Annotated in this window: 201 protein-coding genes and 5 pseudogenes (1 of these 206 only partly in view); 111 read left to right on the top strand and 95 right to left on the bottom strand. The window is 74.2% G+C overall.

The genetic code is table 11. The features are described from left to right. Both OG689_RS01030 and OG689_RS01025 read left to right on the top strand, forming a co-directional pair. Positions 1-668: the 3' portion of a hypothetical protein gene (locus OG689_RS01030; protein WP_266316709.1), read on the top strand. Its footprint begins 364 nt before the window's first position; only the last 668 of its 1,032 coding nucleotides appear in the window; its start codon lies off the left edge, out of view; it ends in the stop codon at positions 666-668. 73 nt (positions 669-741) lie between these two features. After that, complete coding sequence (locus OG689_RS01025) at positions 742-1,152, top strand: VOC family protein (protein WP_266316707.1); 411 nt, start codon at positions 742-744, stop codon at positions 1,150-1,152. A 120-nt stretch (positions 1,153-1,272) separates the two neighbouring features. On the opposite strand, the gene OG689_RS01020 is transcribed toward OG689_RS01025, so the two are convergent. The 5 genes and pseudogenes from OG689_RS01020 to OG689_RS01000 all read right to left on the bottom strand — a co-directional run. After that, positions 1,273-2,424, bottom strand: a complete 1,152-nt coding sequence (locus tag OG689_RS01020) for a polysaccharide lyase (RefSeq protein WP_266316705.1) — start codon at positions 2,422-2,424, stop codon at positions 1,273-1,275. A 191-nt stretch (positions 2,425-2,615) separates the two neighbouring features. Next, positions 2,616-3,044: a hypothetical protein gene (locus OG689_RS01015; protein WP_266316703.1), complete on the bottom strand. Its 429-nt coding sequence runs from the start codon at positions 3,042-3,044 to the stop codon at positions 2,616-2,618. 106 nt (positions 3,045-3,150) lie between these two features. Further along, the gene (locus OG689_RS01010) at positions 3,151-4,110 is read right to left on the bottom strand and encodes a DUF916 domain-containing protein (protein WP_266316701.1); all 960 of its coding nucleotides are present in this window, start codon (positions 4,108-4,110) and stop codon (positions 3,151-3,153) included. Positions 4,111-4,171: 61 nt separating this feature from the next. Continuing rightward, positions 4,172-4,702: pseudogene (locus OG689_RS01005) on the bottom strand (WxL domain-containing protein); the annotation flags it as partial. Between the two features lie 12 nt (positions 4,703-4,714). Next, a pseudogene (locus tag OG689_RS01000) lies at positions 4,715-6,154 on the bottom strand (RICIN domain-containing protein); the annotation flags it as partial. Positions 6,155-6,420: 266 nt separating this feature from the next. Between OG689_RS01000 and OG689_RS00995 the strand changes: the two are divergent. After that, on the top strand, positions 6,421-7,026 hold the full coding sequence (locus OG689_RS00995; RefSeq protein WP_266316699.1) for an HAD family phosphatase: 606 nt from the start codon (positions 6,421-6,423) through the stop codon (positions 7,024-7,026). 120 nt (positions 7,027-7,146) lie between these two features. Here OG689_RS00995 and OG689_RS00990 read toward each other — a convergent pair whose 3' ends face one another. Continuing rightward, positions 7,147-7,575 carry a nuclear transport factor 2 family protein gene (locus OG689_RS00990; protein ID WP_266316697.1) on the bottom strand — a complete coding sequence of 143 codons (429 nt, stop codon included), beginning with the start codon at positions 7,573-7,575 and terminating at the stop codon, positions 7,147-7,149. 118 nt (positions 7,576-7,693) lie between these two features. On the opposite strand from OG689_RS00990, the gene OG689_RS00985 reads away from it, so the two are divergent. Continuing rightward, entirely contained in the window at positions 7,694-8,149 is a 456-nt protein-coding gene (locus tag OG689_RS00985; protein WP_266316695.1) for a MarR family transcriptional regulator, read from the top strand. Between the two features lie 466 nt (positions 8,150-8,615). Then, a complete protein-coding gene (locus OG689_RS00980) occupies positions 8,616-9,842 on the top strand; it encodes a C40 family peptidase (RefSeq protein ID WP_266316694.1) in 1,227 nt (408 codons plus the stop codon). 104 nt (positions 9,843-9,946) lie between these two features. On the opposite strand, the gene OG689_RS00975 is transcribed toward OG689_RS00980, so the two are convergent. Both OG689_RS00975 and OG689_RS00970 read right to left on the bottom strand, forming a co-directional pair. Then, positions 9,947-10,165 (bottom strand): hypothetical protein, encoded by a 219-nt coding sequence (locus OG689_RS00975; protein ID WP_266316692.1) that lies wholly within the window; start codon positions 10,163-10,165, stop codon positions 9,947-9,949. Positions 10,166-10,236: 71 nt separating this feature from the next. Beyond that, positions 10,237-10,986, bottom strand: coding sequence for a helix-turn-helix domain-containing protein (locus OG689_RS00970; RefSeq protein WP_266316691.1), 750 nt, complete (start codon positions 10,984-10,986; stop codon positions 10,237-10,239). Positions 10,987-11,080: 94 nt separating this feature from the next. On the opposite strand from OG689_RS00970, the gene OG689_RS00965 reads away from it, so the two are divergent. The 3 genes from OG689_RS00965 (at position 11,081) to OG689_RS00955 (ending at position 14,324) form a co-directional block, all read left to right on the top strand. Next, positions 11,081-12,418 carry an MFS transporter gene (locus OG689_RS00965; protein WP_323189239.1) on the top strand — a complete coding sequence of 446 codons (1,338 nt, stop codon included), beginning with the start codon at positions 11,081-11,083 and terminating at the stop codon, positions 12,416-12,418. Between the two features lie 122 nt (positions 12,419-12,540). Next, on the top strand, positions 12,541-13,203 hold the full coding sequence (gene pnuC, locus OG689_RS00960) for a nicotinamide riboside transporter PnuC (protein ID WP_266316690.1): 663 nt from the start codon (positions 12,541-12,543) through the stop codon (positions 13,201-13,203). After that, a complete protein-coding gene (locus OG689_RS00955; protein ID WP_266316689.1) occupies positions 13,200-14,324 on the top strand; it encodes an AAA family ATPase in 1,125 nt (374 codons plus the stop codon). Before pnuC ends, OG689_RS00955 begins: the two co-directional genes overlap by 4 nt. A 75-nt stretch (positions 14,325-14,399) precedes the next feature. On the opposite strand, the gene OG689_RS00950 is transcribed toward OG689_RS00955, so the two are convergent. Together OG689_RS00950 and OG689_RS00945 are read right to left on the bottom strand one after the other, a co-directional pair. Beyond that, positions 14,400-15,146: a Clp protease N-terminal domain-containing protein gene (locus OG689_RS00950; RefSeq protein WP_266316687.1), complete on the bottom strand. Its 747-nt coding sequence runs from the start codon at positions 15,144-15,146 to the stop codon at positions 14,400-14,402. Between the two features lie 31 nt (positions 15,147-15,177). Further along, positions 15,178-15,537, bottom strand: coding sequence for a hypothetical protein (locus tag OG689_RS00945; RefSeq protein WP_266316686.1), 360 nt, complete (start codon positions 15,535-15,537; stop codon positions 15,178-15,180). A gap of 168 nt (positions 15,538-15,705) precedes the next feature. Here OG689_RS00945 and OG689_RS00940 point away from each other — a divergent pair, with 168 nt between their 5' ends. The 3 genes from OG689_RS00940 to OG689_RS00930 are packed head-to-tail and all read left to right on the top strand — an operon-like array spanning position 15,706 to position 16,652. Next, positions 15,706-15,885, top strand: coding sequence for a hypothetical protein (locus OG689_RS00940; RefSeq protein ID WP_266316685.1), 180 nt, complete (start codon positions 15,706-15,708; stop codon positions 15,883-15,885). Further along, complete coding sequence (locus tag OG689_RS00935) at positions 15,882-16,082, top strand: hypothetical protein (RefSeq protein WP_266316683.1); 201 nt, start codon at positions 15,882-15,884, stop codon at positions 16,080-16,082. Before OG689_RS00940 ends, OG689_RS00935 begins: the two co-directional genes overlap by 4 nt. Before the next feature lie 33 nt (positions 16,083-16,115). After that, on the top strand, positions 16,116-16,652 hold the full coding sequence (locus OG689_RS00930; RefSeq protein WP_266316682.1) for an HAD domain-containing protein: 537 nt from the start codon (positions 16,116-16,118) through the stop codon (positions 16,650-16,652). A 196-nt stretch (positions 16,653-16,848) separates the two neighbouring features. On the opposite strand, the gene OG689_RS00925 is transcribed toward OG689_RS00930, so the two are convergent. Beyond that, positions 16,849-17,670, bottom strand: coding sequence for an SAM-dependent methyltransferase (locus tag OG689_RS00925; RefSeq protein WP_266316681.1), 822 nt, complete (start codon positions 17,668-17,670; stop codon positions 16,849-16,851). Positions 17,671-18,018: 348 nt separating this feature from the next. Here OG689_RS00925 and paaI point away from each other — a divergent pair, with 348 nt between their 5' ends. Then, positions 18,019-18,456 carry a hydroxyphenylacetyl-CoA thioesterase PaaI gene (gene paaI, locus OG689_RS00920; RefSeq protein ID WP_266316679.1) on the top strand — a complete coding sequence of 146 codons (438 nt, stop codon included), beginning with the start codon at positions 18,019-18,021 and terminating at the stop codon, positions 18,454-18,456. A 214-nt stretch (positions 18,457-18,670) separates the two neighbouring features. Here paaI and OG689_RS00915 read toward each other — a convergent pair whose 3' ends face one another. The 14 genes from OG689_RS00915 to OG689_RS00850 all read right to left on the bottom strand — a co-directional run bounded on the left by OG689_RS00915 (position 18,671) and on the right by OG689_RS00850 (position 34,976). After that, on the bottom strand, positions 18,671-19,927 hold the full coding sequence (locus tag OG689_RS00915; RefSeq protein ID WP_266316678.1) for a phenylacetate--CoA ligase family protein: 1,257 nt from the start codon (positions 19,925-19,927) through the stop codon (positions 18,671-18,673). Positions 19,928-19,935: 8 nt separating this feature from the next. Further along, a complete protein-coding gene (locus OG689_RS00910; protein WP_266316677.1) occupies positions 19,936-20,811 on the bottom strand; it encodes an SDR family NAD(P)-dependent oxidoreductase in 876 nt (291 codons plus the stop codon). After that, positions 20,808-22,121 (bottom strand): MFS transporter, encoded by a 1,314-nt coding sequence (locus tag OG689_RS00905; RefSeq protein ID WP_266316675.1) that lies wholly within the window; start codon positions 22,119-22,121, stop codon positions 20,808-20,810. The genes OG689_RS00910 and OG689_RS00905 overlap by 4 nt, the downstream gene beginning before the upstream one ends. Beyond that, complete coding sequence (locus tag OG689_RS00900) at positions 22,118-23,356, bottom strand: AMP-binding protein (RefSeq protein WP_266316674.1); 1,239 nt, start codon at positions 23,354-23,356, stop codon at positions 22,118-22,120. Before OG689_RS00900 ends, OG689_RS00905 begins: the two co-directional genes overlap by 4 nt. Then, positions 23,353-24,423, bottom strand: coding sequence for a hypothetical protein (locus OG689_RS00895; RefSeq protein ID WP_266316672.1), 1,071 nt, complete (start codon positions 24,421-24,423; stop codon positions 23,353-23,355). Before OG689_RS00895 ends, OG689_RS00900 begins: the two co-directional genes overlap by 4 nt. 97 nt (positions 24,424-24,520) lie before the next feature. After that, the gene (locus OG689_RS00890) at positions 24,521-25,918 is read right to left on the bottom strand and encodes a lysine 2,3-aminomutase (protein ID WP_266316670.1); all 1,398 of its coding nucleotides are present in this window, start codon (positions 25,916-25,918) and stop codon (positions 24,521-24,523) included. 8 nt (positions 25,919-25,926) lie between these two features. Next, positions 25,927-27,633, bottom strand: a complete 1,707-nt coding sequence (locus tag OG689_RS00885; protein ID WP_266316669.1) for a class I adenylate-forming enzyme family protein — start codon at positions 27,631-27,633, stop codon at positions 25,927-25,929. Positions 27,634-27,911: 278 nt separating this feature from the next. Beyond that, a complete protein-coding gene (locus OG689_RS00880) occupies positions 27,912-29,279 on the bottom strand; it encodes an FAD-dependent oxidoreductase (RefSeq protein WP_266316667.1) in 1,368 nt (455 codons plus the stop codon). Continuing rightward, a complete protein-coding gene (locus tag OG689_RS00875; RefSeq protein ID WP_266316665.1) occupies positions 29,276-29,566 on the bottom strand; it encodes a phosphopantetheine-binding protein in 291 nt (96 codons plus the stop codon). The genes OG689_RS00880 and OG689_RS00875 overlap by 4 nt, the downstream gene beginning before the upstream one ends. Next, a complete protein-coding gene (locus tag OG689_RS00870) occupies positions 29,563-31,182 on the bottom strand; it encodes an amino acid adenylation domain-containing protein (RefSeq protein ID WP_266316663.1) in 1,620 nt (539 codons plus the stop codon). The genes OG689_RS00875 and OG689_RS00870 overlap by 4 nt, the downstream gene beginning before the upstream one ends. 663 nt (positions 31,183-31,845) lie before the next feature. After that, positions 31,846-32,460, bottom strand: coding sequence for a copper resistance CopC family protein (locus OG689_RS00865; RefSeq protein WP_266316662.1), 615 nt, complete (start codon positions 32,458-32,460; stop codon positions 31,846-31,848). Continuing rightward, positions 32,457-33,047, bottom strand: coding sequence for a hypothetical protein (locus OG689_RS00860; protein ID WP_266316661.1), 591 nt, complete (start codon positions 33,045-33,047; stop codon positions 32,457-32,459). The genes OG689_RS00865 and OG689_RS00860 overlap by 4 nt, the downstream gene beginning before the upstream one ends. A gap of 485 nt (positions 33,048-33,532) precedes the next feature. Continuing rightward, on the bottom strand, positions 33,533-33,829 hold the full coding sequence (locus OG689_RS00855; protein WP_073925504.1) for a DUF4193 domain-containing protein: 297 nt from the start codon (positions 33,827-33,829) through the stop codon (positions 33,533-33,535). A gap of 388 nt (positions 33,830-34,217) precedes the next feature. Further along, positions 34,218-34,976, bottom strand: a complete 759-nt coding sequence (locus OG689_RS00850) for a DeoR/GlpR family DNA-binding transcription regulator (protein WP_266316657.1) — start codon at positions 34,974-34,976, stop codon at positions 34,218-34,220. Positions 34,977-35,049: 73 nt separating this feature from the next. Here OG689_RS00850 and OG689_RS00845 point away from each other — a divergent pair, with 73 nt between their 5' ends. Continuing rightward, positions 35,050-36,345 carry an MFS transporter gene (locus tag OG689_RS00845; protein WP_266316656.1) on the top strand — a complete coding sequence of 432 codons (1,296 nt, stop codon included), beginning with the start codon at positions 35,050-35,052 and terminating at the stop codon, positions 36,343-36,345. On the opposite strand, the gene OG689_RS00840 is transcribed toward OG689_RS00845, so the two are convergent. Next, complete coding sequence (locus tag OG689_RS00840; protein ID WP_266316655.1) at positions 36,317-36,673, bottom strand: hypothetical protein; 357 nt, start codon at positions 36,671-36,673, stop codon at positions 36,317-36,319. The genes OG689_RS00845 and OG689_RS00840 overlap by 29 nt on opposite strands. Positions 36,674-37,001: 328 nt before the next feature. Between OG689_RS00840 and OG689_RS00835 the strand changes: the two genes are divergently transcribed. Both OG689_RS00835 and OG689_RS00830 read left to right on the top strand, forming a co-directional pair. After that, positions 37,002-38,006, top strand: coding sequence for an aldo/keto reductase family protein (locus OG689_RS00835; protein ID WP_266316654.1), 1,005 nt, complete (start codon positions 37,002-37,004; stop codon positions 38,004-38,006). A gap of 145 nt (positions 38,007-38,151) precedes the next feature. Continuing rightward, positions 38,152-38,781 carry a GNAT family N-acetyltransferase gene (locus tag OG689_RS00830; protein WP_266316652.1) on the top strand — a complete coding sequence of 210 codons (630 nt, stop codon included), beginning with the start codon at positions 38,152-38,154 and terminating at the stop codon, positions 38,779-38,781. 114 nt (positions 38,782-38,895) lie between these two features. Here the strand turns inward: OG689_RS00830 and OG689_RS00825 are convergent, their stop codons facing one another. Next, the gene (locus OG689_RS00825) at positions 38,896-39,591 is read right to left on the bottom strand and encodes a type 1 glutamine amidotransferase domain-containing protein (RefSeq protein WP_266316651.1); all 696 of its coding nucleotides are present in this window, start codon (positions 39,589-39,591) and stop codon (positions 38,896-38,898) included. Between the two features lie 234 nt (positions 39,592-39,825). Between OG689_RS00825 and OG689_RS00820 the strand changes: the two genes are divergently transcribed. The 4 genes from OG689_RS00820 (at position 39,826) to OG689_RS00805 (ending at position 43,666) form a co-directional block, all read left to right on the top strand. Continuing rightward, positions 39,826-40,737, top strand: coding sequence for a LysR family transcriptional regulator (locus OG689_RS00820; RefSeq protein WP_266316650.1), 912 nt, complete (start codon positions 39,826-39,828; stop codon positions 40,735-40,737). 145 nt (positions 40,738-40,882) lie between these two features. Then, positions 40,883-42,343, top strand: a complete 1,461-nt coding sequence (locus OG689_RS00815) for a UDP-N-acetylmuramoyl-L-alanyl-D-glutamate--2,6-diaminopimelate ligase (RefSeq protein WP_266316649.1) — start codon at positions 40,883-40,885, stop codon at positions 42,341-42,343. A 217-nt stretch (positions 42,344-42,560) separates the two neighbouring features. Then, positions 42,561-42,872, top strand: coding sequence for a hypothetical protein (locus OG689_RS00810; protein ID WP_266316648.1), 312 nt, complete (start codon positions 42,561-42,563; stop codon positions 42,870-42,872). Between the two features lie 143 nt (positions 42,873-43,015). Continuing rightward, positions 43,016-43,666 carry a DUF1345 domain-containing protein gene (locus OG689_RS00805; RefSeq protein WP_266316647.1) on the top strand — a complete coding sequence of 217 codons (651 nt, stop codon included), beginning with the start codon at positions 43,016-43,018 and terminating at the stop codon, positions 43,664-43,666. Positions 43,667-43,761: 95 nt separating this feature from the next. Here the strand turns inward: OG689_RS00805 and OG689_RS00800 are convergent, their stop codons facing one another. After that, the gene (locus OG689_RS00800; protein WP_266316646.1) at positions 43,762-44,550 is read right to left on the bottom strand and encodes a GNAT family N-acetyltransferase; all 789 of its coding nucleotides are present in this window, start codon (positions 44,548-44,550) and stop codon (positions 43,762-43,764) included. 286 nt (positions 44,551-44,836) lie between these two features. On the opposite strand from OG689_RS00800, the gene OG689_RS00795 reads away from it, so the two are divergent. After that, on the top strand, positions 44,837-46,027 hold the full coding sequence (locus tag OG689_RS00795) for a phospholipase D-like domain-containing protein (protein ID WP_266326772.1): 1,191 nt from the start codon (positions 44,837-44,839) through the stop codon (positions 46,025-46,027). A gap of 272 nt (positions 46,028-46,299) precedes the next feature. Continuing rightward, positions 46,300-46,560 (top strand): hypothetical protein, encoded by a 261-nt coding sequence (locus OG689_RS00790; protein ID WP_266316644.1) that lies wholly within the window; start codon positions 46,300-46,302, stop codon positions 46,558-46,560. 56 nt (positions 46,561-46,616) lie between these two features. On the opposite strand, the gene OG689_RS00785 is transcribed toward OG689_RS00790, so the two are convergent. Further along, positions 46,617-48,110, bottom strand: a complete 1,494-nt coding sequence (locus OG689_RS00785) for a DHA2 family efflux MFS transporter permease subunit (protein ID WP_266316643.1) — start codon at positions 48,108-48,110, stop codon at positions 46,617-46,619. Positions 48,111-48,172: 62 nt separating this feature from the next. On the opposite strand from OG689_RS00785, the gene OG689_RS00780 reads away from it, so the two are divergent. Next, positions 48,173-48,625, top strand: a complete 453-nt coding sequence (locus tag OG689_RS00780) for a MarR family transcriptional regulator (protein ID WP_266316642.1) — start codon at positions 48,173-48,175, stop codon at positions 48,623-48,625. A gap of 199 nt (positions 48,626-48,824) precedes the next feature. Here the strand turns inward: OG689_RS00780 and OG689_RS00775 are convergent, their stop codons facing one another. Both OG689_RS00775 and OG689_RS00770 read right to left on the bottom strand, forming a co-directional pair. Then, positions 48,825-49,079 (bottom strand): chaplin, encoded by a 255-nt coding sequence (locus tag OG689_RS00775; protein WP_266316641.1) that lies wholly within the window; start codon positions 49,077-49,079, stop codon positions 48,825-48,827. A 229-nt stretch (positions 49,080-49,308) separates the two neighbouring features. Continuing rightward, positions 49,309-49,956: a sigma factor-like helix-turn-helix DNA-binding protein gene (locus OG689_RS00770; RefSeq protein ID WP_266316640.1), complete on the bottom strand. Its 648-nt coding sequence runs from the start codon at positions 49,954-49,956 to the stop codon at positions 49,309-49,311. A gap of 381 nt (positions 49,957-50,337) precedes the next feature. Between OG689_RS00770 and OG689_RS00765 the strand changes: the two genes are divergently transcribed. Next, a complete protein-coding gene (locus tag OG689_RS00765) occupies positions 50,338-50,814 on the top strand; it encodes a hypothetical protein (RefSeq protein WP_266316639.1) in 477 nt (158 codons plus the stop codon). A gap of 367 nt (positions 50,815-51,181) precedes the next feature. On the opposite strand, the gene proP is transcribed toward OG689_RS00765, so the two are convergent. From proP to OG689_RS00740, 5 genes are all read right to left on the bottom strand, one after another. After that, entirely contained in the window at positions 51,182-52,681 is a 1,500-nt protein-coding gene (gene proP / locus OG689_RS00760) for a glycine betaine/L-proline transporter ProP (protein WP_266316638.1), read from the bottom strand. 126 nt (positions 52,682-52,807) lie between these two features. Then, entirely contained in the window at positions 52,808-53,554 is a 747-nt protein-coding gene (locus tag OG689_RS00755; RefSeq protein WP_266316637.1) for an SOS response-associated peptidase, read from the bottom strand. 191 nt (positions 53,555-53,745) lie between these two features. After that, on the bottom strand, positions 53,746-54,174 hold the full coding sequence (locus OG689_RS00750) for a VOC family protein (RefSeq protein WP_266316636.1): 429 nt from the start codon (positions 54,172-54,174) through the stop codon (positions 53,746-53,748). Positions 54,175-54,316: 142 nt separating this feature from the next. Next, entirely contained in the window at positions 54,317-55,420 is a 1,104-nt protein-coding gene (locus OG689_RS00745) for an ADP-ribosylglycohydrolase family protein (RefSeq protein ID WP_266326770.1), read from the bottom strand. Between the two features lie 210 nt (positions 55,421-55,630). After that, complete coding sequence (locus OG689_RS00740) at positions 55,631-55,966, bottom strand: hypothetical protein (protein ID WP_266316635.1); 336 nt, start codon at positions 55,964-55,966, stop codon at positions 55,631-55,633. A gap of 543 nt (positions 55,967-56,509) precedes the next feature. On the opposite strand from OG689_RS00740, the gene OG689_RS00735 reads away from it, so the two are divergent. The 3 genes from OG689_RS00735 to OG689_RS00725 all read left to right on the top strand — a co-directional run bounded on the left by OG689_RS00735 (position 56,510) and on the right by OG689_RS00725 (position 60,084). Next, the gene (locus OG689_RS00735; RefSeq protein WP_266316634.1) at positions 56,510-57,736 is read left to right on the top strand and encodes a family 16 glycosylhydrolase; all 1,227 of its coding nucleotides are present in this window, start codon (positions 56,510-56,512) and stop codon (positions 57,734-57,736) included. An 822-nt stretch (positions 57,737-58,558) separates the two neighbouring features. Beyond that, positions 58,559-59,176, top strand: coding sequence for a TetR/AcrR family transcriptional regulator (locus OG689_RS00730; RefSeq protein ID WP_266316633.1), 618 nt, complete (start codon positions 58,559-58,561; stop codon positions 59,174-59,176). Beyond that, complete coding sequence (locus tag OG689_RS00725) at positions 59,173-60,084, top strand: SDR family oxidoreductase (RefSeq protein WP_266316631.1); 912 nt, start codon at positions 59,173-59,175, stop codon at positions 60,082-60,084. Before OG689_RS00730 ends, OG689_RS00725 begins: the two co-directional genes overlap by 4 nt. A 67-nt stretch (positions 60,085-60,151) precedes the next feature. Here OG689_RS00725 and OG689_RS00720 read toward each other — a convergent pair whose 3' ends face one another. The 3 genes from OG689_RS00720 to OG689_RS00710 all read right to left on the bottom strand — a co-directional run bounded on the left by OG689_RS00720 (position 60,152) and on the right by OG689_RS00710 (position 62,471). Continuing rightward, positions 60,152-61,051, bottom strand: coding sequence for an NAD-dependent protein deacetylase (locus OG689_RS00720; protein ID WP_266316630.1), 900 nt, complete (start codon positions 61,049-61,051; stop codon positions 60,152-60,154). A gap of 77 nt (positions 61,052-61,128) precedes the next feature. Next, a complete protein-coding gene (locus OG689_RS00715) occupies positions 61,129-61,761 on the bottom strand; it encodes a hypothetical protein (protein WP_266316628.1) in 633 nt (210 codons plus the stop codon). A 116-nt stretch (positions 61,762-61,877) separates the two neighbouring features. Then, entirely contained in the window at positions 61,878-62,471 is a 594-nt protein-coding gene (locus OG689_RS00710; protein WP_266316626.1) for a cupin domain-containing protein, read from the bottom strand. Positions 62,472-62,943: 472 nt separating this feature from the next. On the opposite strand from OG689_RS00710, the gene OG689_RS00705 reads away from it, so the two are divergent. The 14 genes from OG689_RS00705 (at position 62,944) to OG689_RS00640 (ending at position 79,538) form a co-directional block, all read left to right on the top strand. Then, positions 62,944-63,417 (top strand): Rrf2 family transcriptional regulator, encoded by a 474-nt coding sequence (locus tag OG689_RS00705; RefSeq protein WP_266316625.1) that lies wholly within the window; start codon positions 62,944-62,946, stop codon positions 63,415-63,417. Continuing rightward, complete coding sequence (locus tag OG689_RS00700) at positions 63,414-64,373, top strand: DsbA family protein (protein ID WP_266316623.1); 960 nt, start codon at positions 63,414-63,416, stop codon at positions 64,371-64,373. Before OG689_RS00705 ends, OG689_RS00700 begins: the two co-directional genes overlap by 4 nt. A gap of 579 nt (positions 64,374-64,952) precedes the next feature. Further along, on the top strand, positions 64,953-66,503 hold the full coding sequence (locus OG689_RS00695) for an ABC transporter substrate-binding protein (RefSeq protein WP_266316622.1): 1,551 nt from the start codon (positions 64,953-64,955) through the stop codon (positions 66,501-66,503). Then, entirely contained in the window at positions 66,500-67,552 is a 1,053-nt protein-coding gene (locus tag OG689_RS00690) for an ABC transporter permease (RefSeq protein WP_266316621.1), read from the top strand. The genes OG689_RS00695 and OG689_RS00690 overlap by 4 nt, the downstream gene beginning before the upstream one ends. Further along, positions 67,549-68,481, top strand: coding sequence for an ABC transporter permease (locus OG689_RS00685; protein ID WP_266316620.1), 933 nt, complete (start codon positions 67,549-67,551; stop codon positions 68,479-68,481). The genes OG689_RS00690 and OG689_RS00685 overlap by 4 nt, the downstream gene beginning before the upstream one ends. Next, positions 68,462-69,550 (top strand): ABC transporter ATP-binding protein, encoded by a 1,089-nt coding sequence (locus OG689_RS00680; protein ID WP_266316618.1) that lies wholly within the window; start codon positions 68,462-68,464, stop codon positions 69,548-69,550. The genes OG689_RS00685 and OG689_RS00680 overlap by 20 nt, the downstream gene beginning before the upstream one ends. After that, positions 69,547-70,650, top strand: a complete 1,104-nt coding sequence (locus tag OG689_RS00675; RefSeq protein ID WP_266316617.1) for an ABC transporter ATP-binding protein — start codon at positions 69,547-69,549, stop codon at positions 70,648-70,650. The genes OG689_RS00680 and OG689_RS00675 overlap by 4 nt, the downstream gene beginning before the upstream one ends. Before the next feature lie 84 nt (positions 70,651-70,734). Further along, positions 70,735-71,826 carry an LLM class flavin-dependent oxidoreductase gene (locus OG689_RS00670; protein ID WP_266316615.1) on the top strand — a complete coding sequence of 364 codons (1,092 nt, stop codon included), beginning with the start codon at positions 70,735-70,737 and terminating at the stop codon, positions 71,824-71,826. Beyond that, positions 71,823-74,219, top strand: a complete 2,397-nt coding sequence (locus OG689_RS00665) for a molybdopterin-dependent oxidoreductase (RefSeq protein WP_266316613.1) — start codon at positions 71,823-71,825, stop codon at positions 74,217-74,219. Before OG689_RS00670 ends, OG689_RS00665 begins: the two co-directional genes overlap by 4 nt. Next, positions 74,219-75,484: an acyl-CoA dehydrogenase family protein gene (locus OG689_RS00660; protein WP_266316611.1), complete on the top strand. Its 1,266-nt coding sequence runs from the start codon at positions 74,219-74,221 to the stop codon at positions 75,482-75,484. The genes OG689_RS00665 and OG689_RS00660 overlap by 1 nt, the downstream gene beginning before the upstream one ends. A 62-nt stretch (positions 75,485-75,546) precedes the next feature. Further along, positions 75,547-76,716: an LLM class flavin-dependent oxidoreductase gene (locus OG689_RS00655; RefSeq protein WP_266316609.1), complete on the top strand. Its 1,170-nt coding sequence runs from the start codon at positions 75,547-75,549 to the stop codon at positions 76,714-76,716. Next, complete coding sequence (locus OG689_RS00650) at positions 76,713-77,627, top strand: alpha/beta fold hydrolase (RefSeq protein ID WP_266316608.1); 915 nt, start codon at positions 76,713-76,715, stop codon at positions 77,625-77,627. The genes OG689_RS00655 and OG689_RS00650 overlap by 4 nt, the downstream gene beginning before the upstream one ends. Positions 77,628-77,789: 162 nt before the next feature. After that, the gene (locus OG689_RS00645; RefSeq protein WP_323189238.1) at positions 77,790-78,335 is read left to right on the top strand and encodes a flavin reductase family protein; all 546 of its coding nucleotides are present in this window, start codon (positions 77,790-77,792) and stop codon (positions 78,333-78,335) included. An 84-nt stretch (positions 78,336-78,419) separates the two neighbouring features. Next, entirely contained in the window at positions 78,420-79,538 is a 1,119-nt protein-coding gene (locus OG689_RS00640) for an LLM class flavin-dependent oxidoreductase (protein WP_266316607.1), read from the top strand. A gap of 34 nt (positions 79,539-79,572) precedes the next feature. Here OG689_RS00640 and OG689_RS00635 read toward each other — a convergent pair whose 3' ends face one another. Then, positions 79,573-80,397 (bottom strand): DUF4389 domain-containing protein, encoded by an 825-nt coding sequence (locus OG689_RS00635; protein WP_266316605.1) that lies wholly within the window; start codon positions 80,395-80,397, stop codon positions 79,573-79,575. A 592-nt stretch (positions 80,398-80,989) separates the two neighbouring features. Here OG689_RS00635 and OG689_RS00630 point away from each other — a divergent pair. The 3 genes and pseudogenes from OG689_RS00630 to OG689_RS44990 all read left to right on the top strand — a co-directional run. Next, the gene (locus OG689_RS00630; protein ID WP_266316603.1) at positions 80,990-81,430 is read left to right on the top strand and encodes a hypothetical protein; all 441 of its coding nucleotides are present in this window, start codon (positions 80,990-80,992) and stop codon (positions 81,428-81,430) included. 378 nt (positions 81,431-81,808) lie between these two features. Further along, the gene (locus OG689_RS00625; protein WP_266316602.1) at positions 81,809-81,982 is read left to right on the top strand and encodes a hypothetical protein; all 174 of its coding nucleotides are present in this window, start codon (positions 81,809-81,811) and stop codon (positions 81,980-81,982) included. Between the two features lie 12 nt (positions 81,983-81,994). Beyond that, a pseudogene (locus tag OG689_RS44990) lies at positions 81,995-82,192 on the top strand (helix-turn-helix domain-containing protein); the annotation flags it as partial. Between the two features lie 181 nt (positions 82,193-82,373). Here the strand turns inward: OG689_RS44990 and fdxA are convergent. Further along, the gene (fdxA, locus tag OG689_RS00620) at positions 82,374-82,697 is read right to left on the bottom strand and encodes a ferredoxin (protein ID WP_266316600.1); all 324 of its coding nucleotides are present in this window, start codon (positions 82,695-82,697) and stop codon (positions 82,374-82,376) included. 96 nt (positions 82,698-82,793) lie between these two features. On the opposite strand from fdxA, the gene soxR reads away from it, so the two are divergent. Both soxR and OG689_RS00610 read left to right on the top strand, forming a co-directional pair. Further along, complete coding sequence (soxR, locus tag OG689_RS00615) at positions 82,794-83,258, top strand: redox-sensitive transcriptional activator SoxR (protein ID WP_266316599.1); 465 nt, start codon at positions 82,794-82,796, stop codon at positions 83,256-83,258. A gap of 188 nt (positions 83,259-83,446) precedes the next feature. Continuing rightward, a complete protein-coding gene (locus OG689_RS00610) occupies positions 83,447-84,013 on the top strand; it encodes a hypothetical protein (RefSeq protein WP_266316598.1) in 567 nt (188 codons plus the stop codon). 174 nt (positions 84,014-84,187) lie between these two features. On the opposite strand, the gene OG689_RS00605 is transcribed toward OG689_RS00610, so the two are convergent. After that, positions 84,188-85,450, bottom strand: a complete 1,263-nt coding sequence (locus OG689_RS00605) for a hypothetical protein (protein WP_266316597.1) — start codon at positions 85,448-85,450, stop codon at positions 84,188-84,190. Next, positions 85,443-86,984, bottom strand: coding sequence for an alkaline phosphatase D family protein (locus OG689_RS00600; RefSeq protein ID WP_266316595.1), 1,542 nt, complete (start codon positions 86,982-86,984; stop codon positions 85,443-85,445). The genes OG689_RS00605 and OG689_RS00600 overlap by 8 nt, the downstream gene beginning before the upstream one ends. Positions 86,985-87,146: 162 nt before the next feature. Here OG689_RS00600 and OG689_RS00595 point away from each other — a divergent pair, with 162 nt between their 5' ends. Then, on the top strand, positions 87,147-87,695 hold the full coding sequence (locus tag OG689_RS00595) for a GNAT family N-acetyltransferase (RefSeq protein ID WP_266316593.1): 549 nt from the start codon (positions 87,147-87,149) through the stop codon (positions 87,693-87,695). Between the two features lie 298 nt (positions 87,696-87,993). After that, complete coding sequence (locus OG689_RS00590) at positions 87,994-88,563, top strand: hypothetical protein (protein ID WP_266316592.1); 570 nt, start codon at positions 87,994-87,996, stop codon at positions 88,561-88,563. 211 nt (positions 88,564-88,774) lie between these two features. Here the strand turns inward: OG689_RS00590 and aspS are convergent, their stop codons facing one another. Then, on the bottom strand, positions 88,775-90,097 hold the full coding sequence (gene aspS / locus OG689_RS00585) for an aspartate--tRNA(Asn) ligase (protein WP_266316590.1): 1,323 nt from the start codon (positions 90,095-90,097) through the stop codon (positions 88,775-88,777). Between the two features lie 964 nt (positions 90,098-91,061). Between aspS and OG689_RS00580 the strand changes: the two genes are divergently transcribed. Together OG689_RS00580 and OG689_RS00575 are read left to right on the top strand one after the other, a co-directional pair. Continuing rightward, complete coding sequence (locus tag OG689_RS00580; RefSeq protein WP_266316588.1) at positions 91,062-92,387, top strand: alpha/beta hydrolase-fold protein; 1,326 nt, start codon at positions 91,062-91,064, stop codon at positions 92,385-92,387. Further along, complete coding sequence (locus tag OG689_RS00575; RefSeq protein WP_266316586.1) at positions 92,384-95,260, top strand: phosphatidylglycerol lysyltransferase domain-containing protein; 2,877 nt, start codon at positions 92,384-92,386, stop codon at positions 95,258-95,260. The genes OG689_RS00580 and OG689_RS00575 overlap by 4 nt, the downstream gene beginning before the upstream one ends. Before the next feature lie 174 nt (positions 95,261-95,434). Here OG689_RS00575 and acs read toward each other — a convergent pair. Next, positions 95,435-97,306: pseudogene (gene acs, locus OG689_RS00570) on the bottom strand (acetate--CoA ligase); the annotation flags it as partial. 164 nt (positions 97,307-97,470) lie between these two features. On the opposite strand from acs, the gene OG689_RS00565 reads away from it, so the two are divergent. Continuing rightward, positions 97,471-98,394: a LysR family transcriptional regulator gene (locus OG689_RS00565; protein ID WP_266316585.1), complete on the top strand. Its 924-nt coding sequence runs from the start codon at positions 97,471-97,473 to the stop codon at positions 98,392-98,394. Here OG689_RS00565 and OG689_RS00560 read toward each other — a convergent pair. After that, positions 98,374-99,828: an aldehyde dehydrogenase family protein gene (locus tag OG689_RS00560; protein WP_266316584.1), complete on the bottom strand. Its 1,455-nt coding sequence runs from the start codon at positions 99,826-99,828 to the stop codon at positions 98,374-98,376. The genes OG689_RS00565 and OG689_RS00560 overlap by 21 nt on opposite strands. Before the next feature lie 122 nt (positions 99,829-99,950). Continuing rightward, positions 99,951-101,279 carry a phosphonoacetate hydrolase gene (gene phnA / locus OG689_RS00555; RefSeq protein WP_266316583.1) on the bottom strand — a complete coding sequence of 443 codons (1,329 nt, stop codon included), beginning with the start codon at positions 101,277-101,279 and terminating at the stop codon, positions 99,951-99,953. 318 nt (positions 101,280-101,597) lie between these two features. Here phnA and OG689_RS00550 point away from each other — a divergent pair, with 318 nt between their 5' ends. Next, positions 101,598-102,950: an MFS transporter gene (locus tag OG689_RS00550; RefSeq protein ID WP_266316582.1), complete on the top strand. Its 1,353-nt coding sequence runs from the start codon at positions 101,598-101,600 to the stop codon at positions 102,948-102,950. A gap of 91 nt (positions 102,951-103,041) precedes the next feature. Then, complete coding sequence (locus tag OG689_RS00545) at positions 103,042-104,190, top strand: TIGR03364 family FAD-dependent oxidoreductase (RefSeq protein WP_266316581.1); 1,149 nt, start codon at positions 103,042-103,044, stop codon at positions 104,188-104,190. A gap of 133 nt (positions 104,191-104,323) precedes the next feature. On the opposite strand, the gene OG689_RS00540 is transcribed toward OG689_RS00545, so the two are convergent. From OG689_RS00540 to OG689_RS00530, 3 genes are all read right to left on the bottom strand, one after another. Then, positions 104,324-104,680: a YciI family protein gene (locus tag OG689_RS00540; protein WP_266316580.1), complete on the bottom strand. Its 357-nt coding sequence runs from the start codon at positions 104,678-104,680 to the stop codon at positions 104,324-104,326. A 202-nt stretch (positions 104,681-104,882) separates the two neighbouring features. Then, on the bottom strand, positions 104,883-106,109 hold the full coding sequence (locus tag OG689_RS00535; protein WP_266316578.1) for a SpoIIE family protein phosphatase: 1,227 nt from the start codon (positions 106,107-106,109) through the stop codon (positions 104,883-104,885). A gap of 114 nt (positions 106,110-106,223) precedes the next feature. Continuing rightward, a complete protein-coding gene (locus tag OG689_RS00530) occupies positions 106,224-106,481 on the bottom strand; it encodes a UBP-type zinc finger domain-containing protein (protein WP_266326766.1) in 258 nt (85 codons plus the stop codon). A 235-nt stretch (positions 106,482-106,716) separates the two neighbouring features. Here OG689_RS00530 and OG689_RS00525 point away from each other — a divergent pair, with 235 nt between their 5' ends. After that, positions 106,717-106,938 carry a hypothetical protein gene (locus tag OG689_RS00525; protein ID WP_266326764.1) on the top strand — a complete coding sequence of 74 codons (222 nt, stop codon included), beginning with the start codon at positions 106,717-106,719 and terminating at the stop codon, positions 106,936-106,938. A gap of 115 nt (positions 106,939-107,053) precedes the next feature. Here OG689_RS00525 and pgm read toward each other — a convergent pair whose 3' ends face one another. Further along, the gene (pgm, locus tag OG689_RS00520) at positions 107,054-108,694 is read right to left on the bottom strand and encodes a phosphoglucomutase (alpha-D-glucose-1,6-bisphosphate-dependent) (RefSeq protein ID WP_266316577.1); all 1,641 of its coding nucleotides are present in this window, start codon (positions 108,692-108,694) and stop codon (positions 107,054-107,056) included. 424 nt (positions 108,695-109,118) lie between these two features. Here pgm and OG689_RS00515 point away from each other — a divergent pair, with 424 nt between their 5' ends. Both OG689_RS00515 and OG689_RS00510 read left to right on the top strand, forming a co-directional pair. Further along, on the top strand, positions 109,119-109,568 hold the full coding sequence (locus OG689_RS00515) for a hypothetical protein (protein WP_266316576.1): 450 nt from the start codon (positions 109,119-109,121) through the stop codon (positions 109,566-109,568). A gap of 167 nt (positions 109,569-109,735) precedes the next feature. Next, on the top strand, positions 109,736-110,338 hold the full coding sequence (locus OG689_RS00510) for an SUKH-4 family immunity protein (protein WP_266316574.1): 603 nt from the start codon (positions 109,736-109,738) through the stop codon (positions 110,336-110,338). A 165-nt stretch (positions 110,339-110,503) separates the two neighbouring features. Here the strand turns inward: OG689_RS00510 and OG689_RS00505 are convergent, their stop codons facing one another. Continuing rightward, the gene (locus tag OG689_RS00505; RefSeq protein WP_266316572.1) at positions 110,504-110,902 is read right to left on the bottom strand and encodes a contact-dependent growth inhibition system immunity protein; all 399 of its coding nucleotides are present in this window, start codon (positions 110,900-110,902) and stop codon (positions 110,504-110,506) included. Positions 110,903-111,272: 370 nt separating this feature from the next. On the opposite strand from OG689_RS00505, the gene OG689_RS00500 reads away from it, so the two are divergent. Both OG689_RS00500 and OG689_RS00495 read left to right on the top strand, forming a co-directional pair. Beyond that, positions 111,273-111,734: a calmodulin-binding protein gene (locus OG689_RS00500; protein ID WP_266316570.1), complete on the top strand. Its 462-nt coding sequence runs from the start codon at positions 111,273-111,275 to the stop codon at positions 111,732-111,734. A gap of 212 nt (positions 111,735-111,946) precedes the next feature. Continuing rightward, the gene (locus OG689_RS00495) at positions 111,947-112,396 is read left to right on the top strand and encodes a hypothetical protein (RefSeq protein WP_266316569.1); all 450 of its coding nucleotides are present in this window, start codon (positions 111,947-111,949) and stop codon (positions 112,394-112,396) included. A 158-nt stretch (positions 112,397-112,554) separates the two neighbouring features. On the opposite strand, the gene OG689_RS00490 is transcribed toward OG689_RS00495, so the two are convergent. From OG689_RS00490 to OG689_RS00480, 3 genes are all read right to left on the bottom strand, one after another. Beyond that, entirely contained in the window at positions 112,555-113,544 is a 990-nt protein-coding gene (locus OG689_RS00490) for an NAD-dependent epimerase/dehydratase family protein (RefSeq protein ID WP_266316567.1), read from the bottom strand. A 207-nt stretch (positions 113,545-113,751) separates the two neighbouring features. Then, a complete protein-coding gene (locus tag OG689_RS00485) occupies positions 113,752-114,000 on the bottom strand; it encodes a hypothetical protein (RefSeq protein WP_266316566.1) in 249 nt (82 codons plus the stop codon). Between the two features lie 450 nt (positions 114,001-114,450). Continuing rightward, entirely contained in the window at positions 114,451-114,906 is a 456-nt protein-coding gene (locus tag OG689_RS00480) for a MarR family winged helix-turn-helix transcriptional regulator (RefSeq protein ID WP_266316565.1), read from the bottom strand. A gap of 125 nt (positions 114,907-115,031) precedes the next feature. Between OG689_RS00480 and OG689_RS00475 the strand changes: the two genes are divergently transcribed. From OG689_RS00475 to OG689_RS00465, 3 genes are all read left to right on the top strand, one after another. Further along, entirely contained in the window at positions 115,032-115,895 is an 864-nt protein-coding gene (locus OG689_RS00475; protein WP_266316563.1) for an NAD(P)H-binding protein, read from the top strand. A gap of 111 nt (positions 115,896-116,006) precedes the next feature. Continuing rightward, positions 116,007-116,459 (top strand): MarR family transcriptional regulator, encoded by a 453-nt coding sequence (locus tag OG689_RS00470; RefSeq protein ID WP_266316562.1) that lies wholly within the window; start codon positions 116,007-116,009, stop codon positions 116,457-116,459. Between the two features lie 138 nt (positions 116,460-116,597). Next, the gene (locus tag OG689_RS00465; protein ID WP_266316561.1) at positions 116,598-116,873 is read left to right on the top strand and encodes a hypothetical protein; all 276 of its coding nucleotides are present in this window, start codon (positions 116,598-116,600) and stop codon (positions 116,871-116,873) included. Positions 116,874-116,942: 69 nt separating this feature from the next. On the opposite strand, the gene OG689_RS00460 is transcribed toward OG689_RS00465, so the two are convergent. Continuing rightward, on the bottom strand, positions 116,943-117,980 hold the full coding sequence (locus OG689_RS00460; protein ID WP_323189237.1) for a class I SAM-dependent methyltransferase: 1,038 nt from the start codon (positions 117,978-117,980) through the stop codon (positions 116,943-116,945). A gap of 227 nt (positions 117,981-118,207) precedes the next feature. Here OG689_RS00460 and OG689_RS00455 point away from each other — a divergent pair, with 227 nt between their 5' ends. Further along, positions 118,208-118,639: a GNAT family N-acetyltransferase gene (locus tag OG689_RS00455; protein ID WP_266316559.1), complete on the top strand. Its 432-nt coding sequence runs from the start codon at positions 118,208-118,210 to the stop codon at positions 118,637-118,639. A gap of 122 nt (positions 118,640-118,761) precedes the next feature. On the opposite strand, the gene OG689_RS00450 is transcribed toward OG689_RS00455, so the two are convergent. Beyond that, complete coding sequence (locus tag OG689_RS00450) at positions 118,762-120,540, bottom strand: amidohydrolase (RefSeq protein ID WP_266316557.1); 1,779 nt, start codon at positions 120,538-120,540, stop codon at positions 118,762-118,764. A 283-nt stretch (positions 120,541-120,823) separates the two neighbouring features. Between OG689_RS00450 and OG689_RS00445 the strand changes: the two genes are divergently transcribed. Then, positions 120,824-121,252 carry a hypothetical protein gene (locus tag OG689_RS00445; protein ID WP_266316555.1) on the top strand — a complete coding sequence of 143 codons (429 nt, stop codon included), beginning with the start codon at positions 120,824-120,826 and terminating at the stop codon, positions 121,250-121,252. Positions 121,253-121,264: 12 nt separating this feature from the next. Here the strand turns inward: OG689_RS00445 and OG689_RS00440 are convergent, their stop codons facing one another. Both OG689_RS00440 and OG689_RS00435 read right to left on the bottom strand, forming a co-directional pair. Continuing rightward, the gene (locus tag OG689_RS00440; RefSeq protein ID WP_266316553.1) at positions 121,265-122,134 is read right to left on the bottom strand and encodes a YhjD/YihY/BrkB family envelope integrity protein; all 870 of its coding nucleotides are present in this window, start codon (positions 122,132-122,134) and stop codon (positions 121,265-121,267) included. 147 nt (positions 122,135-122,281) lie between these two features. Next, positions 122,282-123,982, bottom strand: coding sequence for an MFS transporter (locus tag OG689_RS00435; protein WP_266316551.1), 1,701 nt, complete (start codon positions 123,980-123,982; stop codon positions 122,282-122,284). Between the two features lie 296 nt (positions 123,983-124,278). Between OG689_RS00435 and OG689_RS00430 the strand changes: the two genes are divergently transcribed. Then, positions 124,279-124,845: a cysteine hydrolase family protein gene (locus OG689_RS00430; RefSeq protein WP_266316549.1), complete on the top strand. Its 567-nt coding sequence runs from the start codon at positions 124,279-124,281 to the stop codon at positions 124,843-124,845. An 888-nt stretch (positions 124,846-125,733) separates the two neighbouring features. Here OG689_RS00430 and OG689_RS00425 read toward each other — a convergent pair. The 4 genes from OG689_RS00425 to OG689_RS00410 all read right to left on the bottom strand — a co-directional run bounded on the left by OG689_RS00425 (position 125,734) and on the right by OG689_RS00410 (position 131,282). Next, positions 125,734-126,648 carry an arginase family protein gene (locus OG689_RS00425; protein WP_266316547.1) on the bottom strand — a complete coding sequence of 305 codons (915 nt, stop codon included), beginning with the start codon at positions 126,646-126,648 and terminating at the stop codon, positions 125,734-125,736. A gap of 121 nt (positions 126,649-126,769) precedes the next feature. Further along, positions 126,770-127,777, bottom strand: a complete 1,008-nt coding sequence (locus tag OG689_RS00420) for an NADP-dependent oxidoreductase (RefSeq protein ID WP_266316546.1) — start codon at positions 127,775-127,777, stop codon at positions 126,770-126,772. Between the two features lie 416 nt (positions 127,778-128,193). Further along, the gene (locus tag OG689_RS00415) at positions 128,194-128,991 is read right to left on the bottom strand and encodes a hypothetical protein (protein ID WP_266316544.1); all 798 of its coding nucleotides are present in this window, start codon (positions 128,989-128,991) and stop codon (positions 128,194-128,196) included. After that, positions 128,988-131,282: an MMPL family transporter gene (locus tag OG689_RS00410; RefSeq protein WP_266316542.1), complete on the bottom strand. Its 2,295-nt coding sequence runs from the start codon at positions 131,280-131,282 to the stop codon at positions 128,988-128,990. Before OG689_RS00410 ends, OG689_RS00415 begins: the two co-directional genes overlap by 4 nt. A 163-nt stretch (positions 131,283-131,445) precedes the next feature. Here OG689_RS00410 and OG689_RS00405 point away from each other — a divergent pair, with 163 nt between their 5' ends. From OG689_RS00405 to OG689_RS00340, 14 genes are all read left to right on the top strand, one after another. Next, positions 131,446-132,150, top strand: coding sequence for a response regulator transcription factor (locus OG689_RS00405; RefSeq protein WP_266316540.1), 705 nt, complete (start codon positions 131,446-131,448; stop codon positions 132,148-132,150). Beyond that, on the top strand, positions 132,150-133,541 hold the full coding sequence (locus OG689_RS00400; RefSeq protein WP_266316539.1) for a HAMP domain-containing sensor histidine kinase: 1,392 nt from the start codon (positions 132,150-132,152) through the stop codon (positions 133,539-133,541). The genes OG689_RS00405 and OG689_RS00400 overlap by 1 nt, the downstream gene beginning before the upstream one ends. A gap of 159 nt (positions 133,542-133,700) precedes the next feature. Next, on the top strand, positions 133,701-135,056 hold the full coding sequence (locus OG689_RS00395) for a hypothetical protein (RefSeq protein WP_266316537.1): 1,356 nt from the start codon (positions 133,701-133,703) through the stop codon (positions 135,054-135,056). After that, positions 135,053-136,945, top strand: coding sequence for a GMC family oxidoreductase N-terminal domain-containing protein (locus OG689_RS00390; RefSeq protein WP_266316535.1), 1,893 nt, complete (start codon positions 135,053-135,055; stop codon positions 136,943-136,945). Before OG689_RS00395 ends, OG689_RS00390 begins: the two co-directional genes overlap by 4 nt. A 100-nt stretch (positions 136,946-137,045) precedes the next feature. Beyond that, positions 137,046-138,179 carry a DUF3103 family protein gene (locus tag OG689_RS00385; protein ID WP_266316533.1) on the top strand — a complete coding sequence of 378 codons (1,134 nt, stop codon included), beginning with the start codon at positions 137,046-137,048 and terminating at the stop codon, positions 138,177-138,179. Between the two features lie 262 nt (positions 138,180-138,441). Next, positions 138,442-139,149, top strand: a complete 708-nt coding sequence (locus tag OG689_RS00380) for a GntR family transcriptional regulator (RefSeq protein ID WP_266316532.1) — start codon at positions 138,442-138,444, stop codon at positions 139,147-139,149. Between the two features lie 140 nt (positions 139,150-139,289). Continuing rightward, the gene (locus tag OG689_RS00375) at positions 139,290-140,048 is read left to right on the top strand and encodes a phosphatase PAP2 family protein (RefSeq protein WP_266316531.1); all 759 of its coding nucleotides are present in this window, start codon (positions 139,290-139,292) and stop codon (positions 140,046-140,048) included. Between the two features lie 83 nt (positions 140,049-140,131). After that, on the top strand, positions 140,132-140,539 hold the full coding sequence (locus OG689_RS00370) for an NUDIX domain-containing protein (RefSeq protein ID WP_266316530.1): 408 nt from the start codon (positions 140,132-140,134) through the stop codon (positions 140,537-140,539). Positions 140,540-141,067: 528 nt separating this feature from the next. Then, complete coding sequence (locus tag OG689_RS00365; RefSeq protein WP_266316529.1) at positions 141,068-141,634, top strand: GNAT family N-acetyltransferase; 567 nt, start codon at positions 141,068-141,070, stop codon at positions 141,632-141,634. A 75-nt stretch (positions 141,635-141,709) separates the two neighbouring features. Beyond that, complete coding sequence (locus tag OG689_RS00360; RefSeq protein WP_266316528.1) at positions 141,710-144,004, top strand: WD40 repeat domain-containing protein; 2,295 nt, start codon at positions 141,710-141,712, stop codon at positions 144,002-144,004. A gap of 115 nt (positions 144,005-144,119) precedes the next feature. Next, positions 144,120-144,674 (top strand): hypothetical protein, encoded by a 555-nt coding sequence (locus OG689_RS00355; protein WP_266316527.1) that lies wholly within the window; start codon positions 144,120-144,122, stop codon positions 144,672-144,674. A 188-nt stretch (positions 144,675-144,862) separates the two neighbouring features. After that, positions 144,863-147,160 (top strand): hypothetical protein, encoded by a 2,298-nt coding sequence (locus OG689_RS00350; protein WP_266316525.1) that lies wholly within the window; start codon positions 144,863-144,865, stop codon positions 147,158-147,160. 78 nt (positions 147,161-147,238) lie between these two features. Then, positions 147,239-148,165 carry a hypothetical protein gene (locus OG689_RS00345; RefSeq protein WP_266316524.1) on the top strand — a complete coding sequence of 309 codons (927 nt, stop codon included), beginning with the start codon at positions 147,239-147,241 and terminating at the stop codon, positions 148,163-148,165. A 4-nt stretch (positions 148,166-148,169) separates the two neighbouring features. Then, positions 148,170-155,579 carry a hypothetical protein gene (locus tag OG689_RS00340; RefSeq protein WP_266316523.1) on the top strand — a complete coding sequence of 2,470 codons (7,410 nt, stop codon included), beginning with the start codon at positions 148,170-148,172 and terminating at the stop codon, positions 155,577-155,579. A 180-nt stretch (positions 155,580-155,759) separates the two neighbouring features. Here OG689_RS00340 and OG689_RS00335 read toward each other — a convergent pair whose 3' ends face one another. Further along, positions 155,760-156,584, bottom strand: a complete 825-nt coding sequence (locus OG689_RS00335) for a hypothetical protein (protein ID WP_266316522.1) — start codon at positions 156,582-156,584, stop codon at positions 155,760-155,762. Positions 156,585-156,740: 156 nt separating this feature from the next. Between OG689_RS00335 and OG689_RS00330 the strand changes: the two genes are divergently transcribed. Together OG689_RS00330 and OG689_RS00325 are read left to right on the top strand one after the other, a co-directional pair. Next, a complete protein-coding gene (locus OG689_RS00330; RefSeq protein WP_266316520.1) occupies positions 156,741-157,160 on the top strand; it encodes an SRPBCC family protein in 420 nt (139 codons plus the stop codon). Between the two features lie 2 nt (positions 157,161-157,162). After that, entirely contained in the window at positions 157,163-157,588 is a 426-nt protein-coding gene (locus tag OG689_RS00325) for a MarR family transcriptional regulator (protein ID WP_266316519.1), read from the top strand. 36 nt (positions 157,589-157,624) lie between these two features. On the opposite strand, the gene OG689_RS00320 is transcribed toward OG689_RS00325, so the two are convergent. The 5 genes from OG689_RS00320 to OG689_RS00300 all read right to left on the bottom strand — a co-directional run bounded on the left by OG689_RS00320 (position 157,625) and on the right by OG689_RS00300 (position 161,618). Beyond that, complete coding sequence (locus OG689_RS00320) at positions 157,625-158,107, bottom strand: S26 family signal peptidase (protein ID WP_266316517.1); 483 nt, start codon at positions 158,105-158,107, stop codon at positions 157,625-157,627. Then, positions 158,107-160,104 carry an ABC transporter ATP-binding protein gene (locus tag OG689_RS00315; RefSeq protein ID WP_266316515.1) on the bottom strand — a complete coding sequence of 666 codons (1,998 nt, stop codon included), beginning with the start codon at positions 160,102-160,104 and terminating at the stop codon, positions 158,107-158,109. The genes OG689_RS00320 and OG689_RS00315 overlap by 1 nt, the downstream gene beginning before the upstream one ends. Beyond that, positions 160,101-160,658, bottom strand: coding sequence for a redoxin domain-containing protein (locus OG689_RS00310; RefSeq protein WP_266316514.1), 558 nt, complete (start codon positions 160,656-160,658; stop codon positions 160,101-160,103). Before OG689_RS00310 ends, OG689_RS00315 begins: the two co-directional genes overlap by 4 nt. Continuing rightward, positions 160,655-161,230, bottom strand: a complete 576-nt coding sequence (locus OG689_RS00305; RefSeq protein ID WP_266316512.1) for a MauE/DoxX family redox-associated membrane protein — start codon at positions 161,228-161,230, stop codon at positions 160,655-160,657. The genes OG689_RS00310 and OG689_RS00305 overlap by 4 nt, the downstream gene beginning before the upstream one ends. A 172-nt stretch (positions 161,231-161,402) precedes the next feature. Beyond that, entirely contained in the window at positions 161,403-161,618 is a 216-nt protein-coding gene (locus OG689_RS00300) for a hypothetical protein (RefSeq protein WP_266316511.1), read from the bottom strand. 203 nt (positions 161,619-161,821) lie between these two features. Between OG689_RS00300 and OG689_RS00295 the strand changes: the two genes are divergently transcribed. Continuing rightward, complete coding sequence (locus OG689_RS00295) at positions 161,822-164,266, top strand: AfsR/SARP family transcriptional regulator (RefSeq protein ID WP_266316510.1); 2,445 nt, start codon at positions 161,822-161,824, stop codon at positions 164,264-164,266. A 28-nt stretch (positions 164,267-164,294) separates the two neighbouring features. On the opposite strand, the gene OG689_RS00290 is transcribed toward OG689_RS00295, so the two are convergent. Further along, a complete protein-coding gene (locus tag OG689_RS00290) occupies positions 164,295-164,999 on the bottom strand; it encodes a hypothetical protein (protein ID WP_266316509.1) in 705 nt (234 codons plus the stop codon). A 573-nt stretch (positions 165,000-165,572) separates the two neighbouring features. On the opposite strand from OG689_RS00290, the gene OG689_RS00285 reads away from it, so the two are divergent. From OG689_RS00285 to OG689_RS00275, 3 genes are read left to right on the top strand one after another with little or no spacing between them, the layout of a single operon-like run. Then, complete coding sequence (locus OG689_RS00285; protein WP_266316508.1) at positions 165,573-165,929, top strand: hypothetical protein; 357 nt, start codon at positions 165,573-165,575, stop codon at positions 165,927-165,929. After that, a complete protein-coding gene (locus OG689_RS00280; protein WP_323189236.1) occupies positions 165,850-166,395 on the top strand; it encodes an NAD-dependent epimerase/dehydratase family protein in 546 nt (181 codons plus the stop codon). Before OG689_RS00285 ends, OG689_RS00280 begins: the two co-directional genes overlap by 80 nt. After that, the gene (locus tag OG689_RS00275) at positions 166,383-166,508 is read left to right on the top strand and encodes a hypothetical protein (protein ID WP_266316505.1); all 126 of its coding nucleotides are present in this window, start codon (positions 166,383-166,385) and stop codon (positions 166,506-166,508) included. Before OG689_RS00280 ends, OG689_RS00275 begins: the two co-directional genes overlap by 13 nt. A gap of 238 nt (positions 166,509-166,746) precedes the next feature. On the opposite strand, the gene OG689_RS00270 is transcribed toward OG689_RS00275, so the two are convergent. The 3 genes from OG689_RS00270 to OG689_RS00260 all read right to left on the bottom strand — a co-directional run bounded on the left by OG689_RS00270 (position 166,747) and on the right by OG689_RS00260 (position 170,053). Continuing rightward, a complete protein-coding gene (locus OG689_RS00270; protein WP_266316504.1) occupies positions 166,747-167,493 on the bottom strand; it encodes an SDR family NAD(P)-dependent oxidoreductase in 747 nt (248 codons plus the stop codon). Between the two features lie 110 nt (positions 167,494-167,603). Then, complete coding sequence (locus tag OG689_RS00265; RefSeq protein ID WP_266316503.1) at positions 167,604-169,229, bottom strand: AMP-binding protein; 1,626 nt, start codon at positions 169,227-169,229, stop codon at positions 167,604-167,606. Then, positions 169,226-170,053 carry a p-hydroxycinnamoyl CoA hydratase/lyase gene (locus OG689_RS00260; protein WP_266316502.1) on the bottom strand — a complete coding sequence of 276 codons (828 nt, stop codon included), beginning with the start codon at positions 170,051-170,053 and terminating at the stop codon, positions 169,226-169,228. Before OG689_RS00260 ends, OG689_RS00265 begins: the two co-directional genes overlap by 4 nt. An 802-nt stretch (positions 170,054-170,855) precedes the next feature. On the opposite strand from OG689_RS00260, the pseudogene OG689_RS00255 reads away from it, so the two are divergent. After that, positions 170,856-171,837, top strand: a pseudogene (locus OG689_RS00255) (IS481 family transposase). Here OG689_RS00255 and OG689_RS00250 read toward each other — a convergent pair. Beyond that, a complete protein-coding gene (locus OG689_RS00250) occupies positions 171,834-172,343 on the bottom strand; it encodes a PadR family transcriptional regulator (RefSeq protein WP_266316500.1) in 510 nt (169 codons plus the stop codon). The pseudogene OG689_RS00255 and the gene OG689_RS00250 sit on opposite strands and share 4 nt — an antisense overlap. 99 nt (positions 172,344-172,442) lie before the next feature. Here OG689_RS00250 and OG689_RS00245 point away from each other — a divergent pair, with 99 nt between their 5' ends. Both OG689_RS00245 and OG689_RS00235 read left to right on the top strand, forming a co-directional pair. Beyond that, positions 172,443-172,994, top strand: coding sequence for a hypothetical protein (locus tag OG689_RS00245; protein ID WP_266316498.1), 552 nt, complete (start codon positions 172,443-172,445; stop codon positions 172,992-172,994). Positions 172,995-175,182: 2,188 nt separating this feature from the next. Then, positions 175,183-176,274, top strand: a complete 1,092-nt coding sequence (locus tag OG689_RS00235) for a lytic polysaccharide monooxygenase (protein ID WP_266316496.1) — start codon at positions 175,183-175,185, stop codon at positions 176,272-176,274. Positions 176,275-176,357: 83 nt separating this feature from the next. On the opposite strand, the gene OG689_RS00230 is transcribed toward OG689_RS00235, so the two are convergent. Further along, entirely contained in the window at positions 176,358-176,702 is a 345-nt protein-coding gene (locus OG689_RS00230; RefSeq protein ID WP_266316495.1) for a RidA family protein, read from the bottom strand. 167 nt (positions 176,703-176,869) lie between these two features. Here OG689_RS00230 and OG689_RS00225 point away from each other — a divergent pair, with 167 nt between their 5' ends. Then, positions 176,870-177,439: a Uma2 family endonuclease gene (locus tag OG689_RS00225; protein WP_266316494.1), complete on the top strand. Its 570-nt coding sequence runs from the start codon at positions 176,870-176,872 to the stop codon at positions 177,437-177,439. 118 nt (positions 177,440-177,557) lie between these two features. On the opposite strand, the gene OG689_RS00220 is transcribed toward OG689_RS00225, so the two are convergent. Next, the gene (locus OG689_RS00220; protein ID WP_266316492.1) at positions 177,558-178,625 is read right to left on the bottom strand and encodes a restriction endonuclease; all 1,068 of its coding nucleotides are present in this window, start codon (positions 178,623-178,625) and stop codon (positions 177,558-177,560) included. Between the two features lie 276 nt (positions 178,626-178,901). Then, positions 178,902-180,515 carry an MFS transporter gene (locus OG689_RS00215; RefSeq protein ID WP_266316491.1) on the bottom strand — a complete coding sequence of 538 codons (1,614 nt, stop codon included), beginning with the start codon at positions 180,513-180,515 and terminating at the stop codon, positions 178,902-178,904. A 1,627-nt stretch (positions 180,516-182,142) separates the two neighbouring features. On the opposite strand from OG689_RS00215, the gene OG689_RS00210 reads away from it, so the two are divergent. Further along, a complete protein-coding gene (locus OG689_RS00210) occupies positions 182,143-183,405 on the top strand; it encodes an LPXTG cell wall anchor domain-containing protein (protein WP_266316489.1) in 1,263 nt (420 codons plus the stop codon). Between the two features lie 1,330 nt (positions 183,406-184,735). Here the strand turns inward: OG689_RS00210 and OG689_RS00205 are convergent. Both OG689_RS00205 and OG689_RS00200 read right to left on the bottom strand, forming a co-directional pair. Continuing rightward, positions 184,736-185,020 (bottom strand): hypothetical protein, encoded by a 285-nt coding sequence (locus OG689_RS00205; protein ID WP_266316488.1) that lies wholly within the window; start codon positions 185,018-185,020, stop codon positions 184,736-184,738. 251 nt (positions 185,021-185,271) lie between these two features. After that, complete coding sequence (locus OG689_RS00200) at positions 185,272-187,083, bottom strand: sigma-70 family RNA polymerase sigma factor (protein WP_266316486.1); 1,812 nt, start codon at positions 187,081-187,083, stop codon at positions 185,272-185,274. Positions 187,084-187,558: 475 nt separating this feature from the next. On the opposite strand from OG689_RS00200, the gene OG689_RS00195 reads away from it, so the two are divergent. Together OG689_RS00195 and OG689_RS00190 are read left to right on the top strand one after the other, a co-directional pair. Beyond that, entirely contained in the window at positions 187,559-187,891 is a 333-nt protein-coding gene (locus tag OG689_RS00195) for a hypothetical protein (protein ID WP_266316485.1), read from the top strand. Then, positions 187,888-188,487, top strand: a complete 600-nt coding sequence (locus OG689_RS00190; RefSeq protein WP_266316483.1) for a hypothetical protein — start codon at positions 187,888-187,890, stop codon at positions 188,485-188,487. The genes OG689_RS00195 and OG689_RS00190 overlap by 4 nt, the downstream gene beginning before the upstream one ends. 1,036 nt (positions 188,488-189,523) lie before the next feature. On the opposite strand, the gene OG689_RS00185 is transcribed toward OG689_RS00190, so the two are convergent. After that, the gene (locus OG689_RS00185) at positions 189,524-190,300 is read right to left on the bottom strand and encodes a helix-turn-helix domain-containing protein (RefSeq protein ID WP_266316481.1); all 777 of its coding nucleotides are present in this window, start codon (positions 190,298-190,300) and stop codon (positions 189,524-189,526) included. 243 nt (positions 190,301-190,543) lie between these two features. On the opposite strand from OG689_RS00185, the gene OG689_RS00180 reads away from it, so the two are divergent. Further along, a complete protein-coding gene (locus OG689_RS00180) occupies positions 190,544-191,212 on the top strand; it encodes a DUF4097 family beta strand repeat-containing protein (protein WP_266316479.1) in 669 nt (222 codons plus the stop codon). 200 nt (positions 191,213-191,412) lie between these two features. On the opposite strand, the gene OG689_RS00175 is transcribed toward OG689_RS00180, so the two are convergent. Further along, positions 191,413-191,673, bottom strand: a complete 261-nt coding sequence (locus tag OG689_RS00175; protein ID WP_266316478.1) for a hypothetical protein — start codon at positions 191,671-191,673, stop codon at positions 191,413-191,415. Positions 191,674-192,298: 625 nt separating this feature from the next. On the opposite strand from OG689_RS00175, the gene OG689_RS00170 reads away from it, so the two are divergent. Further along, complete coding sequence (locus tag OG689_RS00170) at positions 192,299-193,519, top strand: serine hydrolase domain-containing protein (RefSeq protein ID WP_266316477.1); 1,221 nt, start codon at positions 192,299-192,301, stop codon at positions 193,517-193,519. Positions 193,520-193,784: 265 nt separating this feature from the next. Here OG689_RS00170 and OG689_RS00165 read toward each other — a convergent pair whose 3' ends face one another. The 4 genes from OG689_RS00165 to OG689_RS00150 all read right to left on the bottom strand — a co-directional run bounded on the left by OG689_RS00165 (position 193,785) and on the right by OG689_RS00150 (position 196,279). Continuing rightward, on the bottom strand, positions 193,785-194,648 hold the full coding sequence (locus OG689_RS00165; protein WP_266316476.1) for a hypothetical protein: 864 nt from the start codon (positions 194,646-194,648) through the stop codon (positions 193,785-193,787). Beyond that, on the bottom strand, positions 194,645-195,013 hold the full coding sequence (locus OG689_RS00160; protein WP_266316474.1) for a hypothetical protein: 369 nt from the start codon (positions 195,011-195,013) through the stop codon (positions 194,645-194,647). The genes OG689_RS00165 and OG689_RS00160 overlap by 4 nt, the downstream gene beginning before the upstream one ends. 128 nt (positions 195,014-195,141) lie before the next feature. Next, positions 195,142-195,321 (bottom strand): hypothetical protein, encoded by a 180-nt coding sequence (locus tag OG689_RS00155; protein WP_266316472.1) that lies wholly within the window; start codon positions 195,319-195,321, stop codon positions 195,142-195,144. A 319-nt stretch (positions 195,322-195,640) separates the two neighbouring features. Further along, positions 195,641-196,279: a TMEM175 family protein gene (locus OG689_RS00150; protein WP_266316471.1), complete on the bottom strand. Its 639-nt coding sequence runs from the start codon at positions 196,277-196,279 to the stop codon at positions 195,641-195,643. Between the two features lie 398 nt (positions 196,280-196,677). On the opposite strand from OG689_RS00150, the gene OG689_RS00145 reads away from it, so the two are divergent. Then, a complete protein-coding gene (locus OG689_RS00145) occupies positions 196,678-197,475 on the top strand; it encodes a VOC family protein (RefSeq protein WP_266326760.1) in 798 nt (265 codons plus the stop codon). Between the two features lie 111 nt (positions 197,476-197,586). Here the strand turns inward: OG689_RS00145 and OG689_RS00140 are convergent, their stop codons facing one another. Next, positions 197,587-198,183: a GNAT family N-acetyltransferase gene (locus tag OG689_RS00140; RefSeq protein WP_266316469.1), complete on the bottom strand. Its 597-nt coding sequence runs from the start codon at positions 198,181-198,183 to the stop codon at positions 197,587-197,589. Between the two features lie 155 nt (positions 198,184-198,338). On the opposite strand from OG689_RS00140, the gene OG689_RS00135 reads away from it, so the two are divergent. Further along, complete coding sequence (locus OG689_RS00135; RefSeq protein ID WP_266316467.1) at positions 198,339-198,722, top strand: VOC family protein; 384 nt, start codon at positions 198,339-198,341, stop codon at positions 198,720-198,722. An 85-nt stretch (positions 198,723-198,807) separates the two neighbouring features. Here OG689_RS00135 and OG689_RS00130 read toward each other — a convergent pair whose 3' ends face one another. Next, entirely contained in the window at positions 198,808-199,248 is a 441-nt protein-coding gene (locus OG689_RS00130; RefSeq protein ID WP_266316465.1) for a nuclear transport factor 2 family protein, read from the bottom strand. 123 nt (positions 199,249-199,371) lie between these two features. Between OG689_RS00130 and OG689_RS00125 the strand changes: the two genes are divergently transcribed. Together OG689_RS00125 and OG689_RS00120 are read left to right on the top strand one after the other, a co-directional pair. Further along, the gene (locus tag OG689_RS00125) at positions 199,372-199,944 is read left to right on the top strand and encodes a TetR/AcrR family transcriptional regulator (RefSeq protein WP_266316463.1); all 573 of its coding nucleotides are present in this window, start codon (positions 199,372-199,374) and stop codon (positions 199,942-199,944) included. A 632-nt stretch (positions 199,945-200,576) separates the two neighbouring features. Next, positions 200,577-201,503: a quinone oxidoreductase gene (locus OG689_RS00120; RefSeq protein ID WP_266316461.1), complete on the top strand. Its 927-nt coding sequence runs from the start codon at positions 200,577-200,579 to the stop codon at positions 201,501-201,503. 45 nt (positions 201,504-201,548) lie between these two features. Here OG689_RS00120 and OG689_RS00115 read toward each other — a convergent pair whose 3' ends face one another. From OG689_RS00115 to OG689_RS00100, 4 genes are all read right to left on the bottom strand, one after another. Beyond that, entirely contained in the window at positions 201,549-201,959 is a 411-nt protein-coding gene (locus OG689_RS00115; RefSeq protein WP_266316459.1) for a GFA family protein, read from the bottom strand. A 407-nt stretch (positions 201,960-202,366) separates the two neighbouring features. Continuing rightward, the gene (locus tag OG689_RS00110; RefSeq protein WP_266326758.1) at positions 202,367-203,287 is read right to left on the bottom strand and encodes an NADPH-dependent F420 reductase; all 921 of its coding nucleotides are present in this window, start codon (positions 203,285-203,287) and stop codon (positions 202,367-202,369) included. Positions 203,288-203,409: 122 nt separating this feature from the next. Further along, positions 203,410-204,594, bottom strand: coding sequence for an acyl-CoA dehydrogenase family protein (locus OG689_RS00105; protein ID WP_266316457.1), 1,185 nt, complete (start codon positions 204,592-204,594; stop codon positions 203,410-203,412). Positions 204,595-205,003: 409 nt separating this feature from the next. Next, entirely contained in the window at positions 205,004-205,942 is a 939-nt protein-coding gene (locus OG689_RS00100) for an alpha/beta fold hydrolase (protein ID WP_266316455.1), read from the bottom strand. 805 nt (positions 205,943-206,747) lie between these two features. Between OG689_RS00100 and OG689_RS00095 the strand changes: the two genes are divergently transcribed. The 3 genes from OG689_RS00095 to OG689_RS00085 all read left to right on the top strand — a co-directional run bounded on the left by OG689_RS00095 (position 206,748) and on the right by OG689_RS00085 (position 209,535). Then, positions 206,748-207,194 (top strand): SRPBCC domain-containing protein, encoded by a 447-nt coding sequence (locus OG689_RS00095; RefSeq protein ID WP_266316453.1) that lies wholly within the window; start codon positions 206,748-206,750, stop codon positions 207,192-207,194. Beyond that, positions 207,191-207,544 carry a helix-turn-helix transcriptional regulator gene (locus OG689_RS00090; protein WP_073925854.1) on the top strand — a complete coding sequence of 118 codons (354 nt, stop codon included), beginning with the start codon at positions 207,191-207,193 and terminating at the stop codon, positions 207,542-207,544. Before OG689_RS00095 ends, OG689_RS00090 begins: the two co-directional genes overlap by 4 nt. Positions 207,545-208,116: 572 nt before the next feature. Next, positions 208,117-209,535, top strand: a complete 1,419-nt coding sequence (locus OG689_RS00085) for an MFS transporter (RefSeq protein ID WP_266316449.1) — start codon at positions 208,117-208,119, stop codon at positions 209,533-209,535. Positions 209,536-210,229: 694 nt separating this feature from the next. Here OG689_RS00085 and OG689_RS00080 read toward each other — a convergent pair. Then, positions 210,230-210,433, bottom strand: coding sequence for a hypothetical protein (locus OG689_RS00080; RefSeq protein WP_266316448.1), 204 nt, complete (start codon positions 210,431-210,433; stop codon positions 210,230-210,232). A gap of 418 nt (positions 210,434-210,851) precedes the next feature. Between OG689_RS00080 and OG689_RS00075 the strand changes: the two genes are divergently transcribed. The 3 genes from OG689_RS00075 to OG689_RS00065 all read left to right on the top strand — a co-directional run bounded on the left by OG689_RS00075 (position 210,852) and on the right by OG689_RS00065 (position 213,002). Beyond that, the gene (locus OG689_RS00075) at positions 210,852-211,370 is read left to right on the top strand and encodes a MarR family transcriptional regulator (RefSeq protein ID WP_266316447.1); all 519 of its coding nucleotides are present in this window, start codon (positions 210,852-210,854) and stop codon (positions 211,368-211,370) included. 164 nt (positions 211,371-211,534) lie between these two features. Further along, complete coding sequence (locus OG689_RS00070; RefSeq protein ID WP_266316445.1) at positions 211,535-211,999, top strand: hypothetical protein; 465 nt, start codon at positions 211,535-211,537, stop codon at positions 211,997-211,999. 133 nt (positions 212,000-212,132) lie between these two features. Next, complete coding sequence (locus tag OG689_RS00065) at positions 212,133-213,002, top strand: SDR family oxidoreductase (RefSeq protein ID WP_266316444.1); 870 nt, start codon at positions 212,133-212,135, stop codon at positions 213,000-213,002. 76 nt (positions 213,003-213,078) lie between these two features. Here the strand turns inward: OG689_RS00065 and OG689_RS00060 are convergent, their stop codons facing one another. Beyond that, on the bottom strand, positions 213,079-214,896 hold the full coding sequence (locus tag OG689_RS00060) for a pentapeptide repeat-containing protein (RefSeq protein WP_266316443.1): 1,818 nt from the start codon (positions 214,894-214,896) through the stop codon (positions 213,079-213,081). Positions 214,897-215,279: 383 nt separating this feature from the next. Here OG689_RS00060 and OG689_RS00055 point away from each other — a divergent pair, with 383 nt between their 5' ends. The 6 genes from OG689_RS00055 to OG689_RS00030 all read left to right on the top strand — a co-directional run bounded on the left by OG689_RS00055 (position 215,280) and on the right by OG689_RS00030 (position 221,304). Beyond that, on the top strand, positions 215,280-216,389 hold the full coding sequence (locus tag OG689_RS00055; protein ID WP_266316441.1) for a vWA domain-containing protein: 1,110 nt from the start codon (positions 215,280-215,282) through the stop codon (positions 216,387-216,389). Between the two features lie 534 nt (positions 216,390-216,923). After that, entirely contained in the window at positions 216,924-217,427 is a 504-nt protein-coding gene (locus OG689_RS00050; protein ID WP_266316439.1) for a nuclear transport factor 2 family protein, read from the top strand. A 408-nt stretch (positions 217,428-217,835) separates the two neighbouring features. Beyond that, positions 217,836-218,504 (top strand): DUF4097 family beta strand repeat-containing protein, encoded by a 669-nt coding sequence (locus OG689_RS00045; protein WP_266316438.1) that lies wholly within the window; start codon positions 217,836-217,838, stop codon positions 218,502-218,504. 85 nt (positions 218,505-218,589) lie between these two features. Then, positions 218,590-219,429 (top strand): alpha/beta fold hydrolase, encoded by an 840-nt coding sequence (locus tag OG689_RS00040; RefSeq protein WP_266316437.1) that lies wholly within the window; start codon positions 218,590-218,592, stop codon positions 219,427-219,429. A gap of 284 nt (positions 219,430-219,713) precedes the next feature. Continuing rightward, positions 219,714-220,328 (top strand): dihydrofolate reductase family protein, encoded by a 615-nt coding sequence (locus OG689_RS00035; protein ID WP_266316434.1) that lies wholly within the window; start codon positions 219,714-219,716, stop codon positions 220,326-220,328. Positions 220,329-220,767: 439 nt separating this feature from the next. Further along, positions 220,768-221,304, top strand: coding sequence for a hypothetical protein (locus tag OG689_RS00030; RefSeq protein WP_266316433.1), 537 nt, complete (start codon positions 220,768-220,770; stop codon positions 221,302-221,304). Positions 221,305-221,416: 112 nt separating this feature from the next. Here the strand turns inward: OG689_RS00030 and OG689_RS00025 are convergent, their stop codons facing one another. Together OG689_RS00025 and OG689_RS00020 are read right to left on the bottom strand one after the other, a co-directional pair. Next, complete coding sequence (locus tag OG689_RS00025; protein WP_266316431.1) at positions 221,417-222,037, bottom strand: L-threonylcarbamoyladenylate synthase; 621 nt, start codon at positions 222,035-222,037, stop codon at positions 221,417-221,419. A gap of 189 nt (positions 222,038-222,226) precedes the next feature. Next, positions 222,227-222,814, bottom strand: coding sequence for an SMI1/KNR4 family protein (locus OG689_RS00020; protein ID WP_266316430.1), 588 nt, complete (start codon positions 222,812-222,814; stop codon positions 222,227-222,229). Positions 222,815-223,039: 225 nt separating this feature from the next. Between OG689_RS00020 and OG689_RS00015 the strand changes: the two genes are divergently transcribed. The 3 genes from OG689_RS00015 to OG689_RS00005 all read left to right on the top strand — a co-directional run. After that, entirely contained in the window at positions 223,040-223,777 is a 738-nt protein-coding gene (locus OG689_RS00015) for a VOC family protein (RefSeq protein WP_266316429.1), read from the top strand. A gap of 341 nt (positions 223,778-224,118) precedes the next feature. After that, positions 224,119-225,087: a helix-turn-helix domain-containing protein gene (locus OG689_RS00010; protein WP_266316428.1), complete on the top strand. Its 969-nt coding sequence runs from the start codon at positions 224,119-224,121 to the stop codon at positions 225,085-225,087. A gap of 298 nt (positions 225,088-225,385) precedes the next feature. Then, the coding region (locus OG689_RS00005) for a cupin domain-containing protein (RefSeq protein WP_266316427.1) at positions 225,386-225,660 on the top strand (275 nt) is incomplete at its 3' end.

Genomic DNA, 225,660 nt, shown 5'->3' with positions numbered 1-225,660 from the left:
CGGTGGAGGAGATCGGCGTGACGGTTTTCGGCGGCCGCCCCCGGCACACCGCCGTCACCCTGAACTGGCCGGCCGCGGACCCGCTGGTCGACCCCTGGTACCGGGTCGGCCTCTGTACGGCGGCCCTCGCCGGTGACCTGGCGGCCGTTCCGGTCCGCCCCGTGCTGGTGGCCGAGGACCACGTCGAATGCCTGATCGCCCTCGCCGAGGAGGGCCTGCGGCGGGCCTTCCAGGTGCGGGACGTGGTCGACGTCCTGATGCTGGCCCAACTGCCTTTCGACCCGGTGGAGACGGCCGCCCTGGTCGCGGCCTACCGGCTCGCGCCGGAGGCCGCCGCCCTGCTCGACCTCGCCGCCGGGCACGTCCCGCTCGGCCGGCTGGCCGCCGTCCGCGCCGCCCTGGAACGCGAGGTGGACGCCGAGCTGCGCCGCCGGGAGGCGGCCCCCACCGCCCGCTCGGGCTGGGCCACCCCGCCCCGGCACGGCGTGCTGCTGCGCCGCGTCGTCACCCGCGACGACTGGGACGGTTCGCGCTGCATCCCGTTCGAGCACGGGGACTTGCTGCTGACCCCCGTCGCCGACTACCTGCTCCCGGCCGGCGGCTCCACCGCCCGGGCACCGGGCGCCGCGGCGCTCGCGGCACTGCGTGCCTGGGACGCCGCGCGGTGAGAAGCGGGCGTGCGCCGGCCGGGAGGACGCCCGGGCTTCGCTAGGCTGAGGCCCTTCGAGGAGAGGATCGTCCGTGCCCGCCGACGCGCAGTCCCATGTCCGTGTTGCCCGCCCGTCCCGCGACCTGGCCGCGGCCGAGCGCTTCTGGGTCGACGGCCTCGAACTCGACGTGCTGTACCGGCACGAGGGGACGGGCGCCACCGGCGACCACTCGCTGCTGATGGTCGGCTGGCCCGCGGCCGCCTGGCACCTGGAACTCGTCGGATCCCCGGAGCTCGCGGCCGCGTCCCCGCCCGGCCCGGAGGACCTCTTCGTGGTCTACCTGGACGAGCCCGTCCCCGCCGAACTGATCGAACGCCTGGAGCGGCACGGCGGCACCCGGGTGCCCGCGCACAATCCGTACTGGGACGAGTGGGGCGTCACCGTCCGGGACCCGGACGGGCACCTGCTGGTGCTCTCCTCCCGAGGCTGGTCCAACTCCTGAAGGCAGCAGACCTGCCGGTCGGCTTCGGATGCAGCCGCGAGGTGCGGCGGGGCCGTCCGCCGCCCTCGGTGCGGCCCGTCCGCCCGCGGGACCGCACCCGCCCGGTCGGTCGGCGCGTCGCTACTTGTGCCGGGCCCGGCCGCCGGGACGGCGGCGGCGGAGCGCGTAACCCCCGGCGGCCAGGAGCAGCGCGGTCGGGGCGGCGACCCAGAGCATCGCGCTCGGCCCGGTGTCGTCGGCGGCCGGGGCGGCGGAGAGCGTGGGCAGGCCGGCGGCCTGCAGCTCCGTTCCGGTGACGTCCTGATCGGCGTTCGGGTCCGTGCCCGCGTCGCTCTCCTCGCTCACGGTCGGGTCCGCGCCGGTCGGTGACGGGACGTCGGCGGGCGAAGTGGACGGCGACTGCGGGGCGGTGGTGGCACTTCCGGGGCGCGACGGGGTCACGGAGCCGGTGGCGGCGGCGCTGCTGCGCGGAGCCGTCGAGGGTGCGGCCGCGACCGGGGCCGGGGCACCCGAGGTGCTCGTGATGGAGATGTCGTCGGCGTAGATCACGGCGTCCGGGCCGCCGAGGGGGTGCGGCGGCTTCTCCGGCCGCCAGTTCGGGCGGTAGAGCCCGATCCTGAAGTGCGGCGGCTCACCGGCTTGGTAGTTGTTGGGCCCCTGGTGGGTGCCGACCTGGACGCCGTCCCGCGCGGCGACGATCGAACCGGGCTTCCCGTCACCCGACCAGACGACGTCGAAGGTCCAACGGTTCCAGTGGCCGAACTGCACCGGCCCGAGCGGGACGACGGCCTCCTGCTCGGCGGCGGTCGACCCCCAGTGCACCTTCATCTGCCAGTAGTCGTCGTGGACGGAGAGGGCGATGACCGGCTTGACCCCCTCGTTGGTGCCCTGGCTGTTGAACCACTGGGCGACGATGCTGTCGAGGGGCAGCCTGGTCCAGTCGCTCGGCAGGTAGTCCGAGAAGGAGAAGCGGTGCGCGCCGAAGTCGAGTCCCTTGATGGCGAGTTCGGCGCGGAAGGACCTCCCGTCGTTGGGGACGTTGTACCGGACGGCCCGGCCGCCGTGCTGGCCGGGCGCCGCGACGGTCACCAGGCTCCCGAAGCCGTTGATCGCGACGTGCGGCCACGTGGTGGTCGAGCCGGGCTCGAAGTCGTACGACACGGAGTCGGCCGCGGCGGCGGGTACGGCTGCCGAACCGATCGCCGTGATCGCGGCGATCGGTGCCACGGCCAGGCGCAGGGCGAGCCGGCCGGCGGTTGGGCTGAGCGACATGGTGATTCCCTGGTGACGAAGGTGCGTTGGAGATCACTGTCATGGAGTACCGGCGACCCCGGCTGTCCCGCAGCTCGACCGAACCGTGACCTTCGCCGCGCGGTGACCGGGCGGCGCCACCTGCGGACCGGCCGCCACCTACGGCCATCCGCGGACCGGCCGCCACCTACCGCCGTCCGCGGACCCGCCGCCTACCGCCGGTCGGTCGACCGGAAGTGGGCCCGGGCAGCGGGCAGGTACATCAGCAGTTGCCCGGTGACCGGGGCGACGACGAGGGCGGCGACCGGCACGGCGCCGGCGGGGGAGTCACCGGTCAGCACGACGGCCACCGCCGCGAGCGCGAGCCCGCCGGCGGTGAGCACGGTCAGCAGCGCCCGCGCCCGACGCCGGCCGGCCCGGGCCGCCCGGGCCAGGGCGACCAGCACCGCGAGCCCCGCCGCGGCGGCGGCGAGCAGCACGAAGTCCCCCGGCTCCACGCCGATCCGGACCCGCTCCGCGAAGGCCACCGCCACCCCGAGGGCTCCGGCGAGCACGATCAGCAGCCACAGTCGGAAGGACCGGCGCAGGGCGCGGGGGACGGTCGGTCGAGGCCCCTCCGGGCGCGGTCGGGCGGGTGTCACGGGAGGGCGCCTCCGGAAGGTCGGTCGGGGTGAACGAGGGGGCCCGGTGGGGCGCCCGGCCGTCAGCGGCGGTTGCGAACGCCCGGGGCAGGCCGCCCGGCGACGGTCACGCGGGCCCGTCGGGGGCCACCCGCCGTGCGGCGGCGCGGCGGCGGCGCCTGACCAGCAGGACGGTGATCCCGGCGGCCAGCAGGGCCGGCGCTCCGGCGAGGAGCCAGGGCACCCCGGCGAACCCGGCGGACCCGCCGGCCCGGGCCCCGTCGGCGACCGCCGTGACGGTGACGTCCCCCCAGCCCGAGGGCGCCCCGGACCAGGACTCGGTCACCTTCACCTGCTGCCCCGGGAGCAGTTCGGGCGGTACGTCGGTCAGCTGCCGGGCGGCCGGCCCGCCCACGAAGAGGCCGTCGACCTTCAGGGAGACCCGCGGGTCGAGCTTGACGTTCCCGGTGTTGCGCAGCGTGTACGAGACGGTTGAGTCGCCGCCGCCGACCCATCCCGTCGGGGGGTTGTGCGCGGCGAACCGCACGTCCTCGACGGCGAGTCCCGGGCGTTGCGGGCCGTCGACGCGCAGGTAGATCCGGGCCCCGACACCGCGTTGGATGCCGAGGTAGGAGCCGGAGCCGGGCCGCACGCGGTCGTCGACGGCCACCAGGGCGCCGACGTGGTCGCCGGGCGCCGCGTCCTGGGGGACGGTGAGGGTGAAGCCGACCGTCAGCGACGAGTGCGCCGGGGTGGTGACGACGTCGTGCTCGGGCTTTCCCCAGGCGCCGACGTCGGTCTGCGCCTCCTCCCGGCCGCGTACGGCCAGTCCGCCGTCGCGTTCGGTGTTGTAGGCGTCCGCGACGTAGAGACGGAAGGTCAGCGGCTGGTCCGTGGTGTTGGTGACGACGGCGCGATCGGTGAACGTCGCGCCGGGGCGCGCGGACAGTTCGAAGGCCGCGCGGGGCGTGATCGCGGAGTCTGCGGGCCTGACCGACCATTCGCCGTTGTCCGCGGCCCGCGCCTGTCCGGGGGCCAGCGCCGCCGCGAGGACGACGAGGAGGGTGACAAGGGGTGCTCTGCGCATGGCTGGCCAGCTTTCTGGGCACCGGGTGCCGGACGCCTGGGCGTCCGGCACCCGGGTTCGCTCACAGGAGCGTGAGGGTGAGGGTTCCGGAGTAGTCGCCGACGGCGGTGAACTTCGGGATGTCGAGCGACACGGCGGCCCCCGCGGTGAAGTCACCGCCGGTCAGGGTGCCGTCCGGGGCCGACGCCAGGGTGGCACCGCCCTTGCCGACGATGCCGGGGCTGCCGGCCTGGCAGGCACTGGGGCTGCCGGCCTTGGTGGTGCAGGCCGGGGTCCAGCTCAGCCGGTCGGCGTCGATCTTTCCGCGCGGTCCGGTGAAGTCGGTGACCTTGCCGGTGAGCGACCAGCCCGTGCTGCCGCCGCGGTAGTCGGTGACGGTCACCGCGTTCAGCGATCCGGTCGAGGTACCGCCCGCACCGAAGGAGACCGGCGGGAGCCGGACGGCGTCGGTCGCGGCGGCCATCGAGAGCACACCCGCGGCGACCGAGGCGCCGATCCGCTGGTCCGTGCTCCCCGGGGTGCCGGTACCACCGGAGGGGTCGGTCGGGCCGGTCGGGTCGGTGGGGCCGCCGGGATCGGTCGGGCCGGCGCCGGCGGCGACCTTCCAGACCTGGCTGGATCGGCCGTCGCAGTCGTTCTGGACCAGCTTGGTGCCCGCCGTCGCGGATCCGCCCTGGAGGTCGAGGCACTTGTTGCTCTGCTTGCCGACGATGCGGACGTTGCCGTCGACCAGGCTCTCGAAGCGCCAGCGCTGGTTGTCGCCCCAGCCGCAGTCGTACTGGTCGACCTCGGCCCCGTCGGCGGTGGAGTTGTCCGCCACGTCGAGGCACTTCCCGCTGTGCTGGGCCAGCACGCGGACGTAGCCGTTGCTGTTGTCGGTGAAGCGCCATTCGCTGTTCAGTGCGCCGTCGCAGGCGCCCTGGACCACCCGCACGTTGTTGTCGGAGCTGCTGCCCGGCACAGTCGCGCAGAGACCGCTGCTCCCGTTGGTGATCGCGTTCAGCGGGTCGCCGCCCTTGCCGGCGATTCGGCCGGTCGCGGTGTCGATCGAGACTTCGGGGTACCACGGAAGGATCATGGTGGTGGCGTCGGGGAAGCCCAGCGGCAGCCAGACGTAGGTGGAGTCGTTGACGCGCTTCGGGTCGGACCACACGCCGGCCCAGCGGTCCCCCAGGTAGAGGTACGAGGTGGTCTCGCTGCCCTCCACCGGCAGGACGAAGGCGGTCTGCGAGTGGTGGCCGTCGGCGCTGCCGACGTCCTTCATCCCCGTCCAAGGCCCGCGGGGGCTCGGGGCGGTGGCGTACTTCTGCTGGTTCGGGTCCCAGTAGCTGGTGCCGGAGGTGAGCATGAAGTACACGTCACCGCGCTTGAACAGCGCGGGGGACTCCCGGTGCTGCCCGGGCCAGGGGTTCGCCACCAGGTCCTTCACCTGCGTGTAGTCGTCGCTGAGTTCGTAGATGAGCAGGTCGGCGTTGTCCCTGGCGGAGGAGATCATGTAGGCCTTGCCGGCGGCCTTGTCCTCGAAGACGGTGATGTCGCGGGACATGTGCTCCTCGCCGGAGCTGTCCTTGGGGCGGAAGGAGCCCTTCCACTCGTAGGGGCCGTCCACCGAGGAGGAGACCGCGACCGCCGCCCGGGCCTCGCCGTAGGAGTCGTCGGCCTCCTTGTGCATCCACATCACGTACTTCCCGGTTCTGCTGTTGTAAAGCACCTTCGGGCGCTCGATCAGCGCGGTGCTCAACTCCGGGTCGGACTCCTGGGTGAGGACGTGCCCCCGGGGCTCCCAGTGCTCCAGGTCGGTGGAACGGTACGCCGAAACGTAGCGGAACTTGTTGTCCTCGCCACGGTCCTCACCGAACCAGTAGTAGTAGTCGCCCACCTTGATCACCCCGCCCCCGTGCGCCTGGACGCCCGCTCCGGCGGTGTCGGCGAACTGGGTGCCGGTGGTGGTGGTGACCGGTGCGGCCAGCACCGCCGGCGCCAGGGCGGTCACGGGCAGGAGCAGGCCGACGAGGCCGGCGAGGACGGTTCCCACTCTTCGCATGCAGGTTCCCCGATGTCATCCGCGCGGCCTGGGGCATCCAGGTCAAGTCGCAAATCCCACTTGTGACTGAACAGATACCAACTATCGCGCACAGAAACGAACAATTTGGTGCCCAAGATTGACTCATCGGGGAAACATGTGTCAACACGTTCGCCATGTGTACGACATCTGCCCGTCACACCGTGGTCCGCCCGGCGGGGAAAGCCGCGGGGCGCCGACCCCGACCCCCGGTGATCCGGGGCGGGTCGACGTCGTACCGTGGTGCCGTGATCCTGCCTCTGCCCATCGGTGAGTTCGACGCCTACCTCTTCGACTGCGACGGGACCGTCGCCGACTCCATGCCCCTGCACTTCCTCGCCTGGCGGCAGGCGCTGGGGGAGTGGGGCTGCGAGCTCTCCGAAGAGCTGTTCCACGCCTGGGCCGGCCGAACGGTGCCCGACATCATCACGGACCTCAACGCCGAGCAGGGGCTGGCGATGCCGGTGGCGGTCGTCGCCGACCGCCACCTGGAGCTCTACCGGGAGATGCTGCCGAAGCTGGCCGCGGTGCCCGGCGTGCTCGAGCACATCGAGGACGCGCAGGGGCGGATCCCGTTCGCGATCGTCTCCGGCAGCAGCCGCGAGTCGGTGACGGCCTCGCTGACCACGCTGGGGCTGCTCGACCGCTTCGACGTGTTGGTCTGCGCCGGCGACTGTCCGCGGGCCAAGCCCGCCCCGGACCCGTTCCTGCTGGCCGCCCGGCAACTGGGCGTCGACCCCGGGCGCTGCCTGGTCTTCGAGGACGCCGACAACGGGATCCGGTCCGCGCAGGCGGCGGGCATGGCCTGGGTTCGCGTACCCGCGCCGCGGCAACGCCCGACCGCCCAGGGGTAGCACGCGGCCGGGATCCACGCCGGCTTCCGCCGGTCGACCGGTCCCGCGGACTTCGGGGGGTGGCGGCCAGGGTGTCGTCGAGCCACCGGTGGTGCGGGAACGGGCTGCGCGGCGGGTGGTTCAGCGGGCGCTGCCGAGGTTGCGGTCACCGTCGGAGCCTTCGAGCATCAGGGTGGTCTCCTCGATCCGGCGGAAGCGGCCGTCGGGCGCGAACTCGGCGAACAGGTAGACCTCCATGCGGACCGTGGAGCCGTCCTTCTTGACGACCTCCATGGTGTGGCGGTCGGCGTAGCGGTCGCCGTCCGCGAGTTCGTCGTGCACCTCGACCGAGCCGCCGGCCACCACCGTGCGCAGGTGGGCGATGTGGGCGAGGAACTCGGTGCGGTCCGCCCAGCTGCCGTCGGTGCGCTGGCGGTAGTCGGGGGCGAAGTGCCGCTCGGCGGCCTCGTCCAGGTCGAGACCCGGGGTGAGGAGCAGGTCGGTGAGCGCGGCGCGGATGTCGGTGCGGGCGCCGGTGCGGATGTCGGTGCGGATGTCGGTGCTGTTCATGGGATTCCTCCGATTGCGTACGGGAGCGGCCCGCCGTGGGGCGGTGCGCAAGTGCGTGCCTTGGGCACGCATCTGACTGTAGCGGAAAAGCGTGTGCCGCGCACGCTAATCTGGAGGGGTGACGGACTCGACAGGACAAGACATCGCCCACGCCCTCGGAGTGCTCCTGCGCCGGAGCACCCGCGCCCGCCTCTACGTCCGGCTGACCGAAGGGCTGGGTGAGGCCGTCGACGACCTCACCTATCCCGTCCTCAGCGGCCTCGCCCGGACCGGCCCGCGCAGCGCCGCCGACCTCGGCCGGGAGATCGGACTCGACCGCACCACCGTGACCCGGCGCGCCGACCGCCTGGAGCAGGCCGGCCTGCTGGAGCGCCGGCCCGACCCGGCGGACGGCCGCGCGACGCTGCTCGCCCTCGCCGGGGACGGCGACGCCGTCGTGGCGGCCACCAGGCAACGATTGACGGACGCCATCGAGGCCTCGCTCGCGGACTGGCCGCAGGCCGACGCCCGGACCTTCGCCCGCCTCCTGCGCCGCTTCGTCGAGGAGGGCCCCTTCGTCGCCGACCGCGACTGACCATCGCCGGAGCACCGGGCGGCCCGCTCCGGCCCACGCCCGGCGCCGCGGGCCGTGGGCCGTGGGCCGTGGGCCGTGGACGGCCGACGGGGGAAGGCCGACCGCGTACGCCGTCACATCGGCGGGTGCGAGGTGCTCCCCCCTCGGCCGCCGCGCCCGTCGGCCCCGTCGTGCCAGTCGACCCCGCCGCGCCCCTCGGTCGCCGCGCCCCGCCGGTCCCGCAGTGGCCGTCCGCCCGCGGTGGAGGAGCCGGGGCAGGCACAGGCGCAGAGCCTCCAGTGGTGGACGGCAAGGCATCGGGGCCGGACCTGTGGTGGGCGTCGCCACAGGCCTGTGAAGCAGTCGTGTCGGTGCCGCGATTTTCCGTTCAGGGTCTACCGGGGCGAGTCTCCCGCTGCTTCAATGGCCGCCATCAACTCCCCTCTCCCTCCTGCCACTTACGGCACCTGACCCTCGGGACTCCCTGATGACTACGCGCGTCGACCCGTTACCGCGTCGAGCACTTCTGGTGCTGCGCCATGTGGCCCTGCTGGCCGTCTTCGCCTCCCTGCTGGTCTTCTTCGCCGGGGCGCAGCCCGCCCAGGCCGCCCCCGCCTGCGGGGTGCTCGCCTCCGGCGCCGCGCCGCAGGCCACCGCCGCGGTGAACTCCGCCTGCGGGCTGATCGGCACCCCGTATTCCTGGGGTGGCGGCCACGGTGCGCAGCCCGGACTGTCGTACGGGATCTGCGACGCCTCCAACGGCGCTCCGAACGACTGCCACGTCCGGGGCCTGGACTGCTCCGGCATGGTGCGTTACGCGTACTACCTGGCGGTGGGCACCGATGTGATCAACGGGGTGACCACCACCCAGTGGCCCTCCGCCCGGGCCGTCGCCCGTTACTACCGTGCCGACGGCACGGCGCCGTTGCTCCCGGGGGACTTGGTGTTCTTCGGCAACACCGCCTCGACCATCCACCATGTGGCGATGTACCTGGGCCAGGGCTGGATCGCGGAGGCACCGTACTCCGGCGGCCAGGTCCAGGTGGCGGCGCTGTCTTCGCACGGTGACTACTACGGCGCGATCCGCCTCTACGGTCCGGGCGGCGGGAACCCCAACCCGCCGCCCGGTGGCGGCCAGTACTGGGTGGACACCTTCGCCAACGCGTCGGTGTTCGGCTCGCCCACCAGCACCAGCAGTACGGGGACGCTGTACCAGGGCACCAACTACGTGTTCTGCAAGGCCTGGGGGCGGCAGATCTCCAGTGGGAGCAGCTTCAACCACTGGTGGCTGAAGACCGATCCGGACGTCGGCCCGGGCGGTCAGTGGGTGTCGGCGTACTACTTGTCCCGCTGGGGCAACGACGTGGCCAAGGACAACAACGGCACCGTGATCCCGGACTGTCCGGGCGGCTCGACCACCACGCCTCCGCCGCCGACCGCTTCCAAGTACTGGGTGGACACCTTCGCCAACGCGCCGGTGTTCGGCTCGCCCACCAGCACCAGCAGTACGGGGACGCTGTACCAGGGCACCAACTACGTGTTCTGCAAGGCCTGGGGGCGGCAGATCTCCAGTGGGAGCAGCTTCAACCACTGGTGGCTGAAGACCGATCCGGACGTCGGCCCGGGCGGTCAGTGGGTGTCGGCGTACTACTTGTCCCGCTGGGGCAACGACGTGGCCAAGGACAATAACGGCACCGTGATCCCGGACTGCTGATCCGGCCCGGCCCGGCACCCGGTCGCTGACCGGTTCCCCGTACCGGGTCGCTGACCGGTTCCCCGTACCGGACGGTGCCGCCGTCCGGTACGGGGAGCCGGCGGTCAGGCTTCGGCGGGGCGGCCGGCGTCGGAGAACGGCAGCAGGTCACGGTCGCCGAGCGGGCGCCGTACGGCGGCCGGGGCGGGCTCCTCCGTACCGGGCGGCCGGCGGAACACCGGAGCCGTCGCGACGGGCAGCGGCCCGGTGCGGACGGCGGCCGCGGAGTCGTCCGCGGCGGGGTCGGAGAAGGGCTGCCCGAGCGGGCGGCGGTTGAGGGTCATGATCCAGTCTCCCAGGTCGGGCCGCCTGCTTCGACCAGGGGGCCGGGTGAACTCGGGCTCGGCCGCCCGGCTCAGTGCCCGCCCTCGCGCTGGTGCCTGCCGGGAGTGGTGCCGAAGGCGAGCCGGAAGGCCTCCACGAAGGCACTCGGCGACGAGTAGCCGGTGGCGGCGGCGACGGCGGTGACCGAGTGGCCGGCGGCGAGCAGGGTCAGGGAGTGCTGCAGGCGCAGCTGCGTCCGCCACTGCGGGAAGCTCATGCCGGTGTCGCGGCGGAACAGCCGGCTGAGGGTCCGCTCGGAGGCGCCGACCGCCGCGCCGAGCCGGGCCAGCGAGCGCTGGTCGGCGGGGTCGGCGACGAGCAGGTCGGTGACGTCGCGCAGTCGGGGATCCGACGGTGTCGGCAGCAGCAGTTCCAGCGGCGGGGCCTGTCGCAGCTGGTCCAGGGCGACCTGCTCCAGGGTGCGGAGCTGTTCGCCGGCGGGCGGGTCCGGCCCGCTGAGGAGGGCGATGACCTCGCGCAGCAGCGGGGTCACGGCGAGCACGGCCGGCTGCTCCAGTCGCAGCGGGTTGACCTCGGCGGGGAATGCCAGGCAGCGCAGCTCGGCCGGCCCGTAAGCCTGGTGGGCGTGCGGGACGCCCGCCGGGAGCCAGACCGCGCGGTGCGGCGGGACGACCCACCGGCCGTCCGGCGTGGACACCCGGAGGACTCCCCGGCCCGGGCAGATCAGCTGGTTCGCGGTGTGGAAGTGCCACTCGACGCGCTCGCCGTGCGCCAGCGGCCGGCGGGTCGGCTCGTGCGGATGCTGGCGGAATTTCGACATTGTTTGTCAGAGTAACGGAAGCCGACCACCCGGCGCTCCCGGCAGGCTGAGGCCCGTACCCGCAGCAGGCCGATCCGGGAGGTCGATCCACGGCATGAACAGCCGTACGCAGGACAGCAGGCAGCACGGCGGCGGGCGGCGCACCGACCGGCCGGGGCCAACCGCGCCGACCGCGCCGACCGCGCCGACCGCGCCGACCGCGCCGACCCCGACCACGCCGACCGGACCGCTCGATACGGCGCCGCTCACAGCAGCACCGCTCAAGGCGGCACCCGCGGAGCCCGGCGTCTGGCGCCGGATGCGGATGTGGGGCGTCGCGCACGCGGTGGACGACCTGTACCAGGGCCTGGTCCCGGCCGTGGTCCCCTACTTCGTGCTGGAGCGCGGCTACGGCTACGTGGCGGCCGGCGGGCTCACCCTCGCCGCGACGCTGGGGAGTTCGGTGCCGCAGCCGTTCGTCGGCCTGGCCGTCGACCGGAGGCGGCTCGGCTGGTTGGCGGCCGCCGGGGTGGCCCTGGCGGGCCTGGGGCTCGGCCTCTCGGGGCTGGTGCCGTCCTACCCGGCCGTGTGGCTGCTGGTGCTGCTGTCCGGCCTCGGGGTTGCGATGTTCCACCCGGCCGCGGGCAAGGCCGCGCGTGAGGCGGCGGGGGAGAGCACGGCGGCGATGGGCGTCTTCGCGGCCGGTGGCAGCGTCGGGTTCTTCCTGGCTCCCGTCCTGGCCACGCCGGCGCTGGTGGCCTGGGGAGTGGGTTCGACGGTGCTGTTCGTGCCGCCCGCGCTGCTGATGGCGTACGTGTTGTTCCGGGACCGCCACCGGCAGCGCGCGCTGGCCGCCGCCCGCGCGGGGGTGCCGGTCGGCACCGACCGCTGGGGGCCCTTCCTGCTGCTGACCGCCGTCGAGGTGGTCCGCTCGGTGGTCTTCTTCGGGGTGAGCACCTTCGTGACGTTGTACTGGTTGCGTGATCTGCACGCCTCGCAGGCGCTCGGCGGGGTGGCCCTGACCTGCTTCCTCGGCGGCGGGGTGGCGGGCACGCTCGGCGGGGGGCGGATCGCCGACCGGATCGGGCTGGTGCGGACCGTCCGGCTGGGTACGGCGCTCGCCGTTCCCGCCCTGCTCGGCCTGCGGCTGATGCCGGGCCAGTACCAGCCGCTGCTGTTCGCGGTGCTGGCGGGCGCCGCGCTCAACCTGCCCTTCGCGGTCCTGGTGAAGCTCGGCCAGGACTATCTCCCCACCCGGCCGGGCACGGCCGCCGGGGTCACCCTGGGGCTGGCGGTGAGCGTCGGTGGCCTGATCGCGCCGGTGCTCGGGCTGCTCGCCGTGAGCCACGGCCCGCGCGGGGTGCTGCTGGTCCTGTGCGCGGTGCCGCTGCTGGGAGTCGGGCTGGCGTCCTTCCTCGCCGAGCCGGAGCGGGCCGGCGCCGGGCCGCGGTGACCGGGCACCGGGCCGGGCTGCCCCGTGCCTGGCCGGGCCGGTGCGATTCCGCCAGGTGGAAGGGTTGCATTGCCCCTCCCGGATCATTATCGTCACCCTGACCATAATGTGCAGGAGGGGCCGTGCCCATCACCGAATTCCTGAGCGACCTCACCGCGCCGCTCACCACCGTGCTCGGCCATGTCGGCGGCGACGAGGTGACCTGGGCCGAACTGCTCGGCTTCGCCACCGGCGCGGCCTGCGTCTGGCTGACCGTCAAGGGGAAGACCTGGAACTTCCCCGTCGGCATCGCCAACAACGTCTTCTTCCTGGTCCTCTTCGCCGGCGCCCGGCTCTACGCGGACGCCGCCCTCCAGGTGGTCTTCCTCGCCCTCGGCGCGCACGGCTGGTGGCAGTGGCTGCGCGGCGGGGCCGACCGCACCGGCGTCGGCGTCCGCCCCGCCGGGCCCCGCCTGCTGGCCGTCACCTCGGCCCTGCTCGTCCCGGCGACCTGGGGGCTCACCGTCCTGCTCGCCCGGGCCGGGGACAGCGCCCCGTTCTGGGACGCCCTCACCACCGCCCTGTCACTGGCCGCCCAATGGCTGCTCAACACCAGGCGGATCGAGACCTGGTACTTCTGGATCGCCGCCGACCTGGTCTACATCCCGCTCTACCTCAGCAAGTCGCTGGACCTCACCGCCCTCGTCTATCTGCTGTTCCTGGGCCTCTGCGGACTGGGCCTGCGGGCCTGGCGCCGCGACCTGGCCGCCGCCGCGGCCCCGCAGCTGACGGCGGTGCCGGCATGAGCGCGCGGTTCCGGCACGGCCTGTTGATCGGCAAGTTCTACCCGCCGCACGCCGGCCACCACTTCCTGATCCGCAGCGCCGCCGACGCCTGCGACCTGGTCACGGTCGTGGTGATGGCCGCCGACGTCGAGTCGATACCGCTCGCGGCCCGGGTCTCCTGGGTCGCCGAGGCCTGGGCCGGTGACCCGCACGTCCGGGTGGCCGGCGTGGTCGACAACCTGGCCGTCGACTACGACAGCGAGGCGGCCTGGGACGGGCACGTCGCGCTGATGCGGGACGGTGTCGCCCGGGCGGACGCCGCCGACGGCCGCGCTCCGGCGGTGGACGCGGTGTTCAGCTCCGAGCCCTACGGCACCGAACTGGCCCGCCGCTTCGACTCCGCCGCCGTCCTGCTCGACCAGGGGCGTGACACCTTCCCCGTGTCGGGGACGAAGGTCCGCGCCGACCCCGCCGGGTACTGGACGGAGCTGGAGCCGCCCGTCCGCGCCTGGCTGGCCCGCCGGGTGGTCGTGCTCGGCGCCGAGTCCACCGGCACCACCACGCTCTCCCGCGACCTCGCCGCCGCACTGCGCACCAGAGGCGGGCCGCACGCCCTGACCGGCTGGGTGCCCGAGTACGGCCGGGAGCTGACGGCCGCCAAGCTCGCCGTCGCCCGGGCCGTCGCCGACCCGGCCGGCCCGCCGCCGACCGTCTTCGACCTGGAGTGGGACGACCGGGACTTCGAACTGGTCTGCCGCCGGCAGAGCGCCGCCGAGGACGGGGCCGCCCGCGCCGGCGGCCCCGTCCTGGTCTGCGACACCGACGCCCTCGCCACCACCGTCTGGCAGGAGCGCTACCGGGGCGCCGTCACCGGGCCGGTCCGGGAGCTCGCCGCCGGCCTGCCACCGCGCGCCCTCTACCTGCTCACCTCCGACGAAGGCGTCCCGTTCGACGACGACGGCCTGCGCGACGGCGAGCATCTGCGCCCCTGGATGACCGGCCGCTTCCGCGAGGTGCTGGCAGCCGGCCGGACCCCGTGGCTGGAGCTTCGCGGCGACCGGGTGCAGCGGCTGGAACAGGCGCTGGCGGCCGTCGACGCGCTGCTCGCCGAAGGCGTGCCACTGGCGGACCCGCTGGGCTGATCCGGCGCCGCCGCGGCCGTCGCACCGGCCGGCGCGGCTGCGCCCGCTCGGGCCGCCTGCCCGACCACCGGTCGGTCAGGCCTGCTGCTCCTCGTGCGCGGCCTGCTCCGCGGCCACCGCCGCCGCGATGTGCGTCTCGGCGGCCGCCTTGTCGATCCCGAGACCGGTCAGCAGGCCGTCACCGTCCTCGAGTTCCAGCAGGGCGAGCAGGATGTGCTCGGTGCCGACGTAGTTGTGGCCCAGTCGCAGCGCCTCCCGGAAGGTGAGCTCCAGCGCCTTCTTGGCCCGCGCGTCGAACGGGACCAGCTCGGGCACCTCGGCGACGGCCGGCGGCAGCGCCGCGACGGCCGCCTGCCGGACGGCGTCGGCGGTGACGCCCTGCGCGGTGATCGTCCCCACGCCGAGCGCCTCCGGCCGGCCGAGCAGGCCCAGCACCAGGTGCTCGGGGCGGATCTCGCTGTTGCCCGCCGCGTAGGCCTCGTTCTGCGAGGTCATCACGACACTGCGGGCGTCGTCGGTGTAGCGCCCGAAGCCCTGGCTGGGGTCGAGGTCCGGCTGGGCACCGGAGGACTTGGGGACGAACCGCTTCTGGGCGGCCTGCTTGGAGACGCCCATGCTCCGGCCGATCTCCGTCCAGGAGGCGCCGGAACGGCGCGCCTGGTCCACGAAGTGGCCGATCAGGTGGTCGGCCAGCTCGCCGAGGTGGTCGGCGGCGATGACCGCGCCGGAGAGCTGGTCGAGAGCGTCGGGGTGCACCTTCTTGATGGCGTCGATCAGGTCGTCGAGCCGGACGGGGGCCGTGATGCGGGTCGGATTCGTCATGCGTCAACCATAGGTTGACGATCTGCTGTCGTCAACCACTGGTTGACGACAGCGGATCGGGTGCGGACCAGCGACCCCAGGCGCCCTCGCCGGCGGCCTTCCGGGCGTACTCCGCGACCTCGCGGGGCGCCCGGCCCAGGGCCTCCTGGACCCCGGACACCAGATGGGCGTTGCGCCCGTCCGTGATCAGGTCGATGAGGTCCGCGAACTCCGCCGGGAGTCCACCGGCCACCAGTCCGGCCCGGTACTCCTCCTTGCCCACCGGCGCGTAGCCGATCGGACGCCCGGTGGCCCCGGACGGCTCGGCGCCGACCCCCTCCAGCACGGCCTCCCAGGTGGACGGGTCCTCCCGGTCGAACGGCGGCCGCGCCCCGCGCGAGCCGATCCGCACCGGCAGCCCCCGGGCGGTGAGCCGCGCCGCGACCCGGCGGCCGGTCCTGCAGTCGCCGCCACCGAACGGGCCGACGAGTCCCGGGCCGCCCCCGACCGGCGGCCGCTCGGCGCCCTGCTGGCCGCGAACCTCGTCTCGATCACCGGCAACGCCCTCGCCGGCATCGGTGTGCCGTGGTCCGTCCTGCAGACCACCGGCAGCGCCGCCCGGGCAGGCGTGGTGGCCTTCTGCGGGATGCTGCCCCTGGCTCTCACGCTGGCCGTCGCCGGAGTCGCCGCCGGGATCCTCCACCCGATCGTCTCGACCGTGCTGTACGAGCTGGTGCCGCACACCCTGCGCAGCCGGTGACGGGCGTCCTGGCGGCGGGCGTGTTGCTGGCGACGCCGCTCGGCGGCCTCGCCTGCGGCTACCTGTTCGACCGGGCCGGGCTGACGACGGCCCTCGCACTCCTCGGCGGGGCGTACCTGCTGATCACGCTCTGCCCGCTGGCCTTCCCGTCCTGGCGCCGGATGGACAGCACGAGCGGCGCCGGGACGAGCCGGTAGGTGCCGGGCCGGTTCCGGCACTACCATGCGGCCATGACCGGCCGAACACCTCTCCCGCTGCTCTTCCTGGATGTCGACGGACCTCTCATCCCGTTCGGCGGGACGCTCCGCGAGTACCCCGCCCCGCAGTACCCGACGCCGGCGGCCGGGGCCGCCGCCAATCCGCTGCTGGCCAGGCTCGACCCGGCGCTGGGGCCCCGACTCGCGGCGCTGCCATGTGAGTTGGTCTGGGCCACCACCTGGATGGACGACGCCAACACCGACGTGGCGCCCCGGGTCGGCCTGCCCGACCTACCGGTGCTGGACCCGCCGGAGCTGTCCGAGGCGCAACAGCGGGAGGACGAGTACCGGGGACTGCACTGGAAGACCCGGGCCCTGGTCGGCCGGGCCGGCGGCAGGCCGTTCGCCTGGGTCGACGACGAGATCACCGCCGCCGACCGCGCCTGGGTCTCCGCGCACCACCGGGGGGCCGCCCTGCTGCACCGCGTCGACCCCCGCAGCGGACTCACCGGGGCCGACTTCGCCGCGCTCGACGACTGGCTGCGCGGCCCCGGCGCGCCTGCGGGGTGACACCCGGCCGCTCCGGGGCGGGCGCACGCCGCGGGACAACCGGGTTCGCAGTACCGGGAGTTCCGGCCTCAGGCGAACAACTGGTCCAGGTCGAGCCGGAGGTGCGCGGTACCGGTGAGCACGTGCAGGACGTCCCCGCGCCCGGTCAGGTGTACTGCTCGGTGGCCGCCGGTCCGTCGGGCAGGAGCGGCGCGGGTCAGAGCACCCGGGCGGTCGCGCCGTACCCCAGGGCCCGGGAGGCGGTCTGCGCGTCGACGGCCAGGCCCGGGTCGGGGCGCCAGTCCGCCATCAGGGTCAGGCCGGGCTCGACGAGTTCCATGCCCTCGAACCAGGAGGCGATCACCTTGCGGTCGCGGACGTACAACTGCTGGCCCACGCCGGCGAGGTAGGCGTCGGTCATTCTGCCCACCTGGATCCGGGTGGTCTCGTCGGCGAGGTCGTCCGAGAGGTGCGAGATCGACAGGTAGCTGCCGGGGGCACAGGCGTTCCGGTAGGCGTCCACCAGCGCGGCCGGGTCCTGGGCGTCGTCCACGAAGACCAGCAGGCCGCCCATCAGGATGCCGACCGGCCGGCTGAGGTCGATCAGTTCGCGGGTGCTGGGGTGCGACCACACCTGCTCCGGGTCGCGGCCGTCGGCCTCGATCATGGCGATGAGCGGTTCGCCGGCGAGGATCTCCTCGCCGTGCCGGACGGCCGAGGGCTCGCAGTCGACGTAGACCACCCGGGCCTGCGGATTGCGGGCGTGGGCCACCTCGTGGGTGTTGTTCACGGTGGGCAGGCCCGAGGCGAGGTCGATGAACTGGTCGATGCCCTGGGCCACCAGGAACCGTACGGAGCGGCGCAGCCAGTCCCGGTTGGCGCGCGCCAGCAGGTCGACGCTGGGCAGCATGGTCCTGATCCGCTCTGCCTTCTCGCGGTCGACCTCGAAGTTGTAGAGCCCGCCCAGGTAGTAGTCGTAGATCCGCGCGATGTTGGCGACGTCCACGACGGCCGCGGGGCGCTCGGCGAATGTGGTCATGAGGTGATCCTTCGCGTCGGATGGCCGGGCGCCACGGCGGTGCGCGGCCTGCGCCAGATCATATAGTGACGATCTTTCAATTCGTCTGCCACAGAAGCAGATTGGGTCTACGAAAGCCGTCCGACGGTCCGAGGGTCCGCCACCGGCGCCCGCTGGGCGGCCGGCCCGTTCGCCGGTCGGACGCACCGTCATGCCCGGGGCCCCGCCCGGGCGTCGGCGGCGGTCGACCCGCCACCGCGCCCCGGCGCGGAATACGTCGGCCATTGACAGGCGGTGGCGTGGCTCGATGTAATTCTGCTGCACGGAGCACCGACCGATTCCGGCTGCTCCCGGGGGAAAGCGGGAATCATGGGCGCGAATATCGGACCGGCCCTTGCGGGACATTCCAGGATCGCCTCGCTGTACGAGCGCGACCGGACCTGCCAGACGCTCGGAATAGCGCTGGACGAGGTGTCCGCGGGGCGCGCCCTGATGCGGATGCGGGTGACCGACGGCATGGTGAACGGGTACGGGATGGCGCACGGCGGCTACCTGTTCCTGCTGGCCGACGCCGCCTTCTCGTACGCCTGCAACAGCTACGGCCAGGTCACTGTCGCGCAGGCCGCCCAGGTCACCTTCCTGGCCCCGGCCGCGGTCGGCGACGAACTGGTCGCCGAGGCGGTGGAGCGGGCGCGCTCCGGGCGCAACGGCGTCTACGACGTGACCGTCCGGCACGCCGCCGGGAAGGTCGTGGCGGAATTCCGCGGCCAGAGCGTGGCCCTCGGCGGAATTCCGCAGGGCGCCTGACCGGAAGACCCCCGCAGCGCCCCGGGCGGGGAGAGCGTGCATTCATCGGAATTCCATGCGCCCGTCCGGTTCCGTTCCCCGCGGGGCGTCCGGGGATTACCTTTCGGAGGCCGGCGCGGTCGTGACGGGTGCCCGGACCGCGCGCATACGGCCCGCGTCCGCGACGGGCCCGCCGGGCGACGGCCGTCACCCGCGGGCCCGCCCCGGGCCCGGGTCAGGCCGGCGGGCGTTCGTCCAGCACCTGTTGGAGCTTGCCGGTCCGCGGGTTGGTGACCAGTTCGGAGCGCGGCACCCACTCGACGATCAGGTGGTGGACGGCTCCGGACGCCACCTCCGCCGGGTAGAGCGGCCGGGCGGTGTAGACGGCTTCGACGAGCCGGTCCGCCAGGTCGGCAGGCGGCTCCTCGGTGTACCCGAGGCGCAGGACCAGGCCGTCCCGTCCGTCCCAGCGGCGTTGCACCATCTGCATGCCGGCGATGACGTGGTCGGGGTCGGCGGCGACCAGCACCGCGCGGATCTCCTCGGTCGGCATCGCGACCGTGCCGACCCGGGCGCCCTCGAGGGATCGGCCCAGCAGCCGGAACCGCTGTCGCCCGGGGTCGACCCACTCGGCGCGGTCGCCGGTGGGGTAGCGCAGGATCGGCATCAGGGTGCGGAAGAGGTTGGTGACCACCACCCGGCCGGGCATCCCGGGTTTGGTCACCGGCTCGCCGGTGACCTCGTCCACCAGCTCCACCAGCGTGCGGTTGGGGAAGGCCTCGTGCACCCGGACGTCGTCGCCGGGCACCGGCGCGCCGACCAGCCCGGCGTCCACCGAGGCGTAGCCGACCGAGGAGACGGCCGCCTTCGGGAAGGCCCGGGACAGGATCGGCCGCAGGTCGGCGAAGAGCAGGTCGCCGCCGAAGAGCAGCAGTTCCACCGAGTCGGCGACCTGGCCGCGCCGGACCAGGCACTCGGCGACCGCGCTGAGTTTCATCGGCTCGCCGGCCAGGACGTGCACGCCGAACCCGTCGATCAGGTCGGCGATCCAGTCGTCGGACGCGGCGCCACCGACCGGGAGGCGGACGTTGTCCACCGGCGCGTGGTGCAGCGCGTTCTCGATGTAGAGGAACCCGCCGTACAGTTCGCCGGCGCAGAACAGGTTGGCCACCCGGTGGCCCGGCTTGAGCCCGGCCTGGACCATGCCGGCGCCGAAGGCCGTCACCGAGTCGGCGTGCTCGGTGCGCGACCAGGGGGAGAACTTGGGGACGCCGGTGGTGCCGCCGGTCTTGTAGACGCCGGCGTCGGTCAGCGGGCCGGTCAGCAGGCGGTTGTCCGGCCAGGTGTTCGCGGCCCAGAAGGCCACCTGGTCGATGACGGGCAGCTGGGTGATGTGCGAGACCGTCCGCGGTACGTCGCGGTACAGCTCCGCGTAGAACGGCGAGTGGGTGCGGGCGTGGTCGACCAGCTCTTGAAGCGGCTTCGCGGGCACTGCCTCTCCTACCTTTCGGGGGAATCCGGTTGCCCGATCCAGGTGCGGGCGAGCCGCTGCACGGCGCTGCCGTCCCGGTCGGTGAGTTTCTGGTCCAGGTACGCGGCGGCCCACCGGCCGGTCGGCACCCGGAAGGCCGGCCGCTCGGCGCGCAGGGTGTCCACGACGACGTCGGCGACCTCCCGGGCCGGCTGCCCGGCCCCCTCCCAGCCCTGGCCGCCGACCCAGTCGAGGTAGTCGGCGAAGGTGGGCGCGTAGGGGCCGGAGGCGGCCTGGAGGGTCGTCCGGTCGATGTCCGGGAAGACCCCGAACGAGGTGTCCGGCACGAAGCCCGGCACCACGACGGAGACCCGCACGCCGTGCGCCCAGGCGACCGGGGCCAGGCTCTCCATGAACCCCTCGACGGCGAACTTGGCCGCACAGTAGCCCTCGTTGAACGGCTGGCCGACGATCCCGTGCACGCTGCCGATCGTCACCAGCCGCCCCCGGGCGGCCCGCAGCAGCGGCATGGCGGCCCGGGCCACCTCGATCACGCCGAAGAAGTTGACCTCCAGGTTGGCCCGCAGGGCGGCCGTCGTGGACATCTCCAGGGTGGGGTCGGAGTTGGAGACGCCCGCGTTGTTGACCACCGCGTCCAGCCGGCCGTACGTCCGCGCGACCCCGTCGACGCAGGCGGCGACGGAGTCGGCGTCGGTGACGTCCAGGCGGCGGACGTCCAGGGTGACACCGGCCTTGTCGGCGGCCGCGCGCAGTGCCGCGTCCCGTCCCGGCTCCCGCATGGTCGCCACCGTCGTGAAGCCGGCCCGGGCGGCGGCGACCGCGGTGGCCAGCCCGATGCCCGAGGAGGTTCCGGTGATCAGCACGACCTGGTGATCCGCCGTCATGAGGCGCTGTCCGCCAGCGCCGGATCGGTGCCGGCGGCCGGATCGGGGCCGGCCGCCGACGCCTTCTCGCGGGCGGCCGCGTCCAGCAGCGGCTGGATCCGGACGGCGGCCAGGAAGGAGCACGCGGCCAGCAGGGTGCCGGCGGCCATCACGGCGCGGGCGGCGTCCAGGATCCCCAACGGGCCGGTCAGCAGGGTGACGGCCAGGCCGCCGGCCAGGGCGGCCAGCGGGATCACGCCCCAGGTGACCGTCCGGAACGCCGCGTGCATCACGCCCTGGTGCTGCGCGGACATCCGCGACTGCCGGGTGGGCGCACTGCACACGTTGATGCAGGACATGAAGAAGCCGTAGCAGCCCATGGTCACGGCGATCACCGGCGCGGCGGGGAGCGCGGGCGCGGCGAGCACGCCCAGCCCGACCAGGCAGTGCAGCAGCAGCGCCCAGGCCAGTGTCCGGCCGGTGCCGAGGCGTTCGCTGATCCGCGGCGCCACCACGGCGCCGACCAGGGCGCCCACCGCCGCCACCGACATGGCAGCGCCGAAGGCGCCGACCGACAGGCCGAGCCCGCGGTAGGCGAGGACGGGCAGGACGGTGACGAAGACCGGGCCGCCGCAGTTGAGCGTGACGGCGGCGACGACCACCCGCCGCAGTACCGGGTCGGCCCAGTTCAGCCGGAACCCGGCCGTCAGCCGCTCCCGGACGGACCCGGTGACCACGGTCCTCTCGCCCCAGGGCCGCATCGCGCGGAAGCAGACGGCGGAGACCAGGTAGCTGGCCGCGTCCACCAGCAGGGCGGCCACGCCGAGGGCGCTGTAGAGGCCGGCCGCGATCGAGGGCCCGGCCACCTCCGACACCGATCCGCTGCCCTCCAGCCGGGAGTAGGCGCGGACGAGGTGCTGCTCGGGCACGACCGCGGGGACGGCGACCAGGTAGCCCACGTTGAAGAAGATCGTCGCGCCGCTGATCACCGCCACGCAGCCGAAGAGCAGCGGCGTGGAGAGCTGGTCGAGCCAGTAGGCGAGCGGGATGACCGCCACCGCCACCAGCCGGACCAGGTCGCAGGTGAGCATCGTCCGGCGCTTGTCCCAGCGGTCGACCAGCACACCGGCGATCGGCCCGAGCAGCGGGATGCCCAGGTACTGGGCCATCGCGACGACGCCGACCTGGAGGGCGCTCGCGTGCAGGACGAAGATCATCAGGGTCGGCACCACGAAGACGGTGACCCGGTCGCCGACCGTGCTGACCGTCTGTCCGGCCCAGAACAGGTTGAACCCGCCTCCCAGGGAGACCGGGCGTCGGGGCTTCCTCATGACTCCTCCCGGACGACCAGGCGGGAGGTCTTGCCGGTCCGGTCGTTGCTGATCAGCTCGTCGGCCGGGCGGACCTGGAAGGATTCCGGATCGTGCTGGAAGGCGGTGCTCAGGGTGAAGGTCGCCGACAGCAGCTCCCGGCGCAGCCTTTCGGCGTCGGGGGCGGACTTCCCAGGGAGGTCCGGGGCGGTCAGCAGCAGGACCTCCACCGTGGCGGCCCGGCCCTGCCGTTCGGTGATCACCACCTGCGCCCGGGAGACGCCTGGCTCCCGTTCCGCCCGCCCGACGATCTCGTCCACGTCCAGGCCCAGGCCGCGGACCTGCACCACGCTGTCCCGGCGGCCGAACACCCGCATCGCCCGGCCGGGCCGCCCGCACGGGCAGGACACCAGCCGGCCCGCGTCGCCCGTCCGGTAGCGCAGGACGGGGTTCAGCATCTCCGGGTCGAGCGTGGTGAAGTCCAGCAGGTCGTCCGGGCCGACGTGCACCAGCTGCTGCGGGAGGGTGTGGAAGGTGTCCGCCGGGCAGTCCGGGGTGTTGGTGCCCACCACCCAGGTCTCGGTGCTGCCGAACATCCCCCAGCGCCGGGCCTGCGGCGCGACCTCGGCCATGTCCCGCTCCAGCTGGGGCTGCCAGGCCTCGCCGAGCCAGAGCACCTTGCGCAGGGCCGGCAGCTTCAGCCCGGCGGCCCGCGCGTGCGCGAACCAGGTCTGCAGCACGCTTGGTGTCCCGCCGATCGCGGTGACGCCGCGGGCGGCGAAGAATCCCAGCCAGTCCTCGTACTCCTCCCTGGTCACCGAGCCCAGCGCGATCACCTGGCAGCCGGACAGGTCGGCCAGGGCCGCCGCCAGGAAGTGCGCGCCCCACATCCGGCCGGCGCCCCAGGCGTTGACGAAGACGTCCTCGCGGTCCAGCGGCCGCCAGTGCGCGTGCACGCCGGCCATGTAGAAGCCGGTGGGCGCGTGGCCGACCTTGGGCGCGCCGGTGCTGCCGCCGCTCTGGAACAGCCAGGTGGCCCCGTGCTCGGCCCGGGGCTCCAGGTGGGCCAGGGCGGTGTTGAGGTCGTCCTTCGCCATCGGCGGCAGGGCGGCGAGGTCGTCCAGGGTGCGGACCTCCTGGTCCGCGGGGTAGCGCGCGGCCAGCCCGGGCACGGACTTCAGCAGGCCGAGCGACCGGTGGGCGACGTGCAGGCGCGGCTCGGCCGCCGCCGGCGGGAGCGAGAAGTCGTCCGTCATGCCGTCACCGTCCTGGGGGCGATCCCGGCCGGGCGGCCGTTCGTGCCGTTGGCCAGCCACTTGGCGTGCGCGGTGCGGTAGGCGGCGAAGCGGGCCCGGGTGATGTCCCGCTGGAGGGTGCGGTGCGGATCGTCGAAGTCGGGCGCGATCACCCCGTCCGGCTCCAGCTCGGAGAACCAGAACCGCTCGCCGTCGTGCAGGAAGTCGATGCAGAAGAACGGGATCGGCAGCCGCTCCGCGAAGTACGCGGTGGCCGCGGCCAGTTCGTCCGGTACGGGCGGGAACTCCATGGCGCCGCCCCGGCTGGCGTTGGCCACCGGCGAGCCCGGCCCCGGGATCCGCTTCATCACGGCGTACGGCTCGCCGTCCACCACGTACACCCGGTAGTCGACGGTGCCGTCGCCGAGGTAGGGCTGGACCACGAGGGTGGTGTCGCCGCCCTGCGCCAGGCTGGCCAGGCCCCGGATGTCCTCGGGGCCGCGGGCCAGGTTGATCCCGCCGCCGCCGCACCACCCGGCCGGCTTGACCAGCGCCGGGTAGGTCACGTTCCTGAGCGCCACTTCGTGGAGGTTCTTGTCGACGTCGCGGCCGGTGCCGATCCGGACGGTCGGGATCGGCGGCACCGGGGAGCCGCCGAGGTGCAGCAGGGTGGCCAGCTTGTCGTTGCCGATCAGCGACACCTGCGGCGGGAACGGCAGGTAGAAGCCGCTCTGTTCGAGCACGGCGTAGAGCGCGTACTGGTTGAAGATGTCCATCGACTGGTAGGGCAGCGAGTACAGCGCGGTGACGAAGAGGGTGTCCTGCGGGGAGACCGGCTCGCCGTCCACGTAGACCTGGGGCCTGCCGGTGACGGTGGCGTCCACGGTCACCGCGTCCGGCGCGTGCCTGGTCCAGCTCATGCCCAGGCCCTCGGCGACCTCGGCGTAGAGGTTCCAGAAGAAGTCCGGCCACATGGCGGCGGCCCGGGTGGACTCCCGGTCGGGGAAGATCCAGCACATGCGGCGCAGCGGGCCGTCGGAGGCGGACGCCGGGCCGTCGGGCTCGCGCGTCGTCGGGGGTTTGGTCATCGTGATCCTCACGGAGAAGCGTCACCGGGGTGTGGGCGGGGGAGGTGCGTGGCGGCACGGACGGGTTCGCGCCGGGGTGGGGGTGGTGCCGCCCGGCTCAGATCCGGGGTCCGGCGGGCCGCTGCTCCGACCACCAGCGCCGGCCGGGCTCGGGCAGGGTGTCCACCGGGTCGTGGTACGGGTACCGGCGCTCGAGCAGCGGGTCGGGCCCGGCGTCGCCCGCCTCCTTGACGTCGAGGGCGGTGCGGTAGTTCTTGGTCCAGTAGGAGATGCCGCGTTCGCGGTCGTACGCGACCGCCTGGTGCACCCAGCGCTTGCCCACCCGCGGTACGTCGCAGACGATCCGCGGGGTGGCGTGGCCGGGCAGGTAGCCCATGATCGCCTCCTGCAGCAGCTGGGCCTCGTGCACGGAGGTGCGCCAGTGCTCGGCGTTGGGGATCATGTCGCAGAGGTAGAAGTAGTAGGGCAGGATGTTCGCCTCGTCCTGGAGGGCGAAGCAGAGGTCCAGCAGGTCCTCGGGGGTGGCGTTGACACCGCGCATCAGCACGCCCTGGTTGCGGACGTCCCGCACCCCGGCGTCCAGCAGCGCCCGGGCCGCCTCGGCGACCAGCGGCGTCACCGACTGCGCGTGGTTGGCGTGGGTGTGCACGGCGAGGTTGACCGCGCGCCGGGCCGCGACCGCGGCCACCCGGGCCAGCCCCTCGACCACCCGGGGCTGCAGCCAGTGCTGCGGCAGGCCCACCACCGCCTTGCTGGCGAGCCGGATGTCGCGCACCGAGCCCAGCTCCAGCAGCCTGAGCAGGAAGGTCTCCAGCTGCGGCCAGGGCACGTTGGCAAGGTCGCCGCCGGAGAGCACCACGTCGCGGACGGTCGGCGTGCGCTTGAGGTAGTCGAGCATCTGCTCCTGCCGGTCGCCCGGCCGGAGCGCCAGCCGGGCCTTGGTGACCTGCGGGGTGGAGTTGCCGACCAGGTCCATCCGGGTGCAATGGCCGCAGTACTGCGGGCAGGTGGAGACCAACTCGGCCAGCACCTTGGTGGGGTAGCGGTGGGTGAGCCCCTCCACCACCCACATCTCGGCCTCGTGCAGCGAGTCGCGCTCCGCCTTCGGATGGCTCGGCCACCGCGGGTGCCGGTCCGCGCGCACCGGCAGCATGTAGCGGCGGACGGGGTCGGCCAGGAACGCCTCGGTGAACGCCTCGGCCTCGGTCGGGGCGGTCGGCGCCATGGTGTTCAGCATCTGCGGCGGCAGCAGCATGGACATGGTGGCGAACTGCGCCTGGTCGGCGGTGAGTTCCTGGTAGAACCGGTCGGTCAGCAGGTCGCCGACGACGGCCCGGAGCTGCCGGAGGTTCTGCACACAGTGCGCCCGCTGCCATTGGGCGTCCCGCCACTGCGCCGTGGTGACGTCGCGCCACCCGGGCAGCCGGCGCCAGTCCGGCTCGGCCAGCGGGGTCCGTACGTACTGGTACGGCTGCCGGATCACGTGGTGGTCCATCGGTGGTGCTACTGGCCGGTGAAGAGGGTGGCGAAGCGCGTCCGCAGTTCGCGCTTGAGCACCTTGCCGGTGGGCCCGAGCGGGAACTCCTCGGGGGTGCGGGCGATGCTGACCGCGGCGAGCGGGGTCAGACCGGCCCCCGCCAGCGCCTTGTTGGCGGCCTCCTGCACCTCCTCGGCCGTGAACTGTCCGGCGTCGGCCTGCAACTGCACCACCGCGATGGGACGTTGGCCCTCTCCGGGCGGGCCGGGCACACCGACCACCGAGCAGTCCCGGACCAGCTCTGCGCAGTCGGCCAGCAGCACCTCCTCGATCGGCAGGCTGTAGACCGGGCCGCCGACGGTGTCGATCACGTCCACCGTCCGGTCGAGGTGGTAGAACCGGCCGTCGGCGTCGCGCCGGGCCATGTCGCCGGTCAGCCAGTGGCCGGCCAGCTCGAAGGTGGCCGTCAGCCGGGGGTTGTTCCAGTAGCCCGGGGTCAGCGAAGGGCTGACCACCGCGAGCATCCCGACCGTACCGTCCGGGACTTCGTCGCCGTTCTCGTCCAGCACCGCGGCCCTGACCACCGCCTCGGTGGGTCTGCCGACGCAGCGGTCGTCCCGGGGGCTCTCGGGCGCGGTCACCTGGCCGAACAGGGCCATGCCCATCTCGGAGGAGCCCAGCCCGTCGATGAACTGCGAACCGGGCAGGGCGGCTTCGGCGGCCTGCTGCTGCGGGAGCAGCCAGGGCTTGATCAGACCGGCCGGCCGCTCGCCGAGCTGCACCAGGCGGCGGATGTGCCCGTAGTGCGCGCTGTCGCCGGTGTTGAACCAGGAGTGCACCTTCGCGGCGCCCTCGACCGGCAGTTCGCCGGTGGCCAGCTCGACGAAGGTCCGCGGGAAGGACGCGACCATGGTGGGCCGGAAGGCCTCCATCACCGGCTCGACCACCGCGCGCCGCCAGTCGGACATCACCACGGTCGGCAGGCCGATCAGCGCGGCTGTGAGGAAGTAGCTCAGGCCGCCGGCGTGGGTGTGCGGCATCAGCGACATCAGCCGGTCGTACGGTTCCGCCGGGAACCGCTCCATCCGCGGCTGCTTGCCGTCCCAGAACTGCCGGTGCGCCAGCATGGTGGACTTCGGTGTACCGGTGGTGCCGGAGGAGTGGATCAGCCCGACCACGTCGTCCGCCGCGTGCCGGTACGGGTAGTCCTCGGGCAGCGGCGCCGACGCGCTGTCGAAGGCCTGGATCTCGGCCGCCATGGCGATGAAGCGCGGGCGCCGCCCGGGGTCCTCGCGGTAGGCCGCGGCCAGCCGGGTGGGATCGTCCGCGACGATGCCGACCACGCCCACCTGGTTGAGGTAGCGCACCATGACGTCGTGCCGCATGGCGTCGTTGACCAGGGCGGGGACGGCGCCGAGCGCCGTGAGCGCGAGGAAGTGCAGGACGGGCTCCAGGCCCTCGCCGACCACCACGCCGACCGGCTCGCCGGGGCGCACGCCGTTCGCCCGGTACCAGGTGGCGTAGCGGTCGCGCAGGGCGGCGAGGTCGAGCAGGCTGTGCCCGCGCAGGACCACCGCGCCGCGGTGGTCGGTGTGGTGGCTGTAGGCGAACGGCACGGCGCGGTTGGGGTTCACCGCGATGGCGTGGTCCAGGAAATTGCCGGCACCGAGGGTCGCCTCGGTCATCAGCTGCCGTCTGGCGGCGAGGGGCGCGACGGAACTCGGTTCGCTCATGGCGGTCTCCCAGGGATGCGGTGCCCGGCGCGAGTTCTTGTGGAACCGGCGTCGGGCTGACTGAGTGGAAGCAGAACCAGCCCACGGTGGACTGGTGGTCCAGTGGTGGCGGTCGATCGCGGTGCGGCGGTGCGGCGGTTGAGCCGGTGGGCGAGGGGGTGGTCTGTCCGCGTTCGGGTCGCGCGGAGGCATCACCGCACCACGCCGGGGGCCCTGTCCAGGGTCGGTTCGGAGGTCGGTCGGGTCGGGGATTGTTCGGTGGGTCGGCGGGGCCGGAGCTACCTGCGGGCGAGGATCTCAGCGACCACCCGACGGCCGGATCGGATCGCGCCCTCCATCAGGCCGAAGAACTCGGTGCTCGTCTCGGTGCCGGCCCAGTGCACCCGATGGTGCGGGGTGGTCAGTGTCGGGCCCTGCCGGAGCCAGTCGCCCGGCCCGAACAGGGCCGCGTAACAGCCTTGGCTGTACTGCTCGTTGACCCAGTCGGTGCAATGGAAGCCGACCGGCTCGGGGAGCATCGGGAACAGCCGGGCGGCCTGCTCGACCGCGGCCGCGCGCTGTCGCTCGGGGGTGAGCGCCGCGAACCGGTGGGCCTCGGCCCCGGTGACGAATCCGGTCAGCACGCCGGCCCCGCCCTCGGGGGAGTCGTCCACCGTGGAGAGCAGCGGGCCCTCGGCGTTGACCGACCACCCGGACAGCCCGCCCTCCCGCCAGAGCGGCGCCGGGTACACAAGGTTCACCTTGACCGCGCAGCCCCGGCCGGTCCGGCTGCTCGCCCGGCGTACCGGCGGTTCGGGTCGCTGCTCGACGGCGTCGGCCAGCAGCGGGGGCAGGGCCAGCACCGCGACGTCCGCCCGGTGCTCGCCGCGGGCGGAGCGGACGGTGACCCCGTGGGCGTCCTGGTCCACCGCCAGGACGGGTTCGCCGAGCCGCACCCGGGTACCCAGGCGCTCGGCCAGCCGTTCGCACACCTGGTGGGCACCGCCGGCCACCCGGTCCTGCTGGGCGCCGCCCTCGAAGGCGTTCAGGTAGCGCAGCCCGCCGCCCGAGCGCAGGTAGAACGCCAGGTGCAGGACGGACACCTCGGCCGGGTCGGCCGCCATCATCTCGCCCAGGAAGAGCGGGAGGAAGAGCCGCGCGTCCGGGTGGGTCAGGTGCTGTTCGGCCCAGTCGGCCACCGTCAGGGTGTCGAGGCGTTCGGCGTCCGGGGTCAGCCACGGCGCCTCGGGCCGTACGGTGGCGGTGAGTTCGGCCAGCAGCTCGAACAGGTCGCCGAGCGCCACGGCGTTGAGCGGCGGGAACCTGCCGTCCCGGGTGGCGTGCCCGGCGCCGAGCGCGAACCGACTGGCGCCCAGCATCGTGGTGGGGATGGTCTTCAGGCCCAACTCGGCCAGCAGGGCGTGCAGGTGCGTGTGGCGGTCACCCAGGTAGGCGGCGCCGGCGTCGATCCAGCCTTCGGGTGATACCTGGAGGCCGTGGGTGCGGCCGCCGACCCGGTCGCGCGCCTCCAGCACGGTGACCTCGACCCCGTGGGCGGCCAGGCCGGTCGCGGCGGTCAGCCCGGCGAGTCCGGCCCCGACCACCACGGCGCTCGCGACGGGTCTGCCGCCGGCCGGCCCGGAGGCGGCGTCGTCCCGGGCGCTCACCGGGCGGCCGCGATCTTTCCGGCGAGCCCCCGGGGGGTGGGCGCGAGCAGGAAGTCCTCGAAGGACAGCTCGACGCCGTGGCCCCGGGCGATCGCGCTCAGCACCCGGGTGGCGATCAGCGAGTCGCCGCCGAGCTGGAAGAAGTCGGTGTCCGCCCCGGCGTCGGGGTTCTCCAGCACCCGACGGAAGACCGCCACCACGGCCTCGGTCTCGGCGCCGGGGCCGGCCTCGGGTCTGGCGCCGTCGGGTGCTCCGCCCAAGGCGGCGGAGGTGGTGTCAACGCTCATCGAAGGTCTCCTTTGACCTGCTCAGGGGGCGTGTGTCGGCGGTGCGATCCGGCGCGGTCGACTTTCCCGCTCGCGGTGAGGACCAGTTCGGGGACGACGGTGATCCGGCTCGGCACGAGATGGCCGGGCACCCGCCCCCGTAAGTACGACAGGACTTCGGTGTCCAGGCCCTCCGCCCGCGCCTGGGCCCGCGGCACCACGTAGGCGACCAGGGCGGAGCGGCCGGCGAGCGTCGCCGCCACCACGGCCACCGCCTGGATCGAGGGGTGGCTCGAGAGGTGCGCCTCGACCTCGGCGGGGTCCACCCGGATGCCGCGGATCTTGATCTCGCCGTCGAGCCGGCCCTGGTGGGTGAGGACACCGTCCGGTGTGCTGCTCACCCGGTCGCCGGTACGGAAGCAGCGCTCGCCGTCGACGAGGGTGAACCGCTCGTCGGTGGCCTGCGGCAGCCCGAGGTAGCCCAGTGCCACGGCCGGCCCACCGATGATCAACTCACCCTGCTCGCCGATCCGTTGGACGACGTGCGGAAGGGCGCGGCCGATCGGCGCCTTCGTCCGCCCGTCCCACGCCCGGCCGGGGGAGGGGGCTTGGGGGCCGTGCAGGTCGACGGCGTGGGTGATCAGGGTGGTCTCGGTGCAGCCGTAGGTGTTGACCAGGCGGATCCGGCCGGTGTCCAGGCGGCTCCAGTCGGCGAGGCGGGCCGGACTCGCCGCCTCGCCGCCGATCACCAGGACCCGGACGCAGCCGGGCAGGCTCAGCCCGTCCTCGGCCAGGTGGAGCACCAGTTCGTGCCAGAAGGCGGTGGGCAGGTCCAGGACGGTGATCCGCTCGCGCTCGACCATCCGCAGGAAGCGGGGGAAGGACCCGGAGTGCGCCTCGGGGTCGAGGACGAGGGCGGCGCCGGCGGTGAGCGCCGGCAGGATCTCCTCGAAGCAGGTGTCCCAGTTCAGCGAGGCGAACTGCAGGACGCGGTCCTCGGGCATCAGGCCGAAGAGGCCGCGCAGCGAGTGCACCGTGGCGGAGATGGCCCGCCGGGGGGTGACCACGGGCTTCGGCTGCCCGGTGGAGCCGGAGGTGAAGAGAATGTACGCGGGATCCTCGGCGCCGGCCCCGGTGCGGCCGGGAGCCGGTAAGCGAGGGGTGTCCGCCGCTGCCGGCGATCCGGCTCGGTGCGACGGGGAATTGCTTGTCGGCGCCATTTCCGGCGGGTTCGGGGGGAGTTCCGCCAACGGTCCTAACTCCACCGGCACCAGGCCGAGTCGGGTGGCCGGGCCGGAATCCGCGGCGAGCATTGTGCGACAGCCGGCGGCCGTCACCATCGCCTGCCGGCGTTCGAACGGGAATGCCGGATCAACGGGGCAGTAGACGCCTCCGGCGGCGAGAACACCGAGCAGTCCCACGACCGTTTCCGGCGTGTGGGTGGCGGATACGGCGACCACGCCGGGTGAGTCGCCCAGCCGGCCGGCCAGGGTGTTCACCAGCTCGTGCAGCCCGCGGTAACTCACGACCCGTCCCTGGTGGACCAGCGCCGGTCGGTGCGGATGACGAATTGCACTTTCCGTGAACACGTCAATCAAGTCGGAAGAGACCTCATGGATACCGTGAATCGTTGACATGCCCGCCCCAAGGTCATGCACGCGAGCGCCCGTCCGTGCTCGGAGAACCGGGACTCTACCTTCGAACATGCTTAGCCACAATGGTCGTTGAGGCCGTTGTCGCGAGAATGTGTGGCCGGGTTGTGAACGCGACGGACCCGCCGGGCCAGCCAGATCCGGGTCGGTCGACTCCGAACCGTGGCGGAAATTCACGCCGTTCCTGACGGCCGTTCGCCAAACTCGTCGGTCGCCCGCCGGCCCCGTCCCGCCGGATCCGGTCAGCGGGTGACCGGCGAGCACAGCATGACCGCGACGCGCCCAGCCACCGGCCTCGGGGTTCCGTCACGGCTGACGGGCAGTTGGGCGTGGGGCATCGACGCCTCGCCTCCGACCTGCTGCGAGTGCACATGGTCTCCACCGATGGCGACTGTCCTTCGAGCACTTGGTGGGGTGACAAGCAGGTCCTACTCCGGGACCCTGGGCGGCGTGGATGCTTCGCTACTCACTGCCGAGGCTCAGGCGCCCTTGTCCGTCACCCGGCCGACTTGAGGAGAGTTTCCTCCGGCCTGTGAGGACAGGGATCGGCCGTGGCCCCGTCCGAGGCCCGCCACGCCCCCGGAGGGGCAGCAGCGGGCCTCGGCGGCGATGTCGTCGCCCTGCTCGGGGGATGCTCCGGGCGGGCCCTCAGCCGGCCCGTCGCCGGGGCCGATGGACCATCAACAGCACCGCGCCGACGACCAGTACGGCGTCCAGCACCAACAGGGCGCCGTTCCAAGGCCCTTCGGCGTGCCCGTGGTCATGGGCGCCGGCCTCGTCCGCGTCATCGGCGAGATCCGAACTCGCCCCCACCAGCGGAACGGGCCCCACGGTGAACCCGGTTCGGCCCGACACCTCGTGGCCCTCGCCCAGCGCGAGCCGGTAGACGACCAGGTACGTCCCCTGCGCGGCGGCCGAGACCGGCACGATCACCCGCTGCCCGTCCACCCGGGCGCTGCCCCCGGTGACCGGACTGCCGTCCGCCGTACTCACCTGCGCGAACACGGACTGCACCGTCAGCCGGCCGGAGAAGGTCAGCGCCACCTCGGACGGCGGCCGGGGGACGGCGCTCCCGTCCCCCGGGGTCACCCCGGTCAGCCGGACGGGTTCGGAGGAGCTGGCCCAGGCCAGGGCGGCCAGCACCACCACCAGAACGGCCAGCGCGCCGGCCATCCGCCGCTGGAACGACCGGGCGGACCCGGCCCGCGAGGGCGCCGGGCCGGGCCCTCGTACGGCGGCGGGCCGGGCCTCGGTCACCGTCACGCGGTGGTCAGGGCGTGCGGCCGGCTGTGCGGGACGCGGCAGCTGCACGTCATCAGCTCCGCCTCGGCCGGGCTCGGCCGCAGGTGCAGGTACATGGCGATCACCATCGGGATGAAGACGATGGTGTTGTAGAACAGGTGCAGTTCGACGCGGGGCGCCACCAGTTGCAGCACGCTGGTCGGCACCGGCTTGCCGAAGAGGTTGTGGCCGGTCTGCGCCTGGGTGAGCAGCAGCAGGTGCTCGATGTGGTGCCAGAACTGGATGGCCAGCGCGATCGTCCACCAGGTCCGGCTGCGCCCGGTGAAGCCGCGGCGCAGCAGGAACAGCGCGACGATCATGACCAGTGCGTAGCCGTAGTGCATCCACTCGGAGGTGACCAGCCACGGGTAGGCGAGCCCCAGAACGCCCTTGGCCTTCTTGACGGGCCAGCCCATCGCCCAGATCTGGTACGCCTGCGCGAGGTGCTCCGCCCAGTGCGCGAGGACGACGACCATGAAGGCGTTGAGTGCGGCGCGGTGGTTGGTGGAGTTCAAGCGGTCGAGCAGGCCGCTGGGGCGTTGCCCCACCGGCTTCGTGAGCGTGGCCATGAGGGCTCCCGACAGGGTGATTACCGAATGACGGGCGCGCCCGGCCCGTCCTGCGGGGCGGGCGCCTCGTCGAGTTCGGCCAGTCTCCCGACACCGGGGGGTGGGAACTTCTCCTGGATTGCCCTCGTGAGGCGCGCCTTCACCACCCGTGCGCCGGGTGCCCGCCCCGGTGCGCCGGAGCGAAAACGCTCACTTGCGCCGGCTCGCGCCGGGGTCGAAGCTGCCCCGGGGGGTGAAACCGCCGGGGTCGGAGCTGCCCCGGGTCGGAGCTGCCGGGCCCACCAGTCGGGCCGGTCCGTGGGTGCGGGGCCGGGCCGGGGATGCGGGGCGCCGAGGCGCCCCGTCCAGGGGGCTGCCGGGCGGCCCGCGACCGAAAGGTCAGGGGCGGGCCGCCGGTTGATGTCGGACAGGCCGGCCTCACCCGGGCCGGCCCTGGAGCCGCGGTGGCCGCGCGTCCGGGGACGGCGGCGTGCGCGGCGACCCGGTCAGTCGCAGTCGAGGCAGATCGGCTGGCCGTTCTTCTCGCGCGCGAGCCTGCTCCGGTGCTGGACCAGGAAGCAGCTCGAACAGGTGAACTCGTCCGCCAGCTTGGGCTGCACGCGGACGGTGAGCTCCTCGCCGGACAGGTCGGCGCCGGGCAGTTCGAGCCCCTCGGCGGCCTCGAACTCGTCCACGTCGACGCTGGAGGTCGACTTTTCGGTGCGCCGGGCCTTCAGCTCCTCGATGCTGTCCTGCGACTCATCGTCCTCGCCCTTGCGCGGAGCGTCGTAGTCGGTTGCCACATCTAATCCTTATCTCGTCGTGCTGGCGGAGTCCGGCGCGTGCGAAATGCCGGCCCTCCGCGGCCCACAGGTGTTCCGGTGAACACCGAACGTTACATCGACGCACGGGCACGACCACGAGACGCCCCGGTGCCTGCCGGAGCGCGGTCATGTGCATCAGTGCTGGCACCCCTCTGCGGAGAGGGGGCGGGGGCGCCGACGGCGGTCGCGTTTCATGCATGCGCCGACGGTCGAGGTGAACGCTCGGGATACCCAGGACATTCCGCGCCGGCGCGCCGATCCTACGGCCGGGGGCAGGGCACGGCCGTCCCGGGGGCGCGGTGCGCCGCCCGGCCGCGGTCGCGCGGTGCCCCCGGGTGCGTACCCGGCCGGTCGCGCCGTCCGCCCGTCACACCTTCCGTACGCTCACGCCCGCGGCGGCCAGCGCCTCGGCCTCCTCCTCGGGGACGTCCCGGCCGGTGACCACGGCGTCGAGGGCGGTGACGGGTGCGACGAACGCGAGAGCCGTCCGGGAGAACTTGGCCGCTTCCGCGACGGCGAGGACCCGGCGGGAGGAGGCGATCGCGGCCCGCTTGACCGCGGCGTCGGCCAGGTCGAAGGCGGTCAGCCCGTCGGCGGCGGTGAGCCCGCAGCAGCCGATCACGGCGGTGTCGAACCGCAGCGCGGCCAGGGAGGCCTCGGTGAGCGGGCCGGTCAGCGCGAGCTCGCCGGCGCGCGGTTCGCCGCCGGGCAGCAGCAGCCGCAGCTGCGGGGCCCCGGTCAGCGCGTTGGCGGCGTGCATCGAGAGGGGGACGACGGTGAGGCGGCGGTGCGCCAGCGCGCGGGCCACCTCCAGGCAGGTGGTGCCGCTGTCGAGGACGACCGCTTCGCCGTCGGCGATCAGCCCGGCGACCTCTGCGGCGATCCGCCGCTTGGTCTCCGTGCCCTCCTCCGCCCGCAGCGCGAAGGGGGGCTCCTCGCCGCGCAGCAGCAGATTCCTGGCGCCGCCCCGGTAGCGCTCCAGGACGCCTTGGGCGGCCAGGTTCTCCAGGTCGCGGCGGACGGTCATCTCGGAGGCGCCGGTGAGGCCGGCGAGTTCCGCGACGCTCAGCTGTCCGGCCTCGCGGACGGCTTCGGTGATCTGCCGCAGTCGGTCTGTGCTTGCCATGGTCCTATTGAACACAATCGACGATCGATAGTCCATCTTACGAACATGAAGAATGTTTGTTATGTTCGGCGACATGAGCAGTACGACAAGATCGCTACCCGCCGCCAGGCTGTCCACCTTCGGCTTCTTCGCCCTCAACGGGTTCCTGATGGGCATCTGGGTGGTGCACATCCCCGCCGTGGAGGCCCGGGCCGGCATCAGCCACGCCGTGCTCGGCTGGCTCCTGCTGCTGCTCGGCGGCGGGGCCTTCGCCGGCATGCGGGCGACCGGCCCGCTCACCGACCGCTTCGGAGCGCGCACGGTCGTGCCGGCGACCGCGGTCCTGTGCAGCGCCGGGCTGGTCCTACCGGGCCTGGCCACCGGGCCCCTCGCCCTGGGCGGCGCCCTGCTGCTGTTCGGCTTCGGCATCGGCTGCCTGGACGTCAGCATGAACACCCACGCCGTCCAGGTCGAGCACGGCTACCGGCGGCCCGTCATGTCGGCCTTCCATGCCGTGTACTCGGTCGGCGGCGTGCTCGCCGCGCTGCTCGGCGCCCGCACCCTCAGCTGGGGCTGGAGCCCGGCCGCGACCCTGGCCGGGGTCAGCCTGCTCGGCCTCGCCGCGACCGCACTCGCCACCCCCGCCCTGCTGCCGCGCGACCCGGCCCGGCCCAGGGACGACGGCGGCGCCGACGGCGGCCCCGGGCACCCGGCCGGGCCCCGGCACCGGCACCGGACGCCCGCGCGGATCTGGGCGCTGGCCGTCCTCGCCCTGATGCTGATGCTCAGCGAGGGCGTCGCCAACGACTGGAGCGTGCTCGCCCTGCGGGACGTGCTCGGCGCGCCGGCCGCCACCGCCGCGTTCGCCTACGGCGCCTTCTCCACCGCCATGACGCTCGGCCGCCTGGCCGGCGACCGGGTGGCCGGTCGGTTCGGCCCGGTCGCCGTCGTACGGTACGGAGCTGCGGTGGCCGCCGTCGGCCTGACCACGGCGGCCCTGGCCGGATCCGTCCCGCTGGCGCTGGCCGGCTGGACGCTGTTCGGGCTCGGCCTGTCCGGGGGCATCCCGCAGCTCTTCAGCGCGGCCGGGCACGCCGACCGCGACCACGCCGGTGCCAACGTGTCCCGGGTGGCCGGCCTGGGCTACCTCGGCATGCTCGCCGGGCCCGCCGTGATCGGGCCGCTCACCCGGGTCATGCCGCTGAACCTGGCGTTCTTCCTGCCGGTGGCCCTCTGCGTGACGGCGGCCTGCGCCGCCTCCGTGCTACGCCCCGGGGCGGCCCCGGCGGCGCGGCGGCCGGGCGTCCCCCGGGACGTGCCGGAGGAGAGCGCCGAAGGCGTCGCCCAGGGCGCCGCCCGGGCTACCGGCTCGGTTCCGGAGCTGCGGTGACGGTCACCGTCGCCGCCGGTGACGGGTGCGGCGAGGGGATCGAACCGTTCACCCAGCCGAGCAGCTTCACCACCGTGAGGCCGCCGATGACGGCTATCACGGCGATCACCAGCCAGAGCGCGTTGCGCAGCGAGTCCCGGTTGGCGGCCCGCGCCTGCAGCGTCCGGGCGTCCACCAGGGGCACCGCCGAGGACTCCTGGACCACGACCGTACGGGGCTGCGCCGGGCTCGCCTGCTGGGCCTTCGCGAGCTGCCGCATCAGGTCGGCGCAGTTGTCGGGGACACCGTGGACCGGGCAGGGGCTGGCGGGGGCGGCGGGCAGGGGCACGATCGGTCGTCCTTAAGGCAGAGGGGCGGGCGGGCAGAGGGGCGGGCGGGCAGAGGGGCGGGCCGGCTTCTGGTGGTGCGTCACTTGCGGTGGATCCACGGTAGATCAAAGCGGCGCCGGCCATGGCGGTACGACCGGTTCGGCCGTCGGGCGGGCGTCGCCCCGTCCGACGGTGCCACCATCACGGCGTCCGGTTCAAGGGCACCACCCGGCCGGTCCCGGCCCGACGGCGCCGCTCCCGGCGTCCGGCGCGCGATTCGCGGCTCCCGCAGGCGGCGCCCGGCAGGCATGATCGGACCCGACACCCGTAGCGAAAGGGATGTACCTCATGGAGTTCCGCCACCTCGGCCGCAGCGGTCTGATCATCAGTGAGATCGCCTACGGCAACTGGCTCACCCACGGCTCCCAGGTCGAGGAGGACGCGGCCGCCGCCTGCATCCGGGCCGCCCTCGACGCGGGGATCACCACGTTCGACACCGCCGACGTGTACGCCGAGACCCGCGCCGAGGCCGTCCTCGGCCGGGCCCTGAAGGGCGAGCGCCGCGAAGGCCTGGAGATCCTCACCAAGGTCTACTGGCCGACCGGCCCGGGCCGCAACGACCGGGGCCTGGGCCGCAAGCACATCATGGAGTCCGTCGAGGGCTCGCTGCGCCGCCTGCAGACCGACTACGTCGACGTCTACCAGGCGCATCGCTTCGACACCAGCACTCCGCTGGAGGAGACCATGGAGGCCTTCGCCGACGTGGTCCGCTCCGGCAAGGCCCTGTACATCGGCGTCTCCGAGTGGACGGCCGAGCAGATCCGGGCCGGCCACGCGCTGGCCCGCGAGCTGCGGGTGCCCTTCGTCTCCAGCCAGCCGCAGTACAGCGCGCTGTGGCGGGTGATCGAGGCCGAGGTGGTGCCGACCTGCGAGGAGCTCGGGATCGGCCAGATCGTCTGGTCCCCGATCGCCCAGGGCGTGCTGACCGGCAAGTACCTGCCCGGCGGCGAGCCGCCGGCCGGCTCCCGGGCCACCGACACCAAGGGCGGCGCGAACTTCGTCTCCCGCTGGCTGCGCCAGGACGTGCTGGAGAGTGTCCAGCTGCTCCGCCCGCTCGCCGAGCAGGCCGGTCTGAGCCTGGCCCAGCTGGCCGTCGCCTGGGTGCTGCAGAACCGGAACGTCTCCGCCGCGATCATCGGCGCCTCCCGGCCCGAGCAGGTGGCGGAGAACGTCAAGGCGGCCGGGGTGACCCTGGACGAGGGCCTGCTGAAGGCGATGGACGAGATCCTCGCCCCCATCGCCGAGACCGACCCGGCGCGGACCGCCGAGAACGCCCCGAAGGGCCGTCCCTGACCGTCCGGCCGGGCGGGCCCCGTCCCGCCCGGCCGGACGCTCCGGTCCGCCGCCTGCCCGACCGCCGCGCCCCGCGTCGGGGCCGGGCATGCCGGGGATCCGTGTCGGGGAACCGCCAGGTCAGGGCCGCGACTAGGGTGGACAGGTGACCACCGAACTGCCCACGCCCGTGCGGGTCGCCGTGCCCGCGGACATCGACGCGCTCGTCGCCACCATGACGACCGCGTTCTTCCAGGACCCGCTCTGGGGGCCGGTCTTCCCCGACACCGACCGGCGGGCGGAGCAGGCGGGGGCGATGTGGCGGCTGTACCTGGTCTCGGCCCTGCGCTACCCGTGGACGTTCGTCACCCGGCGGGTGGAGTCCGCGGCGGTCTGGATCCCGCCGGGCGGCTCCGAGCTGACCCACGAGGAGGAGGACGCCCTGGGGCGCCTGCTGCCGGACGCTGTGGGCCGGGCGGGCGCCGACGAGATCCTGCGGATCTTCGAGCAGCTCGACGCGGCCCGGCCGGAGGAGCCGCACCACTACCTCACCCTACTCGGCACCCACGACGACCACCGCGGCAAGGGCCTGGGGATGCGCCTGCTGGCGGAGAGCCTGGCCCGGATCGACGCTCTCGGCTCACCCGCCTACCTGGAGTCGTCCAACCCGGCGAACGACGCCCGGTACGCGCGGGCCGGCTTCGTCCCCCGGGACCAGATCACCGTGCCCTCCGGCCATGTCGTGACGACCATGTGGCGGCCCGCCCGCCGGGCGGCCCACAGCCACGCGAGCTGACCGGCCCGGAGCCCCGCGTGCCGGGCGGCCCGCAGGCCCGCGAGCTGACCGGCCCGGAGCCCCGCGTGCCGGTCGACGGGCACGCGGGGATCCGGGCCGGATCCGGGCCGGGGCTCAGCCCAGCCGCTTCAGCAGCTCCGCGGCCAGCGGCGCCGAGGAGGCCGGGTTCTGGCCGGTCACCAGGTTGCGGTCGGTGACGACGAACGGGGCCCAGGCCGCGCCCTCCTGGAAGTCCGCGCCGAGCGCCACCAGGCGGTCCTGCAGCAGCCACTTCGCCCGGTCGGCGAGTCCGGCCTGGGTCTCCTCGGTGTTGCTGAAGCCGGTCAGCCGGTAGCCGGCGAACGGCGAGGTGCCGTCCTCGTTGCGGGCCGCCAGCAGCGCGGCGGGCCCGTGGCAGACCACGCCCAGCGGCTTGCCGGACTTCAGCGCGAGGGTGAGCAGCCGGCCGGAGTCGGCGTCGACCGCGAGGTCCTCCATCGGGCCGTGCCCGCCCGGGTAGAACACGGCGTCGTAGTCCTCCAGCGCCACGTCCTGCAGCTTGAGCGGGTGCTGGAGCCCGGAGATACCGGCCAGGGTGTCCGCGACGGCCCGCGCGCCCTCCTCGCCGCCGTTGTACTCCGGGGCGAGGCTGCCCTTGTCCACGGTCGGGACCACGCCGCCGGGGGTGGCGAAGACGATCTCGTGGCCGGCGGCGGTGAACGCCTGGTAGGGCGTGACGGCCTCCTCGGCCCAGAAGCCGGTCGGGTGCTTGGTGCCGTCCGCCAGCGTCCAGTGGTCGGCACCGGTCAGCACGAAAAGGATCTTAGCCATGGTCGGTTCACTCCGTGGGGTGGTAGGCCGGGCGCCGGCGTCCCGTGGCCGGGACGCCGGATCGCTCATCGCCTCGAACGTAGCCCCGCCCGGCATCGGCGACCAATGGGCGCACCGATGCCGGGCATCGGAACACCGATGCCTCGTTCGGGAATGATCCGCGCGCCGGCGCGGACCCCGGGGCGACCCGCGCGCCCGGTCCGGCCGGCCTCCGGGGGCCCGTAGACTCCGCCCATGAGCGATCGGGACGCCACCGGGACGGGCCCCCTGGACCTGAACCTGCTGCGCACCTTCCTGGCGGTCCACCGCTCCGGGTCCTTCACCGCGGCGGCCCACCGGCTGGGGCTGTCGCAGTCCACGGTCACGGCCCAGATCCGCACCCTGGAGCAGCGGCTGGGCCGCCGGCTCTTCGAACGCGGCGCGCGCGGGGTGACCCCGCTGGCCTTCGCCGAGGAGTACGCCGCCCGGGTCCGCGCCCCGCTGGACGAACTGGCGGCCGTCGCCCGCGGCGAGGGCGAGCCGATCGCCGCGGAGCCGGTCCACCTGGCCGGGCCGGCCGAGTTCCTCAGCACCTGCCTCCTCCCGGCGCTGGCGCCGCTGGTCGTCGAGGGCCTGCGGCTGCGGGTGGTCACCGGCCTGACCGATCCGCTCCTGGAGGAACTCCGGGCCGGCCGGCACGACCTGGTCGTCGCCACCCGGCGGCCCCGGGGCCGGACGCTCAGCGCCGTGCCGCTCGCGGACGAGGAGTTCGTCCTGGTCGCCGCGCCGGTCTGGGCGCGGCGGCTGGCCGGCCGGGACCTGCCCGAGGCCTTGGACGACGTGCCGCTGATCAGCTACGCCGAGGACCTGCCGATAGCTCGCCGCTACTGGCGGCACGTCTTCGACCGCCGCCTCGGCGCCCGGGCCGCCGTCACCGTCCCGGATCTGCGGGGTGTCCTGGCGGCGCTCACCGCCGGCGCCGGCTGGAGCGTCCTGCCGGGCTATCTCTGCCGCAGCCGGCTCGCCGCCGGCGAGCTGGTGCTGCTGCACGACCCCGAGGACCCGCCGATCAACACCGCGTACCTCGTACGGCGGCCGGCCGGCTCGGACAACCCGCAGGTGGAGCTGGTCCGCGAACGGCTGCTGGCCGTGGCGAGGACCTGGTGAGGCCCGGCGGCGCGAGGGCCGGGGCCGGGCCGGCGCCAGGGGAGCCACCGGGGCGTCCGCCGGCCCGCCGCCGTCCGCCGGCCCGCCGCTGTCCGCCCGCGGACCGCCGGCCCTTACGCAACCGAACCGACCCGAGGAGCCCCGAGTGAAGCTGTCCGACCTCCTGGCCGGCCACCCGTACACCGTTCTGCGGGGCGACCCCTCGCCGGAGGTCACCGGCGGGGTGTCGGACAGCTCCGCCCACACGGGGGAGCGGTGGCTGTTCGTCGCCGTGCCGGGCCGGCGCGCCGACGGGCACGACCACCTGCACCGGGCCGCCGCGGCCGGTGCGGTGGCCGCGCTGGTCAGTCGTACGCCCGCCGACCCGCCCGAGGGGATGTGCGTGGTCCGGGTCGAGGACACCAGGGTGGCGGCCTCGCTGGCCGCCGCCCGGTGGTTCGGCGAGCCGGGCCGCGCGATGGACGTGGTGGCCGTCACCGGCACCAACGGCAAGACGTCCGTCGCGGCGATGATCGAGAGCGTGGTCACCGAACTCAGCTCGGCGCCGGTCGGTGTGATCGGCACCGGCGGACCACGCCTGGGCGGCCGGCCGGTGCCGCTGGCCACCAGCACGCCCACCACGCCGCAGCCCGTCGACCTCCAGCGGATCCTCGCCCACCTGCGCGACGGCCGGGCCCGGACGGTGGTGATGGAGGTCTCCTCGATGGCGCTCGCCCAGCACCGCACCGACCATGTCTTCGCCCGGACCGGGGTGTTCACCAACCTCAGCCCGGACCACCTGGACGACCACGGCACCATGGCGGCCTACAAGCAGGCCAAGCTGCGGCTCTTCGCGGGCCTGTGCGAGCGGGCGGTGGTGAACGCCGACGACCCGGTCGCCGCGGAGATCCTGGCGCTGATGCCGGCGGCGCTCACGTACGGGATCGACGCCCCGGCGCACTACCGGGCGACCGACGTGGTGGTCACCCCCGCGGGCAGCGCGTTCCGCCTCCAGCACGCCGGCCGGACGCACCGCGCGCGGGTGCCGGTGCCGGGCCTCTTCGGGGTGTACAACGCGCTCGCCGCCGTCGCGGCCTGCCACCAGCTCGGGCACGACGTTCCCGACATCCTCCGCGCACTGGAGCGGCTCCCGCAGATCCCCGGCCGCTTCGAGACGCTCACCACCCCCGCCGGGGCCACCGTGGTGGTCGACTACGCGCACTCCACCGACTCGCTGGAGAAGGCCCTGGCCACCGTCCGCGGCTTCGCCACCGCGCGGGTGATCACCGTCTTCGGGTGCGGCGGCGACCGGGACGCGACCAAGCGGGCACCGATGGGCGCGATCGCCGGCCGCTACTCCGACCTGGTCGTGCTCACCAGCGACAACCCGCGCAGCGAGGATCCGGAGGCGATCCTCGACGCCATCACGGAAGGCCTGCGGGGCACCGACGCCGCCCACGAGCGGATCACCGACCGGCGCCAGGCCATCGCCCACGCGCTGGAGCACGCGGGGCCGGGCGACATCGTGCTGGTCGCGGGCAAGGGATCGGAGACCTACCAGCTGATCGGCGACCGGGCCCTCCCGTTCGAGGACATGCGGGTGGTCCGCGAGCTCACCGCCCGCTGACGGGGACGCGCTCGGCGCCCGTCGGCCCGCGTCCCCGGTTGTCGGCCCGTCATCCCGTCGCTCCGTCATCCCGTCACCCCCGCAGGGGGCGGGGCGGACGGTGTCCGGGTGGGTACGGCAGGCGGACACGCCCTCGGATGCGCCGTCGCGCGCCGCACTGATGGTAGGACTGGGGCGGGCGGCCGCCGCGGCCGAGCCCCGCACCGGAGGAGCCGGCATGAGCATCGAACAGCACCCGCTCGCCACCGCCGTCCACGAGGTGGACCGTCAGCTGCGCCGTACCGCCGTCGATCCCGTCTGCCGCGCCCGCGACCAGCGCTTCCGGCTCGGCGACGAGGAGCACCTGCTGGCGGCGGTGGCCGCCGCCGTCCGAAGCCTGGAGCAACTGTCCGAAGGCCTCTCCGACCAGATCACCGGCGCCGCCTCGCGCGGCGTCCTCGACACCGCGGCCCGGCGCCTCGCCGACGTCTCGTCGCTCCTGAGCGACGGGGTGGCCCGGGCCGCCCGCGCCGCCCGGGCCACCGTGTAGGGACGACGTACCGCCCGGACGCCTCCCGTGTCCGGGCGGGCCGTGCGCGAGGAGGGTGAGCGAATGCCGACCGCCGTCACCGGCGCGCCCCGGCCGGTACCCGGGGGCGGCGCCCTCGCCGTGCCGGGCCCCCGGGCCGTCCGGTGAGCCGGCGGCTTCCGCAGTCCGCGGGGCCCAGGCTGGCCGGTGCGACGATCCTCGGAGCCCTGGTCGGGCTGCTCGTCGGTGGGCTGACCAGGCTGCCGCTCGGGATCCTGGCCGCCATCGCCACGGTCGGCTCGGTCTTCGTGGTGGCGGGCTGGGTGGTGCTCTGGCCGATGGACGCCGGCGCCACCCGGCGCAACGTCCGGCGCGAGGACTTCCGTCCGGTCGCCGAGGAACTCCTGGTGGTCTCGGCCGCCCTGGGCGGCCTGCTCGGCATCGTGATGCTGCTCCTGGTCGGCCACCCGGGCAGTGCGCAATCCGCCGGCGGCCACGCCGCGGCGGCCACCGCGCTCGCCGGCGTCTTCGCGGCCTGGGCGGCCCTGCACCTGATGTACGCCACCCGCTACGCGGACCTGTACTACGGGGACCCGGGCGGCGGCATCGACTTCAACTCCGAGGACCCGCCGAAGTACAGCGACTTCCTGTACTTCAGCTACAACCTCGGCATGACGTACCAGGTCTCCGACACCAGCGTCTCCAACTCCGGGATCCGCGCGGTGGTCCTGCGGCACTGCCTGCTGTCCTACGTCTTCGGCGCCAGCATCCTCGCCACCACCATCAGCCTCGTCGTCGACTTCGTCACGCACTGAGGCCGGTGCTCCCGTGCTCGCGGACCGCCCTGCCCGCCCGGGGCCGGAATGTGACGGGGGCGGGTCGGGTTCGATCGGCCTTCAGGGGCTCGGGCCTACGGGAGCGCCGTGAAGACCGCCTCGGTGAACCTGGCGACCTCGGTGAAGCCAAGCCGCCGGTACAGGGCGATGGCCGTGGCGTTGTCCGCCCGGACGTTGAGCCCGATGTGGTCGGTGGTCTTCGCGAGCTGTCGGCAGAGCGCGGCCACGCACGCTCCGGCAGCGCCGCGTCCCCGCAGTTCGGGGCTCGTCGTGACGTTGCCGAGAGCGGCGACCCGCTGGACGGGCGACCAGACGTGGACGCCGGCGACCGCGATCAGCCGGCCCCCGTCCCGGACGCCGACGTACTGGCCGGTGTCCAGCATCCGGTCGTCGAACCAGTTGCCGGGACAGGCCTCCGCGAAGAGCCTTAGCAGGTCGGGAAGATCGGTGCGCGTGAGCAGGTCGGGCTTCCAGGGGCCGGCGGGGTGAGAAGCCACGAGCGCCATGTCGGAGAGGGCCATGCGCAGCAGCGTGCTGCGGCTGCGCACCTCGTACGCCTCCTCCAGCACCTTGGAAGCGTCACCTGAGAGATGGCCGAAGAATCGGCGCGGCAGGACGGGCAGCATCGCGCGGACCAGGTCCTCGACAGCGGCGGACTCGGCGGGGGACCCGAGGGCCAGCAGGGTCGGGATCTCGCCGACCGCGTAGAGCAGTGCCACCGGGCCGTCGGGCGCGGCCGTGAACCAGGAGGTGTCCGGCCAGAGCAGGTCGTCGAGGTCGCCGAGCTCCATCAGATGGAGGTCCGGGTCGCGCCGGAAGCGGGCTTCGAGAACGGCACGGTCATGGAGGCTGCGCAGGAACATCGAACCAGTCTACGGAGCCTCGGGGAGCCGTTTCCTGCGGGCGGGCCATGCCCGTGGGCCGTCTCCTCGATCGTGTCCCGGTACTTGCGCGGCTCCCGGTCGACGGTCGGTAGGTCGACGAGTTGCCGGCTCCATGGCGAATTCGCGGTCGGAGACGGGGCGGGGGCGTTCAACGACGAGGAGTCCCACGACGAGGAGTCGAATGCCGGTGAGCGGGTACCCGAGGGCCGCTGTCGTTCGCGTCCTTCGAGGGGGAACATTGCTGTCCGAGTCCGTTGTGCCGGAGATCGTGTCGCCTGTCCCGGTCGGGTCCGGGCCGGGCGTCCGGGGGCAGGCGTTGAGGCGCAGGTTGGAGGGCCTGATCGGTATCGCGGCGACCGAGGGGAACGAACTTCTGCCGTTGCGCAACGGCGATGAGATCTTCCCGGCGATGCTGGGGGCGATCGAGGGGGCCCGTCGTACCGTCGACATGACGACGTTCGTGTACTGGCGTGGTGACATCGCCGGCCGCTTCGCGCGGGCACTCGCGCGCAAGGCCGCCGAGGGGCTGCGGGTTCGGCTGTTGCTGGACGGTTTCGGCAGCCGCCTGATCGAGCCGGAACTGGTCGATCTGATGGCGGCCTCCGGCGTACGGGTGGCCTGGTTCCGCCGCCCGGCGCGGCTGTCGCCGCTGAAGCAGAACCATCGTTGCCACCGCAAGGTGCTGGTCGTGGACGGCCGGACGGCCTTCACCGGCGGGGTGGGCATAGCCGAGGAGTGGTGCGGTGATGCCCGTCACCCCGGCGAGTGGCGGGATACCCACGTCCAGGTCCGCGGTCCGGCGGTGGACGGCATCGCCGCGGCGTTCGCCCAGAACTGGGCGGAGTGCCGCCCGGACGGCCTGTACGACGGGGCGGACCGTTTCGAGGAGCACGAACAGCCGGGACGCGCGGTCGTCCAGGTGGTGCGCGGCTCCGCCAGTGTCGGGTGGCAGGACCTGCAGACGCTGATGCGGGTCGTCATCTCGTCGGCCGAGCAGCGGTTGCGGCTGGCGACCGCCTACTTCGCGCCGGACGCCTACTTCGTCGACCTGCTGTGCGCGGCCGCCCGGCGCGGGGTGGAGGTGGAGCTGCTGGTCCCCGGCCGGCACACCGACAAGCGGGTGTGCCAGCTGGCGGGCGAGCGGTACTTCGAGGAGATGGCCGCCTGCGGGATCACGGTGTGGCGCTACGGTCCGACGATGATGCACGCGAAGGTCCTGACCGTGGACGGCGCCGCCGCGGTCATCGGGTCGGCGAATTTCAACCGCCGCTCCCTGGACCACGACGAGGAGGTGGTGCTGGCCGTCGTCGACGAGGACTTCACCGCGCAGCTCGACAAGCACTTCGACGAGGACGTAGCACGCAGCGAACGCGTCGCCCCGGCCCGCTGGCGCCGGCGCGGCCTGGCACGACGTGCGCTGGAGACGGCCACCGTCCCCATCCGGCACTTCCTCTGACCACCGCCGCCCCCCACCCGCAACCCCGACCGAGCAGGTCGGCAGTACTCGCGACGCCCACCGCCCGCTTCACCCGGCCAAGGAGCACGGCCGCCGGCAGCAGCTCCTGACGGCGCTCCTCGACACCGACTTCGGAGCCGCCCTCACCGACGTCACCCGCCCGGCGCCCAACTGTGCCGCAGCCCGCGCCGCCGCCGGCGGTGGTGCTGTCCAGGCGCTCGTTTCGGTGAAGAGCACCCCCGCCGGGCCCGGGGCAGGGCAGACTTGCGGACGTGCCGCCCAGGAACCCGCCCCGCCGCGCCCAGGTCGTCCTCTCGCCGTTCGCGGAGGAGCAGCTGGCCGGGCTCTCGGCCGGCCAGGCCCGGGCGCTGGACCGGGTGCTGACCGTCCTCTCCGTCCGTCCCGACCTGGGGGAACCGCGCCCGGGCGGCCGGCTCCGGCTGTACCGCGACGAGGTCGACCACGTACTGGTCGTCTACCACGTGACGGTCCTTCGGACGGTGGTCGTGGTCGGGTACCTGGAGGTCGACTGACCGGCAGCGGCGACCGACCGGCGGTGCCGACCGGACAGCGGGGGCGGGCCGGGCGGTCAGCTCCGCGGGCCGGACCGGGCGGCCGGGCGGTGGCCGGCCTCGGCGGTCGCCCCGGTCGCTGCGGTGGCCGTCGGCGCGGGATCCGCCGCGGGGGCGGCGGTGGCGGCCGCCGCCTTGCGGGCGCCGGCGTCGGGCATGGTGAAGGCGAAGACCGCCGCGGCCGCCGCGATCAGGGCGAGGGCCAGGTAGCTGTGCTGGTAGGCCGTCAGGGGCGGTCCGGCGCTGCCCGCGCCGGTGGGGTGGAGGACCAGCAGGGTGGTGACGGTCGCCGGCGCCAGGGCCGCGCCGGTCTGCCGGACCACGGTGTTGAGGGTGGCCGCGTGGGCCACGTCGACCCGGGCGACGGTGGTGAACGAGGCGATCGTGGTGGGCATGAAGAACGCCCCCATGGCGAGCCCGAGCAGGAACATGTAGCCGCGCATCGCCCACAGGCCGGTGTGGGCGTCCGCGGTGGCGAAGAGCAGCAGGGCGGCGGTGACGCCCAGCAGCCCGGTGCCGATGATCACCCGCGGCCCGATCCGGGCGTAGAGCACGCCGACCACCTGCATGGTCAGCAGGACGCCGAAGGACTCGGTGAAGGTGACGCTGCCGCTGGCCAGCGCGCTGCCGCCGAGTGCGTCCTGGACGAACAAGGGGGTGAGGAACATCGCGCCCAGCACCGGGACGAAGCCGACCAGGCTGATCAGGTTGGTGTCGCGGAACAGCCGGTCACGGAAGAGCCGCAGCCGTAGGACGGGTTCGGGCACCCGGAGTTCGGTCCGGATCGCCAGGACGAGCAGCACGGCGCCGCCGGCCAGGGCCGCCAGCACCAGGGGCCGGCTCCAGCCGAGGTCGGGGCCGGCGCACACCCCGTACATCAGGGTGCCGGTGGCGGCGGCGCTGAGCAGCAGGCCGCGCAGGTCGAGCCGGCCGGGCGCGTGGTCGCGGTGCTCGGCGAGGAAGAGCAGCCCGAAGAGCATGGCCAGGGCGCCGATCGGCACGTTGACGTAGAAGACCCAGCGCCAGGACAGTCCGGTGACGAGCACGCCGCCGAGCAGCGGGGCGACGGCGGGGGCGATCTGCTGCGGGATGATCAGCAGTCGGGACAGCCGGACCTGTTCGGAGTGGCTGAAGGTGCGGAACAGCAGGGCCTGCGAGGTGGGGGTGAGCAGCCCTGCGGCCAGGCCCTGCAGGGCGCGGGCGGCGACCAGCGAGGGCAGGTCGGGGGCGGCCCCGCAGAGCACGGAGGCCGCGGTGAACACGCCGAGGGACCACAGCAGCATCCGGCAGCCGCCGAAGCGTTCCAGCAGCCAGGCGGAGGAGGGGATCATGATGCCCAGGCAGACCGGGTACACGACGACGACGCTGCTGAGCGAGGCTGCGGTGAGGTGGAACTGGCGGGCGATGCTGGGCAGCGCGACGGTGGTGATGGCGCCGTCGACGATGCAGATGAAGGTGATGGAGACGGTCATGATCGGTACGACGTAGCGCTGGCTGATGCGAGTGCTCATAGAAGCTGAGCATACTCACTATGATGGTGCTCATAAAGCGCGGGGACGAGGAGAGTCGCACGATGGCGGATGAACAGGGATTTGGCAGCAGTGATGTCCTGGTGGACGAACTGTTCGCCACCACGCATCAGTTGCGGATCTTCGTCGACGGCAGGCTGCGTGAGCACGGGGCCTCGGTGGCCCGGCTGAGGGCCCTGCGGGTGCTGGCCAGGACAGGGGAGCCGCTGCGGATGCGGGACCTCAGCGACCTGCTCGGCAACGCCCCGCGCACCACGACCACCATCGTGGACAGCCTGGAGCGCGACGGTCTGGTCGAGCGGATCCGCCATCCGGAGGACCGGCGGGCCTTCCTGCTCGCCCTCACCGAGCTGGGCGCCCGGCACTACCAGGAGGCGGAGGAGTTGGACGGGAGCGCGCTCGCCGTCGCCACCGGGACGCTGGCACCGGCCGAACGGGAACAGCTGCGGGCGCTGCTCGGCCGGATCCGGCAGGCGGTGGCCGACAGTACCGAGTGAGGGCGCGGGGCCGGGTGTCCCCGTGCCCCGGTGTCCGGACGTCAGGTTCGCGGGCGGCCGGTCGACCGCCCGGCCGGGCCGGGTGCGGCCCGGGGTGCGGGCGGCGGCGCGCGACGCCCCCGGGGTGACGGCGCGACGCATGAGGCGGGGCCGGCAGGCCGTGACGGCCGCCGACCCCGCTCAAAGCCGTGGAAGGACGTCAGCCCTCGTTGATGCAGACGTTGCCGAACGCCGGGTTCAGCGCGCCCAGCACGTTGACGCTGTTGCCGCAGGCGTTGATCGGGATGTGGATCGGGATCTGGATGACATTGCCGGACAGGATGCCCGGCGACCCGACGGCGATGCCCTCTGCGGTGGACGAGGCGCTCGCCGCGCCGGCCGATCCGAGCACGAGCGCGGCGGCGGCGCCGGCGAGAACGAGAGCCTTGTGGAGGTCTTTCACGGTCTTCTCCATTCCTGAGGGGATGGTGCAGGTTCATGAAGAAGCCACCACCGGCAGCATCTCGTGCCTGGTGGTGACACCTCCCGACCAGTCTTTGCACCAACCGGGCCGCGCGTCGCGCGGGCACACGGTCCGTTCACCCGCCCGAACGGCATCCGGCCCAGCGCCGCTCCCGGACGGCCCGCCGGTCCGGGGTGCGCCCCGGGCCCGCCCGGCCGCCCGGGCCCGGCCCTCCGACGCGTCAGCCGGTCCGCGCGGGGCCCGGATCGCCCGTTCGGCCCGTTCGGCCCGTTCGGACGGGTGGTGGTCGGACGGCCGGCGCAGGGCGTACGTCTCTCGGGTGGTCGACGGTCGGGGCGCCGAGCAGGCGCCGGAGCTGCGCCGAGCCCTTGGAGGTCCGGCGCCGCACGGCGCCGACCGGCAGCCGGAGGGTCCGTGCGACGTCCCGCTCCGAGAGGTCGAAGGCGTACCGCAGGACGACGCAGACCCGGCTGCGGAACGGCAGCCGGGCCAGGGCCTCCCGTACGTCCGGGGTGGCCTTGGCGCCCGCCCGGTCGGGGTGCGCCGCGACCTCGGTGGGCCTGGCTCGCGCGGTCGGCCCGGGCCGGTACGGGCGGAGCAGTGCTGCGAGGCGCCGGGTCCGTGCCGCCCGGCGGGCCCGTTCACGGGCGAGGCTGATGACGGCCCGGTGTGCGTGGGTCGTCGGACGGTCGGCCCGGTGGGTCCGCTCCCAGTCGCGGCGGACGGCGGCCAGGGCGTCGGCGGCGAGGTCGTCGGGGGCGTCGTCGGCGTGCGTACCGCCCGTCAGGAGGTGTGCGAGGCGGGCCAGTTCGGCGTGGTGGCGCTCGAAGTAGTCGTGGAACTCCTTGGCCGCCCCGTCGGAGATCATGACCTCGCTGCTGCCTCTCGATGGATTGTGAGCGTTAACAGAATCGGCGAAGCGGCAGCGTACCAGTCGGGATGAGCCAAGCACGCTTGTCGGATACATGACGGTCACGGGAAATTCACCGCCCGGCTCTACCCGCATAGACAGTCGGGCCGCCATTCTGGTCCGGCGGCACCGCACCCCAGGTCCCGCCCCCTCCGGAAGCGCACCGCCCACCAGCCGCGATCCGCCCGCCGTGCCCCGGCCCCGCCGCCGTCCCCCCGCGCCCGGTCAGACGCCGGTCGCGGGCGCGCCGGGCGCCGGCCTCGGCCACGGCCGGAGATCGAACGGCCCGGGCACCCGAACCCCCTCGTCCGAGGTCCACCGCCCTACCCGGGAGAGCGAATGAAGCCCCGTTCCGCAGTCACCGTCGTGGTCCTGGCCATGGCCGCGTTCACCGTCACCGCCCCCGCGGCCGTCGCCAGCGGCAGCAAGGTGTCCCAGGCGACGGCCGCGAGCCAGTTCAGGAGCGCCGGGATCACCTGGAGCTCCAGCGGCAACTGCACCACCCGCTCCAACTCGACCTGCACCTCGTTCGAGCAGATCAACTCCGGCACCGTCAGCACGATCATCACCCTCAAGCAGTCCAGCGGCTGCGCAATCAACATCACGGGTGGGACGGAGGTCGGCCACGCCTCCGGCACCTACAGCCACTACAACGGCTACAAGGTCGACATCTCCCGGAACTCCTGCATCGACGGGTACGTCCAGAACAGCTTCACCTACATCGGCTACCGCGGGGACGGCTACCCGCAGTGGAAGGCGGCCTCCGGCAACATCTACTGCAACGAGGGCAGCCACTGGGACATCCTGGTCTACTGACGCAGGAGCAGCGACGGGTGCGGGCCGCCGGGCGGTCCGCACCCGGGCCGCGTGCCCTGGCCGCCCGCCCACGGGGCCCGTGCTCAGCAGGACGTCCGAGTACGCCGCGGCAGGGAGCCTGACGGTCCGAGTGCCGACCCCGGGGCGGCCGGCCGCCGCAGGACGACACCCGGCCGGTCCGGGCAGCGGGCAGGTCCTGACGGACGCCTTTCCCGGTCGATCGGCCGCCCGGGCGGAGGCGTCCGCCCGGGCGCGCCGGTGCCCGTGAGGGTGTGCGGGGGCACGCTCTCACGGGCACCGGTCCGGAGGCTACGGCCGGGAAGCCACGGTCGCGAGGCCGTGCGTCCGGGCCCTCGTGGCCGGCGGCCTACCGGGCCACGGCCGGGCTGCGGACGCCGACGACCCCGCCGCGCGCCCGGGCGACCAGCTCGCGGGCCTCCTCCGGCGAGGCCACCGCGGGCGGCGAGCCGGGCAGCGGGCGTCCGGCGCTCTCCGGCATCAGCCACACCGCGGCCGCGCCGATCACGGCGGCCGCCATCATGTAGTACGCGGGCATCATCCGGTCCCCGGTGGCATTGATCAGCGAGGTGACCACCAGCGGGGTGGTGCCGCCGAACAGCGAGACCGAGATGTTGAACCCCACCGACATCGCGCCGTACCGCACCCGGGTCGGGAACAGTGCCGGCAGCGAGGCCGGCATCGTGCCGGTGAAGCAGCTGAGCAGCAGGCACAGCCCGCCGACGCCGAGCAGGACGCCCCACTGCTCACCGCCCCGGATCAGCAGCAGCGCGGGCACGGACAGCAGCAGGAAGCCGAGGCAGCCGGCCATCAGCACCGGCCGCCGCCCGATCCGGTCCGAGAGGTGTCCGACCGGGCCGTTGACGGCCATCATCAGCACCATCGCGGCGATGATCACCAGCAGGCCGTGGGTGGCGTCGAAGGCGAGCTCGGCGGTCAGGTAGGTCGGCAGGTACGACAGCAGCATGTAGTCGGTCACGTTGTAGACCAGGACGAGCGCCATGCAGAGCAGCAGGGCCCGCCGGTGCGTGGTCAGCAGCTCCCGCAACCCGCCCTTCGGGCGCTGCCGGTCCGCCGGCTCGGCCTGCTCCTGCAGCTTGCGGAAGGCCGGGGTCTCCTCCAGCCGCATCCGCAGGTAGAGGCCGATCAGGCCGAGCGGGCCGGCGATCAGGAACGGCAGTCGCCAGCCCCAGGAGAGCAGGCTCGACTCGTCCAGGGCCGAGGTCATCAGCGTCACCAGCGCGGCGCCCGCCACGTACCCCACCAGGGTGCCGAACTCCAGCCAGCTGCCGAGGAAGCCCCGGCGCCGGTCGGGGGCGTACTCGGCGATGAAGGTCGTCGCGCCGCCGTACTCCCCGCCGGTGGAGAAGCCCTGCACCATCCGGGCGACCAGCAGCAGGACGGGGGCCCAGATGCCGATGGTGGCGTAGGAGGGGATCAGCCCGATCGCGAAGGTGCCGGCGGCCATCATGATCATGGTGGCCGCGAGCACCTTCTGCCGGCCGATCCGGTCACCCAGCGGCCCGAAGACCAGACCGCCCAGCGGCCGGATCAGGAAGGCCGCGGCGAAGGTCCCGAAGGTGGCCAGCAGCTGGGTGGCGCCGCCCGCGGTCGGGAAGAAGACTTTGCCGAGGGTCACCGCCAGATAGCTGTAGACGCCGAAGTCGAACCACTCCATGGCGTTGCCGAGGGCCGCGGCGGACACCGCCCGTCGCAGCATCCCCCGCTCGACGACGGTGACGTCCCCGACCGCGAGGGATCTGCCGGCCGCAGGCGCCGGGGTGACGGTGCCGGCGGCGGGGGTGCCGCCGCCGTTGGACAGGAGGGCTCTCGATGACGCTGGACTCAAGGGTTCACTCTTCGTGCCGGGAACATGGACCGCTCCCGTCTGACCCGTTCGTCTGCGGTCAAACCCCGCCCGGCCGGTACTGAGAGATGCCTCACCCCGGCCCGGCCGCCGCCACGAGGTGCCGGCTCAGGTGACGGGCAGCGGGTCCGGCACCGTCTCGAGCAGCTGCGCGCCGTTGTTGCGGACGGAGTTCACGGCGGTGGAGACCGGCGTGATCCGCAGCTCGCCGCCGGCCGGGGTGTGCAGCAGCCGGCGCAGTTCGACGGCGTCGGTCAGCTCGGGGTCGAGCCAGGCGTCGAAGTCCGCCGCGTCGATGGTCAGCGGCATCCGGTCGTGGACCCGGCCGGCCGCGTCGGTGGCGTCGGTGGTGATGATCGTCGCAGTGGTGAGCCAGGCCGCCGGGTCGTCCTCCGGCACGCTCCGGTCCCGCCAGAATTCGTACAGGCCGGCCATCGGCAGCAGGGTGCCGGCGGCAGGTGCAAGGAAGTACGGCTGCTTGTACGCCTTCGCCCCCTCGGCGGCGGGCACCGGCTTCCACTCGTAGTACCCGTCGGCCGGGATCAGGCACCGGCGGGCGGCGAACGCCTTGCGGAAGGCGGGCTTCTCGTGGACGGTCTCGGCCCGGGCGTTGATCATCCGGGCCCCGCCGCCCGGGTCCTTCGACCAGGACGGCACCAGGCCCCAGCGCACCTGCCGGAGCTGGCGGACCAGCTCACCGGTCTCCCGGTCCAGGCGCTGCAGGGCCACCAGGATCGGGTCCGTCGGCGCCACGTTCCAGCTCGGGGCGAGCGTCTCGGCGGTGGGGAGGCCGACCGCGCCGAAGTACTCGGCCAGGTCCTGGACGGAGGAGGTGGAGACGTAGCGACCGCACATACCCCCACCGTGCCATCCCGAAGGCCCCGTCGGGGGGCCGACGCACCAACCCGTCCGGCCGGTCCGCGCCGGCGGGCGCGCGAGCGGGGCGCGTCGGCGAGTGCGCGTGCGCACGGCAGGGCGGCTCACGGGGGACCAGTCGGGTGGGGAGCGGCCGGACGGGTCCGTGCGCCACCTGCCACCGGCCGCCTTCAGCGACCCTCCGCCGTGGGCCGATGGTGGACGTACTCGACGACCGTGCCGTCCGGGTGGCGGGCGTTGAACCCGGCCCCGGTGGGTACCTCCTGGAACGGGAAGACGATCTCCGCGCCCGCGGCGACCAGCCGGTCGTGGTACGGCCGCACGTCGTCCACCAGCAGGGTGCCGGTGGTGGAGCGGAACGGGGCCAGCTCCGCCTCGGGGCCCTCGATCAGCAGGAAGGCCCCGACCGTGGCCAGCCGCAGGGCGCCGAAGGCGAACCGGGCATCGGCCGTCACCCCCTGCAGCCGCTCGTAGAACCCGATCCCCGGCTCCAGTGCGCCCGGGCCGAGGAAGACCCGGACCAGGACCCGGGGGGCGGTCAGTTGGGAGGAGTCGTTCTCGCGACGCCATACCTCGGGCGCCCGCTGCTGTTCCGTCATGCCACCAGGCTGCCCGTGGCCGGCCGGGGTTACCAGGCAGCCGTTCATGGGGGTGCCCACCGCTCATAGGATCCGGCGGTCGGGCGCGGTCCCCGGGACAGGGAGCCCCCGGTCGGAGGGGCTCCCGCCGGCGGCCGCGGCGTCAGTGGGTCCAGGGGCGCCGCTCACCGGGGTGGACCTCGGCCGCGAAGTCGTCCGCCAGGGCGGCGATCACGGCGCGTCCCTCGACCTGGGCCAGCCAGGCCTGCGGCAGCCGGACGTCCCCGTGCAGCGCGCCCAGCAGGTTGCCGCAGAGGGAGCCGGTGGAGTCGCTGTCGCCGGAGTGGTTGACGGACAGCAGGAAGGCCGCCTCGACAGGGGTCCGCGGCGGCCTCGGGTCGCAGTGCGTGCCGTTGTGGTCCAGGCGGTAGACCTGCGGCCGGGTGGGGGCCAGCGCCGCGTAGACCGCGATGCTGAGCGCCTCCTCGGCGACCCAGCCCGCGCCGAGGCTCTCCACCTTCTCCGGGGTCGCCTCGCCGTCGGCGGCCAGGTCGAGGGCCGCGCGGAGGGCGGCGGTCGTCTCCTGGTGCCCCTGGTAACGCGACAACAGGTGCAGCGTCCGCAGGACGGCGGCCTGCAGCGAGTCACCCTCGACCAGGTGGCCGACCAGGGCGGCGAAGGCCCCCGCCGCGTAGTAGCCGGTGGGGTGGCCGTGGGTGATCTGCGCGCAGGCGGCGGCGAGTTCGAAGGCCTGGTCCGGAGCGAGACCGGCGAACCCGAACGGCGCCGAGCGCATCACCGTGCCGCAGCCCTTGGAATCGGGGTTCACCGGGCCCGGAGTGCCGTCGAGCTTCTCGCCCCGGCGGGGGACGTGCGTCGACCGCAGTCCGGAGAGACAGGCGTTGCCGGGGGCGCGTCGGGCGTACAGCCAGGGCTCCTCGCGCAGCCACCCGTAACGGTGGCCGGCGCCGTCCGCGGGCGGCGGGGCAGGATGGTTCTGGGTGTCCAGCCAGCGCAGGTAGGCCTCGCGGACCAGGGCCGGCTCGGCGCCTCCGCTGCTCTTCGCCCGGGACCGGGCATGCCCGAGCAGGTAGCCCTCGGCGGTGAACAGCGTCATCTGGGTGTCGTCGGTGATCCGCCCGATCACCCCCTCGGCGTCCGCGACCGGCCCGGTGACCCCGGCCGCCCCGTACTTGGCCCGGATCGCGTCCAGGGACAGGAATTCGACCGGATTGCCCAGGGCGTCCCCGATGGCTCCGCCGAGCATGCTGCCGCGGACGCGGGAGCGGTGGACGGCCGACTCGTCCCATGAGCGGTGCTTCACTGACAACTCTCCCGTCCCCGCCGGCGGGCGAGCGCCACCTGGTGCGGCGCGGCCGGTCCGGCTGCCCGCCATCCTGCCAGGCGGGCCCCGGAGCCACGGACCTGACGGCCCCTCCACCCGGCCCCTCCATCTGGCCCAGCGCCGGGCGCCGGTCTACGGAGTACGGGCCGTGGCGGCCAGGTGGGCGCGGTCGCCGCCCAGGGCCGTGTAGAGGTCGGTCCATCGGCGGTCGGTGCCGGTGGCGGGCCGGCCGTCGCAGAAGTCCTTGGTGCCGTTGGCGGTGTAGTACCGCATCCTCTCCAGCACGGACTTGGTGTCGGCCCGTTCGCTGGCCGTGTAGCGGCTGCCGGGAGCCTTCGCCTGGTGCACCAGGCAGGTCGGGGCGGCCGCACCGGCCTGGGCGTCGAGCGAGCCGTCGTCCGAGACGGCGCAGCCGCTCAGGGCGGCGAGCGCGAGCAGCAGGGCGAACGGGGCGGGACGTGGATTCATGTGGACGTGGATCGGGCGCGCCCGAGCACAGGTTTCATCGTTCTCGCTTCCGGTGGGGGGCGACAGGTCGCCCGCTGCGGGTGCGGTGCCCGCCGGCCCTGGGCGGGCGGGGCGGGTCGATCACCGCACTCCACCGGCGCTTCGCCCTCGCGGGTGGGTCGGATTGCCCGGCTCACCCGCACGGCGAAGTCCGGCCACCCGATCGGCCCTGCGCCGGCCCGTTGGGGGCCGGTCGTGACCCGGCCGGCCGGTCCGGCCCCACAGGACCGTGTTCGCCCGTTCCCGAGACCCCGTCATGTCCTGCGTCTTCCGCGGCCACAGGGCTTGTTGACGGATGGTCGATCTGACTCGTCGAAGGTTGGCCCAGTTGGCCCAGCTCCCCGGGAGCCCGGTGCGGTCCTGTGTGATCGTCTTCTCACAGCTGAGCTTTCCTGGGTGGCGGTAGGTCCGACGTGGTGAAGAGCCGCGGCCCCCCGGCCCGGAGGGCCGTCGTCGATCGGCGGCCCGGTCTTCCAGGGGCTCGACCCCAGGAAGGAAGACTCCGTGATCAGCAAGCACTGCCTGGCCGTCATAGTCCGCTCCGCCACCGCGACCGCGGTCGCCCTCCTGCTCGCGCTGGCCGCGCTCCCGGGACAGGCGGCGGTCGCGGCCCCGGTGGTGGTCCAGCTCCGGCTCACCCCGACCGGTGCCACCGCCGGCGCCGAGGTGTCCGCCACCCTCACGGTGCTGTCCTCGCGATGTCAGACCGTACGGTCCCTAGGGGTCGGGGTCCGGGACTTCGCCGGGCACAATCTGGACTTCCCCGGATCGGCGTCGGACGTCCGGATCTGCCCCACCGGGATCACCATGACCACCCGCGCCCGGGCCTTCCCGGCCGGCACCTACCTCCAGTTCGGCTTCTACCGGGACGCCTCCGGCTACCACAACCTGTTCGGCACCACGCTGACGGTCCGACCGGCCGCCGTCCCGGCCGTCCCGACCGTCCCCGCTGTGCCGACCGTCCCGACCGCCCCGTCAGCCCCGACCGTCCCGGCGGTCCCGACCGTCCCGACCGTCCCGGCGGTCCCGGCGACGGCGCCGCCGGTCGCCGGCCGGTCGCCGGTCTTCCTGGAGGAGTTCAGCCGCCCCATCGACTGGGGCGGCACCTGGGTCGGTACCCGGACCAGCGCCTACGAGTACGGCGACCACAACCCGAAGGACAACAAGCTGGACCTGCTCGCCCAGGACGCCGTCACGGTCGCCGACGGAGCGGCCACCTTCACCGCCCGGCCCGGCTCGCGGGTGCTGGAGAACGGCCTGCAGTCCTGGACGACGGGCCTGCTCACCACCGAGGGGTCGGCGCGCGACTTCAAGGTCCGTACCGGCGACTACATCGAGACCCGGGTGCAGCTCCCGGCCAGGTCGGGTGCCTGGCCGGCGCTGTGGACCTGGAAGAACGGCGGCAACGAGGTCGATGTGTTCGAGTACCACCCCGACCACCCCGATCTCCTCGAACTCACCAACCACGTCCGGAGCGGCTCCGCCAACTACGCGAATCCGAAGGCGGTCGCGCCCGGGGCCTGGGTGACCGTCGGGGTGCTGTGCGGCGCCACCTCCGACGACTGGTACGTCAACAACACCAAGGTCTACTCCGACCGGACGGGTGTCGGCAGCCAGTGGTCGGCCTACCTGATCCTCAACCTCTCCGTCAGCGCGGGGCGCTACCACCCGGCGCCGGACAGCACCAAGCCGATCACCTTCGCCGCCGACTACCTGCGGGTCTGGCGGTAGCCCGGCCGGTCCCCGGCGCGACCCGGGGAGCCCCGGCGGGCGGCGGCCGGTCCCTCCTTCGGAGCAACGGGAGCACGGGCCGTACAGGCAGTCAGCGGGTACCGGTGGGCGGCGGGACGGCAGGCCAGGGCCGTCCCGCCGCCCGTCCGGGCGGTGCCGGCCGGTGGCCCGGGCGGGTGAATCCGGCTGGCCGTCAGGGCTGCCCGGCGGTTGCATGAGGTCAAGCCATTCCCGTCTGACCTTGGGAGGGTCCCGTGCACGAGATGCGAGCCGAAGCCGACCACAGCACGCAGGGGCGGAGTCTGCTGTGGCATGTGGTTGCGAAGGAGGACGGCAGCCGGTCCCTCTGCGGGAGCCGGTTGCAGCCGACCGGGCCGGCGCCGTCGCCCGGTCCCGGTGGCCCCGACGGGCTGCCGGACCGCTACTGTGCGCCCTGCCTGGATGCGGTGCGCCGCACGATGCAGGCGGCGGGCAGTGCGCCGGGCTCCGAAGCGGTTCCCCCGGCCGCCTTCGGCGCGGCCGACGCGCCGCCGGTCGGTGATCCCCAGCCCGCGGGGTGACGCCCGGGGCCGGGGAGGCCCGGCCCGCGGGGGCGGGTGCGGCCCCGACCGCGCGTGAAGAAGGACCGGTGCCCCGGCGCCCCGGGACGGTGAGCCAGCCGCCGTCCCCGGGGCGCCGGGGCTTCGTGGCGCCGGGCGCCCGCCCGCCGGCCGCTCCCGGTTCGAGGCCCGAGGCCGGACGCCGTCCGGGGGTGCCGGTTGCCTTCTCCGAGGGTGGCCGGTTTAATAAATGAAAAGCCATTTATTAATGAGGTGAGCAACGGTGGCCGGACGCCCCCGAGGGGTCGACGACGTGGTGATCCTGCGCGCGGCGGCCGAGGTGATCGGCCGGGTGGGCCCCGCCGGATTCACCCTGGCAGCGGTCGCCGGCGAGGTCGGACTGGTGCCCGGCACACTGCTGCAGCGGTTCGGCTCCAAGCGCGGCCTGCTGCTGGCGCTCGCCGACCGGTCCGTCGCCGACGCGGACGAGCTGCCCGAAAAGCTGCGCCGGGAACACCCCTCCGCGCTCGGGGCGCTGGTGGCGCTGACGGTCGGCTCGACGGCCCCGATGGCCACACCCGAGCGCTTCGCCAACCACCTGGCCTTCCTCTGCACCGACCTCACCGACCCGCAGCTGCACGAGCGCGCCCTGGCCGTCCACCGGGCGCAGGGGCGGGCGGTCGAGGCCCTGCTGGCGGAGGCCGTCCGCGCGGGCGAGCTGCTCCCGGGGACGGACGTCGGTGCGCTGGCCGGCACCCTGCAGGCGATCACCGCCGGCGCCGGTCTCACCTGGGCGCTGGAGCGGGACGGCACCCTGGCCGAGCGGCTCCGGCGCGAACTCGGCGCCGTACTGGCCCCGCACGTCCCACCCCGTCACAGCCACGACCTGGAGGAAACATGACGACACACCACCGGCCGCTGGCCGGACGGGTGGCCCTGGTGGCCGGCGGCACCCGGGGCGGTGGGCGCGGGATCGCCGTCGAGCTCGGCGCCGCCGGTGCGACGGTGTACGTGTCGGGCCGCAGCAGCGCGGCCGGCCGCTCCGAGCTGGGCCGCGCCGAGACCATCGAGGAGACCGCCGAGCGGGTGACCGCGGCCGGCGGCCTGGGCATCCCGGTCCGCACCGACCACAGCCGGCCGGCGGAGGTCCGCGCGCTGGTGGACCGCATCGCGGCCGAGCAGGACGGCCGGCTCGACGTCCTGGTCAACTCCGTCTGGGGCGGCGACCCGCTGACCGACTGGGAATACCCCCTGTGGGAGCAGGACCTGGAGCGCGGCCTGCGGCTGCTCCGGCAGGCCGTCGAGACCCATGTGATCACCAGCCGGTTCGCGCTGCCGCTGATGGTCGCCCGGGGGAGCGGGCTGGTGGTGGAGGTCACCGACGGCAACACCGCCCGCTACCGGGGCTCGTTCTTCTACGACCTGGCGAAGTCGGCGGTGATCCGGCTGGCCTTCGCCCAGGCCGCCGAGCTCAAGCCGCACGGTGTCGCCGCCGTGGCGCTCACCCCCGGCTTCCTGCGCTCGGAGGCCATGCTGGAGCACTTCGGCGTCACCGAGGAGAACTGGCGGGACGGCGCGGCCGAGGACCCGAACTTCGCGTACTCCGAGACCCCCGCCTACCTGGGGCGGGCGGTCGCCGCGCTGGCCGCCGACCCGGCCGTGCTGGCGCGGACCGGGCGGGCCCTGGCCACCTGGGGCCTCTCCAAGGAGTACGGATTCACCGACGCGGACGGCAGCCGGCCGGACTTCGCCGCGCACTGGGCCGCCGAGCTGGAGGAGGAGTACGGCCCGCTCGGCGATCCCCTGTGACCGGGCCGGGCCGGGCGGGGTGGTGCGGTACGGCGGGCAGACGGAAGGTACCGCCCCGCCCGGGGCTTCAAGGCGTCGTGAGCCGCTCCAGCAGGGTGGTCAGCGTGGCGCCGAGCGGCAGCGGGACCGTGGCCGTCGCGTACGCGTCCCCGCGGGTCGCCCCCTGGTTGACGATCGCGACGGGTTTGCCGGCCCGGGCGGCGTGGCGCACGAAGCGCAGCCCGGACATCACCGTCAGGGAGGATCCGAGGACCAGCAAGGCCCGGGCGGCGTCGACCAGGTCGTAGCAGTGCTGGACCCGGGGCTTGGGGACGCTCTCGCCGAAGAAGACCACATCGGGTTTGAGGACCCCGCCGCAGGCCTCGCACGGCGCGATCCGGAAAGCGTCCACCACTGCGCCCGGGAGCTGGACGTCCCCGTCCGGGTTGAGCGCCGCCCTCGGGACGAACAGGGTGCCGTTGAGCGCGCGCAGTCGCCGGTCGAGGTCCGCGCGGGAGCTGCTCCGCCCGCAGTCCAGGCAGACCACCCGGTCGAGGCCGCCGTGCAGTTCCACCGCGCCGACGGTGCCGGCCGCGCGGTGCAGCCCGTCCACGTTCTGGGTGATCACGGCCGAGAGGTACCCGGCCCGCCGCAGCCCCTCCACCGCCCGGTGGCCGGCGTTGGGCTCGGCCCGGGCGATCGCCTGCCAGCCGACGTGACTGCGGGCCCAGTACCGGCGGCGGCCCTGCTCGCTCGCGGTGAACTCCTGGTACGTCATCGGGGTGTGGCGGCGCAGACTGCCGGTGGCGCCCCGGTAGTCGGGGATGCCCGACTCGGTGGAGAGCCCCGCGCCGCTCAGCACCGTGACGTCCCGGCCGGCCAGCAGGCGTTCGAGCGCCGCCAGGCCGGCGCCTTCCGGAGCCGGTCCGCCCTCCGGCCCGTTCGTCGGTCCGCTCTCCGGTCCGCCGGGTGTCCGATGCACATGCATAGAAGCAGCATAGATCGGCCCGGGCGGGAACGGCCGGGCGTCCCGCGCGGGCCCGGCGGGTCCGCTGCGCCGCCCGGTCAGAGCTCCGCCAGCCAAGGGTGTCCCGGATGTGCCCGGCCGAGCAGGTCGGCCAGCCGGGCCCGGCGGGTGGCGTCCAGCAGGGGGAGGGTGGCGGTGAAGTCCAGCCGGTCCTTGGCGCGGTCCCCCTTGGCCTTGAAGAGCAGGACCAACTCCGGTGCGAGGTAGGGGATCCCATCCGGGGAGCGCTCGACGACCTCGGTGTACGGCAGCCGGATCGACGGGTCGCGGCGGCAGATCCAGAGCGGGCCGTCGTGCGGCTCACGGAACACGTCGACCAGGTACTCGCCGGTCGACGGGTCGCGGAGCCAGGTCTGGTGGGTCAGCTCCAGCAGCTCGGGGGAGCGGCCCGACCAGAGCCGCCCGGACGCCACCACGTCGAAGTCGTACCCGGGGAGGCAGGCCACCAGCTCCGGGAACCGCGCGGCCGGGACGCTGATCTCCAGGTCGCTGTGCGCGCGGCTCCGCCCGCCCCGGAAGTCGTCCAGGGCCCAGCCCCCGGCGACGCACCAGGGGGCGGCGAGCCCCGCGAGCCGGCCGGTCACCTCGGCCGGGGTCCAGGCCTTCGTCCAGCGGGCCGCCGCCTGCGCCTCGGTGATCTCGACGCCGCCCGGCGGCAGTCCTTCGCTCATCCGGCCAACCTACCGGCGAGGCCGGCCCGGCCGGGGCCGCTTCCGGCGCCCGGCACGCGCGCCGGTTACCGCGCCGGACGCTGTCGGGCCGGCGGTGCCGCCGTTCTGACCCCGCGTCAGTTATCGTCCCCGCCGGCGGGGTACAGGCTCGGAAGGTTGACCACGATCGCCTCCTGGGTGCTGCGTGCGATCACCACCACGGCCTCCACGTCCGGGTCCGGGTTCTCCTCGCGGTGCGGGACGAACGGCGGGACGAAGATGTAGTCACCCGGGCCGGTCTCCAGGCGCACCTCCTCCGGCTCGCCGGCGGAGGCGTCCGCGAAGACGAAGACCGGATGCCCGCTCACCACGTAGATCGCGGTCTCGGACTCGCCGTGGTGGTGGTCGGAGGACGAGGTGGCGGGTGCGACATGGGTCTGGCCCATCCAGAGCTTCTCCGATCCCACCGTCTGGCCGCTGACGGCCGCGAACCTCCGCATCCCGCCGGTCTGCGCGGTGTCCCCGTCCAGTGCGCCGGCCCGGATGTGGTGCAGCCGGGCCGCCAGCGGGGCGGCCGGGGCCTGGCGGTCGGGCAGGTGCGGGTGGAACCCGGCGCCGGCCTCGGTGACGGGGCGGGCGCCCGGGCTCTCGGCGTGGCTGTGCGGGTGGGCGCTGTCACCGGCCTCGGGGCTGGAGTCGGAGTCGGGGTGCGGGTGCGCTGCTGGGCTCATGACGTTCCTTGTACGGGAGAAGGCGTGCGGGCGGGAGAGGGCGCGCTGAGGCGGGCGGACCTGCGACATCCTGAGGGGCCGAACGGGATCGGGGACGTCGGCAGCGCCCGGTGGGGATCCGGGTGGCGGGGCGCCGGCGGGCGCGGGTCGGGCGGCGGGCGGCCCGCCCGGGCGGCGGTGTCCTTCAGCTGGCGCGACAGAGCGCGGACGGCGCCGACGGACAGTCGGCGCGGTGCGCGGCGCGGAGCGGGACACGGTGGGGCATGGACAGGACGCTAGGGCTGTGGCCGAAAGGATGTCAAGAGGTGTCCAATGCCTGCGCCGCCCGCCCCGGCCGACGCCCGCGCGCGGATTTCACGCCTGTCGCCGCCCGGCCGGCGCCCTGGTCAGGGCGCCTCCTGCCGCTCCGGTGCAGGGCCGTCCGTGACCGAAAGGCCTGGTGTCGGCGACCTGAGAGGGGATAATGGTGCACATGCATATTTCCGCGAAGGCGGACTACGCCGCGCGGGCCCTGGTCGAACTCGCCCGCGACACGGCCCGTCCGCTCACCTGCGAGAGCATCGCCTCGTCCCAGGAGATTCCGTTCCGCTTCCTGAAGTCCGTCGTCGGCGACCTGCGCCGGGCCGGGCTGGTGCGCAGCCAGCGCGGCTGCGAGGGCGGGTACTGGCTCGGCCGGCCCGCCGAGGAGATCAGCCTGCTCGACGTGATGCGCGCGGTCGACGGCGGGCTGATGACCCTGCGCGGCGAACCGCTGGACCAACTCGACTACCCCGCACCGGCGCAGGGCCTGCCGGACGTCTGGCGCGCGGTCGAGGACAGCGCCGCCGCGATCCTCGGCCGGGTCACCGTCTCCGCCCTCGTCGGGGCCCCCTCCGGTGGCTCCGCACCCGGCCCGGCCCAGCCCGGCACGCCCTCCGTCCGGCAGCGGGCGGACGTCCTGGTATGACCGCCGCCTCCGCCGGGCCGGGCGCCCCCGAGCCACCCGCCGCCGAACCCGCCGGCGGGCTGGAGGTGGTGGAGTACACCGACCCGCTCTGTCCCTGGGCCTGGGGCTCCGAACCCAAACTCCGCAGGCTGCGCGCCCTGTTGGCGGGCCGGGCCGTCTGGCGGCCGGCCTACGGGATGCTCTTCGACGAGGAGGAGGACGACCCGGCGCCCGACCCGGCCGCCGAGACGGCCTGGTACGCCCGCTACGTCGCGGAGATCAGCGCCCACACCGGCGCCCCGCACGCCGTCCGGCTCGCCCGGGTGGCGGCCTGCAGTCGCCCGGCCTCGCTGGCCGCCGTCGCGGCGCGGCGCCAGGGCCCGGCGGTGGCGGCGGCGGTGCTGCGCCGGCTCCGGGAGAGCGTCTTCGTACTGGGCGAGCCGGCCGACAGCACCGACCGGGTGCGTACCGCCGTCGCCGGCCTGCCCGGTCTCGACGAGGAGTCGTTGCTGGCCGACATGACGGATCGCCGGACGCTGGAGCGGCTGGCGGCCGACCGTGCCGAGGCGCGCGCGCCGGTGCCCGAGGTGCTCGGCCTGCGCGGTCCGCCGCCCCACCCGGGCGCGGCCAAGGAGGCCGGCGACGGGTACCGCTACGCGCTGCCGACCCTGCTCCTCGTCGGGCCGGCCGGCCGTCGGGTGGTGCCCGGCTGGCGACCGCTGGGGGAGTACCTGGAGGCGGTACGGGCGGTCGCCCCGCAGCTGCGACTGCGGCCCGAGGGCGGGCTGCTCGACCCGGACGCGGCGCTGGAGCGCCATCTGAGCCTGACCCGCGCCGACCTGGACCTGCTGACGGCGGACCGCCGCCCGCCCACCCGCGCCGTTCGCCTGGAGAGCGGGAACGGCCCGCTGTGGCTCCACCCGGCGTACGCGGAGCGGCACCCGGCGTTCGCCACCGACCGGTCACGGGGCCGCTGAGCGAGTGGGCGGGGCCGGCGGCGGTGGCCTCCGACGGGCCTGACCGGCGGGTTCGGGAGGGGCTGACGGTCCGACGAATGAGACACCGTTTGGTGTCCATTGACAGGGCGGCGCGGCCCGGACAGGATGAGCGCATGCTTTCGACGCACCCCGGTGTGGTGTGCCGCTTCGTGGACTTCCGGCGCACCAGCAGCGCTCTCTGTCGCTGACCCAGCGCCCCCCGGCCGCCACCACACCTGCCGATCCACGGCCCCCGACGGTCCGACCGTCGCCCCGGCCGCACCCCGTCAGGCCTGACCGGCCGCGCCCGTTGCCCCTGTGCCGGGCCGAAACCCCCTTGTTCCGGGCTCCCAGAGCCGTCGGCTCCTGCCCGCAACCATCGGTCCGCCCCTCCTGGCCCGGACGGCTCTGCCGTCCCGCGGCCCGTCCCGGCACACCCTGATTCCGGGCGCCCTGTCCCGGCACACCCCGTCCTGCCCTCCAGCGCCGTCGGCCCGCCCCGACGCGGCGCCCCTTGCACTGCCCGGCCGCCCCCGACAAGGGCCGGTCCGGCGTGCACCCGAAAGGTGACGCAGCATCATGAACGCCCCCGTCAGCAGCACCCGTTCGACCCTTGCCAGACGCTCCTTCCTCGGCCTCGCGCTGGGCACCGCGGCGACCCTCGCCCTCGCCGCCTGCGGCTCAGGCGCTCCCGTCACGGCCGGCGATGCGGCCGGTGGCACCGTCAAGTGGGGCTGGGCGCTGCCCACTTCATGGGACCCGGTGTTCTCCTCGGCGGGCTGGGACGTCCACGACCTCTCACTGGTCTACGCCGGCCTCACCAAGCTGAACGAGAAGGGCGACGCCGTCCCCGCCCTCGCCACCGGCTGGACGTACAGCCCGGACGGCACCGCCGTCACCTTCAAGCTCCGCGACGGCCTGAGCTTCAGCGACGGCACGCCGCTCGACGCGACCGCGGTGAAGAAGAGCCTGGACCGCGGCCGCACCGACCCCAAGTCGCTGGTCGCCCCACAGCTGGTGCACATCAAGGACGTCGCCGCACCCGACCCCCAGACCGTGGTGCTGACGCTCACCCAGGCCGACTACCAGCTGCCGAACCTGCTGGCGGGCAAGACCGGAATGATCGTCAGCCCGAAGGCCTTCGAGGGGGACGCGGCCGGCCTCGCCTCCCGCCCGGTCGGCGCCGGGCCGTTCACGCTCAGCTCCTACACCCAGAACGCCAAGGCCGTGCTGAAGCGCAACCCCGGCTACTGGGACGCGTCGAGCATCAAGCTCGACGACTTCGAGATCTACCCGCTGCCCGACGCCTCCACCGTCGTCGCCGCCCTGCAGTCGGGCCAGTACAACGTCGCCCAGATCCCCGGCAGCCAGGTGGCCGCCGCCAAGGCCGCCGGCCTGGAGGTCCAGGTCATCCCGTCCCTGGTGGTCGCGGTGCTCGACATCAACCCCACCAAGGCACCCTTCGACAACCCGCTGGTGGTGCAGGCCCTCAAGTACGCGATCGACCGCGAAGCCCTGCTCAAGACCCAGCAGTTCGGCTTCGGCGACGTCAGCTACCAGCCCTTCCCCAAGGGCTACGTCGGGTACGACGCCGGCTCCGCCGACCTCTTCCCGCACGACCCGGCCAAGGCCAAGGAACTGCTCGCCCAGGCCGGGCACCCGGACGGGGTGGAGCTGACCATCACCACCACCGCCGCACAGGGCCTGCCCGAGCAGCTCCAGGCCCAGCTGAAGGAGGTCGGGATCAAGACCACCATCGAGGTCATCCCGGCCGCCCAGGCGACCCAGATCATCTACATCCAGCACTCCCGGGCCCTGTTCACCGACCAGTTCGCCGGCCGCGACTCCGCGCCGCAGGCCTTCCAGGTGCTCTTCGGCGAGCAGGGGCTGATGAACCCCGGCCGCAGCACGCCGCCCGAGCTCAAGGCCGCCGTCGACCTGGTCTCCCGGACCCCGCTCGACTCGCCCGACTACCCGAAGAACCTCCAGGCCGCCACGGCCCTCGCGGTGCGCACCATGCCCAACATCTTCCTCTACAGCGTGCCGCGGATCCTGGCCCGGCAGAAGACCGTCTCCGCCATCCCCGAGTTCACCGTCGTCCAGCGCTTCGAGGGGGTGACCGCGCCGTGACAGCGCTCCTCGCGCCCGCGCCCGCCCGCCAGGGCGGGCGGGGCCGGGTGCTCGCCGCCCGGGCCGCGCGGGCGCCGCGCGGCCCGGCCCGGGCCCTGCTGACCACCGCCACCGTCTTCCTGATCTCCTCCCTGATCACCTTCGGCCTGGGCGCACTCTCCGAGGCCAACCCCGGCGCCGCCGTCCTCGGCGAGACCGCCACGCCGGCCGACATCGCCCGGATGAACCACGAGTTCGGGCTCGACCGGCCGCTCGCCGAGCAGTTCACCAGCTGGCTCGGGCACGCCCTCGGCGGCGACCTCGGCCACTCCTGGTTCACCACCCTGCCGGTGGCCGACAGCATCGCCGCCGCGCTGCCCGTCGACCTGTCGATCGCCGGCCTCGCCCTGCTGTTCGCCGTCCTGCTCGGCGGCGCCGCCGGCATCGCCGCCGCCCGCAGCAACGGCGGCCGGCTCGACCTGGCGATCACCGGCATCTGCTCGGTGCTGGGCACCCTGCCCGCCTTCGTGATCGCCATCGGCCTGATCGCCGTGCTCTCCGTGCAGGCCGGGCTGCTGCCCTCCGGCGGATACGTCCCGTTCGGCCAGGACCCGGGCCAGTGGCTGCGGTTCGCCGTCCTGCCGGCCCTCGCCCTGAGCCTGGACGCGGCGGCCGGCATCGCCCGGCAGCTGCGCACCTCGTTGGTCGGCGCGCTGCGCGAGAACTACGTGACCGGCGCCGTGATGCGCGGCCTGCCCGCCCGGCGGGTGCTCTTCGGCCACGTCCTGCGCAACGCCGCCGGCCCGGCCGTCACCGTCCTCGGGATGAGCGTGCCGATGCTGATCGGCGGCGCGGTGGTCACCGAGCGGATCTTCAACCTGCCGGGCATCGCCCAGCTCTCCCTGCAGGCCGCCCAGCAGCACGACGTCCCCGTCATCCAGGGCACCCTGCTGGTCACCGTCGCCGTCGTGCTGATCGCCAACCTCGCCGTCGACGCCGGCCTGCTCGCCCTCAACCCGGCCGCCCGCCGGGCCGCCAAGGCCCGCCCCCGGCAAGGGAGTCAGCCATGAGAACGATCCGCCGCACGCTGCGGCTGCGGACCGCCCGGATCGCCCTGCCGGTGCTCGCCGCCGTCGCCCTGCTCGCCCTGTTCGGCGGCGCCCTCGCCCCGCAGGACCCGCTCGCCCAGGACACCGCCCAGCTGCTCGGCGCCCCCGGCGGCGCGCACCTGCTCGGCACCGACTACCTGGGACGCGACGTGCTCAGCCGGCTGCTCGCCGGCACCGGCGAATCGGTGGCCGGCGCGGTGGAGGCGGTGGCGGCGGCGATGCTGCTCGGCATCGTCCCGGGAATCGCCTCGCTCTGGCTCGGCCGGGTCTTCGAGTGGGTGTCGCTGCGGGCGGTGGACGCCCTGATGACCCTGCCGTTCACGCTCTTCGCGATCGCCGCGGTCGGAGTCTTCGGCAACGGCCTGCACCAGGCGATGCTCGCCCTCGGGGTGCTGCTCTCACCGCTGTTCTTCCGGGTCACCCGGGCCGCGGCACTGGGCTTCACCCAGGCCCAGTACGTGCAGGCGGCCGAGCTGATGGGCGCCTCGCGCCGCTGGATCCTGCGGACCCACCTGTGGTCCAAGATCCTGCCGACCGTCGCCGTCACCACCGCCCACGCGCTGGCCACCGCCCTGCTGACGGTCACCTCGCTGACCTTCCTCGGCGTCGGTGTCCAGCCGCCGGCCCCGACCTGGGGCGGCATGCTCGCCAGCGACCTGGGCTTCCTCGCCCAGCAGCCCTGGGCCCCGATCCTGCCGGCCACCCTGATCATGCTCACCGTCGGCGCGCTCAACCTGCTCGCCGACGCCGTCCGCGACGCCGGGGCGGCCGGGACCGAACCGGCCAGGGCCCGCGGCGCCGCCACCGCCAGGGCCGTACGTCCCCACCGCGCCGGCCCGTCCGAGCAGCCCGCACCGAAGGAGCAGGCCGATGCCCCCCTCCCCGCGTGACCCGGACGCCACCACCACCCCGGGCGCACCCGTCCTGACCGTGGACGGGCTGCACATCACCGTCGGCGCCGGCCGCGCCGAGGCCGTCCGCGACGTGAGCTTCCGCGTCCGGGCCGGCGAGGCCGTCGGACTGGTCGGCGAATCAGGCAGCGGCAAGACCCTCACCTGCCGCTCGGTGCTCGGCGTCGGAGCCCCCGGCGTCGCCGTCTCCGCCGGCCGGATCGACCTGGCCGGCACCGAGCTCACCGCCCTCACGGAACGCCAGTGGGAGCAGGTGCGCGGCACCCGCCTCGGCGCCGTCTTCCAGGACCCGGCCTCCTACCTCAACCCCTCCCTCACCGTCGGCCGCCAGCTGGCCGAACCGCTGCGACTGCGGCACGGCCTGAACCGTGCCGCCGCCCGGGAGCGCGCGATCGAGCTGTTCGCCTCGGTCGGCCTGCACCGGCCGGAGGAGGTCTACCACCAGTACCCGCACGAGCTGTCCGGCGGCATGCTGCAACGCGTGCTGATCGCCGTCGCGGTGGCCGGCGAGCCAGAGCTGCTGGTCGCCGACGAGGCCACCACCGCACTGGACACCGTCGTCCAGGCCGAGGTGCTGGAACTGCTCGCCAAGCTGCGGACCGAGCGCGGACTCGCCCTGCTGCTGGTCACCCACGACCTCGCGGTGGTCGCCGAGGTCTGCGACCGGATCCTGGTCTTCTACGCGGGCGAGATCGTCGAGGACGGGCCGACCGCCGAGGTCGTCGCCGCCCCCGCCCACCCCTACACCGAGGCCCTGCTCCGGGTCGCCTCGATCGGCGACTGGCAGCGCCGCGACCTCGCGGTGATCCCCGGCCGCCCGCCGGAGGCCGGCGCCGCCCCCGTCGGATGCCGCTTCGCCGACCGCTGCTCGTTCGCCACGCCCACCTGCTCCGACGCGCCCGTCCCGCTGACCGTCCGGCCCGACGGCCGCCGGGTGCGCTGCGGCCGGGCCGACGAACTCGCCCTCGCCGGCGCCTTCGCCACCGGCGCTACCGCCACCAGCACCGCCGACCTGACCTACCGAACCCTCCAGGAGGTGACCGCATGAGCCCCAGCACCGCCACTGCCACCGCCACTGCCAATGCCACCTCCACTGCCAATGCCACCGCCACCGCCCCCGCGGCCGCCCGGCAGGCGAGCGCCGACGCCGAACCGCTGCTGCGGATCAGCGGGCTCTCCGTCGCCTACGGCCGCCGCCCCGGCCGGGCCGCCGAACGCGTCCTCGACGATGTCTCCCTGGACGCCCGGGCGGGCGAGATCCTCGGCGTCATCGGCGAGACCGGCTCCGGGAAGACCACCCTGGCCCGCGCCGTCGTCGGCCTGGCCCCGGTCGTCGGTGGGCGGATCACCGTCGACGGCGAGGAGGTCACCGGCCTGCGCGGCCGCCCCCTGCGGGAGTTGCGGCGCAGCGGCCGGATCCAGTACATGTTCCAGGACCCGCTGCGCTCCCTCGACCCGGACCTCACGGTCGGCGAGATCGTCGGCGAACCGCTCACCGTCGGCACCGGAACCGAGCGCGGCGAGCGTGCCGAGCGGATCCGCGAGGCACTCGAACTCGTCGGCCTGCCGGCAGAGTTCGCCGAGCGTACGCCCGGCCGGCTGTCCGGCGGTCAGCGCCAGCGGGTCTCGCTCGCCCGGTCCGTGGTCACCCGCCCACGGCTGCTGCTCGCGGACGAGCCGGTCAGCGCGCTCGACGCCTCCAACCGCAACCACGTCCTGCTGCTCCTGGACGAGCTGCGCCGCAGCCTCGGCCTGGCCGTCGTGATCATCTCGCACGACCTCAGCTCGCTGGCCGGCATCGCCGACCGGATCGCCGTCCTCTACCGCGGCCGGCTGGTCGAGCAGGGGCCCGCCGAGGACGTCCTGACCAACCCGCTGCACCCGTACACCGCGCTGCTCACCGCCTCCGCTCCCAGCGTCCGCCGCGAGCACCGGATCACGCCCGCCCAGCTGCGCCCGCGCGAGCCCCGGCCCGAGTGGACCCTCCAACCTGCCGCCGGTGCCTGCGTGTTCGCGCACCGCTGCCCCTTCGCCGCCGACGACTGCCGGCAGGCCCCGGCCGCGGCGGAGCACGGCGCCCCCGGCCGCACGGTCTCCTGCCATCGCGCCGCCGACTGGCGCGAGCGGCTCACCGCCGACGCACGCTGAGGCCCGCCCCGCGCCCTCGGCGGCCGCCGCCACCCGTACCTCGTCACACCACCCCCTTCACCGACCCACGTCTGGAGTACCGTCATGCCCGTCGAGTTCATCGGCCTCGCCGCCACCAAGCCGTTCAGCGAGACCGACACCCAGGACACCGGCCCCGTCGTCCAGCCCGGCTACCTGCGTGAACTGGCGCTGGCCCACGAGGAGTCCGGCTTCGACCGGGTGCTGATCGCGCACTCCTCCGCCAGCCCCGACGGCTTCACCGTCGCTGACCAGGTGCTCACCCACACCACCCGCCTCGGCGTGCTGCTCGCACACCGCCCGGGCTTTGTCTCGCCGACCGTCGCGGCTCGCAAGTACGCCACCCTGGACGCCTTCCACCCCGGCCGGGTCGCCCTGCACGTGATCACCGGCGGCGACGACAAGGACCAGGCCAGGGACGGCGACTTCAGTGACAAGGAAACCCGATACCGCCGCACCGACGACTTCCTCCAGGTGGTCCGCCGCACCTGGGAGTCGGCCGAACCCTTCGACCACGAGGGCGAGTTCTACTCGGTGAAGGGCGGCCTGTCCGCCGTCCGGCCCGAGCGGCCGATCCCGGTCTACTTCGGCGGCGCGTCCGCCGACGCCGTCCGGGTCGGCGGCCGGCACGCCGACGTCTACGCCTTCTGGGGCGAGCCGCTGGCCGGGATCGCCGAGCGGATCCGCCAGGTCCGCGCGGCGGCCGAACCCTACGGCCGGGACCCGGCGTTCAGCGTCAGCCTGCGGCCGATCCCGGCCGAGACCGAGGCCGCCGCCTGGGAGCGCGCCGCCGAGATCCTCCGGCTCACCAAGGAGAAGGTCGGCGACCTGCGCAAGGCCTTCAACCTCGACCACTCCGCCCAGGAGGGCTCGCAGCGCCTGCTGGCGGCCGCGGCCGAGGGCGACCTGCACGACAAGCGGCTCTGGACGGCGGTCGCCAAGGCCACCGGCGCGGCCGGCAACTCCACGGCCCTGGTGGGCTCGTACGAGCAGGTCGCCGAATCCCTGCTGGACTACACCGCGCTCGGTGTCGGCACGCTGCTGATCCGCGGCTTCGACCAGCTGGCGGACGCCCGGGACTACGGCAAGCTGGTCACGCTGGTGCGCGACCAGGTGGACGCCGGTGACCCGGTGCTCGCGGGTGCGGCGAGCGCATGACCTCCGTCCTCCCACCCCGGACCTCGCCCACCACCTCGCACTGGGGCGCCTTCGGTGTCCGCCCCGGTGCGAGGGGCGGCGTCGAGGTGCTGCCGCACCCCGCCGACCCCTCCCCGTCCCCGCTGCTCGGCGGGGTGGCCGGCGCGCTCGACCACCCGACCCGGGTCCGCCGTCCGGCGGTCCGGCAGGGCTGGCTGGAGCACGGCCCCGGGCCCTCGACCGCGCGCGGCGCGGAGCCGTTCGTCGAGGTGGAGTGGGAGCACGCGTTGGACCTGGTGGCCGCCGAACTCGACCGGGTCCGCCTTGAGCACGGCAACCGGGCGGTTTTCGGCGGTTCCTACGGTTGGGCCAGTGCTGGGCGGTTCCATCATGCGCAGAGCCAACTGCACCGCTTCCTAGGCCAGTTCGGCGGGTACACCGGCTCCCGGAATTCCTACAGCCTGGGCACCTCGCTGGTGCTGCTGCCGCACCTGGTCGGTGACGCCGAGACGGTGCTGCGCGCCGCGTCCTCCTGGCCCACCATCACCGGGCACAGCCGCCTGATCGTCGCCTTCGGCGGTATCCCCGCCAAGAACGTCTACGTCACCCCGGGCGGCGTCACCCGGCACGGTACCCCCGGGCACCTCGCCGAACTCGCCGCCCGTGGCGTCGAGGTGGCCTTGGTCAGCCCGCTGCGGGAGGACCTGCCCGAGGGGCCCGCCACCGACTGGTACCCGGTCGCCCCGGCCACCGACACCGCGCTGATGCTGGCCCTCACCCACACCCTGGTCAGCGAAGGGCTGCACGACCGCGCCTTCCTCGACGCCTGCACCACCGGCTTCGACACCCTGGCCGACTACCTGCACGGCGGGCCTGACGGCGTCGTCAAGGATGCCGACTGGGCGGCCGCGATCTGCGGGATCGAGCCGGGCCGGATCCGCGCCCTGGCCCGCCGGATGGCCGCCACCCGCACCCTGGTCACCGTCACCTGGTCGCTGCAGCGCGCCCGGTACGGCGAGCAGCCGGTCTGGGCCGGGCTGGCGCTGGCCGCCGTGCTCGGCCAGATCGGCCTGCCGGGCGGCGGCTTCGGCCACGGCTACGGATCGATGGGCGACGTCGGCGACACGGGACCGCGGCTGCGGCTGCCGTTCCTGCCCCAGGAGCCCAACCCCGTCCAGGACTTCATCCCCTGCGCCCGGATCGCCGACCTGCTGCTGCACCCCGGCGAGCAGTTCGACTACGACGGCGCCCGGTACACCTACCCCGACATCCGGCTGGTCCACTGGGCCGGCGGCAACCCCTTCCACCACCACCAGGACCTCGGCCGGCTCCGCCGCGCCTTCGCCCGCCCCGACACCGTCATCGTCCACGAACCGCACTGGACCGCCACCGCCCGGCACGCCGACATCGTGCTGCCCGTCACCACCACCCTGGAACGCGAGGACTTCGGCGGCGGCCGCCGCGACACCCACCTGATCGCCATGCACCGCGCCGTCGACCCGGTCGGCGAGGCCCGTGACGACCATGCCGTGCTGGCCGCCCTCGCCGGGCGGCTCGGCTTCGGCGAACGCTTCACCGAGGGGCGCACCCCGCGCCGCTGGCTGGAGCATCTGTACGCCGAATGGGCGGCCGAGCTGACCGCCTCCGGCCGCGCGCAGCCGCCCGCCTTCGACGAGTTCTGGTCGGCGGGGGAGTGGCAACTGCCTGCAGAGCCATCGGAGTTCACCCTGTTCGAGAAGTTCAGAGCGGACCCACGACGCTTTCCCTTGGGTACCCCCAGCGGCCGGATCGAACTCGCCTCGGCCACGATCGCGGCGATGGGCCTGCCGGACTGCCCGGGCCACCCGAGCTGGCTGGAGCCCGAGGAGCGGCTCGGCGGGCCGGCCGCCGGACGGCACCCGCTGCTGCTGATCGCCAACCAGCCGGCCACCCGGCTGCACAGCCAGCTCGACACCGGTGCCGTCAGCCTGGCGGCCAAGGTCGCCGGCCGGGAGGCGGTCGAGCTGCACCCGACCGACGCCGACGAACGGGGCATCCGGGAGGGTGAGTTGGTCCGGATCTTCAACGACCGCGGTGCCTGCCTGGCCGGCGCCCGGCTCACCGAGCGGGTCCGCCCCGGGGTCGTCCGGCTGCCCACCGGCGCCTGGTTCGACCCCGTCCCCGGGGTGGAGCCGCCGCTCTGCGCCCACGGAAACCCCAACGTGCTGACCGCCGACCTGCCCAGCTCGCGGCTCTCCCAGGGCTGTGTCGGCCAGCACGCCCTGGTCCAGCTCGAACGATGGAGCGACGGCGAGCCGCCCCCGGTCACCGTCCGCACCCCGCCCGCCTTCGTCCGGCGCACCGCCGCGCCCACCGCACCGGCAGCCCCCGCCGAGCCGCCCACCGAGCCGCCCACCGACCCGAAAGCCCCCTGATGACCCAGCAACCGACCCAGCAGCTGATCCAGCAAGGGGCCCCGCACCCGCCCGCCCCGCCCGTCTCGCTGGTCCCGCCCGTCCCGTCCGTTCCGTCCATCCCCTCCGCTCTTCCGGTCCTCCCCGCCCCCGACCTCGACGGGCTGCCGGCCGTCACCGCCGCCCTCGCCGCGCACGCGGAGGAACACGACCGCGAAGCCTCCTTCCCCTACCGGGGCATCGAGGCCGTGCACCGGGCCGGGCTGCTCACCGCCACCGTCGGCGCCCGCTCCGGCGGCCCCGGCAGCCGGCTCGCCGACACCGTCCGGATCCTCGGCGCCCTCGGCGCGGGCGACCCGGCGGTGGCCCTGGTCACCGCGATGACCCTGTTCACCCACGCCGCCGAGGCCCGCACCCCGCACTGGCCCGCCGAGGTGTACGCGGAGCTGCTCGCCGAGTCCGCCGAGCGGCCCGCCCTGGTCAACGCGTTGCGGGTGGAGCCCGATCTGGGTACCCCCGTACGCGGCGGACTGCCCGCGACCGTCGCCCGCCGCCACGGCGACCACTGGGAGCTGACCGGCCGCAAGATCTTCTCCACCGGTGCGGAGGCCCTGCGCTGGATGCTGGTCTGGGCCCGCACCGACGAGCCCGAACCCCGTGTCGGCAGCTTCCTGGTCCGCTCCGACACTCCGGGCCTGACCGTCGAGCGGACCTGGAACCACCTCGGCCTACGCGCCAGCCGCAGCGACGACGTGCTGCTCGACGCCGTCCGTGTCCCGTACGGGCACGTCGCCGGTCTCGCCCGGCCCGGCGCGGACGGCGGCCGGGACACGGCGGCCGGGGCCTGGAACTCGCTCGGGCTCACCGCCCTCTACCTCGGCGTGGCCCGGACCGCCCTGGAATGGCTGACCGGCTTCCTGCACGAGCGGGTCCCCACCGCGCTCGGTGCGCCGCTGGCGAGCCTGCCGCGCTTCCAGAGCGCCGTCGGCGAGATCGAGGTGACGCTGGCCGGCGCCGAACGGCTGGTGACCGCCCTGGCGCGGGCCGTCGACGCGGGCGAGCCGGCCGCCGCCGAGGAGGCCGCCGGCGCCAAGGTGCTCGGCACCCGGGCCGCGATCGGCGCGGTCGAACAGGCCGTCGCCCTGATCGGCAACAACGCGCTCACCTACGACAACCCGCTCCAGCGCCACCTGCGCAACGTGCTCTGCAGCCGCATCCACACCCCGCAGGACGACACCGTCCTGCTCGCCGCCGGGCAGCGAGCCCTGCTGCGCACCCGCTCCTGACCGCACCACCCCACCGTCACCACCGAGTTCTCCCGAGCCACCGTACGAAAGGCCCTGACACCATGCCCGTCGAGTTCATCGGCATGATCGGCACCACCGACGTCTCCGAGACCCGCCCCGCCACCGGTCCGGTCGTCGACCCCGACTTCACCCGGCGCTTCGCCAAGGCCCACGAGGAGGCCGGCTTCGACCGGATCCTGATCGGCTACGGCTCCTCCAGCCCGGACGGCAGCCAGGTCGCCGCCCACGTGGCCGCCCACACCGAACGTCTGGGCCTGCTGGTCGCGCACCGGCCGGGCTTCGTCGCCCCCACCCTGGCGGCCCGTACCTTCGCCACCCTGGACCAGTTCTCCGGCGGCCGGGTCGCCGTCCACATCATCACCGGGGGCCACGACGCCGAGCAGCGCCGGGACGGCGACTACCTCCCCAAGGACGAGCGCTACGACCGCAGCGACGACTACCTGGACGTCCTCACCAAGGCCTGGACCAGTGAGGGCCCGTTCGACCACCAGGGCCCGCACTACCGGCTGGAGGACTTCCACGCCGAGGTCCGGCCCGTCCAGCAGCCGCGCATCCCGCTCTACTTCGGCGGGTCGTCCGAGGCGGCCTACCGGGTCGGCGGCAAGCACGCGGACGTCTTCGCGCTCTGGGGCGAGCCGCTCGCCGAGACGGCCGAGCAGATCGCGGCCGTCCGGGCCGGCGCCGAGGCCGCCGGGCGCAGCACGCCGCCCCGGATCAGCGTCTCCTTCCGGCCGATCCTGGGCCGCACCGAGGAGGAGGCCTGGGAGCGGGCCCACGGCATCCTGGACACCATCCAGAACCGCGGCCGGGGCGGCGGCTCCTTCGTGGGCAAGCGTGCGATCCTCCCGGTCGGGCCCGACGCCCGGCCGCAGAACGCCGGCTCGCAGCGGCTGCTCGCGGCCGCCGCCAAGGCCGACCGGCACGACCGCGCCCTGTGGACCGCCCCGGCCGCCGCGACCGGCGCCGCGGGCAACTCGACCGCGCTGGTGGGCACCCCCGAAACGGTCGCGCAGGCCCTGCTCGACTACGTCGACATCGGCGTCAGCACCCTGCTGATCCGCGGCTACGACCCGCTTGAGGACGCGCTGGACTACGGTCGCCACCTGCTGCCGCTGGTCCGCCAGGAGGTCGCTCGGCGCGAGCGCACCGAGGCGGCCCGCGAGGCCGCCGCCCGGCTGGCCGCCCCGGTCACCGCCGGGAGCGCCCGATGAGCGCCCACCTCGCGCCGGCCCCGCTCGCCCCCGCCCCGGCCCCGCTCGCCCCCGCCCCGGCGGCCGCCGCCCCCGACTCGCAGCCCGGCACGCTCGTCTGGGAGCCCGCCGAGGGCGCCGCCCGGCGCGGCACCGTGGTGCTGCTCCCCGGCCGGGGCGAGAACCCGGCCGTCTACCAGCGGTTCGGCCGCCGGCTGGCCGCTGACGGCTACGGCGTCCACGCGCTCGGCCTCGGCCCGGACCCGGCGCCCGCCGACGTGACGGCGGCCTTCGCGGCCGTCGCCCGGCAGGCCCCGGCACCCGTGGTGCTGGCCGGGTCGGACACCGGCGCCCTGCGGGCGCTGGCCGCCGCCCGGGAGGCCGGGACACGGCCGGACGGTCTGGTGCTCGCCGCGCTGCCGCTGACGGCCGGCGCCCCGGCGCCCGACGGCTGGGAGGAGGAGCTGGCGGCCCGGACGTCCTGCCCGGCCCACCGCGGTGTGCTGACGGCCGATCCGGCGTTCGGCCGGGGCCGCTTCGCGGACCGCGTCCCGGACGCGCTGCTCGCTCCGGCGCTGAACCCGGCCCTGAACCCGGCCCTGAACCCGGCCCTGAACCCGGCGCTGAACCCGGCGCCGGCCGTGGCCCCGGCGCCGCTCGGGGAGGACGGGCCGCCCCCGGCGTCGCCCGGACGGCTGCCCGTCCTGGTCCTGCACGGCGCGGCCGACCCCGTCGCCCCGCCGCAGGCCGTCCGCGAGTTCGCCGCGCGCCTGCCCGCCGCCGTCCTGGTGCTGGTCGAGGACGGCCGGCACGACGTGCTCAACGACGCCACCCACCGCAGCGTCGCGGCGCAGCTCGTCCAGTGGCTGGAGCGCCTGCGCGGCGGCCCGGACCTGCCCCGCCTGCTCACGGTCGAGGAACCGCCCCGCTGAGGTCCGTTCCGCCCGCACCGCCGGGACGGGTCCGGTCCGTCCGGACGGTTCGGACCGGACCCGTCCCGCCGGTCACCCCCGGCACCGCCCGCGAGCCCGCCGCCCGACCGATGCAGGCCCGACCGCCGTAGCGCCGACTCGCCTCCCCGGAAGGAAATCCCCGTGACCATCACCCAGGACCTCCCCGTTACCCAGCTCAGGCCGACCGGCCCGGTACCCCTACCGGCCGACCGGCTGCGCCGCACCCTGCGCCGGCAGGCCGCGGGCGTCACCGTCATCACCGTGCCGGGCCCCGCCGGGTTCACCGCCACCTCCTTCACCTCGGTCAGCCTGGACCCGGCCCTGGTGTCCTTCTACGTGTCGGCCACCGCCTCGGCGGCCCCGGCCGTCCGGGCGGCCGGCAGCTTCGCCGTGCACATCCTCGGCCGGGGCCAGGAGGCGCTGGCGGCCCGGTTCGCCCGCAGCGGCGTCGACCGCTTCGCCGGCACCGACTGGACGCCCGACGAGCTGGGCACGCCCGTCCTGGCCGGGGTCGCCGCCTGGCTGACGGCGCGTCCGGTGCTGCTCCAGGAGGTCGGCGACCACCTGATGGTGGTCGGTGAGGTCGTCGACACCCTGGCGCGGGAGGACGTCGGCCCGCTGGTGCACCACGACGGCGCCTTCGGCGGGTTCACGTCCGCCCCGGGCGCCGGTGCCCACCGGAGCTGACCCGGCCCCGTCCGGTGCCGGAGCCACCGCCCGGCACCTCCACGCGGCCCGCACAGCCGCCCGCCGCCCGTCCCAGGAGTCCCCATGTCCCTGACCTTCCACTGGTTCCTGCCCACCACCGGCGACAGTCGCCACGTGGTCGGCGGCGGCCACGGGTCGACGCCCGGCACGGCGGGCGCCGACCGCCCCCCGAGCATCGAATACCTCGGCCAGATCGCCCGGACGGCCGAGCAGCTCGGCTTCGCCGGCGCGCTGACCCCCACCGGCGTCTGGTGCGAGGACGCCTGGCTGACCACGGCCATGCTCACCCAGGTCACCGAGCGGCTCAAGTTCCTGGTCGCCTTCCGCCCGGGACAGCTGAGCCCCACCCTGGCCGCCCAGATGGCGGCCAGCTACCAGCGCCAGTCCCACGGCCGGCTGCTGCTCAACGTGGTGACGGGCGGCGAGTCGGCCGAACAGCGCGCCTACGGCGACTTCCTGGACAAGGAGGGGCGCTACGCCCGGGCGGACGAGTTCCTCGGGATCGTCCGGCGGCTCTGGGCGGGGGAGAGCGTCGACCACGAGGGGGAGCATCTGCGGGTGGAGCAGGCCCGGTTGGCCCGGTGCCCGGATCCCGCGCCGGAGATCTACTTCGGCGGCTCCTCGACGGCGGCCGGCGCGGTCGCGGCCCGGCACGCGGACGTGTACCTCACCTGGGGCGAGCCCCCCGCGCAGGTGCGGGAGAAGATCGAGTGGATCCGCGGCCTGGCCCGGGCCCGGGGCCGCACGCCCCGGTTCGGGATCCGACTGCACGTGATCGCCAGGGACACCTCCGCGCAGGCCTGGGCCGAGGCCGAACGGCTGCTCGCCGGGATGAGCCCGGAGCGGATTCGCAGTACCCAACTCGCCCTGGCCCGAAGCGAGTCGGACGGCCAGCGGCGGATGCGGGAGCTGCACGGCGGCGCCACCGACCGGTTGGAGGTGCACCCGGGTCTGTGGGCCGGCATCGGGCTGGTGCGGGGCGGCGCCGGCACCGCACTGGTGGGCAGCCACCAGGAGGTTGCCGACCTGATCGGGGAGTACCACCGGGTGGGCGTCCGGGAGTTCATCCTCTCCGGCATCCCGCACCTGGAGGAGGCCTACCAGGTGGGCGAGGGCGTCCTGCCGCTGCTCGCGGCCCGGGGGCTCTGGCAGCACCCGGCGGTCCCGGCCGACCGGGGGTGAACCGACCCGGCCGGCCCGACCCGGCCGCTCCGGCTCAGCGCCCGGCCAGGACCGGTCCGGGGTGCAGCGGCGCGGTGACGTGCCCGGACAGGTCGTCGTTGTCGTCGTCCGAGGTGAACGTGCCGGTCAGGGAGGAGGTGAGCGAGGCGGCGATCCCCACCAGGATGAAGACGACCAGCAGCCCGCGCCCCGCGCCGCTGAGCACCAGCGGACGGGTCGCCGAGGCCACGGCGCCCGGGGCGGCGGCGGGGGTGGACGGGTCCTCGCCGAAGAGCCCCTTCGGGTAGGCGGCGGTGAGCATCAGCAGGTACGCCTGGAACCGCATCCGGTAGCGCACGATCGCCGCGCTGGCCTCGAACAGCGGCCGCGGCATCCGGCCCAGGATCAGCACCACCAGCCAGCTGATGAACGACACCGTCCACCACCCCGTCAGCAGTACGCTCTGCACGATCGCCGCGGGGATGGCCAGGATCAGCCGGAAGAAGACCGCCAGCCGGTTGAGCTCCCCCGGCTTCAGCCCGACCCGCACGGGGTACTCCGGCGTCTGGAACGCGAACGGCGGATACCGGTCGTGGGTCAGCATCGCGTACGCGTTCACCCGCGTCTCGTAGGCGACGAAGCCCGCCAGGTAGGTGGCCGCGAAGTCCGGCAGCCGGCCGAGCGCGAGTGCCCCGAACCAGCCGATCACGCTCACGAAGAAGGCCACCACCGACAGCACCCACACCACGATGAACTGCGGGATGAGCATCAGGAGGCGCAGCAGCACGGTCAGCCGGTTCTGATCCTCCGGCTCCGGCATGTCCAGGGTCGGCAGGAACTCGGCCGCGGCGGGCGCAGCGGCAGGGGGAGCGTCCCACATCCGGGCCTCCAGGCGTCGGGTCCAAGGCGATGGCGGCGAAGGAGCCGCGTGCTCCGAAGATCGCATCCGCCCGCCGCGCCCGCCCGCCGGATGGCCCGATCGGGCGACACGCGGGTGGGGCCGCGGGTGGTGCCACGCTCGTGCGGGCGTGGTTTCGGGCGGCGGGGCGCAACGGGCGGGGCCGCCGGACACCGGGCGGTGTTGCCGGCAGCCCCGTCGGGCCGGTGGCCCGGTGAGGGGGCGGCGTCCCCCTGCTCTCCCCGGCGTCAGGAGAAGGCACAACGGACGGGCCCTGAGCAGCACGACCGTCGGGCCTCGCTTCCACCGGCTCCTGCCCGGCACATGTTCCCGAGGACCGACGGGGTTCCACGGCCACGGGTGGTCTTCCCCCGCCCGGGTTGTTCGAGGGGGCCTCAGCCGTCGGCCCGGCACTCCCCGCCGGCCGGCCGTCCCGGCCGCGCTCCCGGGGAAGTGGCTCGCCTGCGCATTCGTGGGCCTCGAACGCCGGTAGCGCGCCCAGGCGCGGGTACCGCCGGATGCCGGCCCGACGGGGGCCGTTGCTTCGTACGCCCGGTGCGGCGATCATCCTGGGATGTTCGAGTTGTCGCCGGGGACGGGTCTCGCTCTGCCGCAGGATGCCGGTGTTCTGCGATTCGGCATGTCCGAGCGGGAGTGCCAGTGGGCGGTCGCGACTCTGGCGGATGTGCGCGAGACCTGGATCTGTCAGGCAGGCTGGGCCTTCTCGGCCTGCTACGAGGGCGTGGAGCTCGTCCTCTGGGGGGACAGCATGGATCGCCTGGGTCGCGCCGACCACGACAGGCACGGATTCGCGGCCGTGGAACTGCGCCGATGCGAGCCGAGGCCGACCCGGCCGTCCGCGGTGGCGGTGGTCCTCGACGACATCGACCTGTTCGGCTACCCGGCGGCCGAAGTGACGGCTGTCGTCGGCCCGAACCCGCATCCGGGCCTGCGGCTGCCACCGGTGCGACCTCCCAGCCGCTACCTACCGGTCGTATGGCTCTCGGCGGTGTGACAACCATGGTGGTCCCGCCCAAGACCGCCCCGAAGATCCCCGAAGATCACCGACGACCAGGACGAACTGCTGGCGTTCTACAACTTCCCCGCCGAGCAACGGACTCACCTGCCGACCACCGACTCTCACCTGCAGCGGCGCGTTCGCCCTGGCCGCCGCGGGGCTGCTGGACGGGAAGGAGGCGACCACCCACTGGCGGCACGCCCGCCTGCTCCAGGAGCGCCATCCGGCGGTGACGGTCAACGCCTCGGTGCTCTACGTCGACCACGGATCGGTCATCACGGCCGCCGGAACGGCCGCCGGCATCGACGCCTGTCTGCACCTCGTCCGCAACGACCACGGCGCCGACGTTGCCGCTCGGGTGGCCCGCAGAATGTCGTGGCCTCGCACCGCGAGGGCGGCCAAGCCCAGTTCGCGGAGCATCCGGTGGCCAGGGCACCGTCCGACGACCCGGTCAGCACCGCCATGCGGTACGCCCTGGAACACCTGCACCGACGGCTCGCCGTCGACGAACTGGCCGACCTCGCACACCTGTCGGTACGGCAGTTCTAACGCCGATTCGCCGACGCGGCCGGCCTGCCGCCCGGGCGCTGGATCACCCAGCAGCGGATCCGGGCCGGTGCCGTACTCCTGGATTCCACGGACCATCCGATCCAAGCGGTGCCCGCCCGGGTGGGCCTGACCGTGGCGGGGTTCCGCCACCACTTCCGCGTGACGATGGGGGTCAGCCCCTCGACGTACCGGCGCCAGTTCCGGCGCTGAACGGCACCGGCACCGCCTCCGGCTGGCAGCAGGCGGCCTCCGCTCGCCGAGCCGGTCGGTGCGGTGGGAGACCTCGGCTTCCGTTCGGCGGTCTCCTCGACGTGCGGGACGCCGTCGGTGCCCTCGGTTGGGCCGCAGATGTCGGCGGTCGGGGCCAGGTGCGGCGCCGAGATCTGCTGGCTCACTCAGCTCCCTGAAACGGCAGCGCCGCCACGATCGGATGGTCCCTTCCGATCGGTCCGAGCTTCGCGCTGCTGCCGGGGGAGCCGAGGTCCGCGAAGAACTCGGCGTTCACGGCGGTGAAGTGCTTCCACTCCTCCGGGGTGTCGTCCTCGAAGAGGATCGCCTCGACGGGGCAGACCGGCTCGCACGCGCCGCAGTCGATGCATTCGTCCGGGTTGATGTAGACCATGCGCTCTCCCTCGTAGATGCAGTCGAGGGGGCACTCGTCGATGCATGCCTTGTCCTTGACGTCCACGCAGGGCAGGGCGATCACAAAGGTCATCGGACTACCGTCCTCTTCCGGTCGTTGCTGCTTGCCGTTCCGACGCAGCCGACCGTAGGGCCTCAAGTAAGCTTGAGGTCAACAAGGAGGCCCCGCATGACGAACTATCGCCCTGGCGACGACCGGGCCACCCCGGACGACTGGCTGAGCATCGGCGAGGTGAGCGCGCGGACCGGGGCGGCGGTCTCCGCGCTACGGTTCTACGAAGAGCTCGGCCTGATCGCGTCCGAGCGCGACGAACGCAACCAGCGCCGCTACCCCCGGCACATGCTGCGCCGGGTCGCCCTGGTATCGGTGGCCAAACGGATCGGCATCCCGTTGCAGGACCTCCGGGAGGCGTTCGCCGATGTGCCGCTCGACCGTCCGCCGAGTCACCAGGAGTGGCAGCGCGCCTCGCGTGGCTGGAAGCACCGGCTGGAGGAGCGTCGGCAGACCATCGAGCGCCTCGAGGCCGAACTCACCGGCTGCATCGGCTGCGGATGTCTCTCGATGAAGGCATGCGCCCTGCTGAACCCCGGCGATGCGCTCGCCGAGGACGGCGCCGGGCCCCGGCGGCTGTGAGCGACGGCGCCCAGCTGGGCGCGCCGACCGGGAGGCGTCCGGGGCCGCGGCGGCGGGTGGTCCGCGGCCACTGCTGAGATGTCACCTGGCGCAGCGACCGCTGGCCACAGCCGGTCTCGCCGAAGCGCCGCACCGCCGCCGGGGAAGGCGATTCGGCCGATCCCGGTGTGATCGACATACTTCCGCGCATGGACATCGTGGAGAACGAACCTCGGCCCCATCACTACCGGTTCGCGCATCAGGTGCTCGCGGGCCTTGCCCGGGACCTCGGGCCGCGGATGCTGGAGGGCGTCCCGGCCCAGGGGTTCGGGGCCGGGCTGGTCACCCTCTGGGACGACTTCGGCGGGCGGCTGCCTGCCGAGGAACGGCTGCCGAGCGACGGCCTGGACGCGCATCTGATCACCTTGGGTCCGCACCGGCTGCTGGTGGTCGTGCTGCCGCGGCCCGCCGGACCGGCCGAGGCGTACTACACCGCCGTCGTGCAGCCGGACGGCGCCGACCACTGCCGGTACTTCACCTTGGAGCTCGCGGTGAACCCGTTCACCGGGGAGCCGTACACGGTGCTCGGCGAATGGGCGGACGGCAGCCATGCCAACCTCGGTTCCGGTCCGGCACCGGAGTTGGCGGCCTTCCTGACGGCAGTGGTGGCGCTCCTGGACGAGCCGGCGCCCGCCGTTGCGGTCACCCGCCCGTCCCCGCCCCAACCGCAGGCGAGGCCCGAACGCCGCGGCCTGCGACGGCTGTTCGGCCGCTGACCCGCCCGGGTGGTGCACCCAACGGCGCCCGGGCGGGGCTGCCGCACCGGGCCGGGACGCCGTGGGCGGACCTGCCCGAGCGGTTCGGGCCGCGGAAGGGCGCCCACACCCGGCCGCGGATGTGGGCGCCCGACGGCACCCGGGGCAGATGTTCACCCCGCAATCGTCAGGACGTCACCAGTCCGAGTTGGTCGCGCCCAGACTCAGCAGGACCTGGTCGAAGGTGTTGCCGTCGTTGTCGTCGGTGTACGACATCGCGAGCGTGCCGAACGGGGAGGAGGCCACCGCGGCCTGCTCCTGCCGACCGGTCGTGACCTGGCTGACGGACTGGGCCGGCAGCCGGCCGGCGAAGGTGCCGTCGGGGTTGAGGCCTCGGGCCCAGACCGCCGGATCGGTGCCGGCGACGCTCCAGCCGACCACGGCGTCGCGCTGGTCGTCGATGCCGACGGTGGGATTGCCGGCTCCGGCCCCGCCGGAGATCTCCACCTCGGCGGAGCCGGCGGTGCCGGTCGCGGTGAACGACCGGGCCCAGACGCCACGGGTGCCGGTGTGATCGGACTCCCATGCCACGGCGAAGTCGCCGTTGAAGTCGGCGGCCACGGCCGGGCGCTGCTGCTGCCCGCCGCCGAGGCTGTTGGCGCTGCGGCGGGTGAGTGCGACGGCCCCGTTCGCCTTGGCCAGCTTCACCAGACCGATCTGGTAGTAGCCGTTGTTGTCGGTGTCCTCGTCCCAGACCACGACGGCGTCGCCCGAGGCGGAGGTCGCGACGTCGGGGTTGTGGTGCGCCCCGCCGGCCGCGTTGACCGTCACCTCGTAGGCCTTCGTCGTGGTCCCGGTGAACCCGGCCGCCTTCACCGTCGCCGCCGCGGTGCCCTGGATGTCCTCCCACACCACGGAGAACGCGACCGCGGTGGTGCTGCCCGGCGCGCCGTCCGGATCGACCGCGACCCGCGGGTGGATCTGCTGGCCGTCGGCGCTCGCGTTGGCCCGACCGGAGCCGAGGACCGCGCCGGTCGGGGAGAGCACCCGGTAGACGATGTTGTAGAGCCCGTTGCCGTCCGGGTCCTCCGCCCACACGACGACGGCGTTGCCCCGGTCGTCGAGTCCCACGTCGGGCTGGAGATGCCGCCAGGCCGTGCCGGCGGTCCCACCGGCCGAGAGCTTCGTCTCGTAGGCCGGGACGCCGTTACGGAACGTCCGCACCCACACGTCGCTGTGCGCGTTGTCGCCGGGGTCGGTCGAGTCGCGGTCGTCCTCCCAGACCACCGCGACGTCGCCGAGGCGGTCGGTCGCGATCGAGGAGGAGTCCTGGTCACCGGTGGCGTCGCTGTTCGCCGTCACCCAGGACGAGGGCCCCGCCGCCGAGGCCGGGGAGACCATGACGAGGACCGCCGCGAAGCCCGCGGCGGCCGCGCCGAGAACTGAGAGCTTACGCATCGGCCAACCCCGGCTGTCCGTCGTGGATGATGAAGGTCTTGGCGGTGGTCGCCGCGACGCCGTGCTCGGTCACCGACGCCACCGACCGGAAGTCGGCGGTGAGCTGCGACGGCGTGATCTGCGTGCGGACGTAGCCGCGCCGGTTGGAGTAGAAGCGCAGGTGCGGGTTGAGCGACCCGTTGGGGATCGCCGTGGTGGCGCTCCCGTCGCCGCCGCTGGTGATGGAGGTGCAGACCAGCTCGGAGCCGATCGTCGCCGACGACGGATCGGCGTAGTCGGCCTTGAGGTCGTTGCCCCACGACGCGTGCACGTCGCCGGTGAGGACGACGGGGTTGCGTACGGCCCGGTCGATGATGCCCTGCTGGATCCGCGCCCGGCCGGCCCGGTACCCGTCCCAGGCGTCCATGTTCATCGCGCCGGACGCGTTCACGTTGCGGGCGAAGAAGACCTGCTGGCCGATGAGGTCCCAGGTGCTCAAGTGCTGGCCGAGTCCGTCGAGCAGCCATGACTCCTGGGCCGTGCCGGTGATCGAACGGTTGGCCAGATCGGCGTCGGCGCAGACCTTCGTCCCGTCGCCGCAGGCCTGGTCGTCGCGGAACTGACGGGTGTCGAGCATGTGGAACGTGGCGAGGGTGCCCCAGCGGACCCGGCGGTAGAGCTGGATGCTGTTGCCGGAGGGCGTCGCGGCGGCCCGCAGCGGCATGTTCTCGAAGTAGGCCTGGTACGCGGCGGTGCGTCGCGCGGTCCACTGGGCCGCCGTCAACGCGGGGCTGCTGTCGGCGCGGACCATGTTGGCGTAGTTGTTCTCCACCTCGTGGTCGTCCGGCACCACCAGCCACGGCGCGATCGCGTGCGCGGCCTGCAGGTCCGGGTCGCTGCGGTAGAGCGCGTAGCGGCGGCGGTAGTCGGCCAGCGACACGATCTCGCCGCCGAGGTGCTGGCGTACCCCCGTGGTGGTGGCGCCGCCCTCGTAGATGTAGTCGCCCAGGTGCAGGATCAGGTCGGGGCGGTCGTCGGCCATCCGGCGGTAGGCGGTGTAGTAGCCGCTCTCGTAGTGGGCGCACGAGGCGAACGCCATGGTGAAGTCACGCCCGACCGTGCCCGGCGCCGGCGCGGTGCGGGTCCGGCCCACCGGGGAGATGAACCCCTGGGCCCGGAACCGGTAGTAGTACTCCGAGTCCGGGGCGAGTCCACCGGCCAGCGCGTGCACCGCGTGGGCCTGGGCGTAGCGGGCGGTGACCGTGCCGGAGCTGACGAGGGTGGTGAAGTTCTGGCTGGTCGACACCTGCCAGTCGACGGCGACGTCGGTGTTGGGCATGCCGCCCTGACCGTCCGCGTTGGTCGGTGCGGGGGCCAGACGCGTCCAGAGCACCACGCTGCTGTCGTCCGGCTCTCCGGAGGCGACGCCGAGCGTGAAGGGGAAGGGGGTGGAGGCGGCGGCCGACGGCTGGGCCATCGCCCCGAGTTGGAGCGCGGCGGCGCCAGCGGTGGTGAGCCCGCCCAGGATGAAGATGCGGCGACTGAGGTTCCTCATGGCCGGCCATGCTCGCGGACCCAGGTGAACTTCGGCCCTTGCGACGGGGGCAGTCAAGTGACATGGCAATGGCGGGAGTTGGTGAGCCGTCCGTTATGGGGGACGTGAGCTCACGTCGGATTGCGGGTGGCAGTCGTCGGATGCGGTCGGTATCGTCGCGCCATGCCTGAACTGATCGCGCCCACCGTCCGTCTGCATGCCGCCTGGCTGGAGGCCCGTGGCGAGTGGGGGCCCGGCGCCCACGAGGACGGGTTCGGGCTACGGCGCTCCGACGAGGTCGACTCGTCGGCCGGGTTCGCGGCCTGGGTGGCGCGGCTGGCCGATCAGCCGGTGCCGGTGCCGGGGTCGGAGCTGCAGCAGGGGCAGCGGCAGGGGAAGTCCGGCCGGGCGGGCGCGGTTTACCGGTGGATCGTCGAGGACGGCCGGGTGCACGGCGGGATCGCCCTGCGGTACGGGCCCGGCGACTTCGTGCTGCGGTTCGGCCACATCGGCTACGGCGTCCGGCCGTCCTCCCGCCGGCGCGGCCTGGCGGCCTGGGCACTGGGCCGGATGCTCGACGAGGCACGGGCCCTCGGTCTTGGCCGGCTGCTCCTGGTCTGCGCGGCCGACAACATCGCCTCGGTCCGGACGATCGAGCGTCAAGGCGGCGTTCTGGAGGGCGTCCAGGAGACCGAGTTCGGGACGGTACGGCGGTACTGGATCACGATCTGAGGCCGGCCGGACCACCCCCGTGGGTGTAGTTCGCCGGGTTCGCCGCCCGCGGGCGCTCGTGCGCGCGAACGGTCGCTTTGTCGACGGAAGTTGAGTGCGGGCCCGGACGGGAGCAAGATGGGCGCCGACGCGGTGGCCCGGCGATGGGTCCGGTGGTCGTCAGGCGTGCGAAGTGGTCCGGCTCCGGAGAGGCCCGGCCGGGCTGATGCCTGCCACGTGGTCGGAGCGGCCGCCGCGGAACGTCACCGATCACGCCCCGGCCGGGCCGTGACCACTGATCGACGGACAGGGCGGGTGCATGGCACAGCGCAGCTATTGGCGTGAGGCGGACGGTTCTCCGGTCGCGGCGGCGGAGGCCCAGCAGCTCTGGGCCGGGGAGGCCTATCCGCACCTGGTCACCGTGGCGGGGACCTATCACGCCGTCATCACCTACAAGGAACTGGCGGAGGTGGTCCAGAAGGCGTCCGGCGTCCGGACGACCGCGCTTCTGCACAACTGGATCGGCGGCGTGCTGGGCCATGTGGTCCGCGAGGCCCACCGGCGTGGTGACCCGCCGCTGACGGCACTGGTCGTGCGCACCAGTGACGGGATGGTCGGCGAGGGCTACCGGGAAGTCCTGGCGATCGCGGGGGAGACCGCGGTCGCCGAGGAGACCGACCGTGAGAACCACGCGGCCGCCGCCCGGCTGGACTGCTACCGCCGCTTCGGCGCCGCCCTGCCGCCCGGCGGCGGGGTCCCGGCACTCGCACCCCGGTTGCTGGCCGCGATCGAGCGCCGACGCGCACGGCTCCCCGAGCCGGCCGCACCGATCTGCCCCGGCTGCTACGTGCAGCTGCCGGCGACCGGAATCTGCGACTCCTGCGGGTAGTCGGCGTCCTGGACCTGTCTTGACGGGGTGCGGGTGGTCGGCAGCGCAGGGTGTCGGCCACCCGCCCGGGCCGTGTGCGCGGTGCCGTGCCGCGTCACCTGCGCGGCCCGGCGCCGGGACGAGGACTCGACGGCCCGGACGAGGACTCGACGGTCCTCGTCCGGGCGTCGGCAGGCTCAGCCACCGCCGGCCGCCGGCCGGATCGGGAGACCTACGGGGTCAGCCGGTTGGGCCCACGGAACAGGAAGGTGGCCTCGCGGATCGAGTCCAGGCCGAGCAGCACCATCAGGACCCGGCCGAGGCCCATTCCCAGTCCGCCGTGCGGCGGGCAGCCGTAACGGAAGCAGTTCAGGTAGTCCTGGAGCGAGTCGGTGCCGATGCCCTTCTCCGCGGCCTGTTCGAGCAGTACCTCGTACCGGTGCTCGCGCTGCGCGCCGGTGGTGATCTCCAGTCCCTTCCACAGCAGGTCGAAACTGAGCGTCAGGCCGGGTCGGGCGGCCGGGCGCATGTGGTAGAACGGCCGGATCCCGGCGGGATAGTGGGTCACGAACACGAACTCGTGCCCGGTCTCCTGCCGGATGTGCGCGGCGAGCGCGCGCTCGCCCTCGGGGTCCAGGTCGGTCTTCGAGCCCTCCCGGTCCCAGCCGCCGGCCCGCAGGATCTCCTGGGCCCGGGCCATGGTGACCCGAGGGAACGGCAGCGCCGGGACGGTCACCTCCACGCCGAACTGCTGCTGGATCGCGGCGCCGTGCTGTTCGGCGACCCGGGTGAGGGTGTGCGCGAGCATCCGTTCCTCGAAGGCCATCACGTCCTCGACGTCCTCGATCCAGGCGAGTTCCAGGTCCACTCCGGTGAACTCGGTCGCGTGGCGTGAGGTGAACGAGGGTTCGGCGCGGAACACCGGACCGATCTCGAAGACCCGGTCGATGCCGGCGGCGATCGCCATCTGCTTGTAGAACTGCGGGGACTGCGCCAGGTAGGCACTGCGGCCGAAGTAGCCCAGCTCGAACACCTCCGCGCCGGACTCCGAGGCGGTGCCCATCAGCTTGGGCGTGTGCATCTCGGTGCAGCCCTCGGCGTACGCGAACTCCCGCAGGGCCTGTTCGACGGTGGTCTGCACCTCGAAGAGCAGTTGGGCCGCGGGGCGCCGGCGGATGTCCAGGAACCGCCAGTCGAGGCGGTGTTCCAGGCCGGTGAGCTCGTTCACGGGCAGGGGTGCCTCGGCGAGGTTGAGCACCTCGACGCGTTCCGGGACGATCTCCAGTCCGCCCAGCCGGACGGCGGGGTTCTCGACCACCAGGCCGGTGACGCGCACGGCCGACTCGACGGTCAGTCCCTCGATCCGCTCTTCCAGCGGGTCGTCGGCGCCGAGGCGTCGGTGGGTGACCTGGGTGGTGCCGGTGTGGTCCCGGACCAGCACGAACTGCATCGTGCGTTGCAGGCGCAGGGTGTTCACCCAGCCGCAGACCGAAACGGTTCGCCCCAGGTGTTCCCGCAGGTCGGCGACCAGGACACGGGGGGTGGGGTGGATCATCGCAGTCCTCCGTAGGACGTCGGGTGATCCCTTGGGAGTGCGGGCGAGAAGGGGCTCGCGGTGCCACCGCACTTTCGCTGCCGCCATCGGCGGCAGCCTCGTTCTGGCCCGATCACGGCGGCCGGCCGGCGGGGCATTTCCTCCCCGCGCTCAGGAGTGTCTTCACCTCGGGCGCGATGCCGCCTTCACAGCTGCCGGCGGCTCTCTCGACTCGCGGGATCCCTCGGGTACTCGTCTCCCTCATCGCGTTGGGCACAGGTTAGAGGGCCCGGACCGGTCGTCGCAACGCCCTTTCGGGCACCGGCCCCGGCCTTTCGGGCACCCGTCCCGGCCCCTTCGGGCATTCGTCACGGCCTTTCAGGCACCCGTCCCGGCTGGCCGTGCGGGTTCGGTCCATGCGCGTCCCGTCGCCCGGTGGTCCGTCCGGGGCGGGCCGGCCCGTCCGTCCGGCGGGCGACCGCCCGGGTCCTGCGCGCCGGCGCCCGGCGTGCCGTCGGTCGGCCCTGGGCCGGGGGTGTTCACCGACGGCGTGTCGGGCGCCGTCGGGCCACCCCGGTCGTGGGCCGTGCTTACCTGGGCTGGTAGAACGGGGCTGGTAGAACGGGGGACGGGACGGATCGGGAGGCCGGGGCGGGGCAGGGCGGATCGGGGTACGGGGGCGTCGGGGGAACCACAACACGGCTGGACACGTCGACATGCAGCAGGGGTTCACCCTGCCGCCTTCAGGTCGGGTGTCCCGGCGGAGCGGGGCGGGAGACCCGGCGGAGCGGGGCCGGTGGCTCGCGTTCCCCGGTGTCCGGGTGTCCCGCTGTCCGTAACAGCCGGCGCCGCGCGAAAGCGCGGCATCGTGCCCGGGCGGTTCGTACCGGTGCTCCTGTTCGTGGGTGTGTAGGACGGTCGCGGCGGCAACGCCGCGGCGTAGTGGAATTGCGGCGCGCATGGGCGCCGCGAAGCAAGGAGCATGATGACCCTGGCGCTCGCCGCCACCTGGAACCCGCTGGATTGGCCGTTGACGCACGGGCCGATCGCGTACGCCGTGCTGGCGGTGGGCTGGGGTGCGCTGTTGATGCTCGCGGTGGCCCGCGGACGGCGGTGGGCACTGCGCCTGCTGCCCTGCGCGGTGGCTCTGGCCGTGGCCCTCACCCTGCTGATCGACGTGGCCGTCGACGACTGGTGGCAGCCCTTCCCCGAGGGCCTGCCGGACGAGGTGACGGTGTGGATCGGCATGGCGGTCCTCGGGCTGTCGCTGGCCGGGTTCCGGCTGCGCCGGCTGCCCTGGTGGCCCGGCCGGGCGCTGGTCGCGCTCGCCGCCGGGCTGGCGGTGCTGATGGCGTCCTCCCAGGTCAACCGGCTGTTCGACCAGTACCCCACGGCGCGGGTGCTGCTCGCGCCGTGGATCAGTGACACCGGGACCTTGGACACCACGCAGGCCGACCGGACGATCGGCGCGCCGCCCGGCAAGGCGCTGGCCGACGTCTGGAGCCCGCCCGCCGACCTGCCCGTCAAGGGCACCATCGCCGGCGTGCGGATACCCGGCCCGCGGTCCGCCTTCAGGACCCGCCCGGGCTTCGTCTACCTGCCGCCCGCCTACCAGGCCACGCCGCGGCCGCTGCTGCCGGTGCTGGTCCTGCTGCCCGGCCAGCCCGGCGCGCCCGAGGACTGGATCAACTCCGGGGGCCTGCAGGACATGATGGACACCTTCGCGAACGCCCACCGGGGCCTGGCCCCGATCGTGGTGGTCGCCGACCCCACCGGCTCGCCCTGGGTGAACCAGCTCTGCATGGACTCCCGGCTGGCCAAGGCACAGACCTACCTCGCCCACGACGTCCCGGCCTGGGTGCGCGACACCCTGCAGACCGCGACCGGACGGCAGTCCTGGGCGGTGGCCGGCCTGTCGTTCGGCGGCACCTGCTCCCTGCAACTGGCCCTGAACGCGCCCGAGGTCTACGGCTCCTTCATCAACATCTCCGGCCAGCAGGAGCCCACCCTGGGCAACCACGGGAAGAGCGTGAAGGAGGCCTTCGGTGGCGACGAGGCGGCCTTCGACGCCGTCGACCCGATGCACGTGATGGCCCGCAAGAAGTTCCCCGACACCGCCGGCATCTTCGTGGTCGGCTCCAACGACCAGGAGTTCCGCCCCCAGCAGGAGAAGGTCTACGCGGCCGCCGTCCGGGCGGACGTGTCGGTGCAGCTCCAGGTCAAGCCGGGCTGGCACGACTGGACCGTCTTCCGGGCGGCCATCAGTGACAACCTGCAATGGCTCGCCAAGCGGACCGGACTGATCGGATGAGCGCCCCGGCCACCACCCCGGCCGACGGGCCCGCCGACACCGGTACCGCCGACACCGGTACCGCCGACACCGGTACCGCCGACACCGGTACCTCCCGGACCGGAACCTCCGTCACCGCATCCGCGGACACGCGAGCGCCGTCCGTCACCGCGTCCGCGGAGACCCGAGCGGTCTCCGACGCCGCGTCGGCGGCGACCCGAACGACGCCCGCCGTCGCCGTCCCCGCCCCGGCCGGCCGGCAACCCACCCCCGACACCTCCGCCCGTCGCGCCACCTCCGCCGGTCCCGCCACCCCGGCCGCCGCGCCGCCCGCCGACGCCGGCCCCGTCGAGGGACCGACCGCACCGACGCCCGAACCGGCCCGTTCCCGCTGGCTGCGGCAGGCCCGCCGGCTGCGCAAGGCGCCGCTGACCCTCGGTCTGCTCGCGGCCCTGTGGATCATCGGGGCGGCCACCGGCAGCCTGCGCCACGGGCCGTCCACGCCGCTCCTGGAGCATGTCGGCGTGGGCCTGCCCACCCTGGACGCCGGCCGCTGGTGGACCCCGCTCACCTCGCTGGTCTGGTGCTCCGGCCTGAGCGCCTACGTCTTCACCAGCGGGCTGCTCCTCCTGGTCGGGCCGGTCGCCGAACGCCGGCTGGGCCGGCGCCGCAGCGTCCTGGTGCTGGTCACCGGCCAGGTCGTCGCTACCCTGCTCGGCACCGCCCTGGTACGCCTGGGGATCGCCGCCGGCGAGGGCTGGACCCTGGACATCGCCGACCAGATCGCCACCGGTCCGGGCGTCGGGCTGTTCGGGCTCGCCGCCGTCCTCGGCTACCGCCTGACCATCCTGTGGCGCCGCCGGATGCACCTGTCGGTGGTCCTCGTCCCGCTGGTCGCCACCCTCTACATCGGCCACCTGCAGGGCCTGCAGCGTTTCACCGCCGCCGTCGTCGGCCTCGCCGCCGGCGCCCTCCTGCACCGCCACGGCCCGCACCGCGACCCCGAGGCTGAGCCTTCCGGCGCGAGGCGCCGGCGCCGTCTGCGGCTGCGCCGGCGCGGCCGGTCCTCGCACAACGAGACCCGCGTCCTGGTCGCCTTCTGCCTGGTCGCGGCGGCGGTCGGCCCGCTCTTCGCCTCGCTGTACGACAACGCCATCGGGCCCTTCAACAGCCTTTCCGACCTCTACCTCTCGCGCTCCTACGCACCGGACGAGATCGCCGACCTCTGCTCGATCTCCGTCCACGAATGCGCCCGGGCGCACGCCGTCCAGGACTTCTTCGACTCACCCGGACGCCTGATGGCCGCCGCCGTCCCCGCGCTGCTGCTGGTACTCGCGGAGGGCCTGCGGCGCGGCCTGCGCGCCGCCTGGCGGATCACCGTCCTCACCGAGCTGATCTGGATCTGCCTGCTGGTCCGGCTGCTCGCCGACGACCTCTCCGTCCTGCAGGACCCGGCCGACACCGCGGCCGTCGTCGAGTTCTTCGTCGAGGCCCTGCTGCTGCCCGTGCTGACCACCGCCCTGCTGATCCGCACCCGGCACCGCTTCCAGCTGCGGATGGGCCGCCGGGTGGTCCGGCGCCTGTGCGCCGTCATCGCGACGGCTCTGGTGCTCACCGCCACGGCCTACGTCGGGGTCGGCAGCCTGGTCCGCGACCAGTACGACCCGGCCGTCACCGTGGGCCGGCTGGTCGCCGGGCTGCCCGCCGCCTACCTGCCACCGGCCTACGGCGAACTGCTGTCCGACTACCCGATCGCCACCGGGCCGGTGGCCCGAATGCTGGTCACCTACTGCGGACTGCTGTTCTGGACGGTGACCCTGTCCGCCCTGCTGGTCGCGCTGCGCCGGCCGGTGGTGCATGTGGACGCGGAGGACGCGGCCCGCGCCCGGGCCCTGCTCACCGCCCACGGCGGCAGCACGCTGTCCTTCATCAGCACCTGGGACGGGAACCACTACTGGTTCGACGAGGCGGGCGAGGCGGCGGTGCCCTACCGGGTGCTGTCCACCGTCGCGCTGACCACCGGTGACCCGTTCGGCGAGCCGGAGGCCAGGCGCCGGGCGGTGGCCGGGTTCGCCCGCTACTGCGACGCGCGCGGCTGGACCCCGTGCTTCTACAGCGTCACCCCCGAGATCCGCGCGGCCGCCGCCGAACTCGGCTGGCGCTCCCTGCAGGTCGCCGAGGACACCGTGGTGGCACTGCCCGAGCTCGCCTTCACCGGCAAGAAGTGGCAGGACATCAGGACGTCGCTGAACAAGGCCGGCAAGCAGGGCATCGTCGCCGAGTGGTGGACCTACCGCGACGCCCCGGCCGACATCAAGGACCAGATCCGGTCCATCTCCGAGGAGTGGGTCTGCGACAAGGGCCTGCCGGAGATGGGCTTCACCCTCGGCGGCCTGGACGAACTCGAGGACCCGGCCGTCCGGGTGCTGATCGCCGTCGACCCGGAGCGCCAGGTGCACGGGCTGACCAGCTGGATGCCCGTCTACGAGGACGGCCGCCCGGTCGGCTGGACCCTGGACTTCATGCGGCGCGGCTCCGACGGGTTCCGGGGCGTGATGGAGTTCCTGATCGCCTCCGCAGCGCTCGGCTTCAAGGAGGAGGGCGCCCGCTTCCTGTCCCTCTCCGGTGCGCCGCTGGCCCGCGCCGACCGCGGCCAGGACCCGACCTCCCTGCAGCGGATGCTGGACTGGATGGGCAAGGTGCTGGAGCCGGTCTACGGCTTCCGCTCGCTGCTCGCCTTCAAGGCCAAGTTCCAGCCCGAGTACCGGCCGCTGTACATGGTCTACCCGGACCCGGCGGCCCTGCCCAGCATCACCCGCGCGATCGGCAAGGCCTACCTGCCGCACCTGACTGCGGCCCAGGGCGTGCGTCTGATGCGCAAGCTGTCGGCGTGAGGGCGGACGGTCCGAGCGCGAAGGGCCCCGAACGGCGCTGCGGGAGCCGGCGCCGTCGGGGGGCGGTCCGGTCGGGGCCGCCGTGACCTGCCCGCGGCTCGCCGTCGCGCCGGACCGGGCGGCCCTCAGGAGGGCCGGGGGAGTGCCGTGTGACGGGCGGCGCTCCTGCCCGGCTCACCCGCCCGAGGAGGGTGCGGCGCCGGCCCCGCCGAGATCGTCCCGGATGAGGTTCATGACGGTGGGGTCGGCGAGGGTGGTGGTGTCGCCGACCTCGCGGCCTTCGGCGATGTCGCGCAGCAGGCGGCGCATGATCTTGCCGGAGCGGGTCTTGGGGAGTTCGCCGACGACCTTGACCTGCTTGGGTTTGGCGATGGGGCCGAGGGTGCGGCCGACGTGGGCGCGCAGTTCCTCGACGAGTTCGGGGCTGTCGGTGGCGGTTGCGCGCAGGATGACGAACGCGACGATGGCCTGGCCGGTGGTGGCGTCGGTGGCGCCGACGACGGCGGACTCGGCGACGGCGGGGTGGCCGACGAGGGCGGACTCGACCTCGGTGGTGGAGATGTTGTGGCCGGAGACGAGCATGACGTCGTCGACGCGGCCGAGCAGCCAGATGTCGCCGTCCTCGTCCTTCTTGGCGCCGTCGCCGGCGAAGTAGCGTCCTTCGAAGCGGGACCAGTAGGTGTCGATGTAGCGCTGGTCGTCGCCCCAGATGGTGCGGAGCATGGACGGCCAGGGTTCGGTGAGGACGAGGTAGCCGCCGGCGCCGTCGGGCACCTCACGGGCCTCGTCGTCGACGACGGTGGCGGCGATGCCGGGCAGCGCGCGCTGGGCGGAGCCGGGTTTGGTGGTGGTGACGCCCGGCAGCGGGCTGATCATCATGGCGCCGGTCTCGGTCTGCCACCAGGTGTCGACGACGGGGGCCTTGCCGGCGCCGATGTGCTCCCGGTACCAGACCCACGCCTCGGGGTTGATCGGCTCCCCGACCGATCCCAGCACCCGCAGGGTGGAGAGGTCGAACTTGGCGGGGATGTCGTCGCCCCACTTCATGAAGGTGCGGATCGCGGTGGGCGCGGTGTAGAGGATGGTGACGCCGTACTTCTGGACGATCTCCCAGAAGCGGCCCTGGTGGGGGGTGTCGGGGGTGCCCTCGTAGATGACCTGGGTGGCGCCGTTGGCGAGCGGCCCGTAGACGATGTAGGAGTGGCCGGTGACCCAGCCGATGTCGGCGGTGCACCAGTAGACGTCCGACTCGGGTTTGAGGTCGAAGACGGCGTGGTGGGTCCAGGCGGCCTGGGTGAGGTAGCCGCCGGTGGTGTGCAGGATGCCCTTGGGCTTTCCGGTGGTGCCGGAGGTGTAGAGGATGAACAGCGGGTGCTCGGCGTCGTGCGGCTGCGCGGTGTGCTCGGCGGACTGGCGCTCCACGATGTCGTGCCACCACACGTCGCGGCCCTCGGTGAAGGCGGTGTCCTGGCCGGTGCGGCGTACCACCAGGACGTGCTCGACCTGCGGGCACTTCGCCAGGGCCTCGTCGATGGCGGGCTTGAGGGCGGTGGGCTTGCCGCGGCGGTGGCCGCCGTCGGCGGTGATGACGAGCTTGGCGTCGGCGTCCTGGATGCGGGAGGCGACGGCGTCGGCGGAGAAGCCGCCGAAGACCACGGAGTGGGTGGCGCCGATGCGGGCGCAGGCGAGCATCGCGACGACGGCCTCGGGGATCATCGGCAGGTAGACCGCGACGCGGTCGCCCTTGGCGACGCCGAGCTCCAGCAGGGCGTTGGCGGCGCGGGAGACCTCGTCCTTGAGCTGGGCGTAGGTGATGGCGCGGCTGTCGCCGGGCTCGCCCTCGAAGTGGATGGCGACGCGGTCGCCGTGGCCGGCGTCCACGTGCCGGTCCACGCAGTTGTGGGCGACGTTGAGGGTGCCGTCGGCGAACCACCTGGCGAACGGCGGGTTCGACCAGTCGAGGGTCTCGGTGGGCTCGGTGGCCCAGTCGAGACGGCGCGCCTGCTCCGCCCAGAAGGCCAGCCGGTCCTCGGGACCGGTATTCACCGAATTACTCGCGCTCAATGTCGTCTCCCATTCTTTGGCGGATCTTCCGGGGAAGTCCGGATGCTGCTTTTCGCCCGACGGCGGCTTTCCGTTGCCGAATCGCGAGGATTTCCGTCCGGTAGAACCGCAGACGTATCGCCCGTCCGCATGGGATGCTGGTCGGCATGCTGAATCTCACCCAACTCGAAATCCTGGTGAAAGTGGTGGAGAGCGGCGGATTCTCGGGGGCCGCCAAGTCGCTCTACATGAGCCAGCCCGCGGTTTCGAATCACATCCGGAATCTGGAGAGCTCGTGCGGTGTCCAGCTGGTGCACCGGACGAGCCAGGGCGCCCAGGCCACCCCCGCGGGTGAGGTGGTGGTCGAGCACGCGCGGCGGATCTTCGAGATCGTCGACTCCCTCCAGCGGGCCGTCTCGGACTACCGGGGGCTGGGCGGCGGCCGGCTGGTACTGGCCGGTACCACCACCCTCGGCACCTACCTCCTGCCCCGCCTGGTGGCGGACTTCGCCGCGCGTGCCCCCAAGGTGGCCTGCCAGATCCGGGTCGGGAACGAGGACGTCGTGGAGTCCTGGCTGATCCGCGGCGAGGTCGCGCTCGGCCTGTGCATCGACCCGCCGCGCGAGGAGAAACTGCTGTCGGAGGCGATGTTCGAGGAGGCGATGGTGCTGGTCGCCGCGCCGGGTTCGCCGTTGGTCGGGCGGCCCCTGGTGGCCGCCGACCTCGCGGACCAGCGCTTCCTGATGCGCGAGATGGGATCGGCCACCAGGCGGCTGCAGGAGAGCGCGCTGCGGTCCTGGGGCCTTGAGGGTGTCGAGCAGTGGGACCTGTGGGGGCCCGACACCCTCAAGGAGTCAGCGCACCAGGGGCTGGGGGTCGCTCTGCTCTCCGAGCACGCCACGAGCCGGGAGATCGGGTTCGGCATGCTGGCCGAGCTGACCGTCGATCCGCCGCCGCCGACCCGTACCGTTTCGCTGGTGCGGCGCGCCGACCGGGTGCTCACCCCGCCGGAGGAGGTGTTCGTCGCCCTGGTGCGGGCGGTCGCCGAGTGGCCCGCGGACCGGCGGCGGTCAGTACCTGATGCAGGCTGACCTGAGGTCGGTGTAGAACTGCCAGACGTCCGCCGAGCATTCGGGGGCGCCGAGCTGGGAGGCTTTGGCCCCCATGTGCGGCAGGTGCGAGTAGGCACCCACACCGGGCCGGTTCACATGGAGCATGCCCGCCTGGAAGTCCTGCAGCGCCTGGAAGATCAGCGCCGGATCCCGGGTGAAGATGGTGCCCGACATGCCGTACCGGACCGAGTTCGAGATCCGCATCGCGTCCTCGTACCCGTCGCAGTCGATGATGGAGAGCACCGGGCCGAACACCTCCTCCTGGGCGATCTCGCTGTCCCAGGCGACCTCTGCCAGGACGGTCGGCTCCATGAACCAGCCGGGAGTGTCGAGGGCCACGGCCTTTCCGCCGCAGAGCACCCGGGCGCCGGCGGCGCGCGCCGCCTCCACCGCGTCCAGGCAGGCGCGCAGCCGTTCCTCGTTGACCACCGGGCCGATGTCCGCCCACTCCTGGTCCCCGCGTCCGACCCGCATGGCCTGGACCCGCGGCACCAGCAGTGTCAGCAACTCGTCGCGCACGCTGCGGTCCACCACCACCCGGCTGGTGGCGCTGCACCGCTGCCCGCTCTGCCCGAAGGCACCGAGCACGATCGCGTCGACGGCCGCCTCCAGCTGGGCGTCGGCGAGGACGAGCAGCGCGTTCTTGCCGCCCAGCTCCAGCTGGGTACGCATCAGGCGGCCCGCTCCCGCGCGGTTGATGGCCTGCCCCACCGGCAGCGAGCCGGTGAACGAGATGCCCGCCACCCGGGGGTCGCCGACCAGTGCCTCGCCCGGATCACGGTCCCCCTGGACGAGGTTGAGCACGCCCGGCGGGAGCCCCGCGTCGGCGAAGGCCTCCACCAGCAGGGCCGAGGTCCACGGCGTCAGCGGGGAGGGCTTGAGCACGGCCGTGCAGCCCGCCACCAGGGCGGGGGCGACCTTCCACATCGGGATCGCCACCGGGAAGTTCCACGGCGTGATGAGGCCGACGACGCCGAGCGGCCGGCGGAAGGTCATCGCCAGGGTCCTCGGCTCCTCGGCCGGCGTGGTCACGCCGTTGAGCCGGCGCGCCTCGCCGATCGCGAAGTCCAGGATCGCCAGTGCGCGCGCGACCTCGCCGCTTCCTTCGCCGCGGCGCTTGCCCTGCTCCCGGGTGATGGCCTCGGCGAAGATCTCGCGGCGCTCCCGGATCAGTCGCGCGGCCCCGCCGAGGAGCCCGGCGCGGTCGATCGGGCCCAGCCTGTCCCAGCCGGGCTGTGCGGCGGCGGCCGCGTCGACCGCGTGGACGGCGTCGGCGGCCGCCGACTCGGCGAAGCGACCGACCACGTCGTCGGTGTTCGCCGGGTTGATGTTCGGGCGGACGCGCCCGGCGGCGGCCGGGAGCCACCGCCCGTCGATGTGGTTGAGCAGGTGATCGGAACTCGGTTGGAACACAGCAGACTCCGTACGTCGTCGTCGGGTGGCCTACCAGGGCCGGTACACGGCTGGGGCGGCTGTGGGGGCCGCTGTCGAGCCGGTGACGGCCGGGCGCTGCTCGCACCCGGCCACCGGCGGGCCTACTGCTGGGCGACCAAGGTGGTGGCCACCCAGAACGCGTCGTAGTTGTGCACGCAGGCCTCCGCACCGAGGGGACTGCCGAGCGGGTCGGGCCGGGTCGGCCGACGGTTGATCAGGAAGGGGATCCGCAGCTCGCCCAGGGCCCCGTGGGAGCGCAGCGGGGCGTCCAGCTGGCTGAGGTCGTGCCAGGCGGCGTGCCGGCCGAGCGCGATGCCGGCCTCGGCAAGGACCACGATGTCCCCGATCCGGTCGGCGGGAAGCGAGAACCGCTCGGCCGCCGCGTCGCGGCCGTGCACCTCCTGGATCCCGTCGATCGCCCGCAGCGCGTCGATCGTGCCCTGGAGGTCCGCTCCCGGCGGCAGGTGGACGCTGGCGAAGGAGCCGAGCGCGCCGTGGTGCACGGTGTACGGGTCGGTGATGGGGAGGATCACCCGCAGACCCTCGGGTTCGTCGTCCGGCGCCAGAGCGAGAATACGCTTCACCTCGTCCTCGACATAGACCACGCGGGGCACCCCCGCCTCGTCGCTCTTCGCACTCATGCCGTGGTCCGCGGTCAGGACCACGACCGCGCCGGACTCGTCCAGTCTGGCGGCGTAGCGGTCGATCATCTCGTAGAACGCGTTGGCGGTCTCGGTCCCCGGCGCGTGCTTGTGCTGGATGTAGTCGGTCAGGGACAGGTACATCAGGTCCACCGGGCGGCTCGCCATGATCGCCGCGCCCGCGGCGAGCGCGAACTCGCTGAGGTCGGCCGAGTACACCTCGGGCAGCGGCCGGTCCACCAGTGCCAGGACGTCGCCGATCCCGTTCGTCTCCCAGGTCGCCTGGTCGGCCTTCTCGGCGGAGAAGCAGATGCCGCGGCGCGACGGGGCGGCGACGCCCGTCCCGCCGTCCAGCCGGGGGCCGTCCTCGACCAGGCCGGCCCCCAGAAGCCGGCGCAGCTTGTCCTTCGCCGTCACCACGACGACGTCCAGCCCGGCCTCGTTCGCGGCGGCGAAGATGGTGGGTGCCCGCAGGAAGCGCTTGTCGTTCATCAGCACCTCCTCACCGAGCTGCGGGTCGAAGAGGTAGTTTCCGCTGATGCCGTGCGTGCTCGGAGGGCGGCCGGTCGCGATCGACACATTGTTGGGGTTGGTCAGCGCGGGCATCGCGCAGTGCGCCGCCCAGGTGCTGCCACCGTCGGCGAGAACCTTGCTGAGCCAGGGCATCCGGCCGGCCGCCATCGCCTCCAGGTGGTAGTCCGGTTCGCTGCCGTCGATGCAGATCACCACGACCGGGCACCCCGGTGTCGTGTAGGTCCGGCCGTTGACACTGAACGTCTTGTTCGTCACGAAGGGCTCCCGGGAGATCGGCTTGTTCGACTTCTGCGTCACAAAGGCTGCTGGACTGTGCGTCCCGCAGGTACCCCCGATTCCGTTATGCGGGTGATAGCCGCGGGGGCCGGCCGCTCGGACGTGGGTGGGCCCCGGCGGCGGTGAGGTTATGGGAGGCATAGCCGATCCGGGCGTTCCGGGAGCGGTGCCGGTCCTGCTCTTCTGTTCCCCACCAGCAGGCCGGCCCGGACCACCCGGCCCTCGACCGCACAGCCCGCAGCACCCGTCGATTCGTGGAGCACCGCTTCAACCAGCAGCCAGTCGAAGGGCACCGCCATGAGCACCGATGCCGTCGCGCCCAGCAGAGGCGACAGACCCCTGACCACCAAGGAGATGCTCGCTTCCGTCCCAGGCCTCGGCCGGTGGCGCCGGCGCGTCTTCGCCGCCACGTGGATCGCCTATGCGAGCTACTACTTCGTCCGGGAGGCGCCCTCGGTCGCCAAGCTCGGCATTCTGGACGACCCGTCCGTCAACCACGTACTGACCTCGCACGCCCTCGGGGTGATGGACGCGATCTACCTGGCGGCCTACGCGGCCGGGCAGTTCCTCTGGGGCGCCGTCGCGGACCGGGTCGGCCCCCGGGTGATGGTGATCGGCGGCATGCTGACCTCGATCGCCGCCGCGTGCGTCATGGGTCTGAGCAGCACGGCGCTGGTCTTCGGCGCCGCCATGCTGATCCTGGGCCTGGGCCAGTCGACCGGCTGGGCGCCGCTCTGCAAGAACGTCAGCAGCTTCTTCACGGTCAAGGAGCGCGGCCGGGTGCTGGGCCTGTGGAGCACCAACTACGCCTTCGGCGGGCTGGCTTCGGTGCCCTTCCTCGGCTGGGTGGCCTACTCGGTCTTCGACTCCTGGCACGCCGCGCTGTTCACCGGTGCGCTCGTGATGGCCGTCGTCCTCCTGGTCTTCGTCGTGTTGCAGCGAAACAGCCCGGAAGCGGTGGGACTGCCGGGCATCGCCGACGCCGAGGCCGGCCGGACGGCGCCGGCCGGGGACGCCCCGGCCGTCACCGCCGGCCGGGGCGCGGCACCGCCGAAGAAGGGCGTGCGCGAGACGCTCGGCGATCCGATGGTGCGGGTGCTGGGCGCCGCGTACTTCCTGCTCAAGCCGGCGCGCTACGCGATCCTGCTCTGGGGCCCGGTCCTGGTCAGCGAGCGGCTGCCGCAGGTCGACAAGGTCTCGGCGACCGCGATTCCGATCGCGTTCGGTGTGACCGGCTGTCTCGCCCCCAGTCTCATCGGCTGGCTGTCCGACAAGCGCTTCGGCTCCCGCCGGGTCCCCCCGGCGGTGCTCAGCCTGGTCGCGCTCACGATCGTGCTGCTGCTCTTCATGCCGCTCACCGCCACGCACAGCGTCACGCTGATGATGCTCCTGCTCGGCGCCATGGGCCTGACGGTCTACGCGGCCGACTCGATGATCTCCTGCACGGCCGCGGTGGACTTCGGCACCAGCGACCGGGCCGGGACGGCCGCAGGCGTCGTCAACGGCTGCGGATCCGTCGGCGCCATCCTCGGGGGCCTGCTGCCCGGCTTCGTCTCCGGCACCGCGCTCTTCTACGGCTTCGCCGGCGCCGCCCTGCTGGCGGCCGTCATCCTGCTCCCTCGCTGGAACCAGGTCGCCCGGACGGCCTGACCTGGGCACCTTCCCCCGGATTCCCCGCACCCGGCCGCCTGACCGGCCGGGTGCGGGGGCTTTCGCCAACATCGTCGTAAGGAGCTGGCCCATGCCCACCCAGCAGGTTGACACCGCCGTGGTCGGTGGAGGGATCGTCGGTCTCGCCCACGCACTGGCCGCCGCCCGGCGGGGCGACCGCGTCGTGCTGTTCGAACGGGACGACTACGCGGTCGGCGCCTCCATCCGGAACTTCGGGCTCGTCTGGCCGGTCGGCCAGCAGCCCGGTGCCGTGTACCGACGCGCCTTGCGGGCCCGGGAGATCTGGTTGGAGGTGGCCGCGAGCACCGATCTCTGGGCGCCGCGGACCGGATCCCTCCACCTGGCCCATGTCGCCGACGAGCAGGCCGTCCTGGAGGAGTTCCTGGCCACCGTGCCCGCCGCCGTCGAGCAGGGCTGCCGGATGGTCTCGGCGGAGGAGGCCGCCCGCCTCAGCCCCGCCGTCAGGAGCGAGGGGCTGCTCTCGGCCCTGTGGAGCCCGACCGAGCTCAACGTCGACCCGCGCCGGGCGATCCCCACGGTCGCCAGGTTGTTGGCCGAGCAGTACGGCGTCGACGTCCGCTTCGGGACCACGGTGCGCGGCCTCGACCTGCCCACGATCGACACCACCGCCGGCACCTGGCGCGCCGAACGTGTCTTCGTCTGCAGCGGGAACGACTTCGAGACCCTCTACCCGGAGGCCTTCGCCGAGACCGGCCTCACCCGTTGCAAGCTGCAGATGCTGCGTACCGCCGCGCAACCCGGCGGCTGGCAGCTGGGAGCCACCCTCTGCGGTGGCCTGACCCTGCTGCACTACGCCGCGTTCAAGCACTGCGCCTCACTCGGCGCACTCCTCGAACGTGCGCAGGAGGAGCTGCCGTTCTGCCGGGAGAACGGCATCCACGTCCTGCTGTCGCAGACCGCCGACGGAGCCCTGACCATCGGTGACAGCCACGAGTACGCCAGGACCCACCACCCGTTCGAGCGGGAGTCCGTCAACCGGGCGATCATGGACTATCTGGTCAGCTTCGCCCAGGCCCCCGACCTGCGGATCGCCGAGCGGTGGACCGGCGTCTACCCCTCCCTCCCGGGCGGAGCCACCGAACTGGTCGTCCGTCCGCAGCCCGGAGTCACCGTGGTCAACGGCCTCGGCGGCGCGGGCATGACCCTCTCCTTCGGCCTGGCCGAGGAGGTCGTCTCCGGGACGTACGTCCGACCCTGACGGTCACCGGTGGCCGGGCCTTCCGTCCGGCCCCTCCGTGGCACGCCGGCCCGTCCGTGGCACGCCGGCCCGGCCCGGCCGCCGCGTGCGGCCGGGCCGGGCCGGGCGGGTCCGGCGGTGCCCGCCGGGTCGGTCAGTTGTCGGCGATCTCGCGGAGCTCGGCGGTGACCGTCATGTGGGTGTCGTGGACCTCCAGGAACCGCCTGGTCCACTCCAGCGCCTCGGCCTTGTCCTCGGTCCGGATGATGGCGTAGCCGCCGATGACCTCCTTCCCCTCGGCGAAGGGGCCGTCGGTGCAGGTGACCCGGCCGCCGGACCAGGTCAGCCGGGTGCCCTCGGAGGTGGGGGCGAGCCCGGCGGTGTCCACCATGACCCCGGCCTTGGTGATCTCCTCGAACAGTGCGCCCATCCGCTGCTCGAACTCCGGGCCGGGCGCCTGCGCGGGGGCGCTCTGCTCGTCGACGCGGATCATGGACAGGAAGCGCGGCATGGTGACTCCTCGGTCGGTGCGGTGGGGCGTTTCCCCGCCTCTTCACCCTTGCGTCGAACGGGAACGGCCCGGATCGACAACGCCCTCGGACATTCTTCGGAGAATCTTCCGCGCCCGCCCGCCGACGGCCCACCGCCCGGGCCGGCGCGAGGAAAGCACCGGGCTCGGAGCCGGACGACGACCTCGGAGCCGGCCCCCGACCTCAGAGCCGGACGATGACCAGGGCCGTGTCGTCCGTGGCGGTGCGCTGCGCGAGCAGCTCGGCCAGGACGAAGTCCGCCAGGGCCTCCGGATCCTCCCCCCGGTGCCCCGCGAGCGAGGCGGCCAGCCGGGCCAGTCCGACGTCGATGTCCTCGTACCGGCGTTCGATCAGGCCGTCCGTGTACAGCACCAGCGTGTCGCCCTCGGCGAAGGTGGTGGTCGCCTGCGGTCTCGGGACGTGCTCGGGCCGGGCGCCCAGCGGGGGATCGGTGGCCCGGTCGAGGAACTCGACCCGGGCGTCCCCGTGCAGCAGGAGGGGCGGCGGATGACCGGCGCTGCTGTACGTGACCGTCCGGGCGTCCCAGTCGATCAGGGTGCTCACCGCCGTGGTGGACTCGGCGCCCGCCACCGAACGCGCGTACAGCCCCAGTACCTCCAGCGCCTGGGCCGGGCCGTCGGCGACCCGCGAGGCGGCGCTCAGCGCACTGCGCAGCTGGCCCATCACGCAGGCCGCGCGCAGCCCGTGCCCCACGACGTCACCGACCGCGACGCCGATCCGGTCACCCGGCAGGTCGACCAGGTCGTACCAGTCCCCGCAGACGTTCAGCGCGTCGACGGCCGGCCGGTAGCGGACGGCCACCCCGTGGTGCCCGACCGGGCCGGGAGCCGGCAGCAGCGCCTCCTGCAGGGCCAGCGCCACCTCGCGGTCCCGCGCGTGGGCCCGGCGCAGACGCTCGTTGACCTCCTGCAGTTCACGGGCCCGGGTGTAGAGCTCCGCCTCCAGCACCCGGGCCCGCGACCCCTCGGGGCCGCCGCGGGCCCGGATCAGCTCGGTGACCTCCTCCACCCGGTGCACCAGCAGCACCACCCGGCCGTCCGGGCCCAGCACCGCGTCGTTGACCGGGCTCCAGTACCGCTCCTCCCACACACCCGGCCGCTTCGGGGACTCCACGTCGTACCGCTGGAGCGCCATCGCGTCGCGCTCGCCGCTCTCCGCCACCCGCTTCAGCGAGGCCGCCAGGTTGCGCGCACCGGTGGCGGCGGGGTCGTTCGGATTGTCGGGGAACACGTCGAACAGGTAGCGACCCACCACCTGCTGCCGGCTGCGCCCCGACAACCGCAGGAACTCCTCGTTGGCGTCGGCGAACACCAGGTCCGGGGTCAGCAGCGCCACCATGCCCGGCAGGGTCCGGAACACCGCCGCGTAGTCGATCGCTGCTTCCGTCATCAGTGCTGCCCGCCTCGGCTCGCCGACCTGTACCACCAACGATAGGAGCCGTGGCCGGGGCTGCCCTGCGCGACATCGGGGACCGGGCCGGGTGGTGCTCCGTATCCGTCCGGTTCAGCCGGACGGACGGAGGAAGAGCTCGTCGGCATAGCACCAGGCCCAGTCCTCACCCCGCTTGAGCGTCCGGGCGAGGTCGTGGCCGGCCAGGGCGTGCGCGTGGGCGTAGGCGTGCTTCTTGGGCGAACTGTCGCAGCAGCCCTGATGCCCGCAGACCAGGCATTCGAGCAGGTGGACCCAGCTGCTTCCGATGCGAAGGCAGTCCTCGCAGCCGCGCCGGCCGGTCCTGGCGGACGGCTCCGGGGCTTCGTCCAGGTGGGTGCAGTCCGGCCGGTCGGTGGCCCCCGGCACCGGGGCGACCTGCCATGCGTGGTGCTCGCTCACGCGTCCACGATACGCAGGCGGCGGCCGGACGGCTCGTGCCTCTCCGGGCGGCCGGGGCCGGGCGCCGGTCCGGGCGGTTCGGGTGGCCCGGGCGGGACGAAATCCGTTGCACGCCCGGTCAGGCCTCTGCCAGGGTGAGGCTTTGGCCGCGTACCGAGAGGACTCCATGCCGTCACCGTCCGGATTCAGCTACGACCTTCGACCCGACGGCACCGTGGTGGTGTGGCACCACGGCAGGGCCGCCGCCACCCTGCGCGGTGACCGTGCCACCCGGTTCCTGGCGGAGAGCGCCGGCGGTGACCCCCAGCTGGTGATGGCTCGCTGGACCGGCAACTACAAGCGCGGCAACGAACGCACCGCCTCGCGGCACCCGCGCAACGGCCGCTGACCCTGCTGGTCGGTCTGATCCCGCTCCCGCCCGCCGTCCTTCGTCGTCGTGCGCTGCCGTGGCCCGTCCGGTGGTTCCGGGCGAGCCACGGTGCTGCGTGCGGGTGGCGGCGTGTTCAGGCGTCGAGGACGTCGCCCACGAGGGTGCGGGCTTCGTCCTGGACGCGGGCGAGGTGCTCGGGGCCGTGGAAGCTCTCGGCGTAGATCTTGTAGACGTCCTCGGTGCCGGAGGGGCGGGCGGCGAACCAGGCGTTCGGGGTGCAGACCTTGAGGCCGCCGACGGGCGCGTCGTTGCCGGGGGCCCGGGTGAGGACGCGGGTGATGGGTTCGCCGGCGAGGGTGTCGGCCTTGACCTGCTCGGCGGTGAGGCGTCCGAGGAGGGCCTTCTGCTCCCGGTCGGCGGGTGCGTCGATCCGGGCGTACGCCGGGTCGCCGAAACGGGCGGTGAGGTCCCTGTAGCGCTGGGAGGGGGTGCGGCCGGTGACGGCGGTGATCTCGGCGGCGAGCAGGGCGAGCAGGATGCCGTCCTTGTCGGTGGTCCAGGGGCGGCCGTCGCGGCGCAGGAAGGCGGCGCCGGCGGATTCCTCACCGCCGAAGGCGATGGCGCCGTCGGTGAGGCCGTCGACGAACCATTTGAAGCCGACCGGCACCTCGACGAGGGTGCGCACCAGGTCCTGCGCCACCCGGTCGATCATCGAGGACGACACCAGTGTCTTGCCGATGCCGGCGGCGGGTGACCACCGGGGCCGGTGCCGGTAGAGGTGGTCGACGGCGACGGCGAGGTAGTGGTTGGGGTTCATCAGGCCGCCGTCGGGGGTGACGATGCCGTGGCGGTCGGCGTCCGCGTCGTTGCCGGTGGCGATGTCGTACTCGTCGCGGCGCCCGATGAGGGAGGCCATGGCGTGGGGGGAGGAGCAGTCCATGCGGATCCTGCCGTCCCAGTCCAGGGTCATGAACCGCCAGGTGGGATCGGTGCGGGGGTTGACGACGGTGAGGTCGAGGCGCTGGGTCTCGGCGATCCGGCCCCAGTAGGCGACGGAGGCGCCGCCGAGGGGGTCGGCGCCGATGCGCAGGCCGGAGGCGCGGACGGCGTCGAGGTCGAGGACGGCCGGCAGGTCGGTGACGTAGTGGGTGAGGTAGTCGTAGCGGCCGGTGGTGTCGGCGGTGAGGGCTCGGCCGTGGGGGATGCGGCGGACGTCGCCGAGGCGGTCGGTGATGAGCTGGTTGGCGCGGTCCTGGATCCAGTTGGTGGCGTCCGAGTCGGCGGGGCCGCCGTTGGGGGAGTTGTACTTGAAGCCGCCGTCGCGGGGCGGGTTGTGCGAGGGGGTGACGACGATGCCGTCGGCGCGGCCGTCGGGATGGTTGCGGTTGTGGGCGAGGATGGCGTGGGAGACGGCGGGGGTGGGGGTGAAGCCGTCGTTGCTGTCGAGGAGGACGTGGACCCCGTTGGCGGCGAGGACTTCGAGGGCGGTGGCGGTGGCGGGTTCGGACAGGGCGTGGGTGTCGGCGCCGAGGAAGAGCGGGCCGCGGGTGCCCCGGGCGGCGCGGTAGTCGCAGATGGCCTGGGTGGTGGCGGCGATGTGGTCCTCGTTGAAGGCGGCGTCCAGGGAGGATCCGCGGTGGCCGGAGGTGCCGAACGCGACCCGCTGGCCCGGCTCGGCCGGGTCCGGGCGCAGCGTGTAGTACGCCGTGACCAGTTCGGCGACGTCCACCAGGTCCCCGGGCTCCGCCGGGTAACCGGCTCGTGCGTGCACCATCGCGATCTCCTTCACCGATCGGTCCCGCCCGGCTGTGTCCTGGCCAGGGCCGACGGGATCCGCTGATATCTTCATAAGCAAACATATTCGAACGTGATGCAACATATGCAATCCCGGTGACGGTGCCCGCGTCAAGCGCCCGGCCCGCCCGCCACCTGCGCCGGGACGGTCCGTGGGCGTACCGGTCCGCGCCCGCAGGCCAGGGGAGCCAGGCCGGCCGACGGCACTCGGGCCCCGCGGTCCCGCCCGCGCCGTGGACGTGCGGACCCGGCGTCGCTGCGCCCCTCACCGGCCGGGGACTTTGCACAACTCCCTTCCACCGGGCCCCCGCAGGCCCGATCATGGACGGCATGACGAGCCGTGGCAGGAGGACAGCCTGTCGCACCGTCAGCTCGTACCGGGCCTACAGAGCGCGAGGACCAAGATGCCCTTGATCGACCCCCTGCCCCCCAGCAAGGCACCCTCAGCCGTACTGGCGGCGGCCGCACTGGTCCTCACCCTGGTCGGCCTCTACCTCTGGCCGTGGTGGTCCTCGGGCTACCACGACTCGACCTTCCTGGAGTTCCGCCAGGAGTACGCGGACGGGCCCGCCCTGCCCTCGCCCTGGTGGAACGTCTTCTACACCAGCTGGTTCCAGTACGGGTACCTCGTCCAGACCGTCGCCGTGCTCGTCCTGCCGTTCGCCGTGGTGCGGAACGACCGCTGGCACTGGCTGTCGCTGCTGGCCGTGCTCACCTGCGGATGGCAGCTGGTCGGTGTTCTCGGCAGCACCATCTTCCACACCACCCCGGCGCCGTTCCTGGGCCCGCTCGCGGGCGTCCTCGCTCTGGTCGGCTGGGCGCTCGGCCGCCGCAGGGCGCCCCGCCCGGCGTAGCACCGCGGCGGCCGGGCCCCGGCGGCTGCCCCGGGGCCAGCCGCCGGGGCCCGGCTCACGGACTGTCAGTGCCACCCGGTTGAATGGGGTCGTCACCGTCCGCGAGGGCGGGGCCGGCTCCGCCCCGCCCGGACGGCGCCGCCGTCACAGCGACCCCGGGGGAGTCCTTGACCGAGTCCGATCTGCTCGCCGCCGCACGGCGACCGACCACCGCCTGGCTCGAAACCTGCTTCGGAGCGGGTGCGCTCTGGCGCCCCGAGGCCGCCGACCTGCCCGCCGGGCTGGAGCACCCCGGGGCCCGCGCGTTCCTCTCCGAGGTCGGGATTCCCGCGGTGCGGCTGGACTTCGCCGACTACGACTCCACCGACCTGCCCGGCAAAGGCATGTGGGAGGAGGACCCGGACGAACTCTTCGGGAACCGCTACCCGGACGACGACTCCCCGCCGAAGAGCTACTCCTACTGCGTCGGCAAGCGCAACCTGATCCACCTGATGCTCCGCGGGGACACCGGAGTCGTCGAGCTCTACGACCCCGACGGCTGGGACCACGCGGCGGGCTACGGCGGCTACGCGGCCGAGTCGCTGCCCGCACTGGTCGGCGCGCTCGGCCTGCTCGCCCTCCACGAGGAGCGGCTGACCGGCGACGACGCCGCGGCCGCGCTGGCGGAATTCACCGCACTGCTTGAACACCTGGGCCAGGACGCGGACAACTCCTCCTTCTGGGCGCCCGTCCTGGAGCACCTGGAGGAGGAGTACGCGGACGAGGTGTAGCGCGGCGGGAGACGGCCCCCGCCGACCGACCGTCACACCCGCCAGGTGTCCACTGTGAACGTCGAAGTGCCCACGGTGCTTCCGGGTGGCCGCCACCACCTGCTGCCGGGCGGCGGGGCCGGTGAGTCGCACCCGGAAGGCGCCCCTTGCGGTGGTCGGTGGCCGTCACCTTCCCTGCGTGACGTCGAGGAACCCTCGGACCTCCCGCTGCAGGGCGAGCGGCAGCCCGGCGGCCGTGGAAGCGACGGCTCGGAGCTCGTGCAGCAGCTCCGGTGCGGCATGCCATGCCGAAGGGTCCCGAGTGACGACGGCGGAGAGCAGATCGCCTGGGTAGAGGTCGCCCTCCGCCAGCGGGTCCTCGCGCAGCACCGCCATCGCCGGCGACAGGAGATGCGGTAGTCCGACGTCCTGCCGGATCAGCAGCCGGAGGTGCTCGACGGTCAGCGCGCCGACCGGCCGGCGCCGCAGGGCGTGCACGGTCGCGACGAGACGGGTCGCGCCGGCGGCGGGCTCCGGCCGGCGGTCGTGGTCGAGCTCTGCGAGGGATCGGCTCTCGGGAGACACGCCCCCAGTGTCCCGCGCTCCGCCCAATACCGGGTATCCCGACCGCCGGCACGAGACAGCCGGATCAACGGGGACGTCCGCCCGCCCGGTCCCGGGCCCAGCAGAGTCGGGCGGCGGTGCCCCGGTGCGCGATCCGCCGAATCGAGGATCCGCACCGAACTGACGATCTGCCCGTCCGACCGTACGTCAGATGGAGCCGCGGCACGCCGAAGGCCGCGCGAGCGCGGCCCGATGGGGCAGGAATGGGGATAGCCCAGGAGGCCTTCGGGGCACTCTTGAGAGACCGGAGACCATTTCGAGATATCCCCAACTACGGTTCGTACCAAGCGGGTCGTGGACGCGGCCCGCACGGAACCGGAGGTCTCAAGAAATGCGACGTACCCTTACCAAGCTCGGCGGTATCGCGGCGGTCTCGATCTGCGCCCTGGCGACGGCGGCGCCCGCACAGGCGGCCCGGAGCGGTGATGCCGGAGTGCGGGCCGCCGCTGCGGCGGCGGCCTATTTCGAGTTCACCGACGGCACGGACAGGTTCGTCTTCAAACTCACCGATTCCGCCAGGATCCAGCAGGCCCGGAACATCCTGAGCGGCGTGGACACCGAGAACGTCGGCGTCATGGGCACGGTCGTGAAGGCCCCTGCCTCGTACAACCGGCCGTGGAAGTACCAGCTCGCCCCCGACTCGGTGAAGTTCTTCGGCATGGCGATGGAGGTCTGCGACGCGAGCATCTCCTACGTCAACAACCACCTGGGCGAGGTCGGCGGCGCCCTCCTGCCCGGATCGACCTGGTGCCCCTGGCAGTCGAAGCTGACGCGCGAGGTCACCGTACCGTAAGGCGGCCGAGCCTCGCCGGTCGCCCTGGCTTCACGCGCCCCGCCCCTCTCCGGAGAGGGGCGGGCCGCGCCCCCTGCGCAGGGCGGGCCGGCGTGGGCGGTCCGGGGCGACCGGGTGGTCGGTGCCCGCACCTGGGTGCTGTCCCGGCCTTCACTCCGCGGCGGCGCCCCACTGGCAGCTTGACCGGTAATCGTGTGAGAGGTGGTCAAGTGGTGGACGGTGACCTGCGGCGTGCGGCCGCTGTGGCGCTCGGAGAGCTCGGGCGAAGTCAGGGCTGCCGTGACCGGGCGGATGCCGGTCACGGCCTGGCAGGGCTCGCCGAGACCCAGGAAGCCCGCAGGCTCCTGGCGGAACTCGTGCTCGACCCGGGCGACACCTGGGTCACCAGGGTGACCTCGGTGGCCTTGCTCCGCCACAAGGACGATATCGGGCTGCAGGTCGTCGCCTCGGCGTTGGCAGTCGCCGACTCGAATCACACTGACTGGATCCACACCGCGGTCAACGATGTATTCAGCATCTACTCCGACGATCGGGACAACGCGATGCGGTGGTGCGAGGAGATGTCACGGAACTTCGACGCCCCCGTTGCCCTGGGGGCTCGTCAGCTGTACGAAATGCTGGCAGAGAGCGAACCCATATTTGGCCCGGCACAGCGCGGGTGAGTGGTGTGCACCGTGAAATAGCAGGTCGCAGGGCTGGTGTGCGTCGGGGTCGGGGTGTTCACGCGGAATGATGTCGGGGCATCGGGATCGAGCACGGGCACCGGTCGCCGTGCTGCGCCGGCTCCGGGTGACGTCCGGCGCCGTTGACCAGGCCGCCCTCAGCCGCCGAGAGCGTCGAGGAGGTCCTGTTCGCGTCCGGCGCTGAGACCGGCCCGGCGGCTTCGCTCCAGGCCCTGCTCCCGCTCCCAGGCGAGGGTGTCGGCCAGCAGGTCCACCCGGGCCCGGTGGCGCAGCCCGGCCGCCCGCGCCGCCGCGCCGCTGCGGGCCGACCAGCCCTCCCAGCCCGGTTCGGCCAGCCACATGGCCAGCGACTCGGGCCCCATGAACTGGGCCACGCCCTTCGCCACCAGCCAGTCCGGCTCGGCGGCGGCCAGCGGCCCGGTGTGCCCGCCGACGGTACGGGACAGCGCGATCCAGTCCCCGAGGGCGAGCACCGGGCCGACGGCGTCGAAGGTGCCGGTGGTCCCGACCTCGGCCGCGTCCAGCAGCCAGCGGGCGAGGTCGCGGACGTCGACGACCTGGGTCGGTACGTCCGGCGCTGCGGGCACCAGCATCGGTCCGCGCGGATCCCGGGCGGCCCGGGCCACCCAGTAGCCGGAGCGGCCGCTGTGGTCGCCGGGCCCGCCGATCAGCCCGGCCCGGGCGATCAGCAGGCGGTCGCCCAGGGCGGCGGCCGACGCCTGCTCGCAGGCGGCCTTCGCCTCGCCGTACACGTCGCGTCCGGCCTCCGCCAGTTCGGTCGGGGCGAGCAGGGGAGTGCTCTCGTCCGCGTCCGGCTCGGCATGCGAGGCGTAGGCGCTGACCGAGGACACGTACGTCCAGTGCCTGGCCCGGCCGGCCAGGGCGCCGAGGGCCTCGCGGACGAAGCCGGGCTGCCACGACACCTCGACGACCGCGTCCCAGTCCCGGTCGAGCAGCGGCTCGTAGGCCGAGGGATCGCTGCGGTCGGCGGCCACCAGGACCGCCCCGTCCGCCACGGCCCCGCTCTCGCCGCGCGCCAGGCAGGTGACCCGGTGGCCGCGCTCGATCGCCTGCCGGGACACCTCGCGGCCCAGCCATGCCGTCCCGCCCAGTACAAGGATTTCCATCCCGCCACTCAAGCACCGAACGCGGCGCAGGCCCAGCCGCTTTCGCTGAGAGCGTGCAGCGCCGGGCAGGGTGCGGCGCGATGACGCATGCGCCGGCCGGGGCCGCCGGCCTTCCGCCGCCCGGCCGACACCAGGGACCGCCCGCGGTACCGTACCCGGCCACCGGCCGCCCGTCCGCTCAGGAACGGTGCCCCGTCCGCCGGGTGATCACCGGCCGAAGACCTCGTCCATCGACATCGACCCCGCCTGGCTGCTCCCGCCGGCAACCCAGTGGCGGTAGGCGGCGGCTGCCAGTGCATCCGCCCGCGCGGCCCGCTCGGCCGGACTGCCGGCCGCCGCCGCCTGATCGGCGGTCAGGACCCGGGCGACGTAGTCGCTGACGCTGAGACCCGCTTCGGCGGCGGCGGCACGGACGGCTGACTCCAGCTGCTCCGGCAGCTCGACCAAGGTGGACATGCTGACCACGATACCGACGCAGGCCCGACTCGAAACGTCGCTCGGCGTCTTGCCCGCGCTCGCGGGCGCCCCACGCGCGCCCCTTGCCGCCCGCCGGTACCGGTGCCCCGGCGCTCCGACCGGCGGGAACAGGCCCGGGGCACGGCACGGATGAGTACGGATGCTCATGTGCTCGCCGGAGCCGGTTCCTGGGGTGGGGGTCGGAACCGGAGCGGTGATCAGGGGGAAACGATGGGCGAGGAGCGGAAGTTGAGTCGGACCGGTACCGGGCTCGGGGTGGTGGGTCTCGTCCTGGGGGCGGTGGTGCTGCCGGCGGGAGCGTTCATGCTGTTCCAGCTCCTGACCTGGTCCGGCCTCGACGGCTGAGCCGGTCCCGCTCGGGCAGCGGGGGTCGGCCAGGGGACGGCCTTCAGGCGAGCGGAGCCGGTCCCACGGTCCGTCGGTCAGCGGTCAGGTGTTGGCCGGGTCGACGGGGCCCAGGGGCTCGCCCAGCAGATCGCTCGCCGACCGGTGGATCTTCGCCAGCGCGCTGAGGAGGGCCTCGCGTTCGGCGTCGGTGAGGTCTGCGGTGACCTTCTCCTCCAGCGATCGCCGTTCCGCCTCGACCGGCTCCTGCAGCGCGTGCCCGGCGTCGGTGAGCCAGAGTCGGACGAGGCGGTGGTCGCGGTCGTCGCGGCGGCGGGTCAGCAGTCCGGCGGTGGTCATCCGGGTGGCCATCTTGACCACGGTGGGCGTGGTGACGTGCAGGGCGGTGGCGACCTCGCCGGGTGTGCTGCCGTCCTGTTCCCACAGTGCGGCCAGCAGGAGGTTCTGTCCCAGGTGCAGGCCATGGCGCCGCATGCCGGCCTCGGCCAAGGCCCGGAGCGCCTTCGTCGTTCTGCCGTGCAGGTCCAGGAACTCGGGCATCTCGGTCTCCGGTTGATGTGCGGCACCGGCTGATCCGGCTGCCAGCAGGTCGATTGACGGCTAATCAGTTACCGGCTAACGTTTTCAGGGTAATCGTTAGACGGCTAACGTCTCTTGGGGGTCTGATGATACTGGTCACCGGTGCCACCGGAAGGATCGGTCGCGAACTCGTCCGCGAACTCGACGCCACGGATGCCGAAGTCCGCATCCTGGTCCGCGACCCGGCCCGCGCCACCGAACTGCCCGAACGCGCCGAACGCGTGGTCGGTGATCTGGGCGAGCCGGCGACCCTGACACCCGCCTTCGACGGCGTCGACAAGCTGTTCCTGCTCACGGCGGGCATCGGCCACACCGAGACCGCCCACGCCGTGGCAGCCGCAGAGGCGGCCGGGGTGGGCCACATCGTGCACCTGTCCTCCGTCAACGTCATCGGTGACCCGATGCCCGCGATGGGCCGCTGGCACCACCGGCGTGAAGAGATCGTCCGGGCCTGCGGCATACCCGCCACGATCCTGCGGCCCGGCGGCTTCATGACCAACGCCCTCGAATGGGTGCCCGGCATCCGCGCGGAAGGGTATGTCCTCGACCCCGTCGGCCCGGGCCGCTTCGCCCCGATCGATCCGGCCGACATCGCCGCCGTCGCCGCCCTCGTCCTCACCGGAAACGGCCACCAGGGCGCGGAGTACGTGCTCACCGGCGACGAGGTGCTCACCGTCACCGAGCAGGTCCGGATCATCGCCGGGACGATCGGTCGCGACATCGAGGTCCGCACGGCGGCCACTCCGGCTCAGGCCGTCCGGTCCCGCTTCCCCGACGGGGCGCCCCAGGCCCTGGCCGACGCCATCGCGGAGGGGTTCGCGCTGATGCGCGCCGACACCGTCGGGTTCCGGACCGACACGGTGGAGCGGCTGCTCGGGCGCCGGCCGCGCACGTTCGCCGACTGGTGCGCGCGTAACGCCGACGCGTTCCGGCTGCCCGCCAGGGGCTGACGGGTTCGAGGTCGCGCGAGGTGCGGGCGTCAGGGCGGCGGACATTTCGGGCGCCGTGCGCACCGGCAGGCATACTGAGCTGCAGGTGCGAGGAATGGGGAGACGGTTCGCATGGAGAAGCCCACGGACTCGATCGAGTACGAGACGATGCTGCTGGGCCGGCACGTCCACATGGGTGCGCGCAGCAAGCGCACCGGCGGGAATCTGGACCGCAGTGCCTACATTTTGCTCAGCCGGCTGCGCATGCAGGGTCCGATGTCCATCGGGGGGCTCAGTGAGGCGTTCGGGCTGGACGCCTCGACCCTCAACCGGCAGACGGCGGCCATGATGCGCGCGGGGCTGGTCGACCGGATCCCCGATCTGGAGGGCGGGATCGCCCGCAAGTTCCGGATCACCGATGAGGGTGCCCGCCGGTTGGAGGAGGCGCGTACGGAGCTGGTCGGTGGCCTGGACAAGGTGCTGGCCGACTGGTCGCCGGAGGACGTGGCCGAGTTCGCGGCCTTCCTGAAGCGTTTCAACACGGACATCGAGAACCTGCACGGGCGGCCCTGGCCCCGGCCCTGAGAGCACCCTCGGGCCCCGCCGCCGCCACGTCGCGCGTCCGGTCGTCCCCTGGCCCGGCCGGGCAGCCGCCGGCGACAGGCGCGGACCGGCCGGTGTCGGCCCGCCGGGAGTGTCGGTGGCGGGTGCGATGCTGCGGTGATGGACGAGGAGGAGCGGTTGATGCGGGGGCGGGTGTACGGGGCGGACCACGAGGATCCCGACCCCGGGCCGAGGGTGGGGCACGCGTACCGGGAGCTGGTGGCGGGGCCGCTGGACGGGCTGCTGCTGGACGTCACCGGCTGGAGCGCCGCGGAGTTGGCGGACGGGGCGGCCCTGCCCACCGAGATCGGCGCCCACGGGGCCGGCGGCCGGGCCTGCTACGGCCCGCGACCGGGCGATCCGCAACGGTGGGACTGGGAGGGCGACGTGCTCTGATCGGCCGGCCCGCCCCGGCCCGGCCTGCGGACGGTCGGCCGCCTCGCCCCGGAGCGAGGCGGCGGACCGTCAGGGGCGTCGGCCCCAGGTCGTGACCAGCCCGGGGGACAGGTCCGCGACGGTGCCCGAGGTGATCGACTCGGCGGCCTCCGCGAGCAGGGCGGCGTCCACCAGTCCGGTGGCGAGCATCGCCTCGCGGGTACGTTCCCAGGTCTCCAGCCAGAACGCGCCGATCGGGCTGCCGGTAGTCAGTTCGGGCACCTGGATCTCGCCGCCGACCTCCACCAGCCCGAGGTCGCGCAGCAGCCGGGGGTACTCGGGGGTCCAGCTGATGTCCGTCCCGATCGTGCTGCGCAGAGCCTGCCACATGGCCCGCATGGCCAGCCGGTACGGGGTGTCGGGCGGGGCCGCTGTGGTGAGGTCGACGGCGTCGCCGAGCACCAGGTGGCCGCCCGGGTTGAGCAGCTCGCAGAGTCGGGCGGCCACCCGCCGGTGCTCGGGGAGGTGCATCAGCACGAAACGGGCGTGGACGAGGTCGAAGCGTCCGGGGGCGAAGCCGGGCGCCGTGACGTCCGCGGCCAGGGTGCGCAGCGCGCCGCCCGCGTGCGGCTCCAGGAACCGGACGTCCCGGTCGACCGCGAGCACCTCGTCGACGCCGGCCTCCGTGGCCAGCCAGCGCGAGATCGTGCCGGTGCCGGCGCCGATGTCCAGGCAGCGAGTCCCCGGCCCGGCGCCGAGTGCGCGCAGCCGGGCCCGGGTGAACCTGTCGTAGGCCAGGGAACCCAGGTCGATCCGCTCGCCCTCGCCGGGCTTCCACGGCTCGAACAGGGCCTCGCCGTAGCCGGCACCTGCACCTGCACCTGCACCTGTACCTGTTCCTGTATCCGTACCTGCGCCGTCCGCCCGCTCGGTCGCCCCCGTCCGGTCGGTGGTCCCTGTCCGGTCGGTGGTCGTGGCGCCGCCGGCCGACCGGGCGGGGGTGGCCGGCCACGCGTCGGGGTCGGTTCTCGTCCTGCCGGCGGTGTTCGCCGCCTCGCCCGTGCTCGCGGGGCCGGCCGTGCTCGCCGCGCCGCCGGTCGGCCCGAGGGGCCCTTCAGCTGGGGACACTGCGTCCTCCGTCCGTCCTCCACGGCCCTCGGAGGAGCGCTCGCGGTCTGTCGCTGCGGACACCTTCGAGCCTATCCGCCAATCGTCGACCCCACCCGTCCCACGGGCGCCGCCCGGCCCGGCGCTGGTGGCGGGACACGTCCGAGCGCCTGCCGTGGTGCCCGCCCGAGCGGGGCGGAGGGGAATTTCGATGGCCGGACGGCGGTCGGTGCTGATCTCATACGGGCATGGAAAACGACCTCCCCGCCGGTTACGAGCTCTCCACCGACCCCGCCCGTCTCGACGCGGACCTGGTCCACCGGTGGCTCTCCGAGGACGCCTACTGGGCGCTGGGCCGCCCGCGCGAGAAGCACGACCTGGCCGTCGCCGGTTCCCTCAACTTCGGCGTCTACGCAGAGTCCTCCGGTGCCCAGGTCGGCTATGCCCGGGTGGTCACCGACCGGGCCACCTTCGCCTGGCTGTGCGACGTCTACATCGCCCCGGAGGCCCGCGGCCGGGGCCTGGGTACGGCCCTGGCCGCCGCCGTCCGTGATCATCTCGCCCCCTTCGGTGTGCGGCGGGTCCTGCTGGCCACCGCGGATGCGCACCAGGTGTACGCCAAGGCGGGATTCGTCGCGCTGCCCAAGCCGGACTGGTGGATGGCGATCGTCAACGAGTGAGTCGGTGGCCGGGGCCGGACCCCGGCCACCGACTCGCGGGGGCGCGAGCGTCCGTCCCCGCACCCCCCGCAGAGCGTCCGTCCCCGCCCCCGCAGAGCGTCCGTGGCTGCGCCCCGCGCGTCTCAGCAGTGCCGGCCCGGTGCCGCGTCGCGGGTGACCAGGACGGGGGTGCGGGTGCCGGCGGCGCCGCGGCGGTCGTGGACGGTGCTCCCCGCCTTGATGGTCTCCTCGACGGTGATGTCCTTGATCTTCTTCTCGGGGACGGTCAGCGGGTTGTGACTGAGGACGACCAGGTCGGCCAGCTTCCCGACCTCGATGCTGCCCTTGTCCCGCTCCTCGAAGTACTGGTGGGCGGCGTTGATGGTGAGGGACTTGACCGCGTCGAGCGCGGACACCCGCTGGTGCTCGCCCAGCACGTACCCGGAGCGGGTGACCCGGGTGACCTGGCTGGACAGGATGGCGATCGAGTTGGGCAGCGCGACGGGGGCGTCGTGGTGCGAGGTGTAGATCATCTTTCGGTCCAGCGCCCAGCGGGCGGGGGAGATGTCCTGTGCCCGCTCGGGGCCCAGCACGGTCTTGCGGTACCAGTCGCCCCAGTAGTACGTGTGCATGGAGAAGAAGGACGGGATGACGCCCAGTTCGGCGAAGGCGTCGATCTGGTCCTCGCGGGCGGTCTGGGCGTGGATCGCCACCGGCCGCCGGTCGGCCGGCCCGGCCTCGGCCGTGACGGTCCGTACGGTGCTGATGAACTGGTCGACGGCGGCGTCGCCGTTGACGTGCGCGATGACCTGCCAGTCCCGGGCGAAGCCGGTGCCGAGCTGGGCCAGCGCCGTTTCGTCCTCGAGGGCGGGGTAGCCGCGGTACTGCGGGTCGGCGCCGTCCGGCGGGGTGGTGTAGGGCTGGGTGAGCCAGGCCGTGCGGCCCTGCGGAGAGCCGTCCAGGACCATCTTGATCCCGGCCGCCCGCAGGCCGCCGTCGTACTCCCCGCTCGCCCGGACCCGCTCGGGGTGGGTCAGGGCCTCGTCCGCCTTCACGTAGACGACCACGTCGATGGGTAGCCCCGTCACGGAGTCCTTCACGGCCTGCCGCAGGGCGTCCAGGGTGTCGAGGGTGGCGGCCCCCTCCTGCACGGTGGTGAAGCCGAAGCTCGCGGCCGTCTCCAGACCCATCGCCAGGAACCGGGCGACGTCGTCCTCGTGCATGCCCGTCACGGCCAGCCCGTAGGCGGGGTTGAAGGCGGACTCCTCCAGCACACCGCTGGGCGTGCCGTGCGGCTCGGCGTCGTCCTCGCGCCGGATCACGCCGCCGTGCGGGTCGGGCTCGTCGGCGTCGTAGCCGAGGAGTTCGAGGCCCCGGGTGTTCACCGCGCCGAGGTGGAAGGACTGGTGGACGGCCAGAACGGGCCGGTCCCGGCTCACCGCGTCCAGGTCGTGGCGGGTGGGATGTTCCTTCGCCGCGAGCATCGAGTCGTCGTAGCCGAACCCGATGATCCACTCGGACCGCCCGCCCACCTCGCCGCCGGCGAACTCGCGCAGTCGGGCCTGGAGCGAGGCGATGTCGGTGACCTCGCCGTCGGGCTCGGCCAGCAGATTGGCGATGGCGGCCTGCAGCCCGGTGCCGGTGAGATGGCCGTGGGCGTCGATGAAGCCCGGCAGCAGGGCTCGTCCTTCGAGGTCCCGCAGCCGGGTGTCCGGGCCCTGCCAGTCGGCGATCGCCCGGGCGTGGTCGCCGACATGGACGATCCTGCCGTCCTTGACCGCCACGGCCTCGGGCGGCGCCGTCCGCCGCTCGTCGGCCACCGTCACGATCTCCCCGCCGAAGAAGATCACATCCGCGTCCCCGGATGCCGCACCCTGTGCTGAGTCCATTGCCATGACCAGGCCGTTCTTCGCGTCGATCACCAGAAGTACCGTCGCGGACACTCTAAGTGGTCGGACGGGCGCGAATGGTTCCGGCACGCACCACCCGCTGTCGTGGACCGCTCGCGATCGTCGCCGTGACGGCCGGGGTGATGTCCCGGCCCGGCGGGGGCCGCGGTCGCCGACCTGCTCGACCTCCCTCGCCGACCGACGGTTCCCGGCCATTCTCCGGACCGGCCGGCCTGTCAGCGGGGCGACGGGGCAGACGGGTTGCGGGCCGCCCGATGCCTTCGGGCCCGCCTCCGGACATCGGAAGGAGACCACTGTGAGCAACCCCGTGCCCCCAGGCCTGTCGATCGCGGAGCTGACCGCGGAGGCCGCCGAACTGCTGCGCAGCGCCGCCCTGACCACGTCCCGGAACAGCCGTCCCGGGCTCGTGCATCCGTCGGACGCCGCCGAGACCGCGGCCGCGCTGGCCGGGCTGACCGCGCGGCTGCCCGAACTCCTCGACGTGCTGGCCGCCTTCCTCAGCAGCGAGCAGGCCGCCGGGCGGATCGGGCCGGGTCCCGGCGAGGATCCCGGCGCCGGCAGCGGCTACGACGCCCTCCGGGCCGCCCGCGACGCCCGCGAGCAGCTCTACGAGGCGGGTCGGACGGCCGCCCTGCTCGCCGAGTCGCTGGCCTCGGCCGCCGTGGTGCTGGCGCCGCTCGGGTCCGCCCACCCGGTCGGGCGGCCGGCCGAGCCGCACGTCTGAGGGCGCGGGTGCTCAGGGCTTGTCGCGGCCGTCGGAGCGGCGGCGGGAGATCTGCTCCCGGGCGGTGTGCCACCGTGAACGGGTCTGCTCGACCACGTTGGCCCACTGCCGTCGGATCTCGTCGTCGGCCGGGCGCTGCCCGCGGCGGATCCGGTCGAGTTCGTCGCCCACCTCCCGCCCGAGCGCGGCCGAGGCGACGAGCACCAGCATGGCACCGAAGAGCGCCGAGATCAGCGCCAGCACGGCGCCCAGGGAGCCGTAGCGGGTGGCGTAGGAGTTGAAGAGGCGCGGGAGGTAGAGGCTGGCGCCCATCGAGTAGGCCGCCGTGAGAACGGAGGTGACGATGCCGAACGGCAGCAGCCGGTGGCGGGCGATCCGGCGGGCGGAGAGGATCCAGCCCGTCCAGCAGAGGAAGGCCCCCGTCACCGGGGCGGAGCAGAGGGCCGCCCCCAGCTCCAGCCGGCCGTTGCCGAGGAGCGCCCGGAGCGAGCTCGTGACGGTCAGGTAGGCACCCAGGGACAGGATCCACCACAGGCCGTTCGGGGTGTTGCGCACGCTGAGCGGCTTCAGTTCCCAGGTCTGTTCGAACAGTCGCTGGGCGGCCCGGGTGAAGCTGAGGACCGAGATCATCAGGAACAGCGCCCCGAGGACGCCCACGCCCGGGTCCGCCTCGCTGGTGGTGGGGGTGAACAGGGTCTGCACCGCCTCCGCACCACCGCCGGTGAGGCCGTAGCGCTTGATGATGCGGCTCGCGACGTCCTCGCTCCCGAACCGGCTCAGCACCGCTGCGCCGAGGATCGTGAACGGGATCAGTGAGGTGAGGGCACTGGAGGCGAGCGCCATCGAGCGGTCGAAACCGACGATCTTCTGGAAGCGGTTCACGACACGCAGGGCGAAGTCCGGGCGCAGCCAGAAGGTCAGCGTCCGGCGGACGCGCTCGCGGTCGATGCTGGCCGTCGTGCCCTCCTCGGGCTGGGAAGGGGCGGGACTGGACGGGGCGGGACCGGACGGGGCGGGCGCCCCCGGGGGTCAGCGCGGGTGGGCCGGGTGCACCGGGTCCGTCGGGTCGACCGGGCCGTGGGGCGGGATCGGGCCGGGCGACTCGGGCGCGGGCGTCCCGGCACCCGGCGCGCGGGGCTGGGTCGCGGGGATGCGCTGGGTGAAGAAGAGGGCGCCGAGACCGGCGAAGGCGAGGACGGCGAGCGCGGCCCGCAGGCCGTCCAGCCGGGCCTGGGCGTTCGCGTCCAGGGCGGCGGCCGCCACCTCGGGCGAGGCGTTCGCGTCGTCGAGCACCGCCCTGAGCTGGGCGTCGGAGAGGAAGGGCACGCCGGCGGCGAGTTCGGTGCTCGCCCTGGCCTTGACCTCGTCGGGGACGGCCGGGTTCTGGTCGACGCTGGTGAGGAAGGAGGTGGTCAGGGTTGCGATCATGATGGAGCCGGCCAGCGCGGTGCCGATCGAGGCCCCGAGGTTGGTGACCGTGTTCTGGACACCACCCACCTCGGCGCTCTTCTCGTCCGGCACCGCGGACACGGTGACCGAGCCGAGCTGGGAGGCCAGCGCCCCCATCCCCAGCCCGATCAGCAGCAGCGGGACGGTGACGACGGCCGCGTCGGCGTCCGCGTCCAGGGCGGCGAGCAGCACCAGCGCCCCGGCGAGCATGGAGAGGATCCCCAGGCGCACCACCCGGCGGGGCGAGATGTCGGGCAGGAACCTGGGAATGGCGAGCGCGGCGGCCAGCAGCGTGAGGGAGAGCGGCAGGATTCGTACGCCGGTCATCAGCGCGGAGAGGCCCAGCGCGACCGACAGGTAGAGCGGGACGAGGAAGAACACGCCCATCTGGACGAGGTACTGGAAGAAGAACATGGTCAGGCCGCCGGTGAGCTGCCGGTTCCGCAGCAGCGCCGGATCGACCAGCGGCTCGGTGCCCAGGCGGGTCAGGCGGCTCTCCCAGCGGAGGAAGATCCAGGTCAGCAGCAGGCCGGCCAGCATCAGCCACACCGTCGCCGAGAGCCCCAGCCAGGCCGGGGCGCCCGGTTTCGGGAGGAACCAGCCCCAGGTGCCGGAGCGCAGGACGCCGAAGACGAAGAGGCCGATGCCGAGCGCGGAGAGGACGGCGCCGACCGCGTCCAGGCGCGGGCGGTGGTCCGGCGGCGCGTCGGCCATCCGCCGGGCCAGGAGCAGGATGCCGAGCACCACCACGACCTCGCCGGCGAACACCCAGCGCCAGGAGAAGTAGGTCGTCGCGATGCCGCCGATCAGCGGCCCGAGGGCGATGGCGATCGCTCCGGCGGCCGTCACCAGGCCGTACGCGGCGGGCCGGCGCTCCACGGTGAAGTTCCCGGCGACCAGGGCCACGATGGCCGGCAGGATCAGTGCCGCCCCGATCCCCTCCAGGAGCGACCAGCCGAGCAGCAGGACGGGCAGGTTCGGCGCCAGCGAGGTGGTGGCGGAGCCGGCCCCGTAGATCACGCAGCCGATCGTGAAGGCCCGCTTGCGGCCGATGATCGCGCCGACCTTGCCGCCGGAGATCATCAGCATCGCCATCACCAGCGTGTACGCGGTGATGGCCCCCTGAAGGCCGCTCACCGTGGTGCCGATGTCCTCGGCCACGGTCGCGATCGACACGTTCATCACGGAGCTGTCGAGGGCCATCAGGAACTGACCGGCCGCCAGGGTCGCCAGGACGATGGTGGCACCGGCCTTACCGGCGGTTTCTCTTCCGGCGCTCATAGGCGAAGCCTGCCACGTGGCCGGTCGGCCGGTCGTAGGCGTTCCGGTCGATTCAGCCGAATGGCGGCGGGGGCCGGCCGGCCGGACGGTCCCGGGTAGGTGAGGCGGGGCGGGCGGGCCCGGGCCGGCTCTGCCTCTTCGGAGTGTGCCGCCTTCGGTGCGCCGCTCCCGTCCCGTCGCCGGCGGCCGGCCCGCGAGCTCACGTCGGCCCGCGGCGGACGACCGTCGGCGTGGGCCGTTGTCAGTGCTGGGTCCTAGCCTGGCCGTGGCCACGTTCCGGATGTGAGGGAGACCCCATGACCACACTGACCGACCGACCCGACACCGCGCTGCTCGTGATCGACGTGCAGAACGGCGTGGTGGGGGACGCGTACGACCGCGACAAGGTCGTCGCCAACATCGCCACCCTGGTCGACCGGGCGCGGGCCGCCGGCGTCGAGGTCGTCTGGGTGCAGCACAGCAGTGCCGAGCTGCCCCGGGAGAGCGACCGCTGGCAGTACGTGCCCGAGCTGGTGCGGCGCGACCGCGAGCCGCTGGTGCACAAGACCTACGCCGACTCCTTCGAGGCGACGGACCTGGAGCCGGTGCTGGCCGAGCGCGGCATCGGCCGGCTGATCGTCGCGGGCGCGCAGACCGACGAGTGCATCCGCTCGACCCTGCACGGCGCGATCGTCCGCGGATACGACGCCCTGCTGGTGGCCGACGCCCATACGACGGAGGACCTCTCCTCGTTCGGTGCCCCGCCGCCCGAGCAGGTGATCGCCCACACGAACCTGTACTGGACGTACCAGACGGCCCCCGGCCGGACGGCGGGGACGGTGGCCACGGCCGACCTGGACTTCGCGCAGGCGCCGCCTGCCTGAGCCCCTCACGGACGGTTCGGGCCGGACAGCCTTCGGGCAGCTCGGGGTCGCCCGACAGCCCGGGCTGCCCGGCGGTGACTGTCCGGTATGTGCACGTACGGGCCGTGTGGTGCAGTGCCTCGGCCGCGCGGGAGGCGCTCGCGGGCAAGCCGGCCGGCCAGACCGGTCGTGAGCAGCGCCACGGGTGAGGAGCGGCACGTTCGCTCCCGCCGGCCCGGTCGCGCCCGTACCGTCGACGACGACCGGAACAGGACGACCGGAACAGGACGACCGGAACAGGACGACCGGAACAGGACGACCGGAACAGGACGACCGGAACAGGACGACCGGAACAGGACGACCGGAACAGGACGACCGGAACAGGACGACCGGAACAGGACGACCGGAGCGACGGTGGTGGCAGGCGGCCAGGACGCGGCGGCGCAGATGGAGATCTGCGCCGCCTGCCTCGTGGTGCGCGAACGGACCCCGCACGGCGGCTGCGCCTGGCCCTGCCCGGGCCGTCCCGGCCCGGCGGCCGGCCGGATCGACGACCTGCTGCGGGTTCCGCCCGCCGAGCTGGAACTCCCCGGTGGCCAGGCCTGCCGGCCCCCTGACACTCCTGGCCCGGCTGCGCGGGCTCTGATGCTCGCGGCCCTGAGGCCGGCGGCTCCGACCGCCCTGGCGTGGGGGCCCCGAGCCGGGACGCTCCTGGGGCGATCAGGTCGGGGCAGATCGGGTCGGGCTGGGCGCGGGGCAGGATCGCGGCGGCGTTCCCGCTACGGCGGCGCCGGCCGGCGTCGGACGGGCCGGCGGCGCACGACGGGCCGGCGTAGCCGGACTCGGGCCGCTGTCGTCCCGAGTCGTGGCGGTACGGATGTCTGGCTGCGGTGCGGTCCGGGCGGGGTCTCAGGCCGCTGCCGCGGTCGCCCGCAGGGCGTTCGTGACGCACGCGACGAACCGGGTCAGGGTCTCGGGGTGTCCGGCGGTCCGGGCGGGGTTCAGCTCGCCGATCGACAGCACCCGGGCGCGCGGGTCGTGGCAGGCGGTGTCCAGCACCCCGGCGACGGCCTCCAGCGACGGGCCGCTGTTGCGGCCGTCGGTGCTTTCCGCGAGCGGCGCGTCGGTGAAGTCGAGCACGTCCACGTCGATGTGCACCGCCAGCGCGCCGGGCGGGAGAGCATCGAGGGCCCGGGCCACCGTGGTGTCCGGTGCGGCGGCGAGGTCCGTGTGGGGCGCCCACCGCAGGGGGAGCAGCTGGGCCTGCTCCCGCTCCCACGGGGTGGCGGCCGCCGGGTCCATGCCGAGCAGGTACAGCTGCCCGGGGGTGAGCAGGGGGCGGCGGTGGAAGGCTGCGGCCAGCGGCTCCGCCGCTCCCGGCAGGTCGAGTCCGTGGGCCAGGCCCATCCAGTCCAGCGCGCCGTCGATGCTGCTCACCGGGGTGTTGAGGTCGAAGTGCCGGTCGACGTAGAGCAGGCCCGCGTCCGGGTCGTGCCGGATCAGGGCATCCATCACGCCCAGGGCGATGGTGCAGTTGCCGCCGATCAGCAGGACGTCGGCGTCCTGGTCCATCGCCGCTGCCACCTGGTCGGCCACCGTCCGTACGGCCCGGACCGCCGCGGCGAGGTTCTGCGCCCGTGGGTGCTGCCGGTCCGGTGCCCAGATCTGGAGCGGCCCGTCGCCGGCGTCCCTGACCTGACGGCCCGCCGCCCGGAGGCGGTCGATCAGGCCGAGTTCGCGCAAGACTCGTGGTGCGGCTTCCTGACCGGGTGCGTAGCTGCCCGCACTGGTCGGCGCGCCCACCACGACAAGATCCCGTGGCATACCCTCATCATCGCCGTCGGCCCGGGCGGGCGCGAGCGGGTGGTCATGGACAGGTGCGGGCGGCCGGGGCGCGGGCGGGAGCGAACCGGCCCCTGCCCGCGCCCCGCCGCCCGGCTCCGGCTCAGGTCAGTTCCAGCACCAGCTTGCCGACGTTCTCGCTGCGGAAGAGCATCTGCAGGGTCGCGGGGAAGTCGTCCAGCGAGCCGCTGACCACGTGCTCCTTGACCTTGATCCGGCCGGTGGCGATCCAGCCGGCGAGTTCGCGGGCGGCGGCGCCGAAGCGGGGCGCGTAGTCGAACACCACGAAGCCCTCCATCCGGGCGCGGCGCACCAGCAGGGTGAGGTAGTTCGACGGGCCCTGGACCTGCGTCTCGTTGTTGTACTGGCTGATCGCGCCGCAGATCACCACACGTGCGTGCAGCGCCAGGCGGGTCAGCACCGCGTCCAGGATGTCGCCGCCGACGTTGTCGAAGTAGACGTCCACGCCGTCCGGCGCGAGCTCGCGCAGCGCCTTCCTGACGTCGTCCGCGCGGTAGTCGATCGCCGCGTCGAAGCCGAGCTCCCCGGTCAGCATGGCGCACTTGTCGGGGCCGCCGGCGATGCCGATCACCCGGCAGCCCTTCACCTTGGCGATCTGGCCGACCATGGTGCCGACGGCGCCCGCGGCGCCGGAGACCACGACCGTCTCACCCTCCTTGAGGGCTCCGACGTCGAGCAGCCCGAAGTAGGCCGTCATGCCGGGCATGCCGAGCGCGCCGAGGTAGGTGGACAGCGGGGCGAGCGCCGGGTCGACCTTCAGTACGCCCTTGCCGTCGGAGACCACGTACTCCTGGACGCCGAAGGTGCCGACCACGTGGTCGCCGGGCCGGAAGCCGGGGTGGTCGGACTCGGTGACCTCGATCACCGACCCGGCGCGCATCACCTCGCCGATGCCGACCGGCGGCAGGTAGGACGGGCGGTCGTCGAGCCAGCCGCGCATGGCCGGGTCCAGGGAGATGAAGCGCGTCCGTCCGGCGAACCGGCCCTCCCCGGGTGCCTCCGCGGGCTCGGTGACGTGCTCCCAGTCCTCGGGCTTCACCTCGCCGACCGGTCGCGCGGCAAGGCGGATCTGGCGGTTCGTTCCGGACATGACGTCTCCTGTCGTTCGCGGTGGGCCGGCCGAGGCGCCGGTCACCCGGCCCGCCCGGCCGTCCCGGGCCGGGCAGGCCGCAGGTCGGGCGGGTGGCCCGTGGGGTTGCGGGAGTAGTCTAAGCAAGCGCTTAGTCACCTGGCTAGGCACGTCGGCGTACATCCCCCGCCGTACGTCGCCGCAGGTCGGGATCCAGCAGGGGTGTCGGACACGCGGGCGGGGCGGGTCGTGCCAGGGCGAACCCGATCAGCGAGGACCCGTAACTGCGGGTGCCCCGCGCTCCGGCGCCGGTCCCGGTCCCGTCGTCGCTGTCGCTGTCGCTGTCGCTGTCGCTGCCAGGCGCCGGGGAGCGGCGGGGTGGCCGTGCCGTCGGCCGGGGCCCCGCCCCACCGGGACCGGGGTCGGCCACCCCGTGGTCACGACGTCGCACCGGCGTGCGGGGCCGCCACCCAGTCGCCGCCCCGGTCGGACAGGGTGCCGGGCCCGCCGTCCAGGACGACCCGGAGGCCTTCCTGGAGGACCTGGACGGACCCGGCGCGCAGGCCCAGCGGGTAGGGGCGGTCGGCCGCTCCGCCCAGCCTGCCGTCCTGGCCCAGGCTGTCCGGCGGGACGGCGCGGCCGAGGACGGTCAGGCTCGACACCGTCAGGGACACCCGGCCGTCGGCGATCACCGGCCGCAGGGTCAGCCGGCCGAAGCCGCCCCGGCCCAGCGCCACCTCGACCGTCCCCGCCGCCGGGTCGGTGCGGACCTGGCCGACCGGCATCGAGCCGGCGGCGCCGCGGACCGCCGCGTCGAGGGACCGGACGGGGACGGTGACCTCGGCGTGGGTGGCGGCCACGGAGGTGCCGGGGCCGAGGCGGACGTCGTCCAAATGGGCGCGGACGGTGGCCTGCGGGAGCGGTCCCAGCCGGGCGTCCTCGCTGCTGATGTCCAGCCGGGGAATCCGTCGGAGGGCCAAGTCCCAGAGGGCCGAGTCCCAGAGCGCCGAGTCACCGCCCGTGCGGGCCGTCAGGGTGTCCCCGAGGGCGGGCGCCGCCCGGGCGATCCTGCTCCGGATCAGCTGACGGGCCGTGAACTCGCCCGCCCCCGCGCCCGCCGCCAGCACCAGGGCCAGCCCGGCCGCCAGGAGGCGGGCGCGGCGCCCGCGCTGGGCCGGCCGGACCCGGGTCGCCCGGGGGCGTGCGGGCCCGGACCGGAAGGGCCGCCGCCTCACCGCAGCTCACCCCGGGCGCTCGGGACGGTCGGGTCGGCCGGGCCCTCGGGGTCGAAGTGCGGCAGCAGCCGGTCCAGCCCGCCGGGCAGCCACCAGTTGGCCCGCCGGAAGAGGTACATGCTCGCGGGCACCAGCAGCAGGCGGACCACGGTCGCGTCGATGATCACGCTGACCCCGAGGCCGAGCGCGAGCATCTTGACCACGACACTGGTGGAGAGCAGGAAGGCCAGGAAGACACTGGTCATGATCACCGCGGCACAGGTGATCACCCGGGCCGTGGCGGCCAGGCCGGTGGCGACCGCCAGGTGGTTGTCCCCGGTGCGCAGCCAGGTCTCGCGGATCCGGGAGAGCAGGAAGACCTCGTAGTCCATCGAGAGCCCGAAGACGATCGCGAACATCATCATCGGCACGTAGGACTCCACGGGCACCTCGCCCGTCACGCCCAGCAGCGAGGACCCCCAGCCCCACTGGAAGACCGCGACCACCACGCCGTACGCGGCGGCGATCGAGAACAGGTTGAGCAGGGCGGCCTTGACCGCGATCAGCACACTGCGGAAGACGGTGAGCAGCAGCAGGAACGCGGCCGCGACGACCACGCCGATCACCAGCGGCAGCCGCGCCACCAGGGTGTCGGTGAAGGTCAGCCCGGTGGCGGTGCCGCCGGTGACGTAGCCGACGGCGCCCGTCCCGGCGAGCGCGTGCGGCAGGCCGGTGTCCCGCAGCGTGTGGAACAGCTCGGCCGTGCCGCGCTCCTGCGGGCCCGCCTGCGGGGTGACCGTGGTGATCAGCAGGACGTCGTCGGGGCCCGTCGCCGGCGGTGACACGGCGGCGACGCCGGGCAGGGCCGCCAGCTCCTGCCGCAGCGAAGCGGCGAGCGCCTCGCGCCGGGCCCGGTCGGCGACCAGTGCGCTGTCCAACTGGACGACGACCGTGAGCGGCCCGTTCGCGCCCGGGCCGAAGTTCTCGCCGATGAGGTCGTAGGCACGCCGGTCGGTCCTGCTGGTGGGCTGAGAGCCGGCGTCGACATGGCTGAGCCGCATGGAGGCGGCGGGGACGGCCAGCACGCCGACCACCAGCAGACCGCCGACCAGGAACAGCCACGGCCGGCGGCCCAGGGTGCCGGCCCAGCGGTGCCAGACGTCCGAGTCGCCGACCGGTTCGGCGATCGGGGTGCGGACCCGGAGGCGGTCGATCCGGCCGCCCAGCAGGCCGAGCAGGGCGGGGGTGAGCGTCAGCGAGGCCGCCGCGCCGACCAGGACGGTCAGTCCGGCCGCCGCGCCGAGGGTGCCGATGAACGAGACCCCGCCGGCGTACAGCCCGGCCAGCGCCATCGCGACGGTGGCGGCCGCGACCAGCACGGCCCGCCCGCTGGTGGCGACCGTGCGTCCGACCGCCTCGGCGGGCTCCGGGACGTCCCGCAGCAGTGCCCGGTAGCGGGTGGTCAGGAACAGCGCGTAGTCGATGCCGACACCCAGGCCCATCATCGCGGCGAGGGTGGGGGCGGACTGGGCGAAGTCGACCCGGGCGGCGAGCAGGCCGAGCGCGCCCAGCCCGGCGGCCAGGCCGACCACCGCCGTCAGCAGCGGCAGTCCGGTCGCCGCGACGCTGCCGAAACCGACCAGCAGCACCAGGACGGCGACCGCGAGGCCGATCGCCTCGGACGCCCGGTCGGCGGCCTTGGGCGCGGCCAACTGCCCGAGCGGCGCGCCGTACTCGACGGTGAGGTGGTCGGCGAGCAGCGGCCGGACGGCGCTGTCGAGCCGGGCCAGGTAGGTGTCGCCGAAGCCGGCCGGGTTGGCGGTGAAGTGGACGGTGACGATGCCCGCGGAGCCGTTCGCGGAGAGCGCGCCGGGGGTGGTGAGCGGGTCGGACACCGAGAGGACGTCCGGCAGCCGGCCGAGGTCGCCGACGGCCGCCTCGATCGCGGCCCGGTGGCCGGACAGCGCCCCCGAGCCTGCACCGATCACGATCGGCGCGCTCACACCCGCCGCACCGCTGCTGTGCGCCCGCAGCAGGTCGGCGCCGGTCTGGGCGCCGGTGCCGGGCAGCGAGAAGCTGTCCGCGTAGTCGCCGCCCCAGGCGTGGTCGGCCACCGCGAGCCCGGCCAGCAGCACGGCCCAGACGGCCAGGACCCGCCAGGCGTGCCGGGCGCACCAGCGCCCGGTCCGGTGCAGCAGGCCGGGCCGCCGGGGCGGGTGGGAGCCGGGAGGCTTCGAGCGGGGCGTCGCGTCGGCGCCGGCCTCGGGCGGTTCGGGGTCGGTCGGTGCGGCGCCGGTGGATGCTGTCTGCATGGGCGGCACTCTGCCGCACCGGTGTACGGGCACCGTGGGCGCACTGTTCGGGGAATGTAAGGGCAGCCGGGGCCCCGGTACCGGTGCCGGCCCGCGTGGTTAGCATCGGTGGCGTCCCCGCACGTGAGCGCCCCTCACGTCCCCGCAGGTGAGAGTGGCAGCCGTGACGCAATCGACGGGCCTCGTGACGCGGTCCCAGGGCCTGGTGCTGGTCGTCGAGGACGAGCGGCACATCGCCGACGTGCAGCGGCTCTACCTGGCCCGGGAGGGCTTCGGCGTGCACGTGGAGAGCGACGGGGCGGCCGGCCTGGCGGCGGCCCGCCGGATGCACCCGGTCGCCATCGTGCTGGACGTCGGCCTGCCGGGCCTGGACGGCATCACCTTCTGCCGGACCCTGCGGGACGCGGGGGACTGGACGCCGGTGCTGCTGGTGACCGCGCGCGGCGAGGAGGCCGACCGGATCCTCGGCCTGGAGCTGGGCGCCGACGACTACCTGACCAAACCGTTCTCGCCCCGCGAGCTGGTCGCCCGGGTCAAAACCGTCCTGCGCCGGGCCGCCGGACCGCCGCAGGCACCGGCGGGCCGTGTCGGCCCGCTCACCGTCGACCCGGTCAGCCGTACCGTGCGCCGCGACGGCCGGCCGGTGGAGCTGACCACCACCGAGTTCAATTTGATCGAGCACCTGGTGCGGCACCCGGGGCAGGTGTTCACCCGGGAGCAGCTGCTGGCCCGGGTCTGGGGCTACCCGGGGTACCGCGACACCCGGATGGTCGACGTCTTCGTCTCGCAGCTGCGCGCCAAACTCGGTGACGCCAGCCCGATCCGCACCGTGCGCGGCGTCGGCTACAGCGCGACGGAGCCGGCCTGATGAGCCCCGGGCGGTCCCGGCGCGGCTCCCTCACCCGCAACATCGTCGGGCTGACCACCGCCGTGGCGGCCCTCGCGGTGCTGCTGACCGGCCTGGTGACCTGGCAGACCGCCGCGCGCGGCGCCGAGCAGCGCGAGCGCGACCAGCTGACGCGGCAGGCGACGGTGCTCAGCCGGGTACCCGACCTCTCGCCGCTGCTCTTCAACGGCGCCCAGGTCCTCGGCGGCCCGAACGGCGAGGAGTTCGCCGTGATCGCCCCCGACGGGCGGGTGGCCGGTGTCGCCACCCCGGCGCTGGACACGGCGTCCAAGGCCGCCCTGCTGGCCGGTCGGCCGGTCTCCACCACCGGTGTGCTGGCCGGTCAGGAGGTGCTGCTGGTCGGTCGGCCCAGCGCGCGGGGCGGCGCCGTCGTACTCACCGAGCCGTACGCGATCGTCGAGCGCAACACCGGCCGGATCCGCCGCAGCACCGTCCGGCCGCTGGTGGCCGGCATGCTCGGCGCCGCGCTGGCCGGCGCCCTGCTGGCCCGGCGGCTCGCCCGCCCGCTGGTGGCGGCCGCGGCTGCCGCGCACCGGCTCGCCGCAGGTGAACGCGGGGTGCGCGCCACCGTCGACGGGCCGCGTGAGGCGGCCGAGATGATCCGCGCGCTCAACGTGCTGGACGCCGCGCTGGCCCGCAGCGAGAACCGGCAGCGGGAGTTCCTGCTGTCCGTCTCGCACGAGCTGCGCACCCCGCTGACCGCGCTGCAGGGCTACGCCGAGGCCCTCGCCGACGGCCTGATCGAGCCGGATCGGCTCCCCGAGGTGGGCCAGATCCTGGCCGGCGAGACCTCGCGGCTGGACCGCTTCCTCGGCGACCTGCTGGACCTCGCCCGGTTGGAGGCCGACGACTTCCGCCTCGACACCGGCCGGACGGACCTCTCCGCGCTGGTGGCCGAGGCCGCCGCGTTCTGGGCCGGTCCCGGGGGCGGCCACGGTCTCCGCCTGCGGGTCGAACCGGCTGCGGGCCCCGGGCCGACCGGGCCGCCGGTGGTGGTCGACACCGACGCCTTCCGGGTCCGGCAGCTGATCGACGGTCTGGTGCGCAACGCCCTGCGGGTCACCCCGGCCGGCGGCGACCTGGTGCTCGCCGTCCGGCCGGCGGCGGGCGGCGGCGCGCGCCTGGAGGTCCGGGACAGCGGGCCGGGCCTCACCGAGGACGACGTCCGGGTCGCCTTCGACGGCGGGGCGCTGTACGAGCGCTACCGGGCCACCCGTCCGGTGGGGAGCGGCCTGGGCCTGGCCATCGCGCACCGGCTGAGCGGTCTGCTCGGCGGCACCATCGGCGTCGAGGGCCACGGACCGGAGGGCGGCGCGGCGTTCACGGTCACGCTGCCACCGACGGCCGGCTGAGCGGGCCGCGCCGAACGAACCTGGTAGCGGGCTTGGCGGGGCGCCGCGCCCGGACGGCCTTGCCGACGCGTGAAGTCGCCTGCCGGTCAAGAGGATTGACGGCGTGCCATCAAAGTGGTTCAGTGGCTCAGCCACTGGACCACTGAAGGGACAGGCCTGATGAAGAAGACGCCCCGGCGCGGCACGGCGTTCGAGGAACGGATGGTGGGAACGGCACGCCTCACCGGCGAGGCCGGAGCACGCCCGATCCGGCTCGACCTTTCCGCCAGGGCCGACCGGGTACTCCGGCCGCACCGCACCACCGGGGCGCGCCTCACCGGCCGGGTCCGGATCGCGGGACTCGCCGACGACCCGGCAGCGAGCGGGGAGCTGGAGATCTCACCGCTCGCCCGGCGCCGGATCCGCTACCGGCTGGACTTCACCGCCGCCGGCCGCCGGCTCACCCTGCACGGCTGGAAGTCGCTCACCGCGCGCCGGCCGCTCGCCTCGCTCACCGTGCTGCCCTTCACCCTCCTGGAGGACGGCGCCGAAGTCGGCCGCGGCACCCTGCGGTTCCCGGTCGCCACCGCCCTGCTGCCGTTCCTGACCGGCTGGCGATTCCCGCGCCCACGACAGCCGGACGCCGACCTCCTGCCCCACCCGGACGCCACACCCGGCCGGACGGAGGTCTGGTACACCACCCTCACCGACCCGGCCACCGGCACCGGCCTGTGGCTGCACCACGAACTGACCACCCCCACCGACGGCCGGCCCGCCCACGCCCACGGCTGGATCGCGCTGTTCCCCCCGGACGGCCCCGCCGGACACGCCCGCTACGGGCCGCAGCCCCCGCCCGCCCGGGACACCCCGCCCGAGTGGCTGCGCGGCGAGGCCGGCGCGTACCGCTGGGACCTCACCGAACGGCCGACCGGGCCGCCGCTGCACACCTTCCCCCGGTGGGCCTGGCGCCGGCCGGTGCTGCCCGCCGCGCACATGCTGCCGGCCGCCACCGCCCGGTACACCGGCACCGTCCACCACCCCGGCGGGACGCTCGTACTGGACGGTGCCCCGGGCGCCACCGCCCGCATCCGCGGGCACGGCAGCGCCCGGCGCTGGGCCTGGTTGCACGCCGACCTCGGCGGCGGCGACGTGCTGGAGGTGGTCGCCGCCGTCGCCCACCGGCCAGGGCTGCGGCACCTGCCGCCGCTGGTCCTGCTCCGGCTGCGCCGCCACGGCCGGGTCTGGCCCCGCAGCGCGGTCCGGTCCGCCCTCGGCGGGTTCCGGGCCCGGATCGGCCTGACCGACTGGAGCGTCACCGGTCGCGCCGCGCTGCGCCGGATCACCGTGACGGTACGCCAGCCACCCGAACGCACCCTGACCCTGGACTACACCGACCCCGACGGCAGCCGCGCGGTCTGCCGCAACAGCGAGGCGGCCGACGCCGAGATCACCGTGGAGCGCTGGTGGGGCCGCTGGCGCCCGCACGCCCGCTGGCAGCTGACGGGCACCGCGCACGCCGAGGTGGGCCACCGATGAGCCGTGAACACCCCGACCGCCGGGCCCGGACCCGGAGCCGGAGCAGCCGCGGCCTGGTCGCCGCCCTGCTCGCCGACGACGGCCGCGAGAACCGGCTCGCCGGTACCGCCGACCGCCTGGACGACCTGCTCGCCGCCATGCCGCGCCCGGCCCGGGCCGGCTACCGGGCCGCGACCGCCGCCGTCGACGGGTACGCGCTGCTACGCACCGGCTCCCGGCTGGACGAGCTGCCGCCGCCGGACCGCGAGGCCCTGCTCGCCGCGCTCGCCCGCCGCCCCGCCCTGCTGCCCCTGCTCGACGTGCTCAAGGTGCCCGTGCTGCTCGCCGCCGGGACGCAGCGACTGCTGCACCGACACCCCCTCGCGGCGCCCGTGCCCGCCGCCCCCGAGGACCCGCCACTGGACTGCGTTCCCGCCGCCGAATGGCCGGACCGCGCGACCGCCGACGCCGTGGTGGTCGGCTCGGGAGCCGGCGGCGCCGTCGCCGCCCGCACCCTGGCCCGGGCCGGCCTGCGGGTGGTCGTCCTGGAGGAGGGCCGGCACCACACCACCGCCGAGTTCGGCCGCCGCGCCCCGCTCGACCGCTTCGCCGAGCTCTACCGGGACGCCGGCGCCACCGTGATGGCGGGCGACCCACCCGTCCTGCTGCCCACCGGCCGCGCCGTCGGCGGCACCACCGTGGTCAACTCCGGTACCTGCTACCGCACCCCCGGCCCGGTACTGGACCGCTGGCGCTCCGTCCACGGCCTCGACCTCGCCGACCGGGCCGCCTTCGGCGCCGGACTGGACGAGATCGAGCGGACCCTGCGGGTCGCCACCCAGCCCCTCGACGTGCTCGGCCGCAACGGCCTGCTCACCCTGGCCGGCGCCGCGGAACTGGGCTGGCGGGCCGGCCCGTTGCGGCGCAACGCGCCCGGCTGCCGGGGCTCCTGCCAGTGCGTGGTCGGCTGCCCGGCCGGGGCCAAGCAGAGCGTGCAGCTCTCCGTGCTGCTCGCCGCCTGCGCCGCGGGGGCCCGGATCGTCACCTCGGCCCGGGTCCGGCGGATCCTGGTGGACCGTGACCGCCCGGGCGGCCCGCGCGCCGCCGGGGTCGCCGTGCGGCGGCCGGACGGCACCGAACTGGAGATCCTCGCGCCGCTGGTGGTGCTGGCCGCCGGGGCGCTCGAAAGCCCGCCGCTGCTGCGCCGCTCGGGCCTGGGCGGCCACCCGAGGACGGGTCGCAACCTCGCCGTGCACCCGGCCACCAGCGTGGCCGGCCGGTTCGCCGAGCCGGTCGCGGCGGGACCGGCGGTGCTGCAGAGCGCCGGGGTCGAGGAGTTGCACGAGCAGGGCATCCTGATCGAGGCGACCGCGCCGCCGCCGGGTATGGGGTCCTTCGTGCTGCCCGGCCTCGGGCGGGAGCTGCGGGCCGAGCTGGAGGGCGCCGACCGGCTGGCCACCCTGGGCGCGATGATCGCGGACCGCCCGGGCGGCCGGGTGCACGGCAGCCGCCGGGCGCTGCTGAGCTACCGGCTCGACCCGGCCGACGGGCGCTCGCTGCTGCGCGCGGTGGGCGCGATGGGCGAACTGCTCCTCGCGGCCGGCGCGCAGGAGGTGCTGACCGGGCTGCCGCACGCTCCCCGGGTGCGCTCGCCGGCCGAACTGGCCGCCGTACTGGACCGCAGCCGGGCCCGCGACCTGCACCTGTCGGCCTTCCATCCCTCCGGCACGGTCGCCCTCGGCGCGGACCCCGCCGTCGCCCCGGCGGATCGGCGGGGTTGGCTCCGCGGGGTCCGCGGGGTGCTGGTGGCGGACGCCTCGGGGTTGCCCGACTGCCCCGGCGTCAATCCGCAACTCACGGTCATGGCTCTGTCGTCGGCCGTCTCCCGAGCGGCTGTTGAGAGCCGCTGACGCTGGGTATCGATGTTCTGTCATGTACGCACCGGATAGGATGCGGCCGCACCGCACCCGGTGCCGTCCGCCCTCCCCGACCCGTCAGGAGTGCACCCCCATGTCCCGCTCCCGCACCCGCCGCGGCGCCCTCGCCGCCGTCGCCGCCGTCGCCTTACTGACCATCACCGCCGGCCCGGCGACAGCCTCGCCGGCCCCCGCCGCGCCGCCCGCGAAGGGCGCCGAGGTCACCCGGATCGAGGAGCAGGTCGCCCGCGACCTCGCCCGCTCGCTCACCGACGCCGGCTGGCGCGCCCGCCTGCTGGCCGGTACCGGCACCGGCACCGCGCAACTCGCCCCGCTGGCCTCGGGTTCCTCCGCGGCCGCCGCTCGCGGCCTCGCCGCCGGCGTCGCGGACGCCGACCGGCGGATCGCCGCCGCGAAGGGCCTCGGCAACGAGCTCGGCCCGCTGCTGCAGGTGCAGTTGGCCGACCCTTCGATGCGCGCCGCGCTCGACGCCGGCGTCGCCCCGCTGGTGGCGGCGGCCACCGCCGACGACCACGCCCGGACCATCACGGCCTACGACACGGCCGGCCGCCCACACCTCCTGGAGACCAAGGAGATACCGAACCGACCGGTCTACCTGGTCGACCTCGACTCCGCCCGGACCACGGCCGCCGGCCTGCGGGTGCTCGGCGCCGAACTCGCCCGCCAGGGCCTCTCCCTGCCGGCCGCCCGGCCCGCCGCCCCGGCCGCTGCCGCCGCCGGCTGGTGGGCCACCAAGATCGACGCCGTCGAGGTCAAGGACGACGAGGAACCCTGGTTCAAGGGCGACGCCGAGATGTTCGCGCTGGTCACCGGCTTCGGCCTGGACGGCAAGGTACGGGTCGACTCCGTCGACATGCCCTACCTGAACACGGACGGGACGGTCTACCGCCCCAACCAGATCCTGGTGAACTGGTCGAACTACAAGTACAACCTGGCCGACGTCGTGCTGATGGAGGACGACGGCGACACCAACTACCAGGCCCTCGCCACGGCCATCGCCGCCGTCCTGCTCACCATCGCGGACCAGGGCGCTTACATCCCGCTGGTGAACGCCGTCCTGTCGGCCGTCCCCGCCTCCTGGTGGACCGACGACCCGGACTACGTCGACTCCTGGTACACCCTGGCCCGGACCAGCTCGGGCCGCCTCGACGGGGCCGCGGCCAACGGCTGGCTCAGCGTCTCGCCGTATTTCGTCGAGCAGTTCTGACGGTCGAGCGGTTCTGACGGTCGAGCGGCTCCGACCGTCGGCCGGCGCCGACCCCGGCCCGTCCGGAGCGCCCCTCACCGGGCGCTCCGGACGGCGCCCGGCCGCCCGCCCCGGCGGTGTGCCCGGCCGGTGCTTGACGGCCGGCCCGCCAGCGGCTTGACTCCGGGCACCGGTGGCCGAGCCACCCGGACAGCGCCACGACCGGTGCGACGGCGGGCGCCGGAGCGGCGGCCGCCGCACCCCGCGACCGAGGAGACCGTCCGTGCCCGTGGAGATCATCGCCCGCCAGTCCGTGGTCGACGTCCTGGAGCACCGGCTGCGGGACGACATCCTCGGCGGCACCCACGCCCCCGGCGAACTCCTGCCACCCGAACGGGACCTCGCCGCCGGCTACGGCGTCACCCGGACCACCCTCAAACACGCCCTCTCCCGGCTCGAACAGGCCGGGCTGCTCAGCACCCGGCACGGCATCGGCACCAGGGTCCGGGACTTCCTCCGGCTCGGCGGCGCGGACCTGCTCCCGATGCTCGCCGCCCGCGACCGCGGCTGGCTCACCGAGATCTTCGAAGTACGCCGCCACATCGGCACCCTGATCGCCCGCCGGGCGGCCGAGCGCCGCACCGACCGGCAGGCCCGGCGCCTGCGGGACCTGCTCGACGAGGTCGCCGCGGCGGCCGACGGCGACGCCGCCCAGCTCGCCGAGGCAGAGGTCCACCGCGAACTCGCCCGCGCCACCGGCAACCGGGTCTACCTGCTGCTCACCAACACCCTGTTCAACGCCTACCTCCCGGTCCGGGCCGCCCTGCGGGCCCCCTTCGAGGATCCGGCCGCGGCCGCCGCCCGGCTCGCCCCGGTGGTCGCGGCGGTCGCCGACGGCCGGGCCGCCCGGGCCGGGACGGCCGCCGAGGCGTACCTGGCCGAGACCGAACGGCTGATGCTCGGCGCCCTCCAGGCCGGCCGCGACGACTGACCGGGGTGCCGGGCCCGGTGGGTCGGCCCGCCGGGCCCGGGTCCGCGCAGGTCGGTGCTGATCCACGGCCGTGCCGTCGGTCTACAATGATGTAGACGTATGGATCTGACAGCGGCCCGGCGACGAGAGGCCCTCCGCGGATGCCCCAGCCCAGCGGCCCGCCCCCGGCCTCGCCCCCGCCCCCGACCTCGCCCCCGGCCTCGCCGCGCGCCGCCGTGCTCACCGCCGGCATCGCGCTGACCGCCTTCGGCGTACTGGCCCTCCTGCTCGCCCTGCACGGCTGGGGGCCCTTCCCGGCCGAGTCGTGGCTGCACGACTGGGCCGTGACGCACCGTCCCGGGTGGGCCGTGCGCGTCGCGGGCGCCGTGACCGACCTGGGGACCGGCCTCCCCCCGTACGCCGCCGCGGTAGCCGCGGGAGTCCTGCTGGCACGGGGCGTCGAACCGGTGCGGCGGCGGATCTGGTGGATCTGCGGTCCGGCGCTGGTGCTGGCCGTGGGGCAACTGCTCCGCAGGGGTCTGATGCTGCTCTTCGCGCGGCCGCGGCCGCCGGCCGCCGACTGGGTCGTCGCCTCGCCGAGCGGCTACGCCTTCCCCTCCGGTCACGCCTTCACCGGCGCACTCGCGGCCGGCCTGCTGGCCTGGGCCGTCCTTCGCACGGTCCGGCGCCGCCTGGCCGTCCCGCTGGCGCTGCTGCTCGGAGTGGTGGCGGCGGCCGTCGGCCTCAGCCGGGTCTACCTCGGTGTGCACTGGCCGTTGGACGTGCTGGGGGGCTGGCTGCTCGCGGTGGGCTGGTTCGCGCTCTGCCTCGCGGTGATCCTGCCGACCCTCCGCCGGACGCAGCGGGCGACCGAAGCGCCGACCGGGCCCGCGGACCAGGGCGACCGGGGGAGCATCTGAGCGGCCGGACCGCACCACCGGAGCCCCCGTGCGCCGGGCCGTGGCCCTGCTGTCGCGCCGGTGCGGACGGTTACGCTCCGAAGATGGAGAGGGTGGAGTTCGTCCCCGAGAAGGTGGCTTGGGTCCTGGTGCGTGAGGGTCGGGTACTGGTTGCGCGCACCCGCGGGGTGGAGGTCTTCTACTTCCCCGGTGGGAAGCGGGAGCCGGGCGAGTCCGATGCCGAGACCCTGGCACGCGAGATCGACGAGGAACTCCGGTCCCGCGTCGACACGGCGACGATGGTGCATGTCGGCACCTTCGAGACGCGGAGGGATTCGGACGGACGCACCGAGTTCCGGATGATCTGCTACACCGCCGATGTCGCCGGTCCGCTGGTCCCCTCCGGCGAGATCGCGGAGCTGGCCTGGTTCGGCTACGGCGATCGTGCGCGGGTCTCGGCGGTGGACCGGATGGTGTTCGACCTGCTCCAGGCGTCCGGCCGGCTGTCCTGAGTCCGATTCCGGCGGGGGTTTGCCGCGTTGGGCCGACAGGGATCACGGTGGGGCGCCGGGTTCGCCGGGTTCGCCGGGTTCGCCGGGTTCGCCGGGTTCGCCGGGCCGATCGGCCCGGGGGAGTGGAACGTCGACCCGTTCGAGCTCGCCGAGCCGCTGCGGATCGGGGGGCAGAGCGGTGGGGCGGACGGCCGTCGCCGCGGTGACGGCGTATCGGATCTCATACCGCTGCTCCCGGCACTCCGTCCTTGTGGCGCCTCCGCAGTCTCGCCGGTCGGGCGCCGGGCCCGTGGGTCTGTGACGGGGCGGTTGTGTCGGTTCGGGGTGGAGTTGCCGTGCTGTTCACTCTGTACGGCAAATTCTTGGCAAAGTTCGGCAAGGGTCTCCCGGGTTGCCCGGGGGCCTCGGGCCAGGCTACCGGCGGGTTCGAGGGGCTCCGGACGGGTGTTCGGGCGGTTCGGGGCCGGTTTGATCTGCGCGCGTAGAGGTGGTCTCCTAGGTGCCCTCGGCGCAGGGAAGGGGCTGGTGATGCGTCTTCTGAGCACGCTGCCCATACCCACGCTGACGGATGGTCAGGTCTCCATCCGGCGGCCGGAGGCGGACGACGCCGGCACGGTGCTGGCCGGGTCCCGGGATCCGCTGGTCCGTGAGTTCATGCAGGGAGTGATCCCCCATCGGGACGTGGCGGCGGCGAGCCGCTGGCTGGCCGAGGTGCCCGGCGCTCTCTGGGCGCGGGACCGGGCGGCGTACTTCTCGGTGGTGGTCGGGGACGGGCCTTCGGTGGGCTGGGCCGAACTGGTCGACCTGCGACCCGCGGAGGGCGCGGCCGAGGCCTCGATCTGGCTGCTGCCGGAGGCGCGCAGCCTCAAGGTGGCCACCTCCGCCCTGCGACTGATCTGCAGGTTCGGCTTCGAGGAGCTTGACCTGTGCCGCATTGACGCGTACGCCGCAAGGGATAACATGCCCGTTCAGGTGGTCGGCGCGTACATCGGGTTCCGGCGCGCGGGCTACCGTCCGGGACTGTTCCGCAGCTCGCGGACGCACACGCTGCACGACGCCGTGCATGCCACCCTGCAGCCAGAGGATCTGTGCTGAGACAGGGGTTTGAACGAGTACGGGGGTGCTCTGTGAGGACGAAGCGACGGCTCTGCCGTCCAGGAGGAGAACTTGATGTCGGGGGGAACCGGGCTTCCGGTCTTTGCGGCCGGAACTGACGTACCGTCGGTACACGGCCTGTCGTACGTCCACGGGAGCGCGCAGCTCCCTTCGGGCAGGGTCGCGCTGACGGTGGCGGCGGACGGACTGCTCCGGGTGGAGGCCCTCGTCGGCGCCACCCGGTCGGTGCGTACCGGCCGCCTCGATCTGGCCGTCCTGAACCGCGTCCTGGGAGCACTGCGTTCGGGCCCGCCCGGCGCCGTACCCGGCCAGGACGGCACGGCCGACGGCACCACCGCGGCGGGCACCGGCCGCCGGCTGACCGTCGTGGGCCTGCTGCCGGACGGCGACGCGAGCTGGGACGACGCCACCGCCGCCCCCGTCCCCGGAGTGGGGCGGGCCCTGGAGGCGCTGGCCGCGCAGGTGCTGGACCCGGCCGCGGCCGGCCGGCTGCCCGGGGTCCTGCTCGCGCTCGACGAGATCGACCCGGCCGACGCCGGATCCACCGCCCGGCCCGCCGCTGCGATCGGCACCGTCGGCGGACGCTCCGCCTACGCCCTGGCCGAACCCGAGCAGGGCTTCGGACTGGTGGCCCTGGACGGCGCCGACCCGCTTGGCGGTTCCGGCGTCGAGGCGGGCGTGCTGCCCACCGCCCTGGCCCTCGGCACGGCCGGCGGCCGCGAACTGTTCGCCGTCGGCGGCGCGGACGGCGCCGTCCAGGTCTGGGACGCCGTCAGCGGAGCACTGCTGCACGGCACCGCCGGCGGCGAAGGGGCCCAGGCGGTGACCGCCGGACTCGTCCAGGGGGTGCCGCTGGTCTTCTCGGCCGGCCGCCAGGGCGAGGTGCAGGCCTGGCACGCCGAGGACGGCCGTGCCCTCGGGCTGCTGCCGGTCGCCGGCCAGGGCGCGGCGGTCCTCTGCCACGCCCGCTGCGCCGGCCTCGACCTGGTCGCCGCCGCCGGCGACGACGCCCTGGTCCGGGTCTGGGACGCCGCCACCGGCGAGCAGCTCCACCTGCTGGTGGGCCACAGCGACCGCGTCACGGCGCTCGCCGTCCTCAGCCTCGGCGACCAGGCCCTGCTGGCCTCGGCCGGGCAGGACGGCAGCGTCCGGCTCTGGGACCTCGCCACCGGGCAGCCGCTGGCCCAGCTCATCGGGCACTCCGGCACGGTCACCGCCCTCGCCTTCCTGCGCACCGGCGGTGACCCCCTGCTCGCCTCCTGCGCCCTCGACGGCACCGTGCGGACCTGGGACGTCTACACCGCCCGCGCCCTCGACGGCCGGCCCGTGGCCCGCGGCTGGCTCACCGCCCTGGCCGCCGTCCCGCACGACGGACGCGACCTGCTGGTCACCGGCGACGAGAGCGGGCAACTCACCTTCTGGGACCCGATGACCTGGACGGCCGTCGGTGACTGCGCGCCCGGCGCCGGCCAGGACTTCCCGGTCAACGCCCTGGCCGTCGGCGAACTGGACGGGCGGCCGGTGCTGGCCGCCGGCCACGGCGACGGCACCGTGCGCCTGTGGGACGCGGCGGCCCGCACCGAACTGCACACCGCCGCCCCGGACGGCGGACCGGTCACCTCGGTGGCGCTCTGCCCGGCCGGCGAACGTCTGCTCGTCGTCTGCGGCACCGCCACCGGTGCGGTCCGCTGCCTGGACCCCCGCAGCGGAGCACCGCTGTCCGTCCCGACCTCGCACACCGGGCCGGTCTCGGCCCTCGCGGTCGGAACCCCGGACGAGGACGGCCGGGTGCTGTTGGCCTCGGCCGGCGCCGACGGCACCGTCCGGGTGCGGGAGGCGCTCGGCGGCGCTCCGCTGCTGCGCCTGACGGCCGACCCGGCGGGGGTGACGGCGCTGGCCGTGGGCTCGGTGGCGGGGCGTCCGACGCTCGCCACCGGCGGCCCCGACGGCACGGTCCGGCTCTGGGACGCCGCGGACGGCGCCCCCGGCCCCGTGCCGGTCGGCGCGCTCCGCGGCCCGGTCACCGCGCTCTCCTTCGGCCTGCTGGACACCCGCGAGGTGCTGGTCGGCGGTGGCGCGGACGGGGCCCTGCGGATCTGGGACGCCCGCAACGGCAGCCCGGCGGGGGAGTTCTCCGGCGGCGGGTCGCCGGTGCGCAGCCTGGTCCTCCAGGACCTGGGCGGTGAGGTTCTGCTGGCCGCCGGCGACCAGGGGGCGACCCTGCGGCTCTGGCACGCGGGGAGCGGAACGCTGTTGAACGAGGCCGAGCTGGACCGGCTGCCGCTGGCGGTCGCCTTCGGCGAGGCCGGCCTGCACGTGGTCGGCCCGGGCGGGGCGATCACGCTCTGACCGGCGCGGCAGGCGCATTCGGATCGTGACGAAGACCGCCTCCGGCCCGCAGTGGGCCGGAGGCGGAAGGGGACGGGCGCCAAGAACGGCGCCCGGGAAAGTGGGGTGGGCGGCCATGAGCGGTTCGTCGTTCCAGATCGACCTCGACGAGGTCGAGGCTGCGGCCAAGAAGATCCGGACCATGCTCGACGACCTGGAGGCCCCGGCCGCCCGGCTGGAGGCCGTGATCAAGCAGATCCAGCCGACGGTCTACGGGACCGACAACGTCGGCAAGTCGCTGACCGGCGGGACGTCCTCGGTCGGCGGACTCTCCGAGCACCAGCAGCAGGTCTTCGCGGGGGTCCGCCGCTACCTGCAGAACTCGGCGCAGCTGGCGTCCAACCTGGAGCTGATGTGTCAGCGCTACCGGGCGACCGACGAGGCCCGCGCGGTCGACCTGCGGGCCCTGGACGGGGGCCGGGGCGAGACCGCCCCCGTCCCGGCGAGCCTGCCCACGGTGCAGGAGCCGCCGATCCCGCAGAAGGACCCGGTCACGCTGCACGTCCCGCACGGCCAGGCGGACATCTACCACGACCCGACGGCCCCCGAACTCGACTACAACGAGCGCGACACCGACACCGAGCCGATCCCTCGCCCGGCTCCCGGGGGCGCGCACAACCAGCTCATCTGAGCGGCGGCGGCCCGCCCGCGCGGTCCGTACGTCACCCGGTCCGAACGTCACCCGGGCGCCGCAGCACATCCGCCCCGCCGTACGGGTGACACGGCGTCGGGCACCGGGGCTCCCGGCCCCGGCCGGTCCGTCACCCCCTCCCCTCATCCGTCCCAGGCCAGCCGGCCAGCCGAAGAGAGCGACTCGTCATGATCGAGCTGCCGTCCGACCTCGCCGAGGTGCTGAAGGTCGTCCAGAGCAACGAGCACGGCTCCGCCATCGTGTTCCCCAACGCCAACGAGGAGTTGCTGGCCGAGCTGGCGGCCGCCTGGGAGGCCTGGAACACCGCCGCCGAGCCCGCCGTCCGCACCATCGTGGCCAGCGCCAACCGGGCGATGGCCAACATGTCCGGCAGCGCCGCCGACAGCTTCGAGTCCTACCTGCGCAAGTACGCCGGCACCGACCAGTCGCACGCCGTCACCACCCTGGACGCCGGGGTCGCGATGGCCCAGTCGCTGCGCGGCGCCGAGCAGGCGGTCACCCAGACCAAGGGTGAGATGGTTCGCGAACTCCGGTACGCGAAGGACTACATGGACCAGAACCCGGCCGGCAAGCACGACGACATCGCCCAGTCCGAGGGCATCAAAACGGCCGCGGACACCTACAACCGCTACGTCGGCCAGGTCGGGACCAGCGTCGACTCGATGCTCCGGGAGAGCGCCGGCCACATCGAGCGGATGACCGGTGCCGGCCAGGTCGCCACCCTCGGCGGCCACGGCGAAGGAGCGACGTCCCCGACCCGGGTCACCCCGAGCGGTGCCGCGTTCGACCCCACCACCCTCCAGCGCCCGGACGGCGTGGACCTGGCCTCCTACCCCGGGGCCGTCCCGCCCGGCGGCCCGGCGGCCGAGTTCTCCCCCTTCAGCGCCACGGACGGGGTGCCCGGCGGGATGCCGGGCACGCTCCCGGACGGGATGGGGGGCGTCGGCGGGTCGGGCGGCAGCTCCTACCGGCCCCAACTGGCCTCCTTCAAGCCCTTCGAGCCGCCGACCCCCGGCAGCCTGGGCGGCGGGGCGAGTGGCGGGTCGAGCGGCGGCATCGGAATGGGCGGCGCCGACCTGCCCGTCTACCGGCCGAACCCCACGAGCCTCAGCCTGGCGGGCCTGTCCGGGTCGCAGAGCAGCTTCGACCCGACCGGCGGGATCGGCGGGTCACTGAGCCCGTGGAGCGGGACCGGTCGCGGCGGAGCCGGATCGGGACCGGGTCTCGCGGGGGGTTCGTTCGGCGGGGCCTTCGGCGGGGCGTCGCCCTTCGGCGGCCTGGGCCTGCCGGGCGGCCTCGGCGCCGGCGCGGCGCGGCCGTCCGCCGGCGGCAGCCGGTTCACGCCGGGTTCGACCACCGCCGCCTCGGCCGGCCGGGGCGTCACGGGAACGAGCGGGCGGAGCCTCGCCGGCGGCATGCCGGGAGCCGGCGGCACCGGACGCGGTGCGTCCGGGGGATCGGCCGGCGGATTCGGCGGCGGTCGCGGGGTCGGCAGCGGCTCGGTCTCCGGCGCCCGGGCGGGCGGTGCGCGCTCCGGCCTCGGTGTCGCGGGCGGCGGCGAGGGATCCGCGCGCTCCGGCCTCGGCACGGGGACGGGTTCGGGACGCGGCGCCGCGGCCGGGGCCGCCGGCGCCGGTGCGGGGACCGGGCGCGCCGGAGCCTCGGCCGCCGGTGCGGGCGGGGCGCACGCGGGCGGGCACCCGGGCGGCGGCGGTGGTGGTGGCCGCAGGGGCAAGGGCGAGGGCAACCGCTTCGTCCGGCCCAGCCGGTTCGGCGAGGGCGGACCGGAGGACGAGGAGGGGTCGGAGCTCACCGACTCCGGTGTCCACGGCCAGGCCGTCCGGCACGAGCAGGGCGACCGCCGGATGGAGCAGATGCGCCGCCGCTGGCTGGACGCCGCCCGCAGCGACGACCAGGTCGCCCCGCAGAGCACCGGACCGCAGGGCAGCGGCGCGCAGGGCGCGGGCCGGCCCGGCCCGGACGGTGCCGACGGCGCGGACGCTGCGAGCAGTGAGCAGGCACTGCTGACCCAGCTCGCCAGCGCGGTGCTCGGCACCCCGGCACCGGGGGCCGAGGCACCGGAAACCGGCGCTGCGTCCGACGAACCGGCCGCCACACAGCTCGCGTCCGCCACGCCCGCCGCTGCAGCGGCCGCGCCCGCCGCACCGCAGGGCGCGGCGGACACCGCGGCCACCGGCGACGACGCCTACCTCGACCGGGCCCGTGCGGCGGCCGCCCGCCGCGGCCGGCCCGACGAGGCCGCCCCGGCGGGGCGCGGCTCCGAGGCCGGAGCACCGGCGTCCGCCGCCTCCGCCGCCGAAGCCGGCCGGCCCGCACCCCTGCGGGAGGAGGGCGGCTTCCAGGTGCCCAGCCCGTTCCTCCGCGCCGCGCTGTCCCGACTGGCCGCCACCGGCTCGCTGGAGGGCGCCGACGCCGGCCGCCCGGCAGCGGCGGCCGGCCGATGACACCTGCCGACCCGCCGCAGCCCCGTCACCCCGCCGCTCTTCCGATCGGCACCCCGACCAGCCAGAGGTGGAACCGCCGTGGATGAGCAGACCGAGCTGCAGCCGACCCGGGTGACCCAACGGGTCGTTGCACAGGCCGAGCCGATGCAGGCGGCTTTGCGTCCGATGGAGGCTGAGCCGGTGCATGAGGCTTTGCGTGCGACGGTGGCTGAGCCGGTGCATGAGGCTTTGCGTGCGACGGTGGCTGAGCCGATGCAGGCGGCTTTGCGTCCGATGGAGGCTGAGCCGGTGCATGAGGCTTTGCGTGCGACGGTGGCTGAGCCGATGCAGGCGGCTTTGCGTCCGGCGGAGGTCGATGCGGTGCGTCCGCTCGCCGCCCAGACCCGTAGCACCGCGCTCCGCAGCCCCGAGGGCGAGTCCTTGGCCGCGCAGGACTCGCTGGGCGCGGAGACGGGGGAGGCGTCGGCCACCAAGCGGCTGGCCGACCCTACGAGCCAGGACGGCCTTCCCACCTCGCCGACGGCGGCCGCCGCCTCCGTGCCGGGCTCGGCGGGCAGCGGGTTCCAGATCGACCCCGAGCAGTACAGCGCGGCCATCGGTCCGATCCTGGCCGCCTCGGACCAACTGGCCCAACTGGTAACCGGCCTGACGGCCTACCTGGACCACACCCAGTCCGCCGCCCCCTGGGGCAACGACGAATCGGGCAAGAAGTTCGCCGAGGGGGAGAAGGGCTACCTGACGTACAGCACGGGCACCCTCAAGGGACTCAAGGGGATGCCCGAAGCCGTGCGTTTCATCGCCGACGGCCTGAAGGCGATGACCGAGAACTACCGCAACAGCGAGGCGGCCACCGCCCAGGTCTTCGGTGGCGCCGGCGGTGCCGAGGCGGACGTCGCGGCGGTCCGCCAGCCCGCGTCCTGGAGCGCACCGGTGGACCCGACCCTTCCCACCGCCACCCTGCGCGGCATCGCCGACGCGCCGTCGCACACCAACCGAAAGGCCTGATCCGATGGCGGTCGAGCTGCCCGAACCCCTTCAGTGGGTGCTCCTCCTGCTGGCCGGCACCCGCTGGCCGGAGGCGGACGAGGACATGCTGCGCGACATGGCGGAGCGCTGGCGGCAGGGGGCCGAGACCCTCAAGGACGCCGGTGAGGCGGCCGACTCCGCCTTGAAGCGAGCACTGGAGGGCCAGCAGGGCGTGGCCGCCGAGGCGTTGGCCAAGCACTGGGCGCAGTTCACCGTCGGCAAGGGCACCGAGCAGGACCCGGGCTACTTCCCCGGGCTGGTGCAGGCCTGCAACGGCATGGGGGACATGCTGGAGGCGATGGCCAACTCGGCGGAGACCGCCAAGATCCAGATCATCGCGCAACTCGGCATCCTGGCCTTCGAGGTCGCCACCGCCGAGGCGGAGGCACCGTTCACCGCGGGCATCTCGCTGGCCGAGATCCCGGTGTTCGTCGGGATCAGCCGTACGGTGGTCCAGCAGATCCTCAAGCAACTCCTGAAGGAGGCCCTGGAGTTCGCTGCCAAGCAGGCGGCCCAGATGGCCGCCATCAACCTGATGGCCCAGAGCATCGAGCTGATGGAGGGCCATCGCAAGAGCATCGACATGAAGGAGCTGGGCCAGAACGCCCTCGGCGGCGCCGTCGCCGGCGCCAGCGGGCATCTGATCGGCAAGGGGCTGAGCGGCGCGGGCTCGAAGCTCGGCCTGGCCGGCGCGATGCAGACCACCGGCGGAAAGATGGTCCACGGCGCGGCGGTCGGGGTCGGCGCGGACGTGTCGACCCAGCTGATCACCACCGGCCACGTCGAAGGCGGGAGTCTGCTCGGGTCGGGCCTCAGCGGCGGCGCCGCGGTCGGCCTGCGGGCCGGCTCGGCGAACATCAAGGGCCGCTTCAACGGCCCGCCGGTCGGGCCCACCCCGCACAGCGCTCCGCCCACGGGCGGTGGCGCCACCACCGCCACCGGGGGGACGTCCATCGGCGGTTCCCTGTCGGGGGCCGGCTCCGGCTCGGGTTCCCTGTCCGGCTCGGGCGCCGGTGCCGCTTCGTCCGGTGCCGCTTCGTCGGGTGCCGCTTCGTCGGGTGCCGCTTCGTCCGGGGCGGCTTCGCCCGGCGGGAGCGGACACGGCGACAGCACCCCGGCCTTCTCCAAGCCGGACGCCGCCACCTCCGCCTACCAGGGCCCGGCCGGCGGATCCGGTACCCGGGGCACCCTCGACGGCGGGGGCGGGTCCTCGTCCACCGGCGCCGGGCACGCCACTCCTGGCAGCCACTCGACCGAGACCGGCACCAGTGGTGCCAACGGCGGCGGAACCGGCCGCAGCCCCGGGGCGGGCGGCCTGGTCCCGTTCGGCTCCGACCGCCCCGCTGCGTCCACCCCGGTCGCCGACCACACCACCGGTACGCCCCCGGCCGCCCCCGCGGCGACTTCTGCCCCGGCGCACATCCCGGCCCAGGAGAGCGCGCCGCGCGGTACCGAACCGGCCGCTCCGCACCAGGCGGCTGCGCACGCGACCACGCCGGAGGCCGCTCCGCACCAGGCGGCTGCCGCTTCGTCACCCACCCCGACTCCGTCGCACACCCCGGCCCAGGAGAGTGCGCCGCGTACGGAGAGCGGTCCGCCGACCGAGAGCGCGCCGCGCAGCCCCGCGCCGGACAGCACGGTGCACGCCGCCGAACCGGCCCCGGCGGCGGAACGGCACACCGACACCCAGCCGAGCACCGGCGGCCTGCAGCGGCCCGAGCCGCAGCACGCGGCAGCCGAAACGCCGGTCCGCACCGCACCGGACGCCGCTCCCCGGCAACCGGCACCCGACACCAGCCAGGCCGACACCGGACGGCCGTCCGAGACTCGTACCGAGCCGAATCCGACGGCGACCCCAACCCCGACCCCAACCCCAACTCCGGCGCCGACCGTGACGCCGTCGCTGCACAGCACGCCTGACCAGGCCCCGATCGCCACGCCGCACGAGGCGCCCGCCGCCGGATCCGCCGCCGCGCCGTCGCGCCCGGGCCCGGAGGGTCCGGCGGCCACTCCCTCGCACGACACACCCCCGTCGCCACCGCCGACGCACAGCACGCCCGACCACGCCCCGAGTGCGGCACCGCACGAGACGCCGGTCGCTGCCTCCGCCGCCCCGCAGCCCAGCCACGCCGCGCCTTCCGCGACGCCGTCCGCCGCCCATGTCGAAGCGGGGCCCGGCGGTTCGCCGACCGGCCGCGGGACGCCCCAGGGGTCGTCCGGACCGGTGGCGCCGCACCCGTCGACGGCGGGGGACCACTCGGTGCCGACGTCGCATGACCCCGTCGAGACCGGCACGAGCCGGCTGGACACCGCAGGCCTGCCGCCCGGCATGTCCGTCCCCACCGCCCGGCCGGCGGCGGGCGACCAGCCCTCCCGTTCGACCGAGACGCCGTCCGTGCCGCCGCCGCCCCCGGCGGACGTGAGCGCGGCCGCCGCCGGGACGCCGCACGGCGTCCAGGGCGGCGCCGCCCCTCGGAGCGGGACTTCCCGCGGCCCGTCGGCCGCTCCGCCGCCGCAGCCAGCCCGGACCGCTCCGCCGATCCCGCCGCGTCGGCAGACGCAACCGGCAGGGCAGCAGCCTCCGACCCAGCATCCGACTTCGAGTGGTGGTCGGACGGCTCCGCCGATCCCGCCGCGTCGGCAGGCGCAGCCGTCGGGGCAGCAGCCGTCCGTGCAGCACCCGACCGCGAACCCGACCCAGCATCCGACGTCGAACCCGACCCAGCACCCGACGCCGAACCCGGGCCGGACCGCTCCGCCGATCCCGCCGCGCCGTGGGACGACATCGACCTCGAACCCGACGCAGCAGCCGAGCCCGAACCCGGTTCAGCACCCGACCCAGCCGGCGCCGGGCCGGACCGCTCCGCCGATCCCACCGAAGCGCGGAACATCGTCGGCGCCCGGCCGGACCGCTCCGCCGATCCCACCGAGGACCCAGCCCCAGCCGTCCGCGCAGCACCCCACCCAGCAGCCCAACCAGCATCCGAGCCCGAACCCGAACAACACGCCCGCCACCCCGGGCACGTCCGGCACGCCGCACCGTCCGCTGACCTCGCAGGCGGCCGACCAGATCCACCAGACAGCGCGCGACCAGCGGCAGGCCGAGCTCGACGCGCTGCGCCAGGGGGGCACCGGCCGGGTCGGCCGGACGGCCCAGGAGATGGGCCGGGAGCAGCAGTTCACCATCACCCGGCCGCCCGAGGCGACCCAGCTGGTCCGCGACGTGCCGACGATGTCGGCGCAGGAGCGGGCACAGACCCTGGACGCGCTGCGCCCGGAGTACCGGCGCTGGCTGGCCAAGGACCCGGCGTTCGTGGACGCGCTGCGCGGGGCGCTGCCGCCCAAGGAGTTCGCGACCACGGCCGCCCGGTTGATGGTCGACGTCGACAGCCGTGCCGCCCAACCGGTCTCGGCCCGGGCGCAGGCCCGTGCGCAGGCCGAGCGGATGCTTCAGGACCCGGATGTGGCCGCCACGTTGCTGAAGAGCGGCGCCGGGATCGTGGTGGTGCCCAAGGACGTCTCGATGACCTCGGTCAACGCCTTCCACGGGCTGCGCGGCACCACGGCCGCCGGCGCGTCCGGCGGCGGCCGCGGCTGGGACGACGTGCGCGGCTCGGGCGGCCGGCGGGCCGCCGTCACCGAGGAGAACCTGCTCGGGGAGAACACCTCGGTCGGCAACGCGACCCACTACGCGGACGGTTACTCCACCACCACCCACGAGTTCGCCCACACCGTCCACCAGTACGGCCTGCCCGCCCCGGACCGGGCCGCCATCACCAGCAGCTACCAGGGCAAGCTGAACGACCCGAACGCGGCCTGGACGGACGGGCCGCGCCAGGACCTCCACGGCAACCCGGTCGACAACTACGGCTCGCGCGACGAGTTGGAGTACTTCGCCCAGGTGACCAACGCCTACCTGGGCACCAACCACGGCACCGACCCGCACACCGGGCAGCAGCGCAACAACGGCCCGGCCTGGGTGCGGGCGAACGAGCCGGCCCTGCTCCCGCTGCTGGAGCGGCTCTACGGTCCGGACCCCGTGCCGGGTACGCACGCCCCGGCGAACCCGGTCGAGGCGACCCGGGCCGAGAACGACATGTACGAAGGGCTGCGGGACTTCATGGAGGGCGTCGAGCACCAGCCCGCCGCCGTCACGCCCGCTCCCACCCACACCCCGCCGCCGGCGCCCTCGCACGCCCCGCCGCCGGTGCCCGGAACCGGGGCGCCCACCCCGGGGACGCACGGCACGCCCAACTCCGCCCACCCGGTGGCGCCCCCGCCGCCGGCCCCGACGACCCACCCGACGCCCGACGGCATGACCGATCGGGAGACGGCGGAGTCCGAGTTCCGGCTCGGCACCGCCGCGCTCCTGGAGCAGACCGTCGTGGAGCGGCTCAACGGGAGCAACCTGGGCCTGCCGCCCGGCTCGCTGGTGCTGGGCGGTGGCGGAGGCGTCGCCGCCCTCCAACTGCACCGTCCCGTCCAGGACCTCGACATGCGCCTGTCCTTCGGCGGCGACGGGATCAGGAACCCCAACGAGGTGCTCCGCTTCCTGGCGGACGAGGTGCTCACCGACAGCCAGGTGGTGCCCGGCCGGCGTACCGCCTCGACCACGGTGACCGGTCGCTTCGGCGGTCTCGACGTCAGCATCACGCTGGCGCCGGTGCGTGCGCAGGACCACCCGATGGAGGTGGTCGTCAACGGCGAGACCCACAACGGCGAGGTCGTCCCGCTGAAGGTGGTGGCGAGCGAGGACCTGCTGGGTGACAAGCTCGCCGCGCTCGCGATGCGCAAGCAGGACGCCAAGGTGGACATGGCACTGCTCCGGGAGAAGCGGGTCCGCGACGCCCTGGACGTGCTGACGCTGCACTCCAAGCTCGACCCGGCCGCCCTCGACCACCTGCGGGAGGGCCGGGAGTCGATGCGGCCGGCTATCGGCAAGCTGGCGGACGTGGTCGCGGAGGTCTCCAGGCACTCGGCGGACCGGTTCACCCCGGCGCAGCTGCACACCCTGGAGGAGATCTCCCAGCGGCTCGGCAGCGAACCGACCGCCCGGCCGGTGCGGGAGCCCAAGGGCGCCAAGCCGACTCCCGAGCAGCTGGCCGAACTGCGCGCGGCCAAGGAGGAGGCGAAGCGTCTGAAGGCCGCCGCTGCCGCCAACGCCACTGCCGGCACCACCGCCAACGCCTCCACCTCGACAGTCGACCGGAGCAACTCGACCAACCCGCCCCACCCGACCAACCCCGACCGGGCCCCCGACACCCACACCGCCTCGGCCCCGCCGCCCCCGCCGCCGCCAGCGTTCACCACCGGCCCGGTCTCCCGCGGGCTGCACCAAACGCTGTCCCCGCCGCCCCCGCCGCCCGCACCGACGGGCAACGGGAACGGCCACGGCACCGGGTCCTCGCACCAGGGAACTGCCTATCAGGGCGCCGCCCACCACGACACCACGGCCCACGACACCGAGTACCAGCACGGCGGACACGAAATGCTGGACACGGACATGGGCTCCCCCCGCACGCCGAGTCCCGCCCTGGACGACGACATGGGCGTCCACTCCCCGAGCCCCGAACCGGGCCCGGTGGAGCCGGCGGCCGCCCCGCCGCGCCGGCCGATGCCGGTCGCCGTGCAGACCGGTTTCACCGGCGATCCCCGCCTCCCGCTCCGCGGCGACGAGGTCTGGCTGACCGAGGTGGTCCCGTCCAACGACCGGCCGATGACCCGGTTCGGGTCCGACCAGCGTTCGCACACCGTGCCGTGGGTCCTCACCCGGCGCGCCGCGGAGGGCCTGGCGAACCGTACGGCGGACTCCGTGTGGAACGAACTGGTCACGGACATCAAGGAGTTCCAGAAGTTCCCGCCGCTGCCGAAGGGCGCGGCTGCGGCCGACCACGAGATGGTGGTGGCTCGCTGGAACGACATCATGGGCCGGCTCGGCGCGCTGCCGGAGCATCCGCCGGCCGACCTGCCCCTGCAGGAGTGGCACCGGAGCCTCGGCGATTTGGTCTCGGGCTACATCGAGCTGTCCCAGATCACCTCCTTCGCCTCCTTCGCCGACGGCGCCGCCAAGGGCCGGGGCGAGGCGAACATGATCGAGCGGATCGACCGCTACGTGCGCGGTGACGGCCCGGCCCCCGCCCCGCACGAGGTGGTGGGGACCCTGCTGGACCTCAAGGAGAACAACGCGCTGTCCAAGGAGGACGCGGCCGCCGCCAGGGAACACCTGATCAAGAGCCTGCACCGGGCCTTCCCTGACTACCTGACGGCGGACCGGAAGGACCAGATCGAAGGCCTGCTGGGGATGGACAGGCCGGTGACCGTTCAGCCGCACACGGACCTGCCGCCGACCGTCCAGGCCTTCCGGCGCTACGGCGCCGACTCGGACCTGGTCGCGGACATCGCCGTCGACCGCCACGACCCGTCCCTGATCGGCCGGATCATGCTCAGCGAGCAGGCCCGGCCGGACACCCAGTACCAGACGCAGAACTCGCACGCCGCCTCCTGGTCGTTCATGCGGGCCTCGCTGCTCTCCTTCGAGGGGAAGAGCCCGCAGGTCCTGGAGGGCTGGCTGGGCGCGCGCTTCGACGAGATGCACGCCGTCCAGGACCTGGACGGGCCCACCCGCGCGGTGGTCGACCACGCCCGGCGCGAGCTGGCGGACATCGACAACACCCCGCCCCCGCTGCGCCCGGCCCGGACCAGCGATCTGATCCGCCTCTTCGTGGTCGCCCACCAGAAGCTGCCGCACACCACCTTCGTGGACGACTTCCAGCTGGCCAGGGCCACCGCGAGCGGCGAACTGGACCTCAGGGAGATCGGGACCGGCCGTCATCACCAGGTGGTCGCCAGCCACTTCGACGGCGCGGCGCCGTTCGGGATGGAGGGGGAGCGCCTCGACCGGGCCTACCTGAGCTGGGGGCATCTGGCGAGCACGCTCGGCCCGGTCAACGGGGAGACGATCGGCCACCTGGCCGACCGGACCTTCAGCGACAAGAACATGCACGCGCTGCTGGAGGCGGGCCGGCTTCGGCCGCTGGACTCCGCGCTGGGGGCCAAGTACCTGTCGGGGCTCGGCGCCTGGGAGCGTTCGCTCACCACGGTCTTCGGCGACGACGGGCGGGCCGCGGTCGAGAACTCCTGGGCCGACTGGCGCGAACAGTTCACCATCGACCGGTTCAACGTGCCGGAGCGGGCACACCGGGGCCGGCTGGAGGAGTGGTTCCAGGAGGTCCAGCAGGCGGACCGCCCGTCCGACGCGGCCGGCGCGCTGGCCGGGCTGACCGCCTACTACCAGGGGCTGGGCGCCACCACCAGCCGCTCCGACCAGCAACGCGTCCTGCGAACGCTGCTGGACCGGGCCAACGCCGCTGCCACGGCGGCGGAAGCCGACTGAGCATGCCGTCCCGCCAGGGCGTCCTTCCGTGGACGCCCTGGCGGGACGTGGTCGGCTGAGGAGGCGTCGGGGCCGGTGCACACGCACCGGCCCCGCAGTCGCGTCGGGAACGTGACGGACACTGCTGCGCGTCCGGAGGTCAGTGGGTTCCCGGCGGTCGACGGCAATGCGTCGCCAGGGTCAGGTGCCGGCCCGGTCCGGGCACGTGACGCGGGCGGCCCGGCGTGCCGCGAGGGCGCCCTGCAGTCGCCCGACGCCCAGCTGCAGGGCGAGCGTGCAGACCACGGCGATGCCGAACGCGGCCGCGCCGTCCAGGGGTTCGGTCAGGACGGCGACCAGGTAGCAGAAGGCGGCAAAGCCCACGAGGCCCCGCAGTACGCCGCGCAGGGTCGCCTCCGCGACCGCGGGTCCGCCCTGGGCGAGGGCGAAGGTCGCGACCACGCTGGTGCCGATGGGGAAGGGTGCGAGTACGCCGGTCAGGTCGGGCCCGAGGTGCGAGGCGGCCGTGGTCAGTGCGGTGACCAGCAGGGCGGTCGCCGCGGCGCGGGCCGGGAGGTCCCAGCGCGGTGGCGAGGGCGCCTTCGGCACGCCGTCCGCGCGGGCCCGGCCGAGTGCCTTGGCGCCGCCGGCGGTCGCGGCCAGCGACAGGCAGAGGGCGACGGCGGGCGCGACGGACAGTCGGCAGAGCGCGAGGTCCGCGGCCAGGCAGACCGCCCAGGCCAGCACCAGGGTGACCGCCCAGTGCCCGGTCCGGACCGTCCGGGCGAGCAGGGCGAAGACGACCGCGAACAGGGCCAGCGAGATCAGGCCCAGCAGCGAGGCGCCGGCGGCCCGCGCGGCGAACCGCCGGCCGTGCTCCAGCCAGGTGATGAAGAGGATCGGCCCGGCCACGATCGGCAGGGCCACCAGGGTGCCCGCCAGCGTCGGCCCCCAACGGCGTCCGGCCAGGGAGGAGGCGACGACCAGGGCGGGCGCGAGGAGCAGCTTGAGGATCAACATCGACACCGGCGTCATCCTGGCACAGGCGTCGGCGGGCCCGGCCACCGGTCGACCTGCGGCTGGCGTCCGGCGGCCGGGGCCGCGGCATCGAAGGCCGCCGCTGGACAGATAGTCTTCGCGAAGATAATCTGTGCGTAGATTGATTGACCGGAGGAGACTGCCATGTGGATGTACGAGCACAGCATCGAGACCGACGCCGCCCGTGAGGCGATCTGGCGGCTCTGGGTCGACGTCGACAACTGGGGTGCCTGGAACGCCGAGATCGAGAAGATCGAGCTCCGGGGCCCGTTCGCCGAAGGCGCCGAGATGCTGATGACCCCGCCCGGGGAGGAGCCCGTGGCGCTGCGGGTCACCGAGGCCGCCGAGGGCGAGACGTTCACCGACGAGGCCCGCTTCGACGGTCTCGTCCTGCGTACCGTCCACCGCCTCGACCCGCTCGACCAGGGACGCACCCGGGTGGTCTACCGGATGGAGATCACCGGTGCGGGCGCGGACGAGGCCGGCCCGCAGATCGGCCCGGGCATCACCGCGGACTGGCCCGAGACGATGGCCGCGCTGGTCGCCCTCGCAGCCCGGAGCTGAAGGTGCTGACCCCCGGGGACAGCCCCGGCTTCCTGCTCTGGCATGCCACGCTGCGCTGGCAGCGTGGCATCGCCGCGGCCCTGGCGCCGCTCGGCCTGACCCACGTCCAGTTCGTGCTGCTCGCCTGCGCCTGGTGGCTGAACAGCCAGGGCGAGCACCCCAACCAGCTGACCCTCGCCCGCCAGGCGGGCACCGACGTCAAGATGACCTCGCAGGTGCTGCGCACCCTGGAGCAGAAGGGCCTGGTGGAGCGCGAGGTCGATCCGGCCGACAGCCGTGCCAAGCGACTGTGCGTCACTGCCCTCGGTGCTGAGCTGGCACCCCGGGCGATCGCCGCGGTCGAGCAGGTCGACGCCGAGTTCTTCCGGCCGGTCCCGCGCGACCAGGCGGTGGCACTGCTCGGGCGGCTGGCCCGCCCCGAGAGCTGACCGGGAAGGCCCGGTGCCGTCCGGTCCACGCCTCGCTCATCGTCCGGCCGGCGCCGGACGCAGCGGACGGACCGCGACCCCGACCACCTGTTCCCGTGTCACATGGCCGAAGTGCCGTGAGTCGAGACTGCGTTCCTCGTTGTCGCCGAGGACCAGGAAGCGGCCGGGCGGCACGGTCGTGCCCGGCGGGCAGCCCAGGGCGGCGGCCAGCGCGGCGGGGACGAGGTCGCCGGGGGCGGCCGCGATCCGTTTGATCAGCAGCGGGCCGAGGCCCGGGGGCTCCTCGCCCCGCACGGGCAGGCTCCCCGCCCAGTCGGCTTCCGGCGCCGCGACCGGCGCCGCCGCCCGCGGCCCGAGCACGACGACCTGGCCCCGGCGGAGCCGACGGGCGGGACGGCGTACGACCAGCACCCGGTCACCGTCGCGCAGCCCCGGCTCCATGCTGGGACCGGTCACGGTGACGGCGAGCACCCGGCCGCGCAGGACGCGGTGGACCCACCGGACGAGTCGTACGGTCATCACGCCTTCCCGCCCGTGCCCGCGCCCGTGGCCGCGCCCGTGCCCGCGCCCGTGGCCGCGCCCGTGCCCACGTCCACGGAGTCCGTCGCCACCGGCCCGGCCGCCGGGCCGTCCGCTCCCTCGAGGTCCCCGTAGCCACCGGCCTGGAGGGCGAACAGGCGGGCGTACGAGCCGCCGCGTCGGACGAGGTCCCGGTGCGGGCCGCTCTCGGTGATCCGGCCGCCCTCCAGGACGGCGATGGTGTCGGCCTCCCGCAGGGCGCTGAGCCGGTGCGAGATGAGGAGTCCGGCGCGGCCCGCCCGGTGGGCGCGCAGGCGCTGATGGACGGCGTACTCGGCCTCCGGGTCCAGGCCGGAGCTGGGTTCGTCCAGGATCAGCAGGTCGGCGTCCGAGCGGACCAGGGAGCGGGCCAGGGCCAGCCGCTGCCACTGGCCGCCGGAGAGCACCAGGCCGGTGCCGGCGTCCTCCTTGTCCTGCTCGCTGAAGAAGATCCGGCTGAGCAGGGTGTCGTAACCGTGCGGCAGGCCGGTCAGGTTCTCGTGCGCACCGGCCAGCTCGGCGGCCCGCTCGATCCGGCCGGCGTCCGTCAGGGCGGTGAGGTCGCCGAGGGCGATGTTCTCGCGTGCGGAGAGGTCGTACTCCATGTAGTCCTGGAAGGTCGCCCCGAGGCGCCGGCGCAGCTCGCGCGGGCAGAGTTCGCGCAGGTCCACGCCGTCCCAGAGGATCTGCCCGCGGGTCGGGTCGTAGAACCGGCAGAGCAGCTTCACCAGGGTGGACTTGCCGGCGCCGTTGAGGCCGGCGAGCCCCACCGACCGTCCCGCGGGGATGACCAGGTCGACGCCGCGCAGGATCCAGGGCTGCCGGTCGCCGTAGCGGAACCAGACGTCGCGCAGCTCCACCGCGTGCCGCAGCGGCGGTACCGCGCGCGGCCTGGCGGGCACCGGCAGATCCGCCGGAGCCCTCGTCACCGAAGTGAAGTGACGGAACATCAGAGCCGACTGGTGGGCGCGGGCCAGTTCGAGGGCGAGGCCGGCGAGCGCCCCCTGCACGGCGGGCAGCGCGGCGACCAGGACGGTCACGTCCCCGATGCCGATGCGCCCGGAGCGGGCCGCCGCCACCGCCCACAGCAGGCCGGCGCCGGCCACCACGGCCGACAGCAGGGCGAGCCCGGCCTGGACGCCGAGCTCCTGCCGGTCCATCCGCTGCCTGGCGGCGTCGGCGGTCCGGCGCTCGGTGGCCATCCGGTCCCGCAGGAAGCGGCCGATGCCGAACAGCCTGATCTCCTTGGCCGCCTGAAGATTTGTCAGCAGGGCGGCGTAGAACAACTCGCGGCGCTCCACCGGGCCGACCGTCCAGTTCAGCTCCGCCCGGCGGCGGCTCAACGCGAACTCCGCGCACAGCACCGGCACCCCGGAGGCGAGCACGGCCGCGGCCGTCCAGGGACCGAGCAGGGCGAGCGTGCCGAGGAAGCCGGTGAGGGTCACCAGCGCCCCGATCAGCCCGATCCCGCTGCCGGCCGCGTCCACGGGGGCGGACCCGCCGAACTGCTGGGCCAGCCGCAGCCGGTCGACGAAGCGCGGGTCCTCGAAGCGGCCCAGCCCGACGAACCGGTCGACGGCGGTGTGCAGTTCGAGCTGGGCCCGGAGCCCCACGGCCCGCCGCAGCCGCGCCTGGAGGTACTGCAGCACCTGGGGGACCACCGCCACGGTGACGCCGCAACCGACCAGCAGCAGGGCCAGGGCCGTGAAACCACCCGGCCCGGCGCCGGATTCGGTACCGGCCTGCGCGCCGCCCCCCACACCGGCGACCAAGCCGTCGAGCACGCCGCGCAGGATCCAGGCCCCGGCCACCGGCACCGCCGAGGCGGTCAGGGCGAGCAGCAGCCAGGCGGTCAGGCCGGCGGGCGCGGCCCGGCCCACCAGCCGGACCGCGGCGGCCAGCACCCGCAGCGTCCCCCGGGAGTCCCCGTCCGCGCCGGACGCATCCGGCCCGCTCACGAGGCCACCGCGACGGCCGCGCGCGGCCAGACGCCGGTCTCCGTCACCAGCAGCCGCCCGTCGACGGTACGGCCGACCCGCACCGAAGCGGGGAACGCCCGGACGGCGAACGCCGCGCCGACCGGTCCGTCCAACTCCTCGTGGACGGTGGGCACCACGGGTGCCAGGGCGTCGAGCATCGGCCGGGACTCCTCGGCGTCCCCGACGACGACGGCGAGGAGCCGGACGCGCGCGTCCGGGTGGTCGGCCGCGTGGGCGACGAACCCGGGGAGCTTCTCCTGGCAGGGCCGGCAGGAGGGGGAGAAGAACGCGACGAGCGTACCGTCGGCGAGGTCCACGTCGGTGACCGGACCGCCGGTGCCGGCCGCGCTGAAGGCACCGACCTGGCCGCCGACCGGCGCGACGAGGGGATCCGACGGCGCGGTCACGGGCCCGCCCGTGTTCGCCAGCCGCTCGGAGTGCTCGCGCAGCCGCCGCACCACGCCGAGCGTGAACACGAGGTTGAGCAGGGACAGTGCGCCGACTCCGGCGACGGCAACGGCGAGAAGAGTCATGGGGTTTGTTCCTTTCGGGGCAGCGGCCGGAAGAGCCCGACGAGGTCGTCGAGCGCCGTGGCGAGCAGGCCGAGGACGCCGCCCGCCAGCCACGCCGTCACGGTCGCGGCCGGGGGGCCGCCCGGCCGAGGTCCGGACAGAACGGTCGCTGCCAGGCCCGCCGCCGCGACGGCGAGCAGTCCGGCGTTGCGGACGGCATGGACGGCGCCCAGCGGCGTCGTCGACCGCCCGAAGCAGCGGCACGGCGTGTCGCTGCGGCGGCGGGCGGCCGCGAGGGCGAGCAAGGTGAAGGGGGCGAGCAGGGCGGCGGCCAGGGCGAAGCCGGCGGGCGCGGTGCCCGGCACGGCGAGGGCCGCCACGACCGTGGCCTCCGCGGCCACCACCGAGACGGCCAGCACCGGGACGGCCGGCGCCGAAGCGGCCGGCGGCCGGGACCGCCCGAACAGGGGTACCAGGGCGCGAACGGACGCGGTGAACTCCGCGAAGTCGCGGCGGCCGCGGACCTTCCCGTACACGGACAGGGTGAAGACCAGCAGCAGACAGCCCTGGCCCACCCGGACGACGATCTCCACGACGGGCGGACTCCTCCTGAGCAGAACGGCCCGGCGATTCGTACGGCGATTCGTACGGCGGACCGGCCCGGCCAGCCGCCGGGCGAACGGGTGGGGCCCGGCGGGGTGCGGTGCCCGCGCACCCCGCCGGGATCACCGGCCGGTCAGCGGAACGCGCCGGCCGGCACGGGTGTCAACAGCCGCAGCGCAGGCCCTTGAAGGTGCGGGTGCCGTCGGGGCAGACCAGGTAGGTGAAGGTCCCCTGGTTCCCGCTGTAGCCGCAGAACGCGGTGCCCATGTTGCGGACGCAGACGGTCTCGGTCCAGCACTCGGTCGCCGCGGCGGCCTCGGCCTTCGGGACCAGGCGGTCGACCAGGGTGTCGGAAAGGTTCTGGAGCCACTGACGCATGGCGGGTCCCATCTCTTGTCGGAACGGTTCGGAACAGGTCCTGGTGGTGCGTGCCGCGTCCCCGAGGGCACACCGGTGCAAGCGGCAGGGCAAGACTGGGCGACCGCTCTTGCCGAAACCTTGATCAAACCTAGAATCGGCTGGTGGGACGGCATGGACCGGGCCGCCACGGCGGTATCGGACGGCACAGGGTGGGGGACGCGTTGACGATCGGGTTCGCGGTGCTCGGCGACATCCGGGCGGACCGGGACGGCGCCTGCCTGGACCTCGGCCCGGCCCGGCAGCGCACGGTGCTCGCGGCCCTGCTGACGGACCTCAACCGCACCGTCCCGCTGGCCCGACTGGCCGACCGGGTCTGGGGCGCCCGCGCCCCGCAGCGCGCCGGACCGACCCTCTACACCTACCTCTCCCGACTGCGCCGGGCCCTGGACGCGCCGAAGCACGGCGCCCCGACCGACCCCCTCGACCCGGTCGCCGCGGCGCAGCAGCGCACGGCGCCGCCGTCCCCGATCGCGCGCCGCGCCGGCGGCTACGTGCTGCTCGCCGACCCGGGGACGGTGGACGTCCAGGCCTTCCACGACCTGGTGGCAAGGGCGAGATCGGCGGACGACGACCGGGCGGGCGCCCTGTTCGACCAGGCGCTCGGGCTGTGGCGCGGCGAACCCTTCGCCGGGGTGGACACCCCCTGGTTCAACTCCGCCCGGGAGGCCCTGAACGAGCAGCGGCACGCCTGCCGGCTCGACCGCAACGACCTCCAGCTGCGCCGGGGGCGCCACACCGCCCTGCTGGCGGAGCTGACCGCCTGCCACGAGGCGCATCAGTTGGACGAGCGCCTGACCGCCCAACTCCTCCTCGCGCTCCACCGCAGCGGCCGGACCGCCGAGGCCCTGCGCTGCTACGAGCGGATCCGCACCGCCCTCGCGGAGGAGCTGGGCAGCGACCCGGGCCCCGAACTGCGAAGACTGCACCGGCAGATCCTCGCCGCCGACCCGGCGATCGGCGCACCCCGCCACAGCGGGGACGCGACCACCCTCACCGCCCCAGGTACCCCGTCCGCCGCCGCGCAGCCGCCGGGGGCGACCGCCGTGCCGCGCCAACTGCCTTGTTCCCCGACGAGGTTCACCGGCCGCCAGGCCGAACTCGCCGTGCTGGAAAAGGCCCTGGGTCACCACGTACAGCCCTCAGGTGCGCCGGCGGTCTGCGCGGTGAGCGGCAGCGGCGGCATCGGGAAGACCTCGCTCGCCCTGCACTGGGCGCACCGGAACACCGGCCTGTTCCCGGAGGGACAGCTCTACGTCGACCTGTGCGGCTTCGGCCTCTCCGGCGAGCCGCTGGCGCCCGCCGCCGTGATCCGGATGTTCCTCGACGCCCTCGGCCTCGACCCGGGCACCCTGCCGGCCGACCCGCGGTCCCTGACCGGGCTGTACCGCAGCCTGCTCGCCGGCCGGCGGCTGCTGATCGTCCTGGACAACGCCGCCGACGCCGACCAGGTGACCACGCTGCTCCCCGGCGGCGCCGGGCCCGCCGTGCTGGTCACCAGCCGCCGCCGGCTGACCGGCCTGGCCGTCACCCACGGCGCGCGCCTGCTGCCGTTGGACGTCTTCACCCCGGCCGAGTCCCTCGACCTGCTCCGCCAGCACCTCGGGGCGGACCGCCTGGCGGCGGACCCGGCCGCCGCGAGCGCCGTGCTCGACCACTGCGCGGGCCTGCCGCTGGCCGTCGCGGTCGCCGGAGCGCGGACGGCAGCCCGGACGCGGTACGCGCTGGCCGACCTCGCCGAAGAACTGCGGGACGAGTCGGCCCGGCTCGACGCGCTGGACGCGGGCGGCCCCTCGGCCGACGTCCGGGCGGCCTGCCGGGCCTCCTACCGCGCCCTCACCGAAGGGGCCGCCGAGGCCTTCCGGTTCCTCGGGGCCGCGCCCGGCCCCGAGATCGGGCTGCCCGCGGCCGCGAGCCTGCTCGGCCGCTCACCGGCCGCCACCCGGAGCGCCCTGCGGGAACTGGAGTCGGTCCACCTGCTGCAGGAGCACCTGCCCGGCCGGTACCGGATGAACGACCTCACCCGCCTGTACGCGGCGGAGCACCGCCAGGACGAGTCGAGCCGGCGGGCCCTTCGACGGGTACTGGACTTCTACCTGCACACCGCCCACGCCGGCGACCGGATCCTCAGCCCCCACCCGCGCCGCCGCCCCGAACTCCGGCCGCCCCTGGACGGGGTGACCCCCCAGCCACTGGCGGACCGGCGCGCCGCCAGGTCCTGGTTCCGCGCCGAGCGCTCCTGCCTGCTCGCCGCCCGGCGCCTCGCCGAGCGGCAGCGCTCGGACACCTCCGCGCGGCAGCTGGCCCGGGCGCTCGACGGGTTCCTCCGGAGCCGGCAGAGCCTGCCCGACCTCAGGGCCGTGGCGGCGGGTGCGGCCCTGGCCGAGCGCTCCGGCCCGGCGGCGGTCCGCTCCACCGCCCACCTCTGCCCGGCCGGCGAACCGGCCCGGACCGCCGACCGGTCCGGAGCCCGCCGCCCCGCGCACCCGAGCCGCGCGCCGGAGACTGCCGCACCGGCCGGGAAGCAGCACGTCGATCCTGCGAGCGGGCGGCGGGGCGACCATGCGGAGCGTCCCGTCCCGACCCGGATCCGGGTCTGCCTGTCCTGAGTCCAGGTCCGGTCCGGCCTCCGACGGATCAGGAACGACGGGGGAGCGGCCGCCAGGTGGCCGGCGCCGGGACGGAGGCCGGCTGCTGGGTCGCGGGCGTCCGCGGAGAAAGGTCGGGCCGGAGGGTCTGGACGAGATGCAGGGCCTGGACGCGGAGACTGAAGCGGGCGGTGTCGCCGGTGGTGAGCCGCAGCACCCGGTACTTCGGCAGGCCGACGGTGACGGTGAGACTGATCTGTGCGGCGGCCAGACTGCCGGCGGTCTCCTCGTTCTGCAGGACGAGGAACAGGTTGTAGCGGTAGCCGGTGCTGGTGCCGTCGGTGGCCAGCCAGCGCAGCCAGCCGTCGTCGTGCTGCTCGGCGAGGCCGGTGAAGGCGTTGGTGAGGGCGGCCTGTACCTGACTCCTGAAGTGGACGTCGGTGTAGGTGAGTTCAAGGGTCGCGAACAGATGGCCGGCCAACTCGGTGACCAGGGTGCTGATCCGGATGGTGTCCTCGACCAGCGTGCCGTCGGTGGTCCGCACCACGGTGCTGTCGGGCAGGGTCCGCGCGGCCCGCAGGGTCCTCGCGTGGTCGAAGGCCTGGCCCTGGCCGGGGTTCGCCTGCTGGAAGGCCTCCGCCGTCTCCAGGGCCTGCTGCAGATGTAGGGGCGTGACGTGCAGGATCTCCTTGGAATGATGTTCCCTGGCGGCCGGGAGGGCGACGGTGACAAGGTGGGACGGCCGGTGCGTCATGGCGTTCTCCTGGTCAGTACGGCGGGCGGACGAGGGCGGCCCGCTGTGCGGGCAGGCGCGGCCGACCCGGTGACGTCGGCGGCCCGTGGTCCGGGGCACGGGTTCGAGGCGGCCGGTCGGGATCGGTCGCGTGGACGGGTTCGGGTCGCGGGCGGCGCGCGGCGGTGGGCGCGGTGGCGACAGGTGGTGGCCCGGGTCGGTCACGGGCCACGGTGGCGTGGAAGCGGGGCAGGCGGGCTGCTCAGCTCCGGGCCGGCGGAGCGGGGGAGTACCGGGCGCGGCTCTCGGTGGAGTCCGGTCCGGGCCGGAGGCTCTCCGCGGTCACCCCTCGGGCACCCAGAAGCCGGGCTCGGCCACCCGGGACCAGATCAGGTCGTGGAGTGCCACGGCCCTGGTGTCGCCTTCGATCAGTGCGTCGCTCATGAGGGAACTCCATTCACTGTCGCCGTCTGATGCAACTTGATAGTTGCACATCACTTTCGCAGGCGCAACCATAGAGTTGCACTCGGAGTGATCGGCGTACACCCGTCGCGAGCGACCGTGAAGACCCGGGCCGGCGACGCGGCCCCCTCCATGACCCAACGCATCCTCGTCACCGGCGCCGCCGGCGGTCTCGCCACCTTGGTCCGCCCGCTCCTGGCTTGCCCGGGCCGCGTCCTGCGGCTGCTCGACATCGCGCCGATCCCCGCCCCCGGGCCCGCGGAGGAGACCGTGCAGGCCTCCGTCGCCGACCTGGACGCCCTCCGGACGGCCTGCACGCAGGTGGACGCCGTGGTGCACCTCGGCGGCCTGAGCACGGAGCATCCGGGGGAACAGATCCTCGACGTGAACATCAAACGGCACCTACTCGGTGCTGGAGGCGGCGAGGCGCGCCGGGGTACCGCGAGTGCTGCTCGCGAGCAGCAACCACGCGGCCGGCTTCCTCCGTAAGGAGACCGGCACCGCGCCCGACTACGCCTTCCCCGCCCCCGACACCTACTACGGCGTCAGCAAGGTCGCCGTGGAGGCACTGGGCAGCCTGTATCACCACCCCCCGCTACGGGCTGGACGTGATCGCCCTGCGCATCGGCTCCTGCTTCGCCCGCCCGCTCACCACCCGGATACTCGCCACCTGGCTGTCCCCCGGCGCCTGCGCCCGACTGCTGGAGGCCTCGCTCGCCGTACCGTCCCCCGGCTTCCGGGTCGCCTGGGGCGTCTCGGCGAACACCCGCGGCTGGTTCAGCCTGGACGAGGCCAACGCCCTCGGCTACCGGCCGCAGGACGACGCCGAGCGGTACGCCGACGAGGTGCCCCCGGGCGGCGACCCCCTGGACGACGTCTACCTCGGCGGGGCGTTCTGCTCCTCCGACCTGCGTCGCCGTCGCGATCGCGGGCTCGCCGAGCGTGGACGCCCTGAGCTGCTCGGTCCCGTTGACCCGGGCGACCGAGGAGCATGTGACGACCATCGTGGGCGAACTCCTGAAGGCCGCCGACGAGATCGCCCTGCTCGCGGGCAGCCGGACGCGCTGAACCCGCGTCACCCGCGTCATCCGCGTTACGCGCGCAACCCGCTCGTCCCGCTCGTCCCGCTCGTTCCGCACGTCCCGCGGCCCGGCACGGTCCTCCGTGCCGGGCCACGGGGGTTCGGCACGGTGTCGTACGGTCCACTGCCGTTCTCGAGCAGACCGGTTCCCCTCCTGCGTGCGAACGCCTTCTGCGCTGGCGCCGGCGACGGCGCCGTCCGTCCGCCCGCGCGGCGGTCGGTCGGTCAGCCGAGTTTCTTCAGTCCCGCGCCGGTGAGCAGGTATCCGGGGGCCACCGTGTCGGTCTGCGAGCGTACGAGGTCCACCATGGCGTTACCGGCGGCCTCGGGGGTCAGTACCGGGCCCATGTGCTGGAGGTACTCCTCCTGCGACTGGCCGTTGCGGACGGCGTAGGCCCGGGCCGCGGAGCGGCCCAGCTCGGTCGCGGGTGTCATGCGGGGCAGCACCGTGGTGAACGTGATGTCCAGTCCGGCGCGTTGGGCCTCGTCCTGGGCGTAGCCGGTGATGAACCGCTGGGTGGCTTTCGCTCCGGCGTAGCCGCCGGAGAGCGGTGAGCCGGCCAGGGCGGCACCGCTGCTGACCACGATCACCCGGGCCCCGGGACGCAGTGGTTTGAGGAGAATCTCCCGCAGCCAGTGGAAGGTGATCCGTACGTCGCTCTCCCAGTTCGCGGAGAACGTCTCCCAAGTGTGCTGCTGCAACGGTCGCATGTGCGGATTCGCACCCGCCACCAGGATCACGTTGTCCGGCTCGTGGAGGTCCAGGAGCCGGCCCGCCACCGAGGCCTCACCGGCGTCGGCGCTCTCCACCCGGACGCCGCCCTCCCCGTTGGCGGGTGTCGCGAACGTCGTCGCGGTGCGGGACACCGCCACCACCGGGGCTCCCGCCTCCGCGAAGGCCGTGGCGATTCCGTGCCCCAGCCCCCGGCTCGCTCCCACCACGATCGTGGTCCTGCCCGACAGGTCACTCATGACGTCCTCCCGAATCCTGGTCGAACTCCGGGACGGGAGGACCCCGGCCCGGAAGACTGTCTCTTCCACCGTCCACGGGCGCGGCGGCCCGCCCGGTGCCGTGCGATGGGTCACGGGGTGGTGCGTTCGCGTTCCTTGAGGGTGCGGCGTTGGGTTTTGCCGACGGGGGTGCGGGGGATCTGGTCGATGAATTCGACGCGCCTGATCTTTTTGTAGGGGGCGACGCGTTCGGCGACGTAGGTGATGATTTCCTGTTCGGTGACGGGTTCGCGGGCGACGAGGAAGGCTTTGGGGAGTTCGCTGGCTTCTTCGTCGGGGACGCCGACGACGGCGGCGTCCGCGATCTTGGGGTGGGTCATCAGGACGGCTTCGAGTTCGACGGGGGAGACCTGTTGTCCCTTGTACTTGATGAGTTCCTTGATCCGGTCGACGAGGAAGAGTTCGCCGTCGGTGTCGACGTGTCCCAGGTCGCCGGTGTGCAGGAAGCCGTCCGGTCGCAGGACCTCGCGGGTGGCCTGGGGTGCGTGGAGGTAGCCGCGCATCACGTGCGGTCCGCGTACGAGGACCTCGCCGTCCTCGCCGGGGCCCAGGGCCCGGCCGGTGGTGATGTCCACGATCTTGAACTCGATGTTGGGTGCGGCCCGGCCCACCGACGCGGCCGGTGAGCCGTCCACCTGCATGAAGGACACCAGTCCTTCGGTGAGGCCGTAGCCCTGGTGGACCCGGCAGTCCAGCCGTTCCTCGCACCGTCGGGCGATCTGCGGGTCCAGGGCCGCGCCGCCGGAGACGACCGTGCGCACGGACGACAGGTCGTACCGGTCCACCAGGGGGCTGCGGGCGAGCAGGACGGCGATGGTCGGGACCACGTAGAGGCGGGTGATGCGGTGGTCCTGGATCGCCTGCAGGTAGGCCTGGGGGTCGAAGCGGGGCAGGGTGACGACGGTGGCGCCCTGGCGCAGGCTGGCGTTCATCACCATGATCAGCCCGAAGGCGTGGTGGAACGGCGCCACCGCCAGCACCCGCTCCGCGTCCTCCAGCGGCGCGGCCGTGCACGTCTGCAGCACGTTGGCGTTCATGTTGCGGTGGGTCAGCATCACGCCCTTGGGGCGGCCGGTGCTGCCGGAGGAGTGCAGCAACGCCACCACGTCCGAGCCCGCGTCCACCCCCACCACCGCACCACCGCCACCGCCGGGACGGGGACCGCCGGGACCGCCGGCCGGCGCCTGGTCCGCTGCTTGATCCCGGGCCTGGTCGGGTGTGTGGTCGAGGATTTCGGCGAAGGGTGTGGTGCCGGGTGCGTGCCCGAACACCACCACCTCCTTCACGCCGGTGCCCGCGGTCAGGTCCTGCGCCCGCAGGAGCGCCTGCTCCTCGGTGGTGACCAGCAGCGCCGCCCGGGCGGTGTTGAGGTGTTCCACCAGGTCCACGGTGGTGTCCAGCGGGTTGAGGACCATCACGGTGGCGCCGACCGCCGCGCCCGCGTGGAAGACCACCGGGTACTGCGGGACGTTCGGTGCCAGCACCGCCACCACGTCCCCGCGGCCCAGCCCCCGCGCCGCCAGCGCCCCCGCCACCCGGCCCACCGCCGCCACCAGCTCCCCGTAGGTGAGGGAGCCCTGCCCGGTGACGTCGACCACCGCCACCCGGTCCGGGTGGCGCCCCGCCCCACCCAGCACGAACGAGGTGAACGCCACCTCGGGAACCGGCGTCGGCGCGTGCGGCCCCGTGAAGATCATGACGCCGCGTCCCCGCGCCGGTAGGTGCTCAGACCCGGCTGGTAACTGCGCTTCTCGAACTGCTTCAACGCCACGTTGATCCACTCGTTGCCCGTCAGACGCGACAACTCCCACAACTTCGCCTGGTCGTAGTCGATCGCCGTCGGCAGATCGGTGGCCCGGTTGTGCTCGTACACCTGCTTCGCCAACTCCAACGTCACCGGGTTCTTCCGCACCAGCTTCGCCACGATCCGGTCCGTCTCCGCGTCCAACTCCTCCGCCGGCACCGCCCGGTTCACCAACCCGAACTCCCGCGCCTGCGCCCCCGTGAACGTGTCCCCCGTCAGGATGTAGTACAACGCCTCCTTGCGCGGCAGGTTGTTCGCCGCCGCCCACGACGCCCCGCCCGCCGGGAAGATCCCGAAATTGATCTCCGACAACCCGAACAGCGCACCCTGCGACGCCACCGCCAGATCACAGATCCCCGTCACCAGCACCCCACCACCGAAGGCGAACCCGTTCACCTTCGCCACCGTCACCGCCGGAAACGCCTTCAGACGCTTGAACCACCGCAGCGCCACCAGATTCGTCCGGTAGAACAACTGCGGGTCCTCGTAGGGCCGCAGGAAACACTCCTCCAGATCCATCCCCGCACTGAAACTGTCACCGTTCCCGGTGACCACCACCACCTTCACACCCCCCGCCGCCTCGATCTCGTCCAACGCCGCATTCATGTCCGCATGCATCTGCGGATTCATCGCGTTCTTCTTCTCCGGCCGATCCAACGAAATCGTCGCCACCGGCCCCTCGATCTCCACCAGCACCGTCTCCAGCTTGATCACCACAACGCCACCCAACCCTTCGACCTGAAACACACCCGACCGGACACGCGACAACAGAGCCCCGCAGGCCGCCGTCCACAACAATCAGCAACCGCACCCAGGGCCCGACCAGACGAGCATCACAGCACCCCAACCACACCGCTTCTCCCAACGTGCCCAAGCTCCAGGCCGCGGCCGAAGCGCGGCCCCGCACACGGCAACCGGCGGCCGATTTGGGGGTGATCGTGCCGCGTCATGCCTGCCTGTCTTCGGCACTGCCCAGGGCGGGTTGAAAAGGCACGTCGTCGGCGAACGAGATGGGATGGCCCGTGCAATTACTGAGCGGGAGCATCAGATATCCGATGGGGACCCTGGCCGAGGGCACTGACGGGCGCGCCGGCGGATCACCGATCGAGTCGGTTACCGAGACGGCGGTTTCGTCGGAGCCGGAAACGGCTGATGCCTCGGGCACGGATTCCAGGAGTGATACGGGTGGGCCGGCGGTGGTGGCGGGCGCGGAGTTCGCGGCCAGGCAGGCACGGGCCAGCGGGATGAACTTTTTTCAGCGAGGCTGGCAATGCCCGCAATCGCCTTCCGCTCCAAGGCGGTGGCTGGATGTCGCTGGCCGGCCGGCTTGCCGGGTTCGGCCGTTGTGCGGTGGCTCGGAGTGGCTGTGCCTGAAGTTCCCCCTTGATCCTGCTTGATTCTGGGTGTATTGACCACGGAGGTTGGTGACAGGATTCACGGTGCGGTGATCTTGAAATGAGTGAGGGCCTTCTGGCTCGGTGTGGATTGCGACATCTGCACCGACTTCAGAAAGGCCCTCATGCCACACCGTAACGCACCGCTGACCGAGACCGGCCGTCTGCGCCTGGCCCGCTGCGTGGTCGAGGACGGATGGCCGCTGCGCCGTGCCGCCGAGCGCTTCCAGGTCTCACCGACGACGGCCAAGCGCTGGGCGGACCGCTACCGCGCCGTCGGCGAGGCCGGCATGAGCGACCGCTCCAGCCGCCCGCACCGCAGCCCCCGCCGGACCCCGACCCGCACCGAGCGCCGAATCATCAAGGTCCGCGTCCTGCGACGCTGGGGACCGGCCCGCATCGCCTACCTGCTGCGGCTCAACCCGGCCACCGTGCACCGCGTCCTGACCCGCTACCGACTCGCCCGTCTCACGCACCTGGACCGTGCCACCGGACGCGTCATCCGACGCTACGAACACGCCGCGCCGGGCGACTTGGTCCACGTCGACATCAAGAAGCTCGGCAACATCCCCGACGGCGGCGGCCACCAGGTCCTCGGCAGAGCGGCCGGCCGCAAGAACCGCTCCGGCGCCGGCCACTGGGGGCACCTCCCGGCCGAAGGCTGGGGGACTACCTCCACAACGCCGTCGACGACCACTCCCGCCTGGCCTACAGCGAGATCCTGACCGACGAGCGCAAGGAGACCGCCACCGCCTTCCGGACCCGCGCCCAGGACTTCTTCGCCCAAGCCGGGATCACCGTCCAGCGCGTGATGACCGACAACGGCTCCTGCTGCAAGTCCCACCTCTGGCGCGATGTCCTGGCCTCGGCCGGGATCGCCCACAAGCGCACCCGGCCCTACCGACCCCAGACCAACGGCAAAGTCGAACGCTTCAACCGCACCCTGCTCGACGAATGGGCCTACACGCAGCCCTACCGCACCGAACAGGAAGGCCGCGCCGCCTACCCCGCCTGGCTCCACACCTACAATCACCACCGCGGACACACCGCGCTCGCAGGCAATCATCCGCCAGCCGCGTCCCCAACCTCACGGGTCAGTACACCTAGATCTGTCCGGCTGCCCATTGTGCCCACTCGCGGCGCATGGCGTTGAAGCGGAGTCCGTATTCGAGGGCGATCCGGCCGTATGTCGACAGGTCGTCGTGGTCCCAGTCCACGGATTCCTGGACGGTGCGTAGTCGTTCGTGGCCGCGGGCGGAGAGGTCGGCGAGCCAGTGTAGGTACTCCCGTCCTTGTTCGGGGGTGAGGACGCCGAGGAAGAAGACCCGCAGGAGCAGGTCGCTGCGGGTGTGTTGGACCGGTGTGGTCTCGGTGAGCCAGCGCCGCAGTTCGGCCAGCCCCGGGTCGGTGATGGCGTACTCCTTGCGGCCGCGTGGGCCGTGGGCCGCGACGGTGACCAGCCCGGTGTCGGCCAGCTTGGTCAGCTCGGTGTAGACCTGGCTCTGGGTCGCCGGCCAGGCGTTGGCGAGTGAGGTCTCGAACAGTTTCAGCAGGTCGTATCCGCTGGCGGGGCGCTCCGAGAGGAGTCCCAGCAGTGCGTGGCGAAGGCTCATGCCCCCACTCTACCTTCCTGTATTGACATGTCGGCCACGACGTTCTACTTTCGACATGTCAGATCAGTGGGATCGAAGCGCCGACGGGGGAGCACCACCATGACGTACGTCCTCACCTTCCTGCCCTGGATCGTCTACGCCGTCCTGCCCGCCGCCCACTGGCAGTGGGCGGCGCTCGCGGGCCTGGCCGTCGCCCTCGGGGTGATCGTCAAGCAGCGCGCCGCCGGAGCCCGCCCGGACGCGCTGATCATCGAGGGCGGCTCGGCCCTCTTCTTCGCCGCCCTCGCGGCCCTCGCCCTCGCCGACCCCGACTGCGCCCTGCACCCCTACTCGGGAGCACTGTCCAGCGGCGTGCTCGCCCTGATCGCCGGGGGCTCGCTGGCGCTCCGTCGGCCCTTCACCCTCGGCATGGCCAAGCAGTCCACCCCGCCGCAGATCTGGGACCAGCCGCTGTTCGTGCGCACCAACACCGTCGTCACCGCCCTGTGGACCCTCGCCTTCGCCGCCACCGCCGCCGTCCTGGCCGCCCTCGCCCACGCCGGCCGGGGCCACTCCACCACCGCCACCCTCGTCCAGATCGTCGGCTTCGCCGCCCCGATGCTCTTCACCAGGCGCTACGTCGCCGCCGTCCAGGCCCGCACCGGTCGCTGACCACACACCCGGCCGCGGACCGCGCGCCGGTCGGTGACCACGCACCCGGTCGCGGACCGCGTGCCGGTCGGTGACCGGGGCCGGTCGCCGCCGTGCCGGTGACCACGCACCCGGCCGCCGACCGCGCACCCGGTCGGTGACCGCGCACCCGGCTGCGGACCGCGCGCCGGTCGGTGGCCCGGGCCGGTCGCCGCCGTGCCGCCGACTCGGGCCGGTATCGACCGCCGCAGACCCCCTGAGGTCCTGTCACGGCCCCGGGCGCAGACACCGGCCCACCGCCCCACGGCGATCTGCGCGGTGGTGCGGCCATCGCGCCGGGCCGACGAACCGCCCGCCCGCCAGGCCGCAGGGCGCGCCGGTGTGCCCGGAACCGCCGGTGTGCCCGGGACCGGCGGGGGTGCCGGCCGGCGACGCGTCGACTGGGCCGTTCGGGTGACGTGGCGGTTGGGCGGGGGCGAGCGATGGGCAGAGCCCGTTGCATGACGACCTCCTCGGCCGGCCGCCGCCGCCACCGCCCGGCCCCCGTCCCCGCCGCCCCCCTGCAGGCCGGACCCGCACCGGCCAGGCCCGCACCGGGCCGCCCCGCCGCGGGCCGCCCCGCCACGCCACGGCCGGCACTGGTCAGGCCCGCACCCGTCAGGCCCGCACCCGTCAGGTCCGCACCGGCCAGGTCCGCCGCCCCGGGCAACCGGACCCGCATCGGGCCGGGCCGCTGCTGCCGGACCTGGAGCAGCGAGCGGCTGCTGCCCGGCGGCACGGTGTCCCGCACCACCTGGCACGAGCCCGCCTGTTCGGCCCGGGGCCGAGGCTGACGCCCGCCCGGCCGGCTCCGCGGCTGCCCGTCGCGCGACCGGACCCGCCGGCTTCCGACCCGCCGGTCCCACTCGTCCTCGCCCCACCGCCGCGGGCGGCGGGGTGTCGGGGTCGCCCGGTGACGATGTCCGCCACGGCCGCGTCGAGGGCCCCGCGGCCGCGGTGTTCCCGGAAGAAGCGCCCGCCCGGGGGTGGGCCGGTGGACGGCGGCGCGCGGCCGGGCGTCGTTGTCGGGCTGTCCGGGGCGGCCCGGCTCGACGGCGCTGCCGAGCGGCGTCCGCAGGGTCAGGGTTTCGGTGCGGGGGTGGCGCCGGCGGTGCTGGGTGGAGCGGGGCGTCCACATGTCGTACGGGTGCCGGACGGTGGCGCGCAGGCAGGGGTCGTGGACGGTGACCAGGCTCTGCCTGGGGCGATGAGGCCGCCGGTCGGGGTGTTGAGCAGGTGCCCGCCGGTGAGCGCCGCGGTGAGGTCCGTCAGTGGCTCCCGGTCGACCGGTTCGGGTTCGCGGCCGCTCGCGTGGTGCTCCGGGCTCTTCGGGAGGAGGGTGATGCAGGCCGCGTCGTCCGGGTCGCGGACGAGCCGGCGGCCGTCGGTGCGCTCCGGCGGGTCCGGGTGCTCGCTGTGTGCCTGGGTCCGGGTGCTCGCTGTGCGCCGCTGCGGCGGGTGAGGGGTGGTCGGTGGGGGAGTGCCGGCCGTTCGCGGTTCTCCTCGGGGCGGGCGTCGGTCGAACGCCGGCCAGCCGTCCCGGCACACCTGCCCCGGCCTTACTGTCCGTCGGGGCGTCCCCGCAAAGGGGGCTCGGAGGGGCGTGGCCGTCGTCGCCCCCGGGCGCCCGCCCCCGGCGCCCCTGTCGCCCCCGGGCGCCCGCCCCGGGCGCCCGCCCCCGGCGCCCCGGCGCCCGCCCCCGGCGCCCCGGCGCCCGCCCCCGGCGCCCCGGCGCCCGCCCCCGGCGCCCCGGCGCCCGCCCCCGGCGCCCCGGCGCCCGCCCCCGGCGCCCCGGCGCCCGCCCCCGGCGCCCCGGCGCCCGCCCCCGGCGCCCCGGCGCCCGCCCCCGGCGCCCCGGCGCCCGCCCCGGGCGCCCGCCTCCGTCGCCCCGGGCGCCCGGTCCCGTCGCCCCGGGCCCCCGGCCCCGTCGCCCCGGGCGCCCGGTCCCGTCGCCCCGGGCCCCCGGCCCCGTCGCCCCGGGCGCCCGGTCCCGGCGCCCCGTGTTCGGTGCCCCCGGCGGCCGGTGTCCGACGGGTGGTCAGAATGCGACCCGGTCGAGGTGTTGGGTCCCGGGGTCCCTCGCCGGACATGCTCGTTCGGATACGATCGAAACGGGTTGCCGCGGTCGGCGCGGGAGTCGGCAGGGACCGGCAAGGAAGGGAAGGGCGTCATGGGCAGCACCAGGACGCAGGTCGCGGCTCCGCGCGATCTGCGGGCCACGGCCACGTTCCGCACCGACGGCGGGGAGAAGCTCTACGGCATCTCGCTGGAGTGGACGATCGGCGCGAACGACGGCGGCGGCAGACCCGGCGACTGGGACGAGGGTCTGGCGGGCGGCTACCCCACCCGGTACGAAGTCGACCTGAACGACGGCGCGTTGCGCCAGAGCGTCGTCATCGGCCTGCACGCGCTCCCGACCTGGGGCACGTACTGGAACCTGGCGCGCACCCACTGGGTGAGCCTGGGTGTCGAGGTGGACGGCCGGTACCGGCTGAAGGTCCGCGCGAAGCTGGCGGACGGCTGGAGCCCGTGGACCGACACGGCCGTCGTCGACCCGCAGGGCGCCGTCGCCTACGTCAACCCGTACTCCGAGAGCGGCGCGGTCGCCCGCACCGAGGAGGTCACCCCGGCGCACGGCAGCGTCGACGAGCCGGTCAGCCGCGTTCTGCTGACGATGCAGCTCAAGGACCCCGCGCCGATCTGCGCGGCGGCGCGCGAGCGGATCACCGCCGACGACGGGGACCGGCCCGCGGTCGTCCCGCCCGGGACGGTGCAGAACCCGCCGTGGAACGGCCAGTACCTGGAGTACCGCAAGTTCTTCGCCGGCCTCGGCCCGGTCATCGCCTCCGCGAACAACCCGGCCTACGCCGGCCTGGACCTGACCCCCGCACAGGTCGGCGGGCAGGACTGGCCGCTCACCCGCATCGACGCCGAAGCCGGCGAACTCACCCTGCGCTACGGCTACACCGCCTTCCACCGCGGCTGGACCTGGACCCACCAGTGGTTCGTCACCGTCGACGGCTGGCACCCGGACGACGGCATCTCCTGGCAGACCCTGGAGCCGGTCCCGTTCTTCGTCGACCTCTACGGCGGCCCCGGCGAGCAGGCCCGGCCGCCCTACAACGAGACCGAGACCCACGTCATCGGGACCGTCCCGAGGAAGTCCGGCCGGCACGCCTTCGTCAACATCTGGGGCGGCCACGGCGGCCACGGCGGCGCGGGCGAGTTCTTCGTGTCGGTGTGCGACGTCCTGTTCGACTGACCCGACCGGCCCCCCGCCCGGCCCGACCGGCCCCCCGCCCGGCCCGGGCGTGCCGTGCCCGCCCGGGGCACGGCGGGGCCGGATCAGAGCGCGGCGGTCACGATGATCTCGACCAGCACCTCGGGACGGTAGAGCTGCGCCTCGACGGTCGCGCGGGCGGGCGCGGTGCCGGCCGGCACCCAGGCGTCCCAGGCCAGGTTCATCTCCGCGAAGTCCTTGACGTTCGCGAGGAAGATCTCCGCGCGCAGCACCTTGGTCTTGTCGCTGCCGGCCTGCGCGAGCAGGCCGTCGACGGCGGCCAGCACCTGCTTGGTCTGCCCCTCGACGTCCTGGGTGAGGTCCCCGGCGACCTGGCCCGCCAGGTACACCGTGCCGTTGTGCACCACGGCCTCGCTCATCCGCTCGCCGGTGCCGAACCGCTGGATCATGATTGTGGGACCTCCGGTAGATCGTTCAGGAGCGCCGATGGTAGCCGCGCCGCCGCCCCGCCGTCGGCCCCGTCCAAGCTGTGACCGCCCGCCCGGGGCGGCCGCACGCGCCGTGGTCCTCGCGCCCGCGGCCGGTGGCCGTCCGTCACGGGTGGGAGGATGAGGTCATGGCCGAGTTCCGGATCCCCGAGCGTCGTGCCCGGCTGCTGGAGTACGCCCGGAGCCTGACCCCACCGTCGGGGTGGAAGGTCGAGGTGTCGGGCGACGAGATCATCATGACGGCGGGCCCTTCCGTCGTTCATCGGCGCAACCTGCTGCTGGTCCGTGAGCGGTTCGACGCGCACCGGCCCGCCGGGATGATGCCGAGCGAGAACACGGACCTGGCGTCCCCGAACGTCGGCAAGCTCCGCAACCCGGACCTGACCTACATCCCGGTCTCGGCGGTCGAGCTCGGTGGCAACGACGTTCCGGCGGAGCCGGCGGCCGTCGCGGTGGAGATCGTGTCCCCCTCGAACCCGGAGAACGACCTGATCGGCAAGGTCCGCGGCTACCCGCTGATGCACATTCCGCTGTACCTGCTGATCGATCCCCGCGACGGCGCGATCGTGCTGTACCCGGCACCGGCCGCAGGCGTCCACCGCCGGCGCTGGAGCGGCAGCTTCGGCGACCTGGTGCCGATCCCCGCGCCCTTCGCCTTCGACCTGGCCACCGGCGACCTGGTCCGCGACCCGCTCTGAGTCGCCCGCCCGCGCCGGTCCGCCCGCGCCGGTCCGCCCGCGCCGGTCCGCCCGCGTCGGCCCGCCCGCGTCGGCCCGCCCGCGTCGGCCCGCCGGCGCCGGCCGGCCCGCCCGTCCGCTACGCGTCGTCCACCTCCAGGCCGTAGGCGACCACGGCCTGGTGCAGTCCGCCCGGGTACCCGGCGAGGGCGGGGGTGAAGTCCCGGTCGCCGGCGCTGTCGCGGTCGAAGCGGCCCAGGCGCATCGCGGTGTTGGTGCGGGCGCCGTCGGCCAGGTGCACCACGGCCGGGGCCTGGTCGGCGCCGGGTTCCAGGATCAGCGCCGGCCCCGCGAACCCGGCCATGGTCGCCGCGGGGTGGTTGCCGGTGTCGGCCGCGGCGACGATGACCAGCCGGTCGGCGTCGGCGGGCAGCGCGTCGAAGTCGACCATCAGGCAGGCGTTCGCGTCGCCGTAGCCGGTGACCAGCCGCACCGAGCCGTCCGGCGTCGAGCCGTTGTTGTAGAACACCAGGTGCTCGTCCGACAGTGCCCTGTTGCCCCGGCACACCAGGGCGGCGATGTCGTACTCCTGCTCGCCGGTCCAGTGCAGCAGCAGCCGGGCGGGCTCGGCGGCGACCTCGACCTCGGGCAGCTCCTCCCCGCCGCCCGCGCCCCCGAACCGGGCCGCCGCGAACACCTCGTGGAAGCCGTGGTGCTTGAGCAGACCGACCAGCTCGGCGCCGTTGATCAGGGCGATCGGTTTGCCCGCGACGAACTGGTGCGAGCTGGGCCCGAACCTGCTGGTGGTGACGAGCACCGCCTTCGTCGCGGCCCGGTCGTGCTGCAGCGTGCCGTACAGGTCCCGCACCGCCGACGGTGTCACCGTGTCCCGGTACCGCTTCACCTGCACGATCACGTTCCCCCCGCGGAAGGGGTCGGTGTCGATGCCGCGCACGTCCACCCCGCCGTCCCGCGAGCGGGCCGTCAGCTCGACCTTCATGCCCATCGCCTCCATCAGCCGGGCGATCAGCTGCTCGAACTCCACCGGGTCCATCGCCAGCAGGAGCTGCAGCTCGTGCACCCGCTTCGTCATCCGGCCGCGATTGGCGTTGGTGTCGTCGCGCAGGTGACGGAACAGCATCCGCTGCGCGCGGCGCTCGTCGGTGTCGGGGTTGCTGAGGCGGTGGAGCTTGCGGCTTCGGGACATACGTCGCCCCCCTTGGAGGTTGACCGGGCGTGGCACGCGCCAGATTAGGGGCTGAGCTGATGCCCTGTCAGGCGCCTACGGGAATTGATCATTCCTGAAAGGAGACCGGCCCCGGGGCGGTGGCGGGCCGGCCGTCACGGCGGCCCCACCGGGGGACCTGCGTCCTGGTCGGGACCTGCGTCCTGGTCGGGACCCTGCGCCGCCGGTCTGGGTCCTCCCGTCCCCGGTCGGGGGCCCGGCGTCGCCGGGCCCGGGCCTGGGGCCGCCGCCCTGCGGTCAGGCCGTTCTCCCGCTCGCGCGGGCGGCGGCCTGCGCGGACGCGTCGCCGCCGGCGGCGGTGACCCGGGTGCCCGGGTGTGCCAGGGCGCACAGGAAGGCGACCGTGAGGGCCGCCGCCATGCCGTACAGCACGGGCGCGTTCGCCTCGGCGAAGTCGTGCCGGATCGCGTCCAGCAGGGTGGTCCCGACGCCGGTGGCGGGGTTCTGCCCGCCCGGGCCGTGGCCGGTGATGCTCCCGGTGATGGTGGCGGCCACCGCGGGCGCGGCGTCGGCCGGGACGCCGCCGGCGACCAGCGTTTGCTGCACGTTGCGGGTGGTGCTGTGCAGCAGGACGGTGCCCAGCACGGCCAGGCCCAGGCTGGCCGAGTAGTTGCGCACGGTCTGGGTGATCCCGGTGACCTCGCCGTAGGAGGCGTCGATCGCGCGGTTGACCGCGTCCGTCGAGGCCGGCGTCAGCAGCAGTCCGATCCCCGCGCCCGCCAGCACGATGTACGGCCACTGCGCGCCGAGCGACAGGTCGGTGATCTTCCAGGCCCAGAGCGCGAAGCCGACCGCGGACACCGCCGTGCCCAGCAGTATCGGCGGGCGCGCGCCGCGCCGGTCCAGCATCCGCCCGCCGACCTGCGAGCCGGGGGCGAAACCGGCGAAGAACACCAGCAGGTACAGCCCCGCCTCGCTCGGCGACTGCTCCAGCGCCACCTGGGCGTAGACGGAGGCGAAGAAGAACACCGGCACGAAGGCGATCATGGCGAAGAACAGCACCGCGTTGTCCGCCGCGAACGCCCGGTCGGCGAAGACCCGCAGCTTGATCAGCGGATGCTCGGTGCCCAGCTCCACCAGCACGAACACCGCCAGCACCAGCAGGCCTCCCACGATGCACAGCCAGGTCGCCCAACTGCCCCAGCCCCAGGACGCCGCCTGCTGCAGGCCGAGCACGCTCAGCCCCATCCCGGCCGCCGCCAGGACGGCGCCCGTCCAGTCGATCGGCTCCCGGCGCGCGGTGTTGCGGATCCCGGCCAGCACCGTCAGCACCACCGCGACCACCGCCACCGGCACGTTGACCCAGAAGATCGCCCGCCAGGTCCAGCCGGTCAGCCAGCCGCCCAGCAGCGGGCCGATCGCCGTCAGCCCGCCCGCCACCCCGAAGAACAGCGCCAGCGCCCGCCCGCGCCGCTCCACCGGGAACACCTCCACCACCACCGCGAGCGCCGCCGGGAACATCAGGGCCGCACCCAGGCCCTGCACCGCCCGGAAGCAGATCAGCCAGGTCTCGGCGCCCTCCCCGGACGGCACCGCCCCGCACAGCGCCGAGGCGACCACGAAGGTCAGCGTCCCGACCAGCATCATCCGCTTGTGGCCCAGCACGTCCGCCAGCCGCCCGCCCAGGGCGAAGAACGCGGCCAGCGACAGCAGGTAGGCGTTCACCACCCACTGCATGCCGACCGCCGACAGGCCCAGCTCGCGGATGATGTCGGGCGCGGCGATCGACACGATCGTCTGGTCGATGAACGTCATCGACACCGCGAACAGCATCGCCGCCAGCGTCAGCGACTGGCTGGCCGCCACGGGCGCGCAGCCCTGCGGGGTGGGGTCGGGCCGCCGGCCTGCCATCCGCCTCGTCCTTCCGTCCTTCGGGCCCGCCGCACGCCGGCCCCACGCCTGACGACCGGGAGGAAGCCGCCCCCGACCGGGCCGGGGGCCGGGCCGCGGGACCGCGCCCGGTCCACCCACCGACCCTGCCCGGACGTCGCAGCGGCACGGGGCAACGCCACGTCCCGCCGACGCGATGTCAGCTGTTCGGCGGAGCGGCGGCTGCCGGGGCCCGGCACCCCGCGCCGGCGCCGGTGCCCGTGCCCCGGCAGCCGCCGCTCCGCGCCCGCACCGCCGCTCCGCGCCCGCACCGCCGCTCCGCGCCCGCACCGCCGGCCGCTCCGCGCCCGCACCGGTGCCGGTGCGGCGGTGGCCGGGCTCGCCAAGGGAGCGTCCGCACCGTCCCCGCGACACCGCCCGCGACGAATCCGGAGACTGTTCCGGCGCATTCACCGGACCGTCGGTGACGTTGACGGCGTCGACGAACGGAATTCAGCCCCGGTGTGCCCGCGCCGCGGCCGGTGTTCCTTTCCGGCCGCCGGAAGCGGTGACGGATTCCCGTCCTGAGCGGAATCGCCGGCGGATCGCGGTGGTGGTCGTTGTCGGTCCCGCGCCGGGAGGTGGCCGCGGACCCCTTTCCCGCCACGACGGCGCCGGGTTTCTGCGCGGCCGCCCGGGTGCTGCCGAGAATGCCGAGAGGCCGCCGGTTCCCGTGACCGAACCGCGCCGCGCCGAGCGGCAGATGGACCTCCCGGGCCGTCCCGCCGCGCTGCCGGTGCAATTCGGCAGCCGGCCGCCGTCGTGCGCGCACAGCGCCGTCACCGCTTTCACGCCCGGGTTCGCCGATCCGGGCACCGAACCGCCGGGCGCGGGATCGCACCGAGAGGCGGAAACCTGCAATCGCCCGGCCGTCGGGACGCGAAAGCGAAGCGGCGCCGGGTCGCACCGCGCCGATGTGCCGGGGCGTTCCGCCCGGAGGGAATTCCCGTCGTCGGGAACGTGGAACCCGGCGGCCGTGCCCGCACCCCGTGCGGGTCGCGGCGACCGGGCGGACGGCCCCGCGCCGTCGATCGCCGCGCAGGGGCCCGACCCGGGCGAAGGCGCCGCCACGGCGTACGCCGCCAGGTCGTACGCCGCGGCGTCGTACGGCACGAGGTCGGCCGTACCAGCAGGTACGGCCGCCGGTACGTGGGCCGGTGTGCCGGCCGGGCCGCTCCGCCGGGCCGCGGGGCGGGCGACCCGGCGGGCGAGCCGGCCGGCGCGGGGCGTGGGGCGGGCGGTCGCGGTGGGCGGCATGAGAGTCCTCCGGCGAAGTGGTGGGGTGCGCTGTCACCGTGAGAGGAGAACGGCCCGCCGCGCCCGTCCCGGACGTTTATCGCAACGTTATCAATGGCTTTGACGGCGCGTGAGATTCGCCGGGCCGCAACCGAGTTGAGCGGCGTCGGGCCCGCGAACCGGCGGTTGCATCACGCGCCGATCCCGTGCAAAGTGGCGAACCGCACACTGCGGCAACCCGATCCGCGGGTCCTTCGCGTCCCGCTGCCCGCACCCCGCGGATCGCGGCAACGCCCAAAATGGGCCACGGTACTTCGGGCCGCAGTCGAGCACCTGTCAAAGGCATTAACCCCATTCCTCAACGAGGTTCCCCTTGCCTGTTCGCCGCATACTCGAATTCGCCGCCGTCGCCACGCTCACGTCCTCCGTGGGACTGGCCGGCGCCGACGCCTCCACCGCCTTTGCCGCCGGGTCCCCGTCGCCCGACACCGCGTGGGCGGGGGCCGCCCTGGGCCGTCATCTCGACCTGTGGATGGTCGGTGTACCGAGGACATTCGTCGCCGGCGGGGACGTCCGCGAATTCTCCCTCAGGATCGACAACCGCGCGGGCAACGACTTCGTCGCCCTTCCGCTGCTCGAATTCCGGAGCAGCAGCGGAATTCTGAGCCCCGCGGCCGTCCACGTCGAGTACCAGCCGCTCGGCACCCGCGCCTGGCTGCCCGCCTCCGTGGCCCCCGGCGGCGGCGCCGACGGACGCCCGGACGGCGGCGCGCTGTTCCTGCTGGGCGCCCAGGACCCGGCCGGCCACCCGTCCGACGACGCGCTGCTCGCCGTCAGGAAGTCCAGGAACGTGTCCGTCAAGGTGCGCGCCTCCTTCACCGCCGACGCCCCCCAGGGCCCGGCCGGCGTGGTGCCGGTCCTCTTCTCCACACCGCTCGACGACCGGACCGGGGAGCCGGTGGGCGTCGGGAGCTACGCCTGCGAGTGCGTCATCGGCGCCGGATTCACCATCAAGGCACCCGCCCCCGTCGTCACGTCGAGCCCCAGCCCGAGCCCGAGCCCGGTGAAGTCGACCCCGGCGGCACCCGCTTCGACCCGGCCCGCCGCGAGCCCCAGCCCCAGCCCTACCCCGAGCAGGAGTACGAGCCCCGGCCCGAGCCCGAGCCCGAGCGCGGTGACAACGGCCCCGTCCAGCCCGACACCCAGCACGGTCAAGTCGGCCACCGCAGCCGGGAGTCCGAGCCCGAGCGCGGTCAGGTCCGCCTCATCCGCCGGCCCCGCCCCGGCTTCAGCCACAGCCACAGCCACAGCCACAGCCACAGCCACAGCCACAGCCACAGCCACAGCCACAGCCTCGGCCTCGGCCTCGCCGCAGCCGGTCACCACCCCGATCGACCCCGACCAGTTGCCGATCGCCTTCCCCGTCAGCCTCCCCGCCCTCCCTCCGCTGCAGATCACCCCCGCCGCGGTCGCCAGGGCGAAGGCCACCGCCGACACCCTGGAGCGCGACCTCGCCCAGACCGGCGCCGACGGCAGCACCCTGCTGACGGCAGCCGCCGGCGCCACCGCGCTCGCCCTCGGCACCGGCACCCTGGTGCTGCTGCGCCGCCGCAGGTCCGCGGCCCGGCACGGCTGAACCGCCCCGGCCCGCGCAACCCGCCCCCGTCCCCGTCCGTCCCCGTCCGGCCCCGTCCGGCCCCGCCCCCGTCCCCGTCCGTCCCCGTCCGGCATCGCCCGGAGCGGCCCGGAGCGCACCGCGTGCGGCACCGCATCCGGCACCGCTGCGCCAGCGCGAGGAGCCGCCGTGCTCCGTCGAGGCACCCCCCAGCATCCGACGTAAGGAGAACCGTGTCAGAGCCCGTCTCGTGGAACGCGTTCAGGCCGAACGTGAGCGCGTCCCCCGCCGGAGTTCCTCAGGGGGAGGGCGGGGAGCGCGCCGCCGTCGACCTCCGGGCGTCCGGGCCCGTCCCGGTGCCGGGCGTTCGGCCCGCGTCGGACGGGTCGCCCGGTCGCCCGGGCGAACGGTCGCCCGCCGATGCCGGCGTCGCCGTCCGTACGCCCCCGGGTGTCGCCGTCCGTCCGTCCGAGGGCGGTCAGGTGCTTGAGCCGTCGACCGTCCGCACCCGCCGGGAGGCGATGGTCCTGCGGGCCGTCCTGGCGGCTCCCGAGGACTGTCGGGTGGCCCTGCTGCGTGCCGCACTGGCGGCGGCGCAGCGGGGGGACCCGGGCCCGGGGGCGAGTACGGGCGGGCTGTCCGGCGCCCCGGGCCGCTCCCGCTTCGAGGACGAGGTGGACGAGGTGCGCGCGCGGTTGGTCCGGATCGCCGATCAGGCGTGCCGGCAGGTGGCGACGGCGCTGGGCGAGGCCGCGGGCCGGCGGGAGGACGCGCCGTCACCGCCCCCTTCGGGGCGCGGTGGCTGCCTGCTCTGTGTCGGGCCCGAGGGCGCGACGGGCCTGCGGCCCGGGGCGGCGCGCGGCGCGGCGCTGCCTCCCGGGCCGGCCGCGCAGGCCGACCCGCCCGCAGGCGCAGGCGCAGGCGCAGGCGCGGACGCAGGCACGGAGACGGAGACGGCCAGGGAAGCAGAACCGGGCACGGGCACGGGCGCGGGCACGGGCGCGGGTACGGGGTCGGGGGGCGGGCAGGGGCCGGAGGAGGACACGCTCGTCCTGGGTGTCGTCCGGGCGCCGCTCGCGTCGCCGGTGCGGGAGAGGGTGACCCCGCTGAGGGTCCCGCCGGCGGCCGTGTGGCGGTTGCCGCGACGCGCGACGGTCTGGGTGCTCGCCGCGTCGGCCGCGGCCGGCGCCGTCGTGGCACTGGCGGTGGCTCCGGGGCACGAGGGCGGGGGAAACGGCCGGCGCAGCTTCGGGCCGACGGCCCCGCAGCGGCCCGCAGAGCCTTCTCCGCCCGCCGCGGCGGCCGCGGTGTCGGGTTCGCCGACCGGCGCGGTCCACTCCGATCCCCCCGGTCAGGTGGAGGTGCCGCCCGCGGCGCAGAGCGCCGGTCCCACGGGCGTCGCCGAGACGTCCGTGAGCCCGCGGCCGTCCTCGCCGCCCGCCTCCCGGGGCCCGGCCGCGACGTCCGTGAGCCCGCGGCCGGTGCCGGCGGTCACCGGGCTCCCGCCGGTCGTCCGCGACGCGCCGCCCTCGCCGCGCGCCCCGTCCGTCCCGACGGCGGCGCCGTCCAGCCGGCAGCCGACGTCCTCCCCGAGCAGCGCGCCGCCCGCCCCCTCGCCCTCCTCCGCCGGCACCACGGGGACGCCCCCGCCCGGGAGTTCCCCGCCCGCTGAACGACCCGGGGACCGCTGAAGCCCCCGGGGACCGCCCGGCGCCGGCCGTCCCCGGGCCGGGCGGTTCCGGCGTCGGCGGTTCCCGGGCCGGGCCCCTCGCGGTCGGGCGGTCCCCGGGCCGGGCCCCTCGCGGTCGGGCGGTTCCCGGGCCGGGCGGTTCCGGCGTCGGCCCTCCCCGGGCCGGGCCCCTCGCGGTCGGGGAAGGGGTGTCGGGCTCAGAGCAGGAACGTCACCTGGTCCTTGCACGTGGCGTCGGTGGCGCAGGTCGCGGGGTGGAGCACGAGCACGTCGTCGTCGCTCCCGTCCCGCGCGGCGCCCAGGAGCTGCCCCGTGTCGACGTGTCGCAGGGCGACGTCCTTCCCCCCGAGGGAGACCGTCTGCCATTCCTCCTTGGTGCCGCTGCCGCAGGTGCCCTCCACCGCCGGGCCGGACCCGCTGCCGGGCCGCAGGCACCCGCCGTTGCCCGCGCTGACCACCCGCAGCCGTCCGCCGGACGGACCCGGCCGCAGGTACCAGCGCTGGTCCGTCGTCGACTCGCACGGGACGAAGTAGGGGGCGGAGCCCTCCACGCTCTCGTAGCCCTCCACGCTCACGCAGGACTTCTGCGCCGCGAACCGCAGCTCGACCACCTGGTCACCGGGCTGGCTCGGGGCCGGCGTCGTCCCCGCGGAGATGGTCGCGCTCAGCCCGCCGCCCTTGGCCGCCGGCGCGCGGGAGGCCGCCCCGGTGGTGGCACGCGCACCCGCGGTGGCCCGGCCGGTCGCGGGGCCGCCCGAGGACGTCGGGGCCACGGCGGGCGTGGGGCCGCCCGAGGACGTCGGGGCCACGGCGGGCACGGGGTCGGCCTGGGCCGGCGCGACCACGGGGCTCACGCTCGCTGCGCCGGGCGCCGCCGCGGCCGCCGCCCGCCCGCCGCCGGCCGGCGCAGCCGCGGGGCGGGGGTGGGAGGCCGAGGCCCCCAGGGCGGCCGCGACGACGGCGCCGACCGCGACCGCGGCCACCCCGGCCACCGTCTTCCCAGCCACCGTCTTCCCGGCCACGGCCTTCGCGCCGAGGCCCGCCGGCGGCGCGCCGGCGCCCGCCGCCGCACCGGCCGGCACGGCGCCCCCCGACACCGCCGCCAGGTAGTCGTGCCCGCCGCCCCACGGGAGGAAGGCGGCCAGGCCCACCGCCCGCAGCCGCCGGTTGACGTCCCGCATCTCCTCCACGCAGGACCGGCACCGCTCGCACCCGTCGAGATGCCGTACCAGGCTCCGGGGCTGCCGCTGCTCGGGGCGCCGCACCAGCGCCGCCAGCCGGTCCGCGTAGGCCCGGCACTCCGGCGAGGCGTCGGCCCGGCGCACGTGCGCGCTCAGGTACGCCTCGCGCAGCCCCTCCCGGGCCCGCGAAACCAGCGACGACACCCCACTGGGCGTCAGACCGAGCAGCGGCGCGATCCGCTCGGGCGCCTGCTGCTCGACCACCGCGTGCCACAGCACCGTCCGCCACCGCTCCGGCAGCTCCCCGAACGCGGCCGCCACCAACCGGTGCTCGGCGCCGGCGGCCAGCAATTCGTCGGGGGTCGGCGTCTCGTCCTGCCGGTCCGCCCAGTCGCCGAAGTCGGCCGTGAGCAGGGTCCGGCGCTGCGCCGTGCTCCAGGCGACGGCCGTGTTGCGGACGACGGTGAGCAGGTAGCGCCGCCAGCTCTGGTCCGGGCCGGCGCCGCTGCGGACGGCCTGGAGGGTGAGGGCGAAAGCCTCGCTCGCCAGGTCCTCGGCACCCTCGGCGGTGCGCGTCAGCGTACGGGCGTAGGCGGTGGCCGCACCGTGATGACGCTCGTACAGCTCGGCGACGACGCCCTCCTCCCCGGCCCGCACCCGCGCGGTGAGCCGCTCGTCGCTCTCCGGCGCCTCGGCACCGGCCGGCCGCTGCGCCTGCGGGCCGGCCGGCGGTGTCGGTCCGGACGGCGGTGCTGGTGCGGAGGCCGGTGCGGGTTCCGGAGCCGGGGCACCGGGGTGGTGTGGCGAGGGCGACGGACGGCGCGGCATGGGGGTCCCTGTGACTGGCGGCTTGGACGGGTCGAGGTGTTACGCCCATCCAAGAGGGCCGGGCCGCTGTCCCGTCCCGGTGCGTGGCCGGATCGTTACCTCCGGCCTGCGGACGGGCCCCGAGCGGGCGTTCCCGACTCTCCCCGGGCCGCTTTGGACGGGCCGGTGGGCCGGGCCGCCGACGGTGGGTCACCGATCCGCCGCGCGCGTCTGCGGCGGTGCCGGAGGAACCGTCGCCCCGCCTTCGCCGTCGCCCCGCCGGCCCCCGTCCTTCCCGGGGCGCCGGGCCGGACCCGGGCGGACGGACGCTCCGTCAGTACGTCAGTACGTCAGTACGTCCGGACGGCCCGTCAGCCTGCCCGGACGGCCCGCCCGGTCGGACCGGTGCTCCCCGCGAGGGGCGGCCCCGCCCCGCCGACCCACCCTTGTCAAGGAAGTCTTGACAAGGGTGAGGGTGTCAAGGTTTCCTTGACACATGCCGATCCTGACGCCGTCGACGACGCCCCACCCCGTGCCTGCCCCCGCCCTGCCGGCCCTCGTCCCGCTGACGGTGATCCTGCCGGCCCTCACCGGCCTGTTCGCCGACCGGCTCGGCACACCGGCATCGATCGCCCTGATCGGCGCGGACCTCGCGTTCATCGCCGCCGCCGGCACCCTGGTCGCCCGCCGCAAGGCCGGGACCACGACCGGCGCCACCGGCACGCGCGCCACCGACCGGGCCCGACGCGACCAGGCCCGACGCGACCAGGAGACCCTCGACCGCCTCGAACCCCTGCGCCCCACCACCCCCGGGAGCACCACGCGATGAACGACGAACCACTGCTCGGCCCCGAGGAGATCACCCGGATCCGGGAAGGCATCGCCGCCACCGTCCTCGCCGCCCCCGAAGGCCTGGCCGACTCCCTCGAACACGACCCCGCCGGCTACCTGCGCCTGGTGGACGCCACCCGCGTCGGCGCCGAGGAGAGCAGCCGACTGCTCCGCGAGGCGGTCCAGGGCGCCCGGGCCGCCGGCCACAGCTGGGACACCGTCGGACGCGTCCTGGGAGTCAGCCGCCAGGCCGCCCAGCAACGCTTCACCGACAAGGGCGCGAACGCCGCCCCGCCCCACCCGGCCACCACCGGCCCCCACGACCCCGAACGCCGCATCCTGACCCCGCTCACCGCCTTCAACGAGATGGCCGCCCTCACGGAGGCCGGCCGCGACGGCTGGCACCTGGTCGGCTACGGAGCCTGGTACCACGAGGTCGAAGCCTCCGAACACCCCTGGGAGCACTGCCGCGTCACCCTCGCGGCCCTCGGCCGCCACCGCCGCATGGAGGCGGAGGGCTGGATCCCCGTCGGCGCCGGCTGGTTCCCCTGGCGGTACTACAAGCGCCCCCTGACGCCCACCGGGAAGCAGTAGCCCCGACCCCGACCGCAGGAGCGCCGCCCACCACTTCGTGATGATCATCGATGGAACGCTGGTAGGACTGCGCCCGCTGCGCCCCGAGGACGCGCAGCACCACACCCGGTGGCGCAACGACCCGGACGTGGTGCACCGGGCGGCCGCGGGCGACGCCGGCGCCGGTCCCGGACCCCGGTGCGCACGGTCCCGGACCCCGGTCCGTACGGTCCCGGACCCCGGTCCGTACGGCCCCGGGTCAGGGGAGCACGGCCGCAACCGGCCGCCCTCCGCGGACGTCCGTAGCTCATGACGACGAGGCGATGGCCGCGCCAGGGTGCGGCCGGTGCCCGTACGACCTTGCCGGGGGGGCATGGTGACGCAGGGGACGTCCCGGCACCGGACCGGTCAACCGCAGGACCCTGACCCTGGCCCTGACCCGGATCCGCGGCGGCCCGCGGCCCGGGAGGGGCAGACCCTCCCGGGCGCGCGGCGCCCCGCTGCGCCGTCGCCGGACCGGGCGGTGCGAGCCCCGCGATGCCCCGGCCCGCTCCTGGGCGGAGCGGTCGGAGCGGTCGGAGCGGGCGGAGCAGGCCGCCGGGGGCGGTGGGCGAGGTGATGGACCATTCCGCGCTGGTCCACCGGCTGGACGGCAGGAGCGCCGAGGTCACGGTCAGGAGTTTCTGCCGGGGCGCCGAGCTGGCGCAGCAGCTCCGGGCGGCGGGCCTGTACGGGTACCGCCTGCAGCGCCACGACCCCGGTGTGCTGCCCGGCCTGGCCGGGCCGCGACTGTACCTGGTCCTCGACCCGGACCCGGCCGCCCAGCGGCGGGCCGCCTGGATGCGCCGGCCGGACCTGCGCCCGGGCGCCGTTGCCCCGGTGCGGTGGGGGACGAACCGGGTGGGGGAGTGGCCGCCGGTGTGGATGCCGCCCGGACGCCCCGCCCCCCGACGCTCCGAGCCGGTCCGACCGGTGTGCCGGGCCTGCCGCTCGGGGCCCGGTCGGGGGGCGACCGTCCTTCCCGGTGGCGGCCGGCGGCCCGGACCGGCGCGTGGTGTCAGTCCTCGTCCGGGACGGCCGTCCGTGCGCCGTCCGGATCCGGCGGGGCGGCGCCGTCCGTGGTCGTCGGCATCGCGTGGAGGATCTCGCGGGCCTGTTCCGCGGCGCGGGCGATGCTCTCGGAGACGAAGTCGAGGAAGCGGGCGACGTTTTCGAGGCGGGCGCCGGCGGGGGTGTCGGAGCCGAAGACGCTGACGCCCTGCCGTGCGGTCTCGACGATCTGGGCGGTGGAGCGGGCGCTGGCCATCATCGACTGGTACCAGATGTCGTTGTCGACGATGTAGCGCTCACGGCGGCGTTCGTCGCGTTCCCGGCGGGCCATGCCCTGGCCTTCGAGGAACGTGATCGACTTGGAGACGGACGCCGGGCTGACCTGGAGACGCTGGGTGAGTTCGGCCGAGGTGAGGCTGCCCGTGTCGGAGAGCAGGAGGCCGGTCATCACCCGGGCCGTCATCTGGGGCATGCCCGACTGCATCATGACGGTCGTGAAGACCTCCTCGTACTGGCGCACGGCCTCGGCGTCGCGCCCGTGGGCCTGCGGGAGCGCCTCCGACCCCCGGGGGGCTGCCTGCCTGCGCCGGTGGGCGCGGTGCTCGGTGGCCCGGTGGGCGAGGTCGGCGCGGTAGCCGGTGGGGCCGCCGTTGCGCATCACCTCGCGCGTGATCGTCGAGGTGGGGCGGTCGAGGCGTCTGGCGATCTCGGCGTAGGCGAGGCCGTCGGCCAGTCCCAGCGCGATCTGCTGACGTTCCTGCTGGGTGAGCCTGCCTCCCGGCATCGCGGTCTCCTTCGTCGTCCGTGGTGTCCCCGACTATAGCGTTCACGCTCATTCCATTGCAACGTCTTGATCGGGTTTGTTGCGTTACCCTTGAGGCCATTGCAATGAAATAGTGTCCTCGGCCTGCAGTGAAAGGCGCTGTGCGCAACGAATGCGTTGCCAGATCTATGAACGCAACGTAGCTTTTCCCTCATCGGAAACAGCGGGCCGACGGAGCGCCCGCCACCGACGAAGGAGACGGCGATGCTGAAGTTCGACACCCCCACCTCGATCACCACCGTCCTCGACATCCCGGCCGGGCGGATCCGGTTCATCGCCGCGGACCGGGCGGACAGCACGGTGGAGGTCCTGGCGGCGGACGCCTCGAAGGGGCGGGACGTGAAGGCGGCGGAGCGAATCACCGTCGAGTACGCGGACGGCGTGCTGCGGATCGGGGCCGTGCCGGCGAAGAACCGGATCCTCGGCAACTCCGGGTCGGTGGAGGTGACCGTCCGGCTGCCGGCCGGCTCCCGGGTCGAGGCCAAGGCCGCCGCCGCCGAACTGCGGGGCGTGGGGCGCCTCGGCGAGGTCACCTTCGAGGGCGCGCAGGGCACCGTCAAGCTCGACGAGACCGCCGGCGCCCACCTCACCCTCCAGGCCGGCGACATCACCGTCGGCCGCCTCGGCGGCCCCGCGCGGATCAGCACCCAGCAGGGCCACATCACGATCACCGAGGCGGTCCGCGGCACCGTCGAACTGCGCACCCTGGCCGGTGACATCACGATCGGCGCCGCCCGCGGGGTCGGCGCCGCCCTGGACGCCGGCACCTCCTACGGCCGGATCCACAACGCGTTCCGGAACACCGGCGGCGCCGCCGAGCTGACCGTCCACGCGACCACCGCCCACGGCGACATCACCGCTCGCAGCCTTTGAGCCGGCGGCAGCCGAGTCCACGGCAGCCGAACCCACGGCACCGGAGACCGCGCTGCGGTCTCCGGCAGGGGGCGGGGGCCGGGGTGGGCTTCTCGCGGGCGACCCGGGTCGAGGCCCCCGGCGGTGGTGCGCCGCCGCCTGCTCCTCGGCGCGGTGGCACGGCGCCCCGGGCCGGCCCGGGGCGGGCGGACGTCCGGGTGCTACCCGGGCCCGAGGGCCCGTCGCAGGAGCCGGCCGAGGCCGGATCGGGTGGCCCCGAAGCCCGTCTCGTGGTCCCAGACGTCGGTGCAGCCGGGGCACTGGAGGTGCAGGAGGCTGCCGGTGTTGGAGAGCAGGTAGCGCCAGTGGTCCGCGCAGTTCCGCCCGTCACGGCAGGAGTCGCAGGTCTCGTGCGTGCGGCAGGTCGGGCAGGGCGCCCAGGCGCGCCGGCCGATGTCCGCCTGCGGATCGATGGGGAGCATGTCAGCGCCTCCCGCCGGGCAGTTCGCCGCCACCCACGCGGCCGGCCGGCACCCGCGGGAGCGGCCGACGCCGGTCCGCGCCGGGGCGCGAGGACCCGGCACGGCGCCCCTGCCCCGGGGCGGGGGGCTCGGTGGCACCGGCGGGCTCGTGCGCGGCCGGGGGCGGACCCGCCGGGCCGGAGAAGTTCCAAGACATGAGAGGTTAAGTTAGGCAAGCCTTGCCTTGCTGTCAAGAATTCGCCGACCCCACCCTTTCCCGACCCCACCCTTTCCCGACCCCACCCTTTCCCGACCCCACCCAGGCCCGGCCCCACCCGGGCCCGACCCCGTCCGCTCCCGCCCGAAGGACCGCTCCCGCCCGAAGGGCCGCTCCCGCCCGAGGGGTCGTCACCGCCCGAGGGGTCGTCACCGCCCGGCGGACCGCGGCACCGACCTCCGCCGCCCCGCGTCGCCGTCCCGCGTCGCCGTCCCGCGTCGTAGGCGGTCAAGGCCTCGCGGCGGGTGGGCCTCGCGGCGGGTGGGCCCCGCCCGGGTGCGGGCGGTGGTGCGGCGGGTGTCAGCCGGATGGAGGACCGCGCCGAGTGTCCTGCCCGGTTTCGTTGCATCCGTCCGTAGATAGTGCGGAATGACACGCACCAGAGCGGCCTTGGCTCTCGCCGCCGCCATCATGATCGCCACGTCCCTGCCGAGCACCGCGGGCGCCCTCGCCCTGACCGGCTCCGCCCACGGCGGGCACGCCTGCGTCCGCTCCCCGGAGCCCTCCTCCGGGCCGGCCGCGGCGGTGCTCGACATCGCCCGGCAGAGCAAGGAGCAGTACGGCCTCAACTCGGTGCTCCTCAAGGTCACCGTCGACGGCCACGACCTGATCACCACCGCGCTCGGCGAGTCCATGACGGGCGTGCCGGCCGAGCCGGACATGCACTTCCGGGCCGGTTCGGTGGGCATCGCGTACATGGGCACGGTGCTGCTGCAGCTGGTGGACGAGCACGTGGTGGGCCTCGACGAGCCGATCTCGCGCTGGCTGCCGGACGTGCCGCACGCCGACCGGATCACGCTGCGGATGCTCGGCTCCAGCACCTCGGGCCTGCACGACTACGTCACCGACCCGGCCTTCCTCGCCGAGCTGGAGGCCCACCCGTTCCGCCACTGGACCGACGACGACGTGCTCGCCTACCCCTACAGCCACCCGCTCTGGTACGAGCCGGGCACCAACTGGAGCTACTCGCACGCCAACTTCGTGCTGCTCGGCGAGGCCCTGGAGAAGATCACCGGCACCCCGCTGGACGAGCTGCTGGAGCAGCGCGTGACGGGCCCGCTCGGGCTGCGCAACACGCGGAACAACTTCACCCCCGAGATCCCGGCCCCGGTGCTGCACGCCTTCACCTCGGACCGCGGCATCTACGAGGAGTCCACCTTCTGGAACCCGTCGTGGACGACCGCGCGGGGCGCCGTGATCACCACCGACATCTGCGACCTGGCCCGCTCGGCGCAGGCCATCGGCACCGGTGAACTGCTCTCGCCGGAGGGCTTCCGCACCCAGCTCGACCCGGGCACGGTCGGCCTCGGCGGGCCGACCGACATCTGCCCGCCGACGGTCTGCCTCCACAACACCGAGGCGCTGCACTTCGGCTTCACCGTCCTGGTGGAGAACGGCTGGATCCTCCAGAACCCGTCCTTCTCCGGGTACGCGGCGATCCAGGCCTACCTGCCGTGCGAGCACCTGGCCATCGCCGTCTCCACCACCAAGGGCCCCGACTCGCCGGACGTCAACACGGCCGAGCTGATCGCCGCGCAGATCGCCGCCCGCTTCGCGCCGGACAACCCGATCCCCGCGCCCGCCGGCTGACCGGACGGGCCCTGCGCCGACACCCCGCCCGCCGTCGGCCACCCGCCGCTGTCCCGCCGCCGTCCGCCGCCGTCCGCCGCTGTCCCGCCGCCGTCCGCCGCTGTCCCGCCGCCGTCCGGCGCCGTCCGCCGCAGTCCCGGCGCCGTCCGGCGGCGGGTGGCGGCGGGCGGGGCTGGGCCGGCGGCGCGCTGACTCGCCGCCCGGTCCACCGCTACGCCCAGGTGCCGGCCGCCCGGCTCGCCGTGAGGGATCGGTCCGGTGCCCGCTAGCGGGTGCCGGGGAGGAGTTCGACGCGCAGGCCCCCGCCCTCCTGGAGGACGTAGACCGGATCGGTGTCGTGGCGCCAGCCGACCGGGAACAGGTAGTAGCGGCCGCCGCGGGTGATCAGCAGGCGCAGGCCGACGTAGCGGCAGCGGTAGAGGGTGTCGGACTCGGCCGCCAGGCACTGCTCGTGAAGTTCGGGGTGCGGGCTGAGCTTGAGGCTCTTGGAGCTGAACACCACCACGGCGGGGCGATCCTCGATACGCCGGGCGTCGGCCTCGGCGTCGCTGTGGCCGGTCAGCGCGGCGATCAGGGCGACCGCCCAGAGCAGGAAGACACCGGCGGCCAAAATGGGGACGGCGTGGCGGAACAGCCCGTGCGGCCTCCGCCCGCCGTTGGCCGCCCTGGTCTGTCCGAGCAGCAGACCGGCCGCGATGGTGACCGGGGCGACCCAGCCCCAGCCGTGGAGTTGCAGCGGCCGCCAGAACAGCAGCATGAGTACGCCGGCCAGTAGCACCAGCGCGTGGCAGCGGGCCGTCGCCGCGAAGGCTCCGACGTCGATGGTCGCCAAACGGCCGGGCAGTCGCCGCACCAGGTCCGGCACCTGCATGAGCAGCAGGCCGACCGCGAGCAGGGCGAGCAGCGGAACGGCCATCAGCCGCAGGCTCTGGACCACCAGTTCGGCGAAGGTGAAACCGATCGACAGCGACGAGAGGTGGAAGTAGCCGAAGTACGCGCTGTCGTAGAGCACGCCGGCGTAGAACATCAGCGCCGCGAGGAAGGAGGCCTGCGCGACCACCGACTTGATCAGGCCGACGGGCGTCGCCGAGTCGGTGTCCGCCGTCGGCCGGGTGGGGGCCTCGGTCACGTGCCGGGCGGTGGCGGCTCGCTGCTCTCCCCTACGCCCGGCTCGCTGCTCCCCCCGGTGCCGGGCTCGTCGCTCGGGTCGGGCGAGGGACAGGGCGGCTCGGTCCCGGTGGACGGGGAGGGGACGGGCGGGCAGCCCACCCCGACGGACGGGTTGCCGCCGCCCCCGGGATTGCCCGGGTTGGTCCTCACGTTGGGTGTCGGCAACTGCGAGAACTCGTTCGCCCCCGGTGCCGTCCCACCGCTGCCGCCACCGCCGTCCGTCGTACTGGTCGTTGTCGGTGGCTGGTCCGCCGTGCCGCAGCCGGTCAGTACCGCCGCCAGCATCAGGGCCACCCCGACCGCACCCCGTACCCGTGTCCGCATACGTGCCTCTCCGTCCGCCTCGCTCGACGCTACCGTTGTACACGAAGCGCCCTTGGCAGGCGCGCGTCGGATCCCCCGGGCGGGTCGGCCGAAGGCGTGGACCGGCAGCTCGCCGGGGAGGATCACGGTCACCGGCTCCTCGGCGGCGATCCGGGCGGGCAGCAGGCGCCCGGTGCGAGGTCGACCGGGCTTCCCTCGACGAACTCCGGGGCCGGGCGGTGCCGGCCCTCGGCCTCGAAGCCGGCCGGCAGCCGCGGTGAGGTGAACGCGACGTGCTCGTCGGCCCGGGCTTCCGTGCGGGCCGTCACCCGAAGCCGCGCGGACCGTCCCGGACCGCATCCGCGCCGCCGGGGCCCGCCCGGTGGAGGGTCGACGGCTACCCGTTGCTGCTGCTCACCACGACCGCCTTGCCGGCCGCGCTCGACCGGCACCTGGCCGAGGACCACCGGGCGGGCGACCGGCGGGCCGAGCAGTTCCCGACGGACCGCTTGCGCCCCGACCTGGTCGTCCCCGGCACCGGGCCGTGGGCCGAGGACGGATGGCGCAGGATTCGGGTGGGCGGGGCGGCCCCGCCGCACCGCCCGTACCCGCTCGCTGTCCTGACGGGCCGACCGGCGCGATCGCCGGTCAGCCGCCGGCCGACGGGTGCGGTCGGCTCCGGAACAGCCGCCCGGCGGCCTGCGGGAGCACGATCCACAGGACCCAGCCGTAGGGCGTCAGGAAGAACACCGGGACGGACAGCCCGAAGCCCAGCAGCATCCCGTACAGCACCGGCTCCCCGGCCGAGACCAGTTCGGCGGGGACCTCCGGGTCGCGCAGCCGGCGCGAGGTCATCCGGCGCTCCATGGCGATCACCGCTGCGAGCGCCAGGAACTGCAGCAGCGCGTAGAAGCCGAACCGCAGGCCCACGGTGTCGGTGTCGTCCCCCTCCGTGGTGAGGAGTTTGGTCGCGAACGGGTTGAGCACGATCGTCAGCAGCCAGCACGCGTTGAGCGTACGCAGCCTGGCGTCGGTGCGTTCGGTGTAGCGGAAGATCCGGTTGTGCTGGCCCCAGGCGCCGGCGATCACGGCGAAGCTGATCAGGAAGGCCAGGTAGTGGTCGAGGTTCTCGCGGACCGCGGTCCGCAACGCCGGGACCGTCGGACCCTCGGGTACCGGCAGTTCGAGGGCCAGCAGGGTGATGGCGATCGCCACCACGGCGTCGGAGAAGAAGATCATCCGGTCCGCGGCGCGCTCCTCGTATCTCCGCAGATTCCTCGCCCGCACCGCAGCCTCCTTCGTCGCTGCGGCCCATCCTCGCCGCCGGGCCGACCGTCGCGGGCGCTGCGACACACCATCGGCCCGGGCCGGCTCGCAGGCACCCGCGGCGCCCTCCGCCGCACCGCGGGGGCTCTTCCCCGCACCGCCGGGCAGGACGTCCGCCCGGCCACGGCGCTCGCCCGTTCGGCCGCCCCCGGCCCCGGTCGTGCGCGACCGGGAGAGCCGAACGCGGGTCTCCCACGGCCGTTCCCGCCCCGGCGGCTCCCGCCCGTGGTCGGGCCGCACCGGCCGCACCGGGGCCAGAATCAGCCAGATGGCCCGATTCGGCCCGCGCTGGTCGGGTATGGAGGCAACCGCCCGTCCCTCATCGGTAAGCGATCGCCTCGGAGGCATCCGTGCCCGACATGAACGGCCCCTACAAGCCCGGTACCCCCTGTTGGATCGACCTGATGGTCCCCGACCAGCAGGCCGCCCTCGACTTCTACCGCGATCTGTTCGGCTGGCAGGGGGAGATCGGCCCGCCGGAGACCGGCGGCTACTCGGTCTGCACCCTCAAGGGCAAGCCGGTGGCCGGGATCATGCGCGCCTCCAACCCCGACGGCTCCACCCCCGACCCGATGCCGCCGACGGTGTGGACCACCTACCTGTCCACCGACGGCCTCGACGCCACCGCCAAGACGGTCACCGACGCCGGCGGCACCGTCATGATGGGCCCGATGGACGTCATGGACCTCGGACGGATGGCGGTCGTCGCCGACCCGACCGGCGCCGTCGTCGGCCTCTGGCAGCCGGGGACCTTCGACGGCGCGGGCATCGTCAACGAGCACGGCGCGCTGACCTGGAACGAGCTGAACACCGGCGACACCGACGCCGCCGCCACGTTCTACACGGCCGTGCTGCCGATCACCACGGCCCCGACACAGATGCCGGGCGCCGAGGGGTACACGGAGTTCAAGGTCGCCGACCGCGCGGTCGCCGGGATGATGAACCTCTCCGCCCTGCCGCCCGGGGTGCCGCCGCACTGGCTGTCGTACTTCAGCGTCGACGACGTCGACAGCGTCCAGGACGCCGCCGTCCGGGCCGGCGGCAGCGTCATGGCCCCGGCGTTCGACATGCCGGCCGGGCGGATGGCGGTCCTCGCCGACCCCCAGGGCGGCACCTTCGCGGTGATCACCGCCGCCGGACCGGCGCAGCCCTCCTGACCACCGACGGCCCGCCGCCCCGACCACCGGCCGGGGCGGCGGGCCGTCCCACCGCCGCGTACGGCCGTTCCGGGCCGTCGCGCCGCGTGCCGGGTCGTGCGCGCCACGCGGTCAGTGCCCGGGAGGGCGCGGGCCGGCCGCCGGGCGGGTGAGTCGGTGGAGCACGTGCCGGCGCAGGGGGTGCCCGGCCGGCAGTCGCGGATGGTCGAAGTCCTCGCCCGGGTCGTGCGTCATGCCCAGGCGCTCCATGACGGCACGCGAGCGCAGGTTGCCGACCGCGGTGAAGGAGACGATCTCCGCCAGGTCCAGCGCCTCGAAGCCGAAGCCGACGGCCGCGGTGGCCGCCTCGGTGGCGTACCCGTGCCCCCAGGCCGGCCTGGCGAGCCGCCAGCCGACCTCCACCGCCGGGGTGAAGGCCGCCTCGAACGTCGTCCGCGACAGGCCGGTGAAGCCGATGAAGGCGCCGGTGGAGGCCAGTTCCACCGCCCACCACCCCCAGCCTTCCCGCCGGAGCGCGGCGGCGGCCCGGTCGGCCAGGGCATCACTGGCCGCCCGGTCCAGGGGCGCCGGAAGGTGCGCCATGACCTCGGGGTCGGCGTTCAGTTCGGCGAACGGCTGCGCGTCGGCGGGCCGCCAGGCCCGCAGCACCAGGCGGGAGGTGCGCAGCTCCACCGGCCGCGGGAACTTCACCGGCCGCGGGAACTTCATCGGACCTCCCGAGCGGCAGACGGCACCCTTCCACCGTAGCGAGCCGACGCCGGCCCCGTCGCACGTCCGGCCGGCTCCGGTGTCGAGATCCGGGGCCCGGCCGGGCGGCGGACGACCCGTCAGCCGCCTCCGGGGGCTTGCGTACACTGGCGGGCATGGCATGCCGCATCAGTGAGCTGGTCATCGACTGCGTCGACGCCGAGCGGCTCGCCGCGTTCTGGAGCGAGGTCCTCGGGTACCGGGAACTCGGCCGGGAGGACGACGGGAGCATCGAGATCGGGCCGCCCGACGCCGGGTTCGGCGGCCCGCAGCCCACCCTGGTCCTCAGCCCCGGCGGCGACCCGCGCACCGGCAAGCTCCGGCTGCACATCGACGTCAGCGCCACCGACCGGGACCAGGACGCGGAGTTGGAGCGGCTGCTCGCCCTCGGTGCGCGGCCCGTCGACGTCGGGCAGAGCGGCACCGAGAGCTGGCACGTCCTGGCCGACCCGGAGGGCAACGAATTCTGCCTTCTGCGGGCCCGGGTCCGGCCCCTCTGAGCGCCCGCGGCGGCCCGGGCACGCCGCCGACCCGGCCCCCGGCTCCCGGCTCCCGCAGCCGGTCCCCGGGGCCCCTTATTTCGCGCTACTCGCCCTCCAGTGCCGCCACCAGCTGCGGCAGGTTGCCGCCGGCCGTCGCGAGGGCCAGGTGGTCGTGGTAGTCCCGGCTGTGGACGATCAGGCCGTCGCGCACCCGCAGCACCTGGATGTTTGCGGCCTCGAAGGCCCGCCCGCTCTCCCGGTGGTGCACCTGGTAGTCCCACTCGGCGACGACCACCTCCGGGTCGTCGGTCTCCCGGACCACCACGTTCCTCGCGGTCAGATCCAGCGGCGAGTGCGCGGCGACCTCCGCGAACCGCGCCCGCAGCACGGCCCGCCCCTCCAGCCGGCGCGGCCCCACCGGCTGGAAGACGGTCTCCACCACCGCGTCCTCGGCATAGAGTTCGGCCAGTTCGGCGAACCGTCCCGCGGTGATGCCCGCGAGCAGCTCCAGGAAGACCTCGCGCGACGACAGCGTTTCGGACATGATCAACCTCCGGCAGGATCGTCACCAGAACCGGACTGGCGACTCCGGTAAGAACGATACGGACCGGCGAATCCGGTTGTCCAGGGCGGCCCTCCGGCCGCCGACCGTGAAGGGAAGACAGGCATGACCGGCGACCGACAACGCCCGCTGCGCGCGGACGCGGCCCGCAACCGGGCCAGACTGCTGGACATCGCCACCCAGGAGTTCACCACCCGGGGCGTCGCCGTCACCACCGAGGAGATCGCCCGGGCCGCCGGGGTCGGGGTCGGCACGCTCTTCCGGCACTTCCCGACCAAAGAGGCCCTGCTGGAGGCGGTGATGGTGAGCAGGCTGGAGACACTGGCGGCCCGCACCACACGGCTGGCCGCCGAATCCCGGCCCGCCGACGCCTTCTTCGACTGCTTCCGCCTGGTGGTCGAACAGTCCGCGGGCAAGGACGAGTTCACCCGGGCACTCGCCGCGGCCGGCATGGACGCGCACTCCGCCCTGCGGGAGTCGAGCACGGTGATCAAGGAACAGCTGACCGAACTGCTGGCCGGGGCACAACGGGCCGCAGCGGTCCGCCCCGACCTGGGCCTGCCCGAACTGATCGCCCTGCTGACCGGCACGACCAAGGCGATGGAACAGCTCGCAGCGGACCCGGCGGCCCGGGAGCGGATCCTCGAGGTCGTCCTCGACGGGCTGCGCCCCCGCTGACCGGTCGTCCCGTCCCATCCTCCCGAAGGCGGGTTCCGCGCCGGGCGCCCCCGCACACGCCGGGATGCCGGTGCCGGCACCCGGGGCGGCGCCGGCGCCTCGCGTACGGCGCCTGAGCGTACGGCGCCTGAGCGTACGGCGCCTGAGCGTACGGCGCCTGAGCGTACGGCGCCTGAGCGTACGGCGCCTGAGCGTACGGCGCCTGAGCGTACGGCGCCTGAGCGTACGGCGCCTGAGCGTACGGCGCCTGAGCGTACGGCGCCTGAGCGTACGGCGCCTGAGCGTACGGCGCCTGAGCGTACGGCGCCTGAGCGTACGGCGCCTGAGCGCCCGGCGCCTGAGCGCCCGTCACCGAAGCGCCCGCTGTCCGCGCCCGCCGTCCGTCCCGCCGTCCGTGCCCGCCGGCGGGCGCGCGGGGCACATCCGTGGGAGCGGTGGGGCTTGTCTGGTGGAAGCGCCGGACGGGGTGAGGGATCCGATTTCCCGCACGAAGGCGTAACACCGGGACGGTGGGGGGCAATTCGGAAGAAGTGATGGTCCGGGGCGCTGCATACATTCGAGTCACGACCTTCGGAGGGAAAAAGAAGATGCGTGCTGTTGTGGTGAACGGGACCGGCGGTCCTGGGGCTTTGGTGTCGACAGACCGGGACGTCCCGACTCCCGGCCCGGGCGAGGTACTGATCGACGTGGCGGCGATCGGCGTGAATTACCACGATCTCTACGAGCGGAGCGGACTTTATCCACGACCCGTTCCGTTCGTGCCCGGACTGGAGTGTGCGGGAGTGGTGGCCGCCCTGGGCGCCGGTGTCGACGGCGTCGCGGTGGGGGACCTGGTCGTCACGATGGAGGTGTCGGCACCGGGCGCCTACGCGCAGCACGTCGTGGCACCCGCCGAACGCGTCGTGGCGGTGCCCGCCGGACTGAGCGCCGAGCAGGCCGCCGGGGTGTTCCTGCAGGGCCTCGCCGTCCACTACCTGACCCGGGACAGCCACCCGGTGCGCGCGGGCGAGACGGCCCTGGTGCACGCCGCCGCCGGCGGCGTGGGCCTCCTGCTGACCCAGGTGCTGCGACTGCTGGGCGCCCGCGTGATCGGCACGGTCTCCAACGCGGCCAAGGAGGAGGCGGTCCGCAAGGCGGGCGCGCAGGAGGTCATCCGCTACACCGAGGTCGACTTCGTCGCGGAGGTGGCCCGGCTGACCCAGGGCCGCGGCGTGGACGTGGTCTACGACGGTGTCGGGGTCGCCACCTTCGACGGCAGCGTGGCGTCCCTGCGCATCGGCGGCACCCTGGCACTCTACGGACAGCCCAGCGGCGTGGTCCCCCCGCTGGACATGGGGCCGGGCGCGCGGGGCTCGATCCGGCTGATCCGCCCCACCCTGCCCGACTTCATCACCACCCGCGAGGAACTGCTCACCCGCGCCCAGGAGGTGTTCTCCTGGGTGCACACGGACGGCGTGACCGTCCCGATCGGCGCCACCTACCCGCTGGCGCAGGCCGCCACCGCGCACGCCGACCTCGAGGAGCGCCGCTCGATCGGCAAGCTGCTGCTGATCCCCTGACCGGGCACCGCCCCCGTCGGCTGCGCCCCCGCCGCGGCGCCCGGCTCAGGGGGTGGGGGCGGGGTCCTTGTGCGGCACCTGGGGGAGCCAGCTGACGGCGTCGTCGCGAAAGTGCTGGTTCTCCGGCACGAGGGCGTGCCGGTCGAGGCTCATCAGGGTGACGAAGACCGCGTCCGAGCCGTCGTCCAGTGCGCACAGCCGGCTTCCGCAGGTGGGGCAGAACCCGCGTCCGGCACCGGGGAACTCCGCGTACCAGGTGGGTTCGCCGCCCTCGCCGTCCCAGCTGAAGCCCTTCAGGGGGAACCCCACCCAGGTCATCATCGGGCCGCCGGAGAGCTTCTTGCAGTGGTCGCAGCTGCACACATGGGGGTAGAAGGGCGCGCCGGTGGCGGTGAACCTGATCCCCCCGCAGAGGCAGCCGCCGGTGTGGGTCTGCTGCTGGTCGGTGTCGCTCATCGGTGTGTCCCCCCGGGACCTGGCTCGGTTGTGTGCCCAGCAATATGTCATGCGCCCGGCGGGCGCACCACCGCGGCACGCGGACCGCGGGAGCGCCGCACGGAGCGGGACGGGTCCGCGCCGTGGCCCGCGGCCGGGGCCGGCGGACGTCCGGGCCGGGTGGACCAACCACCCTGCCCGGTACGGTCCTTCGGTCCCGGCCGGCCGGGACCCGGCGGCCGGGGTGCTGCGGGACGGGGAACGGGCGCGGCGCGGCCTTGGACAGGTGCGGGTGCGCCGCGTTCACCCGTTCGTGGCCCGCCGCCCCGCTGCCCCGCCGCCGCCCCGCCGGTGCGCCGCGCACCCACCCTGACGGGGAGGTCGGTGTCGGTGCGCGGTGGTGCGCGGTGGTGCGTGGTGGTGCGGGGTCAGAAGGTGCGTTCGGCGACCCGCACGCGCTTGACGTCCAGCAGGGCGGTGCGCAGCGAGGCGATCGGGAAGGGCGCGCCGGGGGCCTCGAAGCGGTCCTCGAAGGCGGTGTTCTGGTCGGCCATGTAGAGCCAGGTGTAGGCGGTGGTCTCGGGCTCGAAGCGCCAGCTGTCGGCGAGCGGGCCGGTGTCGAGGGTGTCGAAGCCGATCCGGTCGACGAGGGCCGCGGCGGCGGTGTTGGCCGCGGCGTGGTCGCCGGCGATGGGCAGGGCGGTGCGATCGGGGGCGCCGCTGGGGCGGGCGAGCTGGGTGATGTGGTGGGCGAGGATGTTGCCGAACGCCTTCACCAGGTGCGCGCCCTCCAGGTGCTGCTGCACCAGTTCGCTGGTGGTCAGCTTCTCGGAGTCCAGCTCGGGGATCCGGCCGTCGCGGATCGGGTAGTAGTTGCTGGTGTCGAGCACGGTGTGGCCGCGCAGCGGCGCGGCCGGGACGCTGCGGTAGGCGAGGATCGGCACGGCCAGCACGATGAGGTCGGCGTCCTGGGCGATCTGCTCGACGGTGCCGGCGCCGGCCAGCGGGCCGAGCTCGCTGACGAGCGCGGTGAGGGTCTCGGGGCCGCGGGAGTTGGCGATCGCGACCTTGACGTCCGCGGCGACCGCGAGCCTCGCGATGGCCGTACCCATGCTTCCGCTGCCGATGATTCCAAGGGTGGGCATGTCTCGGTTCCTTTTCGTGGGTTGGGACTTGTGGTCATTGGGGTGCCGGCGGGCGGCCCGTCGTGCGGGCGGCCGTGCGGGCGGCCGGGACGACGGATCGGGGCGACGCCCGCCGGCCGCCGGCCGCCGGCCGGCGGCCGGGGCCGGGGCAGGCGGGGCCGGGGCGGCCGGGGGCGCGGTCCGGCGGTGGCGGTGGCCGGGCACCGCCACCGCCCCGGCCACCGTCGAAAGCCGGCCACCGCCCCCGGCCCGGGTCCCGAACTCCGGTCACCGGCACCGGAATTACGAGGTGCGGTGCCCGGACGCCGGGCCCGGCCGGCCGGTGCTCAGATGTAGTAGGTGTTGGGCTCCAGCCCGCACAGGACGCGGCCGTAGGTCTCGGCGTTGACGTCGGGGTTCATCATGGCGTGCAGGTTGAAGGTCTGGAGGTCGCCGACCATGCGCTGCAACGGGACCTTGGTGTAGGCGGAGGAGCCGCCGCTGGAGCCGGCCAGGATCTGCGCGGCCTCCAGGGTGAGGCGGGCGGCTGCGCCCTCGTCGGCGCGGCTGCGGGCGCGTTCGGTCATCTCCCAGCTGTCGCCGGAGGCGCACTTGGCGTCGACGAGGGCGGCCAGGCGCTGGGCGTGGAACTGGGCCTCGTCGATCTTCATGGCGGCTTCGGCGACCCGCAGGTGGGTGACCGGGGCCTCGCTCTGGCTGGGGTACTCGGTGTAGGCGATCTTGCGTCCGGGCAGCCGCTCGAAGAAGGCGTCCTGGACGGCGTGGGCCAGGCCGACCGCGACGCCGACGGTGGTGGCGGCGCCGACCACGATGAACGGGGCGCGGTACATCGGGGTGTCGGCGTTGAGCTTGGAGACGGACTGGCCGCCGAGGACGGCGGGCGCGGGCAGGACGCGCTCCTGGGGGATGAACACGTCCTTGGCGGTGGTGGTGACGCTGCCGGTGCCGCGCAGGCCGCTGGTGTGCCAGTCGTCGACGATCTCCAGCTCCGCCATCGGGACGGGCGCCATCACGGGGTAGGGCTGCCCGGCCGGGTCGAGGAAGATCGCCGCGCTCTGCTGCCACTGGCTGCTCAGGGCGCCGCTGATGAACGGCCAGGAGCCGTTGACCAGGATGCCGCCGGGGACGGGGACGGCCGTCGCGGTGCCCGGTCCGATGGTGGCGCAGACCCGCACGTCGGGGTCGGCGAACACCTCGTCCTGGACCTCGTCGGGGAACAGGCCCAGGCCCCAGCCGGCGATCAGGGAGCTGGCCAGCACCCAGCCGGCGGACCCGTCGGCGCGGGCGACCTCGGTGACCACGTCGACCATGGTCCGCGCGTCGGCCTCGTACCCGCCGTAGCGCAGCGGGATCCGCATCCGGAACAGGCCGGCCCCGCTCAGGGCCTCGACCGTCTCCTCGTGCAGCCGGCGGTTCTCCGCCGACCACGCGGCGTGGGAGCGCAGCACGGGCGCTGTCTCCGACACCCGCCGCAGCAGGTCGTCCCGGGACGGGACGGCGAAAGTGGACATGCCTTCTCCTTGGCTGGATCTACTGGATTTAGCCGGAACAACTGGATCTGTCGGAATCCGCTGATCACGCCCCCCGCCACCGCGCCGGCACCCGGGCCGCGCCGCCCGGGCACCGGGGGCGCCCGCCCGCCGCCCGGTGCGGCCGCCCGGCCGGGAGCGGACGCGGGCATGCCGCGTCGGCGGCCGCTCGTGGCCGGGGTCGGTACGGGGTCGGTACGGGGTGTTCGGGCGGGCGCGGGCGGGCGCGGTGCGCGCTCCGGTGCGGGGCGTCCGGTCCGGGGTGTCCCGCACCGCGCCGCCGCGGTCGTGCCGTTGCCGGCTGCCGGTGGCCGTTGCCGTCACCGCCGTTGCCGCCGGTGGCGGTGGGCGGGTCGGTCCGGTGCGAGGGGCCGGGGCGGGGACGGGCGGGTCAGGCGAAGAACGTGTTGAACTCGTCGATCACGGCCTGCGGGGCCTCTTCGACGAAGTAGTGGCCCGCGTCGGGGACCACGACGACCCGCACGTCGCCGGCCTGGGTGGGCAGGGTGGCCTGCATCTGGGCGGCGAAGAGGCCGTCGGCGAGGTTGGAGACCAGGCCGAGCACCGGGGCGGCGATCTTGCCGTAGGTGCCGAGGTCCACGATGTCCTGGCCGAACGTCTGGTACCAGCCGTTGCCGCCGCGGATCCCGTCCGCGGTGTCGTAGGCGCGGGTGTAGACGGCGCGGGCCTGCTCGTCGACGGCGCCGCGGTCCAGCAGGAACCCGTCGAAGACCCAGTCCACCAGGTGGCGGGCGCGTCCGGCGAGCAGTTGCTCGGGCAGGCCGGCGACCGAGTTGAAGGCGAACCACCACGGGTGGAAGGGCATGCCCGGCGCCGGGAGCATCGGGATCTGGTAGAGCGAGGCGTCGGGGTGCAGCACGTCCAGCAGCGCGACCTTGCGGACGGCCTGCGGGTGGTTGGCCGCGAAGCTGAAGGCGACCTGCGAGCCCACGTCGTGGCCGGCGATGTCGACCTGGTCGTAGCCCAGGGCGCGGATGAACCCGTGGACGACGCCGGCCATCGTCTTCTTGTCGTATCCGCCGGCGGGCTTGTCCGAGCCGCCCATGCCGGGCAGGTCCAGCACGATCACCCGGCGGCCGGCCTCGGCGAGCGCGGGCATCACCTTGCGGAACTCCCACCAGGTCTGCGGCCAGCCGGGCAGCAGCACCAGCGGCCTGCCCTCCCCGCCGGCGACGTAGTGCAGGCGCAGGCCCTCCACGGTGATGTGGTCGCTGCGGAAGTTCCCGGCCAGCGACTGCGCGAGCTCGGCGTCGGTGGGGACGGCCGCGCCCGTTGCCGGCGTGCCCTCCTCGGGCGTGTTCGTGGTCACTGTTCCCATTCCTCTTTCCTGGCGGCCGGGACATGTCTGCCGAGCCGTGCTCCGATTCGGTGCCCCGGGGATCTGTCCCGGGACGGCCGCGGGTGAACCGCCTTGTCACACCGTGACCATGAGCCATCATCAGTGGCTCTGACGTCCGGCCACCTCTTCCATCGTGCTCTCCTTTTCTGCCTCCGCCGCGTGTACCGGCGCCGTCCGGCCCGCACCGGAGGGGGGCAATCCGGAGGTAGTCGCCGGGCCCGCCGCGGCCCGCATACTCGCCGTGTGCCGGGTCGGGACCGGTGCCGGGCGGGCCGGGGTGGGCCCCGCGCGGCGGCCGTCCGGCCCGGCACAACACGCCCGCCGTACAGGGACGTTCGGGGGTCCGGGCGTCCGGGATCCGGTCCGGGATCGGGTCCGGGATCCGTCCGTCGGGGCGACGGTGCGGGCGCCGGAGGCGGCCGGGGCGGGCCGGGCGGGCGGGAGGGGGCGGGGCGCGCCGTAGGGCGGACGGGCCCCGCCCCCTCCCGCCCCGCTTCGTGCTGCCCGCGCCGCTGCCCGGCTTCGGGCGGTCGGGCGGGAGGCAGGGGCGCGGGGCGGGGCACGTAACAGGGGCGGAGGGTGCCGGACAGGGCTGCGTGAGGGCGGTGGCGGCGGCGGGGGACGGCGCCCGGAGCGGGGGCCCGGAGCGGGGGCCCGGAGCGGGGGCCCGGGGCTGGGGTTTCACCCGATCGGGGTGCAACTCTTTGGTTGCGGATGGAGGAGGGACGTGCAACCATAAGGGTGCATTCAATGGCCGTAGCGAAGGAGTCCCCTTATGAGCGCGGAACTGATCGAACGCGAAACCCTCATCGAGGCCCCCCTGGAGCGGGTCTGGTCGCTGGTGGCCCAGCCGGGCTTCTGGGTGGCCGACGAGGCGAGCCTGGCCGGCACCGTCGCCAAGGAGGGCGAGTCGATGGTGGCGAAGAACGCCGAGTACGGCTCGTTCCCGGTGCGGGTGGAGAAGGTCCAGCCGCCGACGTACGTGGCCTACCGCTGGGCCAGCGCGTTCCCCGGCGAGGAGCTGAGCGAGAACAACAGCACCCTGGTGGAGTTCACGCTGATCCCCGAGGGCGGCCACACCCGCCTGCGCGTCGTCGAGAGCGGCTTCGGGCAGCTGGCCGCCTCCGAGGAGGTGCGCGAGAAGGCGCTGAACGACAACGCCGGCGGCTGGCCGCAGGTGCTGGGTGCCTTCAAGAAGCGCGTCGAGGAAACGTCCGTGTGACGGAGGAACGCCCCGGCTCCGTCGCGGCGGTCGACAGCGTCCTCGCGGCGCTGGCCGATCCGACACGACGTCAGCTGCTCGACCTGCTCGCCGCCCAGGGCCAGGTCACCGCGACGACGCTGGCCGAACGGCTGCCCGTCTCGCGCCAGGCGGTGGTCAAGCACCTCGCCGTCCTGGACGCGGCCGGACTGGTCGCCGGCAACCGGGTCGGACGCGAGGTGCGGTACGCGGTGCGGCCCGCGGCGCTGGACACCACGGCGCGGTGGATGTCCGCGCTGGCCGCCGACTGGGACCACCGGCTGGCGGACGTCAAACGCGTCGCCGAGGCGGCCGAACGCGACTCCCGGTAGAGCCCGGCCGAAGGTTCCCGCCGTGACACGCGGCGGGAACCGGCCCGGCCGGGACACCCCGGGCCCGCCGCCCGCGGCGGCCCGCCCGTCCGGCTCCACCCGGCAGCCGTACCGGCCAACTCCCCTGCAAGACCGCCGTATTGCGCAGATGCACGGCCGGTGACCCGGCCGCCGGTCCGCCGGAGGCACGGCCGCCGGAAGCAAAGCCACCGTACGCAGAGCAGTTTGACGCACCGCCACCGGACGGACGAGCGTTCCGGCCCCCGGGGCCCCGGCACCCCGGGCACCCGGTCCTCCAGCTGTCCGGGCACCCACCCCGGCCCCCAGGACCCGCCCGCCCCACGCAACCGTTCCGTCCCGTCCGTCCCCCCGCCCCGCCCCCGTACCGCCCGTACCGCCCGTACCGCCCGTACCGCCCGTCACGCACCGCGGGCCGCCGCGGCCGCCGTCCCGCTGTCGGCGCGGCCCGGACGGTGTCCGCGGGCACCCGCAGGAGCGACGCCGCAGGGCGGCCCGCCCGGCCGGCGCGCCGGTCACCGGCGGCACCGGAGCCTTGAAGAAGGGAACGTCCCATGACCACCGACACCGCCCCGACCCCACGCATCACCAGCAGGGAACGGTTAATCCTCTTCCTCCTGCTCGGCGCCGGGTTCATGCTGTCCGTCGACTTCTCCATCCTCAACGTCGCACTGCCGAAGGTCGGCGAGGGTGTCGGACTGGGACTGACCGGACTGCCCTGGATCGCCTCCGCGTTCGCGCTGCCCGCGGCCGGCTTCACCCTGCTCTTCGGCCGCCTGGGAGACCTGTTCGGGCGCCGCAGGATGTTCCTGTCCGGGGCGGCCCTGCTGATCGGGGCCTCCTTCCTCGGCGGGTTCGCCTCCAACCCCCAGATGCTGCTGACCGCCCGCGTCCTGCAGGGCTTCGCCACCGCGATGGCCACCCCCGCCTCGCTCGCCCTGCTCACCAGCACCTTCGCCGAGGGCCCGGTCCGCGACCGCATCCTCGGCCTCAACGGCGCGCTGCTCTCCGCGGGCTTCACCGTCGGCGCACTGGTCGGCGGCTCCCTGGTCAGCCTGTTCAGCTGGCGGGCCGCGTTCTTCATCAACATCCCCGTCGCCCTGGTCATCCTGGTGGTCACCCCCTACGTGATCGGCGAGAGCACCCTGCCCGAGCGGGTCAAGCTCGACGTGCCGGGCGCGGTCACCGCCAGCGGCGGCCTGCTGGCCGTGGTCTACGCCGTCATCGAGGGCAGCATCCCCGCCGCCGTCGTCGGCGTCCTGCTGCTGGGCGCGTTCTGGGCCATCGAGCTCCGCTCGCCCGCACCCCTCGCCCCGGTGCGCATCCTCAAGCGCCCCACCGTCAAGTGGGGCAACTACGCCGGGCTGGTGGTCTTCAGCATGGAGACCGCCATGATCTTCCTGATGACGCTCTACCTGCAGAACGTGCTGCACTTCTCCCCGCTGGTCACCGGCCTCATCTTCGGCGTCCCGGGCCTGGCGGCCGTGGGCGCCGGCGTGGTCGCCGGACGCTCCATCGGGCGCTACGGCAGCCGCAAGGTCCTGGCCGTCGGCATGACCGTGCAGGGCCTGGCCACCCTCCCGCTGGTCTTCGTCGGCGACGCCCGGATCGCGCTCGCCGTCCTGATCCCCGCGCTGTTCATCGGCTTCTTCGGCCACGTCACCTCCATCGTGGCGTACACGGTCACCGGCACCTCCGGCCTGCCCAACGAGGAGCAGGGCCTGGCCACCGGCCTGACCTCGATGACCCAGCAGGTGGCCATCACCGTCGGTATCCCGATCCTCAGCTCGATCGCCGCCACCCGGAGCGCCGAACTGACCGGCATCCACCTCGCCCTGAGCGTCAACGTCGCGGTGACCCTGGTCAGCGTGGCCCTGATCTGGTTCGGCCTGCGCCCGCGCCCCGAGCCCGAGGCGGCCTTCGTGGTGGTGCCCGACGAGACCGGCGGGGAACTGGCCACCTCGCTGGACTGAACCCGCCGCGCAGCCGGCCGTCGGCAGTTCCGGCAGCCGCGCCCGCACACGTGACACCCCGTACGTCCCGACCGACACCGGTCCGGACGTCCGGGGTGTCGCCGTTCGCCGGGCCGGCGCAAGGGAGCCGGCGAACGGCCGGGCGCAGGGGGCGGGCGTCCGGCGGGGCCGGTCGTGAGTGCCGGCCGGGACCGCGGGAGGGGGGCGCCCGGGTCCCGGCCGTGGGAGGCTCCGGCCGCACGGGGGAGAGCGGCCGGGCTGCTCGGCAGCCCGTCCGGTGGGGATGGTGGGGCTGCCGTGCCGGGAATGCTAGACCCGCACGAGCCCGCCGAAAAGGCTTGTGACCAGGCAATATTCGGGCGCGGACATGCCATTTTCGGTCGTGGACGCCGGGGCGGGCAGTGGTCTGCGCCCATGTTCGAGTACCACGGCTGGATCAACGTCCGGGAGAGCGCCGGCGCCGACGACGACCATGGCGACGGCCTTGCCGTGAGGGGGACGGTCGCGACGCCCGCAGCCGACGTGTCACCTCCGGCCGGTCGGACTCGCCCGGCGAACCGTCAGGATCATCTGCCGGAGGGTACTCGGCCGGCGTTCCGGCCGCCGGTGAGGCCGTCGGCGGCGGTGGCCGCTCGCGCCGGTGCCGCGGCGCGAGGGGAGCGCCGCGGTACCGGCGGTGTTCGGGGGTTTGTCCTCAGAGCAGGACGAGGACGTCGATCTGTCCGTCGGGTCGGGTGGTGATGGTCGCCTCGCCCGGTCCCTGGGCGGGGTCGAGGTTGAGGTAGTTGGCTGCGGCGTCCGCGTCCGGCTGGATGACGTGGCGCCAGGTCTTCGTCGCCGCGGCCTCCCTGGCCATCGACTTCTTGGTCTCCGCGGCGGTCGCGCTGACCTGGGTCATGGTTCGCTCCTTCGAATGGTGGGTCGGCAGTGCCGCCCCGGCCGGGCGGCAGCTGGAAACTACCATCAGTAGTGGGTCGCACACCGACAGGCACGACATAGGTTCGTCTTCGAACGGTGCTTGCGGTTCCGCGGTCGTTCGGGTCGGGAGTCATGGTGGCCGCACCGCCGGCCCGTTGCCGTGGCCGACGTGCGCCCCATGGCTCGACCCCGGGCCCCGGGCCCCGGGCCCCGGGCCCCGGGCCCCGGGCCGCTTCGCCCGCGCGCTCCCGCCCCGCTTCGGCCGGTCCGGCCCCTCGGTCGCCCGCGTCGCCCTCGGTCGCCCGCGTCGCCCGCGTCGCCGGCGGAATCGGCCGGCGTCCGGCGGCGCCGGCCCGGGTGTCTTGACAGCCCCAGTGATTAGCCGCCATATTAGTTATATGACGAGGGACGGGGTCGACGGCGAGACGCCCACGCTGGACCAGGCCGCGCGGCAGCTGCGGCACTACGGCCTGGAGGCCGATCCGCAGGCGGTGCTGGTCGCGGTGCGACTGATCGCCGCGGGTGCGCGGGTCGGGCGGGCGACCGAGGTCCACTTCGCCAGGTACGGGCTGTCGACGGGGCGCTACCGCCTGCTCGCCGACCTGGAGGACCACGGCGGGGAGAAGTCCCCCTCGCAACTGGCGGCCGACCTCGGCGTCTCCAGGGCCACGGTCACCGGCCTCCTGGACGGCCTCGAACGCGAGGGCCTGATCGCCAGGCGCCCGTCCGCCGAGGACGGGCGGGGCACGGTGGCGGTCCTGACCGCGCGCGGTGCGCAGCGCCTGCGCGACATGGCGCCCGAGCACTTCGGGCGGCTGGAGGCGATGGTGGGCGGGCTCACCGTCCAGGAGCGCACGGTGTTCCTGGACCTGCTCGCCCGCGTCGTGCGCGGCAGCGCGGCCCTGACCGCCGACTGACCCGGCCGCAGGCCGGTCCCGGCTCCCGTCCTACGGGTGGGGGCCTTTTTCGCGACGTAATAATTAGCCTCCTAATTATATGCGGGACGGCCTCCACGACCGCCCCGCCGAACCCTTCCGCCCTTTCCGCCCCGCCGGAACACGAACGAGAAGAAGAGGCCAGCATGCCCGCAACGAAGGACAGGACCCGCCCGAGCCGGGCGGCCTCCCGGCCGTTCACGCTGTGGCGCGAGGTACTGACCGCCTACGCCGCCCCCGCACTGACCGCCGGCACCGCAGGAGCCCTCACCGGCCAACCGGACCTGACCCTGGCGGCCGCCACCTCCATCGCCGGCACCTCGGCCGTGGTGGCGCTCCTGGTCGGCACCTGGCTGCGCCGCGGCGGCCGCCCACGACCCTGGACCACGGCCCTGCCACGCCTCGTCCTGACCGCGCTGCTCGTCGTCGCCACCGCCGGCACTGCGGCCGCGGCCGGATGGTTCGCCGCCCAGTGGCTGCCCGCCCACACCCCGCTCGCCACCGCCCTCTGGCTGCAACGCCTGCGCATCGACCTGCCCGTCTCCGCCGCCCTCGCCACCGCCGTCATCACCCTGCGCTGGCGCAGCACCCTCGCCGCACCCCGGACATAGCCCACCCGGCATCCCGCCCACCCCCGGACACAGCCCCCCGGCACCGCACCCACCGGGCCACCGGCGCCGGACCCGACCGAACCCACCCGGCAGCACCCGCCGCCGGGGCGAACACAGCCGACGAGGACACACCATGATCGTTGTCATCGGAGCGACCGGCACCACCGGAACCGCCCTGCTCCACAGCCTCCGCACACTCGACGCCCCCGTACGCGCCCTCACCCGCACCCCCCACCGGCCGCTCCCCGCCGCCGCCGGCGGCGCACACCTGCGGCCCGTCCAGGTCGAGTACGCCGACGCCACCGACCCCGACTCCCTGCGCACCGCCTTCCAGGGCGCCGACCAGCTCTTCCTCGCCATGGCCAACAGCCCCGACCAGGTCGAACTCGAAACCCGCGTCATCGACGTCGCCGCCCGCACCGGGATCGGACACATCGTCAAGATCTCCGCACCCGCCGCCGAACCCCACTCACCCGTCGCCGTCTCCCGCGGACACCACACCGTCGAGGAACACCTGCGCGCCTCAGGACTCGCCCACACCGTCCTGCGCCCCTACGCGTTCATGCAGAACCTGCTGCGCCTGGCGCCCACCGTCGCCCAGGGCCTCGTCGTCGGCGCGATGAGGGACGCGCCCTGCAACTACGTCGACTGCCGCGACATCGGCGACGTCGCCGCCGCCGCGCTCACCAGGGCCGACGTCATGGGCGGCAGCTACACACTCACCGGGCCGGAGGCCGTCGCCCACCCCGACCTCGCCGCCCGGCTGACCGCCCTGACCGGCCGCCCGATCCGGTACGTCGACCTCACCCCCGACGACCTGCGCGACAACCTCGTCCGTCAGGCCCGGATGCCCGCCTGGCTCGCCGCCCACGTGGCGGAGATCCAGCAACTCGCCGTCGCCCGGCCCGAAACCCCCACCAGCACCGTCGCCGACATCCTCGGCCGCCCGCCCCGCACCCTCGACGCCTTCCTCGACGAACACCGCGACCACTTCCGCCCGTAGACCCGACCCCGGCACACCGACCCCGGGCACACCGTCCCGGGCACACCGTCCCGGGCACACCGGCGGTCCGGGGCGGTCAGCGTTTGACGCGGCTCCGGACGGCCAGGGCGGCCAGACCGAGAAGGACCGGCTCGCCGATCCGGGAGGCCATCTCGACGACGGCACCGGGCAAGGTGAGGTTCTGCCCGCCGGAGCGGAACACCACCGAGTTCACCACCACCAGGGCCGCCCTCCCCACCCTGGCTCCGGTCACCCGCCGCTCCCAGGGGAGGGTCAGCACCGGCTCCGGGGTCCTGGTCGTCAACCGGACACTGCCGGCCGCGTAGGTACCGGTGCTCCGCGGGTCGGGGGTGTCGTCGGGCAGCCCGAACAGCACCAGCAGCAGCAGGCTGGCGGCCATCGCCGCCAGCAGCCAGGCCAGTGCCCGCGACGCCCGCAGCCCGTAGCCGGACACCAGCCAGTACGCCCCGAGCAGCCGGCGCTCGGCCCGCGGGCGCCGGCGGTCGAGGCGGCGCATCTCCATCTCGCCGTAGTAGAAGTCCGCGGCGTCCGGCTCGTTGCCCGCCTCCTCGAACGCCCGGCGCACCTGCTGGTACACCCCGGCCAGATCCTCCGGACCCGGCCCGCGCCCCGGCGTCCCGTGATGCGGCCCGGCCGGCCACCCCCGGGCCCCGGCCCCGCCCGCGGCGGCCCGCCAGTGCTGCTCCTCGGCGAGCACCTTGCGCCGGGACCAGCGGGCCGGGCGCACACCACGGCGGTGCCAGCCGGCCGGCGGCCCGGCGAAGCGGCAGCCGAAGCCGATCCGGACCTGGTCGAGGTGGAAGGCACCGACGAGCCGGCAGCGGCTCAGGTCGACGTCGGTGAGTACCAGATGGGCCGCGTCCACCCCCTCCAGGGAGGCGAGGCGCACGGCGGGCGGGGCGCCGCCGGCGGCGAGCAGGCCCTCGTCGAGCTCGCCACCGCGCTGGTCGGTGAACGGCACCGGCCAGCCCTGCAGCGCCACCGGCGCCGACAGCGTCGCCCGGCTCAGGTCCAGCGTCGCGTACCGCAGGCGCAGCACCGCCGAACCCTCGAACGCCGTCCGTTCGCAGACGACGACGGCGGCACCCGCCTCGATCGTGACCTGCGCGCCGGTGAACCGGGCACCGCCGAAATCGATCAGGCCCGCGCAGGTCAAGGGCCCGAGGTGCTGCAGCCCCTCGAACACGGCCGCGTCGAAGTGCGCGTCGCCGGTGAAGGAGGCCGAGTTGAACCTCGCCTCGCCCCCGAAGGCGGCCGCCTCGAAGCTGGTGTGACCGGTGAAGGAGGCCGAGTTGAACCGGACGCCGCTGGTGAACGTGGCGGAGCCGAACCTGGCGCCGCCGGCGAACGCCGCCGCGTTGAACCGGGCGCCCTGGGCGAAGGCGGCCGCCTCGAACCAGACATGGCGGGTGAAGGCGGCCGAGTCGAAACTGGCGTGCCCGGCGAAGGAGGCGCCGTTGAACCGGGCCTCGCCGGCGAAGACCGCCGAGTCGAAACTGGTGAGGCCGGCGAACGTGGCGCCGTTGAACCGGGCCTCGCCGGCGAAGGCCACCGCGACGAACTCGGCGTCGCCGGTGAAGAGGGCCTCGGTGAAGTCGGCCCGACCGAAGCACGCCCGTCCGGAGGCGCCGTCCGTGCAGGCGCCGCGCAGGGCGGTCAGCAGGTCCTCGTCGACGGTGGTGCCGCGCAGGTCGAGGTCACCGCCGGCGGTGAGCGCGGCCAGGACGGCGGCGCGCCGCGCGGGCGGAAGGTGCTTCAGGCAGCGCCCGCCGTCCGCCACCTGAACGCCCCGGCAGCCCACCGGGTCGGCGGCGGAGGCCCCTTCCGCGCAGTGGGGCCAGGCAGGGGCGGCAGCGGCGGGTTCGGCGGTCATGACGACGTTCTAACGGCCGCCGGCCGGCGCGGGGGAGAGATCGGCAGACTGTGACAGATCCCGGAACAACACACCGCGCACCACGTACGGCGCACCACGTACGGCGCACCGCTCGTCGCGCACCGCGGACTCGGCCTTGCGCGGGCACATCCCCGGCGCATCACCCACCGATTCCCCTGAAAGCAGCTCAAGGAACGGAATATCGCCGGGACTTCCCCCTCCGGCAATCTCTCGGAGCGTATCCCCCCTTTTACGGCGCGAGTGGCCGGACGCCGTGGAACACCAGGTCAAGGGCACTGTCAGTGCCTCGTCATAGAGTGGGAACAACGCTGGAGGGGACGCCGGAAAGGCGTCGAAAACGGCGTTGGAAAAGGGGCGGAACCATGACTGCGAACAGGATCGACCACAAGGTGAACCACGTCTCCCTCGTGGTCGACAGGTCCGGCTCGATGCGTCAGCACGAGGCGCAGCTCGTCCGCGTGGTCGACGAGTTCGTGAAGGGCCTTCAGGAGGAGTCCGACCGGCTCGGCCACGAGACCCGTATCAGCCTCTACGCCTTCGACCACGAGGTGCAGAACCTCGTCTGGGACATGGACGTCAAGCACCTGCCGTCCCTGAAGGGCCTCTACAAGGTCGACAACGGTGCGACGGCACTGATCGAGGCGGCCGTGAAGTCCATCGACGACCTGAAGAACATCTGGGAGGGGTACGGGGAGCACTCCTTCCTCCAGGTCGTCGTCACCGACGGCGCGGAGAACGCCTCCGGCTGCTCGGAGACCGGCAAGATGCACGTCCGGATGGCCGCCGGCAAGGGCACCGCCGTCCTGCGCACCTGGATGGACCGCATCCACGGAGCCCTGGACAACCTCCCCGACCACTGGACCTCGGCCATCCTGGTCCCGAACTCCCTGGCCAAGCGCACCGCCCAGGAGTACGGCTTCCCCGCGGGCAACATCGCGATCTGGGACGCGGACTCCAGCAAGGGCGTCGAGGAGGCCATCGGCACCGTCAAGACGGCCGCCACGAGCTTCCTGCGGGGCCGCGAGAAGGGCGTGCGCGGCACCAGGAACCTCTTCTCCATGGGCCAGGACCTCAGCACCGCCGAGGTGAAGGCCAACCTCGACGCGATGGAGACCGGCAAGTACATCCTGGTCCCCGTCGACGAGCAGACACCGATCCGCGACTTCGTCACCGGCGCCGGGCACCGGTACAGGACCGGCTGCGCCTTCTACGAGCTGTCCAAGCGCGAGAAGATCCAGGGCAGCAAGCAGCTCGCCGTGGCCGAGAAGGACCCGGCCACCGGCCGGATGACCGGCAGGGTGTTCTCCGGCCCGGCGGCCCGCCAGCTCCTCGGCCTGCCGGCGTCGGAGGCCACGGTGAAGCCGGGTGACAACCCGTCGTACACCGTGTTCGTCCAATCGACCTCCGTCAACCGGAAGTTGGTGCCGGGCACCAAGCTGCTGGTCCTCCTCCAGCCCCAACGTCGCAGGTGAGCGGCAGGCGTTGACGGAGCGTCCCTTCCGGGCCCGGCCGTCGGTGGCCTCGGCGCGTCCGGCGGCCACGGCGGGCCTGGGGGAGGGGCCGGGCACCGACGGTGGGCCCGGCGGCCTTCCGGCCGTGTCGGCGCCGCGTCGGCGCCCGGCCTGCCCGGTGAAGTGCGGTGGCAGCAGGAGCAGTACGGCCCCCGCGGCGGTCGCGCGGCGGTCGCGCGGCGGTCGCGCGGCGGTCGCGCGCCGGCCCGCGAAGGCGCCGGACAGGTGGAGGCAGGCGGACAGGTGCGGACAGAGGTGGACAGTTCCCGTTGCCGCCGGAGCTGGAGAGTGGACACCGGTCGGGACGAGTCTGTGCGCCATGAACGATGCACGCACGCAGGCAGGGGCGGCAGGCAGGTCGCCCCACCGGTCGGGGCCGGCGGGCCGCCGGGGCCCGCCGGCCGGGCGCACCCGCACCCGCACCTGCGGCCCCGCACTCGCGGACCCGCACCTGTGAACCCACCGACCGCCGCGCACCTTCGAGGAGCCACCACGATGTCCCGCCTGCCCCGCGCCATGACCACGCTGATCGCCGCCGCAGCCCTGTCCGCCGTGCCCGCCACCACCGCCTACGCCGCGCAGGACGCCCATCGGCGCCCGCCGCGGACCGTCGCCGACTGGGCCTGCGCCTGGAACGGCACCGACCCCCGGGCGCTCGGCGCCCTGTTCACCGTCGACGGCGTCTACACCGACCTGGGCGTGGGGGTCACCTTCCACGGCCGCCAGGAGATCTCGGGGTGGAAGGCCCGCGCGGACAGCCTCATCGACAACGTCCACGTCATCGTGCGCACCGCCCGCCGCGACGGCTGGCGCATCACCGTGGAGGCCTTCTACGCCGGCCACCTCAAGGGCGCGCCCAAGTCCTTCGCCGTGCCGATGACCACCCTGCTCGACGTCGACGGCCACGGTCGGATCTCCTCCGACCAGGACCACTACAGCCTCGCCACCGTCCTCGCCCAGTCCGGCCTGCCCGCCGACTGGACCCCGCCCACCCACTGAACCGGCAGTCGGCCCGCGCGCCGACGCTCCCGGTCGTGCCCGCGCCACCTCGCTCGCCCCGGATGCCGGGCCTCGTGCTTCACGAGGCCCGGCATCTCACTGCGTGCGTCTGCCGTCGGCCGTGTCGCCCACGTCCGCGGCGAGCTCGGGGAGCAGCGTCCGGCGGCCCGCGCGACCAGGGCGTCACCGGGCGCCCCGGCATAGCGTTCACCTCCAATCAATGCAACGGATGCGAGGTCTGTCGTTGCGTTGAATTCAGAGTCGTTGCAACGAAATAGCTGCTCTGGCCTGTGCTGATGATGATAGTTCGCAATGAAGTTGTTGCGTGATCCTTGAACGCAACGTAGCTTTTCCCTCATCGGAAACAGCGGGCCGACGGAGCGCCCGCCACCGACGAAGGAGACAGCGATGCTGAAGTTCGACACCCCCACCCCGATCACCACCGTCCTCGACATCCCCGCCGGGCGGATCCGGTTCATCGCCGCCGACCGGGCGGACAGCACGGTGGAGGTCCTGCCGGCGGACGCCGCCAAGGGCCGGGACGTGAAGGCGGCGGAGCGAATCACCGTCGAGTACGCCGACGGCGTGCTGCGGATCGGGGCCGCGCCGGCGAAGAACCGGATCCTCGGCAACTCCGGGTCGGTGGAGGTGACCGTCCAGCTGCCGGCCGGCTCCCGGGTCGAGGCCAAGGCCGCCGCCGCCGAACTGCGGGGCGTGGGGCGCCTCGGCGAGGTCACCTTCGAGGGCGCGCAGGGCACCGTCAAGCTCGACGAGACCGCCGGCGCCCACCTCACCCTCCAGGCCGGCGACATCACCGTCGGCCGCCTCGGCGGCCCCGCGCGGATCAGCACCCAGCAGGGCGACCTGAACATCACCGAAGCCACCCGCGGCACCCTCACCCTGCACACCCTGGCCGGCGACATCACGGTCGGCGCCGCCCGCACCACCTCCGCGGCCCTCGACGCCGGCACCACCCTCGGCCGCATCCGCAACACCCTCAGGAACACCGAAGGCACCCCCGACCTGACCATCCGGGCCACCACCACCCACGGCGACATCACCGCCCACAGCCACTGAGCAGCAGCACCGCCGTCACGACCCGCCACCGCGACCGCACCGTCCACCACTCCTGATCCACCGCCGACCCCGGGGGCAAGACACCATGGCCAGCACCAGCACCAGCACCAGCACCAGCACCAGCAACGCCGAGCAGTCCGCCTGGACCGGCACCGTGCCGGTCGACGACACCGCACTGGCCGTGACCGACACCGGCGGGCCCGGCCGCCCCGTGGTCTACCTCAACGGCTCCTACGCCGACCGGTCGCACTGGCGGCGCGTCATCGCCGACCTCGGCGGCGAGCACCGGCACATCACCTACGACGAGCGCGCCCGCGGCCGCTCGAAGCGCTCGGCGGACTACTCCTTCGAGGCCTGCGTCCGAGACCTCGACGCCGTCCTCGGGGCGCGGGGCGTGCAGCGGCCGATCCTGGTGGGCTGGTCCTACGGCGCGATGATCGCCGTGCACTGGGCCGCCCGGAACCCGGACCGCGCCCTGGGGGTGGTGTCCGTCGACGGCGCCCTGCCGCACGAATGGCTCGACGACGCGGCCCGGGCGCAGATCCGCAAGCTGTTCCGCCGGATGAGCCCGCTCTTCCCGGTCGCCCGCCGGCTCGGCCTGGCCGCGCGGATGAGCGCCGCGCAGCACGCCGAGATCAACATCGAGGCCAACGAACTCTGCGCGCCCGCCGCCCTCGACCCGGTCCTGGACCGCCTGACCGTACCGGTCCGGTACGTGCTCGCCACGGGTGGCAACCTCGGCGGCGACCCGCAACTGATGGAGCAGATCCGCGCCAACCTCGACCCGGTGCTCGCCCGCAACCCCAACATCCGGGTCGGCTCGAAGGTCCCGAGCAACCACTCCAAGATCCTCCGCAAGGACTTCGGAGCCGTCGCCGACGCGGTGCGCGAGCTCGCCGCCACCCGCGACCACCGGGCCGGCTGAGCCCCCCCCGGACGCCACCACGGTCAACACCCTTCCGGCACCACCACGGGAGCGGCCCGACAGCCGGCGCCACCGGGCAGCGGCCCGGCAGGAGGCGGCCTCGACCGCCCGGCCCGCCCCGGCCGCCACCCGCCCGCCGTCCGGACCTCGCGCTGCTCCCCGCCCCGGCCGCCGCTGGGCCGTGTCGGCGACTTCGGGCGTGTGCCGTTGAAGCCCGAGCGGAGCGGGTCACATACTTCATGCATGAGCGACGGGTTCAGGCAGCAGACCGGGTCCACCTCGACATGACGCGAATCATCGCCGACATCTCGGTCTCCCTCGACGGTTTCGTCACCGGCCCGGACCCCGGCCCGGAGAACGGATTGGGCACCGGCGGCGAGGCGCTGCACACCTGGGCGTTCTCCGACGACCCGGACGACCGCCGGGTCCTGCACGAGGGGACCGTCCGCTCGGGCGCCGTCGTCCTCGGCCGCCGCCTCTTCGACCTGGTCGACGGGCCGGGCGGCTGGGACGACGAGACCGGCTACGGTGCCGGGGAGGTCGGCACCCCCGCCTTCGTCGTCGTGACGAGCTCGCCACCGCCGGCGGTCCGGCTCGCCGCCCTCGACTGGACGTTCGTCACCACCGGTCTGCCCGACGCCGTCACCACCGCCCGCGGGCGCGCCGAAGCGGCTTCGACGAGCAGCGGCAAGGACCTCGACGTCGTCCTGATGGGAGGCGGCGCCCTGATCCGCTCGGCGTTCGACGCCGGGCTGGTCGACCTGCTCTCGCTGCACCTGTCGCCCGTCCTCCTGGGCGCCGGGACGCCCCTGTTCACCGGCGCGGTGCCGCGCACACTGGTGCAGCGCAGCGCCGTCCCGACGTCGACCGCGACGCACCTGACCTACGACGTCCTCTGACGACGACATCACGGCGCCGTCGGAGCTCGATGACACGCGGTCAGGACCACGACGGCGCCGCACAGCCGCTCCCCGCCCCCGGCCGCCCCGCCGCCCTCGGAGGGAGGTGCGCCGGGGGAGCGCCGGGCGGGCTTCAGTGCCCGCCCGCAGGCCGCAGGGCGGTCCGGCCCTCTCGCCCAGGGGCCTCTCGTCCCGGACCTGTTCGCCTCCGCCGGGTGCGCGGTGGTCCCGGGCCCGTCGCCGACGTCGTGGCGGCCGTACGGGCGACCCGCCGGCCCGGACCGCCTGATGCCCGACCGTGCGATGCGGCACCTCGCGGAGCGGAGGGCGTCCCGCGGCACCGGGAACCCGCGGCACCGAGAACCCGCGGCACCGAGAACCCGCGCCACCGAGAACCCGCGCCACCGAGAACCTGCGCCACCGAGAAGAGGAACCAGTGATGAACCTGCACGTCAACGCGAACGAGGTGGCGGCCGTACTGCTGGCCGACGGCTGGCACGAGGTCAAGGCCGGCACGTTCGTCACCGGTCCGTTCGCCTTCGCCGGTGCCACGGACGGCAGTTCCGCCCACATCGGGGGACAGCCCGGATTTCGGATCACCACGGACGAGGGCGCGGTCGTCATGGGGCCGCTGTCCTCGGTCCTCGCCGTCCGGCTCGAGGCCGCCCGCGACCAGGAGCGCACGCCCCTGCAGGAGCTCGCCTACCGGCTGGACGGGCAGGTCGTCACGGCGGGCGGCGCCGGGTCCGTCCGGTTCGCCCACGCCGGGGAGGAGTTCGAGGTGTGGCTGGGGGCGACCAAGTACGGCCCGCGATGGCTCTTCGCCGCCGCCGGGGACCGCGACGGCGCCATCGACTACGGGTTCGCCGAGAAGGACCCCGTCGATCAGGTGGCCCGCGCGGTGATGGGCGACCTCAAGGCCGGCATGCGCCCCGGCCGACCCCAGGCCACCACGGACGACCCGACCGCCGACTGAGCCGCCGCCAGGCCCGCCCCGCGGCGCCGCCGGACCCGCTACCGGCGCACGGCCGGCGTGGCAGCGGCACGCCTCGGGCGAGGCGTGCCGTCGGGCCGACCGTGTCCGGGCGTCACTCGAAGCGTGCGGGGTCGCCGGCCCCGCGCCGGACGATGTGCGCCTCGCCCTCGGAGAAGTCGATGACCGTCGTCGGCTCCGTACCGCAGTCGCCGGAGTCGACCACGGCGTCCAGCACGTGGTCGAGCCGCTCCTTGATCTCCCAGCCCTGGGTCATCGGCTCGCTCTCGCCGGGGAGCAGCAGGGTGCTGGAGACCAGGGGTTCGCCGAGTTCGGCGAGCAGGGCGCGGGTGACGACGTGGTCGGGGATCCTGACCCCCACCGTCTTCTTCTTCGGGTGCATCAGTCGGCGCGGGACCTCCTTGGTGGCGGGGAGGATGAAGGTGTAGCTGCCCGGCGTCGCCGCCTTGACGGCGCGGAAGACGTCGTTGTCGATCTGGACGAACTGCCCCAGCTGGGCGAAGTTCTCGCACATCAGGGTGAAGTGGTGGCGGTCGTCGAGCCGCCGGATGGAGCGGATCCGCTCCAGGCCCTCGTGGTTGCCCATGCGGCAGCCGAGGGCGAAACAGGAGTCGGTCGGATACGCGATGAGGGCGTCGGAGCGGATGCTGTCGACCACGGTGCCGATGGTGCGGGCCTGGGGGGTCTGCGGGTGCACGTCGAAGTACTTCGCCATCGGCCGACCCTACGGGATCCACCCGCCCGACGGGAGCGGCCGCGCCCCATCGCGCCGGTGTCCTCGACGTCCTCGGTGCCCGGGTGTTTTCCCGGCGCTGGTCCCGGTCGCTGCCCGGGCGTTTCCCCGGCCGTCGTCCGGGTGCTGGAACGGGTTGCGGCCCCGGCCCTGTGGAGCGGTCACGGCGGGTCAGATCTTGGGGGCGAGTCGATGCCGATCGGGATGTGTTCGGAGTCGGGGCGAGGTGAGTTCCAGGGCCCGGTTGTCCTGTCCGGCGGCCATATGGTCGAGCCATCGTTCGTACCAGGCGAGGAAGTCCGGGGCCGAGGAGACGTTCGGGCCCCAGAAGCCGTCGGCGTTGCCGATGAGTACGCGCCCGGTGAGAGGGCCGCTCACGCTTACGAGGACGAGATCGCTGCAGCCGCGTTCGATGATGTGCAGGAACAGGTCACCTCGGCTCGTGGGGCGATGGGCCCGGCGGAATCCTCTTCCGTCCTGGCCGCCGTCCTTGACGTTCATCGTGAAGAGCGTGCAGTTCTCCAACGGGATCAGTCCGTAGTACGGAGACGCGCCGCTGCCGCCCATGTGTGCGAGGAAGTCCCGGTAGGGACGGGGAAGTTCCACGCCATGCTCGGCCTCGAAAGCGTCGGCCCGAGCTTTGGGCAGGCGGGGGCCGAGGCGGAACTCGTGCCGTTCCTCCCCGAAGGAGTGGCTTCGGCCGGGCGTCCAGGGGATGCGTGTCAGTTTGCGTCGCAGCCGCGGGATGCGGGAGTCCATGCGAGCTCTTCTCCTGTGTCGCCCGCAATGTATCGCACGGCTTGTCGCAGGGCGGAGAGACTCGTCCTGCGGGACGTACTCGCTCCCGCGGCAGTCGACGCCGGCACTGCCGGCTCGCTCTTCCGTTGTCGGCCCTGAGTCGCCGTCTGCGGTGGAGGCGATGTGGGCGCTCCGGGCCGTCGGCTCGTCCGTCCCGTCCCGGCGGCAGCTTCTAGGATCTGCCGCATGGCAACAAGACTCGTGCAGATCAACATGAAGGCCCGGGACGACTCCACGCTCGGCCGGTTCTGGGCGGAGGCGCTCGGTTGGGGCGTCGACAGCGAGGGACCCGGCGTGACCAACCTCGAACCCCTGAACTTCGCCTACCCCGACCCCGTGGCCGTCTGCATCGACATCATCGCCCGGCCGGAACCCAAAACGGTGAAGAACCGGGTGCACCTTGATCTGGCCACCACCTCGGCCGCCCATCAGGCGGAGTTGGTCGCGCGCCTGAAGGATCTCGGTGCGACGCTCGCCGACGTGGGTCAGGGCGATGTCCCCTGGACGGTCATGGCCGACCCGGAGGGCAACGAGTTCTGCGTCCTGGAGCCGCGCCCGGTCTACCGGGACACCGGGCCGATCGCCGCGGTGGTGGTCGACTGCGCCGACCCGCGGGCGATGGCCCGGTTCTGGGACGAGGCGATGGACTGGACGCTGCACGAGGTCGCCGACGACCACGCGACCATGCGTTCCGCCCAAGGCGTCGGCCCCTACCTGGAGTTCGTCCGCACCCCCGACACCAAGAGCGTGTGGAACCGCGTCCACCTCGACGTCTGCCCCTACCCCGGTGACGACCTGGCGGCGGAGGAAGCCCGACTGCGCGCCCTGGGCGCCACCGATCCGGGTATCGACCGGTCAGCGATCTCCTGGACGGTTCTGGCCGACCCGGAGGGCAACGAGTTCTGCCTCCTGACCCCTCGCTGACCTCGGGCGACGGTCCGGCCGGTTCCAACGAGCTCCGGCCGGGCCGCAGGGGACCAGTCACCACCTGCCGCCACCGTCCGGCCCCGCCACCGTCCGGCCCCGCCCGTTCGGCCCCGCCCGTGATCGCTGTCGTCGCCGCCGTTCCGGGCACAGCCCGGCACACCGCTGCGCGGCCGCACGCCCGGCGTCGGCCCCGGCCGTGAACCGGTGTGTTTGTCGCCACCCCGCCGTGGGTTTCGTCGTGTGCAGGACAGATTCTGGTCGATCATGGTGAACGCCGTAGCAGGCTCCCGCACGGGCGGGGCGAACGAGCGTCACATCGTGAGCAGGTGGAGGACTTCGTGGGATGGACAAGTGTGTCGTCCGCCGTCGTGGCGCCGGCGGACGGGTTCGAGTGGTTCCGCGAGAGGCTGTCGACCGATCTGATGCCCGTCGCGGTCAGTCCGGAGCGGGCGGCCGGCTTCCGTGCGGAGATCACGAACGTGGAGCTGGGCCCCGTTCAGGTGTCGGCCTTCGCATTCTCGCCGGCGCGGGCGCGCCGCACCTCGGCCCATGTCCGGCAGGGCGATCCCGAGGAGTACCAGCTCGCGCTGATCACGGAAGGCACCTTCCGGACCTCCCAGCGCGGCAACGAGTCGCTCGTCTCCGGCGATCTGGTGCTGACGGACACCTCGCGCCCGATGGAGAACGTGTCGGCCGGCGAGGACGGACGGGCCGGCGCGATCATGCTGCAGATACCCCGGGCCGTCCTGCCGCTGCACCCGGACCGGGTGGACCGCCTGCTCGCCCGGGGCATCCCGGCGACCGAGGGTACGGGGGCCGTCGTCGCCGGGTTCCTCACCACCCTGCTCCACCACGGGCCCGGCTGCCGTCCGGAGGAACTGTCCCGCCTGGGATCCATCACGCTCGACCTGGCCACCGCCTGTCTCGCCCAGCAACTGGGCGTCCTGGACGAGGCGCCGGCCGAAGCCCGCGCCCAGTTGATGGTGCAACGGATCCACGGCTTCATCGACCACAACCTCGGCGATCCCGGCCTGACCCCCCGGGCGATCGCCGACCACCACCGCATCTCCCTGCGCGGTCTCTACGCGTTGTTCGACGGGCAGTCCTCCAGCGTCGCCGCGACGATCCGCCGGCGCCGGCTGGAACGCTGCCGCGTCGACCTCACCCGACACACGCTGAGCAGCCGGACGATCCAGGAGATCGCGACCCACTGGGGCTTCTCCAGCGCCACCGCCTTCAGCCGTGCCTTCCGCGAGGAGTACGGCATCACCCCCACCGAACACCGCGCCGGCGGCCGTCAACCCTGATCGCACGAAGTGTTGAGGCGCTCTGCACACCTCGCACACCCCGCCGGGGCGCACCGATCTAGATTCGTGACTGCTGATGAGAACAGCAACGCGACGCGATCGGGACCGGTCGCCCGAACGCCGGTCGCCCGAACGCCGGTCGGCGGCGGTCGTCGGTCGACGGCCGCCGCCGACCGGGGGAGACCCCGCAGTCGCAACACGGCGACGCCGACGGGCACCTCGGGTCGCACTGCCGCCGGCGCGCAGCACCGGACCGACCGCGCGCATCCCGCCGCACCACGCCACGAGGAGAATCCTGATGACTGCCGACAACCGGCCGCAGCGTCCCGTCCTGGTCCGCGCCGAACAGGCCGAGACCCTGCAGGACGGCGCCACCAGCCTGATCACCCTGCTGGCCGACGCGGGCGACACGGGCGGCGCGTTCACCGCCAACAAGGCCACGTTCGAGAAGGGTTCGCCGGGCGCCCCCGCGCACTTCCACACGAAGGCGACGGAGCTGTTCCTCGTGCTCGACGGCAGGATGCGGATCCTCGTCGAGGACGAGGTGCTGACGCTGGGGAAGGGCGACTTCCT

It is taken from the genome of Kitasatospora sp. NBC_00240, assembly GCF_026342405.1.
GTDB lineage: Bacteria > Actinomycetota > Actinomycetes > Streptomycetales > Streptomycetaceae > Kitasatospora.
Note: the sequence above shows the minus strand (reverse complement) of the source record. Positions and strands in the feature narration are given on the sequence as shown.

What these genes read in the sequence shown, in the direction of transcription:
- OG689_RS01020 (WP_266316705.1), bottom strand. Translation starts at nt 2,424, where the DNA reads ATGTCGCTCAGCCCAACCGCCGGCCGGCTCGCCCTGCGCCTGGCCGTG.
- OG689_RS01010 (WP_266316701.1), bottom strand. Translation starts at nt 4,110, where the DNA reads ATGCGCAGAGCACCCCTTGTCACCCTCCTCGTCGTCCTCGCGGCGGCG.
- OG689_RS00990 (WP_266316697.1), bottom strand. Translation starts at nt 7,575, where the DNA reads ATGAACAGCACCGACATCCGCACCGACATCCGCACCGGCGCCCGCACC.
- OG689_RS00980 (WP_266316694.1), top strand. Translation starts at nt 8,616, where the DNA reads ATGACTACGCGCGTCGACCCGTTACCGCGTCGAGCACTTCTGGTGCTG.
- OG689_RS00975 (WP_266316692.1), bottom strand. Translation starts at nt 10,165, where the DNA reads ATGACCCTCAACCGCCGCCCGCTCGGGCAGCCCTTCTCCGACCCCGCC.
- OG689_RS00970 (WP_266316691.1), bottom strand. Translation starts at nt 10,986, where the DNA reads ATGTCGAAATTCCGCCAGCATCCGCACGAGCCGACCCGCCGGCCGCTG.
- OG689_RS00965 (WP_323189239.1), top strand. Translation starts at nt 11,081, where the DNA reads ATGAACAGCCGTACGCAGGACAGCAGGCAGCACGGCGGCGGGCGGCGC.
- OG689_RS00955 (WP_266316689.1), top strand. Translation starts at nt 13,200, where the DNA reads ATGAGCGCGCGGTTCCGGCACGGCCTGTTGATCGGCAAGTTCTACCCG.
- OG689_RS00950 (WP_266316687.1), bottom strand. Translation starts at nt 15,146, where the DNA reads ATGACGAATCCGACCCGCATCACGGCCCCCGTCCGGCTCGACGACCTG.
- OG689_RS00930 (WP_266316682.1), top strand. Translation starts at nt 16,116, where the DNA reads ATGACCGGCCGAACACCTCTCCCGCTGCTCTTCCTGGATGTCGACGGA.
- OG689_RS00925 (WP_266316681.1), bottom strand. Translation starts at nt 17,670, where the DNA reads ATGACCACATTCGCCGAGCGCCCCGCGGCCGTCGTGGACGTCGCCAAC.
- paaI (WP_266316679.1), top strand. Translation starts at nt 18,019, where the DNA reads ATGGGCGCGAATATCGGACCGGCCCTTGCGGGACATTCCAGGATCGCC.
- OG689_RS00910 (WP_266316677.1), bottom strand. Translation starts at nt 20,811, where the DNA reads ATGACGGCGGATCACCAGGTCGTGCTGATCACCGGAACCTCCTCGGGC.
- OG689_RS00905 (WP_266316675.1), bottom strand. Translation starts at nt 22,121, where the DNA reads ATGAGGAAGCCCCGACGCCCGGTCTCCCTGGGAGGCGGGTTCAACCTG.
- OG689_RS00900 (WP_266316674.1), bottom strand. Translation starts at nt 23,356, where the DNA reads ATGACGGACGACTTCTCGCTCCCGCCGGCGGCGGCCGAGCCGCGCCTG.
- OG689_RS00895 (WP_266316672.1), bottom strand. Translation starts at nt 24,423, where the DNA reads ATGACCAAACCCCCGACGACGCGCGAGCCCGACGGCCCGGCGTCCGCC.
- OG689_RS00890 (WP_266316670.1), bottom strand. Translation starts at nt 25,918, where the DNA reads ATGGACCACCACGTGATCCGGCAGCCGTACCAGTACGTACGGACCCCG.
- OG689_RS00885 (WP_266316669.1), bottom strand. Translation starts at nt 27,633, where the DNA reads ATGAGCGAACCGAGTTCCGTCGCGCCCCTCGCCGCCAGACGGCAGCTG.
- OG689_RS00875 (WP_266316665.1), bottom strand. Translation starts at nt 29,566, where the DNA reads ATGAGCGTTGACACCACCTCCGCCGCCTTGGGCGGAGCACCCGACGGC.
- OG689_RS00870 (WP_266316663.1), bottom strand. Translation starts at nt 31,182, where the DNA reads ATGTCAACGATTCACGGTATCCATGAGGTCTCTTCCGACTTGATTGAC.
- OG689_RS00860 (WP_266316661.1), bottom strand. Translation starts at nt 33,047, where the DNA reads ATGGCCACGCTCACGAAGCCGGTGGGGCAACGCCCCAGCGGCCTGCTC.
- OG689_RS00850 (WP_266316657.1), bottom strand. Translation starts at nt 34,976, where the DNA reads ATGGCAAGCACAGACCGACTGCGGCAGATCACCGAAGCCGTCCGCGAG.
- OG689_RS00845 (WP_266316656.1), top strand. Translation starts at nt 35,050, where the DNA reads ATGAGCAGTACGACAAGATCGCTACCCGCCGCCAGGCTGTCCACCTTC.
- OG689_RS00835 (WP_266316654.1), top strand. Translation starts at nt 37,002, where the DNA reads ATGGAGTTCCGCCACCTCGGCCGCAGCGGTCTGATCATCAGTGAGATC.
- OG689_RS00825 (WP_266316651.1), bottom strand. Translation starts at nt 39,591, where the DNA reads ATGGCTAAGATCCTTTTCGTGCTGACCGGTGCCGACCACTGGACGCTG.
- OG689_RS00820 (WP_266316650.1), top strand. Translation starts at nt 39,826, where the DNA reads ATGAGCGATCGGGACGCCACCGGGACGGGCCCCCTGGACCTGAACCTG.
- OG689_RS00810 (WP_266316648.1), top strand. Translation starts at nt 42,561, where the DNA reads ATGAGCATCGAACAGCACCCGCTCGCCACCGCCGTCCACGAGGTGGAC.
- OG689_RS00800 (WP_266316646.1), bottom strand. Translation starts at nt 44,550, where the DNA reads ATGTTCCTGCGCAGCCTCCATGACCGTGCCGTTCTCGAAGCCCGCTTC.
- OG689_RS00785 (WP_266316643.1), bottom strand. Translation starts at nt 48,110, where the DNA reads ATGAGCACTCGCATCAGCCAGCGCTACGTCGTACCGATCATGACCGTC.
- OG689_RS00780 (WP_266316642.1), top strand. Translation starts at nt 48,173, where the DNA reads ATGGCGGATGAACAGGGATTTGGCAGCAGTGATGTCCTGGTGGACGAA.
- OG689_RS00775 (WP_266316641.1), bottom strand. Translation starts at nt 49,079, where the DNA reads ATGGAGAAGACCGTGAAAGACCTCCACAAGGCTCTCGTTCTCGCCGGC.
- OG689_RS00770 (WP_266316640.1), bottom strand. Translation starts at nt 49,956, where the DNA reads ATGATCTCCGACGGGGCGGCCAAGGAGTTCCACGACTACTTCGAGCGC.
- OG689_RS00765 (WP_266316639.1), top strand. Translation starts at nt 50,338, where the DNA reads ATGAAGCCCCGTTCCGCAGTCACCGTCGTGGTCCTGGCCATGGCCGCG.
- OG689_RS00755 (WP_266316637.1), bottom strand. Translation starts at nt 53,554, where the DNA reads ATGTGCGGTCGCTACGTCTCCACCTCCTCCGTCCAGGACCTGGCCGAG.
- OG689_RS00750 (WP_266316636.1), bottom strand. Translation starts at nt 54,174, where the DNA reads ATGACGGAACAGCAGCGGGCGCCCGAGGTATGGCGTCGCGAGAACGAC.
- OG689_RS00745 (WP_266326770.1), bottom strand. Translation starts at nt 55,420, where the DNA reads ATGCTCGGCGGAGCCATCGGGGACGCCCTGGGCAATCCGGTCGAATTC.
- OG689_RS00740 (WP_266316635.1), bottom strand. Translation starts at nt 55,966, where the DNA reads ATGAATCCACGTCCCGCCCCGTTCGCCCTGCTGCTCGCGCTCGCCGCC.
- OG689_RS00725 (WP_266316631.1), top strand. Translation starts at nt 59,173, where the DNA reads ATGACGACACACCACCGGCCGCTGGCCGGACGGGTGGCCCTGGTGGCC.
- OG689_RS00720 (WP_266316630.1), bottom strand. Translation starts at nt 61,051, where the DNA reads ATGCATGTGCATCGGACACCCGGCGGACCGGAGAGCGGACCGACGAAC.
- OG689_RS00715 (WP_266316628.1), bottom strand. Translation starts at nt 61,761, where the DNA reads ATGAGCGAAGGACTGCCGCCGGGCGGCGTCGAGATCACCGAGGCGCAG.
- OG689_RS00710 (WP_266316626.1), bottom strand. Translation starts at nt 62,471, where the DNA reads ATGAGCCCAGCAGCGCACCCGCACCCCGACTCCGACTCCAGCCCCGAG.
- OG689_RS00705 (WP_266316625.1), top strand. Translation starts at nt 62,944, where the DNA reads ATGCATATTTCCGCGAAGGCGGACTACGCCGCGCGGGCCCTGGTCGAA.
- OG689_RS00700 (WP_266316623.1), top strand. Translation starts at nt 63,414, where the DNA reads ATGACCGCCGCCTCCGCCGGGCCGGGCGCCCCCGAGCCACCCGCCGCC.
- OG689_RS00695 (WP_266316622.1), top strand. Translation starts at nt 64,953, where the DNA reads ATGAACGCCCCCGTCAGCAGCACCCGTTCGACCCTTGCCAGACGCTCC.
- OG689_RS00685 (WP_266316620.1), top strand. Translation starts at nt 67,549, where the DNA reads ATGAGAACGATCCGCCGCACGCTGCGGCTGCGGACCGCCCGGATCGCC.
- OG689_RS00680 (WP_266316618.1), top strand. Translation starts at nt 68,462, where the DNA reads ATGCCCCCCTCCCCGCGTGACCCGGACGCCACCACCACCCCGGGCGCA.
- OG689_RS00675 (WP_266316617.1), top strand. Translation starts at nt 69,547, where the DNA reads ATGAGCCCCAGCACCGCCACTGCCACCGCCACTGCCAATGCCACCTCC.
- OG689_RS00670 (WP_266316615.1), top strand. Translation starts at nt 70,735, where the DNA reads ATGCCCGTCGAGTTCATCGGCCTCGCCGCCACCAAGCCGTTCAGCGAG.
- OG689_RS00665 (WP_266316613.1), top strand. Translation starts at nt 71,823, where the DNA reads ATGACCTCCGTCCTCCCACCCCGGACCTCGCCCACCACCTCGCACTGG.
- OG689_RS00660 (WP_266316611.1), top strand. Translation starts at nt 74,219, where the DNA reads ATGACCCAGCAACCGACCCAGCAGCTGATCCAGCAAGGGGCCCCGCAC.
- OG689_RS00655 (WP_266316609.1), top strand. Translation starts at nt 75,547, where the DNA reads ATGCCCGTCGAGTTCATCGGCATGATCGGCACCACCGACGTCTCCGAG.
- OG689_RS00650 (WP_266316608.1), top strand. Translation starts at nt 76,713, where the DNA reads ATGAGCGCCCACCTCGCGCCGGCCCCGCTCGCCCCCGCCCCGGCCCCG.
- OG689_RS00640 (WP_266316607.1), top strand. Translation starts at nt 78,420, where the DNA reads ATGTCCCTGACCTTCCACTGGTTCCTGCCCACCACCGGCGACAGTCGC.
- OG689_RS00635 (WP_266316605.1), bottom strand. Translation starts at nt 80,397, where the DNA reads ATGTGGGACGCTCCCCCTGCCGCTGCGCCCGCCGCGGCCGAGTTCCTG.
- OG689_RS00630 (WP_266316603.1), top strand. Translation starts at nt 80,990, where the DNA reads ATGTTCGAGTTGTCGCCGGGGACGGGTCTCGCTCTGCCGCAGGATGCC.
- fdxA (WP_266316600.1), bottom strand. Translation starts at nt 82,697, where the DNA reads ATGACCTTTGTGATCGCCCTGCCCTGCGTGGACGTCAAGGACAAGGCA.
- soxR (WP_266316599.1), top strand. Translation starts at nt 82,794, where the DNA reads ATGACGAACTATCGCCCTGGCGACGACCGGGCCACCCCGGACGACTGG.
- OG689_RS00610 (WP_266316598.1), top strand. Translation starts at nt 83,447, where the DNA reads ATGGACATCGTGGAGAACGAACCTCGGCCCCATCACTACCGGTTCGCG.
- OG689_RS00605 (WP_266316597.1), bottom strand. Translation starts at nt 85,450, where the DNA reads ATGCGTAAGCTCTCAGTTCTCGGCGCGGCCGCCGCGGGCTTCGCGGCG.
- OG689_RS00600 (WP_266316595.1), bottom strand. Translation starts at nt 86,984, where the DNA reads ATGAGGAACCTCAGTCGCCGCATCTTCATCCTGGGCGGGCTCACCACC.
- OG689_RS00595 (WP_266316593.1), top strand. Translation starts at nt 87,147, where the DNA reads ATGCCTGAACTGATCGCGCCCACCGTCCGTCTGCATGCCGCCTGGCTG.
- OG689_RS00590 (WP_266316592.1), top strand. Translation starts at nt 87,994, where the DNA reads ATGGCACAGCGCAGCTATTGGCGTGAGGCGGACGGTTCTCCGGTCGCG.
- aspS (WP_266316590.1), bottom strand. Translation starts at nt 90,097, where the DNA reads ATGATCCACCCCACCCCCCGTGTCCTGGTCGCCGACCTGCGGGAACAC.
- OG689_RS00580 (WP_266316588.1), top strand. Translation starts at nt 91,062, where the DNA reads ATGACCCTGGCGCTCGCCGCCACCTGGAACCCGCTGGATTGGCCGTTG.
- OG689_RS00575 (WP_266316586.1), top strand. Translation starts at nt 92,384, where the DNA reads ATGAGCGCCCCGGCCACCACCCCGGCCGACGGGCCCGCCGACACCGGT.
- OG689_RS00565 (WP_266316585.1), top strand. Translation starts at nt 97,471, where the DNA reads ATGCTGAATCTCACCCAACTCGAAATCCTGGTGAAAGTGGTGGAGAGC.
- OG689_RS00550 (WP_266316582.1), top strand. Translation starts at nt 101,598, where the DNA reads ATGAGCACCGATGCCGTCGCGCCCAGCAGAGGCGACAGACCCCTGACC.
- OG689_RS00545 (WP_266316581.1), top strand. Translation starts at nt 103,042, where the DNA reads ATGCCCACCCAGCAGGTTGACACCGCCGTGGTCGGTGGAGGGATCGTC.
- OG689_RS00540 (WP_266316580.1), bottom strand. Translation starts at nt 104,680, where the DNA reads ATGCCGCGCTTCCTGTCCATGATCCGCGTCGACGAGCAGAGCGCCCCC.
- OG689_RS00535 (WP_266316578.1), bottom strand. Translation starts at nt 106,109, where the DNA reads ATGACGGAAGCAGCGATCGACTACGCGGCGGTGTTCCGGACCCTGCCG.
- OG689_RS00525 (WP_266326764.1), top strand. Translation starts at nt 106,717, where the DNA reads ATGCCGTCACCGTCCGGATTCAGCTACGACCTTCGACCCGACGGCACC.
- pgm (WP_266316577.1), bottom strand. Translation starts at nt 108,694, where the DNA reads ATGGTGCACGCACGAGCCGGTTACCCGGCGGAGCCCGGGGACCTGGTG.
- OG689_RS00515 (WP_266316576.1), top strand. Translation starts at nt 109,119, where the DNA reads ATGCCCTTGATCGACCCCCTGCCCCCCAGCAAGGCACCCTCAGCCGTA.
- OG689_RS00500 (WP_266316570.1), top strand. Translation starts at nt 111,273, where the DNA reads ATGCGACGTACCCTTACCAAGCTCGGCGGTATCGCGGCGGTCTCGATC.
- OG689_RS00490 (WP_266316567.1), bottom strand. Translation starts at nt 113,544, where the DNA reads ATGGAAATCCTTGTACTGGGCGGGACGGCATGGCTGGGCCGCGAGGTG.
- OG689_RS00485 (WP_266316566.1), bottom strand. Translation starts at nt 114,000, where the DNA reads ATGTCCACCTTGGTCGAGCTGCCGGAGCAGCTGGAGTCAGCCGTCCGT.
- OG689_RS00480 (WP_266316565.1), bottom strand. Translation starts at nt 114,906, where the DNA reads ATGCCCGAGTTCCTGGACCTGCACGGCAGAACGACGAAGGCGCTCCGG.
- OG689_RS00475 (WP_266316563.1), top strand. Translation starts at nt 115,032, where the DNA reads ATGATACTGGTCACCGGTGCCACCGGAAGGATCGGTCGCGAACTCGTC.
- OG689_RS00470 (WP_266316562.1), top strand. Translation starts at nt 116,007, where the DNA reads ATGGAGAAGCCCACGGACTCGATCGAGTACGAGACGATGCTGCTGGGC.
- OG689_RS00465 (WP_266316561.1), top strand. Translation starts at nt 116,598, where the DNA reads ATGGACGAGGAGGAGCGGTTGATGCGGGGGCGGGTGTACGGGGCGGAC.
- OG689_RS00455 (WP_266316559.1), top strand. Translation starts at nt 118,208, where the DNA reads ATGGAAAACGACCTCCCCGCCGGTTACGAGCTCTCCACCGACCCCGCC.
- OG689_RS00435 (WP_266316551.1), bottom strand. Translation starts at nt 123,982, where the DNA reads ATGAGCGCCGGAAGAGAAACCGCCGGTAAGGCCGGTGCCACCATCGTC.
- OG689_RS00430 (WP_266316549.1), top strand. Translation starts at nt 124,279, where the DNA reads ATGACCACACTGACCGACCGACCCGACACCGCGCTGCTCGTGATCGAC.
- OG689_RS00425 (WP_266316547.1), bottom strand. Translation starts at nt 126,648, where the DNA reads ATGCCACGGGATCTTGTCGTGGTGGGCGCGCCGACCAGTGCGGGCAGC.
- OG689_RS00420 (WP_266316546.1), bottom strand. Translation starts at nt 127,777, where the DNA reads ATGTCCGGAACGAACCGCCAGATCCGCCTTGCCGCGCGACCGGTCGGC.
- OG689_RS00410 (WP_266316542.1), bottom strand. Translation starts at nt 131,282, where the DNA reads ATGCAGACAGCATCCACCGGCGCCGCACCGACCGACCCCGAACCGCCC.
- OG689_RS00400 (WP_266316539.1), top strand. Translation starts at nt 132,150, where the DNA reads ATGAGCCCCGGGCGGTCCCGGCGCGGCTCCCTCACCCGCAACATCGTC.
- OG689_RS00395 (WP_266316537.1), top strand. Translation starts at nt 133,701, where the DNA reads ATGAAGAAGACGCCCCGGCGCGGCACGGCGTTCGAGGAACGGATGGTG.
- OG689_RS00390 (WP_266316535.1), top strand. Translation starts at nt 135,053, where the DNA reads ATGAGCCGTGAACACCCCGACCGCCGGGCCCGGACCCGGAGCCGGAGC.
- OG689_RS00385 (WP_266316533.1), top strand. Translation starts at nt 137,046, where the DNA reads ATGTCCCGCTCCCGCACCCGCCGCGGCGCCCTCGCCGCCGTCGCCGCC.
- OG689_RS00375 (WP_266316531.1), top strand. Translation starts at nt 139,290, where the DNA reads ATGCCCCAGCCCAGCGGCCCGCCCCCGGCCTCGCCCCCGCCCCCGACC.
- OG689_RS00370 (WP_266316530.1), top strand. Translation starts at nt 140,132, where the DNA reads ATGGAGAGGGTGGAGTTCGTCCCCGAGAAGGTGGCTTGGGTCCTGGTG.
- OG689_RS00365 (WP_266316529.1), top strand. Translation starts at nt 141,068, where the DNA reads ATGCGTCTTCTGAGCACGCTGCCCATACCCACGCTGACGGATGGTCAG.
- OG689_RS00360 (WP_266316528.1), top strand. Translation starts at nt 141,710, where the DNA reads ATGTCGGGGGGAACCGGGCTTCCGGTCTTTGCGGCCGGAACTGACGTA.
- OG689_RS00355 (WP_266316527.1), top strand. Translation starts at nt 144,120, where the DNA reads ATGAGCGGTTCGTCGTTCCAGATCGACCTCGACGAGGTCGAGGCTGCG.
- OG689_RS00350 (WP_266316525.1), top strand. Translation starts at nt 144,863, where the DNA reads ATGATCGAGCTGCCGTCCGACCTCGCCGAGGTGCTGAAGGTCGTCCAG.
- OG689_RS00340 (WP_266316523.1), top strand. Translation starts at nt 148,170, where the DNA reads ATGGCGGTCGAGCTGCCCGAACCCCTTCAGTGGGTGCTCCTCCTGCTG.
- OG689_RS00330 (WP_266316520.1), top strand. Translation starts at nt 156,741, where the DNA reads ATGTGGATGTACGAGCACAGCATCGAGACCGACGCCGCCCGTGAGGCG.
- OG689_RS00320 (WP_266316517.1), bottom strand. Translation starts at nt 158,107, where the DNA reads ATGACCGTACGACTCGTCCGGTGGGTCCACCGCGTCCTGCGCGGCCGG.
- OG689_RS00310 (WP_266316514.1), bottom strand. Translation starts at nt 160,658, where the DNA reads ATGACTCTTCTCGCCGTTGCCGTCGCCGGAGTCGGCGCACTGTCCCTG.
- OG689_RS00300 (WP_266316511.1), bottom strand. Translation starts at nt 161,618, where the DNA reads ATGCGTCAGTGGCTCCAGAACCTTTCCGACACCCTGGTCGACCGCCTG.
- OG689_RS00290 (WP_266316509.1), bottom strand. Translation starts at nt 164,999, where the DNA reads ATGACGCACCGGCCGTCCCACCTTGTCACCGTCGCCCTCCCGGCCGCC.
- OG689_RS00285 (WP_266316508.1), top strand. Translation starts at nt 165,573, where the DNA reads ATGACCCAACGCATCCTCGTCACCGGCGCCGCCGGCGGTCTCGCCACC.
- OG689_RS00270 (WP_266316504.1), bottom strand. Translation starts at nt 167,493, where the DNA reads ATGAGTGACCTGTCGGGCAGGACCACGATCGTGGTGGGAGCGAGCCGG.
- OG689_RS00265 (WP_266316503.1), bottom strand. Translation starts at nt 169,229, where the DNA reads ATGATCTTCACGGGGCCGCACGCGCCGACGCCGGTTCCCGAGGTGGCG.
- OG689_RS00250 (WP_266316500.1), bottom strand. Translation starts at nt 172,343, where the DNA reads ATGAGCCTTCGCCACGCACTGCTGGGACTCCTCTCGGAGCGCCCCGCC.
- OG689_RS00245 (WP_266316498.1), top strand. Translation starts at nt 172,443, where the DNA reads ATGACGTACGTCCTCACCTTCCTGCCCTGGATCGTCTACGCCGTCCTG.
- OG689_RS00235 (WP_266316496.1), top strand. Translation starts at nt 175,183, where the DNA reads ATGGGCAGCACCAGGACGCAGGTCGCGGCTCCGCGCGATCTGCGGGCC.
- OG689_RS00230 (WP_266316495.1), bottom strand. Translation starts at nt 176,702, where the DNA reads ATGATCCAGCGGTTCGGCACCGGCGAGCGGATGAGCGAGGCCGTGGTG.
- OG689_RS00225 (WP_266316494.1), top strand. Translation starts at nt 176,870, where the DNA reads ATGGCCGAGTTCCGGATCCCCGAGCGTCGTGCCCGGCTGCTGGAGTAC.
- OG689_RS00220 (WP_266316492.1), bottom strand. Translation starts at nt 178,625, where the DNA reads ATGTCCCGAAGCCGCAAGCTCCACCGCCTCAGCAACCCCGACACCGAC.
- OG689_RS00215 (WP_266316491.1), bottom strand. Translation starts at nt 180,515, where the DNA reads ATGGCAGGCCGGCGGCCCGACCCCACCCCGCAGGGCTGCGCGCCCGTG.
- OG689_RS00200 (WP_266316486.1), bottom strand. Translation starts at nt 187,083, where the DNA reads ATGCCGCGCCGTCCGTCGCCCTCGCCACACCACCCCGGTGCCCCGGCT.
- OG689_RS00195 (WP_266316485.1), top strand. Translation starts at nt 187,559, where the DNA reads ATGCCGATCCTGACGCCGTCGACGACGCCCCACCCCGTGCCTGCCCCC.
- OG689_RS00190 (WP_266316483.1), top strand. Translation starts at nt 187,888, where the DNA reads ATGAACGACGAACCACTGCTCGGCCCCGAGGAGATCACCCGGATCCGG.
- OG689_RS00185 (WP_266316481.1), bottom strand. Translation starts at nt 190,300, where the DNA reads ATGCCGGGAGGCAGGCTCACCCAGCAGGAACGTCAGCAGATCGCGCTG.
- OG689_RS00180 (WP_266316479.1), top strand. Translation starts at nt 190,544, where the DNA reads ATGCTGAAGTTCGACACCCCCACCTCGATCACCACCGTCCTCGACATC.
- OG689_RS00175 (WP_266316478.1), bottom strand. Translation starts at nt 191,673, where the DNA reads ATGCTCCCCATCGATCCGCAGGCGGACATCGGCCGGCGCGCCTGGGCG.
- OG689_RS00170 (WP_266316477.1), top strand. Translation starts at nt 192,299, where the DNA reads ATGACACGCACCAGAGCGGCCTTGGCTCTCGCCGCCGCCATCATGATC.
- OG689_RS00160 (WP_266316474.1), bottom strand. Translation starts at nt 195,013, where the DNA reads ATGCGGACACGGGTACGGGGTGCGGTCGGGGTGGCCCTGATGCTGGCG.
- OG689_RS00145 (WP_266326760.1), top strand. Translation starts at nt 196,678, where the DNA reads ATGAACGGCCCCTACAAGCCCGGTACCCCCTGTTGGATCGACCTGATG.
- OG689_RS00140 (WP_266316469.1), bottom strand. Translation starts at nt 198,183, where the DNA reads ATGAAGTTCCCGCGGCCGGTGAAGTTCCCGCGGCCGGTGGAGCTGCGC.
- OG689_RS00135 (WP_266316467.1), top strand. Translation starts at nt 198,339, where the DNA reads ATGGCATGCCGCATCAGTGAGCTGGTCATCGACTGCGTCGACGCCGAG.
- OG689_RS00130 (WP_266316465.1), bottom strand. Translation starts at nt 199,248, where the DNA reads ATGTCCGAAACGCTGTCGTCGCGCGAGGTCTTCCTGGAGCTGCTCGCG.
- OG689_RS00125 (WP_266316463.1), top strand. Translation starts at nt 199,372, where the DNA reads ATGACCGGCGACCGACAACGCCCGCTGCGCGCGGACGCGGCCCGCAAC.
- OG689_RS00115 (WP_266316459.1), bottom strand. Translation starts at nt 201,959, where the DNA reads ATGAGCGACACCGACCAGCAGCAGACCCACACCGGCGGCTGCCTCTGC.
- OG689_RS00105 (WP_266316457.1), bottom strand. Translation starts at nt 204,594, where the DNA reads ATGTCCACTTTCGCCGTCCCGTCCCGGGACGACCTGCTGCGGCGGGTG.
- OG689_RS00095 (WP_266316453.1), top strand. Translation starts at nt 206,748, where the DNA reads ATGAGCGCGGAACTGATCGAACGCGAAACCCTCATCGAGGCCCCCCTG.
- OG689_RS00085 (WP_266316449.1), top strand. Translation starts at nt 208,117, where the DNA reads ATGACCACCGACACCGCCCCGACCCCACGCATCACCAGCAGGGAACGG.
- OG689_RS00080 (WP_266316448.1), bottom strand. Translation starts at nt 210,433, where the DNA reads ATGACCCAGGTCAGCGCGACCGCCGCGGAGACCAAGAAGTCGATGGCC.
- OG689_RS00075 (WP_266316447.1), top strand. Translation starts at nt 210,852, where the DNA reads ATGACGAGGGACGGGGTCGACGGCGAGACGCCCACGCTGGACCAGGCC.
- OG689_RS00070 (WP_266316445.1), top strand. Translation starts at nt 211,535, where the DNA reads ATGCCCGCAACGAAGGACAGGACCCGCCCGAGCCGGGCGGCCTCCCGG.
- OG689_RS00065 (WP_266316444.1), top strand. Translation starts at nt 212,133, where the DNA reads ATGATCGTTGTCATCGGAGCGACCGGCACCACCGGAACCGCCCTGCTC.
- OG689_RS00060 (WP_266316443.1), bottom strand. Translation starts at nt 214,896, where the DNA reads ATGACCGCCGAACCCGCCGCTGCCGCCCCTGCCTGGCCCCACTGCGCG.
- OG689_RS00055 (WP_266316441.1), top strand. Translation starts at nt 215,280, where the DNA reads ATGACTGCGAACAGGATCGACCACAAGGTGAACCACGTCTCCCTCGTG.
- OG689_RS00050 (WP_266316439.1), top strand. Translation starts at nt 216,924, where the DNA reads ATGTCCCGCCTGCCCCGCGCCATGACCACGCTGATCGCCGCCGCAGCC.
- OG689_RS00045 (WP_266316438.1), top strand. Translation starts at nt 217,836, where the DNA reads ATGCTGAAGTTCGACACCCCCACCCCGATCACCACCGTCCTCGACATC.
- OG689_RS00040 (WP_266316437.1), top strand. Translation starts at nt 218,590, where the DNA reads ATGGCCAGCACCAGCACCAGCACCAGCACCAGCACCAGCAACGCCGAG.
- OG689_RS00035 (WP_266316434.1), top strand. Translation starts at nt 219,714, where the DNA reads ATGACGCGAATCATCGCCGACATCTCGGTCTCCCTCGACGGTTTCGTC.
- OG689_RS00030 (WP_266316433.1), top strand. Translation starts at nt 220,768, where the DNA reads ATGAACCTGCACGTCAACGCGAACGAGGTGGCGGCCGTACTGCTGGCC.
- OG689_RS00025 (WP_266316431.1), bottom strand. Translation starts at nt 222,037, where the DNA reads ATGGCGAAGTACTTCGACGTGCACCCGCAGACCCCCCAGGCCCGCACC.
- OG689_RS00020 (WP_266316430.1), bottom strand. Translation starts at nt 222,814, where the DNA reads ATGGACTCCCGCATCCCGCGGCTGCGACGCAAACTGACACGCATCCCC.
- OG689_RS00015 (WP_266316429.1), top strand. Translation starts at nt 223,040, where the DNA reads ATGGCAACAAGACTCGTGCAGATCAACATGAAGGCCCGGGACGACTCC.